The 221,275-nt window shown below is 69.1% G+C and carries 223 protein-coding genes and 1 pseudogene (2 of these 224 cut by a window edge); 99 read left to right on the forward strand and 125 right to left on the reverse strand.

Annotated elements, in window-relative coordinates:
* A protein-coding gene (locus ACGFNP_RS50960) for a BTAD domain-containing putative transcriptional regulator (RefSeq protein ID WP_393330658.1) crosses the window boundary here: on the forward strand, window positions 1-70 show its 3' end. It extends 803 nt beyond the left edge of the window; the window shows 70 of its 873 coding nt (coding positions 804-873); the start codon falls outside the window, past its left edge; it ends in the stop codon at window positions 68-70.
* A 23-nt stretch (window positions 71-93) separates the two neighbouring features.
* On the opposite strand, the gene ACGFNP_RS50965 is transcribed toward ACGFNP_RS50960, so the two are convergent.
* The gene (locus ACGFNP_RS50965; RefSeq protein WP_393330661.1) at window positions 94-1,143 is read right to left on the reverse strand and encodes a GlxA family transcriptional regulator; all 1,050 of its coding nucleotides are present in this window, start codon (window positions 1,141-1,143) and stop codon (window positions 94-96) included.
* A 71-nt stretch (window positions 1,144-1,214) separates the two neighbouring features.
* Between ACGFNP_RS50965 and ACGFNP_RS50970 the strand changes: the two genes are divergently transcribed.
* Genes ACGFNP_RS50970 through ACGFNP_RS50980 form a run of 3 tightly spaced genes read left to right on the forward strand, consistent with a single transcriptional unit; the run spans window position 1,215 to window position 2,628 of the window.
* Window positions 1,215-1,529, forward strand: coding sequence for a cupin domain-containing protein (locus ACGFNP_RS50970; protein WP_393330664.1), 315 nt, complete (start codon window positions 1,215-1,217; stop codon window positions 1,527-1,529).
* Between the two features lie 16 nt (window positions 1,530-1,545).
* A complete protein-coding gene (locus ACGFNP_RS50975) occupies window positions 1,546-1,989 on the forward strand; it encodes a protein-tyrosine phosphatase family protein (protein WP_393330667.1) in 444 nt (147 codons plus the stop codon).
* Between the two features lie 48 nt (window positions 1,990-2,037).
* A complete protein-coding gene (locus tag ACGFNP_RS50980) occupies window positions 2,038-2,628 on the forward strand; it encodes a TetR/AcrR family transcriptional regulator (RefSeq protein ID WP_393330670.1) in 591 nt (196 codons plus the stop codon).
* Window positions 2,629-2,637: 9 nt separating this feature from the next.
* Here the strand turns inward: ACGFNP_RS50980 and ACGFNP_RS50985 are convergent, their stop codons facing one another.
* From ACGFNP_RS50985 to ACGFNP_RS50995, 3 genes are all read right to left on the reverse strand, one after another.
* Window positions 2,638-3,237, reverse strand: coding sequence for a DUF305 domain-containing protein (locus ACGFNP_RS50985; protein ID WP_358319980.1), 600 nt, complete (start codon window positions 3,235-3,237; stop codon window positions 2,638-2,640).
* Window positions 3,238-3,351: 114 nt separating this feature from the next.
* The gene (locus ACGFNP_RS50990; RefSeq protein ID WP_358319979.1) at window positions 3,352-4,515 is read right to left on the reverse strand and encodes a histidinol-phosphate transaminase; all 1,164 of its coding nucleotides are present in this window, start codon (window positions 4,513-4,515) and stop codon (window positions 3,352-3,354) included.
* Between the two features lie 115 nt (window positions 4,516-4,630).
* Window positions 4,631-6,004: an FG-GAP-like repeat-containing protein gene (locus ACGFNP_RS50995; protein WP_393330673.1), complete on the reverse strand. Its 1,374-nt coding sequence runs from the start codon at window positions 6,002-6,004 to the stop codon at window positions 4,631-4,633.
* A 109-nt stretch (window positions 6,005-6,113) separates the two neighbouring features.
* On the opposite strand from ACGFNP_RS50995, the gene ACGFNP_RS51000 reads away from it, so the two are divergent.
* The 10 genes from ACGFNP_RS51000 (at window position 6,114) to ACGFNP_RS51045 (ending at window position 16,479) form a co-directional block, all read left to right on the forward strand.
* Entirely contained in the window at window positions 6,114-6,881 is a 768-nt protein-coding gene (locus ACGFNP_RS51000) for a GntR family transcriptional regulator (RefSeq protein WP_358319973.1), read from the forward strand.
* Between the two features lie 75 nt (window positions 6,882-6,956).
* On the forward strand, window positions 6,957-8,243 hold the full coding sequence (locus tag ACGFNP_RS51005) for an extracellular solute-binding protein (RefSeq protein ID WP_358319970.1): 1,287 nt from the start codon (window positions 6,957-6,959) through the stop codon (window positions 8,241-8,243).
* A 2-nt stretch (window positions 8,244-8,245) separates the two neighbouring features.
* Complete coding sequence (locus ACGFNP_RS51010; RefSeq protein ID WP_358319968.1) at window positions 8,246-9,157, forward strand: sugar ABC transporter permease; 912 nt, start codon at window positions 8,246-8,248, stop codon at window positions 9,155-9,157.
* A complete protein-coding gene (locus ACGFNP_RS51015; protein ID WP_358319965.1) occupies window positions 9,154-9,954 on the forward strand; it encodes a carbohydrate ABC transporter permease in 801 nt (266 codons plus the stop codon). The genes ACGFNP_RS51010 and ACGFNP_RS51015 overlap by 4 nt, the downstream gene beginning before the upstream one ends.
* Complete coding sequence (locus ACGFNP_RS51020; protein WP_393330679.1) at window positions 9,951-12,023, forward strand: GH36-type glycosyl hydrolase domain-containing protein; 2,073 nt, start codon at window positions 9,951-9,953, stop codon at window positions 12,021-12,023. The genes ACGFNP_RS51015 and ACGFNP_RS51020 overlap by 4 nt, the downstream gene beginning before the upstream one ends.
* Window positions 12,020-12,874, forward strand: coding sequence for an ROK family protein (locus ACGFNP_RS51025; RefSeq protein WP_393330682.1), 855 nt, complete (start codon window positions 12,020-12,022; stop codon window positions 12,872-12,874). The genes ACGFNP_RS51020 and ACGFNP_RS51025 overlap by 4 nt, the downstream gene beginning before the upstream one ends.
* Window positions 12,871-13,635 carry an SIS domain-containing protein gene (locus ACGFNP_RS51030; protein WP_358319959.1) on the forward strand — a complete coding sequence of 255 codons (765 nt, stop codon included), beginning with the start codon at window positions 12,871-12,873 and terminating at the stop codon, window positions 13,633-13,635. The genes ACGFNP_RS51025 and ACGFNP_RS51030 overlap by 4 nt, the downstream gene beginning before the upstream one ends.
* Window positions 13,632-14,324 carry an SDR family oxidoreductase gene (locus ACGFNP_RS51035; protein ID WP_358319956.1) on the forward strand — a complete coding sequence of 231 codons (693 nt, stop codon included), beginning with the start codon at window positions 13,632-13,634 and terminating at the stop codon, window positions 14,322-14,324. The genes ACGFNP_RS51030 and ACGFNP_RS51035 overlap by 4 nt, the downstream gene beginning before the upstream one ends.
* Entirely contained in the window at window positions 14,321-15,538 is a 1,218-nt protein-coding gene (locus tag ACGFNP_RS51040) for an FAD-dependent oxidoreductase (protein WP_358319954.1), read from the forward strand. The genes ACGFNP_RS51035 and ACGFNP_RS51040 overlap by 4 nt, the downstream gene beginning before the upstream one ends.
* Complete coding sequence (locus ACGFNP_RS51045) at window positions 15,535-16,479, forward strand: phosphotriesterase (protein ID WP_393330685.1); 945 nt, start codon at window positions 15,535-15,537, stop codon at window positions 16,477-16,479. Before ACGFNP_RS51040 ends, ACGFNP_RS51045 begins: the two co-directional genes overlap by 4 nt.
* Here the strand turns inward: ACGFNP_RS51045 and ACGFNP_RS51050 are convergent.
* Window positions 16,476-17,303 (reverse strand): alpha/beta hydrolase, encoded by an 828-nt coding sequence (locus ACGFNP_RS51050; RefSeq protein WP_358319948.1) that lies wholly within the window; start codon window positions 17,301-17,303, stop codon window positions 16,476-16,478. The two genes, ACGFNP_RS51045 and ACGFNP_RS51050, sit on opposite strands and share 4 nt — an antisense overlap.
* Window positions 17,304-17,379: 76 nt before the next feature.
* Between ACGFNP_RS51050 and ACGFNP_RS51055 the strand changes: the two genes are divergently transcribed.
* Window positions 17,380-18,678, forward strand: coding sequence for a M28 family peptidase (locus ACGFNP_RS51055; RefSeq protein WP_393330688.1), 1,299 nt, complete (start codon window positions 17,380-17,382; stop codon window positions 18,676-18,678).
* Here ACGFNP_RS51055 and ACGFNP_RS51060 read toward each other — a convergent pair.
* Together ACGFNP_RS51060 and rph are read right to left on the reverse strand one after the other, a co-directional pair.
* Window positions 18,666-19,295 (reverse strand): helix-turn-helix domain-containing protein, encoded by a 630-nt coding sequence (locus ACGFNP_RS51060; RefSeq protein ID WP_358319943.1) that lies wholly within the window; start codon window positions 19,293-19,295, stop codon window positions 18,666-18,668. The genes ACGFNP_RS51055 and ACGFNP_RS51060 overlap by 13 nt on opposite strands.
* 101 nt (window positions 19,296-19,396) lie before the next feature.
* On the reverse strand, window positions 19,397-22,024 hold the full coding sequence (gene rph / locus ACGFNP_RS51065) for a rifamycin-inactivating phosphotransferase (RefSeq protein ID WP_393330693.1): 2,628 nt from the start codon (window positions 22,022-22,024) through the stop codon (window positions 19,397-19,399).
* Between the two features lie 157 nt (window positions 22,025-22,181).
* Here rph and ACGFNP_RS51070 point away from each other — a divergent pair, with 157 nt between their 5' ends.
* The 6 genes from ACGFNP_RS51070 (at window position 22,182) to ACGFNP_RS51095 (ending at window position 26,934) form a co-directional block, all read left to right on the forward strand.
* The gene (locus tag ACGFNP_RS51070) at window positions 22,182-22,415 is read left to right on the forward strand and encodes a hypothetical protein (RefSeq protein WP_393330696.1); all 234 of its coding nucleotides are present in this window, start codon (window positions 22,182-22,184) and stop codon (window positions 22,413-22,415) included.
* Window positions 22,412-23,005: a TetR/AcrR family transcriptional regulator gene (locus ACGFNP_RS51075; RefSeq protein WP_358319933.1), complete on the forward strand. Its 594-nt coding sequence runs from the start codon at window positions 22,412-22,414 to the stop codon at window positions 23,003-23,005. Before ACGFNP_RS51070 ends, ACGFNP_RS51075 begins: the two co-directional genes overlap by 4 nt.
* Before the next feature lie 422 nt (window positions 23,006-23,427).
* The gene (locus ACGFNP_RS51080; protein ID WP_393330699.1) at window positions 23,428-23,784 is read left to right on the forward strand and encodes a hypothetical protein; all 357 of its coding nucleotides are present in this window, start codon (window positions 23,428-23,430) and stop codon (window positions 23,782-23,784) included.
* Between the two features lie 1,200 nt (window positions 23,785-24,984).
* Entirely contained in the window at window positions 24,985-25,191 is a 207-nt protein-coding gene (locus ACGFNP_RS51085) for a hypothetical protein (protein ID WP_393330702.1), read from the forward strand.
* A 49-nt stretch (window positions 25,192-25,240) separates the two neighbouring features.
* Window positions 25,241-25,738 (forward strand): sigma-70 family RNA polymerase sigma factor, encoded by a 498-nt coding sequence (locus ACGFNP_RS51090; protein ID WP_393330705.1) that lies wholly within the window; start codon window positions 25,241-25,243, stop codon window positions 25,736-25,738.
* Window positions 25,738-26,934 carry a hypothetical protein gene (locus ACGFNP_RS51095; RefSeq protein ID WP_393330708.1) on the forward strand — a complete coding sequence of 399 codons (1,197 nt, stop codon included), beginning with the start codon at window positions 25,738-25,740 and terminating at the stop codon, window positions 26,932-26,934. The genes ACGFNP_RS51090 and ACGFNP_RS51095 overlap by 1 nt, the downstream gene beginning before the upstream one ends.
* On the opposite strand, the gene ACGFNP_RS51100 is transcribed toward ACGFNP_RS51095, so the two are convergent.
* Window positions 26,909-27,139, reverse strand: coding sequence for a hypothetical protein (locus tag ACGFNP_RS51100; RefSeq protein WP_393330711.1), 231 nt, complete (start codon window positions 27,137-27,139; stop codon window positions 26,909-26,911). The genes ACGFNP_RS51095 and ACGFNP_RS51100 overlap by 26 nt on opposite strands.
* Before the next feature lie 428 nt (window positions 27,140-27,567).
* On the opposite strand from ACGFNP_RS51100, the gene ACGFNP_RS51105 reads away from it, so the two are divergent.
* Window positions 27,568-27,849: a winged helix-turn-helix domain-containing protein gene (locus ACGFNP_RS51105; protein ID WP_358319911.1), complete on the forward strand. Its 282-nt coding sequence runs from the start codon at window positions 27,568-27,570 to the stop codon at window positions 27,847-27,849.
* 229 nt (window positions 27,850-28,078) lie between these two features.
* The gene (locus ACGFNP_RS51110; RefSeq protein WP_393330713.1) at window positions 28,079-28,402 is read left to right on the forward strand and encodes a hypothetical protein; all 324 of its coding nucleotides are present in this window, start codon (window positions 28,079-28,081) and stop codon (window positions 28,400-28,402) included.
* Here ACGFNP_RS51110 and ACGFNP_RS51115 read toward each other — a convergent pair.
* The 3 genes from ACGFNP_RS51115 to ACGFNP_RS51125 all read right to left on the reverse strand — a co-directional run bounded on the left by ACGFNP_RS51115 (window position 28,395) and on the right by ACGFNP_RS51125 (window position 29,784).
* Window positions 28,395-28,658, reverse strand: coding sequence for a hypothetical protein (locus ACGFNP_RS51115; RefSeq protein ID WP_393330716.1), 264 nt, complete (start codon window positions 28,656-28,658; stop codon window positions 28,395-28,397). The two genes, ACGFNP_RS51110 and ACGFNP_RS51115, sit on opposite strands and share 8 nt — an antisense overlap.
* A complete protein-coding gene (locus tag ACGFNP_RS51120; RefSeq protein WP_393330719.1) occupies window positions 28,655-28,855 on the reverse strand; it encodes a hypothetical protein in 201 nt (66 codons plus the stop codon). The genes ACGFNP_RS51115 and ACGFNP_RS51120 overlap by 4 nt, the downstream gene beginning before the upstream one ends.
* Window positions 28,856-29,178: 323 nt before the next feature.
* The gene (locus tag ACGFNP_RS51125; RefSeq protein ID WP_393330721.1) at window positions 29,179-29,784 is read right to left on the reverse strand and encodes a hypothetical protein; all 606 of its coding nucleotides are present in this window, start codon (window positions 29,782-29,784) and stop codon (window positions 29,179-29,181) included.
* 173 nt (window positions 29,785-29,957) lie between these two features.
* Here ACGFNP_RS51125 and ACGFNP_RS51130 point away from each other — a divergent pair.
* Both ACGFNP_RS51130 and ACGFNP_RS51135 read left to right on the forward strand, forming a co-directional pair.
* Window positions 29,958-31,185, forward strand: a pseudogene (locus ACGFNP_RS51130) (IS701 family transposase).
* Window positions 31,186-31,249: 64 nt separating this feature from the next.
* Window positions 31,250-31,387, forward strand: a complete 138-nt coding sequence (locus ACGFNP_RS51135) for a hypothetical protein (protein ID WP_393330724.1) — start codon at window positions 31,250-31,252, stop codon at window positions 31,385-31,387.
* A gap of 688 nt (window positions 31,388-32,075) precedes the next feature.
* Here ACGFNP_RS51135 and ACGFNP_RS51140 read toward each other — a convergent pair.
* From ACGFNP_RS51140 to ACGFNP_RS51195, 12 genes are all read right to left on the reverse strand, one after another.
* The gene (locus ACGFNP_RS51140; RefSeq protein ID WP_393330727.1) at window positions 32,076-32,510 is read right to left on the reverse strand and encodes a hypothetical protein; all 435 of its coding nucleotides are present in this window, start codon (window positions 32,508-32,510) and stop codon (window positions 32,076-32,078) included.
* A 64-nt stretch (window positions 32,511-32,574) separates the two neighbouring features.
* On the reverse strand, window positions 32,575-33,825 hold the full coding sequence (locus tag ACGFNP_RS51145) for a methylaspartate mutase (RefSeq protein ID WP_393330729.1): 1,251 nt from the start codon (window positions 33,823-33,825) through the stop codon (window positions 32,575-32,577).
* A gap of 2 nt (window positions 33,826-33,827) precedes the next feature.
* Complete coding sequence (locus tag ACGFNP_RS51150) at window positions 33,828-34,310, reverse strand: cobalamin-dependent protein (RefSeq protein WP_358319902.1); 483 nt, start codon at window positions 34,308-34,310, stop codon at window positions 33,828-33,830.
* 130 nt (window positions 34,311-34,440) lie between these two features.
* Window positions 34,441-34,623, reverse strand: coding sequence for a peptide ligase PGM1-related protein (locus ACGFNP_RS51155; protein ID WP_358319900.1), 183 nt, complete (start codon window positions 34,621-34,623; stop codon window positions 34,441-34,443).
* A 232-nt stretch (window positions 34,624-34,855) separates the two neighbouring features.
* Window positions 34,856-35,791 (reverse strand): hypothetical protein, encoded by a 936-nt coding sequence (locus ACGFNP_RS51160; RefSeq protein ID WP_358319898.1) that lies wholly within the window; start codon window positions 35,789-35,791, stop codon window positions 34,856-34,858.
* Between the two features lie 115 nt (window positions 35,792-35,906).
* A complete protein-coding gene (locus ACGFNP_RS51165) occupies window positions 35,907-37,100 on the reverse strand; it encodes an acetyl-CoA carboxylase biotin carboxylase subunit family protein (RefSeq protein ID WP_393330733.1) in 1,194 nt (397 codons plus the stop codon).
* Entirely contained in the window at window positions 37,097-38,380 is a 1,284-nt protein-coding gene (locus ACGFNP_RS51170; RefSeq protein ID WP_358319892.1) for a condensation domain-containing protein, read from the reverse strand. Before ACGFNP_RS51170 ends, ACGFNP_RS51165 begins: the two co-directional genes overlap by 4 nt.
* Entirely contained in the window at window positions 38,377-40,089 is a 1,713-nt protein-coding gene (locus ACGFNP_RS51175; protein ID WP_393330737.1) for an AMP-binding protein, read from the reverse strand. Before ACGFNP_RS51175 ends, ACGFNP_RS51170 begins: the two co-directional genes overlap by 4 nt.
* A gap of 65 nt (window positions 40,090-40,154) precedes the next feature.
* Complete coding sequence (locus ACGFNP_RS51180; RefSeq protein WP_393330739.1) at window positions 40,155-40,976, reverse strand: ABC transporter permease; 822 nt, start codon at window positions 40,974-40,976, stop codon at window positions 40,155-40,157.
* On the reverse strand, window positions 40,963-41,721 hold the full coding sequence (locus tag ACGFNP_RS51185) for an ABC transporter permease (RefSeq protein WP_358319883.1): 759 nt from the start codon (window positions 41,719-41,721) through the stop codon (window positions 40,963-40,965). The genes ACGFNP_RS51180 and ACGFNP_RS51185 overlap by 14 nt, the downstream gene beginning before the upstream one ends.
* Window positions 41,718-42,743 (reverse strand): ABC transporter ATP-binding protein, encoded by a 1,026-nt coding sequence (locus ACGFNP_RS51190; RefSeq protein ID WP_393330742.1) that lies wholly within the window; start codon window positions 42,741-42,743, stop codon window positions 41,718-41,720. The genes ACGFNP_RS51185 and ACGFNP_RS51190 overlap by 4 nt, the downstream gene beginning before the upstream one ends.
* A gap of 8 nt (window positions 42,744-42,751) precedes the next feature.
* Complete coding sequence (locus tag ACGFNP_RS51195) at window positions 42,752-43,861, reverse strand: GNAT family N-acetyltransferase (RefSeq protein ID WP_358319877.1); 1,110 nt, start codon at window positions 43,859-43,861, stop codon at window positions 42,752-42,754.
* Window positions 43,862-44,367: 506 nt separating this feature from the next.
* Between ACGFNP_RS51195 and ACGFNP_RS51200 the strand changes: the two genes are divergently transcribed.
* The gene (locus ACGFNP_RS51200) at window positions 44,368-46,788 is read left to right on the forward strand and encodes an L-tyrosine/L-tryptophan isonitrile synthase family protein (protein WP_393330745.1); all 2,421 of its coding nucleotides are present in this window, start codon (window positions 44,368-44,370) and stop codon (window positions 46,786-46,788) included.
* A gap of 402 nt (window positions 46,789-47,190) precedes the next feature.
* Here the strand turns inward: ACGFNP_RS51200 and ACGFNP_RS51205 are convergent, their stop codons facing one another.
* From ACGFNP_RS51205 to ACGFNP_RS51235, 7 genes are all read right to left on the reverse strand, one after another.
* Window positions 47,191-47,706 carry a hypothetical protein gene (locus ACGFNP_RS51205; RefSeq protein ID WP_393330748.1) on the reverse strand — a complete coding sequence of 172 codons (516 nt, stop codon included), beginning with the start codon at window positions 47,704-47,706 and terminating at the stop codon, window positions 47,191-47,193.
* Window positions 47,707-47,814: 108 nt separating this feature from the next.
* On the reverse strand, window positions 47,815-48,345 hold the full coding sequence (locus tag ACGFNP_RS51210; protein ID WP_393330750.1) for a hypothetical protein: 531 nt from the start codon (window positions 48,343-48,345) through the stop codon (window positions 47,815-47,817).
* 443 nt (window positions 48,346-48,788) lie between these two features.
* The gene (locus ACGFNP_RS51215; RefSeq protein ID WP_393330753.1) at window positions 48,789-49,949 is read right to left on the reverse strand and encodes a CU044_5270 family protein; all 1,161 of its coding nucleotides are present in this window, start codon (window positions 49,947-49,949) and stop codon (window positions 48,789-48,791) included.
* A complete protein-coding gene (locus ACGFNP_RS51220) occupies window positions 49,946-50,488 on the reverse strand; it encodes an RNA polymerase sigma factor (protein WP_393330755.1) in 543 nt (180 codons plus the stop codon). Before ACGFNP_RS51220 ends, ACGFNP_RS51215 begins: the two co-directional genes overlap by 4 nt.
* Before the next feature lie 216 nt (window positions 50,489-50,704).
* Window positions 50,705-51,385, reverse strand: coding sequence for a DUF2993 domain-containing protein (locus ACGFNP_RS51225; RefSeq protein ID WP_393330757.1), 681 nt, complete (start codon window positions 51,383-51,385; stop codon window positions 50,705-50,707).
* Window positions 51,386-51,503: 118 nt separating this feature from the next.
* Complete coding sequence (locus ACGFNP_RS51230; protein WP_393330760.1) at window positions 51,504-52,367, reverse strand: hypothetical protein; 864 nt, start codon at window positions 52,365-52,367, stop codon at window positions 51,504-51,506.
* Window positions 52,364-52,705, reverse strand: a complete 342-nt coding sequence (locus tag ACGFNP_RS51235; protein WP_393330763.1) for a PadR family transcriptional regulator — start codon at window positions 52,703-52,705, stop codon at window positions 52,364-52,366. Before ACGFNP_RS51235 ends, ACGFNP_RS51230 begins: the two co-directional genes overlap by 4 nt.
* A gap of 105 nt (window positions 52,706-52,810) precedes the next feature.
* Between ACGFNP_RS51235 and ACGFNP_RS51240 the strand changes: the two genes are divergently transcribed.
* Together ACGFNP_RS51240 and ACGFNP_RS51245 are read left to right on the forward strand one after the other, a co-directional pair.
* Window positions 52,811-53,380: a PadR family transcriptional regulator gene (locus ACGFNP_RS51240; RefSeq protein WP_393330766.1), complete on the forward strand. Its 570-nt coding sequence runs from the start codon at window positions 52,811-52,813 to the stop codon at window positions 53,378-53,380.
* 8 nt (window positions 53,381-53,388) lie between these two features.
* Window positions 53,389-54,711 (forward strand): FAD-dependent oxidoreductase, encoded by a 1,323-nt coding sequence (locus ACGFNP_RS51245; RefSeq protein WP_393330769.1) that lies wholly within the window; start codon window positions 53,389-53,391, stop codon window positions 54,709-54,711.
* An 85-nt stretch (window positions 54,712-54,796) separates the two neighbouring features.
* Here the strand turns inward: ACGFNP_RS51245 and ACGFNP_RS51250 are convergent, their stop codons facing one another.
* The 3 genes from ACGFNP_RS51250 to ACGFNP_RS51260 all read right to left on the reverse strand — a co-directional run bounded on the left by ACGFNP_RS51250 (window position 54,797) and on the right by ACGFNP_RS51260 (window position 57,099).
* Entirely contained in the window at window positions 54,797-55,459 is a 663-nt protein-coding gene (locus tag ACGFNP_RS51250; RefSeq protein WP_393330772.1) for a DUF1345 domain-containing protein, read from the reverse strand.
* A 246-nt stretch (window positions 55,460-55,705) separates the two neighbouring features.
* Window positions 55,706-56,551, reverse strand: a complete 846-nt coding sequence (locus ACGFNP_RS51255) for a hypothetical protein (RefSeq protein ID WP_358319844.1) — start codon at window positions 56,549-56,551, stop codon at window positions 55,706-55,708.
* Complete coding sequence (locus ACGFNP_RS51260; protein ID WP_358319841.1) at window positions 56,548-57,099, reverse strand: sigma-70 family RNA polymerase sigma factor; 552 nt, start codon at window positions 57,097-57,099, stop codon at window positions 56,548-56,550. Before ACGFNP_RS51260 ends, ACGFNP_RS51255 begins: the two co-directional genes overlap by 4 nt.
* Window positions 57,100-57,260: 161 nt before the next feature.
* On the opposite strand from ACGFNP_RS51260, the gene ACGFNP_RS51265 reads away from it, so the two are divergent.
* Window positions 57,261-57,692 carry a VOC family protein gene (locus tag ACGFNP_RS51265; protein ID WP_393330776.1) on the forward strand — a complete coding sequence of 144 codons (432 nt, stop codon included), beginning with the start codon at window positions 57,261-57,263 and terminating at the stop codon, window positions 57,690-57,692.
* A 57-nt stretch (window positions 57,693-57,749) separates the two neighbouring features.
* On the opposite strand, the gene ACGFNP_RS51270 is transcribed toward ACGFNP_RS51265, so the two are convergent.
* Window positions 57,750-58,283: a dihydrofolate reductase family protein gene (locus tag ACGFNP_RS51270; protein ID WP_358319835.1), complete on the reverse strand. Its 534-nt coding sequence runs from the start codon at window positions 58,281-58,283 to the stop codon at window positions 57,750-57,752.
* A 98-nt stretch (window positions 58,284-58,381) separates the two neighbouring features.
* On the opposite strand from ACGFNP_RS51270, the gene ACGFNP_RS51275 reads away from it, so the two are divergent.
* Complete coding sequence (locus ACGFNP_RS51275) at window positions 58,382-59,350, forward strand: winged helix-turn-helix domain-containing protein (RefSeq protein ID WP_393330779.1); 969 nt, start codon at window positions 58,382-58,384, stop codon at window positions 59,348-59,350.
* A 56-nt stretch (window positions 59,351-59,406) separates the two neighbouring features.
* Entirely contained in the window at window positions 59,407-60,588 is a 1,182-nt protein-coding gene (locus ACGFNP_RS51280) for an MFS transporter (protein WP_393330782.1), read from the forward strand.
* A gap of 10 nt (window positions 60,589-60,598) precedes the next feature.
* Here the strand turns inward: ACGFNP_RS51280 and ACGFNP_RS51285 are convergent, their stop codons facing one another.
* Entirely contained in the window at window positions 60,599-60,952 is a 354-nt protein-coding gene (locus ACGFNP_RS51285) for a hypothetical protein (protein WP_393330785.1), read from the reverse strand.
* A gap of 304 nt (window positions 60,953-61,256) precedes the next feature.
* Here ACGFNP_RS51285 and ACGFNP_RS51290 point away from each other — a divergent pair, with 304 nt between their 5' ends.
* On the forward strand, window positions 61,257-62,135 hold the full coding sequence (locus tag ACGFNP_RS51290; RefSeq protein ID WP_393330788.1) for a glycosyltransferase family 2 protein: 879 nt from the start codon (window positions 61,257-61,259) through the stop codon (window positions 62,133-62,135).
* A 31-nt stretch (window positions 62,136-62,166) separates the two neighbouring features.
* On the opposite strand, the gene ACGFNP_RS51295 is transcribed toward ACGFNP_RS51290, so the two are convergent.
* Window positions 62,167-62,592, reverse strand: coding sequence for a MarR family winged helix-turn-helix transcriptional regulator (locus tag ACGFNP_RS51295; RefSeq protein ID WP_358319821.1), 426 nt, complete (start codon window positions 62,590-62,592; stop codon window positions 62,167-62,169).
* Window positions 62,593-62,674: 82 nt separating this feature from the next.
* On the opposite strand from ACGFNP_RS51295, the gene ACGFNP_RS51300 reads away from it, so the two are divergent.
* On the forward strand, window positions 62,675-63,490 hold the full coding sequence (locus tag ACGFNP_RS51300) for an SDR family NAD(P)-dependent oxidoreductase (protein WP_393330792.1): 816 nt from the start codon (window positions 62,675-62,677) through the stop codon (window positions 63,488-63,490).
* Here ACGFNP_RS51300 and ACGFNP_RS51305 read toward each other — a convergent pair.
* From ACGFNP_RS51305 to ACGFNP_RS51320, 4 genes are all read right to left on the reverse strand, one after another.
* Window positions 63,487-64,383, reverse strand: a complete 897-nt coding sequence (locus ACGFNP_RS51305) for an alpha/beta fold hydrolase (protein ID WP_358319815.1) — start codon at window positions 64,381-64,383, stop codon at window positions 63,487-63,489. The genes ACGFNP_RS51300 and ACGFNP_RS51305 overlap by 4 nt on opposite strands.
* Window positions 64,384-64,432: 49 nt before the next feature.
* Window positions 64,433-67,279 carry a BTAD domain-containing putative transcriptional regulator gene (locus tag ACGFNP_RS51310; protein ID WP_393330795.1) on the reverse strand — a complete coding sequence of 949 codons (2,847 nt, stop codon included), beginning with the start codon at window positions 67,277-67,279 and terminating at the stop codon, window positions 64,433-64,435.
* 18 nt (window positions 67,280-67,297) lie between these two features.
* The gene (locus ACGFNP_RS51315; RefSeq protein ID WP_393330798.1) at window positions 67,298-68,413 is read right to left on the reverse strand and encodes a serine hydrolase domain-containing protein; all 1,116 of its coding nucleotides are present in this window, start codon (window positions 68,411-68,413) and stop codon (window positions 67,298-67,300) included.
* 133 nt (window positions 68,414-68,546) lie between these two features.
* A complete protein-coding gene (locus ACGFNP_RS51320) occupies window positions 68,547-69,503 on the reverse strand; it encodes a hypothetical protein (RefSeq protein WP_393330801.1) in 957 nt (318 codons plus the stop codon).
* A gap of 168 nt (window positions 69,504-69,671) precedes the next feature.
* On the opposite strand from ACGFNP_RS51320, the gene ACGFNP_RS51325 reads away from it, so the two are divergent.
* The 4 genes from ACGFNP_RS51325 (at window position 69,672) to ACGFNP_RS51340 (ending at window position 73,255) form a co-directional block, all read left to right on the forward strand.
* Entirely contained in the window at window positions 69,672-70,454 is a 783-nt protein-coding gene (locus ACGFNP_RS51325) for a DeoR/GlpR family DNA-binding transcription regulator (RefSeq protein ID WP_393330804.1), read from the forward strand.
* Window positions 70,455-70,745: 291 nt separating this feature from the next.
* Window positions 70,746-71,369, forward strand: coding sequence for a TetR/AcrR family transcriptional regulator (locus tag ACGFNP_RS51330; RefSeq protein ID WP_358319799.1), 624 nt, complete (start codon window positions 70,746-70,748; stop codon window positions 71,367-71,369).
* Between the two features lie 216 nt (window positions 71,370-71,585).
* Window positions 71,586-72,656, forward strand: coding sequence for a serine hydrolase domain-containing protein (locus tag ACGFNP_RS51335; protein WP_358319796.1), 1,071 nt, complete (start codon window positions 71,586-71,588; stop codon window positions 72,654-72,656).
* Between the two features lie 209 nt (window positions 72,657-72,865).
* Window positions 72,866-73,255 carry a hypothetical protein gene (locus ACGFNP_RS51340; protein WP_393330808.1) on the forward strand — a complete coding sequence of 130 codons (390 nt, stop codon included), beginning with the start codon at window positions 72,866-72,868 and terminating at the stop codon, window positions 73,253-73,255.
* Between the two features lie 81 nt (window positions 73,256-73,336).
* Here ACGFNP_RS51340 and ACGFNP_RS51345 read toward each other — a convergent pair whose 3' ends face one another.
* The 3 genes from ACGFNP_RS51345 to ACGFNP_RS51355 are packed head-to-tail and all read right to left on the reverse strand — an operon-like array spanning window position 73,337 to window position 75,589.
* The gene (locus ACGFNP_RS51345) at window positions 73,337-74,005 is read right to left on the reverse strand and encodes a helix-turn-helix domain-containing protein (RefSeq protein ID WP_358319790.1); all 669 of its coding nucleotides are present in this window, start codon (window positions 74,003-74,005) and stop codon (window positions 73,337-73,339) included.
* Window positions 73,983-74,303 (reverse strand): hypothetical protein, encoded by a 321-nt coding sequence (locus tag ACGFNP_RS51350; RefSeq protein WP_393330811.1) that lies wholly within the window; start codon window positions 74,301-74,303, stop codon window positions 73,983-73,985. The genes ACGFNP_RS51345 and ACGFNP_RS51350 overlap by 23 nt, the downstream gene beginning before the upstream one ends.
* A gap of 29 nt (window positions 74,304-74,332) precedes the next feature.
* Window positions 74,333-75,589: a cytochrome P450 gene (locus ACGFNP_RS51355; RefSeq protein ID WP_393330814.1), complete on the reverse strand. Its 1,257-nt coding sequence runs from the start codon at window positions 75,587-75,589 to the stop codon at window positions 74,333-74,335.
* A gap of 281 nt (window positions 75,590-75,870) precedes the next feature.
* Here ACGFNP_RS51355 and ACGFNP_RS51360 point away from each other — a divergent pair, with 281 nt between their 5' ends.
* Both ACGFNP_RS51360 and ACGFNP_RS51365 read left to right on the forward strand, forming a co-directional pair.
* Window positions 75,871-76,167, forward strand: coding sequence for a hypothetical protein (locus tag ACGFNP_RS51360; RefSeq protein ID WP_393330817.1), 297 nt, complete (start codon window positions 75,871-75,873; stop codon window positions 76,165-76,167).
* 2 nt (window positions 76,168-76,169) lie between these two features.
* Entirely contained in the window at window positions 76,170-76,643 is a 474-nt protein-coding gene (locus ACGFNP_RS51365) for a transcriptional regulator (RefSeq protein WP_393330819.1), read from the forward strand.
* Between the two features lie 102 nt (window positions 76,644-76,745).
* Here the strand turns inward: ACGFNP_RS51365 and ACGFNP_RS51370 are convergent, their stop codons facing one another.
* Entirely contained in the window at window positions 76,746-78,077 is a 1,332-nt protein-coding gene (locus ACGFNP_RS51370; RefSeq protein ID WP_393330822.1) for a hypothetical protein, read from the reverse strand.
* 141 nt (window positions 78,078-78,218) lie between these two features.
* Here ACGFNP_RS51370 and ACGFNP_RS51375 point away from each other — a divergent pair, with 141 nt between their 5' ends.
* Window positions 78,219-79,100, forward strand: a complete 882-nt coding sequence (locus ACGFNP_RS51375) for an AraC family transcriptional regulator (protein ID WP_358319777.1) — start codon at window positions 78,219-78,221, stop codon at window positions 79,098-79,100.
* Between the two features lie 178 nt (window positions 79,101-79,278).
* On the opposite strand, the gene ACGFNP_RS51380 is transcribed toward ACGFNP_RS51375, so the two are convergent.
* Both ACGFNP_RS51380 and ACGFNP_RS51385 read right to left on the reverse strand, forming a co-directional pair.
* Window positions 79,279-82,872 (reverse strand): glycosyl hydrolase, encoded by a 3,594-nt coding sequence (locus ACGFNP_RS51380; RefSeq protein ID WP_393330825.1) that lies wholly within the window; start codon window positions 82,870-82,872, stop codon window positions 79,279-79,281.
* On the reverse strand, window positions 82,869-83,684 hold the full coding sequence (locus tag ACGFNP_RS51385) for a DeoR/GlpR family DNA-binding transcription regulator (RefSeq protein WP_393330828.1): 816 nt from the start codon (window positions 83,682-83,684) through the stop codon (window positions 82,869-82,871). The genes ACGFNP_RS51380 and ACGFNP_RS51385 overlap by 4 nt, the downstream gene beginning before the upstream one ends.
* A 327-nt stretch (window positions 83,685-84,011) precedes the next feature.
* On the opposite strand from ACGFNP_RS51385, the gene ACGFNP_RS51390 reads away from it, so the two are divergent.
* Window positions 84,012-85,922 carry an amino acid transporter gene (locus ACGFNP_RS51390; protein ID WP_393330830.1) on the forward strand — a complete coding sequence of 637 codons (1,911 nt, stop codon included), beginning with the start codon at window positions 84,012-84,014 and terminating at the stop codon, window positions 85,920-85,922.
* A gap of 25 nt (window positions 85,923-85,947) precedes the next feature.
* Here ACGFNP_RS51390 and ACGFNP_RS51395 read toward each other — a convergent pair whose 3' ends face one another.
* Together ACGFNP_RS51395 and ACGFNP_RS51400 are read right to left on the reverse strand one after the other, a co-directional pair.
* Complete coding sequence (locus ACGFNP_RS51395) at window positions 85,948-87,507, reverse strand: ATP-binding protein (RefSeq protein ID WP_393330833.1); 1,560 nt, start codon at window positions 87,505-87,507, stop codon at window positions 85,948-85,950.
* Complete coding sequence (locus ACGFNP_RS51400; RefSeq protein ID WP_393330836.1) at window positions 87,504-88,178, reverse strand: response regulator transcription factor; 675 nt, start codon at window positions 88,176-88,178, stop codon at window positions 87,504-87,506. The genes ACGFNP_RS51395 and ACGFNP_RS51400 overlap by 4 nt, the downstream gene beginning before the upstream one ends.
* A 127-nt stretch (window positions 88,179-88,305) precedes the next feature.
* Between ACGFNP_RS51400 and ACGFNP_RS51405 the strand changes: the two genes are divergently transcribed.
* On the forward strand, window positions 88,306-90,339 hold the full coding sequence (locus tag ACGFNP_RS51405; RefSeq protein WP_393330839.1) for an MMPL family transporter: 2,034 nt from the start codon (window positions 88,306-88,308) through the stop codon (window positions 90,337-90,339).
* Here the strand turns inward: ACGFNP_RS51405 and ACGFNP_RS51410 are convergent.
* Complete coding sequence (locus ACGFNP_RS51410) at window positions 90,320-90,913, reverse strand: TetR/AcrR family transcriptional regulator (RefSeq protein ID WP_358319757.1); 594 nt, start codon at window positions 90,911-90,913, stop codon at window positions 90,320-90,322. The two genes, ACGFNP_RS51405 and ACGFNP_RS51410, sit on opposite strands and share 20 nt — an antisense overlap.
* 120 nt (window positions 90,914-91,033) lie before the next feature.
* On the opposite strand from ACGFNP_RS51410, the gene ACGFNP_RS51415 reads away from it, so the two are divergent.
* Both ACGFNP_RS51415 and ACGFNP_RS51420 read left to right on the forward strand, forming a co-directional pair.
* Window positions 91,034-91,753 carry an SDR family NAD(P)-dependent oxidoreductase gene (locus tag ACGFNP_RS51415; protein ID WP_393330842.1) on the forward strand — a complete coding sequence of 240 codons (720 nt, stop codon included), beginning with the start codon at window positions 91,034-91,036 and terminating at the stop codon, window positions 91,751-91,753.
* Window positions 91,754-91,891: 138 nt separating this feature from the next.
* On the forward strand, window positions 91,892-93,706 hold the full coding sequence (locus tag ACGFNP_RS51420; protein ID WP_393330845.1) for a protein kinase: 1,815 nt from the start codon (window positions 91,892-91,894) through the stop codon (window positions 93,704-93,706).
* Here ACGFNP_RS51420 and ACGFNP_RS51425 read toward each other — a convergent pair.
* Window positions 93,687-94,955, reverse strand: coding sequence for an MFS transporter (locus ACGFNP_RS51425; protein WP_393330848.1), 1,269 nt, complete (start codon window positions 94,953-94,955; stop codon window positions 93,687-93,689). The genes ACGFNP_RS51420 and ACGFNP_RS51425 overlap by 20 nt on opposite strands.
* Window positions 94,956-95,118: 163 nt before the next feature.
* Entirely contained in the window at window positions 95,119-95,694 is a 576-nt protein-coding gene (locus ACGFNP_RS51430) for a dihydrofolate reductase family protein (protein WP_393330851.1), read from the reverse strand.
* A 219-nt stretch (window positions 95,695-95,913) separates the two neighbouring features.
* Between ACGFNP_RS51430 and ACGFNP_RS51435 the strand changes: the two genes are divergently transcribed.
* Together ACGFNP_RS51435 and ACGFNP_RS51440 are read left to right on the forward strand one after the other, a co-directional pair.
* On the forward strand, window positions 95,914-97,113 hold the full coding sequence (locus ACGFNP_RS51435) for a sensor histidine kinase (RefSeq protein WP_393330854.1): 1,200 nt from the start codon (window positions 95,914-95,916) through the stop codon (window positions 97,111-97,113).
* A 94-nt stretch (window positions 97,114-97,207) separates the two neighbouring features.
* Window positions 97,208-98,464: a C39 family peptidase gene (locus ACGFNP_RS51440; protein ID WP_393330857.1), complete on the forward strand. Its 1,257-nt coding sequence runs from the start codon at window positions 97,208-97,210 to the stop codon at window positions 98,462-98,464.
* Between the two features lie 21 nt (window positions 98,465-98,485).
* Here the strand turns inward: ACGFNP_RS51440 and ACGFNP_RS51445 are convergent, their stop codons facing one another.
* Entirely contained in the window at window positions 98,486-99,496 is a 1,011-nt protein-coding gene (locus tag ACGFNP_RS51445) for an NAD(P)H-dependent flavin oxidoreductase (RefSeq protein ID WP_393330860.1), read from the reverse strand.
* 140 nt (window positions 99,497-99,636) lie between these two features.
* Between ACGFNP_RS51445 and ACGFNP_RS51450 the strand changes: the two genes are divergently transcribed.
* On the forward strand, window positions 99,637-101,403 hold the full coding sequence (locus tag ACGFNP_RS51450; RefSeq protein WP_358319734.1) for a carbohydrate-binding protein: 1,767 nt from the start codon (window positions 99,637-99,639) through the stop codon (window positions 101,401-101,403).
* A gap of 124 nt (window positions 101,404-101,527) precedes the next feature.
* Here ACGFNP_RS51450 and ACGFNP_RS51455 read toward each other — a convergent pair whose 3' ends face one another.
* From ACGFNP_RS51455 to ACGFNP_RS51480, 6 genes are all read right to left on the reverse strand, one after another.
* Window positions 101,528-102,334 carry a lytic polysaccharide monooxygenase gene (locus ACGFNP_RS51455; RefSeq protein ID WP_393331181.1) on the reverse strand — a complete coding sequence of 269 codons (807 nt, stop codon included), beginning with the start codon at window positions 102,332-102,334 and terminating at the stop codon, window positions 101,528-101,530.
* Between the two features lie 72 nt (window positions 102,335-102,406).
* Window positions 102,407-102,793, reverse strand: coding sequence for a hypothetical protein (locus ACGFNP_RS51460; protein WP_358319731.1), 387 nt, complete (start codon window positions 102,791-102,793; stop codon window positions 102,407-102,409).
* Window positions 102,790-103,407 (reverse strand): hypothetical protein, encoded by a 618-nt coding sequence (locus ACGFNP_RS51465; RefSeq protein WP_393330864.1) that lies wholly within the window; start codon window positions 103,405-103,407, stop codon window positions 102,790-102,792. The genes ACGFNP_RS51460 and ACGFNP_RS51465 overlap by 4 nt, the downstream gene beginning before the upstream one ends.
* Window positions 103,404-105,851, reverse strand: coding sequence for a hypothetical protein (locus ACGFNP_RS51470; protein WP_393330866.1), 2,448 nt, complete (start codon window positions 105,849-105,851; stop codon window positions 103,404-103,406). Before ACGFNP_RS51470 ends, ACGFNP_RS51465 begins: the two co-directional genes overlap by 4 nt.
* A 3-nt stretch (window positions 105,852-105,854) precedes the next feature.
* Window positions 105,855-106,157, reverse strand: a complete 303-nt coding sequence (locus ACGFNP_RS51475; RefSeq protein WP_358319723.1) for a hypothetical protein — start codon at window positions 106,155-106,157, stop codon at window positions 105,855-105,857.
* Window positions 106,154-106,552 (reverse strand): YbaB/EbfC family nucleoid-associated protein, encoded by a 399-nt coding sequence (locus tag ACGFNP_RS51480; RefSeq protein ID WP_393330869.1) that lies wholly within the window; start codon window positions 106,550-106,552, stop codon window positions 106,154-106,156. The genes ACGFNP_RS51475 and ACGFNP_RS51480 overlap by 4 nt, the downstream gene beginning before the upstream one ends.
* Window positions 106,553-106,621: 69 nt before the next feature.
* Here ACGFNP_RS51480 and ACGFNP_RS51485 point away from each other — a divergent pair, with 69 nt between their 5' ends.
* The 3 genes from ACGFNP_RS51485 to ACGFNP_RS51495 all read left to right on the forward strand — a co-directional run bounded on the left by ACGFNP_RS51485 (window position 106,622) and on the right by ACGFNP_RS51495 (window position 110,130).
* Window positions 106,622-108,544: a beta-galactosidase gene (locus ACGFNP_RS51485; RefSeq protein WP_393330872.1), complete on the forward strand. Its 1,923-nt coding sequence runs from the start codon at window positions 106,622-106,624 to the stop codon at window positions 108,542-108,544.
* Between the two features lie 121 nt (window positions 108,545-108,665).
* A complete protein-coding gene (locus ACGFNP_RS51490) occupies window positions 108,666-109,331 on the forward strand; it encodes a M15 family metallopeptidase (protein ID WP_358319714.1) in 666 nt (221 codons plus the stop codon).
* A gap of 130 nt (window positions 109,332-109,461) precedes the next feature.
* Window positions 109,462-110,130, forward strand: coding sequence for an alpha/beta fold hydrolase (locus ACGFNP_RS51495; protein WP_393330876.1), 669 nt, complete (start codon window positions 109,462-109,464; stop codon window positions 110,128-110,130).
* Here the strand turns inward: ACGFNP_RS51495 and ACGFNP_RS51500 are convergent.
* Complete coding sequence (locus ACGFNP_RS51500; RefSeq protein ID WP_393330879.1) at window positions 110,127-111,293, reverse strand: AI-2E family transporter; 1,167 nt, start codon at window positions 111,291-111,293, stop codon at window positions 110,127-110,129. The two genes, ACGFNP_RS51495 and ACGFNP_RS51500, sit on opposite strands and share 4 nt — an antisense overlap.
* Window positions 111,294-111,460: 167 nt before the next feature.
* On the opposite strand from ACGFNP_RS51500, the gene ACGFNP_RS51505 reads away from it, so the two are divergent.
* The 5 genes from ACGFNP_RS51505 (at window position 111,461) to ACGFNP_RS51525 (ending at window position 114,443) form a co-directional block, all read left to right on the forward strand.
* Window positions 111,461-112,327, forward strand: a complete 867-nt coding sequence (locus tag ACGFNP_RS51505; RefSeq protein ID WP_393330882.1) for a YihY/virulence factor BrkB family protein — start codon at window positions 111,461-111,463, stop codon at window positions 112,325-112,327.
* 68 nt (window positions 112,328-112,395) lie between these two features.
* Window positions 112,396-112,593 (forward strand): hypothetical protein, encoded by a 198-nt coding sequence (locus ACGFNP_RS51510; protein WP_358319703.1) that lies wholly within the window; start codon window positions 112,396-112,398, stop codon window positions 112,591-112,593.
* Window positions 112,594-112,679: 86 nt separating this feature from the next.
* Window positions 112,680-113,630: a LysR family transcriptional regulator gene (locus ACGFNP_RS51515; RefSeq protein ID WP_393330886.1), complete on the forward strand. Its 951-nt coding sequence runs from the start codon at window positions 112,680-112,682 to the stop codon at window positions 113,628-113,630.
* Between the two features lie 197 nt (window positions 113,631-113,827).
* Window positions 113,828-114,112 (forward strand): GlsB/YeaQ/YmgE family stress response membrane protein, encoded by a 285-nt coding sequence (locus ACGFNP_RS51520; protein WP_358319697.1) that lies wholly within the window; start codon window positions 113,828-113,830, stop codon window positions 114,110-114,112.
* Window positions 114,113-114,167: 55 nt separating this feature from the next.
* A complete protein-coding gene (locus ACGFNP_RS51525) occupies window positions 114,168-114,443 on the forward strand; it encodes a hypothetical protein (RefSeq protein ID WP_393330888.1) in 276 nt (91 codons plus the stop codon).
* Between the two features lie 123 nt (window positions 114,444-114,566).
* Here ACGFNP_RS51525 and ACGFNP_RS51530 read toward each other — a convergent pair whose 3' ends face one another.
* From ACGFNP_RS51530 to ACGFNP_RS51545, 4 genes are all read right to left on the reverse strand, one after another.
* A complete protein-coding gene (locus tag ACGFNP_RS51530) occupies window positions 114,567-114,992 on the reverse strand; it encodes an STAS domain-containing protein (protein ID WP_393330891.1) in 426 nt (141 codons plus the stop codon).
* A 64-nt stretch (window positions 114,993-115,056) separates the two neighbouring features.
* The gene (locus tag ACGFNP_RS51535) at window positions 115,057-116,361 is read right to left on the reverse strand and encodes a protein kinase (RefSeq protein WP_358319690.1); all 1,305 of its coding nucleotides are present in this window, start codon (window positions 116,359-116,361) and stop codon (window positions 115,057-115,059) included.
* Between the two features lie 192 nt (window positions 116,362-116,553).
* Window positions 116,554-117,213: a response regulator transcription factor gene (locus tag ACGFNP_RS51540; RefSeq protein ID WP_358319687.1), complete on the reverse strand. Its 660-nt coding sequence runs from the start codon at window positions 117,211-117,213 to the stop codon at window positions 116,554-116,556.
* A complete protein-coding gene (locus ACGFNP_RS51545; protein WP_358319684.1) occupies window positions 117,201-118,478 on the reverse strand; it encodes a sensor domain-containing protein in 1,278 nt (425 codons plus the stop codon). The genes ACGFNP_RS51540 and ACGFNP_RS51545 overlap by 13 nt, the downstream gene beginning before the upstream one ends.
* Before the next feature lie 155 nt (window positions 118,479-118,633).
* Between ACGFNP_RS51545 and ACGFNP_RS51550 the strand changes: the two genes are divergently transcribed.
* Window positions 118,634-118,834, forward strand: coding sequence for a hypothetical protein (locus ACGFNP_RS51550; RefSeq protein WP_358319681.1), 201 nt, complete (start codon window positions 118,634-118,636; stop codon window positions 118,832-118,834).
* Window positions 118,835-118,885: 51 nt separating this feature from the next.
* Here ACGFNP_RS51550 and ACGFNP_RS51555 read toward each other — a convergent pair whose 3' ends face one another.
* Window positions 118,886-120,823, reverse strand: coding sequence for an ArnT family glycosyltransferase (locus ACGFNP_RS51555; RefSeq protein ID WP_393330896.1), 1,938 nt, complete (start codon window positions 120,821-120,823; stop codon window positions 118,886-118,888).
* 69 nt (window positions 120,824-120,892) lie between these two features.
* Complete coding sequence (locus tag ACGFNP_RS51560) at window positions 120,893-121,921, reverse strand: sigma-70 family RNA polymerase sigma factor (protein WP_393330899.1); 1,029 nt, start codon at window positions 121,919-121,921, stop codon at window positions 120,893-120,895.
* A 55-nt stretch (window positions 121,922-121,976) separates the two neighbouring features.
* Here ACGFNP_RS51560 and ACGFNP_RS51565 point away from each other — a divergent pair, with 55 nt between their 5' ends.
* On the forward strand, window positions 121,977-122,792 hold the full coding sequence (locus ACGFNP_RS51565) for an alpha/beta fold hydrolase (RefSeq protein WP_393330902.1): 816 nt from the start codon (window positions 121,977-121,979) through the stop codon (window positions 122,790-122,792).
* A gap of 36 nt (window positions 122,793-122,828) precedes the next feature.
* The gene (locus tag ACGFNP_RS51570; RefSeq protein ID WP_358319669.1) at window positions 122,829-123,107 is read left to right on the forward strand and encodes a DUF1905 domain-containing protein; all 279 of its coding nucleotides are present in this window, start codon (window positions 122,829-122,831) and stop codon (window positions 123,105-123,107) included.
* Between the two features lie 43 nt (window positions 123,108-123,150).
* On the opposite strand, the gene ACGFNP_RS51575 is transcribed toward ACGFNP_RS51570, so the two are convergent.
* The 4 genes from ACGFNP_RS51575 to ACGFNP_RS51590 form a co-directional block, all read right to left on the reverse strand.
* Entirely contained in the window at window positions 123,151-123,771 is a 621-nt protein-coding gene (locus ACGFNP_RS51575) for a YoaK family protein (protein WP_393330905.1), read from the reverse strand.
* Between the two features lie 56 nt (window positions 123,772-123,827).
* Window positions 123,828-125,339 carry an RICIN domain-containing protein gene (locus ACGFNP_RS51580; protein ID WP_393330908.1) on the reverse strand — a complete coding sequence of 504 codons (1,512 nt, stop codon included), beginning with the start codon at window positions 125,337-125,339 and terminating at the stop codon, window positions 123,828-123,830.
* Window positions 125,340-125,401: 62 nt separating this feature from the next.
* Window positions 125,402-125,866, reverse strand: a complete 465-nt coding sequence (locus tag ACGFNP_RS51585) for a hypothetical protein (RefSeq protein ID WP_393330911.1) — start codon at window positions 125,864-125,866, stop codon at window positions 125,402-125,404.
* Window positions 125,863-126,243, reverse strand: coding sequence for a hypothetical protein (locus tag ACGFNP_RS51590; RefSeq protein WP_393330914.1), 381 nt, complete (start codon window positions 126,241-126,243; stop codon window positions 125,863-125,865). The genes ACGFNP_RS51585 and ACGFNP_RS51590 overlap by 4 nt, the downstream gene beginning before the upstream one ends.
* 226 nt (window positions 126,244-126,469) lie before the next feature.
* Between ACGFNP_RS51590 and ACGFNP_RS51595 the strand changes: the two genes are divergently transcribed.
* Together ACGFNP_RS51595 and ACGFNP_RS51600 are read left to right on the forward strand one after the other, a co-directional pair.
* Window positions 126,470-128,584, forward strand: a complete 2,115-nt coding sequence (locus tag ACGFNP_RS51595) for a PQQ-dependent sugar dehydrogenase (protein ID WP_393330916.1) — start codon at window positions 126,470-126,472, stop codon at window positions 128,582-128,584.
* Window positions 128,585-128,593: 9 nt separating this feature from the next.
* On the forward strand, window positions 128,594-129,490 hold the full coding sequence (locus ACGFNP_RS51600; protein WP_393330919.1) for a sugar phosphate isomerase/epimerase family protein: 897 nt from the start codon (window positions 128,594-128,596) through the stop codon (window positions 129,488-129,490).
* A 49-nt stretch (window positions 129,491-129,539) separates the two neighbouring features.
* Here ACGFNP_RS51600 and ACGFNP_RS51605 read toward each other — a convergent pair whose 3' ends face one another.
* Entirely contained in the window at window positions 129,540-130,334 is a 795-nt protein-coding gene (locus tag ACGFNP_RS51605) for a maleylpyruvate isomerase N-terminal domain-containing protein (RefSeq protein WP_393330921.1), read from the reverse strand.
* Between the two features lie 88 nt (window positions 130,335-130,422).
* A complete protein-coding gene (locus ACGFNP_RS51610; protein ID WP_358319647.1) occupies window positions 130,423-130,989 on the reverse strand; it encodes a carboxymuconolactone decarboxylase family protein in 567 nt (188 codons plus the stop codon).
* 92 nt (window positions 130,990-131,081) lie between these two features.
* Between ACGFNP_RS51610 and ACGFNP_RS51615 the strand changes: the two genes are divergently transcribed.
* Window positions 131,082-131,387, forward strand: a complete 306-nt coding sequence (locus ACGFNP_RS51615; RefSeq protein WP_393330924.1) for a hypothetical protein — start codon at window positions 131,082-131,084, stop codon at window positions 131,385-131,387.
* Between the two features lie 4 nt (window positions 131,388-131,391).
* Here ACGFNP_RS51615 and ACGFNP_RS51620 read toward each other — a convergent pair whose 3' ends face one another.
* On the reverse strand, window positions 131,392-131,991 hold the full coding sequence (locus tag ACGFNP_RS51620) for a hypothetical protein (protein ID WP_358319642.1): 600 nt from the start codon (window positions 131,989-131,991) through the stop codon (window positions 131,392-131,394).
* A complete protein-coding gene (locus ACGFNP_RS51625) occupies window positions 131,988-132,953 on the reverse strand; it encodes a PASTA domain-containing protein (protein WP_358319640.1) in 966 nt (321 codons plus the stop codon). Before ACGFNP_RS51625 ends, ACGFNP_RS51620 begins: the two co-directional genes overlap by 4 nt.
* Window positions 132,954-132,957: 4 nt before the next feature.
* Between ACGFNP_RS51625 and ACGFNP_RS51630 the strand changes: the two genes are divergently transcribed.
* Complete coding sequence (locus ACGFNP_RS51630; protein WP_393330929.1) at window positions 132,958-133,203, forward strand: hypothetical protein; 246 nt, start codon at window positions 132,958-132,960, stop codon at window positions 133,201-133,203.
* A 129-nt stretch (window positions 133,204-133,332) separates the two neighbouring features.
* Here ACGFNP_RS51630 and ACGFNP_RS51635 read toward each other — a convergent pair whose 3' ends face one another.
* Window positions 133,333-133,731 (reverse strand): hypothetical protein, encoded by a 399-nt coding sequence (locus tag ACGFNP_RS51635; protein WP_358319635.1) that lies wholly within the window; start codon window positions 133,729-133,731, stop codon window positions 133,333-133,335.
* Window positions 133,728-134,306 carry a chloramphenicol phosphotransferase CPT family protein gene (locus tag ACGFNP_RS51640; RefSeq protein ID WP_393330933.1) on the reverse strand — a complete coding sequence of 193 codons (579 nt, stop codon included), beginning with the start codon at window positions 134,304-134,306 and terminating at the stop codon, window positions 133,728-133,730. The genes ACGFNP_RS51635 and ACGFNP_RS51640 overlap by 4 nt, the downstream gene beginning before the upstream one ends.
* A 71-nt stretch (window positions 134,307-134,377) precedes the next feature.
* On the opposite strand from ACGFNP_RS51640, the gene ACGFNP_RS51645 reads away from it, so the two are divergent.
* Window positions 134,378-134,986 (forward strand): flavin reductase family protein, encoded by a 609-nt coding sequence (locus ACGFNP_RS51645; RefSeq protein WP_393330935.1) that lies wholly within the window; start codon window positions 134,378-134,380, stop codon window positions 134,984-134,986.
* Window positions 134,987-134,990: 4 nt separating this feature from the next.
* Here ACGFNP_RS51645 and ACGFNP_RS51650 read toward each other — a convergent pair whose 3' ends face one another.
* Window positions 134,991-136,406: a non-reducing end alpha-L-arabinofuranosidase family hydrolase gene (locus tag ACGFNP_RS51650; protein ID WP_393330938.1), complete on the reverse strand. Its 1,416-nt coding sequence runs from the start codon at window positions 136,404-136,406 to the stop codon at window positions 134,991-134,993.
* A 201-nt stretch (window positions 136,407-136,607) separates the two neighbouring features.
* Between ACGFNP_RS51650 and ACGFNP_RS51655 the strand changes: the two genes are divergently transcribed.
* Window positions 136,608-137,552, forward strand: coding sequence for an acyltransferase domain-containing protein (locus tag ACGFNP_RS51655; RefSeq protein ID WP_393330941.1), 945 nt, complete (start codon window positions 136,608-136,610; stop codon window positions 137,550-137,552).
* 22 nt (window positions 137,553-137,574) lie between these two features.
* Here the strand turns inward: ACGFNP_RS51655 and ACGFNP_RS51660 are convergent, their stop codons facing one another.
* The 3 genes from ACGFNP_RS51660 to ACGFNP_RS51670 all read right to left on the reverse strand — a co-directional run bounded on the left by ACGFNP_RS51660 (window position 137,575) and on the right by ACGFNP_RS51670 (window position 140,172).
* Window positions 137,575-138,099 carry a hypothetical protein gene (locus ACGFNP_RS51660; protein ID WP_358319620.1) on the reverse strand — a complete coding sequence of 175 codons (525 nt, stop codon included), beginning with the start codon at window positions 138,097-138,099 and terminating at the stop codon, window positions 137,575-137,577.
* A 94-nt stretch (window positions 138,100-138,193) separates the two neighbouring features.
* Complete coding sequence (locus ACGFNP_RS51665) at window positions 138,194-138,919, reverse strand: helix-turn-helix transcriptional regulator (RefSeq protein WP_358319618.1); 726 nt, start codon at window positions 138,917-138,919, stop codon at window positions 138,194-138,196.
* 95 nt (window positions 138,920-139,014) lie between these two features.
* Window positions 139,015-140,172, reverse strand: coding sequence for a serine hydrolase domain-containing protein (locus tag ACGFNP_RS51670; RefSeq protein ID WP_393330945.1), 1,158 nt, complete (start codon window positions 140,170-140,172; stop codon window positions 139,015-139,017).
* 147 nt (window positions 140,173-140,319) lie between these two features.
* Here ACGFNP_RS51670 and ACGFNP_RS51675 point away from each other — a divergent pair, with 147 nt between their 5' ends.
* The gene (locus ACGFNP_RS51675) at window positions 140,320-140,757 is read left to right on the forward strand and encodes a MarR family winged helix-turn-helix transcriptional regulator (protein ID WP_358319613.1); all 438 of its coding nucleotides are present in this window, start codon (window positions 140,320-140,322) and stop codon (window positions 140,755-140,757) included.
* A 117-nt stretch (window positions 140,758-140,874) separates the two neighbouring features.
* Window positions 140,875-141,348 carry a hypothetical protein gene (locus ACGFNP_RS51680; RefSeq protein WP_358319610.1) on the forward strand — a complete coding sequence of 158 codons (474 nt, stop codon included), beginning with the start codon at window positions 140,875-140,877 and terminating at the stop codon, window positions 141,346-141,348.
* Between the two features lie 239 nt (window positions 141,349-141,587).
* Here the strand turns inward: ACGFNP_RS51680 and ACGFNP_RS51685 are convergent, their stop codons facing one another.
* The 7 genes from ACGFNP_RS51685 to ACGFNP_RS51715 all read right to left on the reverse strand — a co-directional run bounded on the left by ACGFNP_RS51685 (window position 141,588) and on the right by ACGFNP_RS51715 (window position 149,930).
* Window positions 141,588-143,708, reverse strand: a complete 2,121-nt coding sequence (locus tag ACGFNP_RS51685) for a carbon starvation CstA family protein (protein WP_393330950.1) — start codon at window positions 143,706-143,708, stop codon at window positions 141,588-141,590.
* Window positions 143,705-144,037, reverse strand: coding sequence for a hypothetical protein (locus tag ACGFNP_RS51690; protein WP_358319604.1), 333 nt, complete (start codon window positions 144,035-144,037; stop codon window positions 143,705-143,707). The genes ACGFNP_RS51685 and ACGFNP_RS51690 overlap by 4 nt, the downstream gene beginning before the upstream one ends.
* A gap of 191 nt (window positions 144,038-144,228) precedes the next feature.
* Window positions 144,229-145,140, reverse strand: a complete 912-nt coding sequence (locus ACGFNP_RS51695) for a LysR family transcriptional regulator (RefSeq protein ID WP_393330954.1) — start codon at window positions 145,138-145,140, stop codon at window positions 144,229-144,231.
* A 30-nt stretch (window positions 145,141-145,170) separates the two neighbouring features.
* Window positions 145,171-145,554, reverse strand: a complete 384-nt coding sequence (locus ACGFNP_RS51700; protein WP_393330957.1) for a Zn-ribbon domain-containing OB-fold protein — start codon at window positions 145,552-145,554, stop codon at window positions 145,171-145,173.
* Between the two features lie 10 nt (window positions 145,555-145,564).
* Entirely contained in the window at window positions 145,565-146,725 is a 1,161-nt protein-coding gene (locus tag ACGFNP_RS51705; RefSeq protein ID WP_393330960.1) for a thiolase family protein, read from the reverse strand.
* Window positions 146,722-147,510: a crotonase/enoyl-CoA hydratase family protein gene (locus ACGFNP_RS51710; protein ID WP_393330962.1), complete on the reverse strand. Its 789-nt coding sequence runs from the start codon at window positions 147,508-147,510 to the stop codon at window positions 146,722-146,724. The genes ACGFNP_RS51705 and ACGFNP_RS51710 overlap by 4 nt, the downstream gene beginning before the upstream one ends.
* A gap of 2 nt (window positions 147,511-147,512) precedes the next feature.
* Window positions 147,513-149,930, reverse strand: a complete 2,418-nt coding sequence (locus ACGFNP_RS51715) for a CaiB/BaiF CoA transferase family protein (protein ID WP_393330965.1) — start codon at window positions 149,928-149,930, stop codon at window positions 147,513-147,515.
* 295 nt (window positions 149,931-150,225) lie between these two features.
* Here ACGFNP_RS51715 and ACGFNP_RS51720 point away from each other — a divergent pair, with 295 nt between their 5' ends.
* Window positions 150,226-151,143, forward strand: a complete 918-nt coding sequence (locus ACGFNP_RS51720; protein ID WP_358319587.1) for a LysR family transcriptional regulator — start codon at window positions 150,226-150,228, stop codon at window positions 151,141-151,143.
* A 198-nt stretch (window positions 151,144-151,341) separates the two neighbouring features.
* Entirely contained in the window at window positions 151,342-152,724 is a 1,383-nt protein-coding gene (locus tag ACGFNP_RS51725) for an MFS transporter (RefSeq protein ID WP_393330969.1), read from the forward strand.
* Window positions 152,725-152,742: 18 nt separating this feature from the next.
* On the opposite strand, the gene ACGFNP_RS51730 is transcribed toward ACGFNP_RS51725, so the two are convergent.
* The 4 genes from ACGFNP_RS51730 to ACGFNP_RS51745 form a co-directional block, all read right to left on the reverse strand.
* On the reverse strand, window positions 152,743-153,762 hold the full coding sequence (locus ACGFNP_RS51730) for a hypothetical protein (protein ID WP_393330972.1): 1,020 nt from the start codon (window positions 153,760-153,762) through the stop codon (window positions 152,743-152,745).
* A gap of 172 nt (window positions 153,763-153,934) precedes the next feature.
* A complete protein-coding gene (locus ACGFNP_RS51735) occupies window positions 153,935-154,150 on the reverse strand; it encodes a three-helix bundle dimerization domain-containing protein (protein WP_393330975.1) in 216 nt (71 codons plus the stop codon).
* Between the two features lie 243 nt (window positions 154,151-154,393).
* On the reverse strand, window positions 154,394-155,098 hold the full coding sequence (locus tag ACGFNP_RS51740) for an alpha/beta hydrolase family protein (protein ID WP_358319581.1): 705 nt from the start codon (window positions 155,096-155,098) through the stop codon (window positions 154,394-154,396).
* Window positions 155,099-155,323: 225 nt separating this feature from the next.
* A complete protein-coding gene (locus ACGFNP_RS51745; protein ID WP_393330978.1) occupies window positions 155,324-155,992 on the reverse strand; it encodes a class I SAM-dependent methyltransferase in 669 nt (222 codons plus the stop codon).
* Window positions 155,993-156,053: 61 nt separating this feature from the next.
* On the opposite strand from ACGFNP_RS51745, the gene ACGFNP_RS51750 reads away from it, so the two are divergent.
* Window positions 156,054-156,692, forward strand: a complete 639-nt coding sequence (locus ACGFNP_RS51750) for a TetR/AcrR family transcriptional regulator (protein WP_393330981.1) — start codon at window positions 156,054-156,056, stop codon at window positions 156,690-156,692.
* 490 nt (window positions 156,693-157,182) lie between these two features.
* On the opposite strand, the gene ACGFNP_RS51755 is transcribed toward ACGFNP_RS51750, so the two are convergent.
* Complete coding sequence (locus tag ACGFNP_RS51755) at window positions 157,183-157,695, reverse strand: ATP-binding protein (protein ID WP_393330984.1); 513 nt, start codon at window positions 157,693-157,695, stop codon at window positions 157,183-157,185.
* A gap of 167 nt (window positions 157,696-157,862) precedes the next feature.
* Between ACGFNP_RS51755 and ACGFNP_RS51760 the strand changes: the two genes are divergently transcribed.
* Both ACGFNP_RS51760 and ACGFNP_RS51765 read left to right on the forward strand, forming a co-directional pair.
* A complete protein-coding gene (locus tag ACGFNP_RS51760; protein WP_393330987.1) occupies window positions 157,863-158,702 on the forward strand; it encodes a helix-turn-helix transcriptional regulator in 840 nt (279 codons plus the stop codon).
* The gene (locus tag ACGFNP_RS51765; protein WP_358319570.1) at window positions 158,699-158,902 is read left to right on the forward strand and encodes a DUF397 domain-containing protein; all 204 of its coding nucleotides are present in this window, start codon (window positions 158,699-158,701) and stop codon (window positions 158,900-158,902) included. The genes ACGFNP_RS51760 and ACGFNP_RS51765 overlap by 4 nt, the downstream gene beginning before the upstream one ends.
* A gap of 64 nt (window positions 158,903-158,966) precedes the next feature.
* Here ACGFNP_RS51765 and ACGFNP_RS51770 read toward each other — a convergent pair whose 3' ends face one another.
* From ACGFNP_RS51770 to ACGFNP_RS51780, 3 genes are read right to left on the reverse strand one after another with little or no spacing between them, the layout of a single operon-like run.
* Complete coding sequence (locus tag ACGFNP_RS51770) at window positions 158,967-160,340, reverse strand: extracellular solute-binding protein (RefSeq protein WP_358319567.1); 1,374 nt, start codon at window positions 160,338-160,340, stop codon at window positions 158,967-158,969.
* A 32-nt stretch (window positions 160,341-160,372) separates the two neighbouring features.
* Window positions 160,373-161,266 carry a carbohydrate ABC transporter permease gene (locus tag ACGFNP_RS51775; protein ID WP_358319564.1) on the reverse strand — a complete coding sequence of 298 codons (894 nt, stop codon included), beginning with the start codon at window positions 161,264-161,266 and terminating at the stop codon, window positions 160,373-160,375.
* Complete coding sequence (locus tag ACGFNP_RS51780; RefSeq protein ID WP_358319561.1) at window positions 161,263-162,174, reverse strand: sugar ABC transporter permease; 912 nt, start codon at window positions 162,172-162,174, stop codon at window positions 161,263-161,265. Before ACGFNP_RS51780 ends, ACGFNP_RS51775 begins: the two co-directional genes overlap by 4 nt.
* A gap of 394 nt (window positions 162,175-162,568) precedes the next feature.
* On the opposite strand from ACGFNP_RS51780, the gene ACGFNP_RS51785 reads away from it, so the two are divergent.
* Together ACGFNP_RS51785 and ACGFNP_RS51790 are read left to right on the forward strand one after the other, a co-directional pair.
* The gene (locus ACGFNP_RS51785) at window positions 162,569-163,558 is read left to right on the forward strand and encodes a LacI family DNA-binding transcriptional regulator (protein ID WP_358319558.1); all 990 of its coding nucleotides are present in this window, start codon (window positions 162,569-162,571) and stop codon (window positions 163,556-163,558) included.
* Window positions 163,559-163,603: 45 nt separating this feature from the next.
* Window positions 163,604-165,691, forward strand: a complete 2,088-nt coding sequence (locus tag ACGFNP_RS51790; RefSeq protein ID WP_393330994.1) for a beta-galactosidase — start codon at window positions 163,604-163,606, stop codon at window positions 165,689-165,691.
* Window positions 165,692-165,704: 13 nt separating this feature from the next.
* On the opposite strand, the gene ACGFNP_RS51795 is transcribed toward ACGFNP_RS51790, so the two are convergent.
* A complete protein-coding gene (locus ACGFNP_RS51795) occupies window positions 165,705-169,196 on the reverse strand; it encodes a hypothetical protein (protein ID WP_393330997.1) in 3,492 nt (1,163 codons plus the stop codon).
* A 104-nt stretch (window positions 169,197-169,300) separates the two neighbouring features.
* On the opposite strand from ACGFNP_RS51795, the gene ACGFNP_RS51800 reads away from it, so the two are divergent.
* Entirely contained in the window at window positions 169,301-170,281 is a 981-nt protein-coding gene (locus tag ACGFNP_RS51800) for a S66 peptidase family protein (protein ID WP_393331184.1), read from the forward strand.
* 177 nt (window positions 170,282-170,458) lie between these two features.
* Here ACGFNP_RS51800 and ACGFNP_RS51805 read toward each other — a convergent pair whose 3' ends face one another.
* The 6 genes from ACGFNP_RS51805 to ACGFNP_RS51830 form a co-directional block, all read right to left on the reverse strand.
* Window positions 170,459-171,382, reverse strand: coding sequence for an alpha/beta hydrolase (locus ACGFNP_RS51805; protein ID WP_358319551.1), 924 nt, complete (start codon window positions 171,380-171,382; stop codon window positions 170,459-170,461).
* A 525-nt stretch (window positions 171,383-171,907) separates the two neighbouring features.
* Entirely contained in the window at window positions 171,908-175,804 is a 3,897-nt protein-coding gene (locus ACGFNP_RS51810; protein ID WP_393331000.1) for a type I polyketide synthase, read from the reverse strand.
* A complete protein-coding gene (locus ACGFNP_RS51815; protein WP_358319545.1) occupies window positions 175,804-176,862 on the reverse strand; it encodes a ketoacyl-ACP synthase III family protein in 1,059 nt (352 codons plus the stop codon). The genes ACGFNP_RS51810 and ACGFNP_RS51815 overlap by 1 nt, the downstream gene beginning before the upstream one ends.
* Before the next feature lie 38 nt (window positions 176,863-176,900).
* Complete coding sequence (locus ACGFNP_RS51820) at window positions 176,901-177,950, reverse strand: ketoacyl-ACP synthase III family protein (RefSeq protein WP_393331003.1); 1,050 nt, start codon at window positions 177,948-177,950, stop codon at window positions 176,901-176,903.
* A 60-nt stretch (window positions 177,951-178,010) separates the two neighbouring features.
* Window positions 178,011-178,880, reverse strand: a complete 870-nt coding sequence (locus tag ACGFNP_RS51825; protein WP_358319539.1) for a phytanoyl-CoA dioxygenase family protein — start codon at window positions 178,878-178,880, stop codon at window positions 178,011-178,013.
* The gene (locus ACGFNP_RS51830) at window positions 178,877-180,424 is read right to left on the reverse strand and encodes an FAD-dependent monooxygenase (RefSeq protein ID WP_393331007.1); all 1,548 of its coding nucleotides are present in this window, start codon (window positions 180,422-180,424) and stop codon (window positions 178,877-178,879) included. Before ACGFNP_RS51830 ends, ACGFNP_RS51825 begins: the two co-directional genes overlap by 4 nt.
* Window positions 180,425-180,684: 260 nt before the next feature.
* On the opposite strand from ACGFNP_RS51830, the gene ACGFNP_RS51835 reads away from it, so the two are divergent.
* Both ACGFNP_RS51835 and ACGFNP_RS51840 read left to right on the forward strand, forming a co-directional pair.
* Window positions 180,685-181,893: a cytochrome P450 gene (locus tag ACGFNP_RS51835; RefSeq protein WP_393331010.1), complete on the forward strand. Its 1,209-nt coding sequence runs from the start codon at window positions 180,685-180,687 to the stop codon at window positions 181,891-181,893.
* A 9-nt stretch (window positions 181,894-181,902) separates the two neighbouring features.
* Window positions 181,903-182,856, forward strand: a complete 954-nt coding sequence (locus ACGFNP_RS51840) for an aldo/keto reductase (protein ID WP_358319524.1) — start codon at window positions 181,903-181,905, stop codon at window positions 182,854-182,856.
* Window positions 182,857-182,883: 27 nt separating this feature from the next.
* Here ACGFNP_RS51840 and ACGFNP_RS51845 read toward each other — a convergent pair whose 3' ends face one another.
* From ACGFNP_RS51845 to ACGFNP_RS51855, 3 genes are all read right to left on the reverse strand, one after another.
* Window positions 182,884-183,564, reverse strand: a complete 681-nt coding sequence (locus tag ACGFNP_RS51845; protein WP_393331013.1) for a response regulator — start codon at window positions 183,562-183,564, stop codon at window positions 182,884-182,886.
* Window positions 183,561-184,796 carry a sensor histidine kinase gene (locus ACGFNP_RS51850; RefSeq protein ID WP_393331016.1) on the reverse strand — a complete coding sequence of 412 codons (1,236 nt, stop codon included), beginning with the start codon at window positions 184,794-184,796 and terminating at the stop codon, window positions 183,561-183,563. Before ACGFNP_RS51850 ends, ACGFNP_RS51845 begins: the two co-directional genes overlap by 4 nt.
* 111 nt (window positions 184,797-184,907) lie before the next feature.
* Window positions 184,908-186,095, reverse strand: coding sequence for a hypothetical protein (locus tag ACGFNP_RS51855; protein ID WP_393331019.1), 1,188 nt, complete (start codon window positions 186,093-186,095; stop codon window positions 184,908-184,910).
* Between the two features lie 15 nt (window positions 186,096-186,110).
* Between ACGFNP_RS51855 and ACGFNP_RS51860 the strand changes: the two genes are divergently transcribed.
* Window positions 186,111-186,347 (forward strand): sensor histidine kinase, encoded by a 237-nt coding sequence (locus ACGFNP_RS51860; protein ID WP_358319512.1) that lies wholly within the window; start codon window positions 186,111-186,113, stop codon window positions 186,345-186,347.
* A gap of 7 nt (window positions 186,348-186,354) precedes the next feature.
* On the opposite strand, the gene ACGFNP_RS51865 is transcribed toward ACGFNP_RS51860, so the two are convergent.
* Window positions 186,355-187,179 carry an MBL fold metallo-hydrolase gene (locus ACGFNP_RS51865; RefSeq protein ID WP_393331023.1) on the reverse strand — a complete coding sequence of 275 codons (825 nt, stop codon included), beginning with the start codon at window positions 187,177-187,179 and terminating at the stop codon, window positions 186,355-186,357.
* 100 nt (window positions 187,180-187,279) lie between these two features.
* Here ACGFNP_RS51865 and ACGFNP_RS51870 point away from each other — a divergent pair, with 100 nt between their 5' ends.
* Complete coding sequence (locus tag ACGFNP_RS51870) at window positions 187,280-187,618, forward strand: helix-turn-helix domain-containing protein (protein ID WP_358319506.1); 339 nt, start codon at window positions 187,280-187,282, stop codon at window positions 187,616-187,618.
* Between the two features lie 13 nt (window positions 187,619-187,631).
* On the opposite strand, the gene ACGFNP_RS51875 is transcribed toward ACGFNP_RS51870, so the two are convergent.
* Window positions 187,632-188,477 carry an acyl-CoA thioester hydrolase/BAAT C-terminal domain-containing protein gene (locus ACGFNP_RS51875; RefSeq protein WP_393331026.1) on the reverse strand — a complete coding sequence of 282 codons (846 nt, stop codon included), beginning with the start codon at window positions 188,475-188,477 and terminating at the stop codon, window positions 187,632-187,634.
* A gap of 91 nt (window positions 188,478-188,568) precedes the next feature.
* Between ACGFNP_RS51875 and ACGFNP_RS51880 the strand changes: the two genes are divergently transcribed.
* Together ACGFNP_RS51880 and ACGFNP_RS51885 are read left to right on the forward strand one after the other, a co-directional pair.
* Window positions 188,569-189,513: a class 1 isoprenoid biosynthesis enzyme gene (locus ACGFNP_RS51880; RefSeq protein WP_393331029.1), complete on the forward strand. Its 945-nt coding sequence runs from the start codon at window positions 188,569-188,571 to the stop codon at window positions 189,511-189,513.
* Window positions 189,514-191,469, forward strand: coding sequence for an NACHT domain-containing protein (locus tag ACGFNP_RS51885; RefSeq protein ID WP_393331031.1), 1,956 nt, complete (start codon window positions 189,514-189,516; stop codon window positions 191,467-191,469).
* Here the strand turns inward: ACGFNP_RS51885 and ACGFNP_RS51890 are convergent.
* Window positions 191,381-192,061, reverse strand: a complete 681-nt coding sequence (locus ACGFNP_RS51890) for a hypothetical protein (RefSeq protein ID WP_393331034.1) — start codon at window positions 192,059-192,061, stop codon at window positions 191,381-191,383. The two genes, ACGFNP_RS51885 and ACGFNP_RS51890, sit on opposite strands and share 89 nt — an antisense overlap.
* 662 nt (window positions 192,062-192,723) lie before the next feature.
* On the opposite strand from ACGFNP_RS51890, the gene ACGFNP_RS51895 reads away from it, so the two are divergent.
* The gene (locus ACGFNP_RS51895) at window positions 192,724-193,428 is read left to right on the forward strand and encodes an NBR1-Ig-like domain-containing protein (RefSeq protein WP_393331037.1); all 705 of its coding nucleotides are present in this window, start codon (window positions 192,724-192,726) and stop codon (window positions 193,426-193,428) included.
* 44 nt (window positions 193,429-193,472) lie between these two features.
* Here ACGFNP_RS51895 and ACGFNP_RS51900 read toward each other — a convergent pair whose 3' ends face one another.
* From ACGFNP_RS51900 to ACGFNP_RS51920, 5 genes are all read right to left on the reverse strand, one after another.
* Window positions 193,473-194,414, reverse strand: a complete 942-nt coding sequence (locus ACGFNP_RS51900; RefSeq protein WP_358319488.1) for a SpoIID/LytB domain-containing protein — start codon at window positions 194,412-194,414, stop codon at window positions 193,473-193,475.
* 33 nt (window positions 194,415-194,447) lie between these two features.
* Window positions 194,448-195,341: a peptidase inhibitor family I36 protein gene (locus ACGFNP_RS51905; RefSeq protein WP_358319485.1), complete on the reverse strand. Its 894-nt coding sequence runs from the start codon at window positions 195,339-195,341 to the stop codon at window positions 194,448-194,450.
* Between the two features lie 65 nt (window positions 195,342-195,406).
* Window positions 195,407-196,252 (reverse strand): peptidoglycan-binding protein, encoded by an 846-nt coding sequence (locus tag ACGFNP_RS51910; protein WP_393331041.1) that lies wholly within the window; start codon window positions 196,250-196,252, stop codon window positions 195,407-195,409.
* 247 nt (window positions 196,253-196,499) lie between these two features.
* Window positions 196,500-197,144 carry a response regulator transcription factor gene (locus ACGFNP_RS51915; protein ID WP_358319481.1) on the reverse strand — a complete coding sequence of 215 codons (645 nt, stop codon included), beginning with the start codon at window positions 197,142-197,144 and terminating at the stop codon, window positions 196,500-196,502.
* Window positions 197,141-198,268 carry a sensor histidine kinase gene (locus tag ACGFNP_RS51920; RefSeq protein WP_358319479.1) on the reverse strand — a complete coding sequence of 376 codons (1,128 nt, stop codon included), beginning with the start codon at window positions 198,266-198,268 and terminating at the stop codon, window positions 197,141-197,143. The genes ACGFNP_RS51915 and ACGFNP_RS51920 overlap by 4 nt, the downstream gene beginning before the upstream one ends.
* 112 nt (window positions 198,269-198,380) lie before the next feature.
* Between ACGFNP_RS51920 and lgt the strand changes: the two genes are divergently transcribed.
* The 4 genes from lgt (at window position 198,381) to ACGFNP_RS51940 (ending at window position 201,969) form a co-directional block, all read left to right on the forward strand.
* On the forward strand, window positions 198,381-199,181 hold the full coding sequence (gene lgt, locus ACGFNP_RS51925) for a prolipoprotein diacylglyceryl transferase (RefSeq protein ID WP_393331043.1): 801 nt from the start codon (window positions 198,381-198,383) through the stop codon (window positions 199,179-199,181).
* Between the two features lie 160 nt (window positions 199,182-199,341).
* Entirely contained in the window at window positions 199,342-200,385 is a 1,044-nt protein-coding gene (locus ACGFNP_RS51930; RefSeq protein ID WP_393331046.1) for a hypothetical protein, read from the forward strand.
* 56 nt (window positions 200,386-200,441) lie between these two features.
* Window positions 200,442-201,002: a dihydrofolate reductase family protein gene (locus tag ACGFNP_RS51935; RefSeq protein ID WP_393331049.1), complete on the forward strand. Its 561-nt coding sequence runs from the start codon at window positions 200,442-200,444 to the stop codon at window positions 201,000-201,002.
* 277 nt (window positions 201,003-201,279) lie between these two features.
* Window positions 201,280-201,969 (forward strand): hypothetical protein, encoded by a 690-nt coding sequence (locus ACGFNP_RS51940; protein WP_393331052.1) that lies wholly within the window; start codon window positions 201,280-201,282, stop codon window positions 201,967-201,969.
* A gap of 676 nt (window positions 201,970-202,645) precedes the next feature.
* On the opposite strand, the gene ACGFNP_RS51945 is transcribed toward ACGFNP_RS51940, so the two are convergent.
* Window positions 202,646-202,846, reverse strand: a complete 201-nt coding sequence (locus tag ACGFNP_RS51945; RefSeq protein WP_358138084.1) for a hypothetical protein — start codon at window positions 202,844-202,846, stop codon at window positions 202,646-202,648.
* Between the two features lie 626 nt (window positions 202,847-203,472).
* Between ACGFNP_RS51945 and ACGFNP_RS51950 the strand changes: the two genes are divergently transcribed.
* A complete protein-coding gene (locus ACGFNP_RS51950; RefSeq protein ID WP_358319467.1) occupies window positions 203,473-203,673 on the forward strand; it encodes a GlsB/YeaQ/YmgE family stress response membrane protein in 201 nt (66 codons plus the stop codon).
* Between the two features lie 241 nt (window positions 203,674-203,914).
* Here the strand turns inward: ACGFNP_RS51950 and ACGFNP_RS51955 are convergent, their stop codons facing one another.
* Entirely contained in the window at window positions 203,915-204,148 is a 234-nt protein-coding gene (locus tag ACGFNP_RS51955; protein WP_358319464.1) for a hypothetical protein, read from the reverse strand.
* 86 nt (window positions 204,149-204,234) lie between these two features.
* Between ACGFNP_RS51955 and ACGFNP_RS51960 the strand changes: the two genes are divergently transcribed.
* The 8 genes from ACGFNP_RS51960 (at window position 204,235) to ACGFNP_RS51995 (ending at window position 210,453) form a co-directional block, all read left to right on the forward strand.
* Window positions 204,235-204,540: a circadian clock KaiB family protein gene (locus tag ACGFNP_RS51960; RefSeq protein ID WP_357653770.1), complete on the forward strand. Its 306-nt coding sequence runs from the start codon at window positions 204,235-204,237 to the stop codon at window positions 204,538-204,540.
* Window positions 204,537-206,066 (forward strand): circadian clock protein KaiC, encoded by a 1,530-nt coding sequence (gene kaiC / locus ACGFNP_RS51965; protein WP_393331058.1) that lies wholly within the window; start codon window positions 204,537-204,539, stop codon window positions 206,064-206,066. The genes ACGFNP_RS51960 and kaiC overlap by 4 nt, the downstream gene beginning before the upstream one ends.
* Window positions 206,066-207,121 (forward strand): ATP-binding protein, encoded by a 1,056-nt coding sequence (locus ACGFNP_RS51970; RefSeq protein ID WP_393331061.1) that lies wholly within the window; start codon window positions 206,066-206,068, stop codon window positions 207,119-207,121. The genes kaiC and ACGFNP_RS51970 overlap by 1 nt, the downstream gene beginning before the upstream one ends.
* An 826-nt stretch (window positions 207,122-207,947) precedes the next feature.
* Window positions 207,948-208,526 carry a hypothetical protein gene (locus ACGFNP_RS51975; protein WP_393331064.1) on the forward strand — a complete coding sequence of 193 codons (579 nt, stop codon included), beginning with the start codon at window positions 207,948-207,950 and terminating at the stop codon, window positions 208,524-208,526.
* A gap of 102 nt (window positions 208,527-208,628) precedes the next feature.
* Window positions 208,629-208,994: a hypothetical protein gene (locus ACGFNP_RS51980; protein ID WP_393331067.1), complete on the forward strand. Its 366-nt coding sequence runs from the start codon at window positions 208,629-208,631 to the stop codon at window positions 208,992-208,994.
* Window positions 208,995-209,126: 132 nt separating this feature from the next.
* A complete protein-coding gene (locus ACGFNP_RS51985; protein WP_393331187.1) occupies window positions 209,127-209,399 on the forward strand; it encodes a substrate-binding domain-containing protein in 273 nt (90 codons plus the stop codon).
* A 50-nt stretch (window positions 209,400-209,449) separates the two neighbouring features.
* Entirely contained in the window at window positions 209,450-209,947 is a 498-nt protein-coding gene (locus ACGFNP_RS51990; protein WP_393331070.1) for a hypothetical protein, read from the forward strand.
* Entirely contained in the window at window positions 209,944-210,453 is a 510-nt protein-coding gene (locus tag ACGFNP_RS51995; protein WP_393331073.1) for a DinB family protein, read from the forward strand. Before ACGFNP_RS51990 ends, ACGFNP_RS51995 begins: the two co-directional genes overlap by 4 nt.
* A 31-nt stretch (window positions 210,454-210,484) precedes the next feature.
* Here ACGFNP_RS51995 and ACGFNP_RS52000 read toward each other — a convergent pair whose 3' ends face one another.
* The 6 genes from ACGFNP_RS52000 to ACGFNP_RS52025 all read right to left on the reverse strand — a co-directional run bounded on the left by ACGFNP_RS52000 (window position 210,485) and on the right by ACGFNP_RS52025 (window position 215,900).
* The gene (locus ACGFNP_RS52000; RefSeq protein WP_393331190.1) at window positions 210,485-211,606 is read right to left on the reverse strand and encodes an IS630 family transposase; all 1,122 of its coding nucleotides are present in this window, start codon (window positions 211,604-211,606) and stop codon (window positions 210,485-210,487) included.
* Between the two features lie 189 nt (window positions 211,607-211,795).
* A complete protein-coding gene (locus ACGFNP_RS52005; RefSeq protein WP_393331076.1) occupies window positions 211,796-212,674 on the reverse strand; it encodes a metal ABC transporter permease in 879 nt (292 codons plus the stop codon).
* Window positions 212,671-213,513, reverse strand: coding sequence for a metal ABC transporter ATP-binding protein (locus ACGFNP_RS52010; protein WP_393331079.1), 843 nt, complete (start codon window positions 213,511-213,513; stop codon window positions 212,671-212,673). The genes ACGFNP_RS52005 and ACGFNP_RS52010 overlap by 4 nt, the downstream gene beginning before the upstream one ends.
* Window positions 213,510-214,307: a metal ABC transporter solute-binding protein, Zn/Mn family gene (locus tag ACGFNP_RS52015; RefSeq protein ID WP_393331082.1), complete on the reverse strand. Its 798-nt coding sequence runs from the start codon at window positions 214,305-214,307 to the stop codon at window positions 213,510-213,512. Before ACGFNP_RS52015 ends, ACGFNP_RS52010 begins: the two co-directional genes overlap by 4 nt.
* 226 nt (window positions 214,308-214,533) lie before the next feature.
* Entirely contained in the window at window positions 214,534-214,761 is a 228-nt protein-coding gene (rpsR, locus tag ACGFNP_RS52020; protein ID WP_364552150.1) for a 30S ribosomal protein S18, read from the reverse strand.
* A complete protein-coding gene (locus ACGFNP_RS52025; protein ID WP_393331085.1) occupies window positions 214,758-215,900 on the reverse strand; it encodes a CobW family GTP-binding protein in 1,143 nt (380 codons plus the stop codon). The genes rpsR and ACGFNP_RS52025 overlap by 4 nt, the downstream gene beginning before the upstream one ends.
* Before the next feature lie 73 nt (window positions 215,901-215,973).
* Here ACGFNP_RS52025 and rpmG point away from each other — a divergent pair, with 73 nt between their 5' ends.
* From rpmG to rpmF, 5 genes are read left to right on the forward strand one after another with little or no spacing between them, the layout of a single operon-like run.
* Window positions 215,974-216,138, forward strand: a complete 165-nt coding sequence (gene rpmG / locus ACGFNP_RS52030; RefSeq protein ID WP_349452821.1) for a 50S ribosomal protein L33 — start codon at window positions 215,974-215,976, stop codon at window positions 216,136-216,138.
* Entirely contained in the window at window positions 216,135-216,380 is a 246-nt protein-coding gene (locus ACGFNP_RS52035) for a type B 50S ribosomal protein L31 (protein ID WP_393331088.1), read from the forward strand. Before rpmG ends, ACGFNP_RS52035 begins: the two co-directional genes overlap by 4 nt.
* Window positions 216,380-216,616, forward strand: a complete 237-nt coding sequence (gene rpmB / locus ACGFNP_RS52040; protein WP_393331090.1) for a 50S ribosomal protein L28 — start codon at window positions 216,380-216,382, stop codon at window positions 216,614-216,616. Before ACGFNP_RS52035 ends, rpmB begins: the two co-directional genes overlap by 1 nt.
* Entirely contained in the window at window positions 216,616-216,915 is a 300-nt protein-coding gene (gene rpsN, locus ACGFNP_RS52045; RefSeq protein WP_393331093.1) for a 30S ribosomal protein S14, read from the forward strand. Before rpmB ends, rpsN begins: the two co-directional genes overlap by 1 nt.
* 2 nt (window positions 216,916-216,917) lie before the next feature.
* A complete protein-coding gene (gene rpmF / locus ACGFNP_RS52050; protein ID WP_393331096.1) occupies window positions 216,918-217,085 on the forward strand; it encodes a 50S ribosomal protein L32 in 168 nt (55 codons plus the stop codon).
* A gap of 43 nt (window positions 217,086-217,128) precedes the next feature.
* On the opposite strand, the gene ACGFNP_RS52055 is transcribed toward rpmF, so the two are convergent.
* From ACGFNP_RS52055 to ACGFNP_RS52075, 5 genes are all read right to left on the reverse strand, one after another.
* Window positions 217,129-217,557, reverse strand: coding sequence for a Fur family transcriptional regulator (locus tag ACGFNP_RS52055; RefSeq protein WP_393331099.1), 429 nt, complete (start codon window positions 217,555-217,557; stop codon window positions 217,129-217,131).
* A gap of 91 nt (window positions 217,558-217,648) precedes the next feature.
* On the reverse strand, window positions 217,649-218,434 hold the full coding sequence (locus tag ACGFNP_RS52060) for an ABC transporter permease (protein WP_393331102.1): 786 nt from the start codon (window positions 218,432-218,434) through the stop codon (window positions 217,649-217,651).
* Entirely contained in the window at window positions 218,431-219,360 is a 930-nt protein-coding gene (locus ACGFNP_RS52065) for an ABC transporter permease (protein ID WP_393331105.1), read from the reverse strand. Before ACGFNP_RS52065 ends, ACGFNP_RS52060 begins: the two co-directional genes overlap by 4 nt.
* On the reverse strand, window positions 219,357-220,904 hold the full coding sequence (locus ACGFNP_RS52070) for an ABC transporter substrate-binding protein (RefSeq protein ID WP_393331108.1): 1,548 nt from the start codon (window positions 220,902-220,904) through the stop codon (window positions 219,357-219,359). Before ACGFNP_RS52070 ends, ACGFNP_RS52065 begins: the two co-directional genes overlap by 4 nt.
* 77 nt (window positions 220,905-220,981) lie before the next feature.
* Window positions 220,982-221,275 carry the 3' portion of an SCO5389 family protein gene (locus ACGFNP_RS52075; RefSeq protein ID WP_393331111.1) on the reverse strand. 93 nt of this gene lie beyond the right edge of the window, so only the last 294 of its 387 coding nucleotides appear in the window; its start codon lies beyond the right edge, outside the window; it ends in the stop codon at window positions 220,982-220,984.

The following is a 221,275-nucleotide window of genomic DNA, read 5'->3' on the forward strand; positions in this document are numbered from 1 at the left end:
GCGCTGCGGGGGGAGGCAGATCCGCCGACGTCCCCGTGGACACGGCCGGGGCCATCCGCACCCTTCCTGACGCGAACCAGCCCCAGCGGAGGCTCAGTCGGACGGCTGAAGTTCCTCGCGTGTCTGGCCGGATTGCGGAGCGGCCCGGGGCTCGGTTCCGGCGCGCAGGTCGAAGGCGGTCCGGGGCTCTGTCCGGGTGCGCAGGTGGAAGGCGCGCCGGTAGGCGGCGGGGGTGGTGCGCAGGACGTCGTGGAAGCGGCGGCGGAGGTTGGTGGCCGAGGAGAGGCCCACCCGGGCGGCGATCGCGTCCACGGACAGGTCCGTCTCCTCCAGCAGCGCTCGCGCCCCGGCGATCCGCTGCGCGAGCACCCACTGACCGGGACTGGTGCCGAGCTGGGCGGCGAACATCCGGGCCAGCGTCCGGGCCGACACCCCGGCGCGGGCCGCCAGGTCGTCGACGGTCAGCGGTTCGCCGAGCCGCTCCGCGGCCCAGGCCAGCAAGGGGGCGAGCGAGTCGGGCACCCGGGCCCGCGATGGCGCGATGGCGTACTGGAGCTGCCCGCCCTCCCGGTGCGGCGGCATGACCATGTGGCGGGCCACCTTCGCGGCGTACGCGGCCCCGTGGTCGGCCCGGACGAGATGCAGGCACAGGTCGATCCCCGCGCTGGTGCCGGCGCTGGTGGCCACGTCGCCGTGGTCCACGTACAGCACGTCGGAATCGACGGTGACGGCGGGGAAGCGTTCGGCGAGCTCGGCTGCCAGCCGCCAGTGGGTGGTGGCCCGCCGTCCGTCGAGCAGCCCGGCCTGCGCCAGGACGAACGCGCCCGAGCAGATGGCGGCGATCCGCGCGCCACGCGTGTACGCCCGGCGGAGCGCGGACAGCACGGCGGCCGGGGCCGTGCGGGTCTGCCAGCCCGGGATGACGACCGTGTCGGCGTGCTCCAGCGCGGTCAGACCCTCGGTGACCGTGATCGAGTAACCGGCCAGAGTGGGCACCGGTCCCGGAGTCTCGGCGCAGACGCGGAAGTCGTAGTGGCGAGCGAGGCCCGGCCGTACGGTGGCGAACACCTCGGCGGCGCAGCTCAGCTCGAACGTCGCCAGCGGCGGGCTGGCCAGCGCGACGACCCGATGCTCTGACGACATGGCAGAAAAGTACTCTATGACGTCTTTTCTGGCACTGGGTGGGCGCCGGTCGGGCTCGCCAGGATGGCGGCATGGAACCAGAAGCGCAGGCAGTGCACATCGATGACGTCGTACCGGTGGAAGTGGCGCCCGGCATCGTCAGGAGGCGCCTCACCGCGACCGAGGGGGCTCGGGGCTGGCTAATCGACTTCGCCCCCGGCACGCAGTGGCCCGATGTCGACGTACACGAGGGGGAGGAGCGTTACTACGTGCTCAGCGGTGAGGTGATCGAGGGCGAGACGCGGTACGGAGCGGGGACCTACGTGGTGTTCGCCGCGGGCAGCCGGCACCAGCCGCGGACCGAGACGGGAGCGAGCATGCTGGGCATCAACCTCCTGACCAACTGAGCGCCAGAATGGGGACATGACCGACTCACAGTTGACGGGTGCGATCTCTCTCCCCGACGGGACCTGGGTCCGCGGCCGTGGCCTGCTGAACGAGCCTCCTACGGGGCCCGCTCCCGACTACGGCCTGTATCTGGGCTCGTCGGGGCTGCGCAGGAAGGGTGGGGCCGGGCTGTCCTGGCCGCACGACTGGATCGACTGGCCGGACTTCCTCCTGCCCCGCGATCGTGACGACGCCGTCCGGCGGATCCGCGCGCTGTACGAGCAGGCCCGCGCCGGTGAGCGGGTCGAGGTGGCCTGCGGCCATGGGGTCGGCCGCACCGGCACCGTCCTCGCCTGCCTGGCCGTGCTCTCCGGGCTGTCCCCGGCCGAGGCGATCACCTGGGTGCGGCAGAACCACCATCGGCGGTCGGTCGAGACCCCGTGGCAACGCGGCTGGGTCGCCCGCTTTCCGGTGGGCTGAACCCCACGGAGTGATGGCTTTGCCCGTCCCGTCGGTAGGCTGGACGGCATGGTGAAGAGCGTGGCCCGGGAGCCCGTTCCAGCACGTCGTGCCGACGCCGAGCGCAACATCGCGGCGATCCTCGAAGCGGGCATGCGGCTGCTCGGCGCCGACCCGGCCGCCAGCGTCGCCGACGTCGCCAAGGCCGCGGGGGTGGGCAGGGTGACGCTCTACGGTCACTTCCCGTCTCGGGAGGCCCTGGTCGACGCCGTGCTCGATCACGCGATCGGCATCGCCGACCTGGCGCTGGGAGGCGTCGACATCGACGGGCCGCCGGCGCCCGAGGCCGTGGCGGCGCTGCTGCGATCTTCCTGGGAGGTGCTCGACCGGCATCGGCGGCTGTTCCTGGCCGCCGACCGGGTGCTGCCCATGGAGCGGATCCGCGAGCACCACGACATTCCGCTGCGGCGGATCGAGCGCCTGATCGCCCGGGGGCGGGACGACGGCGACTTCCGTACCGACCTGCCGTTGTCGTGGCTGGTGACCACGTTCTTCGGCGTGCTGCACAGCGCCGCCCAGGAGGTGGAGTCCGGCCGGCTGGAGCAGGCGGACGTCGAGCGGGTGCTCGTCACCACCATGCTCTCGCTGCTGTGCCCCTGAGGCCTTGGATCAGAGCCGCTGGCCGATCTCTTGGAGCAGCGCGACCTCGCCCCGCTGGTGGATCACCATGTGCGCGGCCATCTTCTTGACCTCGGGGTCGGCCCCATCGGTCTGCTCGGTGCGGGCCATCTCGACCGCGCCGTTGTGATGCGCGATCATCCCCTCGACGAACAGCTTGTCGAACTTCTGGCCCTTGGCCGACTCAAGCTGCTTCATCACCTTCTCCGACAAGAGGCCCGGCATCTCATGCATCATGTGGCCGGACATCTCGGGCTTGCCCCATTTGGTCAGCCAGCCCTTCATGGTGCCGATCTCCCGCTCCTGGTCGGTCTTGATCTTCGCCGCGAGCTCCTTGATCTGGACGTCGCTCACCCGGGACGCCGCCAGGCCGGCCATCTCCACCGCCTGCTCGTGGTGCGGGATCATCATCTGCGTGAACATCACGTCGGCGTCGTTGGCCGACGGTGCCCTGGCCGCCGTCGCGGCGACGGGCTCGGCGCCCGACATGCCCTCGTGGCCGGTCATGCCGGTGCTCCCGCACGCGGTGAGCAGGGCGAACGCGCCCGTGGCGGCGGCGTACACGCGCATTCTGACCCGCAACGCGGTCACTCCCAACTAATAGGTTGGCTCAGCCCCCGCCTCTGCCTCTGTGGTGCCGCGCCCGGGTGGACGAGCGCGGCACCACAGAGGCAGAGGCGGGGCGGGGGTAGGTGCCGAGCCGGATCAGGCCGACAACGGGTTCACCGCTCGATGGTGCAGGCCGGTGACGGGGATCTCGTGCAGGCTGCCGGAGTACAGGTACTGGGTCATGCCGACCAGTAATCGCCGTACGTCCTCCTGGGGGCGGACCACCAGCCGGAGGAACTGGCTCGTCGTGCCCAGCTTGTTGCCGCACTCGCGTACGTACACGCCGTGCTCGGAGAGCAGGTGGTCGCGCAGCGGCACCCCGTCGTGCCCGGGTGGCAGCTTCACCAGCAGGAAGTTGCCCTGTGAAGGCAGGACGGAAAGCTCTGGCATCGCGCTGAGCTGGTGGTACATCGCCCTTCTGTCCTGGGTGAGCAGCCTGAGGCTCTCCTGGTACTGGGGCATGCACTGCTTCATCATGAACACCACCACCTCGGCGAACGAGTTGAGGTTCCACTTGGGCAGCGCGTCGCGTACCTTCCCGACCAGCGCCGGGTTGGCGACCATGTAGCCGAACCGGATGCCGTGCAGCCCGAAGTTCTTGCCGAGGCTGCGCAGCACGATCACGTTGGGCCGGACCGCGGCCTCAGCGGCCACGCCCGGGTACGGCTCGGCGTCCACGAAGTCGCCGAACGACTCGTCGACGATCACCAGGTCCAGGTCGATGAGCTGGTCGAGCAGCCACAGGACCTCGTGTTTGGGCAGGTAGCCCCCGTCGGGGTTGTTGGGGTTGCAGATCACCGCCACCCGGGAGCCGCGCATGCGGATGAAGCGGACGTAGTCATTGACGTCGAGGGCGAAGTTGCGGCTCTCCATCAGCGGGTACATGTCGACCCGCTTCCCGGTCTCCATCGGCTGGTCGGTCCAGCGGCCGAAGGTGGGGATCGGCACCGCCAGGCTCTCCTTCACCAGCAGGTGGTCGATCCAGGTGATCAGCTCGGTGGACCCGTTGCCCATGGCGACCGTCTGGGGATGAAGCCCCAGCGTGGAGCAGAGCTCCGCGGTGATCGTGCCCGCGTCGCTCGGATAGAACTTAAGGATCGTCTCCAGGTTCCTCCCGAGATGCTCGAATATTTCCGGGGTCGGGAAGTATGGGTTACACGGGATGCAGAAGTCCACCGGGGCACGCTGTCCCGATGATCCGCGCAGCAGTGAGAAGTACGAAGGGCTGTGCGCCTGCGCTCGCAAAAGGCTGAGCTCCACGACACCTCCTGGGGCACGTGTCCGGACGTGAGTAGGTACGCGTGGCTTTGGGAGTCGGTTCAGCCGATAACGACCTTTCGGCCCGCGCACTCGCCGGACGATCCCGCCCACAGCCCTACTTGGCGGACCACATTCCCAGGTGGGAACCCGTGTCGGACGCCTGGAGAGCGGCCGGGTCGAACGAGCGGGCGCCCTCGGTGGTCAGACCGCCGGTGGAGCCGGGCAGCACCCAGGCCGCGCCGGTGCCGGTGGCCGTGCCGCTCTCTCCGGGGGCGCCGACGCCAAGGTCGGCCTTGCCGTCGCCGTTGAAGTCGCGCAGGCTGACGGAGGCGCCGAACCTGTCCCCGTTCTCGGCGGTCCCGGGCACGCCCGGACTGGCCTGCGTGAACAGCCGCGCACCGGCCGGGCCGTCCCTGCCGCCGCGGAACAGCAGCACGGCGCCGCCACCGGCTTTGCCCGGCAGCCCGGCGGCGAGGTCGGCGTACCCGTCGCCGTCCACGTCCCCGGCGGCCAGATCGAAGCCGAACTGGTCGCCGCGCACCCCCGTCCCCGGCACGCCGGGGCTGTCCTGGGTGAGAGTACGGCTGCGACGGCCGGGGCCGTCCGCCGAGCCGTACAGGACCTTGATGGTGCCCTTGTCGCTCTTGAGCGTGTCGACGGAGCCGCCGGGGGCGAGGCGCATCACCAGGTCGCCGTAGTGATCGCCGTCGATGTCGCCCACCGTGGCGGTGGTGGCGGCGTCCAGTCGCACCGGCCGTCCGGCGAGGCCCTGCGGGCCGCCCTTCCAGAACAGGGACGGCTCGGCCCGCTCCTCCCAGGCGTGCGTGGTAACCAGGTCGTCCTTGCCGTCGCCGGTCAGGTCGCCCGCGACCAGCCTGGTCGGCTTCTCGTAGGACCCGCCCAGGGTGACCTTGCGGGCGGGGCGGCCGTCACGCTGGAACGGGCCGTGAAAGACGTTCACCGTCCCTCTCTCGCCGGTGGCGACCAGGTCGTCACTGCCGTCGCCGTCGAAGTCCCCGGCGGCCAGCTCCTGGCCCTCGGCCCGGTCGACCAGGTCCGGCGAGACCCCGGCGCGCGGCGGGTCGATCAGCGGCGTGCCCAGCGCCAGCCCGTCCTTGCCGCCCCACAGCAGGGTGACGAACCGCCGGTCCAGATCGAACGGGTTGTACGAGCCGACGGCCAGATCGGTGTAGCCGTCGGCGTTGAAGTCGCCGGCGGCCGTGCGGGCCCCGAACGCGTCCGCGGCCACGGGGTCGTTCGGCACGTTGGAGCTGTCGAGGTGGAGGATCCGGCGCCGGGCGGGATCGACACCAGTGGCCGCCCCATACAGGATGGCGATATATCCGGCTTTAAGGGTGTGGCCGACCGTGCCCGAGGGGGCCGAGATCGCGTAGTCCTCGTAGCCGTCACCGTTGAAGTCGACGATGCTGCCCCCGTGAGGGGTCAGCACGAGGGACGCGCAGATCACCGCACTTGCGACAGCCCACACAGATCCTCCACCTGGCCCTCGATCTCAGCACGATACACAACGAGTGGTTGACACCATCCCGGTCGAGCAGAAAAGATACGGTCGTCCGTACAACTTGGGACGTGAGCGTATGACCGACTGGGAACGCCGGCTGGGTCTCGACCCGTCAGCCGCTGTGCCGCTCTACTACCAGCTCCGCGAGCGCCTGCGGGCGGTCATCCGCGACTGCGAGCCCGACACGCTGATCCCCGCCGAGAAGGACCTCATGGTCTACGCGGGCGTGAGCCGGGCGACGGCCCGCCGGGCGATCGGCGACCTGGTGCAGGAGGGCCTGCTGGTGGCCAGGCAGGGCAGCGGCACCTACACCGCCCCGCTGGCCGTGGCCCCCGAGCTGGGGGCGCGCCCGGCCGGCTTCACCGAGACGATGGCGCGGCTCGGCCGCAAGCCGACGACGCGGGTGCTCAAGGCCCATCTGCAGCCGGCCGGCGCCGACGTCGCCGTGGCGCTCGGCCTGCGCGAGGAGCAGCAGGTCGTCTTCGTCGAGCGGCTGCGGCTGATCGAGGGCGCGCCCTGCATGCTGGAGAGCGCCCACCTGCCCGCCGAGCTGGTGCCCGGCATCCTCGACGAGGACCTGACCGGCTCGCTGTACGACCTGCTGCGCATGAAGTACGGACTGACCCCCGCGAGCGGCAGGGAGACCATCGGGGCGGTCAACGCCGACTACCGGCTCGCCGAGCTGCTGCACGTCCCCATCGCCGCCGCCCTGCTGGCGACCGCCCGCAACACCTGCACCGAGAGCGGCGTCGCACTCGAATACACCATCCGCCACGCGCGCGGCGACTTCGCCGTGTTCTCCGTGGAGCTCAACGACGCCAAGAACGCCCTGATGGGCCAGTAACCCCCCTCCCACCACCCCCCAACACCTCGCCACCTCGCGGTCCGGTGGCGGAGCCCTGCCTTCCGGAGGTTGAGCATGACCATGTTGACCCGGCGCAACCTGCTCAGAACCGCCGCGCTGGCCACGGCGTCCGGCGTGCTCGCCGCCTGCGGCTCGGACCCGGTGGCCACCGTGCCGGCCGACGGGGTGCCGCGAGGGAAGATCTCCGTCTGGCTGCACCAGACCAAGTCGTACGACGCGGTCTTCACCCCGCTGTTACGCAGCTACATGCAGGAGTTCGGCGGCGTCGACATCACCCCGCTCTACGTGCCCTCGGACAAGCTCGACGCCAAGCTGCTGACCGCCTTCGCCGGCGACGTGCCACCCGACCTGTTCAAGATCGGCGGCTGGACCATCCCCGGCCACGCGCGCAAAGGCCGGCTCGCCCCGATCATCCCCAAGGCCATGGGGGTGGCCGATGAGAAGGCGCTGATCCAGGACTACGACCCGCACGCGATCGGCTCGCTGTCGTACGAGGGCAAGGTCTACGGCGTCCCCATCGACTACACGATCTGCTACCTCTACTACCGCCGGGACAGGTTCATTGAAGCCGGGCTGGATCCGGACAAGCCGCCCACGACCTGGGAAGAGGTCGCCGAGTACAGCAAGAAGCTGACCTCGGCCGACGGCAAGAAGGTGGGCCTGCAGTGGATCCTGGGCAATCCGCAGTGGACGCTGATGCAGCTGCTCGCCCTGGTCAAGGGGAAGGGCGGCGGGATACTCAGCGCCGACGCGAGCAAGGCGACGCTGGCCACTGACGCGGGTGTCGAGGCGCTGCGTTACTACGGGAGCCTGGGCAACGCGAAGCTGTCGAACCCGCTGTCCGGCTTCGGGCTGTTCGCCACCGGGGAGGCGGCCATGCTGGTCTCCGGGCTGTTCGCGATGGACCTGTTCCCCACGCTGAGCCCCAAGCTGACCTTCGGCAAGGTCTTCGACATCGCCCCGATGCCGCGCTGGGACGCCGGCCAACCCGTCGCGCCCGCCTACACCTGGGGCTGGGCGGTGGCCAAGCAGTCGAAGCTGCCGTACACCGCCTGGCACTTCGTCGACTACCTCCAGCGCGAGGACGTCGCGGCCAAGCAGCTCAAGGACGCCAGCCTGCTCACGCCGGTCAAGGGCTGGGAGAAGCTGACGGGAGCCGACCAGAAGGCGCTGGACATCATGGCGGCCGCCGCCCCGCACGCCGACTTCGGCCCGCAGACGCCGGTGTGGAACGAGATGGCCAAGTCGCTGACCGACGCCGCCGACGCGGTCGCCTTCGGCAAGAAGACCCCCGAGCAGGCGGCCGCGGACTTCGACCAGGCGATGCGGATCACGCTGTGACGGTGTCCTTACGGCTGGTGCCGCCCATCGCCCAGGTCTCGGGCAAGGGCCAGCGGTGGGCGGAGGCCCGTACCGGCGGCCTGCTGGCCCTGCCCGCGGCGGTCTACTTCACGGTCTTCTGGCTCGTGCCGTTCGTCGTGGCCGTGTATCTCAGCTTCACCAGCTACGACCTGGCCGGGACGCCCGAATGGACCGGCCTGGACAACTACCGCAGGATGCTCGGCGACCCCGGCTTCTGGAACTCGGCCCGCGTCACCGCCGCCTACACGATCGGATCGGTGGTCCCGTCGATCGTGCTCGGCCTGGCGATAGCGGTGCCGCTGAGCAAGCCGGGCAGGTACAACGCCTTCCTCCGCGGCCTGGTCATGATCCCGGCGGCGATGCCGCTGGTGGCCACCTCGATGGTGTGGTCGGTGATCTTCGCCGAGAAGGGCCTGGCGAACGCGCTGATCGGGCTGTTCGGGGCGGCGCCGAAGCCGTGGCTGACCGACGAGGGGCTCGCGCTCTGGGCCCTGGTGATCATGACGACCTGGAAGCACCTCGGGCTGTTCGTGATCATCCTGACCGCGGGGCTGCAAGGGTTGCCGCTGAGTGTGTTCGAGGCGGCCGCGCTCGACGGCGCCGGTCCGGTGCGGATCTTCTACCGCATCACGCTTCCGTTGCTGCGCCGCACGCTGCTGTTCGTGCTGGTCATCGCGGTGGTCGGGGCGATGCAGTCGTTCGTGCCCGCCTTCCTGCTGACCAAGGGCGGACCGGCCGGAGCCACCGAGGTGCTGCCGCTCTACCTGTGGGCGACCGGCTTCGGGTTCGAGCGCATGGGCTACGCCTCGGCGATCGCGATGGTGCTGCTGGTGGCCATGCTTCTGCTCTCGCTGGTGCAGTTCAGGGTGCTCAGGGGAGGCGAGGAAGGGTGAAGGTGGTCCGCGGCACGCTGCTGACGCTGGTCGTCGCCGTCCTGCTGCTGCCGGTGTACGCGATGTTCGCGGTCTCGTCCGCGTCGGACGTGACCGATCTGGGCGGGTTCGGCTTCGACGCCTCCCAGCTGGGCGCGCATGTCTCGCAGCTGTTCAACCAGGGTGACTTCCCCGTCTATCTGGGCAACAGCCTGATCCTCTCGCTCGGCATCGGCGTCCTCGAAGTGATCTTCTCCTCGGCCGCCGGGTACGCGCTCGCGCAGCTCCGATTCCCGGGCAGCCGGGTGCTGTTCGCGCTCATCGTGGGGACGCTCTCGCTGTCGCCGATCGTGGTGCTCGTGCCGATGTACCTCATCGTCAAGGAGCTGGGCTGGATCAACTCCTATCAGGGCATGATCGTGCCGTTCATGATGAGCGCTTTCGGGGTGTTCCTGGTCCGTCAGTTCGCCCTGGCGATACCGCGTGAGCTGCTGCTGTCGGCGCGGGTGGACGGTGCGAGCGAATTGCGGATCTTCGTCCGCATCGGGGCGCCGCTGTTGCGGCCCGCGCTGCTCACGCTCTTCCTGCTGCAGTTCCTCGCGCAGTGGGACAACCTGCTGTGGCCGCTCATCGTGGCCAACGATCCCGGCCTCTGGCCGCTGCCCGTGGGGCTTTCCCAGCTCCAGACGGAGTACGACTTCAGCATCGGACTGGTCAGCACCGCGGCCCTGATCACAGCGGTGCCGCCGCTGGTGCTGATGTTCCTGCTGCAGCGCTACTACGTGGCCGGGCTGACCCTGGGAGGGGTACGGAAATGAGCGCGTTCGGGGAATGGACCACGGCGTACGGGCTGCCTGCCTTCGCGTACACGATGGACCAGGAGCGCGACCCACGCGCCGAATGGGATCCGGTCCTGGATCCGCTCACCCGCCGGCATTTCCTCCATGTCGGGAACCGGCGTATCACGCTGGTCACGGACAACTACGGGCTCAGCGACCTCTTCGACGAGCACACCGGGCTGCTGTGGCTGACCCGGGGCACGGGCGTCACCCGCGCCGGAACCCTTTCCACCGATATTTCGGGATCGGAGAGGATTTTCGGGCCGACGTTCGCGATCGTCCGGGTCGCCGATGACCGGGTGACGCTGGAGCGTACGGTGCTGTGCCCTGAGGGCGAGTGGCCGTGGGTGCTGATCCGGCTGCGCGTACGCAACCTGCTCGACGAGCCGGTACGACTGGAGCTGACCGAGGAGTGGACGCCCGGAGCCGCCCGGGTCGAGCTCATCACCGGCGCGAAGCCGGCCGACGATCCCGGGCTGGAGCTCGAACTCATCGGCGGGGCCAGGACCGGGGCCGGCCGCCTGACCATACCCCTCGATCTGGCGGCGGGCGAAGAGCGGCTGCTGGGTCTGAGGTACGGCCTGCTGGACGGCGGGACCGCAGCCCCGTCGTCCAGCGGCGGGACACACGGCGGAGCCTCGGCGTCCGGCGGCTGGACGGACGGTAAGGCGAACGGCCGGGCGGACACGGCGGCGGAGGCGTTCGACGGCAGCCTCGCCGCGCTGCGTGACCGGTTGCCCAAGGCGGTCGCGGCGCGGGCGCCGGAGGCCGAGCGGGAGGTCCCGTGGCACGCGGCGCTGCTGACCGGCGCGGCCTGCGCCGACGGCGTGCTCGGCGGGCACACCCTCGACCAGGGCTCGTGCTACTCCTTCCGGCACGGCTTCAACGGCGCCGCCCGCGACCCGCTCCAGCACGCGCTCCCGCTGGTGTACATCGAGCCGGACCTGGCCCTGTCCGTGCTGCGCAACACCTGCGCCTGGGGCGGCCCCGACGGCGACCTGCCTTATGCGCTCGGACCGGACAAGCGGCCATGGACCGACCTGTTCCGCCCCTCGGACCAGAACCTGTGGGCCCTGTGGCTGGCGGCCGAATACCTGAGCGCGACGGGCGACCTGGCGGCCTTCGCCGACGCCGTGCCGTACCACCCGGTCCACGGGGCCGCGCCGGTGCCGCTCGGCGAGCACCTGCGCCGGCAGTTCAGGTTCCTCACCGACGTGGTGGGCCGGGGAGAGCACGGCCACCTGCGGATCCTGAACGCCGACTGGAACGACATGGCCATCACCGAGAGCGGAGTGGACCGCGAGGTGATGATCTCGCACGGCGAATCGGTCCTGAACTCGGCCATGGCCGCCTGGGTCCTGCCGCGTTACGCGATCCTGGCCGAGCGGCTCGGCGACGACGCGACCGCGGCCGAGGCCCGCAAGCTCGGCGAGGAGCTGCGCGACCTGGTGGCGGGCGAGTGGAACGGGCGGTGGTACCGCCGCGCGTACGGCCCCGGAGCGGTCGTCGGAGAGTCTGACATGTGGCTGGAAGTGCAGCCTTGGGCCATTCTGAGCGGTGCCGCGCCGCCCGAGCGGGCTGTGGAGCTGTTGCGCACGATTGAGCGGACCGCCGCCGCCGATTCGCCGCTGGGCGCCCGGCTGCGCTGGCCCGATCGGGGCGCCTACGGTCCCGGCGGGGTCGGCACGATCTGGTACGCGATCAACATGACGCTGATCTGGGCCGCCGCCGAGCACGTTCCCGAGCTGGGCTGGCAGTGGTGGCGCCAGATGTCCCTGGCCGCCCATACGGCTGCCTACCCGGACGTATGGGAGGGCACGCTGTCCGGCCCCGACGCCTACCTGGCGCCCGAGACCGAGCGGCCGGGCCGCACGTGGGACCTGGCCGAGGTCGGCGTCGCCATGCAGGCGTACCCCGTCGCCAACCTGCACAGCCACTCCCAGCCGTTGCTGGCCTACCTGCGGCTGCTCGGCGTCGAGCCGTTCCGCCCGGCCAAGGCGCCCGATGACGCCGGGTTCGAGTCGCGAGTCCTGCGGATCGGGCCGTGACACGGCTCGGGGTCGACGTCGGCGGAACGTACATCAAATGGGTGCTGCTCGACGGGGACGACGTGGTCAGCATGGGCACCGTCCCCACGCCGCCGAACCCCGACGAGACGATGGCGTTCGTGGCCTCGCTGGCCGCCCGGCGCGTGGAGAGCATCGGGATCGGGCTGCCCGGCCACGTGGACCGGGAGACCGGGACCGCGCTGTTCGTGCCGAACCCGCCCGGAGACTGGGACGGCTATCCGGTCGGCTCGCGGCTGGGCGCCCTGACCGGGACCCCGGTGACCGTGGTCAACGACGCCCGCGCGTTCGGGCTCGCGGAGCTGCTCCTCGGGGCGGCTCGCGGGCTGCCCGACGTGCTGTTCGCGGTCCTCGGGACCGGGGTGGGCGGAGCGGTGGCGCTGCGCGGCGGGATTCTCGTCGGCCCTCGCGACAATCTCGGCGAGATCGGGCATGTCACGGTCGCCCCGTGGGGACCGGCGTGCTGCTGCGGCAACCGGGGCTGCGTGGAGACGTTCGCCGGCGCGTCCGGCATCGTGCGGGCCTTCGGCTCCGGTCCGCCCGAGGCCGTCGCCGAGGCCGCCAGGGCGGGTGACGGGCGGGCGCAGGGCGTGCTCTCCAGAGCCGGCTGGGCGCTCGGCATCGCGCTGGGCGACGCGGCGGCGTTCTTCGGCGTCAGCACGGTGGTCGTGGGTGGTGGGGTCGCCGGCGCGCTCGATCTGATGCGGTCCGCCCTGAACACGGAACTTGAGCGGCGACGTCCGCTCATCGGGGACATCGCGGTGCTACCTGCCGTACTCGGCCCGATGGCAGGGGCGATCGGCGCCGCGCTCTATGGGAGGAGATCTGGATGAAATGGATACGGCGCGCGATGGAGTTGCTCGGCGAGATCGAGCGGACACAGGAGGAGACCCTTACCGCGGCGGCGCACGTCGCGGCCTCAGCCATCGGCGGCGGGGGTGTGGTGCACACGTTCGGCACCGGACATTCGCGGATGGGTGTGGAGGAGATGTTCCCCCGCTACGGCTCCTATCCCGGCTTCCACCCGATCGTGGACCTGTCGACCACCTTCTACACCCAGGTGGCCGGGTCGAACGGGATGCGGCAGGCGATGTTCATCGAGCGGGTCGAAGGACTCGCCGACGCCATCCTGGCCAACTTCGAGCTGCGGCCGACCGACGCGGCCATCGTGTTCAGCGTCAGCGGGCTGAACGCCGTGCCGATCGAGATGGCGATGGGACTGCGCAAGGCGGGGCTGCCCGTGGTGGCCGTGACGTCGATGCGGGAGACCACGGCCGTCGAGCCCGGTCATCCCAGCGGGACCCGGCTCGCCGACCACGCCGACGTGGTGATCGACCTGTGCACCCCGGTCGGTGACGCGCTGTGCTCCGTCGACGGGCTGGCCGAGCCGGTCGGTCCGGGCAGCACGCTGGCCGCCGTCTCCGTGGTCAACGAGATCAAGGTCCGTACGGCCGAGCTGCTCGTCGCGGGCGGCTGGATCCCGCCGGTCATCTCCAGCGCCAAGCTCGTCGGCGGCCCGCGCTCCGAGGAGCTGTTCGAGGCCGCCTACCTTGAGCACGCCCGCCGCGCCGCCGACGTGCTCAGGAAACCATGAGCGCCGTACTGGTGGCCGGTTCGGACGGCGGCATCGGCCGCGCCTGCGTGGCGGCGGTCGAGGCCACCGGCGGGGCCGCCTTCGGCGTGGACCTGGCCGGTGGGATCGACATCACCGCGCCGGGGCACGCGGAGAAGGCCCTGGCCCAGGCGACGGCCGTACACGGGCAGATCTCCGGCGTCGTGCACGCGGTCGGCATGTCCGGCCGGTCGCTCGGCGACGGCGGCGTGGTCGAGTGCACCGACACGGCCTGGCACGAGGTGCACCGGGTCAACCACGAGTCGGTGTTCCGGCTGCTGCGCGCGGCGATCCCGGCGATGCGGAAGGGCGGCTCGATCGTGGTGATCGGCTCGGCGCTGGGCTCGTCGCTCGACGACGACTTCCGCACCGTGGCCTACGCCTCGGCCAAGGGCGCGCTGATCCCGCTGATCAGGACCGCGGCCCGCGAGGCGGCGCCGCACGGCGTACGGGTCAACCTGATCTCGGCCGGACTGGTGGCCACGCCGATGAGCCGCCGCGCCCGGACCTCCGAGACCGTCAAGGCCAAGCTGCCCTCGCTGATGCCGCTCGGCGCCGGACCGTGCGAGCCGGAGGAGGTCGCGCAGGCCGTGCTCTGGTTGCTGTCGCCGTCGTCCGGGCGGACCACGGGAGCGGTCATTCCCGTCGACGGAGGGTGGCACCTGCGATGAACGTGCTGTGGGAAGGCGACGTGGTGGTCGCGGGCGGGGGCAGCGCCGGGTGCGCGGCCGCCGTCGCCGCGGTGCGTTCCGGGGCGTCGTGCCTGCTGGTGGAGTCGGCGGGCTTCCTCGGCGGTACAGGCGCCGCGGTGCTCGACACCTTCTATGGCTTCTACGCCCCCGGCCCCGTCTCGCGGCGGGTCGTCGGCGGCGTCGGCTGGGAGGTGTGCGAGCGGCTCTTCGAGGCCGGAGCCGCCTTCGAGCGGCCCAACACCTATGGCGCGGGCACCGGGGTGACCTACGAACCCGAGGAGCTCAAGCTGGTCTGGGACGCGCTCGTCCCGGACGCGCTTTTGCACGCCAGGGTCTGCGACTTCGTGCCCGGCACCGGCGTCGTCGTGGAGACCGTGGCGGGCCGGTTCCTGGTCAAGGCCCGGGTGGTGATCGACGCCACCGGGGACGCCGAGGTGGCCTGGCGGGCCGGCGCCACCCTCGAACGCCCGGGGATGCGGCTCCAGCCGATGACGGCCACGTTCCGGCTCGGCGGGGTCGATCTGTCCGCCACCAGCACGGCGGAGCTGCACGCGCTGATGGCCGACGCCGATCTGCCGCGACGCGAGGGGTCCGTGCACAGGACCGTGCATGACGGGATCGTGCACACCAACCTCACGCGGGTGACCGGCCTCGATCCGACCGATCCGGTCCAGCTCGCGGAGGCCGAGCGGGTGGGGCGGCGGCAGGTCCGCGACTACGTCGGCTTCCTGCGGGCGAAGGTGCCGGGGTACGGCTCGGCCGTGCTGCTGAGCACGTCCGTACGTATCGGCGTACGGGAGTCACGACGCCTGGTCGGACGATATGTCCTGACTTCTGATGATGTGTTGGCCGGGAGGGATTTTCCCGACACGATCGCGCGGTGCGGCGCGCCCATCGAGGACCACGCCTCGGGGGACGCCACCCGCTGGGAGTACGTCCACGATTTCGGCACCTACGGGATCCCGTACCGGTGCCTGCTCCCGGTCGAGGTCGGCGGGCTGATCGTGGCCGGGCGCTCTTTGTCGGCCACGCACGACGCCCACGCCTCCGCCCGGTCCATGGGGCAGTGCATGGCGATGGGGCAGGCGGCGGGGACGGCGGCGGCGCTGGCCGTACAGGCGGGGGTGGAGCCCGCGGCGGTGGACGTGGAGCTGCTGCGTAAGCGGCTGCGAGAAGGAGGAGCGCTGCTGTGACGGTCCGGACCGTGCTGGGGGACGTCGAGGAGCTCGGCATCACCTACGCGCACGAGCACCTGTTCATGACCGGTGACTGGCCGGTGCGCAACGAGCCGGACTACCGGCTCGACTCCCTGGACGCCGCCGTCGTGGAGGTGACGGAGGCGCAGCGGCTCGGCCTGTCCGCGGTGGTCGAGATGACGCCGCTCGGCTTCGGCCGCAGCCCGTCGCTGATGAAGGAGCTGGCGGAGCGGACCGGGCTGCACGTGATCGCGGTGACCGGGTTCCACAAGAGCGGTTACTACAGCGACGCCCACTGGCTGCACCACTACTCGGTCGACGAGATCACCGAGCTGCTCGTGACGGAGATCGAGCTGGGCATGGACGAGTACGGGCTGGTGGGGCCGCTGGTGCGGCGGTCGTCGGCCCGCGCGGGGGCCATCAAGATCGCCACCGGGTACCACGCGTTCGGGCGCGGGGTGGCGCGGCTGATCAGCGCGGTGGCCGTTGCCGCGCGGCGGAGCGGGGTGCCGGTCGTCACCCATTGCGACAAGGGCACGATGGGGCACGAGCTGCTCGACGCGCTGGCCGCCGAAGGGGTGGCGGCCGATCGGGTCGTGCTCGGGCACATCGACCACAATCCCGATGCCGGATATCTCGTCTCATTGGCGGAAAGAGGGGCTTATCTGGCCTTTGATCGGCCCGGACGTATCAAGTACGGCCCGGACAGTGACATCGTCGCGCTCGTCGCCGAGCTCGCCGGGCACGGGCTGGGGGATCGGGTGCTGTTCGGGATGGACCTGGCGCGCAGATCGTACTGGCCGAGTCTGGGTGGCGGGCCCGGCCTGCCGTACCTTCTGGAGCAGTTCGTGCCGCGGCTGGAGGCCGCGGGGCTGGGTGAGGTGGCCAAGGCGGCGCTGACCGGCAACCCGCGCGCCGCCTTCGCACTGCGCCGCTAGGGCAGGTTCTTCTCGACCTGGTTCTGCCAGTTCGTGTTGGTGTTGAGTTCCGGGGTGGTGCCGGCGAAGGCGCCCCTGGCGTAGGTGTCGCCCTGGAGCTGGTACATCAGCCAGGCCGTCACGTAACCGAGGAAGCCGCCGCCCGTGCCCTGGATCGTGTTGTGGTCGGCGCCCTTGAGCTGCGCCTTCGCCGCCGCGCCAGGGACCTGGCCGTAGTACGTCTGGAGGGCCGAGTTGGGGGAGATGAGGGTGTCGTTGGCGCCACTGACGAACAGCACCGGGCAGGTGAGCTGGTCGACGTAGAACTTGTCTCCCGAACTCACCCAGATCGGCGCGGGCAGCGCGATGGGGATGACGGTGTCGATCAGGCCGCCGGACTTGGTGGCGGTGTTCACCGCGCCGCCGGCGCCCTGGGAGTGGCCGACCGCGCCGACCTTCGTCACGTCGAGCTTGCCGTAGAAGACGCTGGAGCTGTCGGTGTTCCTGGCGATCAGGTACTGGGCGGCGGCGATCATCTCGGATCCGGTGCCGGTCGTGGTGTCGGTCGAGGCGACCACGGCGAAGCCCCAGGAGGCGAGCTGGTTGAGCAGCCCGGGATACTGCGTGGGCACGGCGCCCGTGCCGTTGCCCCAGGTGATGATCGGATGCTTGACACCCCCGGCGCCTAAATCGGCCGGGTAGTAGAGCTTGTAGCCCGGCGCGTCGGCGGTCGCGACCGCCCAAGGACCGGCGACCTTGTAATGCGCCTCGATGGTGTCCGCGGCCTGGGCCGGTCTGGCCACGACCCCCAGCATGAGCACCACGACGGCCACGAGAAGCTTCATACAGCCTCCACAAGTTGTACGGATGACCGAAACTGTCGCTTCACAAAGGACCGCTGTCAATGGTTGGATCAGGCTCATGGAGCACGTGCCTTCCGCCGCCGAGATGCTCGGCTGGATCGAGACCGTCGTGTCGCGGGGCATCCGCCGGCCGGGCTATCCGGCCGACGGGTGGACCGAACGGTGGCTGGCCGAGCGGCTGACCGAATTCGGGCTGGAGGTCGCGCTGGAGCCGGTGGAGGTGCCCCGCTGGCAGCCCGGCACCGGGGTGCTGCGGCTCGACGACGGCACGGAGCTGGCCGGGTTCCCGCTCCCGCACACCGCGCCGACCGACGGCCTGCGCGCCAGGGTCGTGCCGCTCGCCGACGCGCGGCCCGGCGACATCGCGGTGGACGAGCTGGCCTTCACCGAGCTGCCGCAGTCGTACGTCAGCACGCTGGCGACCTCGGCCTACGACCCGGAGGGCGTCTTCGAGACGCTCGTCCAGACCATCCCGTTCGGACCCCGGATGATGGACGTTGTCGAGCCCGCGCTCGAAGCAGGCGCGGCCGGCTTCATTGGCGCGCTGACCGGGCTGCCATGGGAGACACGCGACTACTACGTGCCCTATGACGCGGTCGAGCGGCCGATTCCCGGTCTGTGGCTGTCGGGGAGCGATGGCCGGCGGCTCCTGGACCGGCTGCCCTGCATGGGCGAGCTGGTCGCCCAGTCGGTCACCGACACCGTGACCACGTACAACGTGGTCGCCACGCTGCCCGCCGACTCGCCGCACACGGTCATCGTCGCCTCCCACCACGACGGGCCGTGGGCGTCGGCCGTCGAGGACGCCTCCGGCATCGCGCTGGTCCTGGCCGCCGCGCGCCACTGGTCTCAGGTGCCCGCCTCGGCCCGGCCGCACAACCTGATGTTCCTGTTCACCTCCGGGCACATGGCGCACGCGGCGGGCACGAGGGCGTTCATCGAACGCCACCGCCCGCTGCTGGCCGACGTGGTGCTCCAAATGCATCTCGAACACGCCGCGCTGCGCTGCGAAGGCGTGGACGGTGCGCTCGTCCCCACCGCGGATCCCGAGGTCAGGTGGTGGTTCACCAGCCAGCTGCCGCGGCTGGAGAAGCTGGTCGCCGAGACGCTGGAGACGGAGGGACTGCGCCGGTCCTTCGTGCTGCCGCCCGACGCGTTCTCGCCCATGCCGCCCACCGACGGGGCGTTCTTCCATCCTGAGGGCGTGCCGCTCGTGCACTTCCTGTCGGCGCCGATGTACCTGTTCGACTCGGCGGACACCCTCGACAAGGTCGATGTGGCGGGGCTGGAGCCGCTGGCCCGCGCTGCCGTACGCATCGTGGCCGGGACCGCCGGGTGGTCGCCTCAGCGCTGGTGATCGAGGGCTTCCTGGTACTTCGCGGCGTCCTCCAGGCTGAGCATGGGGTGCGAGTAGATGTCGATCAGGGTCTGGGCGAGCAGGCGGTCGCCCTCCGGGCTGTACACCTCGACGCCCATGGCCCGCGAGATGTGCTGGTGGAGGACGGATACCGACAGCGCCATGGCGGTGACCACCGCCGCCCGGGCCTTGCGGGGCACCTGAGGGGGATCGGGCCGGCTCCTGTCGTACTCCACGATCCACTCCTCGCTCAGCCGCACGAGCTCGTCGAAGACGGTCGCGGCCCGACCCTCGGACAGGGCCCGCGCCACATACTGTTGGTACGGCCCGAAGGTGGCCCTGGCGACGGCCACATAGTTGACGTCACTCGGTAGGGTGTCGGCCCGGACCTGGTCGTTGAGCCGGCGGACCAGCTTGGCGAGGTAGTCGTCGCAGGCATCGCGCAGCGCCTCTTTGGAGCCGAAATGGTGGCGGACCAGCCCGGATGACACTCCGGCGGTCTCGGCGATGCCCCGGATCGTGGCCCGCTCGAACCCGTGCTCACCGAAGTGCCGCAGGGCCGCGTCTCTGATCCGGGCACGGGCGGTGAGGTCTTCGGGGTCGGGTCCGATCGTCACGCTGTCACCGCCGAATTGTGTAGCCCACTACTTGATCAGGAAGTCTACTATACGTAGGTATAGTCTTCGGCAGTCTCGCTCGCATGGGGACGGAGGGCGCGTCACGACAGCACCTCCACATAGCCCTCGCTGCCGTTCACCCGGATGAGCTGGCCGTCGTGGATGCGCTCGGTGGCGCCCCGCACGCCGACGACCGCCGGCAGCCCGTACTCCCGGGCGATCACCGCGCCGTGCGTCATCACGCCGCCGACCTCCATGACCACCCCCTTCACCGAGACGAACAGCGCCGACCAGCTCGGGTCGGTGAACACCGTGACCAGGATGTCGCCCTCTTCCACTTCGGCGTCCTCCATGCTCAGGACGACCCGCGCACGCCCCTCCACGACGCCCGACGACACCGGGATGCCCGCCAGCGCCCCCTCCGGCCGGTTGCCCGCGTCGTACTCGCCGTTGATCACCTCACCCTCCGAGGTGAGCACCCGCGGCGGGGTCAGCTTCTGGTACGACTCGTGCGCCTCCCGCCGCTCGGTGATCACGGTGTAGTCCAGTCGCCCGGTGTTGACCACCTCTCTGAACTCCTCCAGGGACAGGAAGTACACGTCCTCCGGGTCCTTGATCACTCCCTGGGCCACCAGCTTCCTGGCCTCGCCCATGAGCGCCTGCTTGTACAGGCCGTACCGCTGCAGGCACGCGTGCTTGGAGTACTCCCGGTAGCCGATGAAGTGGCGCACCAGGCTCATCTGCCGCGCCGCCTTCTTCGCCTTCCGCTTGCTCGGCAGCTTGGCCAGAAGGTCGGCCATCGTACGCTCGGCCTCCGCGCGCCCCTGCTCGATCCTGCGCTCGCGCTCGCCGGGCGCGAAGTTCTTGATGTTGCCGAGGATGAGCGGGACGAGCAGCGTCGGATCCTCGCTCCATCGTGTCCTGGTGAGGTCGATGTCCCCCTGGCAGTGCATGCCGTACTTGAGCAGGTACTCCTCGATGACGGGGCGTACGACGTCGCCGCCGTCCCGTTCGGAGAGCCCGCTGAAGAACGTGTCGCGCTCGGCTTCACCTTCGCCGAGATAGTCGATGACGTCCGGGTACTGCCGCACCACGTCGGACACGTACAGCAGGTCGAGTCCCATCGCCGCCACGACGTTGTGGTCAGCCGATTGACCGACGGCGTCGGCGGCGTTCTTGACGCCCAGCCAGGCGTTCATGTGCTTGTTGACCCAGTTCACCGACTGGATGCCGAGGAACGCCGCGGCCACGCTCCGCGGCTCGAACATGATGTCGGTCAGCTCGCGATGATCCTCGATGATGAACGCGAACACCTCGTCACCGGACTTGCCGGCGATCGCCTCCCGGAGCCGCGCCACCGACGCCTCGTTCTGCGCGATGAGCTCCGGGACGACGCGGGGATCGTCCTCGCGGGAGAGCTTGAGGTACTGGCGGGCCATCGGCAGCGGGCCGCCCTTGCCGAAGTTCATCACCGACGTCTTGCCGTGAGCCAGGGACTGGACGAAGTCCTTCCTGCTCAGCACGGTCCGCAGGGCGTTGGCCATCAGCACGTCGACCTGGCCGAGGCTCTTGAGCGTGACCGGCCTTGCCCACGTCGACGAGAGCTCGTTGGACATGTCCTTGTAGAACCGGTTCCCGGCCACGTCCATCTTCGGCCGGCCGAGCCACTCGTCCAGCAGGAGGAAGAACGACAGGCCGAGCGGGGTGAACGCGTCGGTCATCATCTGCCGGTGCCCGTACGAGATGTAGACGTGGTTCTTGCCGTCGTGCGAGACGGGAACGGGGTACAGCGTGGTGATGGGACGGCTCTGCAGCACGTGGAACACGCCGTCGGACAGCCCCCACTCGATGTCTTGCGGCCGGCCGAAGTGGGCCTCGATCCGCCGCCCGAGGGTCTCCAGCTGGAGAATCTGCTCGTCGGCCAGGGTCTGCGCGTTCTGCCGCGCGGCCTCCACCGGCCGCTCCTCCGTGCCGCCGCCCGCCGAGGCACGCAGCTCCATCGTCTGCGTGGAGACCACCTTGTCGATGATCCGTCCCGCCTTGACCCGGTAGGTGTCGGCGTTGACCAGACCGGACACCAGTGCCTCACCCAGGCCGTAGCCCGCGTCGATCGAGACCACCCGGCGGTTGGACGTGACGGGGTCGGCGGTGAACATGATGCCCGCCGCTTCGGGGAAGACCATCCGCTGCACGACCACCGACACCTGGACCGCGCGGTGGTCGAAGCCGCTCCTGATGCGGTACGCCACCGCGCGGTCGGTGAACAGCGAAGCCCAGCACCGCCTGACGTTGTGGACGACCGACCCGGGCCCCCGGACGTTCAGGTAGGTGTCCTGCTGGCCGGCGAAGGAGCTCGACGGCAGGTCCTCGGCGGTGGCGCTCGACCGTACGGCGCAGGGGACGTCGCCGAGCTCAGCCAGGTGGGTGACGATGTCGCGTTCGATCTCCGCCGGCACGGCCAGGGCCTCGATCGCGGCGCGAAGGCGGGTGCAGGCGGCGGCGATGGCCGGACGGTCGTCGGCCCGCAGGCCGGCCAGCCCGTCGATGAGCGCGCTGACCGTGGGGTCCTGCTCCACGACTGCCCGATACGCCGCAGTGGTCACGCAGAACCCGTCAGGCACGCGAACACCGTCGATGCCGGACAGTTCGCCGAGGTTGGCGCCCTTCCCGCCGACCTGGGGGAGCTGGGTTTTGTCGATCTCGTGGAAGCCGAGTACGTAGGCGCTCATCGCTGAATCCCATCTGCCCTCTCGTACGGAGGGCTACGAGCTACTAGCAATACAGTACAGTACTGTATTGAAATCAAACCGCAGGAGGCCCCATGCCCTTCGATCACCCCGGCTCGCCGCTCGGGCCGGTCCGGCGCCGCGCGGCTAGAATGCGGTCGTGTCGCGCCCCTTCGCCGGCGCCTTCGTCCGCACCTTCGCCGGTACGTTCGCTGGCGCCTCACCCGGCCCGTACGCCGGGCCCTTCGCCGGCCGCTGGCCCGGCATCTTCGCTCGCCGCTTGCCCGGCCCCTTCGCCGGCCGCTTGCCCCGCGTCTTCGCGAGCATTTTCGCCGGCGCGTTCATCGGCGCTGACGGGATGAGCGTGGTGACTCTCCCCGAGTGGTCGACATGACCGGCACCGCAGCCTCGCAGCGGCCGGCCGGTCGGCCGCGCAGCCAGGAGGTGGACGCGGCCATCCTCGCCGCCGCGCTGGACCTGCTGATCGAACGAGGCGCCGTGCTCACCAGCATCGAGCAGGTCGCCCAGCGGGCCGGCGTGACCCGGGCCACCGTCTACCGGAGATTTCCCGACAAGACCTCACTGCTGATCCAGGCCATCGAGTCGGTCCACCAGGCGCCCGAGTCGGAGATCCTCGACTGGCCGGACATCGACCGGATGCTGACCGACTGGGCTACCTATCTGAGCATGCCCCGCAACCGCTGCATGCTCCGCCGGCTTTATGGCGCGGTGGACGACTATCCCGAGCTGCTCCAGACGTACCGCAACTCCCGCAGCGGCCCCCGCGCCTCGGCCGAACTCGCGACACTGAGCCGGGCCCGCGACAACGGCCAACTACCGCCTGACAGGGACCTGAACATCATCCAGCAGGTGCTGACCGGCGCGATACTGCACCATCTCGGCGCCTACCCGGACTCGACGAGCGCGGACGACGTCAAGGCGTACCTCACGGCCGTACTCCAGCAGGTCGGCTACCACCCCTGACAGGCAAGGGCCTCCCTCTTTGGGCGCTTCGCGCTACGGAAGGTCGGGCTGTGTTCAATGGGGGGCTGCGCCCCCCATGCCCCCACAAAAGCATGGTCCTCGCTCCGCTCGGGCGCTCTTATTGGGGGGCTTCGCCCCGGGCGAGGGGCTTGCCAGCCCCTCGCGCTCCCCAGCGGTCAGCCGATTCGGCTTCGTCCACTATCTGTCCAGCATCTCGGCGGTAGAAAACGAGCCGCGCAAGTTGCTGCCATAAACGCAAGGCATTAAGATCATCGGCAGATTATTTTCGCCGAGCAAAGCTTCGGTGTGACCGCTCCCGCGCCCATGCGCGTTCGAGGGCCGGTCGAGCATTGCCATATGTTCGGAGCGTCGGGCACGCAAAGTGGTTAATCGATGTTCTCCCTCTGATCCGAAGGTTTCTCATGGATATTTCGAGAGTCGCCCGTTCCGCCGTGATGGTCTTAACGACCGTTGCCCTGGTCTCGACAGCTTCTGCCTGCGGAGGCAGTGCCGACACCGCAAGCAGTGCCGACACCGCAGGTAGTGCCGACGCCAAGCCCGTCGACAAGGCAGCCCTGATCGACGCCATGACGAAGAAGGCGCCGGAGACCAAGGATCTCCCGGCTTCGACCCTCGACTGCATGGTCGGCGCGATGATGAAGTATGGCGACCAGGCCACGCTGCAGGGCATCGTCGACGGCAAACTGGACGTCAGCAACGACTTCAAGGCCTTCGGCGCAAAGGAGAAGCAGGTGCAAAGAGAAGTGAGCGATTGCTAGCGCTGCCCCCACCCCGATGGTCAACCGACCTTAAGTTCAGCTGGTAAATACCCCCACAAGCAAGGACCTCCCTTTGGGCGCTTCGCGCTACGGAGGTCAGGCTGTGTTTTATGGGGGGCTCAGCGCCCCCCATGCCCCCACAAAAGCATGGTCCTCGCTCCGCTCGGGCGCTCTTATTGGGGGGCTTCGCCCCGGGCGAGGGGCTTGCCAGCCCCTCGCGCTCCCCGACGATTGGCCAATTCGGCTTCGTCCAGTACATCTCCGGTAGAAAACGAGCAGCGTCTTGCAAGGAGGCGCCGGAGTTGGTCGGCAGCGAAACTGAGGTGTTCGGCGCTCTTGAGTGGCTCCGGAAGATCGATTGAGCGGAGCCTCCGCCGGAGGCTTGGTCGAGCATCACGTCACTGGCCGTCCCCTCCCGGTGAGGAGCGCCCTGCCGGGAGGTGCTTCCAGTTTTAGACGGTCACGTCGAACTCGCCGTCTTTGACTCCCGAGACGAAGGCGTCCCACTCGCTTGGCTTGGGTGAAGATCGACGCAGGGCCGTTCGGGGCCTTGGAGTCTCGGACCGCAACAAGCCGGCCCTTTGTCCGTCGAGACGACGGCCATTTTCACGGCAATGTGCTGGCTGAAACCCCGATAGGTGCGAGGCGGTGACGGGAAGATCAGCCGCAATGAGGCCCAGCTCGATGCGCCGGGTGAAGTTCAAAGATGATCGCTTGTAGGTCGCCCCACGGCGCGCCGCGATGAGGCCCAGCTCAATGTGGCCCCTGAGAGCCGCTCCAGGAAGAGAGAGCCCTCGCCGATGGCAGTGTGACCGCGAGCACCGTGCCGCCTGATACGACGGCAAAGCCCGTATGCTCCCGAGTTGTGCTGCACATTCAGGCCGCCGAGGACCTGCTGGCCACCGCCAGTTTGGAGGTTGGCCGAGAGCAAGCGCCAGCGGCCGCGAGACAGGATCGGATCGGGATTGAACTCCCCACGGCAGTGGCCGAGTGGTTCGCTGGGCTGGATCGCCCGACGAGCAGTATCAAACCGACTGAACTTGGTCTGGCGCTCGGGTTGTGAAGCGGATCGGTGACTGCACGGAGGCTGATCGCGCTCGGCGGGTTGCAGTTCATTCGCCGGACAGCTCTCCGGCCGGGAAGACCGTCATTCATGAGAGCGATCGCTGGTGGCCCGGTGAATAGTTCTCGTCCGCCCTGATGACGACCGGCCATGAGCGGTCAGCCCCAAAGCCGGATCGTCCGCCAAACCTCTTGAACGTCGCGCGGCCGTCCTCGGCTCGACTCCGTGACGACAGTCCGGCTGTTCGTCCGGTCGGTATCGCGCTCGACATCGTCCTGGAGGTGAAAGACGACGGCAGCCCGCTGCTGACCCCTATCAGCGCAATCATCGTGACGGTGAAATAGATTCGGCCCAGCCGTCAACCTGGCGGGCCACCGGAGGCATCCACCAGGCGTGAACACCGACGAGGAGTACACCGCGTACGTCAGCGGACGCCTGCTCTGGTTACGCCGGATCGCGTACGCCCTGTGCCGGGACTGGCATCGGGCCGACGACCTGGTGCAGACGGCGATCACGCGGCTGTACGTCAAGTGGCGCCACGCCCGCGAGGCCGCCGACCTGGACGCGTACGTACGGGTGATCCTGGTCCGGGTCTTCCTGAAGGAACAGCGTGCCGGCTGGTTCTCCCGTACCAGGCTGAGCGCGGCCCCGCCCGAGGCGGCGGCCCGCGCGGGGGACACGGACCTCGCCATGGATCTGCACCGCGCGCTGGACCTGGTGTCACCGCGGCAGCGGGCCACCTTGGTGCTGCGCTTCCACTGCGACCTGAGCGTGGAGCAGACCGCCGCGGTGCTCGGCTGTTCCACCGGAACCGTCAAGACCCAGACCGCCCGCGGACTGGCGGCCCTGCGTGTGCTGCTGGACATGGCGGCGACCAAGGAGGATCGCTGATGGACCTCAAGCCAATATTCGACACGCTGGTGCCGGAAGAGCAGCCACCCTCGCGGGTGGACGTGAAGGGCGCCATCCAGGCGGGACGCAGGCTCCGCCACCGCCGCCGGGCGCTGGCGGTCCTGGTGCCCGTCGCCGCCGCAGCCGCCACCGCGCTGGTGCTGGTGACCGGGTCGCTGACCGCGCCCGGCCGACGGGACGTGGCCACCAGCCCTTCACCCACGCGCACCGGTGAGCTCCGGCCCGCCGCCGAGGTCTGGCCGTCCGCGGTCACCAGCATCCCCGCCAAGGCAGCGGACGGCTGGACGTACCGGCCCGTCACCGCGATGAGCGCCACCGAGCTGTTGCTGCGGGCGGACAAGTCACCCCAAGAGGGGCGCAGGCTGGAGGTGTACGATACGGCGCGGCGAAAGGCCACGGTCCTGGGCGAGATTCCTAACGTGCGGGACTACTCCTTCCCCCAGGGCGTCGAGCTTGGTCCCACGTACATCCTCTGGTGGGCCACGGTTCTGAACGCGCGCGACGCCGTCGATCTGTGGGTGCTGCCCCGCTCGGGCGGAACGGCGGCCAGAGTGGCCCGGATCAGCGGGCCACCGAGGTCGATCGACCGCATCGGGGTCCTGCGTGACCGCGTCGTCTGGTCGGTCAAGGAGGGCGGGCTGTACTCGGTCCCGATCACCGGAGGCACGGCGCGGGCCATGCCCGGCACCGATGGCCTGCACCTGGTGTCCTGGCCCTGGGCGGCCGACGCAGGGCAGGTCATCGACCACCAGGTGAACCAGCGCGTGCTGGTCAACCTGGAGACCGGCAAGCGCACTCCTCTGCGCGCGCCGAAGGGAGTCAAGCAAATGCGCTGCGCCCCGACCTGGTGCGCGGCCATGCAGGGCGAGCAGGCGGTGGCGTGGCGCCGCGACGGCGGTCGCCCGCAGCCCTTGCACGGCACCTTCGACGCGATGTTCTCGCAGATCCGAGGGGATCGGTTCGTGAACACCGGCCCGCAGGTGTACGACCTCGCGACCGGGCAGGGCGCCGAGATCGGCTGGAAGACCGCGAAAGGTTCGATAGCCATGAGTTTGGGCCTTTCATCCTCACCCAGCCTGGTGATCAGTTGGGACGCGCCGCCCTGCGCGAACCCCTGCCGCCAGGGGAAGGCCCCCGAACTGACGGTGCTCAACCTGGCAGCTGTGCCTGGCTGATCAGGCGCCCCGGGATCCGGCGGGTGAGCAGCACTCCCCAGCTCAGCACGATGAACACGTGGACCTGCGTCTGCGTGACATCGGGCAGCTCACCCAGCCGCAGGGCCATCGCGTCGTCTTCGCCAATCCCGACGGACAGCGACCGGGACAATTCACCCAAACCCGGTCGAGGCCCGGATCCGGCGGCCTGCGCGTGCGTGTCCACGACTGAGGCGCCCTCGCTATGACCTAGCGGACGGCTCCATCCAGCAGGTCGGCCCAGAGGGACCACGCGTCGTTGATCGACATCGGCTGTGTCTCATGCACTTGATGTCCGCCATCGAGTTGGACAGTTCGGCGGAGGAGCCCGCGGCTGCCGCTGGAGCAGAGCTCGTAAACCGTGGCTCGGCAGGCGCATGTCCAGGCGAGAGGGCGAAGGCGCTCAAGGGTGCCGCAAGATGGCTCCCATTCCAAGCGCACGTGATCTTTCCGTGGTGTCGATACGTGTCGGCTCACGCACTGACCGAGCGCGATTGCAGCCAGCTCCGATGGCGTCATGGCCGCATCATAAGCCAATAAAGCTATAGCGCGCCATAGCGTACCTAGCGCGCTGTCCATCGCCATGGCGCGGCATGTCTCCCTAACGTTGCTGCAATGGTGGAGTTGAAGGCGAATCAGCCCAGGTGGCGGCAGGTGCACGCGATCATCACCGAGCGCATCCGCACGGGCGAGTACAAGACGGGAGAGCGCATCCCGTCCTTGATCGACCTCATCGAGGAGTTCGGGATCGCCAACGCCACCGGCCAAAAGGTCATGCGAGCTCTCCGCGCTGACGGACTGATTCGCACGGAACCTGGCATGGGCAGTTTCGTGACCACCCCTGAAGAGCGCCAGGAGATCAAGGTGGAGCGGGCGATGCGCTCGCAATCTGAGTGACCAACTGGGTGGCAACGGCCACGGACGGGCTTGGATCCCTGCGTCTGTCTACGCGTGAAAGATCAGGTGAGTGGGAGTATTGCTCGTCCTCCCGCGCCGCACCCTGGCGATCGACTTCGAAGGGCTGCGGCCGAGGGACTGGCGATTCGCGAGGATGGACAGCGCCTGACATGCCGTCCGCTGTTCGACAGATACTGCATGCCGCCAGTTCTCGTGCGACCCTAGGTGCATGTTCGGTCACAAACGCCAGGGCTTCTACTTCCGGCCGAGCCGACGGCGCTGGTTCTGGCACCGGCCCGTCCATGCGTTCGCAGATGACCCGCCAGCGGAAGGTGACGAGCAGGTGTGGCGGGTCGCCTGGTGGCACGGCGGCTGGGGCATATGGTCGGCCGACGCTGATCCGATGGCAGCCGAGCCCATTTACACGACAGGGAACATCCCGCAGGCCGATTCGGACGCGGCCTGCTGCTGGGCGGCAGGCGTGGTGCCCGCGCACCCGCGCCTGCACATCTCGTGCTCGCACCGGGGCGACCCAGCAGCGCCCTTCATGTGAGCGGCTCGGAGTTGTCGCAGTCCACGCTGGTACTGCTGCTCTCGTCGGTGACCTTGTAGGGGCTGCCGTCGGTAAACGTGCCGGAGATCGACGCTCGGGCGCGGTACCAGCCATCCCGACACGGCCGCGACAGCAACGGGTAGGAGCGAGCGAGTCCAGGCAGTTCGTGGTAATGGTCGTAGTTGACCTCGTACCAGTCGGCGAAACGACCGTCCTTGTGGTCGATGGCGATCCTGGCCATGAACGTGGTGATCACCTCCTGGTCGCACCTGACGCGAAGGCTCGCTCGACGCGGGGTTCGGCGGTGCCGAGCTGGACGACGGTGAGCGGTCCCCACGAGTTGACGCAGCCGTGGCGGCCTGCGGGGTGGGTGGTGCTGCCTTTGCCGCAGTCAGCTGGTGTGGTGGCCAGGGTCAGGGCGGTGGCGATGGCGGCGGCGTGTTTGATCCACACGGCGGGGGCTCCATAAGTGGCGGGTGATCCGGCGTCTGGAACGGTAGCCGCGCTAGATACGCTGTGTATTGAAAAATTCACTCTCCGCATGTTCATTCGCGTTCGGATGCGGGCGTCGCGGCGGCCCGCCTGGCATTACCACCAAGGGCGACGGCTAGTACTCCAGTGACACTTTGCGATCATGGTTCGGATCTGCGCTAGTAGTGGTGGCGGCGCCAGTGTGACCAGCGCAGAACGTCCGCGGTGGAGCGGTTCTGGGCCAGTACGAGTGCGGCGAGCAGCCGGCGATCTCGGGCAGCATCGGCGGGATACGGTCCTGGCCGCTAGTGGTCTGTCTCATCGTGGAGTCGCTTGATCTCCCACATGAAGTCGTCCTCGAAGGACTCGTCATCGACGAAGCGCCCGACCCAGTTCGCGAACCGTGCGGCGAACTGCTTCTCCGCCGCCGTCACCAGGGCGTTGGGGTTTTCCGCAGGCACGAGGCCGAAATGCTGCTCCAGCCACGTGACGTACTCCGCATGGTGGTCGTACTCCTGGTCCTTCTCCTCTGGGTCGTCCTCGTCATCGAACCCGGCGTCAAAGTCGCCCACGTACAACGCCTTGTCACATGCGAGCTGTCGGAACAGCTCCCGCAGATTTCGCGCGACGAGACCGATTCCGCCTTCGTCCCCGAACACCACGACCGGCAGGTTTGCCAGATCCGTACGGTCGTCAACGCGCCAGATCGCGTAGATGGACCCGCTGGCGTTGGCGTTCGCGAAGGAGTGGAAGCTGTCGAGGAACGCCGGATCCTTGGACCACGTGTCGATCCCAACCGTGCGCCCGAACTCGCCGAGGTGGAAGCCGACCGAGATGTTTCCCCCTCCGATGCGGCCTTCCAACTGCTTGAGCAGGTTCAGTTCAGGCACGGGCGAGTAGGCGTCGCTCATCCGGTCATTATCGCCGAATACCTCAGACAAACTCGCGATTTTGAGGCGTTGGGATCGCATGGCGACGGCCACCGCGTGATCATTCGGAGTTTGTGAAGACAACCAAAGATCATGCGGTGGCTGCGGACCACAGCGTAGACCCTGACGGCTGGATGGTCATCTTCAACGAGCTGATGGCCAGGATCGCCGGCCGGTTCGGCCGCGTCGAGCCACGCCGGGCCGTGACCGCTTATGTGCGCGGGCTGCTGGCCGACATCGACCGCAAGAACTGCTGGAACCTGGCCGAACACACCGCACTGATCGGTCCACAGGGGCTGCAGCGGCTGCTGCGCACCGCCCGCTGGGACGCCGACGCCGTGCCTGATGATGTTCGTGCCTTCGCCGTCGACCGGCTCGGCCCCGACGGGGTGCTGATCGTGGATGAGACCGGGTTCGTCAAAAAGGGCACCCGCTCGGCCGGGGTACAGCGGCAATACAGCGGCACCGCAGGCCGGATCGAGAACTGCCAGATCGGCGTGTTCCTGGCCTACGCCACCCCACGCGGCCGGGCACTGCTGGACCGGCGGCTCTACCTGCCCGAACACACCTGGCTGGCCGACCCCGGCCGCTGCCAGGGGGCCGGGGTCCCGGACGAGACCGGCTTTGCCACCAAGCCCGCCCTGGCCACGGCGATGCTCCTGGCGGCCCTGGAGGCCGGCGTGCGCGGCCTGGGCGACCGGCGATGAGGTCTACGGCCAGGACCCGCACCTGCGCACCGCTCTGGAAGCACGCCGGATGGGCTACGTGCTGGCCATCGCTGGCAACCGGCGCGTCGAACTGGAGGGCATCGTGCTGAGCGCAGCCGAGGTCGCCGCAAAGGTGACCGACCGGCACTGGCACCGCTACCGCGCTGGTCAGGGGGCCAAGGGACCACGCTGGTATGCCTGGGCCTGGGCCCGCATCGACGAAGGCCAGGCCGACGGGTTTCGGTGGCTGCTGATCCGGCGCAACCTGAGTACCGGCGAGCTGGCCTTCTACCGCTGCTACGCCCCCGACCGTCAGCCACTGATGGCCCTGGTCAAGATCGCCGGTATCCGGTGGGCGGTGGAGGAGTCCTTCCAAGCCGCCAAGGGACAGGTCGGCCTGGACCACTACCAGGTGCGCGGCTGGACGCCCTGGCACCGACACATCACCCTGGCCATGCTCGCCCTGGCCCTGCTGGCAGCCATCGCCGCCGCCCAGCCACCCAGCACTGACGACGACCGCATCCCACTGACCCTGCCCGAGACCCGCCGGCTCCTGGCCGCACTCATCCTGACCCGACACCACTCCACCACGAACGTTCTGCGCTGGTCAGACTGGCGCCGCCGCCACCAAGCAACAGCCCGCCGCTGCCACTACCAGCGCAGATCCGAACCATGATCGCAAAGTGTCACTGGAGTACTAGCGGCGCCGTGGGGCTGCCCGTCGTGAGGCGCTGGCGGCCGTGGTCATTTCCGCTGAGGCCGCGGTGCTGCTGGAGTCGCTGGCGACGCGGCAGGCCAGAATCGCGGCGTGGACGCGCTGCTCGCAGTGCGGTGCGCTGGTGTGGGCGGGGGTGAGGCGCCGCGCGGACGCGGTGTAATTGCTCGGCGCGATGCCGGACGAGGGCTTGGAGGTCGCGGCGGGACGGGTAGGACTCGCCAGCAAGAATCGCGCCACACGGCCCAAACGAGCTATCCCGGAGGCGTAATCGAACAGCCGATAACGGCTAGGAACATTCCATTCCGCAATGATCAGGCGTCGCGCCGGTCGATCGTGTACCGCACCTCGAATCTGCAAGACCTGCGCTGGCACCGGCCAGAAGACCGGTGCTTACGTAGAGTAAACACTCTCGGCGCGCAAAGGTCCCCGTCAGTCAGCCTGACGGGGACCTTCTCCGTTCCTGGAACTCGGGGGGAGTGTTCGCTCCAACCACGCTAGACGAAACCCCTACGCCTTACGCAGTGTCACGGGGCGCCAATTGGGAGATGCGCTGAGGCGACAAGCTCAAGGCCCCCCCGCATCCCGCACCGTCCACCCCTTGCCAGTAAGCAGACGGGCCGCATGGGTGGCCGCGTCCCGCTCCGCCTGCTCGGCGTCCGCGCGGGCAGTGCGGGCGGCTGTGACGGCCTTGAGGGCGGCGACGGCCTCAGGATCGTCTGGGCTCAGGCGGATGCCGACGGTATGCGGCTCGACTCCGAGCAGCGAAACGATGGCGGCGTGCGTGTTCCGGTGAGCTTCGGTCCAGTACGCGCCCTGGGCCAGGACGCTTCACACTCCGCGCGCCGCGATCAAGGGCGCCGGCTGAGGACCTCGGGTACCCGGCTGTGGTGCCGCACCATGGTCGCCAATCCCGCGTCGACGTAGCCGAGACACCGCAGGATCGCCTCGTGGTCGGCGACGAGGTGACGATGGTGGATCGGTTCGTGATGAGCGATCTTGTTACGGAAGATCCTGAGGTGATCGACCTGCTGGTGCAGGAGCCGGCGGCCGCCGCTGTAGCCGGGGAAGGCCCGGTACAGGGCGGTGCGCCATAGCCGCTGGTCGTAGCCGTTGCCAGGACCCAGCAATGAGACGTAGAAGCCGAACGGCAGCTCTTCGCTGATCATGTGTGGCGTGGGGGTCAGGCCGATGCGCCGCAACTGCTGCTCGGCTTCGCTGATGCGCTGGCGGCCGCCGTAGGTGAGCTGAGGGCGCGGATCGTTCCACCAGTCCTCACGCCCCAAGTAGCCGGTGAACTGGCGCGTCAGGCATTACCTGCTCACACGAGTTCATTGGTATGGTCCCGGCTCAGCTCGCGATCGGGACCTCGTCGTACCGGCGACGTATGAAGCCGAGCATGTCCTGCAATTCCGCGGCGCCGATCCGCCGTCCGTGGGCATGTGTCGACGTCACCGCCATCCGGCCGGCATAGGCCCACTTGAGAAGACCATCATGGGATATTTCCGTACGAGCGTGATTGGCATTGTCGGGATGGAGACAGAAAGGGATGTCGAGGATCCCCGACTTGAAGGCTCTCAAGATGGCCGAGGGGACGGTGGGAGCTAGCCCCAGGACTGCTCCCAGCATCGCCTCAGCTTCGCTGAAAATCTCCTTCTCCAGCACCTCGGAAAGTCCGTCTTCCAGCGTCGGGTATGACCCCGGCGGCTGTTCGCCGGCAAGTTTGAGCGCGGCTATGTTGTCACTGACGAGAGGTATTCTGAAAGCTTCAGAAATGGTCTTCACAACGAGCCGATCGGCTCCTGCTTCGCGCGCCAGGCGGGCGCTGTCGAGAATCAGCCGACGAGCTCCATCGGCGCTTTGCGGAAAAACGCCCATGTAGGTGTAGATCACGAAGTGGATATCCGTCTCGGGCAGGAATGCCGTCGTGAGCCGGCGAAGCGCGCGGATGGCCGCGATGTCCTGCCAGGGATTGATCTGCTGTGCGTAGCTCAAAGAAAGGCTGCGGATCCCATAAGAGGTTGCGAACAGCCCTTCGAGAATGCTCAGAGCCACCAGCAGCGACGGTGGGCACAACTGGCCGAGCATGCAGCCGGCAAATGATTCGAGGTGCACCTCCGCCGGCCACGAGGCGAGCAGTTCACTCGCTCGCGCCCATTCCGCGATCGCCGTGTTCAGCGGAGTCCGGCCATAAGGGAAGCAGTAGGAGATGGGGCCGCCCTCCGTCGCGTGGATGCCAGCCTCGAGCATCGACGCGAAGATGTCGACAGGCGTTGGGGAGCCATGCCGCAATTGCACGGGGAAATCCGGACGCAACGATGCCAGCAGGCCGGAGGTCCGGACAGGGCCATGTGCAAGAAGCGGATACCCGTTGAGCGACCAGCCGTTGCGCACCGCATCGTGCGCCGCCTCGTACTGCCTGGTCCGCGTATAGCTGTCGAGCGTGATCGTCCCGACCGTGTACGGCAGCGCCGCGACGGCCTGCAGCCCCGCCCGCATCTTGTCGACATCGGAAAAGCCCATACGCGGCTGCACGACGAGGTGACCGGACCCGCTGGCATCGCGAACCGCTCGCGAGAAGAGATTGCGGACGTCGGCCATGGTCACTCTCGCGTGGTGAGGGCGTGGTGGTGAGCGTTCTCGAAGCGGCGGAGGAACTCGTCTAACCGGTTGATGGAGTCCGGGGTGTCGAAAACCGCGTCGTAACCCAGACGCAGCAGCTCCTGTGTCTGGTCGGCGGGGAGAGGACCGGCCACGCCCAACTTTCCGCCTACGACCACCTGGAGGCCGGCAAGTCCAGGGGCCCGGCGAATGGCGCGAATGTAGGAGGGTGCCTCAATGACACCGTGACCGTTGACGGTGCTTAGGACGAGCAAGCTCGCATGCTCGGCCGAGCAGCCTTCGATGATCTCCTCCACAGGGGTGCAGGGTCCCAAGTTCGTCACCTGGTGACCGTGTTCCTCGAGCAAGAGTTGGAGATACATCAAGTTCCAGGTGTGCGCGTCGGACGAAATCGTCGCAACGACGGTGCTCAGAGCGCGACTGACCACGGCGTCCGGCAGTGACCTCGCCGTTTCTGTTTCCACGTTTGTTACTCCTTCAAGACCACGGCGACACGGCACGCTCGAATTACCGCAGGGGAACGAATGGCCCGCCATCGTCCGGGGTTCAGGCCTCATAAGGCGATGGGCGCCCGGCGCGATGACGCAAGGTGCCTCAGAACACCGCGGAGTCCATCGTCGCGAACAGTTTCTCGGCCTGTTCGGGGAACTGGGTCCCTTCGGGCAGGTCGCTCGCCGCCACGCAGTACGCGATGTCTCCCACGTATGGCTCGAAGGGGGTCGTGAGGATGACCCACTTCTGCTCCTCCTGGTCGTAGGCCAGGCCGGCGTCCCGCACTGCCGAAAGGGTCTCCGCGAACGAGGGAACCTTCCAGGTCGTCCTCTCCAGGATGATCCGATCGTGCTCGTACCGACTGTCAATGGTCTTCTTGCCGATGATCTCGTATATATGTCGAGCCGCTGGTGCGTTCGTTGCACTCGGTGAAGAGGACTTGTCCTTCGGGAGTCACGATCGCGCCGGAGCTGAAATAGCCTCATGGTTGATGCCGTCCCCTCGCGGAAGGCATCGATCAGATAGCGCACCAGGAATAGTAGGGGGAGGGAGTCGGCGGCCAGACGCATTCCTCGGTAGTGAATCCCCGTTTGAAGTAGAGACTAGGTGTCGACTGGTAGGACTTGGGAGCGCCGAAGGCGACGAGGGCCGCTGTCTGTCGTACGTCCGCTTCGTAGTACGACTTGCCCACCCAGGTTGCCCGCCAGTCAGGAATCCCCGGGCTTGAGGTTTCCGACGGGACGATCTTGTCGCAGCTGTTGATGTTCCAGGTCGTCGAGAACGGGCCTACAGAGAGGCCGATGGGAATAGATCCACAGGGATTGAATTCCAGGGTCGCCTTGGGATCCCAGTCATTCCACACAATGTTCGGGTCGTTCCCCCAGGGCTCTGCAGCCACGTAACACGAGTTGACCTGATCGAAGGCGTGACCTGCCACCGCATGACATGACGCGTACATGCGGAAGCCGTAGTTCTTGTGCGTTGCCGCCGCGTAGTCCATGCGGGCCCACTGACCGCAAGCTCTCATCCAGCCAATATGCTCCGCGTCCTCCCATTCATAGCAACTGGGTTCTTGCCAAACCACCTCCTGCTGGATCGTCGCGTCTCCGTCCGTGGGCAATGCCGAAGCCGGCATTGTCTCGACCGTGGTCATGCTCGACGTCGTCGAACCATCGGATCGCGCCTCGGCCCCACTGGTGACGGGGCGAGCCCCCTTGGGCTGGATGACACATTCGCTGCCCTGCGCCTGAACCTCGTAGTTGCGGGCCTTGACGTCGAGGTTCCAGTCCTTCTTGATGCCTTCCACGAAGTCGCGGATGGCGGCGTCCTTGTCACCGATGTGATCGCACACGGACGGCGACGTGCGCGAGGCCGTCGCGGACCCGGCAGGCGCCAGCGCGGTGACCAGCGTGACTGCGGCGGCTAACGCCACGGTGGAGAGTAACTTTCCCATGGAAACCCCTTTCTAATGTCTTCATGCTCTTCTCAGGTTCCTGTCTTCGGGTGAACGTGAACAGGACACAAGGAGGGCATGTGCAGGACAAATGCGCCATCAGCGTGCTGATGGGTCAGGTCAGCTCAGGGGTGCCCATCAGCTTGCCGAGATCGCTGACCGCTGCCCGGAGTTGCCCGGTCAGCGACTCGCCGTCGTCCGCGGACCAGCCGATGGCGTATCCGGCCCGGGCCCAGTTCGCGGTCAGCGGCGGAATGCGGGAGCCGGCCGGGACGAGCTGCCGTACGATCTTGACATTCGTCAGCCCGTCGAGCACCTCGACCGGGGCGACGTTCCGACGGACGGTCCCGGAGGCCAGCAGAAACCGCACCTCCGCCCGCCGGGCGCGGGCTGGGCCGTCCGGCGCGAGCGGTTGGCCCAGCGCCAGGTGCGCCTGGTCGAGGTAGAGGTCGCGGCCGTGCACCACGGACACCAGTTCGGTGATGTAGTCGCCGGCCGGTCGTACTGTTGCCTCCAGCAGGACGGGGCGATCGTCGTCGAGCTTCGCCTCGACGTGCAAGATGGCCGACTCGACCCGCCAGGCGGCGATCAGGTCGCGGACGAGCGCGTTGACGGCGGTGTCAGGACGATCGGCACGGTCGGTGGTGTGGGCGACCTCGAGGAAGCCGGTGGGGCCGCCGGTCTGCTTGCGGGTCAGTGAGGAGAAGACCGTCTCGCCATCCCGCACCACGGCCTCGACGCTCGCCTCCGCCCCTGGCAGATACTCCTCCACGATGCCGGTACGACTCGGCGAGATCGCTCGTACTTGCGGCCACCGGTCCAGGGCCTCCTCGACACCCTGGACGGCGAACACGGAGGCGCTCGCGGAGGCGTCCGCCGGCTTCAGCACCGCGGCCTGGACACCGGCGGCGAAGAACCGTACGAGATCGTCGGGGCCGGTGACGGCCGCGTGCCGGGGGCCGGTCAGGCCGTGTCTCTCCCCGGTCTCACGCTGGCGGATCTTGCTGCGGGCGATGCGCGCCGCGCCGACGCCGGGGCCCGGCAGTCCCAGCTCCCGCGCTACCGTCGCGGCGGTGACCAGCGATCCCTCGGCCAGCGCGATCACCCCGTCGTGGCCGGCCGCCATCCGGACGAGCGACTCCACGTCGGCCCGCTCGTCGCGCACCTCGACCGGATGGAAACGATCGACCGCGTGCTCGAAGCAGCCGGCGGTAACCCCGTCCGCGAGGGTGACCGACAGGCCGGCGCGCAGCCACGTGGAAAAGGCCCTCTCACGGCGCGGGTCCGCGCCGATGACGAACAATCTCACCGCTCCGCACTCCCAACCGTCCGGGCCGCGTCTTCGGCGAACCGGTCAAGGTTTGCGATGGTTCTCTCCCAGAGCGCGAGGACGTCTGCCTCGCTGTAGCGTTCTGGCTGGTACCGCAGAGCCACCCGTAGGCCGCCGTCGTCGTCCTCCGTCCAGTACGTCAAGAGCGCCCCGTCCGGCCGGCTGAGGTGGACCGGAAACTCCTCGATCTCGGTGTTGGCGAAGGGAACCAGTGGCACGGCCGCGCGCATTCCCAGCGACTGGGCGTTGAACGACAGGTACGGCAGCGACGTCGGGCGGCTGAACCGTTCCGGCACGCTGTCCGCGACGACCAGGGGCCAGGGAACGCGCGCCGAGTTCAGCGCCGCGACGAGCGCCTCGCGGAACGACCGCAAATGCTCGCCTGGATCGGCGCTCCGGCCCTGGTGGGGGATGGCGACGTGATCGGCGAGCCAGCCCACTGCCCCGCGCAGGTCAGGCCGTGGACGTCCGGTGACCATCATGAGTGTCGCGGTGGGGAAGTGTTCCGCCAGCTCGGCCGACGCCGCGTCCAGGGCGGCCAGGACGAGCTGGAGCCGGGTCAGCCGGTGTTGCCTCGCGGCCGGCAGCAGGCGCTCGTACCAATCCGCGTCGAGTTGCCGCGGGATCCGTGGGATCTCCGCCCGGCCGGTGGGCCCCTCCTGGGGGAGGATGACGTGCCGCGCGAGCTTCCGGCGCAGGTTGAGGCCGGCCGTGGACTCCAGGTAATTGTTCTGGCGTTCGAGCCAGCCGAGGTACGCGTTCGGCGCCGGGGGCAAGGTCTCGGTCGACGCGCCGATCTCCAGGTTGTAGAGGCGGTACAGGTCGGCCACGAGGATCCGTCGCGACCACTGGTCGGAAACCAGGTGGTCGATCACCAGCCCGAGCATCATCTCAGCGGCGTCCGGAAGCGGGATGACGATCAGCCGGGCCAGCGGACCCCGCTCCACGTCGAACGGCCGCTCGGCCTCCCGTGTCAGCGCCTGCTGGGCGTCGGCGGGGGGCTGCAGCCGTATCAGGTCGACCGGGTCGGCCGGGTCCAGCCGCCACAGCGGCTTCCTTGGGTCGAAGGACGTGAGCAGGGTCGGTTGCCGTCGTTGCAACCGGATCCAGGCCCGGTTCAGCGCGGAGAGGTTCAGCTCACCGCGTACGCGCAACGCGGAGATCGTGTGCTGCGGCCGGTAGCGTCCGGCCTCGGCGTCCTCGACCAGCCGGAGCAGGCGGCTGCGCTGGGTCCACGATGGTGTGATCGGGCCGTTCATCCCAGGCTCCGGTCGGCGAGGTAGCGGGAGATCTCTTCGACGGTGGGATGGTCGAAGACCAGACCGTACGGGATCTCGGCTTCCAGCGCGTCCTCCAGTCGTGCGGCGATCTCCATCGCGGACATCGAATCGACGCCGAGCTCGAAGAGATCCGCGGTGAGCGGGACGGACTCGACACGCAGGACCCGCCGGCAGGTTTCTACGACCAGCGCGTTCCCCTCGCCTTCGGATCCGGTCGAAGCTTCGGGGCCGGTCGCGGCTTCGACCGGTTTGGCGGAGGCCTGGTCGCGTAGGTCCGCACGGTCGATCTTGCCGCCCGGCAGCAGCGGCAGATCCGTACGCGTGACGAACTCCTGCGGGACCGCCGCGGCCGGCAGCTCCCGCAGGATCGCCTCCCGCAGCACACGAACCGGAGGCGGAGCCGGATCTCCCACGAGATAGGCGACCAGCCGTACGTCCCCCGCGTCGACGACGTCGATGACGGCGACCTCACGGACGCCGGCCACACCGCGCAGCACCCGTTCGACCTCCGGCAATCGCAGCCGGACCCCGCGCACCTTGACCTGCTGGTCCAGCCGGCCGAGCAGGTGCAGCAGTCCTCGCTCGTCCCATCGCCCCATGTCGCCGGTGCGGTAGACCTGCTCACCCGTGGGAGCCGTCTCGAACGTATTGTCCGTGCCGAGGTATCCCAGCGAGCGATACGGCGTCGTCAGCACCACCTCGCCGACATCAGCGGGCTGCCAGGACCCCGGGCGCAGCACGCTGACCGAGCACTGGGGCAACGGCCGGCCGACCGGCAACGGGCCCGCGCCCGGCTCGTCGGGAACCTCGAAAGAGCACTGGGCCAGGGTGGTCTCGGTCGGCCCGTACAGGTTGACCACCCGGCAGCTGGGCGCCACCCGGCCGCGCCAGTCGTTCACCAGCTCCGCGTGCAGTGGCTCGCCGGCGAAGAAGGCGGCCCGCAGGCTCGGCACCGCGGTGTCCACGGCGGCGGTCGCCAGCCATCGCCTGACCAGCGACGGAACCGTGTGGACCAGCGTGATCCCGTACGCCCGCGCGAACGAGAAGACCCGCCTGGCGTCCCGCGACCGCGACCCAGGCAGGCAGAGCGTGGCGCCGCTGATCAGCGGGGTGAAGATGTCGCGCAGCACCACTTCGAAGGACCAGTTCGACAGTTGCGCCACTCGGTCGCCGGGCCCGACCTCGAAGGTGTCCCGCTGCCAGCGGAGGAAATGGGCGAGCGAGTCGTGCGCGCCCAGCACGGCCTTCGGACGCCCGGTGCTGCCAGAGGTGAAGGAGACGTAGGCGGCCGAGCGGGCGTCGAGCCTGGCGGGCTCGGCCAACGGCTCCACCTGGTCCGGGACGGCCCTCGGCCGGGTCTGCCCGTGCTCGAAGATCTGCCGGTCGTCACCGTCGGCACGTACCAGAAAGCGTGCCACGTCGGTCATGGTGTCGCGGAGCTCCGGCAACAGCGTCGGATCGATCGGGAGGATCACGCAACCGGCGTAGAGCGTGCCCAGAAGGGCGGTCACCGACGTCGGCGTTCCGTCGTCCTCGACGGCCACCACGTCACCCGGCGCGGCGCCCAGCTCGCGCAGCAGTCCGGCGAAACCGCGTGCCTGCCCGAGGAGTTCCTCGTACGAGAGAGTGCCTGTCGGACCGACGATGGCCAGCGCGTCGGGATGCGCGGCTGCCGCCGTTTCGATCAATTGAGGGATAAGCAGTTGCGGGATAAGCGTTTGCGGGATAAGCGTTTGCGGGATAAATGTCATCGTCAAATCCGTCCGTCGGTGTCATGTGTACGGGCCCGCCGCGCCTGCAGCGTCAACACGGCCGTGGCCACTGCCAGCCAGCCCAGGCCGACGGCCGCCTCAGCGGCGGTGTGGCCCAGCCATGGTCCGCCCGAGAGCGCACCGCGTATGGCGAGCAGCCCGTTGGTCATCGGCAGTCCGTGTGCCAGTGCCTCCAGCGCGTCCGGCAGCCGTTCGAGCGGCGCGACCGCGCCGGTCAATGCCAGTAGCAGGTAGCTCACGAGGTTGGTGATGAACGAGTCGACGCGCTGTGTCATCGCGACCGCCGCGACGGCCATCCCGAGCGCGCTGGTGGACAGCGCCACCAGCAGCACCAGCCCGGTGGCCGCCCAGATGCCCGCCATCAGCGCGGGCAGGTCGAAGAGCAGGCATGCCGCCGTCGCCGCCACCAGCCCGCCCAGCACTCCCTCCGCGGTGAAGACCCACCATCGGGTAGCCGCCACCACCGGCAACGGGATCCACGCCAGCCGCGTTCGGTAGAGGGTGCCGAAGAGCCGATCTTCGACCAGGATGTCGGCGGCCTTGATCACCGTCGCGATGGTGACCACCTGCATGGCCCCGCCGACCAGTGCGAAGTCCCGCCCGGCCGGACCGGCCGCGATGAGGCCGAGGTACGCGACGAACAGCGTCTGCAGGATCGCCCGCGGCAGCGAGCTCGCCAGCACCACCCGCAGTGGGTAGACCGCCCGGTATTCGCGCCACGAAAGGGTCGCGATCGTACGCAGCGTGGTGGCAGTATGCCGTGCGCTGGCAGTGCGCCGGGCGGTGGGATCAGACCAGCTCAAGGGTGCCCTCCGCGTGGATCCGCCGCAGTACGACCCGCAGGCTGACGACGGCGGCCACCGCGTAACAGGCGGAGGTCGCGGCCAGCAGCAGCCAGTCGCCAGGCTGCTGTCCCCGTCCTGCGGCGGCGTCGAGCAGCAGCTCACTCGCCCACCGCAGGCTGATCAGCGTGGAGAGCTGTTGTGCCCAGCCCGGTAGCAGGGCGGTCGGCACGAGCAGCCCGCCCAGGATGAACACGGGATAGATGAGCGTCTCGGCGATCCGCACCGCCGAGCGGGCCAGCAGAAACACCGAGCACAGCAACAGCCCGAGCGTGGTCGCGGACACCAGAGCGGCCAGCGCGGTGAGCGTGAAGACGACCGGTGCGGCGATGTGGACCGGATGCCCGGCCAGTGCCGCCACCACCCCGACGGTCAGCACCGTCAGGGCCGCCGACCGTAGCACCGCGCCGAGGCTCTTGCCGATCAGCACCACGACCAGCCCGGTCGGCCTGCTCACGATGCCCGGAAGGATGCCGCGCTGCCGCTCCTGTCGCAGTACCAGCCCGAATCTCCACACGATCGCGCCCCACAGCCCGAGCAGTCCGCAGCCGATCGCGGTACGGGCGCCGGCCGCGGCCTGTCCGGCGGCCAGCAGGGTGACCGCCATGAACACCGCCGGCTGCACAACTCCGGCCATCACGCCGGCCAGCCGGGTCTCGCTCTTGAGCTGGACCCGGGCGCTGGCCAGCAGAGCACGCGCGATCATCGACCGCCGCCCTGGCCGAGGTCGCCGCCCGCGCTGAGCCCGGCGCCCCTGCTGAGCTCGGCGTCTTGGCTGAGGTCTCGGAACACTTGTTCCAGACCCACTGGCTCGACGCGGACGTCGGCGATCTCGCCGCGCGGCCACCGCCGGGCAAGTTCGGTGAGCGTCGCCGGCTCCCAGCGGGCCACCTCGTAGCGGGCCGTCCACCTGCCGACTCCGGCCGGTTGGGAGTCCACCAGCCGTACACCGGACTGTCCGGCGCCGTCGTCCGGCCACGTCGGTTCGTCCCCCCGCACGATCACCGTCACCGCGGCGGCCGCACCCGCCTGGCGCAGCAGCTCCTTCAGGGGCAGGTCATGGGTGAGCCGGCCGTCCTGCAGGATCGCCACCCGGTCCGCCAAATCCTCGATGTCGCGCAGGTAATGGCTGGTCAGCAGGATGCACGGCCGATAGCCCGCGGCCCCGGCGGCCAGCTCGCCGATCACCCGGCGCAGCCGGTCCGCCTCGATGGGGTCGAGCCCGACGGTGGGTTCGTCCAGCATCAGCAGCTTCGGGGCGGCCATCAGCCCGATGGCCAGGTGCAGGCGTTGCTTCATGCCCCGCGAATACGTCTCCACCGGCCGGTCCGCCACCTTGTCCAGGGCGACCATGGCGATCGCCTCGGCGGCCCGCCGCTCCAGGCGCCGGTGGTCCAGGCCGGACAGGGTGCCGAAGAAACGGGCGTTGTCGCGGCCCGACAGCCGGCCGTAGAGACCCTGCTCCCCGCCGAACACCACGGACAGCAGGTGCCGTACATGCCGGGTCCGGGTGACCACGTCGGCCCCGCCCACCCGGACGCTGCCGGAGCTCGGCAACAGCAGGGTGCTGATCACCTTGATCAGGGTCGTCTTCCCCGCACCGTTGAGCCCCAGCAGGCCGACCACCTCGCCCGCCTCAGCCGTGAAGGAGACCTCATGCAGCGCCTCGACGGTCCCCGACCCGGTCTTGAAGGTGCGGCTGACCGCGTTCACCTCCAGCGCACTCATCGTGGGGTTCACCAGGGCACGTCCCAGTCCTCTGAAGGCAGCACCCGCTCGTCGTAACGCTCTGGCCACGCGCGCCGCCCGGCGGCGCAACGCTCCGCTGGGACGAGGGCCGATCCGTCACACGGCACCGCCACCGTCCACAGCGGGTGGAGTCGCGCGCCCCGCTCGGCCTTCACCTCCGCCGACTCGATGCCCAGATGCAGGTGGTGCAGTCCGGCCCGTTCCATGTACTGAACAGGCAGGTAGTAGGACAGGTTGAAGTATTCGTACGCGTTCAGCAGCCGGGCGTAGTCGAAGCCGATCATCCGGGCATAGAGCGTGTCGCCGAACCGGTACTGCAACCCGCCGGCCACCGGCTGCCCCTCCCGGCGCACGGTGAACGCCACGCTGTCGTCATCGAGGAACTCGGCCTGCGGGATCAGCACCTGCCGCATCGACTCCGGACTGGTGCGATGCCCGTACTTCTGTTGCAGGTTGGCGACCAGCGTGGCCAGCACCGGCAGGCACTCGCTCAACGGCTGCTCCGCCAGCTCGTAGCCGGCCTGCTCGAAGCGACGCCGCTCCCGCATCGTGCTCTTGCGCCGCCGGCCGCCGAGGCCGGCCAGGTAGCCGTCCCACCCGTCGGCGGTCAGACACCCCTCGACCGTGTCGAACGCCACCGACCCGCCCTCGGCGTGGAGCCACCTGGTGACGCGGGTCGGCGCGAACATCCACACCAGGCCACGGGCGTCCCGCTCAGCGGCCAGCCGGAGCCCGGCCTCCAGCAGCGCCCGCAGCGCCGACCGGCGCTCCCGCTCGTCGCCGGACAGCAGGATCCCGCTGTGGTGGCCGCGGCGGCCACCCGCCAGCAGCCAGTGGCCACCCCTCGTCAGGGCCTGACGGTGCCGTCTCGGTGCGTAGAAGCTGCTGCCCTCCACCCGGATGTCATAGACCGGCAGCGCGCCGACCAGGGAGCCCTCATCGCGGGCGAGCACGTACCGGACGCTCGCGAACGGATCGCCCTCCAGCGTCCGCAACCACCTGTACGACAGGTAGAAGTCGTCGCGGGCCACCAGCCGATCCCAGTCTGGCTGCCCGACCTCGTCCAGTCCCTCCATCACCGAGATGTCCAAGCCCACCAAGCCGCTCCAGGTCTCGTCATTCCGAGCGCATTCCGCGGAACAATCTTCATGAAGTCGAGTTTGGCCGCCCGGTCTGCGCAGAACCAGGGCAGGGACCGGACATCGATCGGACATTTCCGTAGGCGCCCGCCCGCCCGTATGGATTCTCCGCCTCGACGTCTCATGTCCGGCGAATGACCGCCTGCTGCCCTGGCCCGGCGCCCGATGATTTGGAAACCTGGCTTTCCAGGAGCCCACGTGAGAGTGGCATCTCGGGGGACAACACAGAGTTCGCGCGTCAACGCACGCGCGGAAAGTGAGGTGAAAAGAATGGGTAGCCCCGCCGCGCAAGTCGCCCATTTCGCGGGAGCTGTGCCACCGGAGTCATATTCGTCGGCGAATCGGCAGCATGGCGCATGAATAATGCCTCAGGACAGGAGAAGCCTACGTCCGGCACCCTGCTTTCCCAACTTATCGAGACCGACCCGATTCTGCGACTGCATTGCGCCGTGGAGCGTGACGGCGTGCCATATCCCGACCACCCCGTCCATGAGAAGGCCACCCGCGTCGTGGACGCGGACGGTGTCCAGGCGGGCGCCGACGGGTTGCCCACCTCGCTGGCCCGGGTGTTCAGGATCGGCCTCGACAGGTACGGAATCGGCATGGACAGGCCCCGCTTCGAAGTGGCGCCCGGGGGGCGGGCGACGGGCCGGATAGTGATGTCGGACGTGACCATGGAAGGGTCGGACGAGGCAGCGGCCCGGCGAGGTATGGCGGAGCTGGCCGATATGGCCGTGCTCTTGGGGCGGACCGCCGGCATACCGGCACATGCCGTACAACGCATCCTCGCGACCGAGTTGCGCTTCCTGTCCCCTCGCGCCGCGTCGCTGCTCGACGCCTCAGGGGAGGGCCCGGTTCATACGGTGGACGGCCGCCAGCACACCGTGCTGGTGGAGGTGCTGCGCCGGGTTGCCGAGCGTGCTCGCCTGCGGCGGGATGATCCCACGATCAAACCGCCGGCCGTGATGCTCGACATCGACATGTGTGCGCTTGATCCCCGCGCCCGGGTCGTCCACGCCCTCAGAGCCGTAGGCGTCGATCCGGACGGGCTCGGGGCTCTGCCCTCGTATCATCGGCCGGCCTGGGATCTGTGGATTCAGGAGGCCGACGCGGAGGTCGACCACAAGGCCTTCTGCCGCGCTCTCTTCCGGCCGTGGGAGAACCTGCGCTGGGACACGCCGGTGCCCGGACTGGCCCGCTTCGTGTGGGACGTGTACGACGTCGGCGGCCGCGTGGTCTTCAACACGGGACGGCGTGAGCGGGTCCGCGGGCACACCGAGCACGCGCTGGCCTACGCGGGCATCACAGGGCCACGCATCGCCTTCCTGCGGGACGACCGCTCGCGGCCCGTTCACGAGTTGAAGGCCGAGAGTCTGCGGGCCTTCGCCGACCTGGACATCGTCGCCGTATTCGACGACATCTGCGAGAACCGGCAGGCGATGGCCAAGAAACTCACGGACGCTCTCTTCGTCGCGGTGGCCCTGCCCGGCTACGCCCACGAGCGACCCTATGACGGTGCCGAGGTCGTCCAGTCCTTCGAGACCATTCCACGCTGCGCCCGCACGGCGCGGGCCACGAGACTTCCGGCGCTGTCACATGCAAACTCGCTCGCCGAACTGCCGCTGGCCGAGATGTCGGAAGGAGAACTCTCCTTGGAGCACGCCGTACGGCTCAGCGAGCGCGACTCCCTGGAAATGGTCGGCACGCTGCTCCAGGGCGCCGAACGCGCCGCGATCCATACGGCCGAGCGTGCCCCTCGGACAGACGATCTCGCGGCCGATATTTATCACCTGCTCACCCGGCCGCAGTTCCGCAAGGGAGCACGGGCGACCTATCCCTTGGCCACGGCGAGGCGTGAGATCCGGTCCCATCTGGCCGACGGCGCCCCCATTCCCATCATCACCAGGGGATTCCCGCTCAAATTCCACTACAACAAGCTCAAGACGATGGGAAGCCTGCCCGACCTGTCAGAGCTCGCCGCCATGATCCGGCTCCGCGAGCTGCAACGTACGGTGCAGCAGGTGTATCCGCCGGGACTGGCGATCACCGTGCTCGGCGACGGCAACCATTTCCGGCCGCACCCTCGAAGTCTGCTGCGCGCTTACCGGGAGAAACTGCTCTCCTATCACGCTCTCGTCGGCGGGACGGAGATTCTCACGATCGCGGATCTGAACGAGGTCGCCGAACAACGCATGGGACCCCTCGCCATGCGGCAGCATGCCCTCCTCGTCCCGCGACGAGTGGCGGAAATCTGTGACGCCCTCGTCGGATTGGATATCGTCTCCACCCCCGTGCGCGCACTCGAGCAGGCCACACTCCGCACAGCCGGAGTGATCGGCGACAACCGCAGTGGTGGAACGGCGATGCCGAATTTCGAGAGCCTGTTCCGATCGCTGATGTACACGGTTTCCGCGACACAAGGCCACGCCGCCGCTCTCGCCAGGCACATCTACGCTGATCTGTTTAACGTGACCGACCCGGCGCTTTCCGTGCCGATCGCCGCCGAACGTCGCGCGGTGCTGGTCAAGGCGTGGCATGACACCATCCAGTACATGGCGGTCCTGTGGGTCGATCGTGACCTGGGATTCGACGCGGCGATGTTCTCCAACCAAATCCGGCTGACACCCAACCCGCGCAGCGGCTGTCTCGGCTTCACCTACCTTGGCGGGGCGTCTGTCCTCCCCTGGCATGGCATGGCGGCTCTGGACGCCTTAGGCCGTGTGTCGACCGATTTCGCGGTGTCCCTGCTCGATCAGGGCTTTGTTCCGGCGTACTCGCCTCTCCTCGGCCCGGCCCAGCCATGGATGATGGTCCCGGTCACCGCCACCGAAGGCGGCCGCCTCGACCAAGGCTTCCGCGCCGCAGTGCGGCTCAGACGCCGCTGAGCGCCCACCCTTGACCGTGGAAGGCGGCTTTTGACCGTTCTCGTTCAGCGCGGCACGCGTTCGTACAGGGACAGCTGTCTGGTGCGGAACGACCAGTAGCCGATCCGCCGGAATCGTGGATCGTCGCGAACCACGCTGGTACTGCTGCTCTCGTCAGTGACCTTGGAGGGGCCAGGACGCGCTTCGAGGGCTGATCAGCCGACGACCACGTCCAGGAAGATCGGCTCGTCCCCCTGCGCGCCTGATGGCCCCGGTAATTCCGGCATCTCCACCTGACCTGTCCGGCACCGTCATCCGGCCGTGCCGACGAGTCCGGCATGACCTGTGCCACCTAAGAGCAAATGAGATTACCTGGATTGTCCGAATACGTCCTGAAATCTGAGGTTTACTTGGGTGCCTTGGTCATTCACCCGCGCAGGCCCGGAAGCCGTACTCCGCCGCGAAGGATCGCAGCGCCTTCTCGTTCTCGTCCGGTGCCAAGGACTGTTCCACCGCCTTCTTCGCCTCGGCCTCCCTGTCCGCGCGCATGGCCGCCTCCGCGCTTCCGCTGAGTTCGCGCAGGGTCGCGGTCAGTGCCCTGGCGGGCACGAAGAACTTCTCCCGCACCCGCGCGACGTCACCGCCGGGCGGCGCGATCGCTTCTATCGCGGCGATGGTGCCGGCCATCGACTCCGACGCGCGGCGCAGTTCGTCCACCTCCTCGCGCAGGTTCGCGGGTGGCTCCTCGCGGAGATCCGACTGCCGGGACGCTTCCTCACACACCGCGTCCACGGCGGCGATGTACTGCTTCTTTACGTCCTCGTACGGTTGCTCCTCCGCCACCGAGACCGTCGCCCACAGCGCCAGAGCCAGAGCCGGCACGACCCCGGCGACGATCACGCGCCACGCCGGGACGTGCCTTCTCTCACGCGATCCCATCCGCCGCTCACTCCTTCGGAAGAAAACTTCGGAAGAAACGCCCTTGGCGCTCTCGCGAGCGCCAAGGGCTGAAGTCCGGCCGAGCTACGTCCCCGTCCCAGCCCGGGATCAACACTTGATCCGGCGCTCCTGCGTCCGCTTGTACAGGGTGGCCACTTCGCTGCCGCGCAGGAGGGAGTAGAGATGCACCTTCGTCTGGTTGCGGTAGAGCTGACTACCGCCGGAGCACTTCCACGAAGGGGTCGTCGTCACGGTGAACGCCGCCCTTCCCTTCTTCACCTCCGAGGTGGCCTTCGTCCGCCAGAAGCCGAGGCCGCGATACTGCTGGAGAGTCGTCTTGACCACGGCCCGGCGGCCCCACTCGCCCTTCTCGCAGTGGACCTGCCTGCTGGTGGTGATGCGGTCGCCGCTCCTGTACGGGGTGATTATCCGCTGCCAGCCTTTGCAGCGGTCGTGGTACCCGACTCCCAGGTAGGCCTTCGCCGACCAGCCCGGCGCCAGGACGGCCGAGCCGTCCGAGACGGCGGTGACGCCCAGCCCTGCTTGCGCCGACGCCGACGCGGACGACCCTCCCATAAGGGCGGTCGCCGTCAGACCAACGACGAGAGCCGCGCCTGTAATCCCTTTTCGTCCGACCATCGGATCTCCTTTCAAAGAAATCCTCTGCACTATCCGACTCGGGAGTCCCCGATCGACCGCGCACAGCCATTCAGAGGAATATCCGTATGCCTGCCGATGGCGCCGATGTCGAACACCGGTGCTTGGGAACGGCGCTACTCTGACCGTCAATGCCCGGCAATGGCAAGCGATCTGCCCCGTCCGATCATCCAGACGTTGTCCAGAGATATTAGGACAATCAAATTAGCAGGTCAGGAATCTGCGACAGGGGTTCAACGCACCAGCGGAATCTTTCCTGGACCCGCCCGACGAGCCCCCTCTTGGGCGTCGCAGCAATTGTGCCATTCCCATGATTAAGAATCGGGTTGATATGGCCATGGCCTGGTGTTTCGCTAATTGGTCGAGCCGCCGCCGGCCCCCGCAAGCGACGGCGGCGGGTGATCACAAATGAATTGGTGAGCGACTCAGCCCCGGTGCGCGGGCAGTTGTGGGCGTTCGTCGGTCCAGCCGATCGCCTGGTACGAGGTGGAGACACGGAGCTCCGCCTGTCGCCCGTTCGCGAGCTTGGTGGTGTTCGTCCTCACCTGGGCAAGAAGCAGCCCGGTGCTGGGCTCGACCACGATCCGAACCTGGGTGAACAGACCCGGCTCTATTTCCTCCTGATAGCTGAGCGCCTGCCCGCGTCGGCCCAGCGGGTCCGTCATCTCCCCCTCAGCCTGAATGCCGGGCAGAGACGCGAGGATCCGGTACGCGGATGCCCGAACCTCGGGCGAGGCGGGCAGGCGACTGATGATGTCCTCACAGGCCTGCACAAGGAGGTACCACGTCGCCTCCGCCACGTCGTACCCGGCGTCCGCCGTCAGGCGCCGGGTGATGTGCTCTTCCAGGTAGCTCCTGAGCTTGTCGGGCTCGCTCGGGATCGCGCGCACCTCCTCCCAGGTCATCGATTCCCCCGCCAGGTCACCGGCCGTGCCCTTCCACTTGCCGTAAAGCCGTTCGGCGGTTCGCTCACCCGCCGCCGCCTCCAGCGGCCCGAACGGGACGGCGAACAGGTTCTCCGTCTTCATGTTCTTGGGGTATCGCCAGCTGGTGGGCGCCCCCGCAGCCCGCCATGCCGCCTCGTCCTGCGGGGTCGCGGGCTTGACACCGAGATCCTGCCGGATGCGCCAGCTCCGCAGATCCGTCCGCTTCGCCAGCCACAGCTCTCCAGACCGCCCCTCCTCGAGCACATAGCTGCGCGTGGGATCGGTCAGCATCCACCGGGTGACGCCCGCGGTGTGCCAGTAGTCGCCGCTCGCAGGAGCCTTCTCCATGGCGACGGCAGCGGCGAGCAGGATCTGCCGGGCGGTCGGTTCGGCCGTCGCGGACACCGACGGTGTGACGGAGATCGTGCTGCCGGACCGCATCGCGGGGACGATGACCGCGACCGCGGCGGCTGTGGCAAGGCTCAGTCCGGCGGCGAAGCTCACCACGAGCCGCCGTCGTGCCTTCGGGCGTGGCCGCGCCGTGGCCACCGGTTCCCGTTCCTCGGACATGATCGCGTGCATGAGCGTCCGCGCCTCCGGTGCGGACGCCTCTCCGGCGAGGTCCTTGTCGCGCACGCGGGCGAGATCGGTGAGGTTCACAGTGAGCTCCCTTCCAGAGCGACGGCACGAGGGTGGTCGATCCCGGCTTTCGCCAGCTCCCGGGCGAAACGCTTGCGGGCGCGATACAGCCTGATCCGCACCGCGTTGCGGGAGACGCCGAGCATGCGGGCGATCTGCCCGTGGTCGAGCCGCTCCCAGGCGACCAGGGAGAGTAACTCCCTGTCGTCGTCGGTCAGGTCGCGGAAGACCCGTCCCATCTGCGAGATCTCCTCCTCCGGCGGGCGGGCCAGCGCGGGGAATGCGGCGAGTCGATCACGCAGGGCCGCCGTACGCTGCTCGTGGCGCCGCTCGCCGCGCTGGTGGTTGGCGAGCACCCGGCGCGCCACGCCGTACAGCCACAACCTTGCCTCGTCGCCCTCGGGCAACTCCTCGATGCGACGCCACGCCGTGGTGAACGTCTCGGCCACCACGTCGGCGGCGTCCTCCGGGTGCGGGCAGCGGCGCAGGACGTAGCCGAGTATGGGTGCGTAGGCGGATTCGTAGATCTCCACGAACCGGCTGTCGGGATCGACTCCCATCCGGTCTCCTTAACTGGATCATCGGTCATCTACGTCCATGTCCGGAATCCTGGAGGCATTTCTGGAAGGTCTCGCGGCTACTGGAGACGCGCGAGATGATGATCAAAGCCGGTTCACCACCACATGGCAACGACGTCGGCTTCGAGCCGGCCGGGAGCGTCGCCTTGCACGCCGGGCCGGGATGAGATCGAGGAACTGCCAAGGAAAGTCGACGCCCTACATCGGGTGAAGCGGGCCAATCGGCACGTCAAACGCTTCGGCGGAGAGCTCCAGCCCTTCCGGCACGCTTCTGACCCTGGTCAGCTTCACATCGAACGGCAGTTCCCCCTTGAACGGGATCGGGTAGGAGATCAGCTGTGCGACCTGGTCCGGTATGGGCACGCCCTGGATCTTGTCGGCCTGGATCTTGATCTTCCCGTCAGCGACCTCGACCCGCACTTCGGCGTTGAACTTCACCTTGTTCGCCCCGATCGTCACCTCTCCCGAGGCAGTGAGCTGCCCCCCGTTGCCGCCGATCTTCACGCCACTCGGGGCGTATTTGTCGATCGTCGCTTTGGTGAGGGTGCCGCTGATGCTCACGCGACCGGCCCGGATATGGGCTTGGTTCTGCAGGACGTCGGCCAGGGGTGCCCTCACGTCGTACGCGGCGCCCCGCAAGTTCGTGACCGGCACGCCGCCATAGCTGAAGGTGCCGAGATCGAACCGCACTTCTGGATAGCGCCCCGACACGGCCTGGGTGAGAAACGGGATGCCCTCGATTGACACAGCCGGCGTGCCGGAGAAGTTGGGGACGGCGGCGATTCTGTTCGCCAGGTCGCGCTCGACGCTTGCCACGGCGACTCGGTCGATGATGAGGAGGACGACGAGCGCGATCAGGAAAACGATCACCTTGCGCATGGGGCACTCCGCATGCGTTGGCGGCCGTGTGTTGGCCGGCGAAGTAAGCAGCGGTCAGGGATCGCCCGCGTCGGTGGTTCAGGAGGGCGGGCGGTCTTGGCCGCCATACCAGCGTCACTCACCGGTCGATCTTGGCCCTCTGCGTGAACGACCTGGAGCGGAAGGCGGCGACCAGGAACCCGGCCGACCCCAGCCCCAACAGCCCGATCCCCCACAGCCCAATAGTCATGAACTGCGAAAACATCGCCAGCATGAACGGTGAGAGCACCATTACGCTCCTACGTCCCACCGGAGACCGTGCGGCTACTCCGCAGACCACCGCACTCAACCCGAGCGTGAGCAAATCAGGCGGCACTGCGGTCTCCCACGGGATCACCCACGGCTGCCGGGCCACGACGGCCACCGTCAGAGCCGCCCCGGACCAGGCCAGTATCCGTCCGCGCCCGACCAGCGACAGCCCTCGCCGCGGCTGTGCCACCCCGGTCAGCACCGCCGCCACCAGCACAAAGGAACCAACGATGCCTCCGAGTGCCACGCCCGTGTCCAAGGAGACGCCCCTGGCCGACAACATCCACGCGCCGACCATGCCCACGCTGGACAGGATCGCCCAGATCCACGCGACCGCCGCAGCAGGCCGGCGGCGATTGGTCCAGGCCAAAAAGACGATCAGGATGCCAAACAGAAGCGTCGGACCGCTGAATCCCAACTGAATCTGGTAGGCAAGCAGCACTATGGGGCCGACCACCGCGACGACGCGCATCGCATCCCGCCACCGCGCCGCAGACTCCGGCCCGAACGCCCAGCGCGCGTGGATCGCGGCGGCCCCCTTGACGAGGTCGAGGACGTCACGCGGCTCCGGACGACTCTGCCCCGGCCGCGCCGCCGCCATCAGCACACTGAGCATCTCCTCCTCGTGCCGCTCTCGGTGCTCGCGCGGATACCAGCGGAGAAGGCGGCGGTAACGCTGTTCGAGGTCGCTCACGCGACACCTCCGGCGGGGCGCGTGCGCAGCCGGGCGGCGGCGGTCCGGGTGTTGCGCCGCAGTCGTTCGACCTCGGCGGCCAGACGGGCGCTGCCCTCGTCGGTGAGCCGGTAGTAGCGCCGCAACCGCCCGCCGACGATCTCCTCCCGGTCCTCCCCGATCAGTCCCTCGGATTGGAGCCGGTCCAGGGCGGCGTACAGGGTCCCGGCCCGCAACCGGACCTCGCCCTCGGAGATGCGTTCAACGTCGGTGATGACGCCGTAACCGTGCTGAGGCTCGGCGGCCAGCGCGGTCAGGATGAGGAACGAAGGCTCCTGCAAGGACCGTAACTTAGACACAGGATCTTTATATACCGATCGTCGGCATATTTGAAGATCTAGAAGTTGACTCCGAGGTAAGTGATCATACTTGTCCATTGCGACTACTCATGTTTTAGTACTCATATGCGAGCAACACGCCTGTTCATTCTCGGCGCCCTGGCCGACGGCGGCCCCATGCACGGGCACAAGATCCGCGCCGCCGCGCAACTCGACCGGGTCGAGCTATGGGCGGACATCAAGCCCGGATCGCTGTACGGCGCGCTGCGCCGGATGGCGGACGAGGGCGTCGTCGAAGTGGTCCGCACCGAGCAGGAAGGCAACCTCCCCGCCCGCACGGTGTACGGGATCACCGACAAAGGTCGGACCGAGCTGGTCTCGGTGATCAGGTCCGTCCTGGCCGACACCGCGCTCCGGCCGGATCCGATCCAACTGGTGCTCCTGCACGTCGGCGAGATCGGCCTCGACGAGTTGCGTACCGCTGCCCAGCAGCGGCGCGACTCGTACGCCGGCCAACTCGACTTCTGGCGCAATCTGCGCGGCGAGGCCGAGCCCTACCTCGCCAGGCTGGAAGCCATCGCCTTCGACCAAACCCTGATGCGGCTCGCGACGGAGGTCACCTGGCACGACCGCCTGCTGGCGGAGCTCGCGGACATGGCCGGCGAACCTGACAGCGCATCCCCTACCGGAAAGTAGGAAACTCCATGTCACCTCGACGCTTGGACGTCGCCGTGATCGGCGGCGGGATCGGCGGGCTCTGCCTGGCGCAGGGCCTGAAGCGAGCCGGCGTGCGCGTCACCGTCTACGAACGGGACCGCACGCCCGACTCGCGACTCCAGGGCTTCCGGCTGAACATCGAGCCGACCGGGAGCGTAGCCCTGCACGCCTGCCTGCCACCCGCCTTATGGGAGCTGCTGGTGGCCACCGCGGGCGATCCGGGACCCGGGATCGGCTTCCTCGACGAGCGGATGCGACCGCTCATCCTCATCGGGCAGAACGGCCCGGATCGTGACCCCCTCGACCCCACGGTGAGCGAGCACGCGGTCAGCCGCGTCACCCTGCGCAAACTGCTGCTGGCCGGCCTGGACGACGTCGTCCGCTTCGGCAAGGAGTTCACCGGCTTCGCTCGGGCGGACGACGGGACGGTCACGGCGAAGTTCGCCGACGGCACCACCGCGACCGCGGACGTGCTCATCGCGGCCGACGGCGCCAACTCCCGGGTGTGGGCCGAGCTCCACCCGGCGGCGGGCCGCACCGCACTGCCGGCGATGGCGGTCGCCGGCAAGGTGTTCCTCACCGCGGAGAACCGCCGATGGCTGCCGGAGCGGCTGCTAGCCGGCAGGAACGTCTTCTGGCCACGCCGGGACTTCCTGTTCACCGCGATCTTCCGCAGACGCGAGGACCCTGCGGCGATCATCGCCAGACTCGGCGACCGGATACGCGCGCTCGGGCTCGACCCGGAGCACCTGCTGGCGGACTCGCGTGACGACGACTATGTCCTGTGGGCGTTCATCACGCACCGCGACTCCCTCCCGGCGAGTTTCACGTCGAAGGCTCAGGACGATCCGGCCGTGGTACGGGAGTTGCTGGCCGAACGGACGGCCGGCTGGCATCCTGACCTGCGCCGCCTCGTCACCGCCTCGACCCCGGACACCCTGTACCAGAGCGGGTTCAGTGCCGCCGAACCGCTCGATCAGTGGGAGACCGGCAACGTCACCGGGCTCGGAGACGCGGTCCACCACATGCCCCCGGTCGGCGGGCTCGGTGGGAACACGGCGCTGCGCGACGCGCACCGGCTCTGCGCCGCGCTCACCGCTGCCGACCGCGGCGAGGAGCCATTGCCGCAGGCGTTGCGCGCGTACGAGGCGGACATGCTGCGCTACGGGTTCGAGACGGTCCGTGAGGTCGTACGCAACACCGAAGGCGCGATCACCACAAGCACGCTGAAGCGATCAGCGGCTCGATGGTTCTTCCGCACCTGCGGAGCCGTCCCGCCCCTCGGCCGCGCGGTGTTCGGGGAGCGCTGAGTCCGCCGCGGTCCTTGGCCTCAGGTTCGGTGGGCTTGTCGAGCGGGAGCGCGGCTCGGCTGAGCGCGTGCGCTTCATCGGGGAGCTATCGGCTCAGGCCGGCGACAAGGTTGATGGCGAGCGCGACGATGACCGTGCCGAACAGGTACGACAGCAGGGCTTGGCGGAGCGCGGTCGCTCGGAACGTGGCGCTGCGCAAGTCGGTGTCGGAGACCTGGAACGTCATGCCGATGGTGAAAGCCAGGTAGGCGAAGTCGGAGAACTGCGGCTGGGCATCGGGTTCGCTGTAGTGGAAGTCCACGCCGCCGCCAGCCGAGTAGTACAACCGGGCGTATCGCAAGGTATAGACGGTGTGCACCACCGCCCACGAGGTGATCACGCTGGCGACACCGAGCGCCGCGTGCAGCACGACCACGGACGGCTCGGTGGTGTCACCCTGGACGATCATGTAGCCGACGGCCATCAGGCTGGCCACCGCAGCGGTGAGTAGCAGCAGATCCGCACCCGCGCGAGTCGAGTCTTCCCGTAGCGCGTCGGCAGCGGTCGCGGCACCGTCGAGCCGGGCGATCCGCCACCAGGTCACGAGCAGGAACACCAACGCCGCCATGTCCCAGCCGATCAACGGCACAAATGGCAGCGGTACTACCACCGCGGCCACAGCCAAGGCCAGCAACCCGCTGGCGGCCGCGATCAGCGCAGTCCGGCGCGGTGAGATTCCGGCCGGCCCTGACGCCACCTTCGGCCACATCACGGGTCACCCCCTCTCCGACCCACTCTTCTCAGAGTAGGGTCTTCAGGCAATCCGGCCTGTGACGGGGTCGCCCTGGCCGCCTCATCGCCGAACGGCGCCGGGAAGGTGGTCTGGAGAGGTTCGGCTTCTGTCCACCTCGCCGCTCGCCTCCCGGAGGATCGTGCTGCGTCATGGCCGTTGCCTTCAGGGCGTGCTTCGCCCCCGCGGGAGCACACCCTGAAGCTCGTGTTCCGTTCGCTGGTGTCAGCCGGTCGCGCAGCCCGACTTCTTGTTCAGCGACGCCACCATCTCGGAGGACATCGGTGCGTCGCCGACGGTGAGAGAGACCATGCCGTATTGGCTCAGATGGCCGCCGGTCACGTACATGGAGTCGGGCACCGACGTCCTGACCTGTGGTTCCTTGCCTGGCTTGGCTTGGTCGGAGATCACGTACTGGTCGACGGCCAGCCCGCGCCCCTTCAACAGCGCCCGTACCTCGCTCACGGGCCTGTTGTAGAAGGGCACGCAGTGCAGGGGCTCACCAGGCGAGTCAAGGCCCGCGACGATCTGGTATTCCTCGCCGGGACGGGCTTCGCGGCCGAGCGTGATCATCGTTGAGCCGGCGAAGTCCTTGGCGATGGTGATACCGATCGGGCAACTGCGGTGCAGGTTGCACTGTTCAGGCCGGTCGATGGTCTTGATCTTGTCCTGAGGCTCGTGCGCGCCCGGGTTGATCTCGCCGACGAAGCTCGGCGTGGCGGGTACGACATTCAGCGAGATGTCGAGACCGGCCCCCCGCAGCTGGCTCTCGTAGACCTCCGGGTTGGCGTTCAGGTCCTTGACCTCGATGACGTAGTGGTCGCCCTCCTCTTTGATGTCGAGCGCGGAGGCGGGTGCGGGGGTCAGGACCGAAGGGATCACCCAGGCTGCCGAGATGACCGCCGCGGTGATCGGGAGCGCGAGGAGTGGGCGCCATCTCGTACGGATGACAGGTGCGGGCGCGGGCTCCGCGTCCATGATCGCGTTCATCATCTCCCGCGCGACCGGGGTCAGGCCGGGGCCGCGGCCGGGGGCGAGGTTCCTGATGGCTTCGTCGACGTTGGTGTTCACGCGCTCTCCTCCGCGAGCTTCACGGCTCGCGAGCCGTACCTGTTGAGATCGACATCGATGGCGGCCAGTTCGGCCGCGAAACGCTTGCGGGCGCGGTGCAGGCGCTGCCGTACGGCCATGCGCGTGCAGCCCAGAACCTTGGCGATCTCGGCGTTGCCGAGCCCCTCCCATCCGACAAGAGACAGCAACTCCCTGTCGTCCTCGGACAGGCGCATGAAGGCCTCGCGCGTCGCCCCGGGGGCCTGGCTCACCTCCGGGTCGAGCCAGGCGGCGAGCTCTTCGCTCAGGCGCGACGTCAAGGCCGTCCTGCGCGACTCGCCGCGGCGGTGGTTGGCCAGGGTGCGCCTGGCCACGCCGTACAGCCAGAGTCTGGCCCGGTCATCGGGCGGCACGTGGTCGAGCCGCCGCCACGCTGTTGTGAACGTCTCGGCGATCACGTCGGCGGTGTCGTCGGGGTGGTCGGTACGTCGCCGGACGTAGGCGGAGACGGCCGCGTAGTGCTCCGTATAGAGCGCCTCGAAACGCCGCCGAGGCTCCACTGCTCCCACGTCGTCGTCCTTCCGATAAGGCAATGTCACATGAGAGTAGGTGTCCGGATATTTCCGCCTGTGACACGACACTTCGTGGTCGCCGTGACTCCCGGTCTCCCCACTGGGGCGTTTGGCCGGGTGAACCCCCGATGGGAAAGATGGCATAAGGGCGTGTCACGATGGCCGCCTGCCGTGATCACCGAGTGACGATGGGACCCCTGATGCGTATCGACCGCCTCGATCACCTGGTGCTGACCGTCGCCGATCTAGAGGCGACGGTCGACTTCTACAGCCGCGTTCTCGGCATGGAGCCGATCACCTTCGGCGAGGGGCGCAAGGCGCTCGTGTTCGGCCATTCAAAGATCAATCTGCACGAGGCGGGCCACGAGTTCGAGCCGAAGGCCGCCCACGCGGTGCCCGGCAGCGCTGATCTCTGCCTGATCAGCGCTGTCCCGCTGGAGCAGGTCATGGCCGAGTTGGCGCGGCACAATGTGGAGATCGAGGAGGGGCCTGTCCACCGTACCGGCGCCCTGGGGTCGATCGAAAGCGTCTACGTGCGCGACCCCGACCGCAACCTCATCGAAATCAGCGTTTACGTCGAGACGGTGTGATTTGCTGTTGGGGGCGGTGCGACGGAGGCCTCTGTGTGACCTAGCGGACGGCTCCATTCAGCAGCGGCCGTAGGTCAGGAACAGCGTGCCGTTCTTGCCCCGCTCGAGATCGAGCAGCTTCCACGACTGGACGTCGTCGCCCTCGAACACCCGCCTGCCGTGCCCGACCACCGCCGGTGCCACGACCAGCCGCAGCTCGTCGACGAGCCCGGCCTGCAGCAGGGAACGCGCGAGTTCGATACTGCCGTGGATGCCGATGTCACCGCCGGATCCCTGCTTCAGGGCGGTCACGTAGTCGCGCACCGGGGTGGTGACCGGGGTGGAGTTCGCCCATTCCTGGGTGGGCGCGCTGGAGGTGACGATGTGCTTGCGGGTGCCGTTGATGAAGTCGGCGAAGGGCTGGAAGTCCGACGTGGGCCAGTGGCCGGCCCAGTAGTCGTACGTCCCGCGCCCCAGCAGGACGTCGTCCTGGGTGGCGATGACCCGGCCGAGGTAGGCGACCAGTTGAGGGCCGTCGTCGGCCAGCCAGTCGCCGTCCTCGTAGGCGATCCCGTCCAGCGACATCAGGTGATAGAGCACGACGTTGCGCATGCGGTTCTCCTAGGTTGCGTTGTAGGAGTCATGGTGTGGCCTGGTCGTGGGCCTCTGCGATACATTCGGCCACAGCCGAATCCAAGGAGCCCCCGGGCATGCTCACGCTGGCGTTCTCCGCCTATGACCTGTCCTTTCTCAGGTTCGCCTTCTCCCCGCTGCGGGAGGTCGCCGCCAGCATTCACGCGCTCCGCACACCCGCCCCGCGCGCCCTGCATCTGCCCTGGTTCAAGCAGGTACGCCCGCAGCTCGGCAGTGAGCTCGGGCCGCTGCTCGACCTCATCACCGGCGGTGGCTACATCCCCGATTTCCTCTGTCCCGTCCCCACTGGTCCGGCTCCGGAACTGGCGGGGGAGCTGGCGGTGTTGCGCGCCACCCCCCACGAAGTCATCCGCGCCGACCTCGACCGCATGGCGAGCGAGCTCGGCCCGCTGACCGGCTGCGCCGCGGAGCTCCACCAGGATCCGGCCGCGGGCCTCGAACGGCTGGTGCTCGCCATCGAGACCTACTGGCAGCTCGCCTTCGCCCCGCACTGGCCACGCATGCGCAACCTCCTCGAAGGCGACCTGCTCTATCGCACCAGGCAGTACGCCGAACACGGCCCCGCCGGGGTGTTCGCGGACATGCACTCGGCCATCCGCTGGGAAGGCCGCAACCTGCACCTGGAACAGCGTCCCGAGGAGATGTCCCGGGTGCTGGCCGGCGAGGGGCTGCTGCTGGCCGCGTCCATCTTCGTCTGGCCCGGCCTGTTCTACCGCACCGACTCACCCGGCCAGCCGATCATCACCTATCCGGTACGCGCCATCGCCACTCTGTGGGAGCGCGGCACCGCGCCCGCGCCCGACGCGCTGGCCGCCGTCATCGGCCGCTCCCGAGCCCTGCTGCTCACCGAACTGGACGCACCGGCCTCCACCACCGACCTGTCACGTCGTACCGGCCTGTCGCCCGCGAACGTCTCCGAGCAGCTCGCGCTCCTGCTGTCGGCCGGCCTGGTCACCAAGCACCGCGTCGGCCGGGCCGTGCTCTACGTGCGCACCCCTCGCGCCCACGCCCTGATGGACGGTTGATTCGGCGGGGGCCGAATGTGTCGCTTCACCCCGCAGGCCGCCCGCACCATGCTGGCATGACGATCACGGCTCCCGCCCGCCCCACCGTGTTCCAGGGGCTGCCCAAGGTGTTCTGGTTGCTGTTCTCCGGCCAACTGGTCAACCGGTTCGGCGGGGTCGTGCTGCCGTTCCTGGTGTTCTACCTGACCGGCCGGGGGTACGCGGCCGCGCAGATCGCCGCCGTCATCTCGGCGTACGGGCTGGGTGGCCTGGGCGGGCAGCCCCTGGGCGGGTACCTGGCCGATCGGTTCGGCCGCCGTCTCACCCTGATCGGCGGCCTGCTGGCCACCGCGACCTGCCTGATCCTCATCGGTGTCGCCGGCAGCCTGGCCTGGCTCATGGCATCGGCCGTGGCCATGGGACTGGCCGGCGACGTCTACCGGCCCGCCGCCTCGGCGCTGGTCGCCGAGACCACCCCGCCGCACCTGCGGCCCAAGGCGTTCGGGCTCATGCACTGGGCGGTCAACGTCGGCACCGCCGCCGCCGGCGCCATCGCCGGCCTGCTGCTCGCCCACGGGTTCTGGCTCCTGGTGATCCTGGACGTCACCACGAGCGTCGCGTTCGCCGTGATCGTGTACGTCGGCATTCCCCGCGGCCACGACAAGGCCGCGCCCAGGCCCGCGCGCAACGGGTACGCGATCGCGGCCCGCGACCGGGTGCTGATGGCCGCGCTGGTCTTCCTGCTGATCGGCCTGATCCTGTACGCGCAGGCCTCGTACGCGCTGCCCCTGGCCCTGGCCGCCGACGGGCTCCCGGCCTCCTTCTACGGGCTGCTCATCACCGTCAACGGCGCCATCGTGGTGATCTTCCAGCCGCTGTTCATCACGTGGCTGTCCCGCCTGCCCCGCCTGCCGGTCCTCGGCGTCTCCATGACCGTGGTGGGCGTCGGCCTCGCGCTGACCGGCGTGGCCAGCCAGCCTTGGCACTACGTGGCCACGGTGGTGCTGTGGTCGATCGGCGAGATCGGCATGGCGGGCTTCGAGGCGGCACTGATCGCCGACCTCACCCCCGACGGAGCACACGGCACCTACCAGGCGCTGTACGGCTGGACCACCGCCATCGCCCGCTTCGCCGGGCCCGCCGTCGGCGCCATTCTGTTCCAAGCCCACGCGCTGTGGTGGGCCTGCGCCGCGACGGGCATCCTGTGCGCCGTGTTCGCCTTCACCCTGATGCCGGCCGTCGCCCGCCGGTCCAACTGACCTCCGCCGGTCAGCGCAGCCACCGTAGAGCCGCGTCGGCGCAGTCCTCGGGGCTGCTGTTGAAGGCGATGGCCGCGTCGGGCGCGTGCTGCCGGACCAGGTTGACCACCTTCTCGAAGAATTCGAGTAACGGCTCGTGCTTGCGGATGCCGCCCCCGATCACCACGCAGGCGTAGTCTCCGCGGGTCAGCGCCTCTACGAGCGCTCCTTCGGGGTTCTTGTCGAGTGCCAGCAGGCACCAGTCGGCCTCGATGCCATGATCGTCGAAACGGACCTGACCGCGTGCTATCGCCGCCTGGACCGGCTCCGGGTCCCAGCCCTGGATCTCGGCGGGATCGAGGCCGACCACAAGTACTCGTGCCACTGCCACGCATCCTCCCTCTCGCAGAACGTCTCCACGCTGGCGCGATGGTCGAAGGTGGTGCCTGAGACCTCCGAAGGCGCCACGTTATCCCGATCTTGCCACTCGCGCGCTCTCGTCAGAGTCACAGGACATCGCGCGCTGCGACGCGCTGCCCGATCGGTCCCCGCCGACCATCTCCGACTAATAGGGTGAGGCGTCCGTGGTGTGACGACGGTATGGCGACACGGTGAGCGGTAGCCGAACGAATCACCTGTGACCATGACGTCGTCGGTACCAGCGCGCCTGAGGCAGCAAAGGAAGACCGGTGAACACTGGCACCCCGCGCCCCACAGTCGGCGCCGTGGTCCTGACCATGAACGACCGGCCAGCAGAGTTCTCCGTCGCCATGAGCTCCCTGCTGTCCCAGCAAGGCGTCGACCTGGACATGGTGGTGGTCGGCAACGGCTGCACGCCGGACCAGGTGCCGGACGGCGTGCGGACCGTCGAGCTGCCGACGAACGTGGGCATTCCCGAGGGGCGCAACGTGGGCGCCGCCAACGTGAAGGGCGACCTGATCTTCTTCTTCGACAACGACGCCGTACTCCCCACCCCCGACGCGCTGCTCCGCCTCGCAGTGGAGTTCACCCGCGACCCACGCCGCGCCTACGTCCAGCCGCGCATCGCCGACCCGGTCACCGGTCGCACCCTGCGGCGCTGGGTGCCCCGCCTGCGCGTCTCCCGCCCCGACCGGAGTGGCACCGTGACCGTCATGGCCGAAGGCGTCGTCATGGTCCGCCGCGACGTGTTCGAGGCCGTCGGCGGATGGCCCGGCCACTTCTTCCTCTTCCATGAGGGAGTCGACCTGGCCTGGCGGCTGTGGGACCGCGGTTGTATCGGCCACTACGCGCCCGACGTCATCGTTCATCACCCCGCCACCGACCCGGCCCGCCATGCGGCCTTCTACCGGCTCAACGCCCGCAACCGGGTCTGGCTGGCACTCCGCAACCTGCCCGCCCCGCTGATCCCCCTCAACCTCGCCACCTGGGCCCTGACGACCTTGTGGCGCTTCCGAGACCCTGCGGCGTTACGCGCTTCGCTTGCCGGACTCGCGGAGGGGCTGCGCGGAGGGTACGGCGCCCGCACACCGATGCGCTGGTCCACGGTGGCACGGCTGGCCCGGGCGGGACGGCCCCCTGTCTGCTGACGATCACTCGACGTCCGGGTAGCTCCCGGCCTTACTGGCCGGTGCGGCTCAGAACCCGCTGGAAGATTTCGGCGAGTCGGTTCAGGTCGTCCGGCTCGCAGCCGGCGAACGGGGTTTGGGCGAGCGTCACGTCGATGACTCGCTCGCGTACCCGCCGACCCTCCTCGGTCAGCACGACAACCCGCGAACGCCGGTCGCCGGGGTCGACGGCACGCTCGACGTACCCGCGATCGGTCAGCTGGTTGACGACGAAACTGAGGTTGGGCGCGTTGCAGAACAGCCGGCCCGCCAGCATCCTCATCGACGGCGCGGGCTCTCCGGGATCGATCGCCCACAGGGCCTGCGCCGTCGCGTGCGTGAGCCGGAGCTCCTCTAGTGCCTTGGCGATGCGGTCGCCGGTCAGCATGAAGACCTCATGACTGGCCCGCACTACCTGCTCCAGCGCCTGGTTCGTCATGCCTTGAGGGTAGCAGTTTGTTTCGAGGCTCGAAGCTGTTAGCCTGCTTTTGTTTTGAGGCTCGAAGTAAATGAGGTTGGGGATGGTCATGTACAGGTACCGCGGTGTCACCGCGCTCGTCACTGGCGCATCCAAGGGACTCGGCGCGGCCTACGCGCGCGAACTCGCGCGGCGAGGCGCTCATCTCGTGCTCGTGGCCCGCTCCGGCGACGCGCTGCGCCGGGTCGCCGACGAGATCCGCGAGGCGCACCAGGTCGACGTGCACCCCGTGACGGCCGATCTCACCGCTCCCGACGGGGTGACGGGCCTGATCGCGGAGCTGGACCGGCAGGGCTCTACCGTCGATCTGCTGGTCAACAACGCGGGAGCGGGCGCCGTCGGCCCGTTCCTGAGCACTCCGCTCCAGAGGAACGTCAGCTCCGTCGAGTTGAACGTCACCGCCCTGATGAGCCTGACCCACGTGTTCGGCGGCCGCATGGCCGAGAGAGGCCACGGTGGGATCATCAACGTGGGCTCCACGGCCGCCTTCCAGCCGATGCCGTACCAGGCCGGCTACGCGGCGACGAAGGCGTTCGTGCTGTCGTTCACCGAGTCGCTCGCCGAGGAACTCCGCGGCACTGGCGTACGCGTCATGGGAGCCCACCCCGGAGCCACCGACACGGGGTTCTTCGACGGCACCTCCGTCACCATGAATCCGGCGTTCACCGACGCGCCGGAAGGCGTCGCGGTCAAGACCCTCGACGCCTTCGCCAGGGGCGCGGTCAACTCCTATCCGGGGCGGGCGATCAACAGGGTTGCGTCGTGGGCTCCTCGGGTGCTGCCCCGCATCACGGTCACCCGGCTGACCGGGCACCTGAACCGGAGGCTGGGCCTGCACCGTGCCCACGACATCGGCTAGAGGGTGGCGTGCAGGTGGCGGGCGACGTTGTCCACGGATTCGGTGACCGTGGGCTCGGTGTCGTAGAAGTCGAACTGGCCGCGGCCCTCCAGCCAGACCAGCTCCCTGGCCCCGGTCAGCCGGTCGGCGAACCGGCGCGCGCCCACCGGGATCCCGGCGCTCTCGCTGTGCACGATGAGCACGGGCGCGGTGATGCGGTCCGCGGACGGTTGCGGCTCGAAGGTCAGCCATTCGGCCCAGGCCATGGTCGCCCACCTGTTCCCCCACTCGGGGATGGCGCCTCGGGCGGGGTCCAGATAGTAGGCGTACGGGCCGAACATCGCAGCCGTGGAGTCGGTCTCGCTGACTCCGAGCACGTACTCGACCTCGCCGGTCGCCTCGAAGTGCGCGCGGGCCCGCTGCCCTGCCGCCAACCGCGCCGTGAAGGCCTCCTCGCCGCCCAGGGCGAGCCGCATCAACTCGCCGTCCTGCAGACCGGGCGCGACCAGCGCCAGTGAGGCGATGCGGGGATCGTCCGCGGCCGCCACCGCGGCGAACGCGCCACCGGCGCAGATACCCAGCGCGCCGATCCGGGCGGGCGCCACCCGGTCCAGGGAGGAGAGGAAGCTCACGGCGTGGCTCAGGTCCCTGAGCTTCAGCGAAGGCGACTCCACGTCACGCGGCTCACCGCCCGACTCGCCGAACCCGGTGAAGTCGAAGGCCAGCGCGGCGAAACCGCGCTCGGCCAGTCTCCGCGCGTACAGCCCGGCCATCTGCTCCTTCACCGAGGTCCACGCACCTGCCACCACGACCGCGGGCAGTCCGCGGTCGGCCGTGGCGGGCAGGTGCAGGTGCCCGGCGAGGGTGACGCCGTCGGCGTCGAAGGTCACTTTTTCCACAGTGGTCTCTGTCATGTGGACAACGGTGCTGGATCTCGACTGCCAACCGACTGCCACGCGACCGTCAGAGCAACGCGCGTACGTCCGCCGCTTCGGGGACGTCGAGGCGCTCGAAGATCTCCAACGCCTCCCGCAGCCGGGCTCGGCCGCTCTCCTCCTGGCCCAGTTGCGACAGCGCCTTGCCGAGTGTGGTCAGCGCCCGAGCCTGTTCCCAGACGGCGTCGATCTCGACGTTCACCGCCACGGCCTCTTCCGCTCGTGCCCTGGCCTCGTCGAACAGGCCCGCCGCCAGATGGCATTCGGCCAGCCGGAACAGGGCGCCGCCCTCCATCAGGCGATCACCGGCGGCCCGGTGCCGCGTCAGCGATTCCGCCCAGGCCTCGGCCGCCTCGTCGCACCGGCCGACCCCGTGCAGCACGATGCCGAGGTCGTACAGCCGGGTGCCGAGATCCCGCGAGCGGCCCGTCTCCCGTACCAGTTCCACGCCCTGCCTGGCCAGGTCGACGGCCTCGTCCTGCCTGTCCAGCGCCAGGCAGGCCCGGGACAGGATCCCCAGCGCCGCCCCTACTCCCGCCACATCGCCCAGTTCGCGATGGAGGGGGAGCGCCTCGGTGAGATGACCGATGGCGCTCTCGTAGTCACGCCGGATCATCGCGGCGGCGCCGAGTACCTGCAGGTTCTCCACCACGATCACCGGGTCGCCTATCGCCCGGCCCAGCGCGAGGGCCGCCGTCCCCTCCTCGACCCCCTCCTTGAGCGACCGCTGGTAGATGAGCATCGCCGCGACAGCCGTACGGGCCAGCCCGTGGCTGCGCCGGTCGCCTCGCTCGGCCGCGGCCCGGGCGATCGCCTGGGCGATCTGCCGGATCTGCTCCCATCGCAGGTGCACCCGCGCCACGTACAGCAGCACGTACAGCAGATCCGCCACGGCCGGATCGGAGGCGGCCTGCAGGGTCGTGTGGAACAGGTTGGCCACCTCGGCGTCCAGCCACCCCGCCACCGCCGGATGGCCGGCGAAGGCCAGGCCGGGCGAGGCGGTGGGCGACTGCCGGGCGGTCGAGAGCGCGTCCGGCTCCAGCACTGACTGCGCGCTTCTGGCGGTGGCCAGGTAGAAGTCGACGAGCCGGTGCAACGCCGCGTCCCGGTCCTGCTCGGGAAGGCCGCGAGCGTACAGTTTGAGCAGGTCGTGGTAGCGGTATCGGCCCGGACTCGGCGCCTCCAGCAGCCCGGCGTCCGCCAGCGACTCGCACAGGTCTTCCGCCGCCCACTCTTCCAGATCCAGCACGGCCGCCGCCGCGGCCACCGAGAAGTCATCGCCATCCGGTACGGCCAGCAGCCGGAACGCCCTGGCCTGGCCGACGTCCAGCTGGCCGTACCCCAGGGAGAAGGTGGCCTCCATCGCCAGGTCGCCAGTGCGCAGCTCGGCTAATCGGCGGCGCTGGTCGGCGAGCCGGGCGACCAGCGAGGCGATGGTCCACCCCGGCCGGGCTGCCAGCCTGGAGGCGGCGATGCGGACCGCGAGCGGCAGGCAGGCGCAGGCGGCGACCACCTGCTCGGCGGCCTGGCGTTCGGCGGCGACGCGGGCGGTCCCGACGATGCGGGTGAACAACTCCAGCGCCTCGCCGGTCGTGAGCGCCGCCAGATCGATCATCCGGTCGGCGTTGAGGCCGATCAGCCTGGCCCGGCTGGTGATGACGACCCCGCTGGCGGTCGCACCCGGCAGCAGCGGGCGGACCTGGTCGGCGTCGGCCGCGTTGTCCAGGACGACCAACATCCGCAGGTTCGCCAGCGTGGTGCGGTACAGCGCGGCCCGCTCGTCCAGGTCCTCGGGGATGGTGTCACCGGAGACGCCCAGCGCGCGGAGGAACGCCGCGAGCACGGCCGCCGGCGCCAGCGGGGCCGCCTCGACGCCGCGCAGGTCCACGTACAGCTGCCCGTCGGGATAGCGGTCGCGGACCAGATGGGCCACGTGGACGGCCAGCGCGGTCTTGCCGACGCCGCCGATCCCCGACACCGAGGAGATGACCAGGCTCGCGCCCTCGTGAAGCAGGCCGGTCAGCTCCCCGACCAGCGCCTGCCGTCCGGTGAAATCGACGACGTCGGCGGGAAGCTGGGCGGGAGCCGTACGGGCAGGCGCCTGAACAGGAGCGGCCAGTGCCGGGTCGGCGCGCAGTATCGCCTGGTGGAGGGTGGTGAGTTCGGGACCGGGGTCGACGCCGAGCTCGTCGGCGAGCAACCCGCGCGTGGCGGCGTGGACCGCCAGCGCCTCGGCCTGGCGTCCGGACCGGTACAGCGCGAGCATCAACAGCACCCGCAGGCGCTCCCGCAACGGGAACTCCTCGGACAGCGATGTCAGCTCCGCGACCAGCCGCTGGTGACGACCCAACTCCAGGTCCAGCTCCAGCCGCTGTTCCAGGGCCAGCAGCCGTCGTTCGGTCAGCCGGGCTCGATGTGCCTCGGCCTGCGGTCCAGGCAGCCCCAGCAACGGGACGCCGGACCACAGCGCGAGCGCCTCGGAGAGCAGGTCCCTGGATCGGCTCAGCTCTCCGGCGGCCCGGGCCTTGTCGGCCGCCTCCATCCGTTCCTCGAACACCGCGGCGTCCAACGCGCCCGGCGGAAGCCGCAGCGCGTAGCCGCCGGAGACCGTGGTCAGCACCTTCCAGGGTGACCCGTCCGGCTCCAGAACCGGCCGCAACCGCGAGACCAGAATCCGCATCGCGTGCGTCGGGCGCGCGGGCGGCGCCTGACCCCACAGCCCGTCCACGATCGCCTCATCGGACAGTGCCCGGCCCTGGCGCAGCAGCAACAGCGCCAGCAACGCCTGCTGCTGTGGGCGACCGAGATCCAGCGGTTTCTCGCCTCGCCAGCCCCGCAACGGGCCCAACACGGCGAACCGCAGATCCATGGTCATCAGCTCTCCTCCGAAGGGCTATTTTCCAGGGCAGATCACCGCTTTGGCCGCCTGGTCGATGGCGTCTGGGGAGTATTCCATGTTGCTGACGTTCAACGTGGCGGACACGGCGAACTGCAGGCGGCCGTCGAGCGAGGTGAAGGTCACGGCCATGAAGCCGGGCCCGCTGCCCGCGATCGCCTGCACCAGGGGCTCGCCGCCGCACAGGCGGCTGCCGGGAGCAGGCTGGGGCGGTGCGTCCTCCGGCGGGTCGGTGATCACCTTCTGCAGCTCCGCCGGCAGCAGGTTGCCTTGGACGAACGCGCGCCGGAAGGTGCTGGCGTCACGGGCGGTAGAGATCACCCCTCCGGCCGCGTACCCGAAACTCGCGTTCTGCCGGTCCACGTCGCGCGGCTTGCCTTGGGAGTCGGGGAAGTAGCCATGCCCGTGCGGGCCCTTGATGCCCGCAGGTGGCTTGGTGGGCAGATAGGTGTGGCTCATCCCGAGGGGGGCGAAGATGCGCCGGGTGAATTCGGCGGGCAGGGGATGGGCGCTCACCTTCTCGATGATCATGCCGAGGAGCATGTAGTTGGTGTTGGAGTAGGTGAACTTCTCTCCCGGCTCCCCTGTCCGGGGCAGACCGCGTGCGGCCTTCACCAGCTCGATCGGAGGGTGGTAGGTCGTGAAGTCGAAGTCGTCGAAGCGGCCGGAGGCGAAGAGGTCGGGGATGCCGGAGGTGTGCCGGATCAGCTGCCGTACGGTGATCTCGTCGGCCCGCTCCACCACGTCCTGCTGAGCCACTTCCGGCAGGACATCGCTGAGCTTGTCGTCCAGGCCGAGCTTGCCTTCCTTGACCAGTTGCAGCAGGACCGTGGCGGTCATCTGCTTGGTCTGGGATCCGATGCGGTAGCGGGCGTCGGCGGGGATCTTTCCGCCCTTGCCGTTGAGAAGGCGGGAGCCGGCCGAACCCTGGCCGACGCGCTTGCCGTCGACGTACAGCTCGCCGATGGCGCCGACCACTCCAGTGGTCTTCGCCAGGGCGTTCAGCGCCTCCTGCACGTTCCCGGTCTGCTGCCGATCGGCAGCGGTGGCGGGCGCGGCGATGCTCAGAGTCAGCATCGCGCAGGCCAGACCGGCGAGACGAGCACGATTCACAACCATGGTCCTTTCCTCGTGGGAACGCGCTGGGAGCGTCTGCTAGGGCACAGACGCTCCCAGTGCGCCGACGTTCAAGGACTTTGTAGGCCTGCAGGTGTTTCCTCGCCGTTTCTGCGGGCCGTGGGTGGAATCAGTGCGTCAGTTCCGCGATCAACTTGCTGTAGGTGGAGAAGGCCGGCTTGGGCGTGTAGTCGTCGCGCAGCAGACCGAACCGGTCGTACAGTCCCTCGCCCGCGCTGTTGGCGTCGCGCAGGCCGAACAGGGAGTAGCCGGTGATGTTGAGGTCGCCGCGGAGCTTGTCCAGGGTCCGGATCACTTCCTCGATGACCTCGGCCTGGCGCTCCTCGCCGCGTTCCGGGCCGGTGGGCCAGCCGTGCTCGCAGACGCGGATCGGCACGCCGCCGCCGATGCCGGCCTTGGGCAGGTCGGCGGTCCGCAGCCCCGTGAGCACCGCTTCGACCGCCGCCGCCAGCTGCTCGGCGGGGATGGGCCGGAAGACGTCGGGGAAGAAGTCCAGGCCGACGTAGTCCAGTGCCTGGTGGAAGCGGTCGTCGGCGACCGCGCCGAGGTCGTTCCAGAAGGTGTCGGCGGGGTTGAAGGTCGGCACCACGTTGAAGCCGACGGCGAGGTCATGTCCGCGGGCGCGCGCCTCCTCCTTGGCCGCGATCACGCCCTGCACGAGCGCCTGGTGGACGTTGGGCATGCTGCCGTCCAGGACCGGCAGGTTCGCGTTGGGTTCCTCGCAGATCTGCAGGCTCGCCAGCCGTGCCCCCTCGTCCCGCACGGTGGCCCGGATGAAGTCCAGCCAGCCCTCCAGGGCGCCCGTCGGCTCTCGGAAGGTGACGACCAGGTCGAGTGCGCGGCCGTTGGCGAGGTAGCGCTCCGGGTCGGCGGGGGTGGGCGGCGCGTCGGGTGCGACGGTGGCCGCGTATGGGCGGTAGGCGCGTACGAGCAGGGTCGGCGCGTCAGCCTGCAACTGCCGCAGCGCTTCCTCGATCCGCTCCGGATGATCGGGGTGGGCGAGGTGTACGGCGCCGGTGGCGGTGCCCAGCAGGGCGCCGGGATAGATGCCGAAGGTGAACGTCATGAGGCGTCACCCTAGCCATAAATTTGGTGTCGCTACAACTTTGATGTCGCTTAAAAATTGACCGCCGGTTTGGGGTCAGGGCATGCCAGGTCGCTCCTCATGGTGCCGGCGGTGTGAGAGATTATAAGGATTCGTGAAGGTCTCACCGATGCATGGGGAGTGCCGTAGGTGAAGTCACGCGCGGCCGGTGGGGCCACCAGGCGCCAGGCCATGGCGGAGCATGTCCTGCGGCAGGGCTCGGCCTCGATGACGGAGCTCGCCGAGGCGTTCGGCGTGAGCGTGATGACCGTCCATCGTGACCTGGATCTGCTGGAGAGCCAGGGCATGGTGCGGAAGTATCGCGGTGGCGCGAGTGCCCAGGCGTCCAGCATCTTCGAGAGCAACATCGCCTACCGCAAGACCGCCCAGACGGCGGAGAAGGAGGCGATCGCCCGGCATGTGGTGGGGCTGATCGAGCCGGGCAGTTCGGTCATGATCGACGACTCCACGACCGCGCTGGCCGTAGCCCGCCATCTCGACGAGGCGGCGCCGCTGACCGTGGTGACGAACTTCCTGGAGGCGATCAAGCTGCTCGCCCCCATGCCGGGCATCCGGCTCATGGCGCTCGGCGGCGAGTACTACCCGACGCACGACTCCTTCCTGGGCGTGGCCTGTGTCGACGCGGTCGAGGCGATGAACACCGACACGGTCGTCGTCTCCACCTCGGCGATCTCCGATCGGCACGCCTTCCATCAGGAGCAGGAGATCGTGCTGGTCAAGCGGGCCATGGTGGCCGCGGGCACGCGCTGCATCCTGGCGGTCGACCACACGAAGCTCGACCGGGTGGCCTTGCACAGGGTCGCTCCTCTCGAGGCCTTCGACGTCATCGTGGTCGATTCGGACGCGCCTCCCGAGGCCGTACAACGGCTCCGGGATCGGCATCACCGGGTCGACATCGCCCAGGTCGGCTAGTGCGCTGTCCACGAACGTGCACCGGCTGCCAGGTGACAGGGAGCCGGTGCACGCCGTAGATGGTCATGTCCGTACGGCATGGGCACCTCCTCCGGCGGCACCGCCAGTCGCAGGGTGGGGAAGCGCTCGAACAGCATGGTCTGTTCCACCGGGAGGCGGGACAGACGCCGGTTGTACTGCCGCCGGAAGCCGTGTCCCCCGTCCCTACCTGTCGATGTGCCTGTTCTGGTGCGGATGCGATGTTGGATCTGTCGCATTACGGTTCCGGCAGTTCCGTATAAGCTCCGTCGCATGAGCCAACCAGTGGGTCGTCCCAGGGACGGCCGGGTGGACGGGGCCATTGCCGCGGCGGCCAGGGAACTGCTGGCCGAGCAGGGGTACGCGCGACTCACTGTGGACGCCGTGGCGGCCAGGGCTGGAGTCGGCAAGGCCGCGATCTACCGCCGCCATGCCACGAAAGAACAGATGATCTTCGCGGCGGTCATGCACGACCTGGACCTCGCGACTCCACTCGACGCGGGTTCGCTGGCCGCCGACCTGGCCGCGGTCGCCCGAGACATTGTCACCAGCCTGGCCACGCCGTCGCCGGGAGTGGTGCCGGGTTTGCTGGCCGACGTACATGCGGATAGTGCCATGACCGCCACGTTCGTGGGAACGTTCGTCAAAGCCGAGCGCGACTGTGTCATGGAGGTGCTGGAACGGGCGGTGGATCGTGGCGAGTTGTCACGGCTCCCCGATCCGGCAGTGGTGCACGCGCTCCTGCTCGGCCCGATCTTCGCCTGGCTGTTCCTTCTCCTCGAAGAACGCGAGCGGCTGCCGGCATTCGCCGACACGCTGGCCCATGGGGTGGCTTACGTGCTGCAAGGCGGTGGCAGCCGCGAATGCGGCTCCGGCGACGGCTTGCCGATTGGCTAGGCAGCACCTGCGCCCGAAGCCTAAAATTGTCCGCGGCCGCCGGGAGAGTAGCGAAGCCCTGGCCATGAGCGGACGCTGCCGCTGGTGCCGCGTCCTCCGTTCCGGGATCCCTGGTAGTGCTGGCCTCACCACGGATAAGCGGGACGGCATGACTGATCTCGGAGTCCAGAAATCCAAGGATTGGGACATCACCTCAGGTACAAGGAGATGTCCCAAATGCGTAAGTCCCTTGCCGCCGCCGCAGCAGCAGCCGTCCTGCTGGGCGCCGCCTCGCCCGCCATGGCCACCGCCGTCCCGGCCTCAGACAAGACCGTGCAGCGGCAGGTGGACCGGCTGACCAGGCAGGACGGCCTGGCCGGTGCGGTGCTTTCGGTGCGTGACAGTAACGGTCGCACGACGACATGGACCTCCGGTACTGCGCAGCGCGGCACCGGCAAGCCGATGGTCGGTGGCGACGGCCGGTTCCGCGCGGCCAGCATCACCAAGCCGGTCATCGCGGCGACGGTGATGCGCTTGGTCGCCGATGGCAAGGTGAACCTGGACGAGCAGGTCGAGCACTACCTGCCGAGCTCGCTGCACGGCGCGCGGGTCACCGTCCGCCAGTTGCTTCAGCACACCAGCGGCCTGCCCGAGTACTTCGACCTGGTCGACTGGACCAAGCCCGCCATCCCCGCCGACCACCTCGCGCTCGCCATGACCCGCCCGTTCGTCGGCAAACCGGGCGAGCGGTGGTCCTATTCCAACACCAACTACCTGGTGGCGGGCCTGCTCATCGAGAAGGTGACCGGCAAGGATTTCCGTGAGGTGAGCGAGGACGGCGTGCTGAAGGGCCTGCCTGGCACCTACTGGCCGAAGAACGGCGAACTCGGCATCCGGGGCCGGCACGCTCACACGTACGGCGTCAGCCCCGTGTCCCCAAAGTCCGGGGAGACGGACACGACCCAGATGCCCGGCTATGCCTTCGGTGCCGGCGGCGGCCTCATCTCCACGCCGGATGACCTCAACCGCTTCTGGCAGGCCATCCCCGAGCCGACGTTGCGCACTATGCTCGCCGGCCCGGTCCCCGCATCCGACCCCAAGGGCAGCCGCTACGGCCTCGGCCTGTACACGTACCCGCTGAGCTGCGGCCCTGCCTGGATGCACGACGGCGGCCTGCCGGGGGTCCGCGTGCTCAGCGGACGCAACCGCACGGGCAGGGCCGCCACCGTCTACGTCACCGGCACCCCAAAGGACGACAAGCACCTCTTCGCTACCCTCGACGCCGCTCTCTGCCTCCCCTCACGCTGATCCGCCGCCATCGGCTCCTGTCACACGCGCCGCCGACACCAGCCCTGGCCGCTGCAGCAATGGCCCCGTCAACCCGGCTGTCCCTGATGCGATGGAGCTAATACGGAACTGTCGGCTCCGTAATGTGACAGATCCAACATTGCATCCGAACTAGAACAGGCCCATGATTCGAAACCATGAGTTCCGATACTTTCATTACCGTAAAAGGCGTGGTGTGGGCCGGTCGGATCCTGGTGTTCCTGGCCTGTCTGCATCTGCTGGCCATGTCGCTGCTGAGCGCGGACCACATCCCGGGCTGGCTCGGGGGAGAGCTGTGGTTCTTCCCGCCGAATCTGGACGATCTGGCTCGGCCGACTCCGAGCATGGGCGCATTCTGGCTGGCCTGGGGTAGCTTCGCTGTGCCCCTAGGGCTGATCGGGGCACTGGTCGTCGGGTTCGGGCGGCGCGGGCAGGTGCCGCCGCCCTACCTCGGGATCGGCGTGGCCCTGTGGGCGCTGGTCAGTGCCGCCGTATTCGAGCCTTCGCCGTTCGTCCTCGGCGTCGTGCCCGCCGCGCTACTACTGGGCGCCGCGCGCAGGCGCCGGGCGGTGGCCGCGTGAGGAGCCCCACGGTCATCCACATCGTGCGGATCTTCGACCCGACCGGCACCAGGCCCAACGCCTGGACGGCGGGCGTGGTGGTCAATCCTCTTCGGAAGGCTTGGGCCGCCTGTTCCGCGGGGGAGGCGGTGGGAGGGTGAGGGCGCCACGGACCGCGGCTTCCAGGCGTTCTCGGCTGTCGGATCCGATCACGGGCCGGCCGTCCGCGGATGGCTCGGTCAGCGCGCGGCGGAACACGGCCGTCGGCAGGTCGACCACGCACAGTGTGATCACCTCGACGCTCGCTCCGTCGGCTCGGCCCCACAGCCCCCGTGCCAGCCGGACAAGCAGCGCCACCAGCCGCTGGTCCAAGGCGAACATCTCCTCGGCCAGCTCATCGGGCACCTGAGGGCCGAGCAACTGGTCGCGGCGCACCGCCATGAGCATCCGCACCGCGGCGGGGCGGCGGTCGGCGAACACCGCGGGCGCGCCCGCCGCCGCCACCACCGCCGCGATCGCCGTCTCGCGGTCGCCCCCTTGCACCGCGTCGACGAGCTCGACCTGCAGATCCAGAAATTCTCCCGCCGCCCTCATCCACAACCGTCCGAGCAGCACTGGCAGCGACCCGAACGCGTGGTAGATCGCCCCGTTCGACACCCCGGAGGCCTCCGCCAGCGCTCGCACCGTGAACCGCTCCGGACCGCCGTCGGCCACCAACCGCTCGGCGACATCCAACAGCTGGTCGAGATCATGAGTGCGAGGACGAGCCATGCCCGCCACAATAGCGGAGCGCCCGCTCTGAAATGGTCCACGGCAGCGCTGTCCCCGGCGCGGGCACGTAGCCGTAGTCGAGGATGCGGACGCCGACCCAGTCCTCGCTCCAGAGCGTCTGGGTGATGAACGCCTCCTCGAACGCCGGCATCGTCGGCCAGCCGCGCTCGGTCCGCCGGACCACCTCGCGGATGAACAAGGCGCCGGCTCCGTACAGGGGAAGTACGGCGAGGAGCCCCACGACAGCGATCGGACTGGCGATAGGAACCAGCCGCCCTGCGATGAGCGCGGTGACCATGCCCAAGATTCGCCGCCTGTCGGCCGCGCTCATCCTCGCCAGGCACGTGCAATGTCACTGGAGACGTAGTCGGACAGCCGGACGGGGAGCTTGGCGAGGCGCCAGGCCCACGGCACGTACTGCCGCTCCGGTTCACCGGCCAGGGCAAGGCCGGGGAACCGGCGGAACAGCGCGTTGAACGCGATCTCCACCTCGTTGCGCGCCAGTGCCGCGCCCAGGCAGTAGTGCGGCCCGTGGCCGAAGCCCACGTGCACCTCGCGCCGGGAGTCCTGCTCACGGGTCACGTCGAGCCGTTCGGGGTCGTCGAAGCGGCGCGGGTCGTGGTTGGCGCTCACCAGGACCGGGATGACGCCCTCGCCCTTCTTGATCGTCTGCCCGTCGATCTCGACGTCCTCTGCCGCGTACCGCATCTGGGCGCCGTGTACCGGCCCGCACCAGCGCATCAGCTCGGGTATGGCACGCGACCACAGCCCCGGGTCCTTCTTCACCAGGTCAAGCTGGTCGGGGTGGGTGAGCAGGGCCAGGGTGCCATTGCCGATCAGGTGCGTGGTCGTCTCGTGCCCGGCCAAGATGAGGGTGATGATCATGGTGATCAGCTCGCGGTCGCTCAGCCGGTCGCCGTCCTCGTCGTGGGTGCGGATCAACGCCGACAGCAGGTCGTTCCCCGGGTTCGCGCGTCGCCGTTCGATCAGGTCCCGGGACAGTTCGATCATGCCCCGCCACGGTGCGTTCACCGCGCCGGGCGTGTGGGTCATGAGGGCCTCGCCCTGCTCGCGCCAGGCAGGACGGTCCTGCTCCGGTACGCCCACCAGCTCGCAGATGACCGTGATCGGCAGCGGGTAGGCGAAGTTCTCGATCAGGTCGGTCTCGTTGTCCAGCAGGTCGAGCAGCGATTCGGTGATCTCGGCCATGCGGGGGCGCAGGTCGATGACCCGCCGGGCGGTGAACTCGCGGGAGATCAGGCGGCGCAGCCGGAGGTGGTCGGCGTTGTCCACGTCGAGGATGGAGTCAAGGAGGTACGGGACCACGTCCTGGTCGATACCCCTGGCCGCCATGAGCTGCTCGCGGATGTTGTCCACCTCCATCCCGGGTACGCTCGCCGGATTGTTGACGAACCGGGTGTCGCTGAGCACGCTCCGCACGTCCTCGTAGCGGGTGACCAGCCACATCGGAGGGCCACCTCCCGGATAGGAGCCCCTGACCATCGGCCCCTCCTCCCGGATCCGAGCGAAGCCGCCGAAAGGGTCCTGCATGAGCGCCGGGTCTGTCAGGTTGACGACGTTCACGATTCCTCCACTCGGGTGAGGTTCAGGTGATGTTCTGCTGGTTCGTCTCCTTGGCCAGCAGTTCGCGCATGTTCCGATAGAGCTCGAGCACCCGCGTCGTCGCAGAGTGACGTCCTCAAGGATACATAATTCTGGAGCATCTGCTCTGTTATTGTGCCGGACATGCCTGGTCCTCGGATGCAGGGTCTCGATCGACGCCTGGCATTCCTTCCCTCAGGGGACCGTCACCCCGCAGGTGGCGCGGGGTCAGGCCCGCGACGCCCACTTGTCAAGGAAGGTCCATGAACACCCACGACGCCCAGTCCTCGCTCGACGGCATTCGCCGCCTCCAGGACAGGACTCACAACGAACTCGTACGCCAATACTTCGTGCTCCCCCAGGTCGCCACCTCGCTGTTGGTGGTCTTTCTCGTGTTTGCGTCGTTCGATTTCCCGGAGCCATGGGCCACCGCTGCCCGTGTGCTCGGATGCGCGGTGGCTGGGGGAGCGCTGATCGTTCAGCACCGGAGGTCTTCCGTCCGCAGGACGCCCACCGACCGTGAACTCGTGCTCTACGCGGGATGGGGGGCAGTTACATAGTGGTGTTCGTAGCCTTCCGGATCACCACCTGGGCACTCGATCTGCCCGCCCCCGCCACCATCGCCGCTGCGGCGACGGTCGTCACCGCCATCCCGGCCAACCCCCTGATCCGCCGCATCTACAGGGGGGTCATTCAGCAGGACCGCAGGCACGGGCTGATGGACCCCTTCTTCAACGGGTTCCTGCACGTCCCGGCCCGGCTGTCGATCGTGGCGCTGCTGGCCCCGGCCAGCGGGGTGGAATTCGGCTTCCTGAGGGACACGATCAAGACCGGCGACTCGGCACTGTCCGAGCAGATCTCGGCCTTGGCCGAGGCCGGCTATGTCTGGGTACGCACGAGCCAGGAGACGGGGACCCGACGCACGTACGTACAGCTGACGCCGGAAGGACGGCGAGCCTTCGAGCGACACGCGGCGGCCTTGGAGCGAATTGTCGCGGTCGCTCAAGCACAACCGCAGCCTCACGCCGGACGCTAGAGGGCCCAAGACCACAGGTGTGGGCCGGGAGGAGAGCACGGGGGCTCACCCTCCTCCCGGCGACGGGCGACGGGCGACGGGCGACGGGCGACGGGCGACGGGCTAGGGGAGTGCGGTGCGGGGGAAGGCGAAGATGGTCCGGCCGCAGTTCAGCGGGGTGGCGGTTTCGGTGGCGCACTGGTTCTTGGTCCACTCGGTGAGCGACCAGACCAGGCCCGTGGCGTAGTCGTAGGTGAGCGACTCGGGGTGGAATCCCCAGCACTCATACTGCGAGCTGTAGGGGTTGGTGCAGGTGTGGGATCTGCCGGTGGAGGTGTTCAGGGCCCACAGCTCGCCTCGTTCGTCGGCCCAGCTGTGCGAGACGTACCAGGTGCCGTTCCACGACAGCACTCCCTGCATGTTGCCGACCCGGGTGCGGTACGCCTGGGCCGCCGGGGTGTAGCCGCTGGCGTTGGCGCTCAGCAGGAAGTTCGCGCCGCCGAGGTTGTAGCGGTAGACCCTGCCGTGCAGGGCGGGGTCGCTGAAGTACTCCACGGCGGTCAGGGAGTCGGGGCTGGTGCTGCGGTCCAGGGAGATGGAGGCGAAGCACGGCACGCCCGTGTCGGTGCTCATGGTGCAGGTGCCGCTGGCGTAGCTGTAGAAGCCGACCTCCGGCATCACGTACTGGTAGCCGTAGGCGGCGTACCCGCTGCTCGTCTTGCCGATGGCCGAACTCGGATCGTTCACCCGCAGGATCTCCGACATGCTGAAGACCCTGATGCCGGTGGAGTTGGCTCCGGTCGCGCTGACGTACAGCTTGTCGCCGTACCAGGCCATGCCGCCCATGTGCGCTTTCGCTGGGCCGAAGGTGTTGTTGGAGTAGCTGGTGACGTTCGGGTTGGTGGTGCCGTCCGTCGGCGCGACCAGGTAGACCCAGCGGTATTTCGGCGCCGCGGGGTTGGTGTAGTCGATGAAGGCGACCCTGGCGTCGTTGTTGCGGAGGTTCGCACCGCACTCGCCGGCGTTGCAGTAGTTCCAGCCGCTGATGATGGCCTTGTACGCGCCCCAGGTGCCGTCGTCGTCGGCGTCCCCGGAGGTGGTGAGGCTCTGCGGGATCCAGGTCGTGGTGCTCGCGTCACCGCTGTCCCAGCACCAGCTGACCGTGGCGGCGGGCTTGATCGGCAGCCCGGCGGCCTCGGTGCTGTCGCAGGTGCGCATGGGGTGGTTGGCGCTCGTCATGACGTCGGCGAAGTCGACCTGTGTGAGGCCCGACTGTGTCTTGAGCGTGCTCAGCCCGGTCGTCGGATGCCAGTTGACACCGGCTCCGGAGACGGCGACGAGCGGGGTTCCGTAGGCGGAGTCGTCGACGGGGTCGGCCTGCGCCGCCGTGGCGGCGGCGAGCGGGGCGGTGGCTAGCAGGAGGATGGCGGCGATTCTGGCCACGGCTCTGGACAAGGGGCGTCCTCTCCATCCGGCTCATGTGTTGAGAGGCGGACAGCAGAAAGCATGAGAGCCGGAACGCTCCGGAGATAGCACTAAACACGTCTGAGTCGGACGAAATTGATGCCAATTCACGTGGCTAAGGTGGCTGCTGTGATGGCTACTCCCCTGAAGTTGTCGCGTGGCCTGCTCTTCATCTCCGACGGCTCTCCCGCCTACGCGCGGCGATACACGCACCAGGGCGAGGAGCCCGTGCACACGCACAGCTTCGTGGAGATCGCCGTCGTGGTCGCCGGGACGGCCGTCCACCTTTCCTCGTCGGGACGGCAGGAACTGCAGGTCGGGGACGTGGTCCTGCTGCGTCCGGGCGTCTGGCACGGGTACGAGGACTGCGCGCGGCTCGCCCTGTACAACTGCTGCATCGGCACCGACCTCCTCCGCAACGAGCTGTCGTGGACACGTGAGGATCCCCGGCTGGGTTACCTGCTCTGGACCGGGCCGCACTCGTTGCAGCGTCGCGGCCTGCTGACCACTCACCTGGACGAAGTTGATCTCCGTACGTGCGTCGGCTACCTGGAGGCGCTCGACCGGCTGCGCGATCGCAGCATCCAGAAGCACCGGGCCGACGTCATCGGCTGGCTCTCGCTCTTCCTCGGGCACCTGTCCCGCACGGTCGACACCGGGCAGGACGAGGCCGTTGCCGACTGCTCGGTGACCCATCCGACGGTCATGCGCGTCGTGGGCATGGTGGAGGGAGACCTCGCCCATGACTGGACGCTGGCCGAGCTGGCCGGGGCCGTCGCGCTCAGCCCCGCCTACCTGGTGCGGCTCTTCAAGTCGGCCACCGGGCTGCCGCCGATGGCCTACCTGGGCCGGCTGCGGGTCGAGACCGCGGCCGACCTGCTGCTGCGTACCGACGAGCCGGTGACGTCAATCGCCCGGGCGGTGGGCTGGCCGGACCAGAGCCACTTCGCGCGCCGTTTCAAGGCGTACTTCGGGCTTAGCGCGACCACTTACCGGAACCGGTTTCGCACCTAGACGGCTGGCCTACGTTCCCGCACTCCCCGCCGTACTTCGGCTGGGGTCCTTCGGGGAGTGGGGAGGGCGATCGTTGGGGTCCTTCTGAGGAGGAGGCGATGATCGTTGGGGTCCTTCCGGGGAGCGAAGGGCGATTGGTTGTGGTGTCGGTGGCGGAGCGGTAGTTGTGGAGGCGCGTCTAGCCGAGTAGCAGGCGGGCTGGACCGTACAGGCCGCTCGCTCGCTGGCCCGGGAAGACGAAGTGGGTGGGGCTGACCGCGTCGAGGTGCGGCGCGAGTGTGCCGTACACCTCGACCTCGACCGTGTTCTCGCCGGCCCGCAGTGCCGCGCCGACGTCGAACCGGTACGGCGAGCAGACCCTGATCCCGCACGAGTGGCCGTTGACCCGCACCTCCGCGGTGCCGCGCACCCGGCCCAGGTCCATGAGGCCGGTGTCCGGGCGCTCGTCGAGATGTACGGTGCGGCGGTAGCGGACGCCGCCGCTGTACTCCGGCAGGCCGGCCCGCTCCCAGTCGCCCAGCTCGATCGGGCCGGGGCCGGTCTCGATCTCGATCGGGCCGGTGAGGATGGCGCCGCCGGTGTACCCGGCCTCGGTCACCACTCTCAGCAGTGCCTCGCGCGGCCCGGTCCGCCCGTCGAGGGACGCCTCCAGACAGCCGGAACCCTCCGCCACCGTCTCTCCATCTACCAGTAGCTCGGCCGCGCCGCGCAACGGCACCCGGAGGGCGGTCGCGCCCGGCGGGACCTCGAAGCGCAGCCACTCGACGCGCCCCGCCGTCCCCTCCTCCGCCATCACGACCGGAAGCACGACCGGCGAAGAGACCGGTTCGTCCCCTGACAGCCAGGCGGTGCCGGGGAGCGGGTGCGGGCGGCGTGGCAGGTGCAGGGCGGCGGGATCGTGGTACTGCGTCCTGCGGGTCTCGGCCGGGGCGCGTTCGCCGTCGTGCGCCGCCCACCAGCCGGGCCCGGAGGTGACGCAGCCGTCGACCAGGACCGGCTCGGCACCGTCCCCCACGCGGACGGTCACCTCGTTCGCGCCGGGCCGGAGCACTCCGGCCAGGTTGTAGCGGCGGACCCGGGGCTTGCGCTCGTCGGCGTACGGGTCGAACCCGCCCTGCCGGCCCATCTCCACCCCGTTGACCAGCACCTGGCAGGCCGTCATCGCGGCCACCTGGAGCACCGTGCCCTTCGGCGTGAACGCGGCGGTCAGCTCGACCGGCCCTGCCGGACCGGTGATCCACTCCGGGCGCAGGTAGTGCTCAGGGCTGGTCACGACGGCGACGTGCGCGCGCAGCCACCCGTCGTCCTCGGGCACCAACCGGACCTCCAGCAGGTGGTTGCCGGGCGAGAGCGGCCGGCGAGCGAGCGCCAGGTAGCCCCTGTCGTCCAGCTCGACGTCATGGCCGTCAACCCGCACCGCCTTGGCGGCCGCGGCGCCGATCGCGAGGAACCCGTGCTCCGGCACGGTCAGCTCGGTCCTGAACCAGGCGCTCTTCCCCATGGCCACCTCGCCGAAGTCCAGGAACTCCTCCGGCACGTGACCCTTGGGCCCGAGGGTGCGGCGGTGGACGGGGTCCTTCCTGATGCCGCGCGAGGTCGAGAACACCGCGGGCCGCCACTCGCCGCCGTCGATCCGCGAGCTGCCGTGCGACCCGTACGTCGCGTACGCGGGCCGCCACTTCAGCCCGTCCACGCGGTGCTCGACCTCCCAGCGGTGCAGGACCGGCCCGGAATGGCCGAGGTCGCCCCAGGTGTCGTCCAGCGTGGGTACGAGCTCCATCTCCCAGCCGGCGCCGAGATCGAGCTCCCGCGTGGGGGGCGCGGCCGGTTCGGGCGTCGCCACCTGCTCGCCGGTGAAGACGAGCAGCGCGGCGGGACCGGCGTCGAACGGCACGACGACCTCGGTGTGCTCGCCCTCCACCGTGTACGGCAACGCGCGCACCCCACCCCCGAACGGGTCCACCAGCAGCGGCGTCCCCGAGACGCCGCGCACGCGCACCGGCATCTCGGCGGCGTACCGGCCGGGGTCGAAGTCGATGGTGGCCGAGTCCCAGCCCTGGTCGGTGCCGCGGTCGTCCGGTCGTTCGACCGCCACTCGGCTCGCCATGGGGAAGGTGGCCTGGAGGTAGACGATGGTGGTGCCGTCGAACTCCCGTACCAGCGGGGGGACCGGCGCCTCGACCCGGCGCAGCGGCGACAGCAGCGGGCCCAGGTCGGCCGTCGTCGCGGCGAAGCGGACACGCGAGCGCAGCGGGCCCTCGGGGCGCGCGCCGACGGCGACGACCAGCCCGCCCTCGTCGAGGAACGCCACGAGCGCCGCTTCCGTGGCCGGATCGAGCGTGACGCACGCGGGCAGCACGATCGCGGCATAGGACTCGTCGGCGACCTCCAACCGAGTCCGGGTCGTGCCGGGCCGGACGGTGGCCCGCTGGAGCGAGTCGTCGTCGATCACGTCGGCGTCCAGGCCGAGCCGGTCCAGGGCGCCGGGCAGCATCCTGAACCACGCCATCTCGCCCACGATCTCGCGGTAGACCTCCTGCGCCCGCGCGGCCTCCGCCGCCACCCCGTCGAGCCTCGTGCTCGCCTGTACGGTCGCGGTGGGCATGAGGACCGCCAGGTCGCAGGCGTGCCGGCCCAGCGAGAGGATCGCGCACAGCCGGGTGACGGCGTCGGCGAAGACGCGGTGGTGCCGCCAGTACGGCTGGCGCCAGTCCGTGGACGGCGGCGCCCACTCCCACCATCCGGCCTTGGTCGTGTAGTAGACGGCGTGCGGGTTGTAGAGCGTGGCTCCGGCCCGCAGCCAGGGGAGCAGCCAGTCGAAGGTCTCCTCCAGCGTGCCGCCCCAGCCGCTGGAGTGGAACGCCTCGATCCAGGTGCGCGGCCGGTCGTACAGGTGGGCCAGCGAGGAGTGCACCCGCGCGTCACCGTGGTGGTCGGAGCCCGGCGCACTGAACCAGCGATGGGTGCGCGCGTAGTCGGCGTACAGCTGGACGCCCTCCACCGGATATCCGGCGCGGGCGGGATCCTGCTGGTCGCAGCCGCTCAGCAGGCCGTGGCGGTCGTGCCAGGCGGCGAGCGGGCGGAAGAACGCCTCCTCCGCCAGCTCGGCCCGGGTCCGCTGGTAGTCGCGGCGTACCTCACCCGCGCCTTCCTCGTCCGCCCACAGCAGCGGCAGGTGAGGGGTGAGGTCGTAGCCTCGGCGCTTCTCGAACTCCACGGCGAAGGTGTCGGACCAGGTGGGGAGCGAGGGCAGCTCGTCCTGGAAGGAACCGGCGATGACCCCGCCCAGCCGGTGCCCCAACCGGCGTTCGAACTCGCCGTGCACCCGGTCGATCAGCGCCGCGCACGCCTCGGCGGACAGGTAGTCGAAGCCGCGGGTGGTCACCGAGCCGTCCGGGGACAGCCACCGGCCGGCGAAGCGGGGCTCCTCGCTGACCAGCCGGGCCTGGAGGTCGGCGCCCGAGAAGCCGAGCTGGTCGTAGAACCACAGGGAGATCCCCAGCTCCTCGGCGTCGGCGCACACCTGCTCCAGCAGGGTCCACCAGTCCTCGGAGAAGAACGGCGGGTCGTCGGCGTCGGAGCCGAACATCGGTCCCGACGGTGCCAGGTTGAGTATCACGAGGTTCCACACACCGCCCTCGGCGAACCGCTCCAGTTGCCAGCGCAGCCGGTCGTGTCTCAACCGCTCGCCGCTCCACCACCAGATGGCCGCGGGGGAGTACGCCCGGGGCGGGTGGCGCAGGATGTCGGCGAGCTCGGCCGGCAGGGTCATGGCAGCTCCAAAGGGGAGGTGGGCACAGCCACCACGTCGTAGGACAGGTTCAACTCGTCGAGGCCGGACAGCGCCTCCGGCCGGGCCCCGTCGTCCACGATGACATGGTCGAACGTCTGGAGGCTCGTGACCCGGTACAGCGCGGTCCTGGCCAGTTTGGTGTGGTCGATCAGCAGCACGCTGCGGGTCGCGGAGGCGAGCATCGCCCGTTTCACCGGCACGATGTGCTGCTCCTGGTGGTAGGCGTACTCGCCGGTCACCGCAGAGGTGGAGACGAAGCACAGGTCGGCCTGCAAGGCCGCGACCGCGTCGGTGCAGGAGACGCCGAGGAAGGAGTTGTGCAGCATGTCGTAGTCGCCGCCCAGCGCGATCAGCCGGATGCCGGGCATGCCCGCGACCAGCTCGATCGTCGTCAGGAAGTTGGTGACGACGGTCAGCGGCGCCAGCGGCTCCAGCTTCATGGCCAGTGCCAGGCTGGTGGTGGAGTCGTCGAGTATGACGGCCATGCCGGGCTCGATCAGCTCCACCGCCCTGGCGGCGATCGCGTCCTTCTCCCTGCGCATCGACTTCTCGCGGAAGGCGACGTTGCTCTCGAAGACGCTGGACGGCTGCGCGGTGACGCCGCCGCGCAGCTTGCGTACGATCCCCTGGCGTTCCAGCTCGTTGAGATCGCGGTGGATCGTCATCACGCTGACGTGGAACAGCTCGGCCAGCTCGGCGGCCGCGAGCTCGCCCTTGGCGTGGATCCGCTCCGCGATGGCCTCCTGCCGCCGCGCGGGTCCCCGCCGGGCTTCCCTGTCGTCGGTCATCATGGCTGTCTCCGGAGGGGGTTTCCGCGAAGCGGAGGGAGCATAACGCGGCTTAACATTGACATGTGATTCTCACGCTGTCCAGCGTTACAACGCACGCCATCTCGTAACACCCTGCTGGAGTTGAAGAGCGGTCCAGGAGGTGAAGCCCCAGCTCAGCCCGGATTGGGATGCTCGGCAGGGGGAGTGCGCGGCGGCTGTTATTTTCACATCTTGCTTGATAGGTTGCCCGCCGCGATATATACGTTTTCTTGACGCCCTCACCAGGCAAAACACCCATCTCTCCTCACTAGTGTGCCTAGTGCGCGATGTTGATGGAGGGTGACCGGGATGGTGCTGGCGAAACGGCCGGTCGCTACGGAGGGGACGCTGCGGTCGTGGCTGCTGGAAGGGCTGCAGACCGACCGCAAGCAGATCGAGCACGGCCCGCACGTGAAGCACTCGTGGTGGCGGGTGATGTGCCTGACCGGTGTCGACTACTTCTCCACGCTCGGCTACCAGCCGGGCATCGCCGCGCTGGCGGCCGGGCTGCTGTCGCCGCTGGCCACGCTGTTCCTGGTGGCCCTGACGTTGTTCGGCGTGCTGCCGGTCTACCGGCGGGTGGCCGAAGAGAGCCCGTACGGGCAGGGCTCGATCGCGATGCTGGAGAAGCTGGCGCCGCAGTGGTGGGGCAAGATCTTCGTGCTGGCCCTGCTCGGGTTCGCGGCCACCGACTTCGTGATCACGATGACGCTGTCGGCGGCCGACGCCACCGCGCACCTGCTGGAGAACCCGTTCGTGCCCGACTTCCTGGCCGGACAGCGGGTGATCGTCACGCTGGTGCTGCTGGCGCTGCTCGGCGGGGTGTTCCTGATGGGGTTCAGCGAGGCGATCGGCATCGCCGTCCTGCTCGTCTTCGTCTATCTCGGCCTGAACGCGGTGGTGGTGGCCACCGCGATCGCGCACGTGCTGGAGGCGCCAGGGGCGGTCGTGGACTGGAAGCAGGCGCTCAGCACGAGTTACCGCAGTCCGCTGGCGATGATCGGGCTGTCGCTGCTGGTGATGCCCAAGCTCGCGCTGGGCATGTCCGGGTTCGAGACCGGTGTGGCGGTGATGCCGGTGGTCAAGGGGGACATCCCGCAGCGGATCGCGGGGACCAGGCGGTTGCTGACGGTCGCGGCGCTGATCATGAGCGTGTTCCTGATCTTCTCCAGCTTCGTGACCACCGTGCTCATCCCGCACCAGGAGTTCGAGGAGGGCGGCAAGGCCAACGGGCGCGCGCTGGCCTACCTGGCCCACCAGTACCTGGGCAACTGGTTCGGCACCGCCTACGACGTCAGCACGATCGCGATCCTCTGGTTCGCCGGGGCCTCGGCGATGGCCGGCCTGATCAACCTGGTGCCGCGATACCTGCCCCGGTACGGCATGGCGCCGGAGTGGACCGGGGCCGTGCGGCCGCTCGTGCTGGTCTTCTCGGCCATCGGGTTCGCCATCACGATCATCTTCCAGGCCGACGTCGACGCCCAGGGCGGCGCGTACGCCACCGGTGTGCTGGTGCTCATGCTGTCGGCGGCGGTCGCGGTGACGCTGTCGGCACGGACCAAGAGGCAGCACTGGGCGACCGCGGGGTTCGGCGTCATCGCGGCCGTGCTGGCGTACACGCTGGTCGACAACGTCTTCGAGCGGCCGGACGGCGTGAAGATCGCCTCGTTCTTCATCGCCGCCATCGTCGTCACGTCGCTGATCTCGCGGGCCACGCGCTCCACGGAGCTGCGGGTCACCGAGGTGCGCCTGGACCCGCTGGCGGAGGAGTTCGTCAATGAGGCGTGCGGCGAGATCCATGTGCTCGCCAACGAGCCGCACCAGCGCGACCAGAACGAGTACAACGACAAGCTGCGCGAGACGTGGATCAACCACCGGCTGCGCAGCTCCGAGCCGTGCCTGTTCGTCGAGGTGTCGGTGCCGGACGCGTCGGAGTTCGAGACCGAGCTGCACGTCAAGGGTGAGGAGCGGTACGGCCACAAGATCCTCACCATCGAGAGCTCGGCCGTGGCCAACGCGCTGGCCGCGCTCCTGATCTACCTGCGTGACCGTACCGGAGGCGCGCCGCACATCTACTTCCACTGGACCGAGGGCAACCCGATCGTGGCGATGCTGCGTTACCTGGTCTTCGGCGGCGGCGACGTACCGGCGCTGACTCGTGAGGTCCTCCGCAAGGCCGAGCCGGACCTCGAACGCCGACCGCACGTCCACGTCGGCTGAAGCACCGGGCTTCCGGGGCCGGCGGCTACTTGCCGGGGAGTCCGGGCCTCGGCCGGTCGCGCTCGACGGCGAAGGAGACCGAGGCAGGGCCCGCCGCGAGGGGGAGCCGGATCTCGAAGACGGCCCCCGGGTTCGCGGGTCGTGCGCGCGCGCTGCCACCGTGGGCCTCGGCCACGGCGGCCACGATGGCCAGGCCGAGACCGGCGCCGCCACGGGTCCGCGCGGGGGCGGCCCGGTAGAAGCGCTCGAAGACGTGCGCCGCCTGTTCGGCGGTAAGGCCGGGCCCTTCGTCGCGCACCTCGACGACCACCTCTCTGATATCCGCGCCGCCGTCTGTCCGTACGGTGATCGTCGCCGGAGTGCCCGCCGGAGTGTGCGTACGGACATTGGCCAGCAGGTTGTCCAGCAGCTGCCGCAACCGCGTGCGGTCACCACGGACGAGCAGCTCCCCGTGGCCGGTCATCAGGCGCAATGGCCGGGTGGGCTCCACCGCCCGGGCCGCTTCGAGCGCCTCCGCGGCCAGGCCGGTCAGGTCCACCGGCCCGCTCTCCAGCAGGCGCCCCTCGTCGAGGTCGGCGAGCAGCAGGAGTTCGTCCACGAGGACGCCCATGTGGGAGGCCGTCGACTCGATCCGCGTCATGATCTTGGCCAGGTCCTCGGCGCTGTCCGAGCCACCACGGCGGAACAGCTCCGCGTACCCGCGTACGGTCGCGACCGGGGTACGCAGCTCGTGCGAGGCGTCGGCGACGAACCGGCGCAGCCGCTCCTCCGACGCGGCGCGCTCACGGAAGGCGACCTCGATCTGGCCGAGCATCGCGTTCAGCGCCAGCCCGAGCCGGCCTGCCTCGCTCCGCGGTTCGGCGGGTTCCACGCGCCGGGTGAGATCGCCGTTTCCGATGGCCTTGGCGGTCTCGGCGATCTCGTTCAGCGGACGTAACGCACGGCGGATCGCGCGGAAGGCGATGACGGCCAGCACGATGAGCGCGAGCAGCGTGATGGCGCCGAGAACGCCGGCCAGCCGCCCGATGAGCGCGTCGTACTCGGTCGCGCGGACTCCGGTGGTCAGGATCCGCCCGTCGGGTAGCCACGAGACGCGCAGCCACCAGTCACTCGCGCGACCGAACGGGCCGTCCCTGACGGACCCGTCATCGCCGGCGTCGGGAACCTCGTCGGGCGCGTCGTCGTCGCGGAAGAACACCGCCCCGTCCGGGACGTCCGTCGTACGCGCCTGAGGCCACCTCGCCCGGGCCGCGCCGGCCGGTGCGCCGGTGGGGGCGACGGTCTGGATCAACTGACCGTCCGCGCTCCGGAGCTGGAGGAAGGACGGCGATTCGCCGGTCCGCAGGGCGATGGAGAGCAGCCTCGCCGCGTCCCCTTCCGGCAGCGCGAGCGTGCGCCCGCCCGGCAGCAGCCCGGTCACGTCACGCGCGAAGCGGTCGAGCTGGGCGTGGGCCCGTCCCGAGCCGGTGTCCCGGATGACGCCCCAGGCCGCCATGGGCACCCCCACCAGCCCCGCCGCCAGCAGGGCCAGCACGGTGAGCCCAAGCCGTACCCGCAACGATCTCGGCGCCCGCAGCCGAATCATGGGCGCATCAGCCGTAACGCGTATCCGACCCGGGGCACGGTGTGGATCAGCGGTTCGCCGGCGTCGTCGACCTTCCGGCGCAGGTAGCTGATGTATGTGTGCACGACCCCTTCACTCCCGCCGGAGTCGTACTCCCAGACGTGGTCGAGGATCTGCCGCTTGGTCAGCACCCGTCCCGCGTTGGTCACCAGATAGCGCAGCAGCTTGAACTCGGTCGGGGTGAGCTCGATCAACCGGCCGCCGCGCCGCACCTCATAGGCGTCCTCGTCGATCTCGAGGTCGGCGTATGAGAGGCGGGCCGCTTGCCGGGTACGGCCGAGCACGGCCCGCGCCCGCGCGATCAGTTCCTCCAGGCTGAACGGCTTGGTCACGTAGTCGTCCCCGCCAGAGGTAAGACCGGCGATCTTGTCCTCGGTACGGCCCTTGGCGGTCAGGAAGATGACCGGCACCTGGTGCCCCAGTCGTCGCAGCCGTCGGCACGTCTCCAGCCCGGAGATGTCGGGCAGCATGATGTCCAGCACGACCAGGTCGGGCGCGAAATCGGCGACGCGGGCGACCGCCTCGGCTCCGGAACCCGCGGCGACGGCTTCGAAGCCCTCGTACCGCATGGCCATCACCACCAGATCGGACAGGTTGGGATCGTCGTCCACGACGAGGATGCGGGCGCTCACTCCTTCAGTGTCGTGCCGCGGTCTTAGAAATCTCTGTGGACTCCAAGAGCGGTCACAGAGCCCCTGAAGATCAGGCGGTTGGACTGGCCGTATGGATCGATTCGGCTTTTTTATCCTTCAGCACAAGGTGCTCGTCGTCCTCGCATGGCTGGCGCTGGCGGTCATGGGCGGGTTCGCGACGATCGGTGTCGGTGATCGTCTGACGGAGGATCTCGCCCAGCCGGGCCGGCCGGGATACGAGGCGAACCAGGCCATCCACCGGCTCTACGGCACGGGCGGGGACGATCCGCCGCTGGTCGCTGTCATCACCCTGCCCGCCGGCCGGACGGTGGACGACTCGGGGACGCGGGCGCTCATCGCCCGGCCGTTCGCGGTGGCGGCCGCGGCGATGCGGGTCCGCGTCGTGTCGTACGCCGACACCGGGGACCGGCGCTTCGTCGGCGCGGACGGGCGGACGACGTTCGGGCTGGTGTTCACCGAGCCGACCCGGGGCATGAACGCCGACCTGAGCGGACCCCTCCTGCGGGTCATGCGACCGGCCATGACGGGCGGCGCGACACTCCGCGTGACCGGCCTCGAAGCACTGGCCGCCGTCGAGGCGCGGGGCGTCAGCGTGCTCGTCGAGACGCTGATCGGCGGGGTGGGCGCGCTCGTGGTGCTCGCCTTCGTCTTCGGCTCGGTGCTGGCCCTGGTCCCCGTCCTGGTCGCCGCCGTGTCGATCCCGGTGACCTTCCTGGCGGTGTACGGCCTGGCCGGAATGACGGACGTGCACATGATCGTGCAGTTCATCGTCGCCCTCATCGGACTGGGGGTGGCGATCGACTATTCGCTCCTGCTCATCACCCGCTGGCGGGAGGAGCGGGCGCTGGGGTACGAGGGGGACGACGCCGTCATGCGCGCGCTGGCCACGGCCGGGCGCTCCGTGGTGATCAGCGGGGCCACTGTGGGCATCGGCCTGATCGCCATGGTGGTCATCCCGGTGCCGTTCCTGCGCAGCATCGGGTACGGCGGGATCCTGGTCCCGCTGGTGAGCGTGGCGGTCGTCCTGACCCTGCTGCCCGTGTTGCTGGCGAAGGGCGGAGCCCGGCTCGACCGGCCGCGCCGGCGCCCGCGCGCCGAGGCGTGGCGCTGGGCGGCCTGGGCGCGCGGCGTGATCCGGTTCCGATGGCCGGCGCTGATCGCGTCCACCGGCCTGCTCGCGGCCCTCGGCTGCGCGGCCTTCGGGCTCCAGCTCGGCCAGCCGACGAGTCCCTCGCTGGCCGGATCGGGACCGGCGTACGAAGGGCTGACCGAGCTGCGGCGCGCGGGGATCCCGAGCGGGGTGCTCACGCCGCTCGACGTGATCCTCCCCGCGGGCGCCGATCCGGCCGCCGAAGCCGCCCGGCTGGCGTCGCTGCCGGGAGTCGCCACGGTGGTCGCTCCTCCGGCCTGGCGCGGCGGCGGAACGTCCCTGATCACCGTGATCCCCGCCGACGAGACCGGGACCGCGGCCGGGAAGGACACGATCACCCGGATCCGCGGGGCGGTGCCTCCCGGGGCCCAGGTCGCCGGTGAGGCCGCCCAGAGCATGGACTTCGTGGCCGCGGTCTACGGTGCCTTCCCGGTGATGCTCGCGCTGATCGCGATCATGACATTTCTCCTGCTCGCCCGGACGTTCCGGTCACCGGTCCTGGCGATCAAGGCGGTGGTGCTCAACCTGCTCTCACTGGCCGCGACCCTGGGCGCGGTGGTCCTGGTCTGGCAGTACGGCTACGGCTCGGCGCCGATCTGGGGCCTGCCCGGCATGGGCGCCATCCCGGAGTTCATCCCCGCCATGATCTTCGCGTTCCTGTACGGCCTGTCCATGGACTACGAGGTGTTCATCCTGGCCCGGATGCGCGAGGCGTACGACAGGACGGCCGACACGGAGGAGGCGATCGTGGTGGGCATCGGCCGGACGGGTCGCCTGGTCACCAGTGCTGCCCTGATCCTCTTCCTGGCGTTCGCGTCTCTGGCCGCCGCTCCGCAACCGGAGATCAAGATCTTCGCGACCGGGCTCGGCATCGGCGTGCTGCTGGACGCGACCGTGGTCCGGGCACTGCTCGTGCCCGCGCTCGTCGCGGTGATGGGCCGGTGGAACTGGGTCACCGGTCGCCGAGGGCTCAGGGGCGGAACGCCCTGAGTGTGAGCTCCACCAGGGCGTCGGCGTACTCGGGCGTGAGCGGCCCGGAGCGGTGCAGCCAGCGCTGGTAGAGGGGGGCGTACAGCAGCTCAAGTGCCAGGTCGAGATCGGCGTCCGCGGCGAACTGGCCCGCCCGCTGCGCGCTGCGCAGTCGCGCCTTCTTGGCCTCGTCCACGGGTCCGGCCAGTTTCTCGCGGTATTGGGCGGCGAGCTCCGGATCGTTGATGATCTCCATGTTGAGCGCCCGGATCGGCGCCTCGAAGCCGGGGTCGGCGAACTCGGCGACGGTGGCGCGCATGACGGTCTTGAGGTCGGCTTCGATGTCGCCCGTGTCGGGTAGCGCGAGCCCTTCGGCCCCCTCGCTGAGCGCCAGGAACGAGTCGAAGATCACGGCTCCTCGGTTGCGCCACCAGCGGTAGATCGTCTGCTTGCCCACCCCTGCCCGTGCGGCGATGGCTTCGATCGTGACCTTCGCGTACCCCACCTCGGTGACCAGTTCGCGGGCCGCGTCGAGGATCGCCTGGCGCGATCGCTCGTTGCGGCGGGTGGGGTCCGGCTGTTTCGCGGTGGACATGCCGGTGAGGATAGCAGCCCTTGGAGACGAGACGTTCCGTCTTGACGAATGGGGAAGGCTGATGCAAGCTGTGTCTTGCGAGACGAACCGTCTCGTCTCAATTATGAGGAGGTGGGGTCTGTGACGAGTACCCGAGTGTGGTTCATCACCGGAGCGTCCCGGGGGTTGGGCCGGGCGTTCGCGGAGGCGGCGCTGGCCGCGGGAGGCCGGGTCGTGGCCGCGGCCCGCGATGTCGATCCGCTCGCTGAACTGGCGGAAGAGCATCCGGGCCGTCTTGTACGCCTGTCCATGGACGTCTCCGATCGCGCGGCGGTCCGGGAAGGCGTGGACCGGGCGGCGGCGGCCTTCGGGCGGCTCGACGTCGTGGTCAACAACGCCGGAGGGCTGCTGTTCGGCATGGTGGAAGAGGCCACCGAGGAGCAGATCCGGGCCCATCTCGACGTCAACCTCTTCGGCGCGATCTGGGTCGCCCAAGCCGTCGTCCCGTACCTGCGGGCGCAGGGTTCCGGGCGCATCCTCCAGGTCACCTCGATGGGCTCCGGCGGGGGATTCGCCTCGGTCGGCCTGTACGCGGCGGGCAAGTCGGCGCTCGACTCAGTCAGCCAGGCGCTGGCGATGGAGGTCGAGCCCTTCGGCATCAAGGTCACCATTGTGCAGATGGGCGGCTACAACACCGGGCTGTTCACGACGGGCACCACGACGACCGAGCCCTTCCAGAGTATGAGCCCCTGCGCAAGAAGCTGGCCGAGATATGGGGCGACGACGCGGGACCTGACCCGAGTACGGCCGCACCCGTCATCATGGACTTGGTCGACCTGCCGAATCCGCCGCTGCGGCTGATCGTCGGCAGTAACTCCTACGACCTTGTCCAGCAGATGGACCAGGCCCGAACGGAGGAGTACCGCGCCTGGGAGCACCTCAGCCGCAAGGCGCAAGGTTGAGCGCCCCATACGCCCGGTTGTCAGGAAAAATACGTGTATGAGACAGCCCGTCCTGGGCGAGGCCCCTGGCAGTACGCTGCTCTGCATGCGCAGACGGGTGATCGACGACCGGTTCGAGCTGGTGGAACGGCTCGGCGGCGGCGGCATGGGCCTCGTCTGGCGGGCCTGGGACGTGGCCCTGCACCGGGAGGTCGCGCTCAAGGAGGTACGGCCGCCCGACCCCGACATGGACGAGCGCGACCCTGAGGCCGCCCGCGAGCTGCGGGCCAGAGTGCTCCGCGAGGCCCGCGCCCTGGCCCGGCTGAACCACCCGCACGTCGTGACCATCCACCACATCGTGGACAACGGCGACAGCGGCTACCCGTGGCTCGTCATGGAGCTGGTCTCCGGCGGCTCGCTTCAGGAACGCCTCGAACACGGCCCGATGACGCCGCAGGAGACCGCGCGTCTCGGCCGCGAGATCCTGTCCGCGCTGCGGGCCGCGCACGCCGTCGGCATCCAGCACCGCGACGTCAAACCCGCCAACGTCCTGCTGCGGCCGGACGGCCGGTCGGTGCTCACCGACTTCGGCATCGCCGCGGTACGCGAGTCCACCAGCCTGACGGCGACCGGCTCGTTCATTGGCTCGCCCGAGTACATCGCGCCGGAACGCATCAACGGCCACGAGGGCGACCCGGCCTCGGACCTGTGGTCGCTGGGGATGCTGCTGTACGTCGCGGTCGAAGGCCGCCATCCGCTCCGCCGGGCCACCACGCTGGCGACGCTGGCCGCGGTGCTCAACCAGGACGTGCCGCCGCCGCAGCGGGCCGGAGCGCTCGGTCCCGTGCTCGGCCACGTGCTCACGCGCGACCTGGCCGCCCGGCCGGACGGCGAGACGCTGGACCGCATGCTCGCCTCGGTGACCGACACCCCCGCGTCGATGCCCGCGCCTCCTGGCTGGGCCCCAGGTCCGCCACTCGCACAGCCGCCGAACAGCGGCCCTCCGTTCCAGCAGTCGCCCACCGGCCCGGGGTTCCCGCAGCCGCACATGGGCCCGCCTATGGGCTCGCAGCCCGGCATGGGCCCGCAGCCGAACATGGGGCAGCAGCCGAACATGGGCCCGTACTCGGCCATGGGGCCGCAGGTGGGCACCGGTCCGCAGTACCCCCCGCTGAACACCAGCCCGCCGCTCCCGCGCTCGGTCACCGGAGCCACGCGTCGCCGCACGCGGCGCAGCGCGGCCCCGGCCATGGTCGCGGTGTCCGCCGCCGTGGTCGTGGTGGTCGGCGTGCTGGTGTGGACGTTCTTGCCCGCGCTGAACGGCGACGCCGACGACGACCCGCAGGCACTGAATTTCGCAACACCGACCAGCTCCGCCACCAAGTCCACGAAGAAGAGCACCAGCAAGCCCACCGAGGCCGCCGCCGACCCGGGCAACCTGCTGACCCCGGCGGGCATGCGGACCATGATCTCCAAGTTGAAGCCGGTGATGGGCGGCACCAAGGTCTTCCGGATGACGGTGTACCCGGAGTACGCGAGCATTGAGGGGCTGGTCAAGGGCGAGAAGGACATCTACGACCGCTTCACCTACCGTGACGGCGTAGCCGAGCGCCAGGGCCCTGGCGGCACCGCGAACGACGCCGCGGTGGACCTGGCCAAGTTCAACTGGGACGCCCTCCCTGCCCTGTTCCGCAAGGCGGACAAGGATCTGCGCATCCGCAAGCCCACCACCCACTACATGATCGTGGATCCCGCCTTCGCCTACGTGGGCGGCGTCCGCGAGTCGATGATGATCTATGTGGGCGACGAATACCGAACGGCCTACCTGGTAGCCGACGTCAACGGCAAGGTGATCAAGACCAATCCGGCGTGACCGGCATCTCCCGCTGCCGCCGCAGCGGTGAGAACACCAGCCAGAGCACCGCCAGCCAGGAACAGCTCACCGCGACGGCCAGGGTCGCGCGGGCGCCGAGCCAGGCGCCGAGGATCCCCGCCAGCAGACCGCCGATCGGCATCGCGCCGCGGATCATCCACCGGATGCTCGCGTTCATCCGGCCGAGCAGCTCGGGCGGGCAGATCGACTGCCGGAAGGCGATCTGCAGCACGTTGTACGCGACGGTGGACAGCCGCGAGGCGAACAACCCCGCCGCGACGGCCAGCACTCCCCAGCCGGGCCCGCCCATCGGGACCAAGAGCGCGAACCCCCCGAGGTACAGCTTCCCCGCCCATAACGCCCGGGCCCCGCCCACCCATCGCGCGAACGACGTGGCGAGCACGCCGCCCACGATCCCGCCGGCACTGCCCAGCCCCAGCACCAGCCCGAGCGTGGCGGGGTCGGTGCCGAGGTCGCCGAGCAGGAAGACGACGACGAGCGTGGTGACCATGGCGTCGCAGAGGTTCGAGATCGCGCTGCACGCCACGACGCGCCGCAGCACCGGGTGCCGCAGGACGAAGGTGATCCCCTCGGCCGCCTCCCGACGCATGCTCCGGTCCCCGCGGTCGGCGGGCCGCGGTTCGGGACTGCGGATCAGCAGCAGGGTCACGATGCCGATCACGTACGAGAGGCAGTCCACGACCATCACCCGTGCCGCGCTGTGCAACAGCGTCATCAGGCCGCCCGCCAGGGAGGGACCGCCGGCGACGGCCACCGCGTTGGTCGTGGCGATCTTGCCGTTGCCCTCGACGAGCCGCTGCCGCGACATCAGGACCGGCAGGTAGCTCTGGCAGGCGATCTCGAAGACGACATTGATCGAACCCACGAGGAAGGCCACCGCGTACAGGTGAATGATCGTCAGCCCGCCCAGCGCCGCCGCGACAGGGACCGAGGCCACCACCACGCCCCGCGCCGCTCCGCAGCCGATCATCAGCGGGCGCTTGACGACGCGGTCGACGATCATCCCGGCGGGCAGCGTCATGACCAGCCAGGCGGCCGTGCTGCAGGCGGTCAGCAGCCCCACCTCGAAGGTCGAGGCACGCAGCATGGTGATGGCGGTGAGCGGCACCGCCAGCGTCGTGACGGCGGCGCCCAGATCGCTGATGCTCTGCCCGGTCCAGAAGAGCATGAAGTCGCGATTTTTCAGGAGTGTGCCATCTTGTTCGGGCGCCTGCCGGTTGAGGGTCACGCCATTGACCGTACGGAAAGCGGTCTCCGCGATACGGCCATATGTCCGGATTCGACGGGCGGACTCGTGGTTTCGCTGGTGGTCAACGTGTCGACGTCAGGAGCACAGCGCCATACACCACGTACGCGGCGAGGATGACGATCCCGGCCCGCCCCGTCGGCGATCAACTGTGTCGGGTCGGCCGATAGGTCAGCACCTGCGTGTGGCCGTCGAAGGTCCGGGCCTCGAGCAGTTCGAGGTCGAAGTCGTCCGCGCCGTCGAAGATCCGGTCCACGCCGGTCGTCCCGGAGATCACGGGGAAGACCGTCACCTCGATGGTGTCGATCAGGCCGGCGTTCAGCAGCGCCCGGTTGAGCGTCAGGCTGCCGTGGGAGCGCAGCGGCACATCGGATTCGGTCTTGAGGCGCGTGACCACCTCGACAGGATCGCCGGACTCGATGGTCGTGTCCGCCCATGCGAGCGGCTCGGTCAGCCGGCTGGAGAGCACCGTGACCGGGGAGTCGAACATGCGCGTGATCCACCCGTCGAACAGGCTGCGGTCGAAGCCCGCGTCAAGGAACGGCGCGTTCGAGGAGTAGGTCTTGGCCCCGAGCACCATGCGCAGCGGGTCGCGGTAGGCAGCCGCGCGGTAGGCGAGGAATTCGGGGCCCTGCTTGCCCCAGTAGCCGCCCCAGTCGCCGTTGTGGTTGGCGAAGCCGTCGAGCGTGGAGAAGATGTCGAAGGTGTACGTGGCAGTCATGGTGTCTCCTTGCGGGACGTTGGTCGCGCGCGCCTTGTGGCGGCCTCACTCCCGCTACGAACACCACCGCCCCGATCCGACACGCCTCCCGGATTTCTTGCACAACTTTCCGAGCTGACCCACCGCCTCCAGACCAAGCTCGTCGAGATCCGGAAGAGCGCCTTACCCGCATCTAACACCTGATCCGCCATGCTCGACGGGACCGGAAGGGGTCTTGTCGTGAAACAGCGGGCCTGGGGCCGGGTACTCCCGTGGAACCGGCTGGGGCTCCGGATGCGGCTCACGCTCCTGTACGGCTGCTCGTTCTTCGTGGCCGGCTCGCTGCTGCTCTGGTCGACGTACCTGATCACCGGGCAGGCGTTGGACCAGCAGTTCTCCCCGGGGCCCAGGGTGGTCAGCGGCGAGCGGGCCGAGGGTGTGCCGGGGGACGCGGTCAAAGGCGAGGTGTTCTTCCAGCGGGTCAACGTCAAGCAGCGGGCGGACGGCGTGCTCGACGAGATGCTGCGCTCCTCGCTCATCATCATGGTCCTGATCGGGGTCATCGCGTTCGTGCTCGGCTATTTGATGGCTGATCGGGCGTTGCGGCCGTTGGATCGGGTGACGGAGACGGCGCGGCGGTTGTCGGAGAGTACGTTGCATGAGCGGATCGGGTTGCGGGGTCCGCATGATGAGGTGAAGCGGCTGGCCGATACGTTCGATGCGATGTTGGATCGGTTGCATCGGGTGTTCGAGGCGCAGCGCAGGTTCATCGGTAATGCCTCGCATGAGTTGCGGACGCCGTTGGCGATCAATCGGACGATTCTGGAGGTGTCGCTGGAGGAGCCGGCGGCTTCTCCGGATCTCAAGGCGCTGGCTCGGGCGTTGCTGGGCACCAACGCCCGTTACGAGCGGCTGATCGAGGGCCTGCTGCTGCTCGCGCAGTCGGAGCAGGAGCTCGCCGTCCGCAAGAGCATCGACCTGCGCCAGGTGATCCGGGCCGTGGAGGAGCAGCTCGACCTGCAACCTCGCAAGCGGCCGGTCACCCTCCACCAGGACCTGCGCGCCGCCCTCGCGACGGGCGACCCGCTCCTGCTGGAGCGGTGCGTGTACAACCTGCTGGAGAACGCGATCAAGTACAACGTCCGCGACGGTGACGTGTGGCTGCGCCTGCGTGAGGAGGGCGAGGAGGCGGTCGTCGTGGTGGAGAACACCGGGACGCCCGTCCCGCCGTACGACGTGGACGACCTGTTCGAGCCGTTCCGCCGGCTGCAGGGCGACCGGATACGGTCGGCTCGCGGCGCGGGGCTGGGACTGTCGATCGTCCGGGCCATCGTCGACGCGCACGGCGGCACGGTCACCGCCGAGGCGCGGCCGGAGGGCGGTCTGACCGTCACCATGCGGCTGCCCCGGCTGGAACGCCAGGCTGCCCTGCGCGCCTGAGCTGAACCGGCGCGTACGTAGATTTTCCGATGTGCGGAATGCGCCCTATGTCTACTGTCTGCCGCATCGAGCGCCGTCCAAGCAAGGTAGGTTCATGCGCGCGCTGACCGTCTTACTCTCCACTGTCCTGGTTTCCGCGACCCTGGCCGCTCCCGCGCCTGGCCTCGCCGCCACGCGACCCGAGGCGGCCACGGTGAACGTCGTCTATCAACGAGCCGACTTCGCCTCCGGTACGCCCGAGGGAACGGTTTCCGGCGACGGCCTGTCGTTCGCCTCCGCGGCCGGTACCACCACCTATACGGACGCGCTCGGCACCAAGAGCTGGGAGTACGCCCGCTGGACCGGGCCGGAGCGGACGATCGACTTCGCCGCCACCCAGCTGATCGCCTCGTGGACCGCCGACGTCCCGGCGGGTAGCTGGCTGCAGGTCGAGGCCCGTGGTCGTCATGCGGCCGGGCTGACCAAGTGGTACGTGCTCGGTCGCTGGGCGTACGGTGAGGGTGACATCCGCCGCACCTCGGTGGCCGGCCAGGCCGACGCCGACGGCACCGTCTCCGTCGACACGTTCGTCGCGGCGACGGGCAAGCAGATCAACGCCTACCAGCTACGCCTCACCCTCTACCGGACGCCGGGCTCCGCCGTGACGCCGACCGTACGGACGCTGGGGGCGATGGCCTCGAACGTGCCCGAGCGCAAGACCGTGCCGGTCAGCCCGGGCGGCGGCGCTTGGGGCACCGAGCTGACCGTGCCGCGCCGCTCCCAGAACGTGCACGAAGGCCACTACCCGGAATGGGACGGCGGCGGTCAGGCCTGGTGCAGCCCGACCTCGACCACGATGGTCCTCGGCTACTGGGGCAAGTGGCCCAGCGCGCAGGACACCTCCTGGGTCGATCCGGCCGACCCGAACCCGGAGGTCGACTACGCCGCCCGCTACTCCTACGACCACGCCTACCAGGGCGCGGGCAACTGGCCGTTCAACACCGCCTACGCCGGACGCTACGGCCTGGACGGCTTCATCACCCGCCTGCGGTCGCTGACCGAGCTGGAGCGGCTGATCAGCGCCGGCATCCCGGTGATCACCTCGCAGTCCTTCAAGAAGGGCGAGCTGCCGGGCGCCGGATACGGCACGAACGGGCACATCATGGTGGTCGTCGGCTTCACCGCCACCGGTGACGTGATCGCCAACGACCCGGCCTCCGCCAGTAACGACGCCGTGCGGCGCGTCTATCCGCGGGCCGACTTCGAGAACGTCTGGCTCCGCAGCTCCAGCAGCGGCGGCATCGCGTACGTCATCCACCCGCCCGGCCACGCCCTGCCCGCGACCACGCCGGGACTGCCCGCCAACTGGTGACCCTCGTTGCGAAGAGCCCGGCTATTCGCGGTAGCGGGCGAGCGCGGCGTGGGCCTGCGCGGTGATCGACTCGATCACCGTGGCCGCCGGTTCGATCGAGTCGACCAGGCCCACGCCCTGCCCCGCGAGCAGCGCCATCTCTTCCAGGTCGCCGGTGGTCAGACCGCGCATCGGGACCAGGAAGGAGAACTTGCGCATGTCCACCCGATCCCCGTTGAGCGTCGTGTGCCCGATGACCTCCAGGCCCGAGGTGTCGCGCGGCACCTCGTCCGCCCGGTCGTGCCACTCGCGGACCACCCGGTTACGCAGCACCCGCGTCGGGTTGAACTGCGGGGTCTCCGGGCCGAACACCCGGGTACGCGCGGTGTCGGTGCCCCGCGCCGCCACCAGCCGGCTCTTGTAGCCTTCGTGCGCCGCCGACTCGGCCGTGGCCGCCAGCCGCGTGCCGATCCAGGCGCCGTCGGCCCCGAGCATGAGCGCGGCGGCCAGCCCCCGGCCGTCCGCGATCCCCCCGGAGGCCAGGACCAGCGCCGGGGCGACCGCGTCGACCACCAGCGGGACCAGCGCGAACGTCGGCAGCGTCGCGTAATTGTGCCCGCCCGCCTCCAGCCCCTGCGCCACCACCACGTCCACGCCGTCGTCCACCGCCCGCTTGGCGTCGTCCACCGACCCGACCTGCTCGAAGACCCGCACGCCCGCGCCGTGCAACTGGCGGATGAAGCTCGTCGGCGGATGCCCCCAGTGGAACGACGTCACCGAGACACCGGCCGAGCAGATCGCGTCGATCTGCTCGGGCTTGGCGAAGGGGGTGATGAGGTTGACGTTGAGCGGCCCGGTGGTGCCGGCCCGTACCGCGCCGATGGTCTCGACCATGGCGGCGGTCGGCATCAGCCCCACTCCGAGCGACCCCAGCGCCCCGGCATTGCTCACCGCGATCGCCAGCTCCGGCAGCGCTCCGACGAACGCCATGCCGGCCTGCGCGATCGGGGTGGTCAGACCGTACGCGTCGGTGAAGCGTGTCCGCAGATTCATGCCTTAGAGGCGTTCCATCCCGTTCCACGACGTTCGCCAAGAGAACACATCCGACCTATTGACTCGCCCGGCTACCGGTGGTCATATCGAGAAATATTAGGAAAGTTTGTTAACGAGCGCACGTCACAGGGAGCTGCGCCATGTCCAGAACGGTGCCTGTCTTAGCCGTACTCGCCTTACTGGCAACGGTATTGATCGGAGGTATAGCGCAGGCAGCGACCACCACCCGCTACGAGGCGGAAGCCGCCACGATCTCCAAGGGCGTCTTCGAGGCCAGCCACACGGGCTTCTCCGGCACCGGCTACGTCAACGGCGACAACGTCTCGGGCAGTTACCTGGAGTTCTCGGTCACCGCACCTTCGGCCGGCCCCGCGACCCTCGCCCTGCGCTACGCGAACGGCACCACTGCCAACCGTCCCGCCACCATCACGGTCAACGGCACGGCCATCGCCACCGGCCAGGCGTTCAACGGCACGGGGAACTGGGACACCTGGGCCACCGCCACACTCACCGCGACGCTGCAGGCGGGCGCCAACCCGGTCAGGATCACCGCGACCACCGCCAACGGCAACCCCAACCTGGACTTCCTCGACGTCACCATGTCCAGCACCCAGGACATCGCCTACCAGGCCGAGACCGCCGTACTCTCCCAGGCGGCGGTGGCGAGCAACCACACCGGCTTCACCGGCACCGGCTTCGTCGACTACGTCAACACGACGGGCGGCTACATCGAGTGGACGGTGAACGTGCCCGAGGCGGCCAGAACGACACTGACCCTGCGCTACGCCAACGGGACGACGGCCAACCGCCCGCTGGACATCTCGGTCAACGGCACCGTGGTCGCCGCAGGCCAGGCGTTCAACCCCACGGCGAACTGGGACACCTGGGCGGACCTCGCCATCACCGCCTCACTCAATGAAGGGACGAACACGGTCAGGGCGACCGCCACAGGCGCCGCCGGCGGCCCCAACCTCGACAAGCTCACCGTCTCCGGGCCCATCGACTCCCACCCGCCCACGGCACCCGGACAGCCGAGCCAGACGGACATCACCTCGGCGAGTGTCACGGTGACCTGGGCCGCCTCGGCCGATGACGTGGGCGTCGCCTTCTACGACCTGTTCGGCGACGGGCGGGCGTGCGGCACCGTCTCAGGACAGACCACCACGGGCACCTGTACGGGCCTGAGCGCCGACGCCGACCACGTCATCCACGTCGTCGCGCGGGACGCGGCCGGCAACGTCTCCCCGCCGAGCCCCGATCTCACCGTGCACACCCCCGTCGCGCAGAACCCGTACGGCGACCCCTACCTGGTCTCCATGTTCGACGGCACCACGCTGGACGGCTGGACCCCGCACGCGGCGGCCGGCTGGACCGTGAAGAGCGGCGCCATCCACGGCACCGGTACGGCAGGCAGAGGCTGGATCTACTACAACAAGCAGCAGACCGGCACCTTCCGCTGGATCTTCAACGTCCGGCAGGTGTCGGGCGACCACGCGCCGACCGTGCTGATCTGGGGCACCACCACGCCGATCAGGGACGCGCTCAGCGCCATCCAGTTCCAGCCGCCCAACGGCGGCCACTGGGACTACCGCCCCGGCCACAACAACGGCGGCGGCAGCCTGTTCACCCAGTTCCCGCATACCAAGTGGGACATCCACAACTGGAGCCAGTGCGAGCTCGTGGCCGACCAGAGCACGGGCCAGGCCAGGATGGCCTGCTGCCCGCTCACCGCGAGCGCGCCCACGTGTACGGCGGTCGAGGTGCTGGCGTTCAAGGACACCACCGCCGGGCAGGTCGGCCCGCTGGCCATCCAGATCCACAACAGCGGCATCCAGGACGAGTACCGCGGCCTCTACCTGGAGTCGCCGGTGGTGGTGAACCCGGGCGGCTTCATCACGACGGGCTAGCGCCCGGACGTCCCCGGCTGCCCGATGATCTCGGGCGGCCGGGGACCCGGGATTCCGAGTGCTGAGACCGGACTTGTATCCCAGAACAACAACGAGCGGCTGGTCGCCTGCCTGATCGGGTCCGCTACCGGAAGCGGCGGCTCTTCGACCGGGCCAGCAGGGTGAGCACCCCAGCGGCGGCGACGAGTGCCGCACCGCCCACCGCCCACGGCAGGCGGCCGTTCCCGGCGGATGCGGGCCCGGCGGCCGCGGCCTCGGACAACGCGGCGGGTTCGGGTTTGGAGCGCGCGGCGGCGGTCTTGGCGCCCCGGAAGACCACGTCGGAGCAGGAGTAATAGGTGTCCGGCGTGTCGGAGTTCTGCCAGATCGTGTAGATCAAGTGGCGGCCGGTCTTACCGGCGGGCAGGCGGCCCTTCATGACGTACGAGCCGTCCGCCATCGCCGGGTCGGTGACCTTGAGGAAGGGCTTCTTCTCCAGGTCGGACCACTTGAGCGGACGGGACGGGTTGTAGCCGTCCGTGGTGACGTACAGCCGGAAGATCCCCTTGTGCGGGATGGTGCCGCGGTATTTGAAGGTGAAGCCCGCTCCGGCCGTCAGCTTGGTGGCGGGCCAGTCCTTGCGGGCGAGGTCGAGGCCGCTGTACCCCTTGATGCCGCCACTGCACAGCTTCCCGTCGGGGATCACCTGGCGGTCCCGGCCGGCGACGTCGGCCACTCTGAGGTTGTCCCACCCGCGGGGCAGCGCCGTACCGCTCACCGCCAGGGCGGCTTTGCAGGCGGGCGACTTGGCCGTCCGTGGGCTGTCGGCGCCGCAGGCCGCCGCCCGGCTGAGGGGGTTCTCCAGTGCCCCGTGGGCACCGGCCGGCCCGGCGGGCAGCAGCAGGCCCACGCCGAGCACGGCGACCGCCACGCTCGCGATCCGGCGACGCATGACCACGTGGCAGTCCTCCTCGGCTCGCGAACTCCGTCCTGCGTACAGGTACGGACGCCCGGCCGTGCGGGTTCACCCGGGCTCGGCGGAGAACCGGTAGAACTCCTGGAGCACCCGCGCGGCCTGGTCCGCGCCTACCACGGGGCAGACGTACCCACCGGCCGCGATGTGCGCGCACAGCTCCGGGTCCGGCCGCAGATGGTGGGTGCGCAGGTAGTAGGTGACCGTGTCGGTCCAGACGTAGGTCCCGTCGGTGCGGAAGCTCAGCGGCACCACGTCGCCACGCTCCGGTTCGACCCGGTCCACGTCCAGCCCGGTGGTGCCCAGGATCGGCATGCCCGCCTCCAGGTAGGCGGCGAGCCGTTCGCGTTCTCGCGGGCTCTCCACCAGGGGATGGCCGGGCTCGAAGTACGGCACGCCGTTCCTGACGCCGTCGAAGACCCGGGCGACCGCGATCACGGCCTCGCCCCTTCCTGGCTGTACCGTGCGAGAACGGACGGCTGCCAGCCGGTGATCGCGTAGAGGCTGATGAGCTGCTCCTTGTCGAGGTGGTCGTCGGCTCGCCCCCGCACACTGGCCATGCTGACCGCGTTGGTGGGCCCGTTCGCGTCGATCAGGGCCTGGAAGTGGTACGGCCTGAGCCCTGGTCGCGCCACGTTGGGCATGCAGTACTCGTAGCCCCGGTGCGGGCCGCCCTCGGCGGCCGGGTTCTGCGCCAGCCTGTACAGGATGTCCTGGTGTCCGCGGAAGGCGTCGAGGAGTTTGAGGTAGTTGATCACCTCGCGGTAGTCGGGCGTGCCGACGTGGATGTGCCCGCCCACCCCCGGCCCCGGCTCGCCGCCGTGCGCCCGGATGATCTCGACGACCTGGTCGACCCGGCTCCAGGTCTCGGGCGTGTCGCGCAGGATCGGTGAGACGACCTCGCCGGCCACGGCGGTCGTACGTTCCCGCTCCACCCACCAGCCGTCGGCGGCTTCGCCGTAGCCCCGCTCGTGGCCTGTGTGGCGGGCGAGGACTCCGGACTCGGCGGCGAGGCCCGCCTTGTGCAGGGCGCGGGCTGTCTGCTCGTTCACCTTGGCCTGGGATGGTCGCTGTAGGAGCCGCCGAAGTGGTGGACGGGCTCATGACTCAACGGCACGTCACCGGTCGCGTGCTCGCCGATCTGGTACAGGTTGTCGAGCAGTTGGTCGTGCCACGCCTCGCGGCCCAGCTTCGCGAACTCCGGCCGCAGCGCCTCGATCCGCTCGGTGAACAGCTCGATGTCCTGACGGGTGAGCTCGTTGTCGATCCACTCGCCCTCCACGTCCATGTAGTGATCGGCGAAGTCGTTCAACATGTACTCGTCCTTCGCCAGCCCGAAGCTGAAGGATCTGCTGAGGTCGATCCCGTGGACGCCGTCCTTGCCGTGGGCGAGCCAGTTGCCGCCCCTGCGGTCGGTGTTGGCGACCAGCGCGTCGAGCAGGCCGAGCAACCTCCCCGACGTGCTGGAGATGAAGGGGTGAACGCTGCCCTTGAGCTGGGACGGGTCGACACCGTCCATGAACTGCATGTAGACGGCGTCCGGGTTGGTGGGATCTCTGATGATGTGGGGCACGGGAGCACCGATCGCTCGCCCGACGAGCGAGGCGAGCAGGTCCTTTTTCACCGTGACATGCCCGAAGTTATGCACTTTCCTGATGAGGAAGGTGCCGTCACGGAATCGGATTTTTTGCACGATTCCATGCTGGCCATCGCCTATGACCTCGATCCTTGGTTGCTCCCGCTCCAGTTTCGCCTTCAGCGTCTCCTCGTTGAGCGGCCCCGGCGGGAGCTCGTGGCTCGGCCGGGCCACGTCCACCGGGGCGGTCGGCTGCCGGTGCGGCTGCTCCGGCTGGGTGTGGTGCCACTGGCCGTCCTCGCGGAAGATCGGCCGGCCGTCCTGGCGGTACTGGGGGATGCTCCCCGTGTGCGCCAGCCGGTCGGCGCCGATGTAGACGAACTTGTCGGCCGTGATGATCTCCCGGCCGACGATGTCGGCGACCTGCTTCACCGCGACGGGGTTCTGATAGAGGTCGCAGCCCAGGATGCGCAGTTTGGCGTTGGGATCGGCCATCACGACCGGGTCGTAGGCGAGCATCGTGCCCACGTCGTGGCCCGACAGCCGCTGGTCGCCGAGGTAGAACCCGTTGCGGTCGGCGCTGATGCCCACGTCGATGACTCCCGGTGTCTGCCGCAGCAGCCGCATGTCCGCGCTGGGCATGACCGCCTGGCCCGGATTCCGGTACCAGACGCCCGAGGCCACCTCGTGCCTGCTCTGCCGGATGATCTCCCGATGCCTGGGCGTGAGCTCCGGCACGGCCCGGCCATCGCTCCCGCGCGCCCCACCGGGCTCGCCCCCTCCGCTCCGCTCGTGCGGCGCCCCGCCCGCACCCTCGCGGGGCGCCCCGCCCGCGCCGTCGTGGGACGGTCCGCCCGCGCCGTCGTGCGGGTCCGGGCCGAAGTGGTACGCGGGCACCCGCTGATCAGCCGGTCGCGGCGCCTCTCCAGGGACCCGCGCGTCCGCCAGCCGGGTGCCGCCCGGCTCTCCCAGTCGTGGCACCTCTCCCAGTCGTGGCACGCGGAGGCCCTCGGCGGCCCGCGGGCCCGCATAGCCCGCCCGGCCGTCGATGCCGCCCACGAAGCCCGCCACCGCGGCCTTGCCCAGCGCCTCGGGAGTGAGCTGGCCGTTCTCCACCAGCATGGGGACCGAGCCGATCACCGACGCGACGCTGCTCTGGGTGGCCACCCCGCCCACGGTCTGGGTCAGGAACGCCGCCACCCGCTCACGTGCCGTCATCTCCTCCTTCAGCACGACGCCACCCAGCATCCGCGGACCGCCCAGCTTGGCGATGAGCCCGCCCAACCCGGCGAACGCCAGCCCGGTCAGCAGCCCGCCCTCCACGGCCGCGGTCGTCTTGTCGCCGTCCCACTCGTCCCGCTTGCCCTCGGCGAACTGCCAGAGCTGGGTGCCGCCGTCCAGGCCGACCATGAACGCGATGCTCATCAGCAGCAGCTTGGCGATCGTCCTGACGTTCAGCCTGGCCATCGAGCAGGCGGGCCCGATCGACAGGAACGAGGCGCCGCCCGACGCGGGCCCGAACGCGTAGGACCGCAGCAGCAGGAAGGCCAGCAGGATCAGGCAGAGCGCGATGTACTTCTGCGTGTAGTCGGTGTCCAGGCCGTACGCCTCAAGCTGTTTCGCCGCGCTCTCGCAGGACTTGGCCAGCTCCTCCACGTACGCGGGGTCATCGGTGGAGAACTTCCCCCAGTAGGCGCTCAGCGCGGAAGCCGCGGGGCCCATGGCGTAGGCGAGCACGTTGCTGAGTGTCTCGTCGCCCTCGCAGGCCGCCGTACGGCACCTCGTGGCCGCGGTACGCAGGTCGGCGGCTCCCGCCAGGCTCTGCTCGCCGTCGCCCTCGGGGTAGTCCAGGCCGACGACCCAGCCGAGTACCGGTTCCACGTACGGGAACGCGGGGCCGAGCAGGGTCTGCAGGTCCACGCCTCAGACCTGCGGGTACAGGTGGTTGGCCCGCTCGTAGTTGCGGGCCGCCAGGTCGACCTGCTCCTCCAGATCGTCGATGCAGTTCGCGCCCTGGCCGCAGCCCTGGAGGAGGTCTTCGAGCGTGCCGACGAAGCCGGCGGCGAACTGCCGGCCGTACTGGTCCTGGCCCCACGGGGCGCTGTCGAGCACGGACCGCACGAGCCCGTGCGCGCCACGCATGGTGTCGGCGGGGGCGCACCAGCCCGTGCCCGCCCGGCGCATGTGGTTCCAGGCGACGTCGAACCCCTGCGCCCACTCGTTCATCGAGCCTCCCGGCGCTTGGCCGGTGTCCGGAAGGGCGTCTCCGGTAGCAGCCCGTCGAGGTCGAACTCGCCGCCGAACAGTTGCTCCGCCGCCATCCCCTCGGGTACGAGCGGCGCCATCAGCACCCGCGACTCCTCGGCGACCTGCGTGTTGGCCTTGGCGACCTGATCGAGAACAGCCTGGGCCAGCTCTGACGGCGAGAGCCTGCGGTAGACGCGGGGGTGGAAGGTGATCTCGTCGATCCTGCCCTGCGGACCCGCCGTCACGGTCACATTGCCGTCAGATACCGTGGCCGTTACTTCCCGGAGCTGGGCGTGTGTCTCCCGGACCTGGCGGACTTGCCTGCCGAACTCCGCCACCAGATCCTCGATGGCTGCCTGCAGGTCATCGTGCATCAACCGCACCCCTTTGCTACCAAGATTCACCATGTTCCCATATGTAACGATGTTTAACAGGAGTGGCACGTGAAGCGAGTGCATTTCGGCGCCGACTACAACCCCGAGCAGTGGTCGCCGGAAGTGTGGCGCGAGGACGTCCGTCTCATGCGCGAGGCGGGGGTCACCATCGTCACGCTCGGCGTCTTCTCCTGGGCCCTCGTCGAGCCCGAGCCGGGGGTCCACGACTTCGCCTGGCTGGACGAGGTCATGGACCTGCTCGGCGACGCGGGCATCGAGGTCAGCCTGGCCACCGGCACCGCGTCACCGCCTGCCTGGCTGTCGCGCCTGCACCCCGAGACGCTGCCGGTCACGCGCGACGGCGTGCGCCTGTCGCCCGGCTCCCGCCAGCACTACTGCCCCAGCTCGCCCGTCTACCGCGCGGCGGCCGCGGACCTGGCCGTACAGCTGGCCAAGAGGTACGGCCGGCACCCCGCGCTGGCCATCTGGCACGTCGGCAACGAGTACGGCTGCCACATCCAGGAGTGCTACTGCGACGTCTCCGCCGAGGAGTTCCGGACCTGGCTGCGCGAGCGCTACGGCGACCTCGACGCGCTCAACGCCGCCTGGTCCACCACGTTCTGGAGCCAGCGGTTCACCGACTGGGCCGACGTGCTGCCGCCCCGCACGACCCCGACGCTGCGTAACCCCGCGCAGGAGCTCGACTTCCGCCGCTTCAGCTCCGACGCGCTGCTGGCCTGCTACCGGGCCGAGCGGGCGGTGCTCCGGGAGCTGACCCCCGACGTGCCGATCACCACGAACATCATGGGCATGTGGGAGCCGGTCGCCGACTACGCCTCCTGGGCGGCCGACTTCGACGTCGTGGCGCTCGACATCTACCCCGAGCCGAAGGACCCCGGCGCGCACATCGACGCGGCCTTCTTCCACGACCAGATGCGCTCGCTGGGCGGCGGCCGGCCGTACCTGATGATGGAGACCGCGACCAGCGCGATCAGCTATCGCCCGCCGAACCGGCCGAAGCGGGACGGACTCAACCGGTTGTGGAGCCACCAGGCGGTCGCGCGCGGCGCCGACGCGGTCATGTACTTCCAGTGGCGGGCCTCGGCGGGCGGCGCGGAGAAGTTCCACTCGGCGATCGTCTCGCACGGCGGCGCGGACAACCGGATCTTCCGTGAGGTGGCCGGGCTGGGCGCCGAGCTGGCGGAGCTGTCCGGCGTCGCGGGCTCGCGGGTGCGGGCCGACGTGGCGATCGTGCACGACTACGCCAACTGGTGGGCGCTGGAGCTGGACGCCAGGCCGGGCGAGCTGAAGATCCCCGAGCGGGTACGCGCCCACTACGCGCCGCTCTGGCGGGAGAACGTCACGGTGGACGTGGTGACCCCCGAGGCGGACCTGTCGTCGTACAAGCTGGTCGTCGTGCCGAACCTCTACCTGTGCACCGACGCGGCGGCGGCCAACCTCCGCGGCTACGTCGAGGGCGGCGGGCACCTGCTGATGTCGTTCTTCAGCGGGATCGTCGACGAGTGCGACCGCGTCCGGCTGGGCGGGTACCCGGGCGCCTTCCGGGAGCTGCTCGGGCTGCGGGTGGCGGAGTTCTGGCCGCTCAGCGAGGGCGAGAGCGTGGGTCTGACCTCGGGCGGGAGCGCCGACCTGTGGGCCGACCACGTCGTGCCGGAGGGCGCCGACATCCTGGCCGCCTACACCGACGGCCCGCTTTCCGGGTCGCCGGCGATCACCAGGAACGCCTTCGGCCTGGGCACCGCCACCTACCTCGGCACGCGCCCCGACGAGCGGACCATGCGCGAGCTCGTCCGCGACACCCTGCGGCTGGCGGCGGTCGCGTCTGTTCTGCCGGGGTTGCCCGACGAGGTGGAGGCCGTACGGCGCGGGAAGCATCTGTTCTTGCTCAACCACGGTGACCGTTCTGTGAGCGCCGCCGGGGTGGAGCTGGCTCCTCATGACGTCGTCGTGGTGGCCGAAACCGGGGCGTGACACGGGTTCCGACGCGCGGAGAGCTGGGACGTTCCCGGGGTTGATGCGTTTTTGGAGTGGATTTGTAGAGCTCTCGACGAACGTTCTCCTTGCCTGCCCGACCAACGCAAGGAGAACAGCCGTGTTGGACATCGTCCTCATGTCCGACCCGCGGGTCAGCGAGATGCCCGTCGAGGATCGAGGAGAGCCGCTGGTCGACCTTCGCACCGTACCCGAGCTGCGGCTGGACGGGCGCATGGCCGATCCGGAGGGCGCGTACGCGCACATCCGCCAGGGTCACGTCGAACGCCTCCTGCACGCCCAGAGCCTGCTCCCCCCGGGGCTGCGCCTGCTCATCGTGGAGGCGTACCGGCCGCCGAAGCTGCAGGAGCGGTACTTCCGGCGGTACGCGGCCACGCTGAGCGAGGCCAACCCGGACTGGCCGCGGGAGCACGTCTACGTGCAGGCCAGCCGCTCCCTGGCCCCGCCGCACATCGGCCCGCACGTCTGCGGCGCGGCGGTGGACCTCACCCTGTGCACCCAGGACGGCACGGAGCTGGACATGGGCACGGAGGTGAACGCCGGCCCGGAGGAGAGCGACGACGCCTGTTACACGGCGGCGACCAACATCTCCCACCAGGCCACCACCAACCGGGACATCCTCGGTGACGCCATGTCCGAGGCCGGTTTCGTGAACTATCCAACGGAGTGGTGGCACTGGTCGTACGGCGACCGCTACTGGGCCCTGGCCACCGGTGCTCCCGCGGCCGTACACGCCCAGCTCACCTGGCCGCTTCCCCGATCTTGACCGGGGGCAGGCCGAGGCCGCCGTCGCTCGCTGCGGGGCGACGGCGGCCTCGGCCTCCATAATCAATCGTGCTGGTAAGCAGACGGATCATCTCTTGGACTTCTGGCTCGTCCTGTCGCAGGGTGGAGACATGACGACCTTCGTGCTTGTTCCCGGCGCCTGCCACGGCGCGTGGTGCTTCGAACCGCTGGCGCGTCGGCTCCGGCAGCACGGCCACGAGGCCTACCCGATCACGCTGACCGGACTGGGGGCCAGGAAGCACCTGCTCAACGCCTCGGTCAACCTCGACACGCATGTCGATGACGTGGTGAATCTCCTGGAGGACGAGCAGATCACCGACGCCGTGCTGGTCGGGCACAGCTATGCCGGAATGGTGATCACCGGCGCGGCCGACCGCGCCCCCGAACGCGTCGAGGGCCTGGTCTACGTCGACGCCTTCGTGCCCCGGGACGGGGACTCCTGCTGGACCCTGGCCCCGGGCGGCACGCGCGAGTGGTATCTCAGCGACGCCGGCACGAACGGCTACACGACGCCACCGCTGCCGTTCTTCGATCCGCGAGCCACGCCGCACCCGCTGGCGTCCCTCCTCCAATCGATCCGCCTGCGTGGCGACCTCGACCGGTTCCGGCGCAAGGAGTACGTGTACGCGACCCTGTCGGAAGGGGAATCGCCGTTCAAGGCCACCTATGAGCAGGTGCTCAACGATCCCTCGTGGCGGGTGCACGCCCTCGCGTCCAAGCACAACGTGATGCGGGACGCGCCCGAGGAACTGCTGAAGATCCTCCTGGCCACGGACTAAGCCGGCCCGGACTTCCTGCTGGTGGGAGCCAAGGGCCCGGCCGCCTGTGTGGGTTTGTCCGGGTGCGCCGGTGGTGCCGCAGCCGGCCCACGGGGGAGCTCGGGTGGAGCGTCCCGGAAGAGCTCGGGCACCGACCGATACAGGATCGCGGCGATCGGCACGGCCACGACCGCGCCCGCGATCCCGGCCAGGATGCCGCCGACGGCGAGCACGATGATGATCGCCAGCGGGTGGAAGTGCAGCGCCCGGCCGACGATCAGCGGCTGGAGCACGTGGTTCTCCAACTGCTGCTCGACGAGCAGGATGCCGAGGAAGATCAGCGCGTAGATCGGGCCCTTCGCACCGAGTGTCACCAGCGTCGCGACGGCTCCGGCGAAGAAGATACCGACGATCGGGATGAAACTGGCCAGGAAGATCAGCACGGCGAGCGCCGCCCACAGCGGGACGCCCATGACCGCCAGCACGATGCCCATGAGCACGCCGTGCACCGCCGCCACGGCCACGGTGCCCTGGACGTAGTGCGAGAGCGTGACCCAGGCGGTCCGCCCGGCTCGATCGACTCGTGGCGCGACCGTGCCGAACGCCTTGAGGAACCAGGCCCAGATCCCTTCGCCATCCTTGAGCAGGAAGAACGTCACGAAGAGCAGCAGGACGATCGAGGCCAGCACTTCGAGCAGCACGACGGTGCCGGCGAGCACCGTCGTGGTGATCTGCCGCTGCTGCGCGGTGACCAGGTTGGCGATGTCATCGACCCATTTGCTGAGCTGGTACGGCTGCAGATGCAGCGGGCCGGTGTAGAGCCAGCCCTCCACCGTCTTGGCGGTCTGCTGGACCTGCTTCACCAGGCCGGGGAACTCCTCGTTGGCGCGTACCCCGATGATCCAGCCGGTCCCGCCCAGTACGGCGAACGCGACCAGCATGGTGACCCACGTGGCGTAGATCGCCCGCAGCCCCGCCGCGCGCAGCCGCCTGGTGAGGGGGAACAGCAGCGCGGTCAGCAGCAGCGCGACCGCGACCGGCAGGGCGACGATGCGCATCGTCGCCACGATGCCGAACACGTAGTTGGCCACGACCCCGATGAAGATCAAGCAGGCGCTCCACGCGGCCATCTTGGCCAGCGTGGGCGGCACCAGCCCCCAGAGGGGCTCTTGATCCGGCTTCACACCTTCAGACTCTCATCTCCGGCCCTGATAGGCACGGCTCACACCTGCCCAGTAAGGTGCGGCCGAGACAATGAGACACGCGTTACCTCGCGTTCGCGGGGGCAGAGTGAAGTTTTCCGGCGGTTCCACCCGCGACCAGCACGAAACGGTACGGTGAACAACCTCAAGTGACACGACAGCGGCTGGCGGCGGCCTGGCAGCGGGCGAGAAGCCGTCATGGCTGGCTGGATCATCTGGTCCGGGCCGTGATCCGCTACGACAAGACGGACGCCGGCCGGTTGTCGGCCGCGCTCACGTACTACTCCTTCTTCGCCACCTTCGCGCTGGCGCTGCTGGGGTTCGCGATTCTCGGTCGTTTCCTGGACTATCCGCCGGTGCTGCTCGCGGTGCAGCACTACCTGAGCGAGAACCTTCCGCGGCTGAACGTCCAGGCGTTGATCGACGCGCGCGGGACGGCCGGGTTGGTGGCGTTCGTCGCGCTGCCGTTGACGGGCTTGTTCTGGATGGACACCTTGCGCTCGGCCAGCAGGGCGATCTGGCGGCTGGAGCAGTATCCGGGACACTTCCTCCTGCGTCAGCTCATCGACCTGGGCGTGGTGGCCGGGCTCGGGCTGCTGCTCCTGCTGTCGGTCGGCGTCGCCTTCGCCGCTGAGTGGCTGCTGAGCTGGCTGGCCGTGCACACCGTGGGCACGGACGCCATCTCGGCCCAGTGGGTGCTGTCCGCGGCCGCGTTCGTCATCGGTCTCGGGGTCAACACCCTGCTGGCCATGGCGTTGCTGACCGCTCCGCCACGGCTGCACCTGCCGCTGCGCAGGGTGATCGGCCCCGCGCTCGTCATCGTGATCGGCCTGGAGGTGCTCAAGACCCTCGGGCAGGTCTACCTCAACCTGACGGCGGCCAACCCCGCCTACCAGGTCGTCACCGGCGCCGTGGGGATGCTGGTGTTTCTCAAGATCCTCAATCAGCTCATCCTGTTCGCCGTCGCTCTGGCGGCCACCAGCACCACAGGACGGGTCAAGGACCTGGCTGCTTAGGACTCCGTTTCCTTGCCCCATTTGAGGGGAGAGGGGAGGCCACAGTCAGGAAGAGGGAAGGAGAACCTATGCGCTTAGGATCGATAGTGGTGATCCTTTGGCTGGTCGTCGGCGCCTTCGCGGCGGCCCAGCGCGACTACTACACAAAACCGATCGATGACTGCAACCAGGTGGCCACGATCGCCGTGACGATTCTGGCGGGTCCCCTCAACTATCTCGGCATGAACCCGAAGATCGCTTGTCAGACCCCCCAGCCCAGCAAGTGACGCCTGCTGACGATTCCCAAGACGTTCTACAGTGGTAGGACGATGGTCGGTATCGGCGCCGCCCGGCTTGGGAAGAGGTGGCGGCCATGGAGCTGCGCCAACTGCGCTATTTCGTGACGCTCGCTGAGGAGCTGCATTTCGGCCGGGCGGCGGCCCGGGAGCACATCGTGCAGTCCGCGCTGAGCCAGCAGGTGCAGCGGCTGGAGCGGGAGTTAGGAGTGCGGCTGCTGGACCGCAGCACCCATCACGTCGACCTGACACCCGCGGGTGTGGCCTTCCTCGTCGAGGCGCGCCAGATCCTCGACCACGTGAGCAGGGCCAAGCAAGCCGCCCGCAACGCTGTGGCGCCATCGCCGACGCTTCGCGTGGGCATCATCGACGCCGCCTACGACTCCATGCCCCAGATCCTGCGCGAGGTCCAGCGCAGCCATCCGGATTTCACGATCCACCAGGTCGAAGCGGGCACCCCTGAGCAGTACCGGCAACTGGCCGACGGGCGCCTGGACATCGGCATCGGTCGTGCCTCCCAGACCCGGCCCGGCGTGGCCGCCGAACTGATCCGGCTCGATCCGCTCGGCGTGCTGGTCGCCGATGACCACCGCTTCGCCGGCCGCGACGCCGTGCCCGTCACCGCCCTCGCCGACGAGCTCCTGCTGCTCGGCGAGGAGAGCCAGACGCCGGAGCTCAACCAGTTCGTCATCGAGCTGTGCCGGTCGGCCGGATTCGCGCCCACGGTCTACGAGGGAACGGTCGAGAGCACCCGCGCCGCCGCCGACCTCGTCCTCCAGCACCGCTGTGTGCACTGCATCCCCTCCTCCTCCCGCACGTCCAACCGGCCGGGCACCACGTGGCGGCCGCTGGCCGAACCCGTCACGCACTACCCCTGGTCACTCTTGTGGCGCGACGCGAACCCCTCCCGCCACCTGGCCGACGTCATCGACAGCGCCAGACGACTCGCCGAGCGGCTCGGCTGGCTGCAACCGATCGCCGGGGCTTCGATAGCTGTCGACCGAGGCGATGACGAGGAGACCGCCTGATCCACGCCACGGTGATCGATTGTGGTGATGGCCTCATCCGAGATCGGCTGTTTCCATTAAGAACGTCTGGGTGTTGGGTCGAAGCGAACAAGTGTGACAGTCGGCGCCAGCAATTCCGCGGCGGCCGGCTTCCTGCTTCGACCGGTCCGGAAGGCCGATCCTCGCAGACCTCGATTCGCTGCAAGAGGAGTTCGGTCATGGGCATCATCGCCTGGATCATCCTCGGACTGGTAGCCGGAATAGTGGCCAGAGCTCTGGTCCCCGGCAAGGATCCGCAGGGTTTGATCATCACCTTCGTACTCGGCGTCGCAGGGGCACTGCTGGGCGGCTTCGTGGCCACACAGGTGTTCCACGTCGCCGGTGTGCAGGGCTTCTTCAACCTGTCCACCTGGGTCTGCGCCATCGTCGGGGCGGCAGTCCTGCTCTTCGCCTACAACGTGCTCACTGGGCAGCGTCCGCACCGTCGGGTCGGCCGCCGATGACCCTGATCGGCTCGCCCACGCACGCACGGTCCTGCCACGGCATGGGCGATGCGTGATGCCCGTCGCCGGTGCCATCGCGGTCATCGTCGTCGGCGCCATCCTCACCTTCGCGCTGACGAACGGCTCGATCGGCGGCCTGGACCTGCGCATCGCGGGCGTCATCCTGATGCTCGGCGGCGCCGTCGGGCTGGTGCTGCCGCTGCTGCTGCGTACGAGATCACGCTGGAGCGAGTCGACCGTCCGCAGCCGACAGGACGTCATCGATGACGGTCCGCCGCCGACCCTGGTGGACCCTCCCGGGTTTATGGCCCCGGACGATCGCCGGCTCTGAGACGGCCGTCGGGCCAGAGTTCAACCCGTTGCCTTCTCCGCGCGAACCGGGGCCGTGCGGAGAAGGCAACGAAAGTTCGAGGAGCCAGAGATGTCCACCATGACCTTGCCCGATTCGCCGCGCTTAGGCGGGCGAGGGTAGCTCCGTGGGGGCGACGCTCTGCCCGGGGCGAGGGAAAAGGACGGCCGCCAGCGGATCCGTCGCGGCCTGCAGGCGAAGACGGGGCGCCTCGCCCCAGCCGGTGAGGTTGAGCAAGCGGCACACCTGCGGCGGCGCGGATCGCAACGTGAGAACGTGTCCGTCGTCCCGCTGAGCGGCGACGTTGACCAAGACCCGCAAGGCGCCGACGTCGATGAACTCCAGGTGCGCCAGATCGACGCAGACTCCGCCACCACCCGTGATCGAGGCCAACGCACCGACGAGGACGTGCAAGGTGACGCAGTCCAGATCGCCCATGACCCGCAGCTCCCGCCGATCGAGATCATGCCTTATGCGCAGGCGACCATTGCTGAACGCGACGAACTCGATGATGGGACTGCAGCCGGCCATGAATTGATCATCCGGTAGTTCCGAGGGGACGGAAATGGCCAATCCCAGATGAACTCATCGTCAATCACGTATGTGCATCCCCGTCAGCGACCGCCGACGCTCTGAGAGTCGCGGGAAGTACCACTGACAGCTCGCACGCTCGCCGGGCTTGTCCAAGGCGACCACAGTGGACCCGCGGGGGGTTGAGGTGTTCCCCGAAGCGTTTGATCGTGCCGCCCTTGCCCGCGGCGTCGCGTCCCTCGAAGAGGCCGTCGCGGCCGGCGGCAGGTGCGAGGGGGCCGACCGGGACGGTCAACGACTGCCGCGCCCCTGATTCATACGCCATTCCGGCGGACCAAGCCGCGCCTGCCGTGAGCAGCGCGAACAGGCCGACCATCAGCGCCCAGCGGGCCTTGCTCCTGCCGAGCTGGGGTTCTCTCATCGACGGCGTGGCGAATCCGGGCACGAACGGCAAGGTCTCTTCCACTCGGGTGCGCACGAGGGGGGTCGCCGTCCGCTCCTCCGGCGGCCATAAATCCGCCACGTGCCGGAGCTGCTCGCGTACGCGGACCGCGTCTGGCCGCATGGTGGGGTTCTTGTGGAGCAGCCCGGCGAGTACGACCGCCAGCGGTCCAGCCCTTTCGAAGGGATCAGGCGGGTCGGCGAGCACCGCGGCGAGAGTGTGAATCGCCGTGTCACGGGAGAAAGGAGGCCGTCCTTCCACCGCCAGGAAAAGGGTGGCGCCCAGTGACCACAGGTCCGACTGCCGGCAGGCATCGCCGGTGACCCGTTCGGGAGCGAGATAGGCCATCGTGCCGGTCAGCATCCCGGCCTGGGTAATGGACGCCTCGCTGTCCATCACGGCGATGCCGAAGTCGGTCAGGACCACACGACCGTCCTGAGCCAGCAGCACGTTGTCCGGCTTGATGTCCCGGTGCAGAATCCCGGCCGCGTGAGCGGCGCACAGACCGTCGAGCACGGCCAGCCCGATCTTCGCCACCGCGCATGAAGACAGCGGGCCGTCCTGGGCGACCACTTGACCAAGGGTTCGAGAGCGCACCAGCTCCAGCACGATCCAGGGCTGTCCGGCCACTTCGATGACGTCGTACACGCCCGCGACATTGGGGTGGCTGATGCGTGCCGTGGCGCGGGCCTCCCGCCGCGTACGCTCGGCCAGGATCGTCCGTTCGGGCCCGGGGGGCAAGGGCACTTCCTTGATCGCGACCTCGCGAGCCAGCAGCTCGTCACGACCATGCCAGACAGTGCCCATGCCGCCTCGCCCGAGCGGTTCGAGCAGCCGGTAGCGGCCGGCGAGAAGAGACGCGTCCAACGACGCGTCGAGCGTCCGATGCCCATCCGCCGCCACCGACATCATGGTCTCGACCGACATAGCCGCCTCCGCCCGGTATCGACGCCGACGTATGCCGCCTCAGGACGGGTAGCCAGATACTGTCAGTCAATGCCGCCGACCGGGATACGGATACATGCGTTCCGAGCAGAGCTCATCGCGATAACTGATCACAGATGAGGAGCCGCTACGACGGTCGTCGCAGCGTATTGACGCGAGACTGCGGTTGGCCGGTCAGACTCGGCGGTTGGCGTCCTCGAGGAAGTGCAGGACGGCGGTGACGCGTCGGTCCGCCCGGTCGGTGGGCGCCAGGTCGAGCTTGGCGAAGATGCTGCGGATGTGCTTGTGTACGGCGCCGTCGGTGACGAAGAGCCGTTCGGCGATGGCCGTGTTGCCCAGACCTTCGGCCATCAGGGCCAGCACGTCACGCTCCCGAGGGCTCAGGCGGTCCAGCCGGGTGTCGGGCCGGGTGCGTACGAGCAGCTGCGCCACGACATCCGGATCGATGGCCGTACCGCCGTCCGCCACCCGGTGCAGCGCGCTCAGGAACTCATCGACCCTCCCGACCCGCTCCTTCAGCAGGTACCCGAGTCGGGAGCTGCCATGGGAGAGCAGTTCGGTGGCGAACGCCTGCTCGACGTAGGCGGACAGCACGAGCACGGCCAGGTCCGGCTGGCGTCGCCTGGCCTCCACGGCGGCGACGATCCCCTCGTCGGTGTGGGTCGGCGGCATCCGTACGTCGACGATCGCGACATCCGGTTCGTGAACGCCGATGGCCTCCAGGAAGCCGGCGGGGTCGCCGGCGGTGGCCACGACGTCGAGCGACTCCGCGCGCAGCAGCAGCGCGAGCCCTTCGCGCAGGAGCGCGTCGTCCTCCGCGATCACGATCCGCATGGCAGGCTCACGGTCACGGTGGTGGGTCCCCCAGGAGGGCTGTTCAGCATGAATGTCCCATCGTGCGCTTCGGTACGGCGGCGGATGCCGACGAACCCTGATCCGTTGCGTTCGTCCGCCCCGCCCTGGCCGTCGTCGGTGATCTGTAGGTCGAGCCGGTCGTCATCGAGGCGGGCCGTGACGGTGGCGTGCCGGGCCTGGCTGTGCTTGGCGATGTTCGTGAGCGTCTCGGCCACCACGAAGTAGGCCGTCGCCTCGACGGAGGAGGCGCACCGGACGGGGAGGTCGGCGTCGATCCGGCAGGGCACCGGGCAGGCCGTGGCCAGGCCGGTGAGGGCGTCGGCGAGGCTGCGGTCGGTCAGTACCGGCGGCAGGATGCTGCGGACGACCCCGCGAAGCTCGGCGAGCGCCTGTTCGGCGGCGTCCTGCGCGCGTTCGAGAATGGCCTCGGCGCTGGCCGGATCGCGGGTCAGCGCCCGGCGCGCCGCGCCGAGCAGGACGTTGACGGCGACGATCCGGTTCTGCGTCCCGTCGTGCAGCGATCGTTCGATGCGCCGCAGCTCGGCGGAGTGCGCGTCGAGCGCGGCGGCGCGGGTCGCGGTGAGCTGCACGACCCGCAGTGCGAGGTCGGTGCCGGAGACCGGTGCCAGGAGCCGCCGGCCGGGCCAGGCCTGCAGCCGCGCCATGCCCGGGAGGACCGCCCCGCAGAGGATGATCCAGCCCAGGCCCAGCAAGGTGACGGCGAAGGCGCCGGACCAGCCCTGCACGGTCCAGATCCCCATGGCCCCCGTGGCCGCCTCTTCCGGTGGCAACAGCCACCAGTACAACGGGAAGAAGGTGTCCCGCACCACGTAGATGGGCAGTGAGATACCCACCCCACCGAGGAGCAGGCCGAAAATGCCATGGGCGGCCATCCAGCCCAGTTCCCTGCGTACGGCCGAGTCGGCGAGGGCGGCGCGCAGCCCGTGCGGCATCGGCGCCGGGCCGACGACCTCCGGACCCCAGCGGGACAGCCGCCCGCGTTCCCGGTCGGCGACGACCCGCACCACGCGCAGCGTCACGGGCGCCAGCAGCAGGCCCACACCGATGAGGCAGGTCAGCGCGGTGGCGATCACCAGCACGAGCGCGACGAACGCCAGGACCGCGGTGCCGAGCCCGCCGACGATATGTTCGAGCGCGTCCAGGACTGCTCGGGCGCGGGCGAACGCGAACGCGTCCCATCCACGGGCCGCCCGCCGGTCGGCCGTGGGGTCGTGGGTGGACATAGCCCAGGACAATAAGGCATCACCCGGGCGGTCGACAGATCGTCGGCCAAGGAGTACAGCCTGCTGTACCACGCCTGTCTCGCTGGTGGGATCGTGGTCGGCGGTGATCGCTCGTAGCTTCGATGTGTGACAGCCCGTCGAGTGAGGAGCACACCATGACCGAGTCATCCCGTTCGGCCCAGACCGCCCAGCGCGGGATGTTGCGTCCCGTGCTGTGGGTCCTGCTCCTGATCAGCGCGGTGCTCAACATCGTGACCTCGAACATCAACATCTTTGTCGGCATCGGATTCGGTCTGGCCACCCTCGCGTGCGCCGCCGGCCTGGTCGTCGACCACTACCGGCACCGGCGCCCATGAGTGTGCGGAACGGCCCGGGCGATCAGCGCCGCCCGGGCCGCTCTCAACTCGTCAGCCGAGTTCGTAGAGAGCCTGACCGCTGCTGTCGGTGCCGCCGTAGGCGGACGCGTCCACCAGGGTGCCGTTGGCCTTGACCCACTCGGTCACCGAAGAGCTTCTGCCGTCGGTGATCAGGATGTACTTGAGCGTGCCGTCGGCGACGTACCCCTTGAGCTTGGCGACGGTCATGGCCGGGTCGCTGCCGGTGAAGCCGCCCATGGCGATGACGGCCTTGCCGCTGGACAGGATGATCGAGGACGCGCTCTGCGCGCTGTCGACGGCCACCAGCCAGGTGGCGTCGCCCTGGTTGGCCTTCAGGTACGCGATGAGCTGAGTGCTCACCTGCCCACCGCCGCCGGGCCGGCCCGTACGTTGGTCGGCCGTACGTTGCTGGGTGCCACCGGGTCCGCCGCCCATTCCGCCCATTCTCCCCATCCCGCCGCTGCCGGCCGGGCCCGCGGTCGGGTTGGTGCCCTGGACGGCCGAGGTCAGCGGGGTCACCGCGTACGCGGCCGGCCCGGCGAGACCGCCGAACAACCCCGCGACCAGCGCCACGGCGGCCAGCCGCTTGGCGCCGAACGCGACCGCCAGGAGCCCGAGCACCGCCACCGCCGTCGCGCCGGCGACCACCCACGGCAGCCACGACACGAAGTCGGTGGTACGGCGGAGCACCACGAAGGACCAGCCACCGGTGACGGCGATGCCGAGCGGCAGCGCCCACCTCCAGGCGGTGGACCGCCGGTAGGCGTGCCACATCAGCACCGCGCCGATTCCGGTGAGAGCGGCGATCGCGGGCGCCATCGCGGTGGCGTAGTAGGGGTGGAAGCCGCCTTCCGAGAAGCTGAACACCACGAAGTGGATCGCCAGCCAGCCACCCCACAGCAGCAGCGCGGCCCGGACCGGATCGGTCCGCGGCCGACGGCCGATCAGGGCGACCCCCACGGCCAGGGCGAGGGCCGCGAACGGGATCAGCCAGGAGATCTGCCCGGCCATCGTGTCGTTGAACAGCCGGGTGGCCCCGGCCTCGCCACCGAAGTTGGCGCCGCCGCCGCTGCTACCGGCGCTCGCACCGAAGATCCGGCCGAGGCCGTTGTAGCCGACGACCAGGTCCCAGACGGTGTTGTCCGCGCTGCCGCCGATGTACGGCCGGCTGCCCGACGGCCACAGATCGACGATCGCCATCCACCAGCCACTGGAGACGACGAGCACCGCGCCGGCCGCGAGCAGCCGCCCGATCCGCCGCAGCGGCCGGCCCGGTGCCGCCATCAGGTAGACGGCCGCGAAGGCGGGCAGCACCAGGTACGCCTGGAGCATCTTGGTGTTGAACGCCAGGCCGACCAGCAGCGCCGTGACCAGCAGCGTACGCGTGCGGCCGGTCCGGATCGCCTCCAGGCAGAACCAGGCCGCCGCGACCAGCAGCAGCACCAGGATGGTGTCGGGGTTGTTGTCCCGGTTGATGGCCACCGTGATCGGCGTGAGCGTCATCACCAGGGCCGCGATCAGCGCCGCGACATGGGCCAGGTGCCCCGTCCCGTCCCCGATCGGCCTGGCGGTGAGCGTACGTCGTACCGCCGAATGGACCAGGCCCACGGCGGCGACGCCCGCGACGGCCTGGGGGAGCAGCATGCTCCACGTTCCGAACCCGAAGAGGCGGGCCGACAGGCCCATCACCCACAGCGCGAGTGGCGGCTTGTCGACGGTGATGTACGAACCGGCGTCGAGGGCTCCGAAGAAGAAGGCCTTCCAGCTCTGGGTGCCGGAGTAGATCGCGGCGGAGTAGTAGTCGTTGGCGTAGCCGTTCTGGCCGAGCGCCCAGGTGTAAAGGACGGCGGCCAGGGCGAGCACGCCCCACATCGCGGGGCGTGCCCACCGCGGGTCGCCCCGGTGGTCGGCCGGGGCGCGACGACCACTGGTCGGGCGCTCCAGCAACTGTGCGGTCATCGTGCTCATGACGCCTACGATCGACGGCGGCCCTTGAACCGCGCTGAGGCGACCATTAAGCCTCAGTGAGAAGAAACGTCAGGGCAGCGAGGGCGGCAGCCCGAAGGGCGTGAAGTGCTCGGGGCCGACGAACGAGGTGATCTCGGCGATGCGCTCGCCACGCAGGGTCAGTACGTTGATCGACCAGGCGACGTGCGCGCCGGCGTCGTCGTTCCGGAGGTAGCAGGCCACGGCCGGCTGGCCGTTCGCGGTGGCCGGCCGGTGCCGCCAGCTTCCGCATGAGGTCAGCGGGACCCGCACGGCGAAGTCGGTGACGGCGTCGAGGCCGTGGTACCAGTGCGGCAGCGGCGGCATCGACCAGGTGACGTCCTCGGTGAGGAGCGCGACCAGGGCGTCGGAGTCGCCGCGCTCCAGCGCGGTGGAGTAGCCGGCGACGATCTCCCGCACCCGGGCGTCGCCGATCTGGCGCAGAGTCTGCTGCTGGCCAAGGGAAGGCACCTTCTCCGCGACGATCTTGCGGGCGCGGGCCAGGGCGGAGTTCACCGACGTGGTCGAGGTGTTCATCGTGGCGGCGATCTCGGCGGCGGAGAACCCGAGGACCTCGAAGAGCAGCAGCGCCGCGCGCTGGTTGCCCGGCAGGTGTTGCAGGGCGGCGACGAAGGCCAGCTCGACGGCCTCGCGCTGCTCGTAGCGCTCGCCCGGGCCGGTGCCGGGATAAGGGCCCAGCCAGGCGACGTCGGTCAGCGGGGCGTCGCCGAGCACGGCGCGGTCGCTGGCCGGGCCGAGGTCCATCGGCAGGGCCCGCCTGCCCCTGGACTCGATGGTGTCCAGGCAGGTGCGCGTGGCCACGGTGTACAACCACGAGCGCAGTGAACTGCGGCCCTCGAAACGCGCGAGCCCCCGCCACGCCCGCAACAGCGCGTCCTGCAGGGCGTCGTCGGCGTCATGGGTGGAGCCGAGCATGCGGTAGCAGTGGGCGTGCAGCTCCCGGCGCAGCGGCCGTACGAGCCGGTTGAACGCGGCGTCGTCCCCCGCGCGTGCCCGGACCAGGTCCTCGGCGCCCTCCGCAGCCGGGTCCGCCGACGTGGCGGAAAAGACTTCGCTCACAAGCGACGATTCTGCCCCATCGCCGGAGTCACCTCTTCGACCGAAGGAGAAAACCATGAACCACATCGTCCGTACCCTTGAGATCCCCGACGCGCGCCTGCACTACGAGGTACGTGGCGAGGGCCCCCTGCTGGTGCTCGTCGGCGCCCCGATGGACGCCAGGTCCTTCGCCGCGGCGGCCGAACTCCTGGCCACCGACCACACCGTGCTCACCACTGACCCGCGCGGCATCAACCGCAGCCCTCTCCACGACCCCGGCCAGGACTCGACCCCGGGGCTACGCGCCGACGACCTGTCCCGGCTCATCACCCACCTGGACGCCGGCCCGGCCGCGGTCTTCGGCTCCAGCGGCGGCGCCGTCACCGCCCTGGCCCTGGCCATCGCCTCCCCCGAGCAGGTCCATACTGTCATCGCCCACGAGCCGCCGTTGGTCGAAACGCTGGCGGACCGCGAGCGACTCCACGCCGGGACCGAAGACCAGATCGCCACCTACCTCGCCGGTGATGTCGTAGGGGCCTGGACGAAGTTCATGGCTCAGGCGAACATCGCCATGCCGCAGGAGGTGATCGAGATGATGTTCGGCGGGGAACGCGATCCGCAGCAGGTCGCGGACGAGCGCCGTTGGTTCGCCCACGAGCTGCGTGGCACCGTCCGCTGGCAGCCCGACCTCGCCGCCCTGCGTTCAGTGCGCACCCGCGTCGTGGTCGGCATCGGCGAGGACTCGACCGGCCAGATCTGCGACCGTACGTCGACCGCGCTCGCCGCGGCACTCGGCATCGAGCCGACGATGTTCCCCGGCGGCCACATCGGCTTCGCCGACGACCCCGACCGGTTCGCTCCCCGGCTGCGTGAGGTCCTGCGCGAGAACTGAGTGCTGACCCCCGGCAGACGACTTCAGGAGACGACGATGCCCGCGCAACCGCTTGACCACACCTTCACCGCACGGATCGAGAAGGACGGAGCCTTCCCTACCTTCGTGACCGTGCCGGGCTCCGCCGAACTCTTCGGGACAAGGCGTCCCGTGAAGGTCGGCGGAACCATCGACGGCCACCCGTTCACCGCCACCCTCATGCCATCGGGCACTGGCCCCCACTGGCTCCCCATCAGGGCGGCACTGTGCGAGCTCATCGGTAAGGACCAAGCGGGCGTCGAGGTGGCGTTCCGCCTGGATCAGCGACTCAGCTGATCGCGCGCGGCCGGGTCGCGGTCCGTGCGTGTCTGGAGACGCGTCAGCGTGTACTGGAGATCAGGGCCATCGCCGCGCCCAGCAGCGCGATCACGGGAGCCGCCGCGGGGAGCAGGTGCAGGGTCACTGCGGCGGCGGCCGCGCCGAGTGACAGGGCGAGGAGTACGGCCACCAGCTCGGGGATATGCGGCGGCCCCGTGCCGGGAGTGAGGTGCCGGGAGATCGAGCTGGTCAGCGCGCCGGTGATGAACGTCGTCGAGCCGATGAAGGAGTGCAGGCGGTCGGTCACCGCGCTCTGGATGCCCATGGCGAGGGCGGCGGTCGCGATCACCGGCAGGCGTGGGCCGGACAGGGCCCAGGCGAGGGCCAGCGCGATCAGCAGGACCAGCTCGGCACCCAGGGCCAGCCTGGTACGGGCGGTCCAGCCGGTGGTCGAGACGGTGAACCGGAAAGTGCCGACCAGGCCGCAGGTGAACGCGGTCAGCGCCACCAGCGAGCCCAGGGCCTCGGAGAAGTGGCCGTGACCGGCTGACACGCCGAGCAGGACCAGGTTGCCGGTCATGTTCGAGGTGAAGACCCGGCCCAGGGCGAGGAAGGTGAAGGCGTCCATGGCGCCCGAGGCCAGCGCCAGGCTCAGGACGGGCAGGCGGTTGCTGGCCAGCATCCTCCCATGGTCGGCCGCACGCGCGGCCCGCTGGGGGAGGCGCGCTGATTCCGCGTTCACTGAGGGTGGGCGGGCGTGTTCGGGGGGTTCAGCCAGTCGGGGGTGCGCCACTGCTGGACGTTCGCGCGTGTGCAGGGGCGTAGTGACACCGACTGCTGGGCAGGCTCCATCTCCAGGCACAGGCCGCTGGCGACGTGCTGGACCTCCCAGTAGTGCCACCGGTTGTACGCCGAGCGGTAGTTGAAGCGCCAGAGCTGGCCGGTGGAGCCGGAGCAGGACTCGCGGGCCGGCCGTCGCTGATCCGGTGGACCGGCGGCGGTCAGGCAGCCGCCCATGCTCGTGATCGCGTACTCGCCCTGGGCATTCCGTTGGTAGCCGAACGCCTGGTTGACGCCGCCGTGGCAGCCCCAGATGATCAGGTCCGCAGTGCCCGTGGCGTCCAGGCACCGGCCGTTCTCCGCGCTGGCCAGTGAGCTGCCGAGGTCCGGCAGACGGGCGGTGACCAGCCAGCGCTGGCCGGGCCGGTCGGCGGCGCAGGGCAGCAGGATCAGCGGGGTGCCCGGCTCCGCGGAGCTCTGGTTGGGCTCGGCGCACAGGTCTCCCTGGGGGGAGGCGATGGCGATCGCGTGGTCGCCGGTGAGCCGCCAGAGCTGGTCGTCGGAGTCGTCGCAGGCCGCCTCGGTCAGGTAGATCCCCTCGATGATGCGCCGGGCCTCCGGGGTCAGGCAGCGCTCGCTCAGACGGTTGCGGATCCGGTAGAGGAAGGCGCCGTCGTGCTTCTCCGGTTCGAGGTCCCACCGCTGGGCTTCGCCGAGGACCGTGTTGATGGCCGAGCCGCCCAGCCTGGCGTGCGGGGGAGCGGTGGTGGAGGTGTTGACGACCAGGGGCTTGCCGGGCGCGTACAGGGAGAGGATCGTCACGTTCGAGCGGTTGAGCGAGTCGGGGACGTGGGTGTCGACGTACACCACGTAGGTCAGGAAGGCCGCGGTCGTGAGCGCGACCGACACCACGATGCCGACGATCAGTCTGGTGCGGCGGGTGGGCCGGGCAGGCTGGGGATTGGCCAGTCTGCGGTAGGACTGGAGCCACTTGTGCGCCGCGGCGTCCGGCACCTCATGCACCAGGAGGAAGGCGCGGATGACCGGCTCGGCGTGCTCGGTGTCGGTCAGCCAGGCGGCGCTCTGCCTGGTGACCTTCTCCAGGTCGGCCCGGTCGAAGGCGAGCCCGCGCCGGGCGGCGCGGGCCTGGAGCTCGGCGAACTTGGGCGTGCTCACCTCCCTGCGCAGGTCCTTGAGCAGCCGCTTGAACGTGGGCAGGTCGTGCGCGGTGAACGGATCGGTCGCCGTCGCCGTACGGTTGGCCCAGCGTGACTGCAGGAAGCCGCCCAGCGGCGGGAGCGCGGCGGCCAGGCAGGCGAACAGGATCGCGGGCACGATGTGCGCCGGGTTGAGTTCGGGTTGGCCGTCGGTGGCGAAGTTGACGTAGATCCCGGCCAGCACGGTGAAGACCGCGCTGAGCACAGCCACCGAGCCGATCACCAGGGCGAGTTCGCGTGGGGGGTTGCGCATCTGCTCCGTCCGGCACTTTGTGTCAGATCATGCTAACGGAGCGTGCGCGTGTCGTGTCCTGGTTACCGGTTCGGCACCGGGGCCGGCGTATCGGCGTTCGTGCGGGTGCGGGTCAGGGTGGCCAGCAAGAGGAGGAGCGCGCTCTGGGCGAGCATGCCGGGCGCCAGGGGTGGCGCGGCGCCGACCGACTTGCTGACGGCGTACCACCATTGGGTCAGCGGGGACAGGGCGTCCCACGTGTCGGCGTAGCGCTGGTCGAGCAGGCCCGCGTCGTAGTTGGCGGACACGTGGGCGTACACGCCGAACGCCGCCACCAGCAGCACGGCCAGCGCGAGCACCCGCACCGTGGTCACCGCTCCCTGAGGCCGGCCGACGGCGAGCATCGCCAGCGCGAGCGTGAGCACGGCCAGCGCTCCCCAAGGGAGTAACTGCTCCAAGGTCTGCCAGTGGCGTTCGGCGGCGAGCTCCGCGGCGGCGCCCATGATGCTGATGAGAACCAGGGCCAGGAGCCCTCTGCGCACCGTCATGGCGTCAGCGCCGAGACGATCTTGTCAACCGTGTCCTGGCCGGGGTTGTACTTGGCCAGGTTCTGCCGCAGCGACGTGAGGTCGTTGTCGTCGGCGGCGTAGGGCCGGTATTCCATGACCTCTCTGGCCCACCGCTCGGGGTTGGTCACTCCGGCGGACCCGAGCGCGGCGGTGATCTGGGCCTCGTCGGCGGTGTTCGCCGAAACCTTCCCCGCCGAAGCTGTCCCCGCCGAAGCCGTCCCCGCCGGGGCGGACGCGCTCGCGCTGGACGTGCTCACGCCGGCGGAGGTGGTCTGGTCCGTCGTCGAGGTGCAGGCGGTCAGGGAGACCGCCGTGGCGATCACCGCCAGGGCGATCCTGATCTTGCTTGGTTTCATGCGGGCCATCCGGTACGAGGGGTTCTCAGTGGCCTCAACGTTGTCCGAGTCGTCTCAGATGGATCTCGATGAATCATGAAGATCAGGTGAGAAACGATGCTTAGTACGAAAAAAGACGAAAGCTGAATGATCGTGCGTGATTAGGTCCTCCTCAATCGGCGTAAGTCGGGTTACATTCACGTTACTTTGCCCTCTCTTGTCCCCCGAGTCGACCGAAGGGAGAGGCATGAGAACGAGAACCGCAATCGCCGCCCTGACCGCTGCGGCGATCCTCATGCCGGCCGCCGTCGCGAACGCCACCGGGAGCGCCGCTGGGAGCGCCGCCGCTGTGGCTCCGCCGCCCGACGACCAGTTCCAGAAGGTGACACTGAACGACAATCCGGGCGAGCCGATGGACTTGGCGGTGTTACCGGATTCGAGGGTCCTGCACACCACCCGGACCGGTGTCGTCTGGTTACATGATCCGAAGACCGGCCTCAACACGCAGGCCGCCCGGCTCGACGTCTACCGGCACGACGAGGAGGGGCTGCAGAGCATCGCCCTCAGCACCGGCTTCGGCAAGGGCTCCAAGGCGGACGACTGGGTCTACCTCTACTACTCCCCGCCGCTCGACACCCCGATCGACGACCCGGCGACGCCGGACGTCAACGAGGGCGACGCCCCGTTCACCGGCACACCGGCGGACTTCGCGCCCTTCAAGGGGCTGATCCGGCTGTCCCGGTTCCGCTTCACCGGCGCCACCATCGATCTCCGCACCGAGCAGCGCGTTCTCGACGTGCCGGTGGATCGCGGCATCTGCTGCCACGTCGGCGGGGACATCGTCTTCGACGCCGCCGGCAACCTCTACCTGTCGACCGGCGACGACACGAACCCGTTCTCCTCCGACGGCTACGCCCCGCTCGATGAGCGCCCCGACCGGAACCCCGCCTTCGACGCCCAACGCAGCGCCGGCAACACCAACGACCTGCGCGGCAAGGTCCTTCGCATCAAGGTGCGCCCGGACGGCTCCTACACGATCCCCCGCGGCAACCTCTTCCCGTCCGGCACAGCGGGCACCCGGCCGGAGATCTACGCGATGGGCCTGCGCAATCCCTTCCGCATCGAGGTCAACCGGTCCACCGGGGACCTCTACGTCGGCGACTACTCGCCCGACGCGCGAGAGGCCGATCCCCTGCGCGGTCCGGCGGGGACCGGCAAATGGGCGCTGATCCGCAAGGCCGGCAACTACGGCTGGCCCTACTGCGCGACGGCGCGACTCCCATACGTGGACTACGACTTCGCGACCGGCGCGTCAGGCGCGAAGTTCGACTGCGCCGCACCCGTCAACGCGTCGCCGCACAACACCGGCCTGCGCAAGCTGCCGCCGGTGGCGCAGCCGGACGTGTGGTACTCCTACGGGCCATCGGCGGAGTTCCCGGCGCTGGGCACCGGCGGCATCGGCCCGATGGCCGGCCCGGCGTACCACTTCGACCCGCGCACCACGCACGGGCGCGCTCCGGTGGCGTGGCCGAAGTACTTCGACGGTGTCCCGCTCTTCTACGAGTGGACCCGTGACTACGTCAAGGCGTTCCACCGTGACGGACGGATCGAGGACGTGCTGCCGTCGTTCGTCTTCGACAACCCGATGGACATGGAGTTCGGTCCGGACGGCGCGCTCTACGTGCTGGAGTACGGCGACGGCTACTTCCAGGAGAACCCGGACGCCCAGCTCGCGCGCTACGACTACATCGGCTACACCGGCAACCACACTCCCATCCCGGCCGCCGCGGCGTCGGTGACCAGCGGCCACGCGCCGCTCACCGTCCGCTTCACCAGCGCCGGTACGACCGACCCCGACGGTGACCGGCTCCGCTACGCCTGGGACTTCAACGCCGACGGCACGGTCGACTCCCGCAGCCCCGAGGGGTCGTACACGTACCAGGCGAACGGCCTCTACAACGCCACGCTCAAGGTCACTGACAACGCCGGCATGTCCGCGGCGACGTCGGTGCGGATCGTGGTCGGCAACGCCGCGCCCGTCGTGGAGCTGATCCGGCCCGCCGAGGGGCAGGCGTTCCACTTCGGCGACGTCGTCGAGTTCGAGGTGCGGATCGCCGACGACCAGCCGGTGGACTGCGCCAACGTGACCGTGGACTACATCCTCGGCCACGACGACCACGGCCATCCGCAGACCACGGCGCGCGGCTGCACGGGCTCCATCCAGACCACCGAGCCGAGCGGGCACGACCCCGAGACCGACCACCTCACCGGCGTCTTCGTCGCCGGCTACACCGACCCCGGCGGTGCTGACCTGCCCCCGCTGACCGGCAGCGACCAGGTCGTACTCCAGCCCACACGTTAGGAGATCCCCATGTGTTACGGGTACGGCCCCAGCAGGCGGTCCTTGCTCGCCGCGGGCCTCGGACTCGGGGCGGGCGCCCTGGCCGCCGCCGCCACGCCCGCCGCCGCGGCGACCCCGCGCGGCAACGGCGGTCACCGCGTCCCTCCCGACCAGATCAGCATCCAGCTCTGGACGGTCCGCGACGACCTCTCCCAGAACTACGACACCACCCTCGCCTACCTGGCCGAGATCGGCTATCCGAAGGTCGAGCTCGCGCTCGGCTACTTCGGCCGTACGGCACAACAGCTCCGTGAGTTCCTCGACGGGATCGGCATCCGGGCCAGCTCCAGCCACGACGGCCTCACCACCGACGCCGCCGGGCTGGACACGAAGATCAGCAACGCGCTGACCCTCGGCCAGTCCTTCATGATCGTGCCCTACCTGAACTCCACCAGCGAGGACGAGTGGAAGGCATGGGCCGAGCGCATGAACGTCGAGGCGGCGGCCGCCCGCTCGGCCGGGCTGCGGTACGGCTACCACAACCACGCCCACGAGTTCACGACCGACCTCGGCGGCGGGCGGACGCCGTGGGACGTGCTCACGTCCGAGCTCGATCCGCGCCTGGTCCATCTGGAGATCGACATCTACTGGGCGGTCACCGGCGGCATCGGGCGCGGCGTCGCCGACCCGGTGCGCTTCACGCTCGACGTCATCCGCAGGGCGCCGCAGCGCGTGCTGCAGTTCCACGTCAAGGACCGGGACCTCAACGGTGACATGGCCGACCTCGGCACCGGGACCATCGACTTCCGGCGGATCTTCGACGCGCACCGGGTGAAGGAGTACATCGTGGAGAACGACACCCCGGACGTGACTCCCCGGCGTACCACGGAGGTCGGCTACCGCTACCTGCGGAGGGTGCGCTTCTAGGGACCACGCCACCGAGCCCGGCGTTTGGGCCGGGCTCGGCGGGCCGGTCTCAGAAGCCGGGGAAGACCCGGCGCAGGTCGTCCAGGGTGAGGGTCTGGCTCGTGAGCGTCACGACGTCCGGCGTGTGCTCGGGGGAGTGACGGCCGGTGGTGAGCCGCAGCCACCACTCGGCCGGCGCGCTGAGAACGGCGTCGGGCTGGGCGGGCTCGTCGATGAGGCTGACCTTGTCAGCCACGTCGAGCCCGAAGGAGCGCTCGGGTGAGGTGGTCCGGATGGCCAGGCTGCCCCGGCGGCCGCCAAGGCCGTCGGCCTTGCCGATGAAGTGGATGAGCAGGCCCACCTGGTCGAGGAGCAGTTCGGTCGCGGCCGGGGCCAGGGCCGCCGCCGGGTCGAAGGCGACCTCGACGTCCCACGAGTGGTGGGCGAACTCGCTGAGCCGCAGGCCCGCCGCGGTCGCGACGTCCACGGGGACGGGCAGGAAGCCGAGCTTGATCCGCAGGTCCTGTCTCGTCTGCGCGTCGAGGCTCTCGTAGCGGCTGACCAGCGCCTCGCTGGCGGCCAGAAAGCCCTCGGCCCGCTGGGCCGGGGACATCGCGTCCCAGCGGGCCCAGACCGTCTTGTTGAAGTCCCCGTCCGGGGCGGCGGTGCCGCTCAGCGAGGCCTCCAGGTTGGCCAGGTTGATCTCCGAGCCGCTGCCCAGGTGGCTGAGTACCTGTGACACGTCCCATTCCGCCGCTCCGGACGGCCGGGTGAGGTCGTCGGGCGCGAGGCCGCGTACGAGAGCGGCCAGGTGATCGTGTCCGCTGCGCAGAGCGTCGATGATCTGGTCGGCGCGATCGGTCATGTTCGGCTCCAAAGGGAGGGTAAGAGGTGCCGTGCCGGAGATGTCGACAAGCTCAGCCGGTCGAGCCCGCCGATAATTCCCGATCGGTTCACGCGGACGCGTCCCGGGGCTGAAGGGAGTCGAACACGGTCATTCCCGAGGCCGGGTCGAGGTCGGTCTCCGTCGCCTCGGTCAGGCGGGCCATGGTCATGTAGAAGCCGATCGCCAGGATCGCCTCGACGATCTGCCGCTCGGAGAAGTGCCCCCGAACCGCCGTGAACACGCTCTCCTCGACCCGGACGGTCTCGATCACCTGCCTGCCGAACGCGAGCAGCGCACGCTCGGCGTCGTCGAAGGCGTCGCTACCGAGATCCAGCCGTTCGATCGCGTCGATCTGCGCCTGCGGCACGCCGACTCCCAGGGCGATCGGCACGTGCTGCCGCCACTCGTAGGCGCCGCCCTCGACCTGGGCCACGAGCAGGATCAGCAGTTCACGAAGCCGGTGCCCGAGGTCGAGGCTGCTGAGGATGGCCTGGCCCAGTCGAACCTGCGGGACCACGCACGACTCCGCGTGCGCCAGCATGCGGAAGATGTTGAGCTTGACCGGCAGGGCCGCGAGCGTCTTGGCCGCGTCGCCGGTCGCGTCGTCAGGGTTGATGAGGCTGAGTCTCGCCATTGGTGCCTCCGGCTGGGTGATTGGTAAGCGTCACGAAATGATCGATGAACCGGGAACAGAAGCCAAGGTCCCGACCCGATGTAACGAAAAAGGTGGATTCGGCGTACGGCGGCTACCAGATGGCGGTACGTGACCGCGTCCTGTCGATGATCTTCACGAAGACCGGTCCCCGCCAGGGCGTCGCCGCCGCCGTCGACGGCCGTCCCGCCGGCGGCAAGGAGCCGATCACGACCGCGCGATACCTGATCGGCTGGCAGGGCCTGGTGCTGGGCCGTGACGCCCTGTCGCCGGTGAGCTGGGACTACCCGCGTGGCTTCCCCTTCACCGGGACGATCGATCGGGTATGCGTCGAGCTGGACGACGACATCCCGGACACCACCCACGAGACCTTCGACTGACCGGTCAGCTCGCCATCCGCGCCTCGGGGAGCAGGGGAAAACCCTCTCCGAGGTCGCGGTTGATCGGCAGTGTGACCAGCTCGAAGTCCTTTCTGGCCACCTCGACGCCGTGGATCTTGCAGGCGATGGCGGCCGTGCAGGCGCCCCCGGTCAGGCGCATCAGCCGACCGGCCCGGACACTCGCGGTCACCATCGTCAGATGCAGGATCAGGTCTATCCCGAACGTCACCCGCCCCACGGGCTGGCCGTTGACCTGCACCTCGACATAGGGCTCGTGGTGCGAGACGATCTCATGCTCGGCCAGCGGCACCATGAGCCCCATGCCCGGGTTGTCCAAGGTCTTGCGGGCCGCGGCGCGCAGACTGCGGTATTTCGCCCAGCCGCCCAGCAGCACCGAGCCCACGTCGATGCCGCCCAGCAGTGTGGCGCCCGCCTCCGCGGCCTTGTGCAGCAGCTCGCCGGGCGGCGCCTGGGCCTGCCGGGTGATCTCGTCGAGTACCCGGTGGGCGTCCACGGCCTGCGACAGCTCCTGGGCCGCTTGTCGCGGATCGGCGTAGAGCAGCAGGTCGGCGGTGCTGGGGTGGGTGGTGAAGGTAACGGTCACCGTACGATCTCCCTGATCTCCTGGCGGCCCTGGTCGTGATGGCAGACGAAGTCGAGGCTGAGCGAGGGGGCCACCAGCTCGCGGAGCTCCAGGTGGGGCGAGAGGTCGGCGTACGGCACGCAGACGACTGAGGGCGCCGGCGGTGTCGCGGACGTTGACGGCATGACGGTGGTCGCGGTCATGTCCGTCATCGCGGATGCTGCGGCCATCGCGGGCGTCCCCCGCCCGCGGCGGGCGCGGCGTAGCGCCCAGACCAGGACGGCCGCCGCCACGAGCACGACCACCAGCAAGCCGGGCAGTGGCGTGCTCGACGAGCCCGTCTTGTCGGTGTCGATGGCGCCTGCCTCCGGCGACTCGTCGGTGTCGGTCGGGGTGACCTCTGGGCTCGCGGGGTCGGTCGGCCCGGTGACCGGTGTCAGGGTGACGGTGACGGAGCTACCCCGTTCGACGCGGCTGCCCGCGGCCGGCTCCTGCTCGCTCACGTTGCCGGAGTCGCCGCTGCCGATGACGAGCGTGAGCCCTCGCTCCTGGACCCGCCGTCTCGCCGCGCTCGCGCTGAGCCCGCTCAGGTCGGGGACCGTGACTTGTTCGGGAGTCGGGGACACCGGCGTGGGGGGACGCAGGCGCAGCGTTACGGTGCTGCCTTTCGGCACCCGCGTCCCGGCGGCGGGATCCTGGGAGTCCACCACGCGCGGTTCGGCGGCCTCTCCCTGGGCCACGGAGGAGACGAGCCCTTGGTCCCGTACCTCCTGTTCCGCTTGATCGAGCGGGTCGCCGACGACGTCCGGGACCTCCACGGTCGGCGCTTCCAGGTCGATGGTCACGGTGGAGCCGCAGTTCGCGAGCTCCTCGCTCGTGGGGGTCTGGTCGGTCACCGTCCAGTCGGCCGCCGCGTCGGAAGGCGTCGCCTCCGTGTCGAAACCGGCCTGCGCCAGGGTGGCTTTCGCGTTCTCCCGCGTCATTCCCATGACGTTCGGCACGGATGCCGCGTGGGTGCCGTCATGCGTCTCGCTGTTCCACTCGTCGAGCGTCGGGCAGGACGATGAGGCCGTCGGCGTCACCGACCCGCCTACCACCGGCTCGCCTGACGGCGCCGCGGCTCCGGCCATCGCCGGGCTCGTCGGCCTGATCAGGCTCGTGGCCGTCGCCGGGCTCACCAGCCCGATCAGGATCGCGGCCATCAGCACCATCACGCTCGCGGCAACCGCGTAGGCCCGCATCGCCACCTCCCTGACATCAGCCTCGACGCTAGGCACGCCGTCCGGCCAGGACATGAGTAGGTCACTACTCAATTCGGAAGAGTGACGATTTCGTTACAGGTGGTGATGGCGGCTCATTGGCTTACGGCAGAACTATAGATAAGCCCATCAGGGTCGCCTGCAGAATAATGATGCCCATGGCAGTGCGGAGCACCGCCAGTTTCCAGTCCAGTGCTTGCATCACCCGCTGCGCAACCAGTCGTTCAGGGTTTTCACGTTCGTCAAGGATCGGACTGAGCAGAGACAGTCGCGCATCCGGCCGCCGCCAGAGTCCCGCGATCAACAGGACCGCAGCGCCTACAGCGCAAGCCTGCGAGATCAGGCCCGTTGCAGTTGACAGGTAGCCGCCTGCTGCCGTGTGGCGGCTGGCCAGAAATAAAACCCCGGTTCCAATGAGCAGGATCGCGGAAACTGAATCCGCCCAGAGAATCCGACGTCGATTACGAGCAGCAGCCGAATTTGACAGGATCGACTCCGTCACACTTGGGACCGTAGCACGCGTTGCGTGCCTCTTGAGTGCCAGGCGGTCACCACGGACCGGGTGAGCGCGGTTGAAATCCCGTCACTGGTATCCACCTCGTAGTCATAGGGGCCGAACGTGTGTATGCCGTCGGTCTCCACGTGCGAGCGGCCCTCGCCGATGCGGCGGTCCCCTCGCTCGCGTTCTCTCCGGTCGATCTCCGCGAGGTCGCAATGCACTCCGACGAGGAATACGTCGAAGTCCGCCAACAGGCGAGAAAGAGATTCACGCCAGGCCCGGAATTCGATGACGTGCTCCACGATCAGGTCGTTGCCCGCGCCGGCCAGGGCGGGCAGGCATTGGTGAAAGCCCTTGAAGAAACGTGGCCGCATCTCGTTCCACCAGGAGAAGGGGCCTTCTTCGTCGCGCCGGTCGGGGAGCATTCCGCTCGCCACGAACTGGTCGGACGAGACGTACAGGAACGGCTCGTCAAGCGCCTGCCGCAGTGCTTTGGCCAGGGTCGATTTCCCGGAGCTCGATGCTCCGTTGAGGATGATGACGCGTCCGGAGCCTCTTGCCGGCGGGATCGGTTCCATGTTCACACGATGACACGGCTGTGCCGCGTGGCGGTCACTACACAGCGTGAGCGGAATGGATACTGAACGGCATGCGCGTTGACTTCGACCCCGAGGCTCTGGGTGGGCCGGGTTTCTACCGGTTCATGACCTCGGTCGTCGTTCCGCGCCCGATCGCGTGGGTCTCCACCGTCACACCCGACGGAGCGGTGGACAATCTCGCTCCGCACTCCTTCTTCAGCATCGCCAGCACCGATCCGCCGATCGTGCAGTTCACCTCGATCGGCCGCAAGGACTCCCTGCGCAATGTCGAGGACACCGGAGAGTTCGTCGTCAACTTCTGCTCCGAACCGAATCTGCACCTGATCCGCGACACCGCCACCGATTTCCCGCGGATCGTCAGCGAATTCGGCACCGCGGGAATCGAACGCGAACCCAGCCGTCACGTGCGCCCGCCCCGGGTGGCCAGCGCTCCCGTTGTCCTGGAGTGCCGTTCGCACACCACTCTGCGCATGGGCAACTCCACCATGGTTTTCGGCAGGATCTTCCTCGCGGCGGTGCACGAGGAGTACCTCGTCAACGGGCGCCCTGACGCCGAACTGCTGCGCCCGTTGACCAAGCTCGGCGGCGACGAGTGGGGGACGCTGGGCCAGATCATGCACCTGAGCCGCATCCCCTACGAGGAGCCGCGGGGCGAATGACGTCTCAGCAGGTCGAGTTGGTCTGGGTGAGCAGGGCCAGTCTCCAGGGCAGCGAGTTGTAGTCGCCGCCGGCGTTCGGGTCCAGGCCCTGGTACAGGTAGCGGAGTTGGCACGGGCTGATGGTCAGGGTCTGGTCGTAGCCGTCGCGGATCATCTCGCCGTGGCTGATGTCCTTGGTCCAGGCGGTGGAGTCGAAGGTGACGTTCGTACTGCGGGCGAACGGGTTGCTCTCGGTCGCGGCGAGTTGGCTCCACGGGCCGGTGATGGCGGTCGAGGTCCAGGAGCGGAAGTAGCGCCGGCCGTCGCTGCCGATGGCCTCCACCAGCAGCAGGTACTGGTTCGTGCCCTTGATCTTGTAGACGTTGGAGGCCTCGAAGAGGTTGTTCCTGTTGCTGTCCTGCATGGCGATGACGGTGTTGGTGAAGCCGTTGGGGAAGTTCGCCACGGTGGTCTGGGAGCGGTAGAGGTGGCCGTTGTCGTCGGAGGAGAACAGGTAGCAGTTGACCGTGTCGCAGATGACCCACATGTCGACCCAGTAGCCGTTGCCGATGTTCTGGCGGATGATGTCCGGCATGCTGGAGTAGAAGTTCTGCGGCGCGCTCCACGACCTCGGGTTGCTGATGTCGGTGGTGGTCGAGTACGAGGCGTTGCCGGTCTGGTAGACCAGATACCACTTGTTCTGCGGCGCGAAGTAGAACACCTGGGGCGCCGCCCGGTAGCCGGTGCCGATCGCGCTCTGGTCGAGATACGTGTGCGTGGCGGCGCCCGCCTGTGCCCAGTCGGTGAAGTTCAGGTAGACCATGTTGTAGCCGCTCGCGTTCGCGGTGCTGGCGAAGACGTGCCAGCGGCCGTTGTAGTAGACGACCGACGGGTCCTTGACGGCGGCGATGTTGTGGCTCGCGTCCGGTTTGGGGGCGATCAGCGCGGGGCCGGAGCGCCAGCGGAAGCTGCTGGGCAGCGTGCCGGTGCCGCCGGTGGGTGTGACCGTCGGGGTGGGCGTCGGGGTCGGCGTGCTGCCGGTGCAGGTGGTGCCGTTGAGCGCGAAGTCGGTCGGCGCCGGGTTGGCGGAGTTGTTCCAGGAGGCGTTGAAGCCGAACGACGTGCTGGCGCCGGTGGCCAGAGAGCCGTTGTAGGCGGCGTTGATGACGGTGACCTGGGCGGCGGACTGGGTGTAGGTGCCGTTCCAGAGCTGGGTGATGGCCTGGCCGGCGGTGAACGACCAGGTCAGATTCCAGCTGGTGAGCGGATCACCCAGGTTGGTAACGCTAACACTGGCGCCATAACCGCTCTGCCATTGGCTGGTCACCGTATAGGTGATGCGGCAGCCCGGGGCGGCCTGGGCGGTGGGGGTGATGAGTGCGGCGGCGATCGCGGCCAAGGCCGCCGCGATGGCCCAGAACCGGGTGCGGTTGAGGTGCACTGCGTCCTCCGTGGGGGCGGGGCCGACGATGGCTGAGCGTCTCAGAAAGATTTCAGACCATCAAGCGAAACTTTCGAGGCGCGGCCATTCCCGCACGGTGGGGCCGTTGTGACGCTGAAACTTTCACCTCTCGGATGAGGCGTTCGCCGGTGTCCCGTCTCACTTCTGCGGGGAATTGCCGGTGATCGTAGGATCGTCCGCGTGGATCTGGACGACACCGCCGCCCGGCTCGGGGTACCCGTTGAGGATGTCGACCGTGTGCACCGGCTCGCCGGCGACCGGCCGTCGGCTCCGCTGCCCGCCAAGGCCGACGCGCCCGCGATCCTCGACCGGCTCGCGGTGCGGCCGGACGACGCCGCCGAGATCATGGCGGGTTGGCCCGACCCCGACTCTCCACTGTGGACTCCGGAGCTGCGCTGGCTGCTCGACCGCTCGATCGCCCTGGTCCGCGCCGATCTCGGGGGCCACGGCTGGCTGTCGCCCGGTCCGGAGCTGCCGCGCGAACGAGGCCCCGCCTGGCGGCATCTCTACGTGTACGCGTACCTGGCCCTGGTCGACGTCGTCACGGGGTACCACCGCGACCACGGCATCGCCGATGCCGTGTCGTGGGCGACCCTCGCGGACCTGGGCCGCAACCTCGCGATCGACCGGCGGATGCACCGCGAGGGCTGGCCGGTCATGCAGAGCTGGCTGACGCTGCACGCGCGCGGCGCCATCTACGAGCTGGGCCGGCTGCAGCACCATCGCGGCGGCACCACCATCGACCTGCACATCCCTGAGTCGGGGCCGATGACCCCGGAGGCGGTCGCGGCGTCGCTCGACGAGGCCCGCGCGTTCTTCCCACGCCATTTCCCCGACGAGCGCTACACGGCGTTCTCCTGCGGCTCGTGGCTGCTCGACCCGCAGCTACTGGAGTACCTGCCAGGGGACTCCAACATCGTCCGGTTCCAGCGGAGGTTCGAGCTGGAGCCCTACGAGGAGCCGGAAGGACAGGACGCCGACGTCGAGGTGCTGCGGTTCGTGTTCCGCACCTTGACCACGCCGCTCGACCGGCTGCCGCGCCGCACCGCGCTCCAGCGCGCGATCGTCGACCACCTGAAGGCCGGCCGCCACTGGCGCATCCGTCGCGGCCGCTTCCCGATCTAGCCGGGCCGAGACATCCAGCGACCTAGGCCGGCCGGGCCACCGCGCGCCAGCCGAAGGTGAGGGCGCCGGTCAGGAGCACCACGCCGGACAGCACACCGCTGATGAGCGGCACCCAGGCTACGGCGGCCGTCGACGCCAGAACGAGCCCGGCGGCGCCGAGCAGGGTGAGCACCACACCGGGTACGGCGATCCCCCAGTCCTTCCAGATCGGCGCCAACGCGATGAAATGGACACCGACCACGAACGCCACCCAGGCCACGTTGGTCTGTTCGGGGCGTTCCCAGGCGGCCAGCACCCGGATCCCGCCGAAGAGCAGAATCACCTCGGCGGCCACGATGATCAGGTAACCGCGGCCGAACATGTTCCGTCGCGGGCCCCCGACGGACCGCTCCTTCCTGGCGGTCATGATCCACATGGCGACAACACTCGCGGCCGCCAGGCAGGCGGCCACCCGCAGGAGGTTCGCGGTCAAGGTGTTCAGCGGGCTCTGCGCGTTGACGACGACGAAGACCGCGCCGAAGACCGCGCCAACCAGCAATCCAGTCATTCGCTGCATGACACCATTGAAGTGCGTACCGGAGTCCGTTCGCATGGGGGCTGGGGCGAGGACAAGGTAGACCTGGCACTACCCACGAGGGGCGCTACTTCGCCGTGCCGCGCAGATACGCCAGCACCGCCAGCACCCGCCGGTTGTCGTCCTCCGACGCGGGTAGCTCGAGCTTGGTGAACACGCTGGCCATGTGCTTGTTGATGGCCGCCTCGGAGACCGACAGGGCGCGGGCGACGGCGCTGTTGGTACGCCCTTCGGCGATCAGGGCGAGCACCTCACGCTCGCGCGGGCTCAGCCGGTGCGCCGGCTCGGTGACCTCCCTGGCCCTGGTCCAGGTCTGCTCGAACAGGTCGATGAGGGTGCTGATCAGACTCTGCTGCCTGATCACCAGGGCACCCGGCGAGTAGGCGACGGGGGTGATGCGGAGGAACGCCACTGTGCGGTCGAAGATGAGCAACTGCTGGATCGGCTCGTCGACGACCCGGTGGAGATCACCGGCGGCGTGCAGCTCCCTGAGCCGGGCCGCCTTGCGCGGGTCGTCCAGCACGCTCGTGTGGATGATCGTACGCATCGTCATGCCGTCCCGCAGGGCGTCGAGCACGTCGCGCCTGCTCTTCTGCTCCGCGCGCCCCTTCTCCGCCGAGCCCACCGGGTGCATGGCGCGCAGTTCGCGGGCTGAGCGCGAGGCATGCCCGATCTGCAGCCGGACGCATTCGCTGTTCTCCAGCCGTTCGACGTCGACGGGGATGCCGCGTAGCTCGCCCACCACCTCTTCCAGCCGATGGGCAAGCTGGATCAACGACTCGCTCTCGTCCACACGTCTCCTTCGCCGCCCTCACGCAACGGCGGGCTCGCATCATCCGCACAATCCGAATGAGCAAACCTTAGCCGCGCGACCTGCAAGCTTGGGGGCTACTTGGCAGCGCAGAGGGCGGTGTCGAGGGCGGCGTTGACCTGCTCGGCGCCGGCCTGCGAGGTGGGAAGGGCGGTGACCGCGACGGTGGCGGCGCGGCCGTCCTCGGTGATGCCGGTACGGGTCTCGTAGCCGTCGATGTCGCCGCCGTGGCCGTAGGCGGGCTCGCCACAGCTCAGCTTGATCTTGACGAGGCCGAGCCCGTACGTCCAGGTGGACGGGAGGCCGGGCGCCTTGATGGTCTGCTTCATCTGCTTGAGCTGGGCCGGCTTGAGCAGTTCGCCGTCCATCAGCGCGGCCAGGAAGCGGTTGACGTCGCTCGGGGTGGCGATGAGCTGCCCGGCGGACCAGCCCCAGGACGGGTCCAGCTCGGTGATGTCCACCATCTTCTTCTTCTCGTCAGGGGTGTAGCCGTGGGGGTGGGCGCCGCGGATGGTCTGCTCGCCGATGCCCGGCCAGTAGGTGTCGCGCAGCCCGACCGGCTTGATGATCCGGTTGGTGATCTCCTCGCTGATCGGCCGGCCGGTGACCTTCTGTACGAGCAGGCCGAGCACCACATAGCCGGTGTTGCTGTACAGCCAGCTCTTGCCGGGCGCGAAGTCCGGCTTGTGCGCCAGCCCGGTGTCGAGGAGTTCGCGAGGCTCGGTGTACTTGTGCCGGGTCTCCAGGATCGGCGGCATGTTCGCGGTGTAGCTGTGCAGGCCGCTGGTGTGCTGGAGCAGCTGCCGGACGGTGATCTTGCGGCCGTCGTTGCCGTTGCCGCGGATCAGCTTGGGCAGGTACTTCTCGATGGGGGCGTCCAGCCCGATCTTGCCCTCGCCGACCAGTTGCAGCACGACCACGGCGGTGAACATCTTGGTGTTGCTGGCGATCCGCACCCGGCCGTCGACCGGCACCTCGTCCCGCGTCTTCAGGTCGCCCACACCGGCGGTGTAGTCGCGGGTACGACCGTCGGCGTCCCGCACGGCGGCCAGCGTGCCGGGGAACCCGCCCTTGCCGACCAGACCGTCCAGGGCCTGCTGCACCGTGTCCGCGGAGTCGGCGGTCGCCGGCGCGGCGTTCAGGCTGAGGCCGCTCAGCGCGGCGATGGCCACCGCCGCCAGGGCCAGCCGGCCGCGACGCTTGGTGGAGGGGGACTTTACGGTGGCGTACGACATCGGGGGCTCCCTGCTCGGTGGCTCGTTTGCGATGTCACCAAGCATGTCGGCGGGACCCCTCCATGATCGATACCGCGCACTGGAGTCCGGAGGTACAGCCAGCGCTACCGAGGTCGTGCCGCCGGATCGGTGGGGGAGACTGGGGAGGTGACCATCGAGAACAGCCCGCCCGCGACCAGCCCCTCCATCGTCCTGCTCACGCTGGCGCGTCGGATCGAGGCCGAGCTCGGGGCCGCTCTCGCGCCGCTCGATCTCACGGTCGGCCGGCTCGGCCTGCTCGGTCACATCGCCGGGGTGCCCGGGGTGTCGTTCAGCGATCTGGCGCGGATGTCGGGGACGACGGTCCAGAGCGTCCACACGGCGGTGAAGGTGCTCGCCGGGGCCGGGCTGGTGCGCGACAACACCGCCCGCGCGGGCTCCGCTTCGACGATCGAGCTCACGCCTGACGGCGCGCGCCTCCTGGAGGCGGCGAAGAAGGTGGTGGCGGAGGTGGACGAGCGGCTGTTCGGCCCGGCCGCGGACCCGATCCAACGGCAGGTCGCCGATGCTGTACGCGCCGCGTTCGACGGCAGCGCCCCGGCTTGACCCGCTGCGTTCGGCGGTGCCGCCACCTCCTGACCCGTCGCGAAAGGCAACCTTCAGGTTGTCTGAAGCTTCCGTGCTAGGCTTCAGGCTGCCTGAAGGTTGCCCTGGGGAGGGTCTGTGGAAAAGTTGCTGCTGTCGTTGCACGTGCTCGCGGGCATCGTGCTCGTGGGCGGCTCGGCCGTCGCGGCGAGCCTGTTTCCCCGGTACGCGCCGCTCGCCATCGGCGTTCCCGCCGGTGGCGCCCCAGGCGACGCGCCGCTTTCCGAAGAACGGAACCGGGCCGTGGCCGTCATGTTGCACCGCATCACCCGGGGCTACAGCGTCTTCGGCCTCGTCGTGCCCGTGGTCGGGATCGCCTTGGCCGTCGTCCAGGGCAGGATGGGGGAGATCTGGATCAACCTCTCCATGATTCTCACCGCCGCCGCGGGCGGCCTGCTGGCCGTGCAGATCTATCCACGCCAGCGCGACGCACTGGCCGAGCCCGGCAACGCCAAAGCGCTGCGCACGCTCTCCATGCTCGCCGGGATCTACAACCTGCTGTGGGCGGCCGTCGTCGTCATGATGATCGTCCGCCCGGGCGCCTACCGGTGAACCTACAGCTCCCAGCTATCAGGCTGGGAGCCATCGAGGTCGGTGAACCCGTACTCGTCCGCGAGCTGAGCGGAGCTGACAGACCGCTGGTTCCACCGCGCCCGGTCAGGGTCCGAGGCCAAGGCAACGACAGCACGGCCGACATATCTGGGTGACTCCGACGACGCGAACCCGTCCGGAGCGCACAACCGGAGTCTGCCCGGAATCCCGGCAATGTCCGCCATTCGGAGAGTGAGCGGCTACCTGCCTTCCGCCGTGGCCATCTGTCGGCGTTCCTCGCGGGTGGCGATGAGCCCAGCCGGCGCGAGGAGCTTGGACTCTTCGAACGGCGTCTCGGTGTTCGGCAGCGGCTCCTTGGCCTTGATCGCCTTCACCCACACCCGTATGGCGTCCACGATCACGATGATGATCAGGATGGCGAACAGCACGGCGAGGATCCCGTCGACGGTGGAATTGACCACGATCTGCCGCATCGCGTCGACGGTCTTGGCCGGAGCCAGCACCTGCCCCTGATCCAGCGCCCCCTGGAAGCGGGTGCGCTGTGCGAAGAAGCCGAGCGTCGGATCGCTGGAGAAGACCTTCTCGTAGCTCGCGGTCAGGGTGACCGCCGTGTCCCAGGCGAGTGGTATCGCGGTCACCCACGCCCATTTGAGCCGCCCGCTCTTGATCAACAGCGTGGTGGCGACGGTCAGTGCCACGGCGGCGAGCAACTGGTTGGCGATGCCGAAGAGCGGGAAGAGCTGGTTGATGCCGCCGAGCGGGTCGTTGACGCCTTGGTAGAGGAAGTATCCCCAGGCGCCCACGACCACCGCGCTGACCGCCGTCAGTCCGGGCCACCAGCTCACTCGGCCGATGGGCTTCCACAGGTTGCCCAGCGTGTCCTGGAGCATGAAGCGGCCCACCCTGGTCCCGGCGTCCACTGTGGTGAGGATGAAGAGCGCCTCGAACATGATCGCGAAGTGGTACCAGAACGCCTTCAACGCGGCTCCTCCGAGGAAGCCCGAGAAGATCTGCGAGATGCCGACGGCCAGAGTGGGCGCGCCCCCGGTCCGCGCGATCAATGTCTGTTCTTGTACGGCTTGCGCCTCCGCCTGCAACTGCTCGGGCGTGATGACGAAGCCCATGTTGCTGACCGCTTGCGAGGCGGACTGGACGGTGGCGCCGACGACCCCCGCCGGGGAGTTCATCGCGAAATACAGCCCGGGGCTCAGCAGAGAGGCCGCGGTGATGGCCATGACGGCGACGAACGACTCCATGAGCATGGCGCCGTAACCGATCATCCGGACCTGGGTCTCCTTCTGGATCATCTTGGGCGTCGTGCCGGAGGCGATCAGCGAGTGGAATCCCGACAAGGCTCCGCAGGCGATGATGATGAACACGAAAGGAAACAGCGACCCCGCGAAAACCGGCCCCTTGCCGTTGAAGGCGAACGCGGTGAACGCGGTGTTCTTCAACGGGGGCAGGGTGATGGCCACGCCGATGGCGAGCAGCACGATGGTGCCGATCTTCATGAACGTGGACAGGTAGTCACGGGGTGCCAGCAGCATCCACACGGGCAGCACCGCGGCGACGAAGCCGTAGGCGATCAGCCACAGCGCCAGCGATGACTGGCTCAGCGTGAACGTGGCCGCCCAACTCGACTCCTGGATCCAGCCGCCGGCCACGATCGCCAGAATCAGCATCCCGACGCCGATCAGGGTGGTCTCCACAACCCGGCCGGGCCGGATCGTGCGCATGTAGAACCCCATGAACAGGGCGATCGGGATGGTCATCGCGAGAGAGAAGACGCCCCAAGGGGATTTGGCCAGGGCGCCCACCACGACCAGCGCCAGCACAGCCAGCAAGATGATCATGATGGCGAAGACGGCGACGAGCGCCGCCGCACCGCCTACCGGGCCGATCTCCTCGCGAGCCATCTGCCCCAGACTCTTGCCGTCACGCCGCATGGAGAAGAACAGGATCACCATGTCCTGCACGGCCCCAGCGAAGATCACGCCGGCGACGATCCAGATGGTGCCTGGCAAGTAGCCCATCTGGGCCGCCAGTACCGGTCCCACCAGTGGCCCGGCTCCGGCGATGGCGGCGAAGTGGTGGCCGAACAGGATCCGTCGGTCCGTGGGGTGGTAGTCGATGGCGTTGTTGAGCCGCTCGGCAGGAGTGGCCCGGCGGCTGTCCGCGCCCAGCACTTTGTGCAGGATGAACCGGGCGTAGAAGCGGTAGGCGATGGCGTAGGAGCCGAGCGCCGCGGCCAACAGCCAAACCGCGTTGACGTTCTCGCCTCGGGACAGGGCGAGCACTCCCCATCCCATAGCGCCGATGGCGGCGACCAACGTCCAGATGATGATGGAACGGGCTTTCACCGGTTGCCTCCCCACACGGGCCGGCCCAGGCAGCATCGCAGTCCCGCGTCCGGTGGCAGATCGGTCGTGAAGTGTCGCCAACGCCACATCGGGCGGCAGTCGACCGTGACCAGCAGGTCGGCGAGATGTACCCAGGCGATGGGATGGGCGTAAACCAGATCCGTCTCCAGCGGCCGCGCCCGCCGGGGCAGACTGGACCGCCGCAGTGGCCGGATCGAGAACTCTCCGGCGCTCGCACAGCACAGGCCGGTGGCATGCCAGTCGAAGAAGACCACTTCATCGGTGCGCAGCGCTTCACGGGCGGCGGTTGTGAGCGTGATCCTGGACATCCGCGGCTCCTGCATCCCAGGTATCCCGGACGCTACCCAGGCACATGTGGCCGAAACGCCGCGTCAATGTGCCAGAGCCAACCAATCAGCAGGTCAGCGTGGTAGGGCGGAGGCAACACGAACCCACGATCCACGGTCCGCCGGTCGTCGTGATGATCGTCCGCCCGGGCGCCTAATGGTGAACGCGGTGATCAGAGGAAGGTGAGCGAGTCGCCGGCGCGTTCGCGCAGGGCGGCGATGACGTTCGCCAGCGGACCGCCGCGAGCCGCCGCGCTCGCGGGCCAGACGATGCCGAGCCGGAAGTGCAGGTCCTGGTCATCCAGCGGCACGAGGACCAGCCCGGTCTCGGCGAGGATGCGGCCCGCGATCGTGCTGGGCGTGGTCAGGGACAGGGCGCGCGAGTGGGTGACGTGCGCGGCGATCTGCACGACGTCGCTGTGCGGCAACTCCCGGATCCGAGAAACCCCGCCCTCGCGCAGGTGATCGCGCAGTCCCTTCATCACCGTCGGGTGCACCTTGAACGAGGTGAGCAGCAACTGCCGGTCGGCCAGGTCACTGAGCGTGAGCCGGGCATAACCGGCGAGCGGGTCGTCGGCACGCATGGCGATGGCGAAGCGGTATTCGGCGAGGGCGAGACTGTCGAGGCCGGGTGCGTCCACAGGCAGGTGGACGACGGCGATGTCCAGCTTGTGCGTCGCCAGCAGGGCGAGCAGCCCCGCCGACGGCTCCAGGCTCACCGGCAGCTCGATCCCGGGGCTCACCTGCTCGAACGTCTCCAGCACCAAATCCAGGACCTGGGTGGGGGCGAGCGGCGTGGCCCCCACGCGCATGACGTCGGCGTCGGCGGCGGGTCCGGCCGCGACGTCCGCCAGCGCGTCGAAGCGGGCCAGCACGTCGCGGGCGGGCTCCAGGAACGCCCGTCCGAAGGCGGTCAGCTCGACCTGGTGGTAGCCACGGTCGAACAGGTCCTTGCCGAGCTCCTTCTCCAACTCCCGGATGCGGCGGCTGAGCGGGGAGGACGTCACGTGCAGCCGTTCGGCGGCGTGGCCGAAGTGGAGTTCCTCGGCCACGGCCACGAAGTAGCGGAGCTGCTGGATGTCCATCCAGCTCAGGGTAGCGGCGGCCCCCGGCGATCAGTTCGCGGGCCGGAACACGGGGATTGCCTCACCCCCCTCGGGCCGTTCGAAGGCGACGCGCACCCGCATACCGCCGTGCACCTCCTCGGGCGCGACGCCGTTGATCTGGACCTGGATCCACGGCTCCTCGTCCAGCTCGACGATCGCGACCACGGTGGGCGGGGCTCCCTTGGCATGCACCACGGACCAGCTCACGACCTGGCCGGTCCCGGCGGCGGGAGCCCAGGACAGGGCGGGCGAGCCGCAGTGCGGGCAGGTGCGGGCCTGCGGCGCGGCGGGGCCGCGGCACTCCTCGCAGCGCCTGATCAGCAGTTCGCCGCGCGCGGTGCCGTCGAAGAACTCGGCGGTGGCGGCGTCGCGGTGGACGGTTCCCACGGGCATCGGCGTGCTCCTATCGCGCGTGCGGGCTGAGGATGAGGGTGGAGTGATGGTCGAGGACGCCGCCGTTGCCGCTGACCAGCACCATGTCGTTGCGCGGGGCCTGCCGGTCGCCGCCCTGGCCGCGGGCCTGAATGACGGCCTCCGACAGCGGGGTCATCCCCCACATGTAGTACGAGGACAGCTGCCCGCCACCGGTGTTGACCGCGAGGCTGCCCTCCGGCCCGAGCACCCCACTGGCGACGAAGGGGCCGCCTTCGCCCTTGGCGCAGAAGCCGTAGTCCTCCAGGGAGATGAGCGCGGTGTAGGTGTAGCAGTCGTACAGCTCGGCGACGTCGATGTCGGCGATCGTGATCCCGGCCATCTTCAGCGCCGTGGGACCCGACAGGGCGGCACCGCTGACCAGCCCGAACTCGCTGTCCTTGCCCATGACGTACCCGGGGTGCGCCTGTCCCCAGCCACGGATGTGCACGGCGGGCTGGGCGAGGTCGGTGGCCCGGTCGGCGGAGGTGACGATCACCGCGACGCCGCCGTTGCTGACCAGGCAGCAGTCGAGGAGGTGGAAGGGCTCGGCGATCCACCGGGAGCTCTGATGGTCCTCAAGGGTGATCGGGGTGCGCAGCTGTGCCAGCAGGTTCCGGCCCGCCCAGGCACGTTGCGCGACGGCGATGTGTCCGAGTTGTTCGCTGGTGGTGCCGTACGTCGCCATGTGCCGGCGGGCGGCCAGCGCGTACATGCTGTTGGCGCTGTAGATGCCGGAGGCCGCGGCCATGCCCTGCCAGCCGGTCAGGGTCCGCGCGCCGGCGTAGGCGGCGCCGCCGCCCATCGACCTGTCCTTCAGCGGAGCGTCGGCGAACACGCAGGCCACGACGTCGGCCATGCCGGAGGAGACGGCCATGGCGGCGTACTGCACCATGGCCCCGGCCGACGAGCCGTACCCCTGCACCTCCGACAACAGGCGCAGGTGGCGCAGCCCGAGGTCGCGCTGGAGGGACAGGCCGACGTCGCCGGTGATGCCGGTGTTGGTCAGCAAGCCGTCCACCTGGTGCAGGTCCAGCCCGGCGTCGGCGGCGGCGCGGCGTACGGCGTCGGCGGCGAACTCGGGCGCGCTGCGGCCGTAGACCTTGCCCATCTCGGTGATGCCGAGACCGGCGATGACAGGTGCGCGGTTCATCGTCCCTCCCAAACCGGGGCGCGCTTCTCGGCGAAGGCGCGCGGCCCCTCCTTCGCGTCCGCCGACCGCATGATCGCGGCGGTCTCGGCGGCGGTCCGCTCCCAGGCGGCCTGCTCCGACGGGACCGTGCCGTCGGAGATGCCCCGCGCGATCCGCTTGCTGGCCTGAACGGACAGCGGCGCGTTCGCGCTGATCGTCTCGGCCAGGGCCAGCGCGGCCGGTACGACTTGGTCCGGCGGTACCACCCGGTTGATCAGGCCGAGCCGCAGGGCGTCGGCGGCGCTCACGGGCTCACCGGTCAGCAGGATCTCCATGGCGGCCTTGGCGGGCAACTGCGCGGCCAGCCGGAACGCGCCGCCCGCGCCCGCGATGATGCCGCGCTTGACCTCGGGCAGCCCGAACGCGGCCGTCTCGGCGGCCACCACCAGATCGGCCCACAGGGCGATCTCGGTGCCGCCACCCAGCGCGAACCCGTTGACGGCGGCGATGACCGGCTTGGCGATGGGGTGCGTGACGCATCCGGCGAAGCCCCAGTGCGGCTTGAACCCCTGGGTGGAGAACTCGCCGCGGGCCACCGCCTTCAGGTCGGCGCCGGCGCAGAACGCCTTGTCCCCGGCTCCGGTCAGCACCACGGCACGTACCGAGGAGTCGGCGTCGGCCTCGTCCAGAGCCTCGCCGACGGCGCGGGTCAGGTCGGCGTTGACGGCGTTGCGCACCTCGGGACGGTTCAAGGTGATCAACATGATGTGGTCGCGGCGCTCGACGAGCGCGGCGGGCTCACCCACGGTCAGTTCCTCTCGTTCTGCATGGTTGGTTCCTCCAGCACGCCCGCTTCGATGAGCGCCTGGATCTCGGACTCGGCCAGGCCGAGCAGCTTGGCGGCCAGCATCCGGGTGTGCTCCCCGGCCAGCGGCGCCGGCCGTAGCTCGGGGTCGGCGACCCCCCGGAACGTGGCCGGGGCGTTCTCCGTGCGCAACGCGTGGCCGATGGTCGGGTGATGCGTCTCGCGCAGGAATCCACGGGCCGTGAGCTGGGGATCGTCGAGGTACTCGGTGACGCGCCGCATCATCCCGGCGGGCACTCCGGCCGCCTGCAGCCGTTCCATGGCCTCGCGCGGCGGGGTGCCGGTCGTCCACGCGGTCACGGCCGCGTCCACGAGGTCGCGGTGCGCGCGCCGGCCGGCCGCGTCGCCCAGCCGGGCGTCGGCGCGCAGGTCGGCGCGGCCGATGACGGCGCACAGGCCGCGCCACTGCTCGTCGTCCTCGACGCTCACCACGCACCACTCGTCGTCGCCCGCGCACGGGTAGACGCCCTGGGGCGCGTCCCACTCGCCCCTGTTGCCGTGGGCGGTGAACGAGCCGGGCTCCAGCGACTCGCGCAGGAAGCCGGTGGACAACTGGGTGAGGATGGTCTCGGCCTGGGAGACGCTGATCGTGCCGCCCTTCCCGGTACGCCGGCGTTCGATCAGCGCGGCGGCCACGGCGACCGCGCCGACGCGGGCGGCGATGTGGTCGGGGAAGATCGTGATGGCGTCGCAGAACCCGGCCTCGACGTCGGTGTCGCGCCAGAGCCCGGTGACCCCGGTGCCGGCGCGGACGAGCGGGCCGTAGCCCATCCGCCTGCTCCACGGCCCGGTTGAGCCCAGGGCGCTGCTGTCGGCCATGATGATGCGCGGGTTCAGCTCGCTGATGACGTCGTAGCCCAGGCCCAGGGACTCCAGCGTGCCGGGCTTGAAGTTGGACAGGATGACGTCCGACTCCTTGGCGAACCGCTTGAAGAGCTCCAGGCCCTCCGGGGAGCGGAGGTTGATGCCGGCGCTGAGCTTGTTGCGGTGACCCCAGGCGAAGCCGACGCTCATGGCCTCGCCGGTCAGCGACTGGCGGCTGCCGTCCGGGTACGCCCGGCTCTCGACCTTGATGACCTCGGCGCCCTGGTCGGCGAGCAGCCGCCCCAGCTCGGCCCCGACCACGATGACACCGAGGTCGAGCACGCGGATCCCGTCAAGCGGCCGCCGCGGGCCCGCGGGCTCGGTGGGCTTGGTGATCCTCGCGCGGGGTGGCTCGGCGGACACCTCGTCGTCGTGCTCGCCCACCTCGGGAGCCCGGTGCCGGAATCCCGCGCGTACACCGTTCACCTCGACGTACCCGGACGGCACCCGCCCGGTGAGCCCGGGCGCGACCTCCGCGTCGAGCAGCCCGCCGCGGGCCAGGAAGTGCGGGCCGGCCAGCACCTCGCCCGGATCGAGCAGCGCCGCGATCGGCACGCCCAGCTCCTGGCCGCGCGCCACCAGCTCGTCCTTGGTCTGGTCCCTGAACAGCGCGCCGATCAGGGCGTGCAGCCGCTCGGTGGCCCCGAACCGGGCGGCGATCGAGTCGTACTTGGGGTCGGCGAACTCCTCGGGCTGGCCGAGCCAGCCGAACATCCCGCGCCACTGCCGCCTGGCCAGCACGCAGATCCGCACATACCCATCCGCGCAGGGGAAGATCGGGTACAGGTTGCCCGCGTCCGGGCGGCCGCGGGGCAGCTTGGTGGCCGGGACGCCGCCGGTGGCCGAGCCGCCGATGCCGAAGCCGGGGTCCAGCGCCTGGGCGGTCATCTCGTACACCGAGCAGTCGACGTGATCGCCGCGCCCGGTCTCCAACCGGTTCAGGTACGCCAGCAGGGCCGCCCACGCGGCCTGGATCGCCGCCGACTCGTAGGCCAGCGGCCCCGGCGGCATGACCGGCCGCCGGCCAGGGATGCCCGAACGCGACAGCACCCCGCCGAGCGCCAGGTGCGTCCAGTCGGTGCCGGTCCAGTCCCGGTACGGTCCCGTCTGCCCGAAGTCGGTGATCGAGACGACGACCAGCGCCGGATTACGGGCGAGCAGCGTGTCCACGCCCAGGCCGAGCCGGTCGAGGGTGCCGGGCCGTTCGGTCTCGATGAGGAAGTCCGCGCCCGCCGCCAGGTCGAGCAGCCCGAAACGGCCTGCGGGGTCGCTCAGGTCCAGGGTGATGCCGCGCTTGTTGGCGTTGTGCGTGGCGAAGTAGAGGCTCACGCCGTCGTGGAGCGGTTCCCGCCGGCGGGTGGGCGCGCCCCCGGGTGGCTCGACGCGGATGACGTCGGCTCCGAGGTCGGCGAGGTACCGGCCGCACATCTCGGCCTTGCCGTCCGCCAGGTCGATGACCCGGAGGCCGGCGAGGGGAAGGCCCCTGATCGCGGGCATGGTGAATCACCCCAGTGTGTGAAGAGTGTGCGTAAATGACGCCAGACGTGGCCTGTCACGGACCTCGGAGGCGATCCGGACCGGCGGCTCAGGCCAGCGCGCCGGATTTGTTACCGACAGGTGTCTTATGACGGAGAATGCCACGACGATTCCTGTCTGAAAACGTCCGAAACGGCAACGTGGCACGCGTCCCGATCGGCAACGTGTGAACGGCGCTCGTTTCGGCCGGATTACCGGGCCCCCACCGTGATGCGCGGGTTGACGTGCGATGACGGTCCGTCACAGACTCCCGCTCATGGACGTACAGCAGCTGCGGTGCTTCCTCGCCGTCGCCGAGGAACTGCATTTCGGTCGTGCCGCGGAGCGGCTGCACCTGACGCCGTCGCCGGTCAGCCGCGCCGTGAAGGACCTGGAGCGAGAGCTGGGAGCCGAGCTGTTCGTCCGCCGCTACCACCAGGTCGAGCTGACCTCCGGCGGCACGGCCCTGGTCGAGCGGGTACGCGGCATCCTGGAGCAGGTGGACGGCCTGAAGGAGGCCATTCACCAGGCGTCGGCCGCAGAGAGCCGGGTGATTCGCGTGGGCGGCACGCATCTGTGCCCGCCCGCGGTGATGGACCGGTTCGTGGCGGTGGCCGAGCAGCGGTTCCCCGCGCACACCGTGGACGTGACGATGGCGCCGTCCGCCGAGCTGCTGCCCGCCCTGGAGCGGGGTGAGCTGGAGGCGGTCCTGGTGCACCTGCCGCTGGACCGGCTTGAGCTGGACAGTTTGGTGGTCGCCCGGTACATGTTCTCGGTGGTGATCCGGGCCGATGACCCGCTGGCCGGTGCTCCGGAGCTGACGTTGAAGGACTTCGCGGATCGGACGTTGACCGTCGGACCGCCCACGCCTCAGCCGGTGGCGATGAACCGGCTGCACCAGCGGCTGAAGGACGCCGGCATCACCTCGTTCCACCAGATGCCGGACAACGACTCGGTCATGCTGGCCAGCCACGTCCGTCGCAGCCACGGCCTCACCCTGACGATCGATCCGCGCAACGGCGGCAGCGCCAGCGTCTTCGACGACCCGGCCTTCGCGGTGATCCCGCTCCGCGAGGACATGGAGTTCCTGCTCGGAGTGGCTTGGCGGCGCTCCCGGGTGGAGCGGGAACCCTTGGTGAGCGACCTCGTCGCGGCCATGCGCGAAGAGTGGGCCGCACAGGCCCTGACCCTGTAGCTCTCCCCGCTCGGCGCGTCGCGATTCCGCGCACGTTGCGGTTTGGCGCATGTGCACGTGCGCCAAACCGCGATGGTCACCGCCGCCGTGACCTGCCTACCGTTCGTCGCACCGCCTCTATGTGAGCCCCGCCACAAGCCCCGCCGCTAGAGAGCGCCTCCAGCCCACGCTCCATTCGTCCCATTCCAGGAGGCCGCGATGTCTCAAATGCCCCTCGATCCGCCCGCGCCGGTGTCGGCCCGCGGCGTGGACGCCCGCATCGACGCGATGCCCAAGGTCGGGCTCAACCGGGCGGCCTGGCTCGCCCTCATGCTCTGCTTCTTCTTCGCCAACTACGACATCTCCGTCCTCGCTATCACCCTGCCGGCCATGCGCGACGAGTTCGGGCTGGCCGGGGCCGCGCTGGGGTACCCGGTCACCTGGAATCTCGTCGGCTACTGCATCGGCGCCTACCTGTTCGGGCGCGTCGCCGACCGGTACGGCCGGCAGAAGGGCCTGACGCTGACCATCGCCGCGCTCGGCGTCGGCGGGTTCCTGACGGCGTTCTCGTGGGACGTGTGGTCGCTGACGTTCTTCCGGTTCCTGACCGGCTGCGGGATGGGCGCCGTGCTCGCGCTGTGCTCGGCCTACATCGGGGAGCTCGCCCCGAAGAACCAGCGCGGCGGCTACCTGTCGCGCCTGTACATGGTCGGCACCGTGCTGCTCCTGGTCATCGGGTTCGCCTCGCTGCCGGTGCTGGCGGCCTCCGCCACCGGCTGGCGCTTCCTGCTGGGCTTCGGCGGCCTGGTGCTGCTGGTGCTGCCACTGGTCAACAAGAACGCCCTGGTGGAGTCGCCACGCTGGCTGGTCGCGATGGGCCGGGCGGAGGAGGCCGACCACATCGTCCGTCAGATGGAGTCCCGCGTGGGCCTGCCGCCTGGCGGCACTCTCCTCACCGACGACCTCCTCGATGAGGAGAGTGCCCCCGCCGAGGGGGAGGTGTCCGCCCGTGCCCTGTTCAAGGCCCCGTACCTGGCCCGCATGCTCATCGTGCTGGGCTTCTGGTTCATCTTCTACGTGGCCATGTACGGCTACGCCAGCTACCTGCCGCTCATCCTCGAAGGCATCGGCATCTCGACCTCCAAGGCGATCCTGGTCACCGTGCTGGGCCGGGTCATGCCGCTGATCTCCGTCCTCGCGGCCGTACTGCTGGTGGAGCGGATGGAACGCCGCACCATGATCGTCATCGGCACCCTGGTGTTCGCCGCGTCCCTGCTGCTCATCACCCTGGACCTAGGCGAGGCGGTCGCCACCGCCGGGGCCCTGTTCAGCTCGTTCGGCATCGCCTTCATGGCCACCCCGGCCTACACCTACACCGCCGAGGTCTTCCCCACCCGCGCCCGCGGCACCGCCTCGGCCATCGCCGACGGTGTCGGCCACCTGGGCGGCGCCGTCACGCCCTTCGTGGTGCTCCCCATCCTCACGAGCTTCGGCGCGCGACCGGCGTCCTTCGTGATGGTCGGCCTGCTCGTCATCGCCGCCGCCATCATCCGCCTCGGCGTCCGAACCCGCGACCGCTCCCTGACCGACATCGCCGCCTGACTCCCATCAGGCGGTTCGCTAACCGTACGCTTTGCCGACACCCTTGAGCAGGTGCTCAAGGGTGTCATAGGACGGGATGTCGACCACGTCGATGAGGTCTTTCGCGACGGGCACGTGGTGGTCCGCGGCGACCTTGGCGAACTGGGTGGCGTCGCCCGAGCGGAACCCGTGTTCGGCGGCGAGCCGCTGCAGCTCCGGGTCGGTGCTCAGCAGGCGTCCGACGCGGTCACCGGCCGTGGTGAGCGGCACCAGGGTGTGCTTGGACAGCACGGTCGGTGACGGGTAAATCAGCACCATCCCCGGCTTGATCCGCCCGCGCGCGGCGGCGTCCACGAACTGCGCCTCGTAGATCCAGACCATCGGTGTCGGGCCCATGCCCACCGTGAGGTATTCGTCGAACGGGCCCTCAGAGGTGTTGTCGGTGTAGCCCTGGCTGGTGAAAAGTTGCGTCATCAGGGGCAGCACGCTCTTCTCGGCGGCGGCGCCGTGCACGATCGCGCCGCCGTTCGCGACATAGCTGGCGATCGCCAGGTACATGGCCGCGGAATTCGAGGTGCGCGGGTCCGTCGTGGAGACCAGGATGTTCTTGTCGACGGGATAGACGGTGTTGCCCGTGAGCTGGCTCCACTTGACGTCTGTGGTGAGCAGCTCGAGGTAGCGGTCGACGTTGAAGGTCAGGACGGCACCCTGTTTCACGACGCCCGCCTTGGTCAGCAGGGCCGCGATCGGCTTGAACGTCGCGATCACCATCGGGGAGGAGAACGGCGTGTATTTCGCGCTGACATGACGCTTGCGCTGGATCAACTCGCCCGCCGGCGCGCTTGACGGAAAGGCGAAGTCATAGCGTCCGAGGTCGATCGAGGTGGCGATCTGGCGGGAGCCGGCCGGTTCGACTTCGACCTTCACTCCCTTGGCGGCGAAGGCCTTCAGCACCTGTGGATCCTCGAAGAACGCCTTCTTCTCGGAGCCGATCACGCCGCGTACGGTCGTGAGTGGAGGCGGCGGCGTCTCTTTCTGGCTGATGTTCACGACCACCACGGCGGCCACCACGGCGACCGCGACACCCAGGATCAGCGAGAGAAATCCCTTGCTGCGGATTCGCGATAAACGATTGCTTTCTGGAGAATGACGTCTTGGTGAATCAGGAGTGTCCGGCGCCGGGTTCGCTGAGGCCTCCGGCTGAACGTCTGCGGAGGCCTCTGATACCGCTTCAGCGGTCGCCGCCTCTGCTGCCAATTCCCCCGCGGACGATGCGTTCGACCAGAACGGGGACGAAATCCCTGACGGGATAGCCGTCGAAGCGGCGATGGACCGCTGCCATCACGTCCTTGACGTGTTCGGCGGAGTGGGTGCCGGCGAAGACCTGGACCAGGCGATCGGTCGCCCGGCGTATCGCCTGGTCTTCGCGGTGGGTATCGCCACTCACCAGTGTCTCCTCGACCTACGATTGGTCAGATATCGCGGCAAAGCTGCCGTGCCTGACCGCGCGCCACGCACAACCTTATAGGGGTTTCGGCCGCGTAGTTAACCGAGCCAGCCGCTTATTAAAAGCCGCAGACATTGGCGACACAGTACCGCCAAGCGCTCCGGAATCGCATGTTCACAGTTCAATCACCTTCCATTTAGCAGAAGAAGCGTGGGCGTCAGAGTTTGTTCATAAAGTCGATGATCACAGTGACGTACTTGTCGCCCTAACTGGTGTTACGCATTCGCCGAGCAGTAGCGCAGCGACCGCCTCCGGGGCCTCATGCATGGCGTCATGGCCGGTTGGGAGGTCGTGGACCTGCCACTCCGGATCGGCTTGGAGCCGGGTGCGGAGTTCGGCGAACGGCGTCCGGTCCTCCCATCCCGAGCAGTAGATGAACTCCCGACGGGGGACCTGGGCGAGCGTGCCTGTGAGCCGGATCGTCTGCAGGAACGAGGCGAGGGGATGGGGACGGCGGCGGGGATCGCCGCCGTCCGGCGGTCGGACGGCGTAGCCGGTGGTCGCAGCGCCGGCCGCGAACGCTTTCCGGTAGCGCTCGGTCGTTGACGACCAGCACGACTCGCCATCGCGCGGTACGTAGGCGTCGAGATGCACCAGTCGTGAGATCCGGCCGTCAGCACGATCGGCGGCTGCGGCGATCACCATCCCGCCGTAGCTGTGGCCGACCAGCGTCGCGCTGGTGATGTGGGCGCGATCGAGGAGCCGCAACACGTCGTCGGCGTGCGTGTCGAGGTTGGCGGTCGCGACGGTCGCGTTGTCGTCGTCTGGCCGCAGACCGGTCAGGGTCAGGGCGTGAACAGCATGACCGGCACGCTCCAGCAGCGGAACCACCGCCTCAAACGACCAGGAGCCGTGCCAACCACCGGGCACGAGGACGAACGTCGCCATGCGTTTCTCCTTCTCTCCCAAGCCGCGGCATCGAGGCACGCTGCCTCGATGCCGCGGCGTTCGGCCGGGCGCCCTGCGCGACTGAGGACCACTCCGCATGGAGGCAATGTCACCAGGTCATGGTGTGGCTTGCTACCGACAGGATGCCAACTGATGCCCGTTCGCCGCCAACCTTGCCGGATCGCCGGTGTGACGTCACATATAGGCCGCGCGACCCGGAGATTGCTAGGCGTCGCGGCGCAGCATGAACCAGAAGGTCGGCACCGAGTTGGTGCCCGGTGTGACGTCGAGTAGTTCCCAGCCGGGGAACCTGGCGCGGAGCTCGTCGGCTGTGACGCCCGCCGCCCACGACGTGACCTCGGGGATCGGATTGCCGAGCGGCTCGGGGCCGTACCCGAACATCAGTAACCGTGCTCCGGGAGCGGCGCGGTGGGTGAGCCCGGCGGCGTAGGCGTCGCGGCGGTGCAGCGGGACCCCGCAGTAGCAGCTCAGGTCGAAGAACAGGTCGAAGGAGCCCGGTACGTCCAGCTCGTCGAGGCGGGTGGCGTCTCCGTGCAGCAGCCGTACCGGCACTCCCGCCGCCGCAGCCTTCTCCCTGGCCTGGTCGACAGCGCGGTCGATCAGGTCGACGGCCGCCACCTCCCAGCCGTGCCGTGCGAGGTAGATGGCGTTGGTCCCCGTGCCGCAGCCGAGTTCGAGGGCGCGGCCGGGCGGCAACGCGCCGTGCCCCTCTACCAGGGCGACCAGCTCGGGCGGCGTCACGCCGGTGTCCCACGGTGGCTTGCCGGTGCGGTAGTAGCCCTCCAGTGCGCGGTGGACGGACTCCTCCTCCGGGTCTCGCTGAGTTGAGGCCAGGTCCGGTTCCGGCTTCTGGGTGGCGCTGGGCTGGTCCATCGTCTCCTCCAAGAATCTAGAGTTGAACTCTAGTGACATACTCTAGAGATATACTCGCAATATGGACAACGTCAAGCGGCCGGACAAGCGAGCCGAGCGCTCACGCCGCACCCGTGAAAAGGTCGTCGAGGCGGCTCGCGAGCTGTTCGTCGCGCAGGGTTACGGGGCGACGAGCCTGCAGGAGGTCGCGGACCGGGCGGGCGTGGCCGTCCAGACGGTCTACTTCGTCTTCCGCAACAAGCGCACGCTGTTCAAGGACGTCGTCGACACGTCCATCGCCGGGGACACCGAGCCGGTCGCCACCATGGATCGTGAGTGGTTTCGCACCGCGTGCGCCGAGTCCACCGCAGCCGGGCAATTGCGCGCGCACGTCCACGGCACCCGCGAGATCCTGGGCCGGGTCGCCCCGATCATGCCGCTGATCGCGACTGCCGCGGCCACCGACCCTGAGATCGCCGCGCAATGGCCGGACGGCCCCGACCCGCGTTACACCGTGCAGTACGCAGCGGCCGAAGCCCTGGCCGGCAAGCCTGACACCCGTCCCGGCCTCTCCATCGAGATGGCGGCGGACCTGATGTTCGGCCTGCTCAGCCCAGAGCTCTACCTGATCTTCGTCCGCGACCGCGGCTGGTCACCGGACGCATGGGAAGAGTGGGCCCGCACCACCTTGACCTCCCAACTCTGCGCCGACCCCGGCTAAGCGGACGGACGCCACGATCGTCCTCCAGCCCGCAATGCGGGTGGCCAACCACCTGGCCGGCCCTTCTGCACCGGCCGGAGCCATCCCAGCAGCCCCCACCCCAACCAGAGCGCTAGCTAGATCACCCGGCGTCTGCCGGTGGATGGCGTGACTTACCCGGCGGTATTTGGCGTCTGGTTGGTATGGCCGCACAGTGGAGGCGGCGGCGCGAACGCCACCACGGCACGCCACGCCCTACATGGGTGTCTGGTGGAGGAGGACAACGCGCCAGCCCTCAGAGGTCCGGCGGTAGACCGTCGACGCATGCCATGAGGACGTCTCATCGCCGATAGTGCTTCTCAGTTTGTAGCTGTACCCGACGTCCTCTGGCAGGTACAGCTGGAGATCCTGCACTCTCTGACGGGAGAACTGACGGTGTGGCGACGACCCGTCGAATGCGGCAACGAGGAGGCAGCCTGTGTCCGGGCTGGGGGCCTTTCCTCTCCAGGGCCTACGGGGAGGCTTGCACCCCACGGCAGGCAGAGGCACCGTCGTACCAGCCGTGGGGAGGTCTAGCGATGGGGACCAGAGCCCAGACGACCCGCTCGTTTTGGATGTTGTAGTAGTGGCCCCAACAGCCGTTGGTGATGTTCTGTACGACGTGCAGCCCACGGCCGCCCTCGATCGCCGCATCCTCATCGTCGGGGCGGGGATCGTTCACGGGCTCGCGCAGGTGGGGAAAGGTGTTCGCGTGTCCAGGATCGATCACGGCCAGGCGGAGGAAGCTTGCCTCACGCTCCAGCCTCATGCGCACCCAACGCGCCGCGGGCATGGTCCCGAGACCGTACCGGATGGCGTTGGTAACCAACTCCGTCGCGAGTGTTTGCAGGTCGAACGCCTGGGGGTGGTCGGTTCCAACCCATGACGTGATGGTGGCCCTTGCTCTCGCGGGGATCACGCGGGGATCGAGGTCTTTCATCGTGAAGGTGTGGAAATGGGCTGGAGATTGGAGCGCCGCTGGCATGACTTTTCACCAACTTTGTCTGTGTCACCGCAAAGAAAGGCTGTGGTGATTCACTAGCCAGAATGGCAGCGGGCCGGTAATTTTCTGAGAGACCGGCCAAGTCTGTAGTGACACAGTTTCTGGTCCACAGAGTTTCACTGCAGTGGCAAGAAAGGAGAGGGCGGGACATGGGAATTGAGGTGAAGCTAGATCCAGAAACGAGCCCTGAGGCCCGATTTGGCTATGAATTGCGTGAAAGGCGCAAAGCGGCTGGATTGACGCTAGCCCAGCTAGGGGCGAGGATCGCTGTCACGGGTCAGCAGATCGGTAACATTGAGCGAGCCGAACGGAGCATGGGCGAAGACAGGGCGCGCCTTTGCGAGGAAGTCCTGGGGCTCTCGTCGGGTGATCTTGTGCAGCATCTACCCCGAAGGTCTCGCAACAACCTGACGTTTCGGAACTTCCTGCCGTGGCTGGACAGGGAGAAGCGCGCCACAGAACTGTGCGCCTATGAAGGGCTGATCGTCCCTGGCCTGCTTCAAACGCGGGAGTACGCGGAAGCAGTCTGCCGAGGTGTTCCCGGGGTGACTCCTGAGCAGGCGGAGGAAACCGTAGAGGCACGGATGCAACGACAAGTCGTCATGCACCGCGACAACCCTCCGTACCTGTATGCCATCCTCGATCAGTGCGCATTGCTCCGCCCGGTAGGGAGTGAAGAAATCACCCGGAGCCAGCTTCAACACCTCCTTAAAATGGGTAGAAGTCGGAATATAGTGATTCAGATCGTCCCCCTACGCGCTATGTCAACGAGTGGCCTGGTGGCGGGGTTCGTGATCGCTCGGACGGCTGGAGACGGCGACGAAGCCGCCTACATCGATTCCCCAGACGGGGGCCGCATGGTGGATTCGATTGAGCCTGTGGAGAGGCTGAAGTTCTGGTTTCAGACGATCAGGGCAGATGCGCTGTCCCGGGCAGACTCGATGGCGCTGATCGAAGAGAGGCTGGACCAAGAGTGGATCTGGACTTGAGCGAGGAACTCAAGGACGCGGTGTGGCGGAAGAGTCCTCTGTCGGACGGCCAAGGGAACTGTGTGCAGGTAGCTCCCCTGTCTGCCGGACGCATCGCGGTGAGAGACAGCAAAGACCCTGAGGGGCCGGCCCTGGTGTTCACCAATTCGGAATGGAAGGCGTTCACCGGTGGCGTGAAAGACGGAGCGTTCGACCTGTAGGCGCACGCATGAAGACGGCCCGGCGGGAGAGTGTCTCCCGCCGGGCCGTCGGTCGTCGTGAAAATCAGCCGCCGCTCAGGGTGAATCCCTGCTCGGTGCCGAAGGCCGTGATCCGGTCCTGCCAGGTCTTGAGAGCCGCGGCCAGGTCGCCGCCGCCGTCGACGGCCTGGCCCACGGTGTCCTTGAAGATGCTGTTGGCGTACACCTGGAAGGGGAGGTACTGCCAGTCGGGGCGGACGGCGGCCGAGGCGTCGCCCAGGACCTGGTTGATCTTCTGTCCGCCGAAGAACTCCTGCGGTGCGTCACGGAAGGCCGGGTCGTCGAGCAGCGCCTTCGTGGCGGGGAACAGTCCGGCCTCGGTGTTCAGCGACTTGACGGCCTCCGGGTCGGAGTTGAGCCACTCCGCGAAGGCGACGGCGGCCGGGATGTTCTTGCTCTGCGGGATGACCGCCACCGAGGAGCCGCCGTTCTCGGCGTTCATCGGCTTGGCCGCGTCGTACTGGGGCATCGGGGCGACCGCCCACTTGCCCTTCGTCTTGGGAATGGAGTTGATGATGCCGTTCGGGGCCCAGGCGCCGGTCAGCCAGGCCGCGTACTTGCCGGAGCCCATGCCCTTCCACCACTCGTCCGTCCAGCCGGGCTGCGGGTCCACCAGCTTCTCGCTGAGCAGGGTGCTCCAGGTGCCGACCCACTGCTTGACGCCTGGGTCGGAGGCGAGCGTGACGCTGACCGAGCTCTCGCCCGAGGTCTTGAACGGCGCGCCACCCGCCTGCCAGATCAGGCTGTCCACACCGCCGGCGTCGCCGGGGTCGATGGAGGTGAGGAAGTTGTCCGGGTTGTCGGCCTTGATCTTCTTGGCTGCCTCGGTGAACTCCGCCCACGTCGTCGGCGGCTTGATCTTCAGCTTGTCGAAGATGTCCTTCCGGTAGAACATCGCCATGGGGCCGGTGTCCTGCGGGATGCCATAAACACCGCCGTTGATCGCCACCTGGCCCCATGCCGCGGGGGCGAACTTGTCCTTGAGCGCGGCGGCGCCATGGTCGGCGAGGTTGACAACCTGCTTGGCGAGCGCGAACTGGGGCAGCGCGAAGTATTCGATCTGTGCCACGTCGGGCGCGCCGGAGCCGGCCTTGATCGCGGTCTGCAGCTTGGTGTACTGGTCCGCGGACTGACCCGCGTTCACCACGTTGACCTTGATGTTCGGATATTTCGCCTGGAAGCGGGCGACGGTCTTCTCGATCCCCGTGACCCACGTCCAGAACGTCAGCTCGGCCGGCTTGCTCAGCGCGTCCTGGACGGCCGCCGACGCGCTCGGGGCGGCGGACGGGGCGGCTGTGGCGCCTCCACCGGTGCCGCCGCCGCACGCGGCCAGGGCCAAGGACAGGGCCGCGGCGACCCCGGTGGCTACGACACCGCGCCGCGATGGACGTGTTCTCATGACATTTCCTCATTCACAGGGAGATTGGAGAGTTACTGCTTGACGCTTCCGGTGGCGAGGCCCGACTGCCAGAACCGCTGGAGCGCCAGGAAGGCGATGATCAACGGCACGATCGACAGCAGACTGCCGGTCAGGATGAAGGAATAGGTGGCGTCACCGGCGCCGGAGGTGCCGCTGTTGGCCTGGGCGTTCCACTGGTTGAGTCCGACGGTGAGCGGGAACCAGTCCGGCGTGTTCAGCACGATCAGCGGCAGGAAGTAGTTGTTCCACGTCGCGACCAGCGCGAAGAGCAGGACCGTGACGAATCCCGGGGCGAGCAGCCGCAGGGCGATGGTACGGAAGATCTTGAACTCGCTCGCTCCGTCGATGCGGGCCGACTCCAGGATCGAGTCGGGCACCGCGTCGGCCGCGTAGACCCGCATCAGATAGAGCCCGAACGGGCTGCACAGCGATGGGATGAGCACCGCCCAGGGGGTGTCGACGATCCCGATCTGGCTGAACAGCAGGTACGTCGGCACCGCGAGGGCCGTCCCCGGGATGGAGATCCCGCCGAGCACCACCGCGAACAGCAGCTTGCGGCCCGGGAAGTCGTACTTCGCCAGGGCGTACCCGCCGATGGTGGCCAGCAGGGCGGCCCCGCCCGCGCCCACCACGGAGTAGAGCACGGTGTTGCCGAACCAGCGCACGAAGATGCCGTTGTTGTAGCTCAGGGTCTCGCCGATGTTGGCGAACAGGTGGAAGTCCCCGCCGAACCAGAGTCCGAAGGTCGAGAACAGGTCCCCGCCGCTCTTGCTGGCATTGGCCAGCAGCCAGAACAGCGGCAACACCGCGTACCCGAACATCACCAGCATGATCACGGTGAGGGTGGGGCTCTTCCTCCGGCGCTTCGCCTTGGAGGATCGGTGCGCGGCGGCTACGGCCGTCACAGGGTGTTCTCCCTTCTCGCCGTGAGGATCTGCACCGCGTACGCCACGACGACGGTGACCAGGCCGAGCACCACGGCGACGGTCGCCGAGTAGTTGATCTGCTGTCCGTTGAACGCGAGGCTGTAGGCGTACATGTTGGGCGTGTAGCTCGTCGTGACCACCGCGGGTGCGAGCTTCTGGAGGATGTTCGGCTCGTTGAAGAGCTGGAAGCTGCCGATGATCGAGAAGATCGTCGCCACGAGCAGCGCGGGGCGCAGCGCGGGCAACTTGACGCTCCAGGCGATGCGGATGGCTCCCGCTCCGTCCATCTCGGCGGCCTCGTAGAGCTCTTCCGGTATGGCGCGCAGCGCGGCGTACAGGATGATCATGTTGTAGCCGACGAACTCCCAGGTCACCATGTTGCCGATGGAGCCGAGCATCCAGGAGCGCGACATCAGGTTGGGTACGGCGACACCGAGGGCGTCGCCGATCTGCCCCACCAGGCCGAACTGGTCGCCGTAGATGTAACCCCACATGAGGGCCGACACCACGGCCGGCACCGCGTACGGCATGAAGATCGTGATGCGGAACAGCGACGGCCAGCGCAGCCTGCCGCTGTCGATCGCCAGCGCGCAGCCCAGGGCGATGAGCAGCATGATGGGCACCTGCACCACCAGGAAGAGCGCGACGCGCAGCAGGCCGGCGCCGAACAGCGCGTCGCCGATGGCGCGGGTGTAGTTGGCCAGGCCGGAGAAGACCGTGCCACCGATCATGCGGTCCTGGAAGAAGCTGAGGTAGATCGCGTACGCCAGCGGCGCGACCACCGTGACCAGGAAGACCACGAAGAACGGCAGGAAGAAGGCGTAGCCGGCGACACGCAGGCGCAGGAAGGGCCGGGGGAGACCCGCGCGTACGGCGGGCGCGGTCATCTCCTGCTCCTGCCGCGCGATGTTCGCGCTGCCACGAAGACTGGCACTGAACCCTCCTTGGAGCCGCACTCCGTCCTGCGCTGCCGTGTTCCGCTCGGGGCCGGGAGATGCGGGGGATTGCGTGTTTACGTAAACATGATGGGGACGTTCCGTAGTCTGGAACGGGCCGCGAGACGTGTCAATAGGTAACCCAAAGTTAACAACGCTGCCTGATTTATCCATGTTTAGGCGCTGTGGTCGCCAAGGGCGGGTGCCATTGACGGATGGGTCGTGTTCACGTAAACATCATGCGAGAGTTTGCACGGGCAGCGGGCCGATCGGACGACCAGAGGTGACAGTGGACGGGGCGACCCAGGAATCGGCGTCAGGGCGGCGCCCGCGCAGGCGGCCGTCCATGGCGGATGTCGCCGCGATGGCCGGGGTCTCCAGTCAGACGGTCTCCCGGGTGGCCAACAACCGCAGCAACGTCGAGGAAGAGACCCGTCAGCGGGTCCTGTCGGCCATGCGGGTCCTCGGATACCGGCCCAACACGGCCGCGCGCGCCCTGGTCACCGGGCAGTTCCGCACCTTGGGCCTGATCAGCTTCGGGCTCGGCAACTTCGGCAACGCCCGCACCGTCGACGCCATCACGAGGGTGGCGCAGCGGGCCGGTTACACCGTGAACATGGTCGCCATCGAGTCGCAGACCGAGCAGGCCGTGCACGAGGCGTTCGACCAGCTCACGCTGCAGGCGGTCGACGGCATCGTGCTCATCGAGGCGCAGATCCTCGACACGCCGGCGCTCCGGCTGCCGCCGGGCGTGCCGGTCGTGATGGCCGACGGCGACGCCAGCCACCGCCATGCCATGGTCGACACCGACCAGGCCCTCGGCGCCAGGCTCGTCACCCGGCACCTGCTCGACCTCGGCCACGAAACGGTCTGGCACGTCGCCGGGCCCGAGGACTCCTATGCCGCGCGGCGCCGGGCCGAGGCCTGGCACGCCACGCTCAAGGAGGCGAAAGCCGCGGTTCCCCAGGTCCTGTTCGGTGACTGGAGCGCGGCCAGCGGGTACGCGGCGGGCCGTGTCCTGGCCGAGCGGCCCGGCGTGACGGCCGTCTTCGCCGCCAACGACCAGATGGCACTCGGGGTGATGCGCGCGATGATCAAGACGGGACGGCGCATCCCCGAGGACATCAGCATCGCCGGCTTCGACGACATCGACGAGTCGGCGTACCTCTCCCCGCCGCTCACCACCGTCCGCCAGGACTTCGACGTGGTGGCGGAGCGGATCGTCTCGCTCATGATCGGCCAGATCGAGACCGGGGCGGCCCCTTCCGCCACCGCGTTCATCACCCCTGAGCTGATCGTCAGGGAGAGCACCGGAGCCCCCGCACTACACCCATAGAAGGGAGGAGCGGCGCCCTCGCCAGCCGAGGCCGCCGCGCCGACAATGAACGCCGTACCTCGCGATGTCATGCCGGTCTCCGGGACCGCCGGCGCCCCGTCACCGGGCGACCGGTTCTGGCGCCGGCTCGGCGGCGTGGCGTTCGGCGGTGACTACAACCCGGAGCAGTGGCCGGCCGAGACCAGGGCTGAAGACCTGCGGCTCATGGCCGAAGCCCGGGTGAACCTGATGACCGTCGGGGTGTTCGCCTGGGCGCGTGTGGAGCCCGCGCGCGGAGCGTACGACTTCTCGTTCTTCGACCAGGTTCTTGATGACCTGCACGCGCACGGCATCACCGCCGACCTCGCCACCATGACGGCGTCACCGCCGCCGTGGCTGGTCCACGAGCACCCGGAGATCCTGCCGGTCACCGCGGACGGGACCGTACTGGGTCCCGGCGGGCGGCAGCACTTCTGCCCGTCCAGCCCGGTCTACCGGGAACGGGCCGCGCTGCTGGTGGAGCGGCTGGCCACGCACTACCGCGACCATCCGGCCCTCGGGCTGTGGCACGTCGGCAACGAGTACGGCTGCCACATCGGGGCCTGCTACTGCGAGGTGTCGGCGGACGATTTCCGCCGCTGGCTGCGGGAGCGGTACGCCGACGACGTCGAGGCGCTGAACGACGCCTGGTCGACGGACTTCTGGTCGCAGCGCTACGCCTCCTTCGACCACATCCGGCCGCCCCGCACGGCTCCGACGTACCCCAACCCGGCCCAGCAGCTCGACTACCTGCGCTTCAGCAACGAGGCGCTGCGCGACTGCTTCGACCTGGAGGCCGGCATTCTGCGGCGGGTCACCCCCGAGGTGCCCGTCACCACGAACTTCCTGGGCGGCCTGAAGGCCGTGGACGTCTTCGACTGGGCGCCGAGGCTGGACATCGCCGCGGTCGACTCCTACCCCGACCCCCAGGACGAGCAGCCGTATCTCGCCCCCGGCCTGGTGTACGACACGATGCGCGGCGCCAAGGGCGGCGATCCCTGGATCCTGATGGAACAGGCGCCGAGCGCGGTGAACTGGCGATCCAGGAACCCGATCAAGCAGCCCGGCCAGATGCGGCTGTGGAGCTGGCAGGCGGTCGCGCACGGCGCCGACGCGATCCTGTACTTCCAGTGGCGGCAGTCACGAGGCGGCGCCGAGAAGTTCCACTCGGGCATGGTGCCGCACGCGGGGGCCGACAGCCGGGTCTTCCGCGAGATCGTGGCGCTCGGCAGGGAACTCGCCTCGGTGCCCGACCTGGCCGGCACCCGGGTCCATAACCAGGTGGCGATCCTGCTCGACTGGAACAGTTGGTGGGCGCTCGAACTCGACTCCCACCCCTCGGACGGGGTGCGCCAGCAGGACCGCCTGCTGGACCACTACGGTCCCCTGTTCGACCTGGGCGTCGGCGTGGACGTGGTGCCGCCCTCAGCCGAACTGACCGGCTACGCCCTCGTGGTCGTACCGAACCTGTACCTTCTGTCGAGCGAGGACGCGCGGCGCGTCTCGGCGTACGTCTCCGGCGGCGGCGCGCTCGTCGTCTCCTTCTTCAGCGGGATCGTGGACGAGCACGACCGAGTCCACCTGGGCGGCTATCCCGCGCCGCTCCGCGAGGTGCTCGGGGTGCGGGTGGAGGAGTTCTGCCCGGCGTCGGAGCACGAGAGCTTCCCGGTCCGTGGCCGCGGGGCGCTTTCGCACCTCGAAGGGGTCGCCGACCTGTGGCGAGAGGACCTGCGACTCGTCGGCGCCGAGGCCGAGGTCACCTTCGACGCCCACGACTGGGCCGGACGCCCGGCCGTGACCAGGCACGAGTTCGGCGAGGGGACGGCCCGCTACCTCTCGACCCGCCTCGACCCGCCCAGCATGCGGGCGATCCTCGGCCTCGCGCTCGCCGAGGCGGGAGTGACCCCCGTCGTCGAGAGCCTGCCTTCCGGGACCCAGGCGAGCGTCCGCACCGGAGACGGCCGCCGCTTCTTGATCCTGCTGAACCACACCGGCGACAAACACGACATCACCCTCACGGGCGAGTGGGCCGACGCCCTCGACCCGACGGACGAGACCGTCGGAACCGTCATCCTGCCCCCCTTCGGCGTCGCGGTGCTCCGCGCCGCCGGCTAGAACAGTCCCACGATCAGTCGATGACGGAGGTGTCCCAGGCTTGCTGGCGCACCTCCAGGTGCGGCGAGTCGCGTAGGTCACGGAGGATTTCCCGCCACGGGGGCGCCCAGTCGGTGCGTCTCCCGCCGGCCTGGGTGAGAGAGAGGGCGAACAAGGCCCCGGCCAGGTCACCCCGGTCCGCCAACCGCCGAGCCGAGGGCAGCGCGGCCGAGATCGGCATCGCCTGCCGTCTGCGGTAGTCGCTGAACAGCTCCGAGATCTCCCCGTAGGCCGTCCGGGCCGCGAGAACCGGCCGGTCCCGGAGCAGATCGGCCAGCGCGCACAAGGCGTCGCCGAACCCCGCAGGCTCGCCATCTCCGTCCGTGTCCGTCGGGAGCAGGGCCACGGCGAGCCGGACCACATGAGGCAGCAGGAGCGGTTGAACGGCGAGCACGCCCATCGCGTCACGGGCGAGCCGCCGCTGCCATGGCTCCGCCTCGTCCTGCATCACGGCCAGGCTCGCGGTGATGGCCGCCACCCGCCCCCGCGCCGGCGTCCGAAAGTCCTCGCCGGGTACGGCGGCAGCCAGCCGGGCGAGGACGTCGAGCGTCTGGAACCGGATCGCCCCGGTCCGCAGCAGCGCCAGGAACACCTCCATGACCTGTTCGTTCGTCCCTGGGTCAGCCGCGGCCTCGATGATCTCTTCGAAGCCGCCGCGGTACCAGGGCGCCCACAAGCCGAACGCCTTCGACCCTCGGAAGCGCACCCCGGGCAGGTCGGCGGCCATGAGCAGCCGCCGTACCAGGTCCGCGTACCGAGGACGGACGCCGGGGGCGTACTCCGTCGGGTGGGCCTGAAACAGCGTGCGCAGCATCAGCTCGTCGGTGTGCCGGCCGACGGCCTCCCCGAGCGCGTCCAGGGTCCGCGGGTCCTCGGGCATTCCGCGCAGCACCGAGGCCACGGCCACCCGTACGTCCTGGTGCAGCCCGGGGTCCGCCCACGCCCGCAGCAGCACGTCCACCGCGCCCGGCGGGCGGTTGTGGCCCAACTGGCGAGCGGCCAGCTTACGCAGGGTCACCTTGCTGCCGGGAGCGGTCAGCGCTTGCTCCAGGAGCGGGCCGAGCTGGGACGGGGAGACCGCCCGGCAGCGTCGGGCCAGCGCCGCCACCGCGACACGAGAGGCCTGGCCGCCGGCCTGGTCCAGGAGCACGGCCACCGCCTGGCCAGGCATACCGGCCTTCGCCATGGCGGCGATGGCGGCTTCGGCCAGCACCGTCTCCTCCCGGTTCGCCCAGGCGGTCAGGAGGTCCAGCCCGTCGCTGATTCGTCCGGTCGCCTGGATGGCGGCTACTCGGGTGGCGATGGCCAGCTGCTCGTCCTGGACGGTGGCGGCGAGCCTGGCGTGTATCCGGTCGCGCTGGTCGGGGGTCCATCGGCCGGCGTCGCCGCCGCCGATCGGCGGCACCCAGGCGAGGTCGGCGAACCGGCCGCCGTGGTTGCCGTCCAGCAGCGGCAGGAGGAGGTCGGTGCGGTGGCGGGCCACCGTACGCCAGACGGCGGGCAGCGTGACGGCGGACGGATCCTCGCGCACGAGCTCGACGACCCGCTCCGTCCGCTCAACCTGCTCCGCCCGCTCGGCTGCCGCATTCGCCGGGCGGCGGTTGTGCGGGCGGGTCAGCCAGAGGTCGGCGGCCTCGCGGGCGAGTGGCTCGGGCGCCGTGCGGATGGCGGCGCGCAGGTCGTCCTGGAGCTCGGCCAACGCCCACGAGCGGCGGCCGAGCGCGTGCGCGAGGGCCACGGCCAGGGTGAAATCCGCCCGCTCACGCGCGGCGCGAAGGTGCGGGCGCAGCACCGCGAGCAGGTCGTGCTCCTGACCGGCGCGCAGCACCCGGTCCAGACGGTGCGGCTCAACGGGCGCGTCGGGGGCGTAACGACGGTGGTAGGCGGGAGAGGACTGCAACGTCCGCGAGGGCAGCCCATCCGCGCCATGCCGGGCCACCAGCTTTCCGTACGCGCCCAGCGCCCACGCGGTCAGCGCGGGTGCGATGGCCGGGTCATGGTGCCGCAGGATCCGTCCGGCCAGGTTCCGGAGCGCTTCCTGCGTGGCGGGAGAGGAATCCGGGGCATCGACCGCATCCGTGGCGATGCGGTCCAGCGTCTCGGCGCAGGAGTCGTCGAACAGCACCGGCGAGATGTCCCCCAGAGCGGTCAGCAGGTCCCGGCGGAGCGGGTCCTGTTCGTTGACGGTGCGCAGGGCCAGGTCGGCCAGCAGCCCATGGAGCGCCGCCCGGTCCCGGGTGCGGGCCGTGCACCGCACCAGCAGCGTCCTGGCCAGCCCGCGCCGCCGCGGGTCCCCACCTACGGCGGCCTCGCGTAGCGGGCCGACGGCCTCCTCGTACGGCAGGTAGGAGGTGAGCTTCAACGGGATGTCCGGATCATCCAGGCGGGAGCGGGCCGAATGCCACACCGAGTCGTGCCAGGCGAGCATGCGCCTGGCCTCGGCCCCTGCCGACTCGGCAGGCAGCCATCTGAGCAGCCGCATCGCCCACAACCCGGTGGAACCGCCTCTCTGCTCGGCGGCGGCCTCGAAGATCGCGGCCCGGCGGGCAGGCGGCAGCCACCGCAGCACCAGCCCGAGCCCGAGCCCGTCATCGGCCGAGGCGAGGCGCAGGATCTCCGCGTCCGAGCCTGACCGCAGGTGGCGAAGCAGCGCTTTCGGCGGGCCTGCCCAGCTGGTCGTCGAGGCGTCGACGAGCAACCTCCTGGTACGTGCGGAGTCAGCCCTGAACAGCGCGTTCAGGACCGTACCGGGAAACCTGAGGAGGTTGTGGCGCAGGTCGTGCCGTTCCAGCAGGGCCAGCAGACGTGCCGGCGCGGCGAGCGAGGCGAGTTCCACGCCCCCGCCGCGGCGGCGCCACCAAGTCCACGCGGGAACGCCCGTGGACAGCTCCTCCTCGGCCACCGACATGATCGCCCCCGCGTGCCGTTTGGCCAATGCCGTCCAGGACGTCACCGCGTGGGCGAGCTCGGGCAGCCATCGCGCGACGATCCTGACGCCGCAGGCCGGCAGCAGCGCGGCGGCCTCCCGGTCCCCCCACCGGGCATGGACGTCCGGCAGCAGGGACTCGGCCAGCACCTGCCGGCGGCTCTGCGCCAGCGTTCGGTACAGCGCGAGCCGCAGCTCGGTGGGCGCGTCCTGAAGCGCGGCGGCCACCGTCGGATCCGGCACGGGAAGGGTACGCACCGCGCGCAGGGCCGCGCGTCGCAGCCCCATGTCGGGTCCGGCGAGAACCTCCTGGATGAAATCGAGATCACGGGCCGCCATGGCCACGTGCAGTGCCGTGCGCCGGGCGTACTGGTCCTGCGCGGACAGCTCGTCCAGGAGAATGCGCAGTTGAGAGGTGCCGGCCAGGCGGCGGGCGTGGAGTGCCAGCGCCCGCATGCGCCGTGGGTACGGCAGAGGTTCGAGACGCGCCAGCAAAGCGGCGGCGGAGATGTCGGAGACCGGCTCCTCGGCCGGCTCCATGGGCCTCAACGGCCTGGGCGGAGGACGCCCTTTCCACTAGTCATGCCGACGATGGTGACCGATCATCCCCTTGCCGCGCAAGTCGCGGTTAGGCTTCGGCGGTGATGTTTCCTCCGAAGCTGAACGCGGGCGACGTCGTACGAGTGGTGGCGCCGTCCAGGTCCCGCGCGATGGTGATGGAGCACGACCACACCGACATCATCAGGTCTCGGTTCGCCGAGCTGGGCCTGACGCTCTCGTACGGCAGCCATGTCGATGAGCGAGACGCGTTCGACTCCTCCAGCATCGCCTCCCGGGTCACCGATCTGCACGAGGCCTTCGCGGACCCGTCGGTGGCCGCGATCCTGACGGTCATCGGCGGCTACAACTGCAACGAGCTCCTGCCGTTCCTGGACTGGGAGCTGATCCGGGCCAATCCGAAGATCTTGTGCGGATACTCCGACATCACCGCCCTGCAGAACGCCATCCTCGCCCGGACCGGGCTGGTCACCTACTCCGGTCCCCACTGGTCGACGTTCGGGATGCGCGACCATTTCGAGCAGACCCTGTGCTGGTTCACCTCGGTGATGTTCGATACCGCTCCGATCAGCCTGGCCCCGGCGGCGCACTGGAGCGACGATCTCTGGTTCCTCGACCAGGACGAACGCGACCTGACCCCCAACGACGGATGGTGGCCGATCCGGCCCGGCACCGCTGAGGGACGCATCGTCGGCGGCAACCTCTGCACGCTGAACCTGCTGCAGGGCACCGCCTCGATGCCATCCCTCGATGGGGCGCTCCTGATCCTGGAGGACGACCTCGAGTCGCACCCGGCGACCTTCGCCCGCGACCTGACCTCACTGCTGCAGCTGCCAGACGCTCCGGGAGTCCGCGGGCTGGCGATCGGCCGGTTCCAGCAGGCCAGTCGCATGACCCGTCCACTGCTTGAACAGATCATCGACGCCCAACCGGCATTGACCGGCGTCCCAGTCCTGGCCAACGTCGACGTCGGCCACACCTACCCGTTGGCCACCTTCCCGATCGGCGGCCAAGGCCGGCTCACCATCACCGACACTGAGACAAGCCTGACGCTGCTCCACCACTGACCCATCGCACTCCCGCCGGCGAGGCGTTCCGCGATCGCCCGCAGGACACCGTCACGAGAGTGCGGGATGCCGCACAGGCTGTCAGGGCCGCCGCAGCCGGGCGCGATGACGCCCACCACGAGCGGACCCGGCACGAAGCGGCGCGGTACGCGCGTGAACACGGCCGGCTGTAAGCAGTCATCCACCGTTCGCTTGGCGTGCGACCTGCGAGGTGACGCGCTCGATCGCCTGGACGGCGACGTCGGGCTGGTCGACGTAGATGTAGTGCCCGCTGTTCGCGGCGGTGCTCAGCTTGCCGCTGCTGGAAAGCGCGAGCCACTCGCGCTGGCCCGCGGACCACGCCTGCTCCAGGCGCGGCCCGTACGTGGGGAGGGCCGCGAGGTACTGCTTGCCGTGCTTGATCACCTCCACCGGGGTGTTTCCGGCTGAACTGACTTTCCCGTCGGTGATGGCGAGCTGCTCCGGGTTCTTTCCGTGGAATATCGCGAGGTTCTGGGCGCGCACCGCGGCCGCCGGGCCTTTGGCGGACGCGGGGATCGCCTTGCTGATGTCGGCGACCATGGTCGGTGGGGTGGCGTCCATCAGGACCAGCCCCTTGACCCTGTCCTGGTGGTCGGGGGCGTACCTGGCGGCGATCAGGCCGCCCAGCGAGTGCCCAGCCAGGACTACCGGGCTGTCGCCGGCGATCTGGCCGAGCACTCCGGTCAGGATCTTGCCGGTACTGGCGAAGTCCTGCGGGCCGTCCGGCTGGTCACTCTTGCCCGCGCCGAGCCGGTCGTAGGAACAGACCCGGTTCTTCGTGCTCAGCGTCTTCTGGAGGGCGGCCATCTTGTCCAGCCCGTCACCGCCGCCGTGCATCAGGACGATGACCGGCTTGCCCTTCGCCGGGTCGCCCGAACAGGACACGTTCACCGACCTGCCCGCGACATTGATCTTCTTGGTTCCGGTGATCAGGCCGGCATCGGCTTTGCGCGTTGTGGGGGCGAACGGGTCCCAGTTCTCTACCGAGTCGCTGTCGCAGCCGGCGAGCCCCGCACCGACCACGGTGCAGCACAGCGCGGCCAGAGCGGATGCCTTGATTTTGCGGAGCAAGATGTCCATGTAGTAACGCTATGGAATCGACTGGTTAGGAATCGTCACCGCACGGTGGACATTCGCCTGTAGCTCGCACGGGGGACAAGTACGCCGCGACCGGGCTGGCACGATCAAGGACGGGAGCGCTAACGCCAGTTGTGTGGTGCGCGTTTGAGGGTATAGGCCGCCTCCGGTAGGTCGTCCCGGACGCGGATCATCCAGCGGGCGAGATCGGTGGCACATAGCTCACCGACGTCTTCCAGGAACAGAACGGCATCTATCGCTTCGACCGTACGAGCAAGCTGGACGTCTCGCGGATCCGCGAGGCCCAGTCGCGTCCGGCCGCCATCGAGCGGGCCCGGCCCGGATCGGCGGCCGAGTGAAGCGGCGAAGGTCCGCCCGTCTCGAAGGCCGCAGCGACTCCGGCTGAGAGGGGCAAGGCGGACGGGGCCGCGGCGATGGTGATCGCCCCGGCCTCATCCGTCGACATCATTGCCGGTGGTGTTCGCCTCCTACGCACTCACCGCGCGAGCGGGTGAGGCAGCCATTTCCTCACCTCGCGTCACCGTTCCCGTTACCGTTACCGTTACCGTTACCGTTCGAGGCGGACACCAGACCGGCGATGAAGTCGGAGACCGCGGCGACGGTCGGTTGCCGCCACAGCAGGGTCGTCGGCAGCGAGCAGCGGAACCGTTTCTCCAGCCGCCGCCGGACGACCACCGTCAGCACCGAGTCCAGCCCCTGCTCGACCAGCGGCCGGTGCGGCGACAGGTCGGCGGGGGCCAGCCGCATCTCCTGGGCGATCTGCGCGCTGACCTCCTCGAGCAGGAACGCCCGCAGTTCCTCGGGCCCCAGGGCAGCGATCGATTCGGCGGGCCGTACGCCCTCGGCGCCGTTCTCCGCGGGGGCCGGCACGTCGATCACCGGGTACCGCAGTCCCGACAGCCAGCCGACCACGGCGCCGGCGTCGTCGGTCACCCGAACCTGCACCGTGTCGGCGTGTTCGGGGTCGAGCCACACCTCGATGTCCACCGTGTCCGGTGGCTCTCCGATCGTGACCAGCCGGTCGACGTGCGTCACCATGCGGAGCAGCGGGTCACCGGGGAACGCGCTCGGCGCCACCGACATCGCCGCGTCCAGCACGGGTGCCCAGGTGACAGCCGGCCCGCACCGTACCCGGGCGCGCAGTGCGCCGTGGCCGAGCAGCAGTTCCTTGACCGTCCAGTCGAACCCGGTTTCGGGTACACCGACGGCGGCGAGCCGCTGCATGACCAGGTCCGGCTCCGCCGACGTGAGCGGCAGCGCCGGGGAAGACGGCGCCTCGCCCGGTTCGGCGAGCGCCGTGGCGGTGGCGATCATTTGCCAGGCGGCGTCCGCCTCGCCCGCGGGACGGGCGGCCAGCCGCAGCCCGGTTCCCTGCCGTACGACCTGGACCTCGCGGCGGTCGGCGGTCAGCAGCGGCGCCGACATCGTCACCTCGCCGAGCACCTGACCTCCGGCGGCGGCGAAGAAGGTCGCCGCGAGCACCGCGGCCGGTACGATCTCCACGCCCTCGATGGCATGGCTGCCGGGATAAGGCCGGGTCTGGTCGTCCACGCCGGTCCGCCAGAGCCGTACGTCGGTGCCCGCCAGATCGAGACCGTCGCCGAGCAGCGTGTGCGTGTCGGGATCGTGGCCGCGACCGGCGGTGTCCGGGGCGGACGGCGTACGCCAGTGCCTGCGGTGCTGCCAGGGGTATGAGGGGAGCACGACCGGGCCGCCGGTCGGCTGCAGCCGATGCCAGTCCACCTCGACGCCGGCGCAGTGCGCGGCGGCCACACTGGTCAGCAGGGCGGCCCTCGTGGGACGGTTCCGCCGCAACGACGCGCCGACGAAGATCTCCTCGTGCCCGCCCATGCTCAGCGTCTCCAGCACCGAGTGGGTGACCACCGGGTGCGGGGAGAGCTCGACGAACGCTCGGTATCCGTCGGCCGCGGCCGCCGCGATCGCGTCGGCCAGGCGTACCGGCCGGCGCAGGTTGATCGCCCAGTACGCGCCGTCGAAGCCGGGGCTCGCCCGTGGGTCGTCCAGCGCCGTCGAGTAGACGCGGACGTCGGGGACACCGACCTTGAGGTCGGCCGTGGCGGCGGTCAGGTCAGCCAGGAGCGGATCCATCTGCGGCCCGTGGAACGCCACGTCCGAGGCGACCCGGCGGGCCGGGATGCCCTCCTCGATCCAGCCGGTCAGTACGTCGGCCACGGCGTCCGGATGGCCGGAGACGACCGTCGAGCCGGGTGACGACGCGATCGCGGCGACCACGTCGGTACGGTCCCCCAGCAGCCGCGCCGCCTCGGCGAACGGCAGCTGCACCATGGCCATCGCACCGTGGCCGGCGACCCGCCGCAGCAGCCGGGACCTGCGGCAGATCAACCGGGCGCCGTCCAGACGGCTCAACGCCCCGGCCGTCACGGCGGCGGCGATCTCGCCGACCGAATGGCCGATGACCGCGTGCGGACGGACCCCGTACGCACGCCACAGCTCGACGAGACCGAGCTGCATCGCGAAGATCATGGTCTGGATCCGGTCCACCTCGGTCAGCTCATCCTCGCTGAGCACCTCCCGGGGCGAGAAGCCGATCTCGGCGGCGAACACCGGCTCCAGCTCGTCGATCACCGCGGCGAACGCCGGCTCCGTCGCCAGCAGCTCCCGGCCCATGCCGGCCCACTGCGAGCCATGTCCGGAGAACACGAACACCGGGCCGGGACCGGGATCGACGAGCACCCGCCCGGTGGTCACCGCGTCGTGCGGGGCGCCGGTCGACAGGGCGCGCAACCGGTCGGCCAGCGCGGCCGGGTTCTCCGCCGCGACCACCGCCCGGTGCGGCAGGTGGGCTCGGCGCAGCGCGAGCGTGTGCCCGGCATCGGCCGCGGACAGACCGCCGACGACGCCGGCGAGGTTCCCGGCGGCCTGCCGCAACGCCGCCCGCGACGCGGCGGACACCGGATACAGCCGACGCGCGGTCCCCTCGACGGACGCCGGATGCGGCTGGCCCGCGGTTCCCTCGCCGGACACCGGATACAACCGGCCCGCCGTTTCCTCGGTGGACGCCGGATGCGGCTGGCCCGCGGTCCCCTCGCCGGACACCGGATACAGCCGGTCCGCGCTCCTGTCGGCCAGTGGCGCCTGTTCGAGGACGACGTGGGCGACGGTGCCGCCGTAGCCGAAGGCGGAGACCGCGGCCCGGCGCGGATGCGTGGAGGCCGGCCACGGCGTCGGCGCGTCGACCACCCGCAGCCCGGCGCCCTTCCAGTCGATGGCCGGAGTGGGCGTGTCGAGCCGGCTCGGCGGGAGCTCACCGCGTTCGAGCGCCAGCACGGCCTTGACCAGCCCGGCGATGCCGGCGGCACCTTCGAGGTGACCGATGTTGGACTTGGCCGACCCGATCAGGCACGGCTCCTCCGCCGGCCGATCCGCGCCGTACACGGCGCCCAGCGCGCCGGCTTCGAGGGGGTCGCCGACCGCGGTGCCGGTGCCGTGCGCCTCGACGTAACCGACCGTGCCCGGCTCGACGCCCGCCTGCCGCAGCGCGCGCCGCATGACGTGCTCCTGCGCCTGTCCGCACGGCGCCATGATGCCCGCGGTGCGGCCGTCCTGGTTGACCGCGCTGCCGCGGATGGTGGCGAGGATCCGGTCCCCATCCCGTACGGCGTCGGCGAGCCGCTTGAGCACCACGACCGCCGCGCCCTCGCCCCGCCCGTACCCGTCGGCGGCGGCGTCGAACGACTTGCTCCGCCCGTCCGGTGCCAGCGTGCCCGCGGCGTCCAGGGTCAGCGTCTCGCCGGGAGACAGGATGAGGTTGACCCCACCGGCCAGCGCCACGTCGGTCTCGCCGGTGCGCAGGGCCTGCACGGCCAGGTGGACGGCGACCAGCGACGCCGAGCACGCCGTGTCCACCGCCAGGCTCGGGCCGCGCAGGTCGAGCGCGTACGACACCCGGTTGGCGACCGCGCAGGCGGCGGCGCCGATCCCGGTCCACGCCTCGATGTCAGGCAGGTCTTCCAGCAGGCGATGCCCGTAGTCGCCGGTGCAGACGCCCACGTACACGCCCGCGTCCGTGCCGGCCAGCGCGTCCGGCGACACCCCGGCGTGCTCCAGCGCCTCCCACGCGGTCTCCATCACGAGGCGCTGCTGCGGGTCCATCAGCTCCGCCTCGCGCGGCGAGAGCCCGAAGAACTCCGCGTCGAAGTCGGCCGCCCCGTCCAGGAAGCTCCCGTACGAGAGGGTGCGGCGTAGCGCCGCCGCGTACGACGGGCCGCGATCGGCGTAGTCGCTCCAGCGGTCGGCGGGTGCCGGTCCGCTGGCGTCGCGGCCCTCGCATAACAGGTTCCAGTACTCGTCCGCCGAGCCGACGCCGCCAGGCAGACGGCAGCCGATCCCGATCAGCGCGATCATCTCGACCGGTCGATCCATCACAAATCTCCTCCCCGCATCCGCGCCCACATGGGCGACTCGAGAATCTCCACCACGGCGGCCGAGATGGTCACGCCGGGTCCGAAGCCGAACATCAGCAGGTGGTCGCCGGGTCCCAGAGCATCGCCGCGAATCAGGTGCTCCAGCGCGAGGATCTGGTCACTGGCCCCGCAATGGCCGATCGTCCGGCCGAAATCCCAGACCGACCGGGACGCCGGAATGCCCAGCCGGTGCTCGCAGATCTGGTCGGCGATCTCCTGGGAGGTGTTCATGCACGCCACCCGGGTCACGTCATCGGCCTTGATCCCGGCCTCCGACAGGGCTTGGTCGATCACGTCGACCATCCGCTCGTCCAGCGTCACCAGCACCTTGGTCCCGTCGCCTTCGACCACCGCGCGCCGCCGGAACACGTCGTTGTGCGCCGCGAAGTCCACCGTGCGACCCTCGGTGACGCCGGGCGGGAACAACGGCTCGGCGCAGCGGTGCATCTCCTCGGCCTGCGACACCGACATCGTGCACACCGACGCCAGCCGGGCGAACCCCGGTTCGGTGTCGAGCACGAGGGCGCTGCCCGCGTCACCGGCGACGGCCCCGGGCAGCATCCGCCACCGGTCGACGAGCGGGGTGCCGTAGTTGTCGGCGGCGACCAGCAGCGCCGCCTGGCGGCCGGGCGCGCGCAGGTAGCTCGCGGCCAGCTCCAGCGCGGTGAACATGCCGTTGCAGCCCTGCTTGAGCTGAGTCGACAGGACACCGTCGCCGACCAGATGGCGTTGCACGTACGCCTGCGGTGGCCAGCCCTCCGGACCCTGATGCCAGGTCGAGACGTACAGCAGCAGGTCCAGATCGGTGGGGGAGCGCCCGCTGCGGGCCACGGCGCTCCGCGCCGCGCGCAACGCCATCTCCGGCGGCGGGATGTCACCGGCCACCGCGACCGCGGCGAGCCGGTGCAGCTCGACCTCCTCGGCGGTGTACCAGCCCGCCGCCACGGCATGCTCCACGCTCACCGTGGCGGGCAGGTACGACCCGACTCCGCTGATGTACATGTCCGCCGTCTCCATGCCGCCTCCACAGTCGATCGTCGATGCGCAACGCGCGCTCAGCCGGGCCCGTCGGAGGCGTACTCCTGGGGGAGGTCGAGGATCCGCAGCACGGCGCAGGCCATGGTGGTGCCGGCGCCCAGCCCGATGAGCAGCACGTAGTCCCCGCGGGCGAGCGCCCCGTCGGCCAGCAGGTGGTCGAGGGCGACGAACTGGTCGCTGACCCCGAGGTGGCCGATGCCGGCGCCGTACTCCCAGGTGGTGTCGGCCAACGTCAGCCCGAACCAGTTCACCCCCCGGTGCTCCAGGTCGTCCCAGCGCCCGTGGGGGAAGGCGACGCGGGCCACCTCGTCGAGGGTGATCCCCGCCTCTTTGAGCGTGCGGTCGACCAGCTCCATCAGCGTCGTCTGGATCGCCAGCATGATCTCGGATCCGTCGCGGTCGAAGAGCCGCTTGCGGAACTCACGGTTGCGGGCGGCGAAGTCGAGCGGCCGGCCCACGGTGGCGTCCGGCGGGAACATCGGCACGCCGCCGTCGTTGACCGACTCGGCCTCCGGCAGCACGACCACGTTGACCGACAGCACCTGCGCGAAGCCCGTGTCCGTGGTGAGCAGCAGCGCGCACCCGGCGTCGCCCATGACGTTGCCCTCGATCATGCGCCACCGGTCGACCAGCGGAGTGCCGTGGTTGTCGGCGCCGACCAGCAGCGCGGTGCCGCCCGGCCGCAGATAGCCGGCGGCGAGCTGCAGCGCGCTGAACAGCCCGCAGCACCCGTGCCGCACCTCGATCCCCAGGACGTCGCCGCCGACCAGGTGCTGCTGCAGGTAATACTGCGGCTGCCAGCCCTCCGGCCCCTGATGCCAGACGTCGGCGTACAGCATGAGATCCAGCTCGCGCGGCGACATCCCGCCCGAGCGCTCGAACGCGTGCCGGGCCGCACGGAGCGCGAGCTCCGGAGCCGGTACGTCGCCCGCTATCGCCGCACCGCCGAGGCGAAAATACTCCATCTCGTCGGCCGGATAGCGGCCTTCGGCGACGGCCGTCTCGATGCTGACCACCGGCGGCAGATGGACGCCGATACTGCGCAGGTATATGTCAGATGTGCGCATCCGTCCTCCTTGCTGAAGCAGCGCGGCGCGGGGCGTGGGGGAACGAGAGGTCGTCGGATCTCACTGGCTGTCAGCCATCGTGGGGTTCTCCGCCCCGTCGCGGAGCAGCAGCATCGGATCGCTCAGCTCGTACAGGCCGCACATGGGCGGGCAGGCTTCGTAGCCGAGCAGCCGCTGGATGTCCTCGGGGTAGCCGCGGACCGTGTCCAGTGGCAGGGACAGGTAATGGTTCTCCTCCTGGCGGAGGTTGCCGAGGTCGTAGGCGTACGACAGGCCGGTGCGCGGCGCGTCGGAGGCATTGACACCGGCGCCGTGGTACGTGCTGCCGAGCCACAGCAGCGCGGAACCGGCCCGCATCTCAGCGGGGATCGCCTCGTCATCGCGGGGCGCCCGCTCGTCGTCCCACAGGTGGCTGCCCGGGATCAGGCGGGTGGCGCCGTTGCGCGCGGTGAACTCGCTCGCGGCGATCATGATCTGCACCCGGCTCTCCGGACCCGGGTGGCTACGGAGGTGGGCCGTGTCGTCCCGGTGCAGTCCCTGGATCGGCACGCCGGGCCGGATCTGGATCGCCCGCGAGATGCCGAGCTGGATCGTCGGGACCAGCTCCACCCGCTGCTCGCCGAGCCAGGCCCGCACCGGGCGCTGCAGGAAGTGCCGCGCACTGCCCAGGAAGTGCGGCTGCCGCATGATCGTGATCGAGTGCTCGCTCCGGCGTATCAGCCCGGGCAGGATCCGGGTCTTCACCCCGACCAGCCGCCCGTCGCCGTCCTCCTGGCGTTCCAGGTCCGGGCCCAGGTCGTCCCACAGGCCGCGGAGCGTACCGGCGTCGATGAAGTCCTCGATGATCACTGTGCCGTCACGCTCGACCACCTCGATCGCCTCGTCGACCGGGGCCGACGCGGGCAGGGTGGTCAGCTTGCGATCACTCATTCCGGCCTCCGAAGGCGGTCAGGCGGTCCGGGCGGGCCGAACCATCGGGTGAGGGCGGCCCGCAGCGACGCCGGGTCGGCGGGCGTGCTCCAGGCGACGAAGCCGTCCGGCCGGATCAGCAGGGCGTCCGCCGGGGCCTCGGCGCATTCGGCCGTGACCACGTCGACCCGGTCGGCCCAGGGTTCGGCGAGCGCGCGCAGCTCGGGATCGGCGGCCAGGTCGAGCAGCAGCGGCCGCCCGGTGCGTTGCAGCTCCGCGACCCGTACGGTGCCGCCGGCGCACCGTAGCCGCAGGTCCGGGCTGTAGCGCCCGACCAGCGGACCGGTCAGCGACGGGTCGCCCATGTCGTAGCTGATGTGCAGGTCGTCGATCAGGGCGGTGAGCTGCCGGTTCGCCTCGTCGCGAAGCAGCAGCTCCGTGAGCAGCCGGCGCAACGCGTCGACGTGCTGTCCGGGCCGCATCAGCGCGATCGAGGCCCGCTGGACCTCCAGCGTCTGCTCGCCGATCGGGTGCCGCTCGGAGGTGTAGGTGTCGAGCAGTTCTTCGCCGCACCAACCGCGCGCGACCGCGGCGAGCTTCCAGCCGACGTTGAGGGCGTCTCCCATGCCGAGCCGCAGCCCCGGGCCGCTCCAATGCGAGTGGACGTGCGCCGCGTCGCCGACGAGCAGCACCCGTCCGCTGCGGTACGTCTCGGCCTGCCGCGCGTTGTCGGTGAACCGGGTGATCTTCTTGACCTCGGTGACCGTCACCTTGGTGCCGCTGAGCCGGCGCAGTGCCTCCTGGAACTCCTCCAGCGTGATGGCCGCGTCCCGGTTCGCCGGTGCGCCGTCGAACTCCAACGTGATGAACCGGGCCGGCCCCTCCTCGTACACGAGGAGCCCGCCGTCCTTGCGGAACCAGCCGGGGAGATGGAATTCGGGGTCGTCGATCTCGGCGAAGGCACGGTATCCGGTCGTGATGCCGTCCGTTCCGGGAAAGCCGATGCCGGACAGCTTCCGGATCAGGCTCCGGCCGCCGTCGCAGCCGGCCAGCCATTCCGCCTCCATTTCGTACGGCCCGTCCGGACCGTCGACCTCGAGACGCACGCGGTCGTCGTCCTGGCTGAAACCGATTACGGTATGGCCGCGCCGAACCTCGATGCCGAGCTCCGCCGCGCGCCGCGCCAGGTCCTCCTCCAGCAGTTGCTGGGGCACCAGCAGGTCGGGAGACTCCGGCCGGAGCAGGAACATGCTGGCGAAGTGCCGCGCGCCGGGGAACGCCTTGGGGAGCAGGCTGTCCGGCCGTTGCTCACCCGCGGCGATGCGTGCCTGCTGCTCGGCCGTCGGTGGCGTGGCAGGGGCCTCGGTGACGCCGAGCATGAGACCGCGACGGTCCATGATGTCGATCGCCCGTCCGGTGATGCCTTCCGCCTTCGGGCGCCACTCGATCGCGGGTAATCGTTCGAGCACCACCACCGGGACACCGTGGAGAGCCAACTCGCACGCGAGTATGAGCCCCACGGGACCCCCACCGACAACCGCGACCTGTGCCTCCGGGTACGCCATTAACACCTCTGCTGGGGAGAGAAATGCCTGCTGGAAAAGCTGTCGGGTTGCTGATCACAGACCGGCGATGTGTACGGCGGTCTCGCAACCTGAGTGTTGACAGATGTGTCCGGGGCGGTCAGCGCCGATGCTAATCGGATGATCCATATATGACTAGTGGTGTCATTTTTCGGACCAACCATGCATAATCTTCAACGCTGATGATCAACGGCGTGCCGGGTCGGGCTTCCTGCCCCGGATGCCCATGCGGGAGGCTGCGGATGAGCGCTGGCGCCCAGCCATTGGAGACCGACCGGCCCACCCCCTTCGACCCACCGATCGACCTGCGGAATCGACCACTGCTCAGTCGGCTCGCCTATCCCGACGGGCACCTCGGCTGGGTGGCGACCGGCTACACCGTCACCCGCGCCATCCTGGCGGATCCACGCTTCAGCACCCGGCGTGAGCTGCTGCACCAGCCGGTCGGCGGCGAGCGCGCGCACCAGCGGCCGACACCCGCGGAGCCGGGCATCTTCCCGCACATGGACCCGCCCGACCACACTCGGTACCGCCGCTTGCTGAGTCGTCACTTCGGTCCACGTCGAGTCACCGAGCTGACGCCCGCGATCCGGCGGTACACCGCGCAGGTGCTCGACGCGATGGCGGACGGTGGATCGCCCGCCGACCTCGTGACGTCGTTCGCCATGCCCGTTCCGGCGCTGGTCATCTGCGAGTTGCTCGGTGTCCCCGCACAGGACCGGCACGTGATCCAGGCGGCGACCGCGGTGATGAACAACCTGGACTCCACACCGGAACAGACCGCCGGTGCCGTGCTGTCGATCATCGAGACGGTACGCGGCCTCCTCGCGCGCCTGCGCGCCGAATCCGGTCCATCGGACGAGGGGCTGCTGGCGCACGCCATGGCGACCGGTGACCTGACCGACGACGAACTCACCAACCTCGGGATGGTGCTGCTGGCCACCGGCCATCTGCCCACGTCGAGCATGCTCGCGCTCGGGACGTTCGCGCTGCTGACCGACCCGGCCCAGCGGGCCCGTCTGACCGCGGACCCGGAACTCGCCGGACCGGCGGTCGAGGAGTTGCTGCGGTACCTGTCGATCCTCCAGTTCGACGTACGGCGCACCGCGCTGGCCGATGTCGAGATCGGTGGCCAGGTCATCGCGGCCGGCGAGACCGTGGTGCTGGCCCTGCCGGTCGCGAACCGGGACCTGGAACACTTCCCCGACCCGGACCGGCTGGACCTGGACCGGTCCGCGACCGGGCACCTGGCGTTCGGGCACGGCATCCACCAGTGTCTCGGGCAGCATCTCGCGCGGGCCGAGCTCCGTATCGCGCTGACCGCGCTCTTCGAGCGCTTCCCCGACCTGCGGCTGGCCGTTCCGGCGGCCGAGGTGCCGACCCGTGACCGCATGGCGGTGTACGGAGTGGACCGGCTGCCGGTCGCCTGGGGCCGTTCTAGCGGAAGGTAGCTTTGGATCATGCGTTACAGGACCTTGGGCGACTCGGGCCTCCGGGTGTCAGTGATCGGGCTGGGCTGCAACAACATCGGTTCGCGTATCGACGCGGCCCGCACCAGGGAGGTGGTGGACGCGGCGATCGAGGAGGGCGTGACGCTCTTCGACACCGCAGAGTCGTACGGCGCGGTGCCGGGCGCCTCCGAGGAGATACTCGGCGAGGTGCTGGCCGGCCGGCGGGACCAGGTGGTGCTGGCCACCAAGTTCGGCAGCCAGGGCAACCGCCCCGACTACGGGCAGGGCCAGGCACGCGGAACGCTGGGCGGCCGGTCGTACATCCGGCGCGCGGTGGAGGGGTCGCTGCGCCGCCTGCGTACCGACTACATCGACCTCTACCAGTACCACTTCCCCGACGGCGTCACCCCGATCGAGGAGACACTGGACGCGCTGACCGAGCTGGTGCGTGAGGGCAAGGTCCGATACATCGGCAGCTCCAACTTCGCCGGCTGGCAGATCGCCGAGGCCGCGCACGTGTCCCGCGAGCGAGGATGCGCGTCGTTCGTGTCGGCGCAGAACCACTGGTCGTTGCTGGAGCGCGGCGCGGAGCGCGAGGTGGTGCCGGCGGCCTCGCACTACAAGGTCGGCGTACTGCCGTACTTCCCGCTGGCCCACGGGCTGCTGACCGGGAAGGTACGACGCGGGCAGGAGCCGCCGGCCGGGACCCGGCTCGCGGCGCGTCCCCACCTGGTCACACCGGACAGGCTGGACCGGGTGGAGGTGCTGCGGACCTGGGCCGACAAGCACGACCGCTCCCTCCTGGACGTGGCCATCGGCGCGCTGGCCGCACTGCCCGGCTGCGGTTCGGTGATCGCCGGCGCGACCGGCCCGGAGCAGATCCGGGCCAACGCGGCGGCCGGCGACTGGGAACCGACCGCCGCCGAACTGGCCGAGATCACTGAGCTGATGCCGCTCTCCTGAACGGTGAGACCGCGCGGCGTCAGTGGATCACGCTGAGGGGATGCCCTGGCCGGGGGTGACGAGGCCGGACTCGTACGCCAGCGACACCGCCTGGGCACGGCTGCTGACGCCGAGTTTCGCCATGGCGCGGTTGAGGTGGGTTTTGACGGTGGCCTCGCTGACGCACAGGCGAGCGGCGATCTCGGCATTGGACAGGGCGTGCCCGACCAGTTTGAGCACCTCGCTCTCGCGGGCGGTGAGAGAGGCCAGCGCGGGGGAGGGCGAGGCGGCGGGCTGGTCGCTCTGGCGGGTGTAGGCCTCGATCAGGCGCCGGGTGACGCTGGGCGCGAAGAGCATGTCGCCGGAGGCGATGGTCTGGATGGCGGCGATGAGCCGTTCGGGCGGGGTGTCCTTGAGCAGGAAGCCCGACGCCCCGACGCGTAAGGCGTTGTAGACGTACTTGTCGAGGTCGAAGGTGGTCAGGATGAGCACCCTGGGCCGATGGTCGCTGTCCGCGGACAGGATGCGCTCGGTCGCCGTGACGCCGTTCATGCCCGGCATCCTGATGTCCATGAGGATCACGTCGGGACGGACGGCCGCTGCCAGGGCGATGGCCTCCTCACCACCGGCCGCCTCGCCGACGACGTCGAGATCGGGTACGGCACGAAGCAGCGCCGTCAGCCCGGCACGGACGAGAATCTGGTCGTCGACGACGATTACCTTGATCATGCGTTCGGTTCACCGTGTTGCAGAGGAGCGTCCGGTTTGATGGGCGACAGCGGCAGAGTGACCACGACCTCGAATCCGCCTGAAGACTTCGCTTGGGCTGTGACCGTTCCCTTGTAGAGCTTGACGCGTTCGCGCATGCCGATCAAGCCGTGACCGTCCTCCTTGGGGGCCGCCGCCACCCCGCGCCCGTCGTCGGTGACGCGCAGCTCCAGCGTGGTGCCGTGGTACGCGACCGTGACCCACGCCGTGGCCGGACCGGCGTGTTTGAGGACGTTGGTGAGGCACTCCTGGATGACCCGGTAGGTGCACAGGTCGATTCCGGGTGGCAGCGGGCGCGCCGGGCCGTTGATCTTCACGTGCACCGGCACGCCCGCCGAGCGCACCCGTTCCACCAGTGGTTCGAGCCGCTGCAGGCCGGGCGCCGGATCGTAGCCGTCGCTCTCGTCGTCGACGTCGATGCGCAGGACGGACAGCAGCCGTCTCATCTCGCCCATGGCCTCGCTGCCGGTGTCGGCGATGGTGGTCAGCGCGCCGCGCGCGGTCCCGGGGTCGGAATCGAAGACGTAGCGGGCGAGCCCCGCTTGGATGATGATGACCGACATGTGGTGGGCGACCACGTCGTGCAGTTCGCGGGCGATGCGCACCCGTTCCTCGGTGACGGCGCGGCGCGCGTTGTCGTCCTGCTCACGATGCAGTCGTTCGGTGAGATGGGCGAGCCGCCTGTTGCGCTCGACCAGCAGCCGGGTGCCGTTGCCGAACGTCCAGGCCACGGCCATCATGATGCTGCCCTGAAGGATGTTGAGACCGGTGAATTCGTGCGGGGCCAGGAATGCCGACTGCCACCAGGAGACGGCGACGGGCAGCACGCACGGGACGGACACGGCCGGCGGCAGCCGGCTGGCCACGGTGTAGAGCGACAGAAGGGTCGCCGCCAGGTTGATCCTGGTGTCGTAGCCGGCCGCGTGCAGGATGATCGCGGTGGCACAGCAGATCCCCAGCACGGTGAGCGGCGCACGCCGCCGCCAGGCCAGCGCGAGGTTGGCCGCCAGCGTCAGCCCGACGCCGCAGACGTCCAGGGGGCGCTGCGCGTAACCCTGATCGGCCGAGCTGCCGCCCATGGCGAATCCGAACGCCAGCGTGATGCCGGCGATGACGAGGCCGAACACCAGGTCGGTGAGGAAAGGGTTCGCCACGGCGAGCCGTCTGAGGGACGACAGCACCTTTGCCCGCATCAGCGCATGCTAACCGCGGCCATCAAGGATCCTCATCATCCGCAGGGTGCAGCTCCCCTCCGCCATCGGCGGTATACACGCGGGCGGCCATACCGCAGCCGGTTGACCGGGTCAGGGGAGAGGGCCGAGGCTGAGATGCTGGCCGTCGAGCTCGGATTCGATGGTGCCGGCTATGGCATTGGGCTGGATCAGCACGTTGTTCGCCGTGAGATGTCCGCTGTGCCGTCCGGATACCGCGAGGTCGGCGCTGTAGCGGGAGGGTGCCCCGTAGAGGCCCGGCTTTCCGTGGTGGCTCCGCTCGACGCCATTGAGCACGAATCCCGGCTCGTCGGAGTAGTTCGTGTAGGTCACCTCCAGCAGGGACTCGAACGGCGGCAGCGGCGAGGACCGGCGCGTGATGTCGATGCTCCCGGAGATCTTCCCGGCGTGGTGTGCCACGGGCCGGGGATCGGGCGGGACGTGGCCGGCCACCGGTGGCGCCCAGGACGGGGTGGGTGCCGGGCGGGCCGGTCCGCGCTGGGCGGGCGTGCGTTCCGGAAGGTGGGCGACGACGACCCTGGTCCGCGTGCCGCGCACCTGCTGCTGCCAGAACAGCACGGCCGCGCCGTCGGGCTTCCACCTGAAGTTGGGTTTGGCGTCCCAGCCTGCGGCGATTGCGCCGGGGGCGAGCGGCTGTCCGGTGTACGAGCCGCGGGTGTCATGCTCGTCGACGAGCCACGGTTCGGCGATCTCCGGGTTGCGGGCGGTGAACGCCGCGAACGGCAGCGCGGGGACGCCCTCTTCGATGAACGGCGGCCGGCGAATCTGCGAGAAGGTTTCGAGCAGCGCGGTTGTACGGGCGCTGCCGACGACCATCCATCGCCGTCCCTTGTGGGGGGTGGGTGAGAAGTCGACATCCTCATCCCAGTCCAACGCCGAGGTCAACCGGCTCTCGCGCCCTGAGCGCAGGTCGACCTCCACGACGTCTGGATTGCCCGCCTCGAACGCGTTGAGGAATCGCGCGAACGTCACGGCCTGCCCGTCGGGGGTGAAGCCCTTGAGTTCGCCGTCCGTCGCGACCACTCGGGCGTCCTCCACGTGGTAGGCGTCGCCGTGGCGAGCCAGCCTGCCGACGATGCCCACTCCGGTGGGCCGTCCCGACGCCGTGCGGCGGACCTGGCTGAGCGCCACATGCCGGCCGTCCGGCGCCAGCCGGAACTCCCGCTGATCCTGTTCGACGTTCGGATCCCCGGCGGCCGGGGGCACGATGGGCACGACGGTCGCCCGGCGGCAGTCGATCACCGATGGGGCGCATTCCACGACGCCGTCCCCCGCATGCGACTCGTGGTGACCGACGAGGGCCCCGGAATCGCCCCCAGCCTGCGCCCGCACCTCTTCGAGCGGTTCTCTCAGGGCGATCCGGTACGTCGTCAGGGCAGCGGGCTCGGCCTCTCCATCGCACGCGCGATCGCCGAGGCACACCAGGGAACCATCGAACTATCCCCTGGCACTGGCAGCGAGTTCGTCGTCACCCTCCCCGCCCGCCTTTCGCCGAATGCCGACTCAGCCTGAGCGGCTTTCATGGGGCGGCCATTTCCGCGGCGACCGGGTCGGCGCCGAGGCTCAGCAGCCAGTCCAGCGGCGCGTCCGGGGCGTAGCGCACCATGAGGCCGGTCAGCTCCCGCTTCCGTTCCTCGTCGAGGGAGGCTCCTCCGGCGGCCAGGCGAGCCACGGCCTCCCGGTACATCAGCAGGTACTTGCGCTGGTCGTCGAACAGACCGACCCCGCCCGCGGGCCCGTGCCCCGGATACAGCCGTGTCCCCGCCAGTTCGCCGGCGAGCCGGTCCAGCGCGGTCAGCCACGTCCCGGTGTGACCGTCGGACAGGTAGGAATGCGTCCCGGCGAAGGCCAGGTCGCCGATGAACGCGACGCGCTGCCCGCCGGCCTCGGCGACGATGTAGGAGTCGGCGTGGCTCTCGGCGGGGCCGGCGTCGGTCACCGTCAGCCGCACCCCGCCGATCTCCACCTTGCCACCGCTCTCCAGCAGTTCCTCGGGGACGCGGAACCGGTCCGGCCATTCCTCGCCGTACATCGGCTGCCACTGTTCCCGCTTCGCGACGGCGCTGTCCTGGATCACCTTCGCGACCGAGGCGGTGGCGTAGACGGGCACCTCATCGGGGACCACGTACGGCAGCCCGTTGAAATGGTCGGGATGGGGATGCGTCACGAACGCCGCCAGCAGGGGCTTGCGTAACGCGGCCAGCCGGGCGGCCAGTGCCCTGGCGTCCGACACCAGCAGGCTCGCATCCACCAGCACGACTCCTTCGGCCGTCTCGACCAGGTAGCTGTTGACGAAGATGCCCGTCTCGGCCGCGCTGTAGGTGTGCACACGAAAGTCGGTCATGGAGGTCCCTTCCGGTTACTGTTGATCCCGAACGTAGGCCGCGAGGCCACCGGCGGGACAGAAGGCACTTTCAGGTGCCCTTCTCGGTTGGGAGACGTGGATGGCGTTGATGATCCCTGACGTGTTCGAGGAATCGTGCGCCACCCGCCAGGCTCTGGAACGGCTCGCGGCGAAGTGGCGGATCCTGCTGATCTACGCCCTCCTCGACGGCCCCCAGCGCCACGCCCGGCTCCGCCACCGCCTGCCCGGCATCACGCAGAAGGTGCTGACCGAGACGTTGCGCGGGATGGAGGCCGACGGCCTGGTGAGCCGCCAGATCGTCAAGCAGAGCGCTCCCCAGCACGTGGAGTACGCACTGACCGAGCTGGGCGCCTCCCTGAAGGAGCCCTTGGCCGCCATCTGCGCCTGGGCACAGGAGCAGACCCAGGTCCGCGCCTGAGCGGTCGATCGTGTCAGCCGCGGAGCAGATCGAGGATGTGCGGCCAGGCGGCAGCTCCGAGCTCGGCGTCGGCGACAGCGTCACCGCCGTAAAGGAAGTGCGGCGATGCCGAAGCGGGCCCTTCCCCCGGAAGCCGCGGCCGATGGCCGGCTTCGGCCCTGCTGATCAGCCGAGCTGTACGACCGGCGCTACGGCGACGGCCGACAAGCCGCTCAGCGAACGGGAGGGACGGCCACATCGCATCGTCCCCGCCCGCCACCAGCAACACGTCGGCACGGGTCTCCTCGATGGGGATCTCGGCGGCGAGCAGCAGGTCGGCGAATGTCTGTTCACTCTTCTCGTACCAGCCGCGGACAGCGACCGGACCGTCCGCCGGTTCAGCGGCCGTCCAGTCATCGTCGTAGGGCACGAAGGGCAGCGGCTGCCCCTTCCAGGTCCAGGACGACCGGTAAGGGCGCTGCTTCCCGTCTCGCCCTGGGCCGACATTGCCCCACACCACCGAGGTGGGCGACATCGCCACGACGCCGTCGACACGCGGGTCATGAACGGAGGTGAGCAGGACGGCCTCCGCGCCCTTGGACGACCCCATCAGGCAAATGCGCCGTACTCCGGTGGATTCGAGCAGATCGACGGCGGACACGAACGTCTCCAGCGGAATCTCGCAGATGCCCGGTGACTGGCCAGGACCGCCGAACCAGCGAATCGACATCGCGGTCATCCCCTCCTGAGCGAGGATGCGGGCCCTGTCCCGTTCGATACGACCGCTCGACCCCGCCAGAACGAGAACGCCTGTGTGACCGATGGGTTCCGGACTGATCAAGACGCCTTCCCACGGCTCGGTCAGTTCCCGCTCATCCATGTTCACCCTCACCTGTCAGCACAGAAAGCCCGTATTTACCGTAGCTCGGCGCCATGTCATCATGCGCTCAGCGTCTGCCGATGGGAGCGTAGTGATTCGCGACCTATTGACCGTTCTGCGCTGTGCCCGGCTGGCGATCGCCCTTCCCGTCGCGCTCAAAGACGCCGTCGCCCGCGCACCCGGCGCCGTGCGTGACTTCGAGCGGGCCGTGGAACCGATCGTCCGCGACCTCCTCTCCGAGCCTGAGCGCGAGGCGATGATCGCCTCGCTGCGCGGCACCGCACTGTCCTTCAACGTCGGTATCCATGCCTACGCCAGGATGGCGGGGCAGCCTTGTGACGGCGAGCTGGTCATGCTCGCCGGATCGGTCGCCCGGCTCTACGACGACCTGATCGACAACGGCGGCGACCCGGAGATCGACTCCTGGGTGTCGTCCCTGTTCAAGGTCGGCGGGCATGCCGTACCACGTGATCATCACCGACGCCTGCTGGCCGCGCTCTACGCGGAGATCCACCGCCGTGCTCCCGGCGAACTCTGGCACACCGCCCTGCTCGAACTGCACGACTACCAGGTGCTCTCCCGTACGCAGCGCGATCCCGGCACCCCGCCGGCGCAGCTCGGCAAGATCACTCGGGGGAAGGGCGGGCTGGCGGGCGTCGTGCTGTTCGGCCTGGTGCATCCGGACATGAGCGTGGTGCAACGCGAGGCGGTGATGGAGGCGGGGGAGGCACTGCAGCTCCTGGACGACTACCTCGACCAGGACGCCGACCTGCGCGACGGCATCGGCACCCCGCTCAACCGGGGTGAGGTGAGCCTGGCCGAGGTGGGGGCCCGGCTGCGGGCGCTGCGGCCCCGCCTGGCCGCCTGCTACGGGGCAGCCGCCGCCCGGCCCTTCACCGCGACGCTCCTTCTGGTCCTGGTGGCTGACGTGCTCAAACACCACCAGAACAGACGGGCCACGAGAAAGCGAAACACCCCGCTCGGGCTGCTGCTCGCCGGCGGCACCCACGCCATCCCCCCGAAGAGAGCCTCATAGATGCGCAGGCTGCAGACGGCGCTGCTCGTCATCCTCCCGCTGGCGTTCGTCATCCTGGCAGTCGTACGGCTGGCAGTGGGCGGCTGGTCCAACGTCGAGGCGGTCATCGCCGCGGCCGCCCTCGTCGTGGCCTACATCGGCACCCTGCGCGGCACGCGGCCCTCGGACGACACCTCCGACCTGGCCGACCGGCTGGCCGACGAGGTCATGCAGGCGGCCAGGCGGGAGGCGGGCAACCGAGACGTCCCGCACAGCCGCGGCATCCCGATCCGCTGTCAGTCCGGTCACCCGCTCCCCGCAACGATCGAGGAGCTGGCCGACCACCTGCTCACCACGAAAGGGCGCGTGGTGGTGACAGGAGAGCGGGGCTCCGGCAAGACCACGCTCGGCCTGCTTCTCGCGTTGCGGCTGTCCTCGGTGCGGCATCGGCCGATCCCGGTCACGCTGCCGCTGTCGTCGTGGGAGCCGCAGCTGGCCCTGCGTGAGTGGGTGGCGCTGCGGCTGGCCGCCGAGTACCCGTTCCTGCGGGCCGCGCCTCTCGCGTTGGAACGGCTGATCAGGGGCGGCAGTTTGCTGGCGGTGTTCGACGGCTTCGACGAGGTGCCGCCGGCGCGCCGTGCCGAGGTGGTCAGGGCCATCGACGAGGACTGGTCCGGCTCGCCGTACGTGCTGACCAGCCGCGTCGAGGCGTTCACCGGCCCCGTGACCCGCAGGCTCGCCGGGACGCCGGTCGTGCGGCTGCTGCCGGTGGACGCCGCTGGGATCGCCGGATACCTGGAGTCGCGCTGGGGTGACGTACCCGAGGCCGCCACGCTGGTCGCCCGGCTGCGCGCGGAGCCGGACGGCCCGCTGGCCGAGGCGCTCGACACACCGTTGATGATCTTCCTGGCGGCGCGCATCTGCGAGAGCGGCCACCCCCCACGCATCGACGGCACCGCCACGCGGATCAGGCAGAGCCTGGTCGCCGGGTTCGTGCCGGCCGTCTACCGGCCGGAACCGGAGGCCGATCAGCGGTGGACCCCCGACGAGGCGGCCCGCTACCTCCGGTTCCTGGCAGATTTCCTGCGCCGCCGGGGGACCGGCGACCTGGCCTGGTGGGAACTCCACCATGCGGTGCCCCGCGCGGTGCTCCCCGCCTTCCAGACCGTGCTCGGGATGGCCATCTTCGGACCGCTCTGCGCCGCGGAGTTCGCGTTGTTCGGGTTGGGCCAGGTCGGCTGGTGGTTCGGCCTGGCGGTCGGGCTGGCCGGTGGTTTCGCGGTGTCGCTGGCCAGGCAGCACTACCCGCGTGAGGCGCGGCCGAAGCTGCGCAAGACGCTGACCCGGCGCTACCTGCTGCGCCGCCTCGGCCAGGGCCTGGTGTGCGTGGTGCCCGGCATGGTGATCGTCCTGGTGCTGTACGACGGGGTGACCTTCGCACTGACCGAGGGTGCGGTGTTCCTGCTCGGCTTCCTGGCCGCCTCCCTCGCCCTGGCCCCCGCCAACGCCGACAAGGCGGGCACGCCTGACGGCTTCCTGCGTAACGACCGGGCGGCCGTGCTGCTGGCCTTCACCGCGGGCGGCTTGGTCGGGCTCGCCGTCGGCGCCTACCTCGGCTGGTGGATGGAGAGCGGACTGCGGGTCAGGGACCACGTGCTGCTGCTCACTCTCGACCGGTGGCAACAGACGCTCATCGGCGCCGCCGGTGGCGTGGTGCTCGGGGCGGCCGGGTTCGGCGTCACGATGATGGCGCCGAGCGCGTGGGGGCGGTTCATCAATGTCCGGATATGGTACGCCTCGCGGCGGGCGCTGCCGCTGCGGCTGATGGCCTTCCTGCACGACGCCTACGAGCGCGGGGTGCTCCGCCGTACCGGACCCTACTACCAGTTCAGGCACGAACTCCTGCAGGATCAGGCCGCAGCCGAGCCGGCACCGCCGGAGTCAGCAGCACCCGCCCCACCAGCGACCAAGCTGTGACCCGGCCGCTCGCGCCGATGACGTAGCTCGCCTCGGGGAAGCGCACCCGGCCGCTGTCCGGCGCGAAGTGCGCGTACTGTATCTCCAGCTCCGCCCGCCCGCGACGAATCCGTTCGACCGCGACGCGCCCACTCGCCGCGGGCCGGTAGCCGAACTCCAGCACCACCTCCGCGTCAGGCGCGGCCCACGTCAGCGCCGCCATGTCACCCGGCCTGGTCAGGTCGCAGACCCGCCCGGCGACCGTACAGCGCAGGACGTCGAAGCCGTGCCCGCGCAGCACCCGCGTCTGCGCGGCCAGCCAGTCAGGCTCGAATCGCCGCTGGGCCCGCGCCAGCAGCCGTAGCGTCACGACCCGCGCCGCCACGTACGCCGCGGTCAGCCAGGTGGCGGCGGAGAAGGCCGGATGCGGCACGAAGATCGCCGCCAGCGCGAGCGCGGCGGTGACCAGCGCCCAGCCGAACGTCGCCGTGGCGGCGCGCTCCGGCGACGTCCCGCCCAGAACACGGCGGATCGTCACGGGCACCCCGGGCAGCGGCACAGGCGGGACCGGCAGGTCGGGGCGGGAGTATTCGGGCCCGTAGGTGACCGGCATCCTGCCAGTATCACCCGAGACGCCGCCTGGTGTTACTGACCTGCCGGTCCATCCTCCGATATGGACCCACGATCATCGGAGACCGCAGAGCGGAGTGGTAGGGCGCCCGGGAACCTGCGGATTGAAAGTCGCAGTGCTAAATGCCGCCCACTATTGAATCGTGTCTCACCGTACTTGAAATGTCCAAGAATGCCGCCCGGCATTATGCCGTATCAGGTGCCGATGCGCATCCAAACAGCAACTATGGGGCTTGGCCGTTCGTACCTCGCCTGGCTTCGCGCCGATACCGGTTTGAGTTGAGTGAAGACCGTGAGTGCTGTTACCTTCACACGGTGGACGACAGGCGTGCACGTGCGGAGACGATCGAAGGCTTTGCGGCGACTCTGCGGGAATTGCGTAACGTAGTCGGTAACCCACCTTTCCGTGAGATGTCCGGCCGTTCAGGGGCGATTTCTCACACAACGTTGCACGAAGCCACAAAGGGTAACCGGCTCCCGAGTTGGGAGACCACCGTCGAGTTCGTTAAGGCGTGTAACGCGGACCCGGCCGCCTACCGCGAACTCTGGGAGAGAGCGAACCTGACGGTCAGATCGGCGAGCGTCGGGGACACTTCGGCGGACCGTCTGTCCGGTGGGCTCGCGGCCTCCGCCACAGGCGGCGCCGTGGAACTTCGTACCGTGCACCTCGCCGTCGGGTCGCAAGCGCCCCGGTCGGCCGGCGAGATCTCGGCATCCGTGCCTACGTCGTCGCCCGACGAGATCGCGGGCGACATTCAGCATCTGCTCCCTGCGCGAGGGAGCAAAGGGAGATCACGGCCGACCCGCCCGGCCGTGTTCGCGGCAGCGGCCGTCACCGTGGGGGCCGTGGTCCTCATCGTGGCCGCCGTCAATCGCGACTCCACGCCCGACGGACACACCCTGAACCCGACCGGCAGCCCATCGATTGCCGCGGTGGCCCCAGTCGGTTGCCCGGTGCGTTCGACCAACCCGCCTTGGGCGCAGCCGTTGCACGAGGGCGATGCGGCCGTGTTCATCGCGGACCTCACGCTCCCCGACTGCACGCGCGTCGGCGCCGGCAAGACCATGACCAAGGTATGGCGGCTGAAGAACACCGGAACCGTGCCGTGGAAGGGATATTCGCTGCGGCGTCTAGACGTCACGCAGCGTGCCGATCAATGCCAGACCATTACCGACGTGCCGATCAAGGACACGCAACCCGGCGAGATGGTCGACATTCGGACGGACATCACCACGCCGAGGAAGCCGGGCCTGTGCTACGTGCGATTCAAGATGGTGGACGCTTCGGGAACGGTCGTGTTCCCCGGAAGCCGGCCGATCAACTTCCAGATCATCGTCGAGGAACTCTAATTCCCCGCCGCGCATGACACGGCGGGGAACCAGAGTTAGGGGGTTCAGGAGCCGATAACGATCCCCGTGTAGTAGTTCTTGAGGATCCTGGAGTAACTCCAGCCCGCATTGGCCTTGTCGCGAGAGCCGTACTGCGACATCCAGTCCCCGTCGACCCAATTGCCGCACGCCGTCGTCGTGGAGCAGTATTGGGCCCGGAAGATCTTCCCATTGCGAGTCAGCCGGGTGCCCCATGTCGCGTCCACCGCGGCGCTCGTCACCGCCTTCGCGGAGCCGGGCTTGTACACCTGGCTCGAGGTGTGGTCATAGACGTCGAAGCACTGGCCGCTCGGCGTCTTGCTGGCGGAGTGCAGCGCCCAGTACCAGCCGAAGTTCTTCACGGCCATCGCCCCGGCCTTGAGGGACTCGCTCGGCCAGGTCGTCACCCACTCGTTGGGCAGGACGTTCTTGACGTAGGTCTTGAAGTCCACCCGCTCCACGCGATTGAGAGACTCGCGGTACACGAGGATCGTCGTGGGCAGCTTGCTGTCCGTGCCGTCGGTCTTGCATTGGGTCGGCGGCAAGGAACTACCCAGGAACTCGTGCGAGGCGTTCTGGTTCTTGAGGGTGGGGTTCAGGTTGGCTTTGGCACCTGGAGCGAAGTCCTGGTACGTGCCGGTGAGGCCGGTGTTGAAGTAGACGCGGACCTTCTTGCTGCTGCGGTTCCAGGCGGAGGCGGCGGCGTTCTTGAGGCACTTGCCCTTGCCCTCGCCGGGGCCCTTGAAGTCGTAGCAGCTGGGCTGCGTAGTGGAGTAGTCGGGGATTGATCCGGTGAAGTCGGAGACCGACCCTTTGTTGTTGCTGTTGAAGTAGTAGCAGAACTCGCCGGTGTCGCAGACGCCGTCGCGGCTGGCCGCCGAGGCGGGCGTCGCTGTGGCCAGCATGGTTCCGCCGAGCGCCATCGTCGCGGTGAACCCCGAGATCAGCCGTACAGTTCGTGAAGGCACAGGTGTCTTCCTTTTGTCAGCGGTCAGGGTTCGTTATCGGACGTTGTAGCCCTGGGAGTTCCAGAACGAGGTCGGGTTCGGGTTCTGCAGGTTCGGGTCGCCGACGCTCTTGGCCGCGAGCGTGACCCGTCCGGGGCGCATCTCGACGTGGGTGTGCGCGGATGCCTTGGTCGACACCCCATGCCACGACTCGGTGGCGATGACCTGGCCGCGGGTGACCTGCTGGCCCACGCGCAAGGAGGACAGCGGAGCGGAGTGCAGGTAGATCACCGTCTTGTTCACCGAGGAGATGTAGATGGCGATCGTGGAAAGTCCCGCCCTGCCGGTGGCGCCACGTGCGACGTTGATGATCTGGCCCGTCACCAGGGAGCGAACATTCGAGCCCACGGCGCGGGCGATGTCGATGCCTTCGTGCCGGCCGGAGGTGGAGGTGTAACCGTCGAAGCCGCAGGAGATGCCGCCGCCGCTGGTCCCGTACAGCGAGAACGACATGTTGGTGCGCGTCGATGATGACGGGCTGAACTGATGCGAGGCGTTCTGGTTCTTGAGGCTGGCGTTCAGGTTGCCTTTGGCGCCTGCGGCGAAGTCCTGGTAGGTGCCGGCGTAGCCGGTGTTGAAGTAGACGCGGACGGGCTTGCTACTGCGGTTCCAGACGGAGGCGGCGGCGTTCTTGATGCATTTGCCCTTGCCCTCGCCGGCTCCCTTGAAGTCGTAGCAGGTGGGCTGCGTGGTGTCGTAGTCGTCGATCGATCCGGTGAAGTCGGAGACCGATCCCTGGTTGTCGCTGTTGAAGTAGTAGCAGAACTCGCCTGTATCGCAGACGCCGTCGCGGCTTGCCGCCGAGGCGGGCGCCGAGGTGGCGAGTACGGTCCCGCCGAGCGCCATCGCGGCGGTCGTCGCGGCGAGGATCCTGGTGAGCGTGGTCATGTTGTTCTCCTTCTGTCTGCGGAATGTCTGCGAGCCTGTGTTTCGGATGGTCAACGGGGGTGGAGTCAGCGGCGCTGGTACTCCTCCCAGGTGCGGATGGTCACCTTCGGGCCGTCGTCGGGGCCACGGCCGGCGAGCCCGTTCAGACCGAGGTAGTAGTCACCGATCTGGTGCTGGGCCTGGCCGGAGAGGGCGGTGTCGCTGATGGCGGTGGCGTGGATGTGCCACGGCCAGTCGTCCTGCTGGGGGTTACGCACCCAGGCCGCGAAGCCGACAAGGCGCAACGCGCGGACGACCGAGGTCCGGGTGGCGGAACTCATCCCCTCGACCGAGATGTCGACGACGCCGCCGCCGTCGTGGGTGCCGGCGGACGTGGGGTCGCCGCCGGGGTTGTACGACCCCTGATCCAGCTTGAGGTTGCGGCCGAGCAGCCGCTTCGCCTCGGCCAGCATGCTTCGCGTACGGGTGTTGATGGTGAACCCGCCGGTGGACACCCGGGCGCCCGAGTCGATGGCGTTGGTGACCTTGAAGCGGCCGGTTCCGAGCTTGGCGAGCGACGTCTTGCCCGGCAGGCCGTTGGCGTCGAGACCGGTGAGGCCGAGAGACTTCTGATACTTGGCGAAGGCGGTGACCGTCGTGGAACCGAAGTAGCCGTCAACCCACTTCGCGTCGAGGAGCTGCCGGTCACGCAGCGCCTGCTCAACGAGGAGCACGCTGGCCTTGGCACCCGGGGTCAGCGTGCTGTCGGGCCGTCGCGGGTCGATCTGCGCCGCCTTGACGGTGGCTTCCATGTTCACGCTCGGAAGCGCCCCAGCGTCGGCCGCTTGTGCCGCCGACGCCCCGTACGCTCCAATGAGCGAAGCGAACAGGACGGCCGGCACGAGGGCAGCGGCGTATGACGGCAACTTCATAGTTACTCCTGGTGCGGGGGCTGGGGCGATTCCGGTGCGGCGGAAGCCAACTTTTCGGATTGCTCACATGTCCGCAAGAAGATCGGTGTTGTCAGCCTGTCCGACAGGCGCCCTCGTACAGGCGTACGCGCATGTCACAGGTGATCCGATGGCGGGTGAGCTGCGACCCCACGACCAACACGGAGGTCGCGTTCAGCTGATACCTGTGGGGCGTGGCCGGTTGTCCAAGGACGCCGAAAGACCTGCCCTAGCCGCCGAGCCGGATGATCCCCCGCGTGGCCGCCACGGTCACGGCGGCGGTGCGGTCGTCGACGTCGAGCTTGGCGAAGATGTGCAGCAGGTGGGTCTTGACCGTGGCCTCGCTGATGCACAGGTGGGCGGCGATGGCCTTGTTGCTCATCCCCTGGGCGACCGCGCCCAGGACCTCGATCTCCCGGCCGCTGAGCGCGCCGGGCGCGTCGGTGCGCGCCCATGACAACACCCGGGTCGCGATCGCCGGCGACAGGGCGCTCTCCCCTCGGGCCGCCGCCCTGATGGCGTCGAACAGCTGCTCACGGCGGGTGTCCTTGAGCAGGTAGCCGATCGCTCCGGCATCGATGGCACGGGAGATGTCGCTGTCGGTGTCATAGGTGGTCAGGACGATCACCCTGGCGCCGGGGTCGTGCTCGCGGATCCGGCTGATCGCCGCCGCGCCGTCGAGCTCGGGCATCTGCAGGTCCATCAGCGTGACATCCGGCCGCAGATCACGCGCCAGCCGTACCGCGTCCGAGCCTGAGACCGCCTCGCCGACCACCTCCAGATCGTCCTGGGTGCCGAGCATCGCCCGGATGCCGTCACGGACCACCGGGTGGTCGTCGGCGATCAGGACCCGGATCGCCGCCCGCGCGGTCATCGCGCCACCGCCGGGAGGCTGGCCACGACCGTGGTGCCCTCCCCAGAGGTGCTTTCCACGAGGAGCGTCCCGCCGAGTTGCTCCATCCGCTCAAGCATGATCAGCAGTCCGTGGCCGGCGGCGGCCCGCTCGGGATCGAAGCCGTCGCCGTCGTCGTGGACGTCCAGCACGACCAGGTCCTCCATGTACGACAGGGTAAGGGTGACATGTTCGGCATGGGCGTGGCGGCGGGCGTTGGCGAGCGCCTCCTGCGCCACCCGCAGCAGTTCCACCTGGAGGTGCGTGTCCAGGGGCCGCAGCGCCCCGGTGATCACGGTGTGCGCGTCGATGCCGGTCTCGTCGGACAGCCGGCCCGACAGCCGCCGCAGCGCCTCCGGCAGGCCGCCGTCGTCGAGCTCGCCGGGCCGCAGCGCCCGCACCACGCGGCGGCTTTCCGCGAGGTTCTCCCTGGCCGCCCGTAACGCCTGGGTCAGGTGCCGGTCGTCCGGCAACCGCTCCTGCGCCGCCTCCAGCAGCATCACCACGCTGGCGAACCCCTGGGTCAGGCTGTCGTGGATGTCGCGAGCCAGCCGCTGCCGCTCGGCGGACACGCCCGCCTGCCGTTCGGCCGCCGCCCGCGCCTCCTGGGCGGCCTGCAACTGGTCGATCAGCTCCTTGCGCTCGGCGCTCTGCCGGGCCACCGAATAGAAGTACCCGACCGCGGCGGTCGCGCTGATCGCGATCAGCCCGGTGATGGCGATCTCGGTCCAGGTGATCGACCCGCCTTCGTGGTAGCTGTGCCACAACCACCCTCCGGCGCACGACAGCACCGCGACCAGCCCGACGCGCAGGGCGTCCATGCAGTACGGCACGAGCACGCTGAAGCAGACCACCAGGAAGGACGAGTCGATCGCGAACAGCCCCAGCCAGAGCAACCCGCCGCCGACCACATAGGGCAGGGGCACCTCACCCGCGGGAGGCGTACGCAGCACGAACCACACCGCGTACCAGGCGGCCAACCCGGCCACGAGCGCCACCGGCAGGACCTGACGCACCTCCATCAGCGGCCCGGCCGAGGTCAGCACCAGCCACGAGGCGAAGAAGGCGTGCTGCCACCGACGCCGGGACCGCTCCCAGGACTCCACAGCACCGACGATAATCAGCCACCCGTCTGTCCGGCATCAACCAGTCGACTGACCCGGCGATCGGTGTCCCGTTCGATGTGCGCGCAGCCACACCGGAGCCAGACTCGACGGCGTGACAGCCATCCCCAGCCCGTCCCAAGCCGTCTGGTACCTCGGCCCGCTGCCCATCCGCGCCTACTCCCTGCTCATGGTGCTCGCCGTCGCCGTCGGCATCTGGGTCACCCAGCGCCGCTGGACCGCCCGCGGCGGCGAACGTGGCACGATCGGGGACATCGCCGCCTGGGCCGTGCCGTTCGGCATGATCGGTGCGCGGATCTACCACGTGGCCACCGACTGGCAGCAGTACTTCGGCCCCGGCAAGAACCCCCTGCGCGCCTTCGCGATCTGGGAGGGCGGGATCAGCATCTGGGGCGCCGTGGCCGGCGGCGCGCTGGGCGCGTGGCTGGCCTGCCGCCGGCGCGGCATTCCGCTGCGCGACTTCGCCGACGCCGTCGCGCCCGGGATCGCCCTCGGGCAGGCGATCGCCCGCTGGGGCAACTGGTTCAACCAGGAGTTGTACGGCGGGCCGACCACCCTGCCCTGGGCGCTGGAGATCGACCCCGCCCACCGACCGCCGGGCCTGGAATCCACGGCCACCTACCACCCGGCCTTCCTTTACGAGTCGCTGTGGGACCTGGGTGTGGCCGGCCTCGTCCTCTGGGCCGAGCGGCGCTTCCGGCTGGACCGTGGCCGAACATTCGCCCTGTACGCCGCGGCCTACACCACCGGCCGCGCCTGGATCGAATGGCTGCGCATAGACCCCGCCCCGCACATCCTCGGGCTGCGCTTCAACGTCTGGACCGCGCTGCTGGCCTTCGGGGCGGCGATCACCTACCTGACCGCCACCCGCCAGAAGCAGCCCACTGGCCCCTGACCACCCCCACCAGCCCAGCCGATCCGCACTTCATCCGAGTGGATCACCACCAAAGTCACCAAGACCGGCATCCAAAGTGTCTGGCGGAAGTAACCGGGGTTGCCACGTTCCGGCCGTTCGCCAGCAGAAACGGGCTCCCGCCACCCGGCACGCTGGCCCTATGAACGCACCCGACAGGCCAAAGGGCGGCCGCCGCGCCGCGCTGACGCTGGCGGTGATCACGCCGGTCATCGCCGAGCTCTTGCTGGGCAACCCGCCGCTCAGCAAGATCTGGCTGATGCTCCTCTGGATCCCGATCTACGGCGCGGGCACCGTGCTGATCCGTGAGCTGGTACGGCGGCGCGGCGGGGGCTGGCCGCCGATCCTGCTGCTCGGGCTGGCGTACGGCATCGTCGAGGAGGGACTGGTGCTGCAGGCGCTCAGCAGCCCCACCATGTACGGGGTGGCCGGATGGGCGCCCAGATTCCTCGGGCTGAACAGCGCCTACACCGAGCTCAACCTGCCCTACCACGCCGTGTTCAGCGTGGCGCTGCCGATCCTGCTGGCCGACCTGATCTTCCCCAGCCTGCGCGACCGGCCGTACCTGAAGCGGACCGGACTCGTGGTGGCCGGGGTGGTGTTCGTGCTGGGCGGACTCCTGCTGCGGGTAACCGTGGCAACCTCCATCGACCCCGGCTACCAGGCACCGGTCGCGGTCCTGGCGGGGTGTGTGGTCGCCGTGGCGCTGCTCGCGTTCGTGGCCCTGCGCGTACTCCACAAGGCGTCCGCCGCCTCCCCCTCGACGGTGCGAGGTGCGCGGGTCGGGGCTTGGGTGGCGGGGGGCTTCGGGGTGTTGGCGGGATTCGGGTATCTGGCGCTGCTGTACCCGTTCGGCGGGGCCAGTCAGCCCGCCTTCACCCACGGCGCCTGGGTGGCCGTGCCGATGCTGGGCGCGGCGGCCCTCGCCGTGCTGACCGGTTGGCTGGTACGCCGGTGGACGGCGAGCGGCGAGTGGACGGACCGGCACAGCCTCTGCCTGGCCGGCGGGGCGCTGGTGGGACACACCGCGTTCGGGGTGGTGTCCAACGCCGTCACCCTTGCCGACAAGCTGGAACTGTCCGCCCTGGGGCTGCTCACAGTGGTCCTGCTGGCGCTGCTGGGCCGCCGTTTGAAGCCCACCGGCCGTCGTAAAGGACCGAGAACATTTCGCGCCGGAATGATGTAGAGAACGTCGCCCCGGTTCCGACCCACCTTCGCGAGCAAAGAGAGCGGGAGCGAAACATGCGTAAGATCATCTACTGGGTGCACACCTCGATCGACGGCCACATCGACGGCCCGAACGGCGAGTTCGACTGGCCCCTGATGGGCGAGGAACTGTCGTCGTACTCCGAGACGCTGAGCGACCGTTGTGACACCTTCCTGTACGGGCGCGGCGTCTGGGAGGGCATGGCGGCCTTCTGGCCGAACGCCGAGTCGATGTCGGACCACCCACACGTCCTGAAGTTCGCACCTCTCTGGCGCGACACACCCAAGATCGTCTTCTCCAGGACGCTGAAGGAGACCGACTGGGCCACCCGGGTCATCGGCGACGACCTCGCCGAGCGGGTTACCGAGCTCAAGCGGCAGGACGGCAAGGACCTGCTGCTCACCGGCGGCTCCAGCCTGGCCGCCGCGCTCACCGACCACGGCCTGATCGACGAGTACCACATCGCGGTCCACCCGGTCGTGCTGAGCGGCGGCCGCGCACTGTTCGTCCCGCGCGACGAGCGCCTGGGCCTGAGGCTGGCCGAATCGCGTACCTACGATTCGCAAGTGGTCGTGATGCGGTACGACCGCGTCTAGCGGGAGCGTGGCAGGGCTGCTGGTAGGTGATGGACCAGCGGCGTAACCGGGCCCGATATGCCCCGGCCTTCGCCGCCGCGATGACCGCAGCGGCGGTTTGTTCGACGGAAGAGGCCGCGAAGGACCTCTACCGCGCGGGTTGTGTACCCCTGCGGCGAGCAGGCCCGCCGGGTCGCGCCGGCGCCGATCTCGCCACGAGCGCGAGCGGCGACGGGCGTGGATCGCCGACCGACGCCCCATCCCGAATATCCACAAAGGAAACGATCAAAGGAACATCGTGACCGAACCCACGATCCGCAGGTACACCGGCCTGTTCGGCATCATCGCCAGCCTCTTCATCGTCGTGCAGGTGCCGCTGTACTTCATCTACGAGACCCCACCGGACTGGGACATCCTGACCCGCAGTCTCATCGGCATCACCGGCTGCACCTTCTACATTGTCTACTTCATCGGACTTCGTCAGCTCATCCGCCACGTCAACCCGGCCTACGACTGGATCGCCGGCATCGTCCAGACGGCGGGTGTGCTCTGGGTGGCCATGGTGTTCGTCCCTCAGTCCATGGAGGTGGGCGCGGCGATCTCGGTGGACCACGACCTTGACACGACAGCGCAGGGGCCTTTCGCCGCGGCGCAGTACCTCATGCAGGGCGCCGTCTCCCGACTCCTCATGGGCCTGTTCCTGATCGCCCTGGGAATCGCCGTGTCGAGGCTCGGCCTGCTCCCGCGCTGGGTGGGCCGCTCCGCGTACGTCCTCGCCGCGATCAACCTCGCCTTCCTGCCGACCCTGTACTTCGGCGACAACCCCGCCGACTTCTACAGCGCACAGGGCTGGGGGACCACCGCCAGCATGGGCGCCCTCTGGAGTCTGTGGACCCTCGCGGTCAGCATCAGCACATTGCGCAGCGCCCGCCACACCGCGGCCACGAGCGTCGTGACTCCGGCCGCCGCCGCGGCCACGACACGGTAGTCGGAGGACATCACAAGGCCGAGGACGGCAGGAACACAACAGCCTGCCCTTCTCAACCGGACGCCGGTCAAGGAGAGCATGTGGTCATCGGCGACGCCGATGACCTTGCGGTTCCCCGGTGAGGAACTCCAGGCCGATGACCGCCGCCTCGACGGGGCGACACCGCGGAGGCGTGTCGCACCGTGGCTCACGATCAGATGACCGTGACTACAGAATGCCGCTCTCTGTTATGTCGTATCGCATGCCGATGCGCACCTGCCGAGCATTCACCCCTGGTGTCAACGAGTACTACGCACCACCGATAGCCGCATAGAGTCACACCGCAAGGTCCGCTGTCCGGAACGATCTTGGCCCCTCAGTCGCCTTGGCGGCTCCCCGCCCGTACATGTCCGCGCTGCTGCGCATCACGGGCCTGGACCGCAGCCTGCCGATGGTGGCCTGAGCGGATGTTGCCGTGCCGACCGGCGTCACGGTGAACATGGGCTCGCTGGACGCGAAAACGACCCCGGCGTGTTCGCGCCGGGGCCGTCCCTTCCAGGCCGTTGCACATGAGAGTGCACGCCCTGCATACAACACTACAGCCGACCGAGCCCGATTCCTCGTCAATCGAGTTGCCGATTCCAGGACGGCCGCAAAGGTGCCGGGAGTGGTGTCAATCGCGGGGCCGGCTTTCCCGCTACAGGTACTGTCCCGCCTCGGCGCTGTCTGTCTTCGACACCCGCACCAACACCACGTTGGCCAGGTTGATGACCACGCCGTTCGTCTCGGTCTCCCGGTCGTACCTAGCGCGGGTCAAAACCAGGCTGCGCTGCTCGTCAAGAGCGCGAGCGATCACCTCGAGCGCTCCCTGCTCTCCATCGAAATCCTTACTGATCATGGAGATATCTTCACCGCTTAGTGAGTGAAATCGAATGATCAGTACGCAGTTGTCAGGCACTGTTGCCCCCTTTCATCAGAACCGGATTCAGGCAGCGGCTCAAGCCTGGGCTCTGTGCGGTCCTGCGGGCGATCTCCCCAGAGGGACAATGCCCGTACACGGGGCCCTCCTGGCCGAGCGCGCAGGTCCGAGGCTCAGCCGTAGGGCGGATGCTCCGGCCGGAGGTCTGAATGGAACGCGGGCGGCAGGTGAGGTGACTTGCCTTGTCGTCATGATCGACCGGCCGTCTCGGCCGGCTGGGGCCGCAGTGGTGAAACGCCCCGGACGGCGCCGACGTGATTGCCGGCGCGCTAAATATCTTTAGCGACTCCATTGTACTCGCTTCGGTGGAATTCAGTTCGATTGGCGCTTTCCGGGGATAATTTTGGGCGTATATTGAAGATGTCGCTTTCGTCCTACGTAGCCGATGCAAGGCGCGGGACGAGTCGGAAAGGCTTGGGGCGTCTTTCATGTACGGCCGGCACGGGCAGTGAAAGGCGAACTGAAGGCGGTGAAATGCGGCGACTCTCCTGTCATGATCCGACACGAAACCGACCAGCATATTCATCGTCACTCAGGAGTCGGTCATGGGCATCGTCGCCTGGATCATTCTCGGCTTCATCGTAGGATGCGTCGTCAAGCTCGTCATGGGTGGAAAGGACGTACAAGGCATCGTCGTCACATGCCTGCTCGGCATCGCGGGTGCGCTGTTCGACGGCGCCCTCACCGCTCTGTTCTTCGACCTCGGCGGTACCGGCGAATTCTTCGGCGAGGGCTTCCCGTCTTGACAGGGGAAACGGCGGCGACCTTTCTGAGGGGGGAATCGCCAGGGCGCTCCGATCGGAGAGACGTGATCGTCAGCGTGTCACGCTGACCAGCGGAACTGGATCACGCGAAGGTCAACTCATACGCCACTTCGCTGGACGTGACTCAGAGCATCGGAGCTACGTCAGGTTCGCTGGGACGGGACATCAACGGCGGCCAGAGCGGGCTTGGGCGGTTGAGACCGTGGCGGAAGGTAGTCGTGGGTCAGCGGTGGCCGGTACGGCTGGTCCCGGTGTGGGCGGCGATGGCCGGCAGCTTCACCGGTTGCTCCCGCAGGGCTTCGGACAGCCGTCGGTCGACATCGACGGGCAGATAGCGGGCGGTCAGCGGGGGTATACCGGGGTTGGTGGGGGCCGACTGGCGCCGGTGGGGGGCGACCGGCCGCAATAGGCACCAGGCGCAAGCGGCCAGGGCCGTGATGAGCGTGTCGGCCGCCACGGGTCGGTGCGGCGAGGGGGCGTCATGATAGGGATTCCGGCCGAGTCGGAACACGAGTTCCTGACGGCACTGCGGTATTGACGCCGATGGCGACCTACTCGTTCAGGTTGTACGTGGTAGGGCAGACACCGCGGTCGCTGGCCGCGGTGGCGAATCTGCGGGCCCTGTGTGACACCTATCTTCCCGGCTGCCATGAGATCGAGGTCATCGATGCCGCCGAACAACCGGACCTCGCGGAGGAGGAGCGGATTCTGGCCATCCCAATCGTGATCAGGACCAAGCCGCTCCCACGTTTCCGGGTTATCGGAGATCTGTCCGATCAGGCTCGGGCTGCAGCTTTGCTCGGCCTTCCTGAGGTGGGCAGATCGTCCCCAGAAGGGCAGGCGCAATGACGGGCAGTGCCACGGTCGGGCGGACACCGACCGGTATCAATGGCTTCGACGACATCGCCATCGGGGGGCTTCCTGCCGGTCGGTCCACGCTCGTGGCCGGCACGACCGGCACCGGGAAGACGCTGTTCTGCCTGGAGTTCCTCGCCCGGGGCATCGCCGGTTTCGGTGACCCCGGCGTGTTCGTCGCCTTCGACGAGACACCCGAGAATCTTCGCCGCAACGTCGGCCCCCTGGGCTTCGACATCGCACGCTGGGAGGCCGAGGGAAAGTGGACGTTCGTCGACGCCTCGCCGGAGGCCGGTGAGCAGACGCCCACTGTGGGGACGTACGACCTGGGCGCGCTGATGGCCCGCGTCGATCGCGCCGTGCGTCAGATCGGCGCCAAACGGGTCTCCTTGGATTCGCTCGGCGCGGTCTTCATGCGTTTCGACGATCGGGAACTCATTCGCCGTGAGTTGTATCGGCTCGCCCGGGTCTTGGAGTCGCTCGAGGTCACATCGGTCCTGACCGCCGAACGCGACGCAGAATACAACCACATTACCCGGCAAGGCATAGAGGAGTTCGTATTCGATAACGTCATGATCATGCGGAACGTCATGCGGGACGAAAGACGACACCGGACGATCGAGATTGTCAAGTTCCGCGGCACCACTCACCGCACCGGGGAGTGGTTGTTCACCATCGACCCGAAAGACGGGCTGGTCATCATCCCGGTCGCGTTCCTCGTGCCACGTGACCGGGCATCGCAGGAGCGGGTCTCCACCGGGAACATCGAGCTGGACGCCATGGTGGGCGGTGGTGTCTTCCGGGACGCGGTCGTCCTGCTCATCGGGTCGTACGGCGGCGGAAAGACCCTGGCGGCTCTGCAGTTCGCCGATGCCGCGTTCCAGGCGGGCGAACGCTGTCTTTTCCATGCCTTCGACGAGACTCGCGGGCAACTCGGCCGCAACGCCGCTGGCTGGGGTCTGGACTTGGACGTCATGGAGGCGTCGGGACTGCTCCGAGTAACTGCCACGTACCCGGAAGTGGCCTCAGTGGAGGATCATTTCCTGCGTATCAGGAGAGACACCGAGGACTTTGCCCCCGCTCGGCTCATCATCGACGGTCTCTCCGCCCTTGAGCGGAGAGCGACGCCGCGGACACTGCTGGATTTCGTCATCGCACTGGGCGGGGTCGTGCGGCAGCACGAGATCACGACCCTGTTCACCTCCGCACCGACCGGCGGGGGAACATCGATGTTCACAGCGCCGATCATGGAGGTCGCCAGCATCGCCGACGTGACGATCCTGCTGCCCTACATCGAAGGGGCGGGTGTGGTCCGGCGTGCCATCGCCGTCCTGCAGACGCGCGGCTCGGCACATGACCACACCATCCGCCAGATCGCCATCGACGGTGCCGGTATGCACATCGGTGACCCCTATACCGAAGCCTTCCACATGCTCTCCGACGCCTGCGTACTGCCACGCCACCCGGAGTGGCCGATCGACCCAGACCGCGCAACGGCCGGGGACCAGGATGAGAGCTGATGGGTGAGCCCCGCGACAGCGCGGAGAGGCCGAACACCGAACCGATGCGGCTCTCCGATCCCGGACGCGACGCCGGACATATGGTCATGGCGGCGCTGGCGGACGGGATCGTCGCGGTCGACGAGGACGGTGTGATCCGGATCTGCAACCCCGCCGCCGAGGAACTGCTCGGCCGGCCGTCGGACGAACTCATCGGCACCCCGTTCGGTTACCCGGTCGTCAACGGCGAATCGACCGAGATCGACCTGATGCTGCCCGGCGGCCAGACGCGAGTGGTCGAGATGCGCGCCACCACCGCGACGGTGGCAGGAGAACACCTGTACGTCGCCGCGCTGCGCGACTTCACTCTCCGGCGCGAGGCCGAACAGCAGCTCGAAGCAGAACTCGAACGCCACAGCAGGGTGATCGCCGTGGTCGCCCATGAAGTCCGCAACCCGCTGGCGGGGATCGGCCTGCTGGTGGACATGCTGCGTGAGCCCGAGGAGAGCTTTTCCGACGAGGAGCGTGTCGACGTCCTCGACCGCATCGCGGTTCGTACGGCGAATCTCCAGGCACTGGTCAAGAAGCTGCTCACCGTGGCGAAGATCGATGCGAACGCCGTGCGGGTCTCTGTGGAGCCGGTGCCGGTGCTGGAGGTGATCCTCGAACGGCTGGCCGAGTTCGCCGATCGGCCCAAGGACGTGTACGTGTCGTGCGATCCCCAAGTCCGGGCTCTGGTGGATCGTAGCGAGTTGTCAGAGATGTTGATCAACTATCTGGAGAACGCCTTCCGATACGGAGCCCCGCCGTTCGAGGTACGGGTAGCCGAGCAGCCCGACGGCGTGGAGATCCGGGTGTGCGACAACGGGCCCGGCGTGTCCGAAGAGTTCCGGCCGAGCCTGTTCGAGCGGTTCAGCCGTGAATCGCGCACCCAGCGGGAGACCGAGGGCTCGGGGCTGGGTCTGTGGATCGTCCAAAGCCTGGCCCAGGCCAACGGTGGCGACACCTACTTCGAACCAGGCGAACAAGGAGGCGCTTGCTTTTGCCTGCGTCTACCCCCGGCACCGCCGTTCTGAGCGTTCGCCTGTGGGTGCCAAGAACTCGGCCACCCTATGCAACCTGCGCGTATTCGTGGATCAGCCCGCCAAGGCGGACACGTCGGATGACCTTGATATCGTCCTCGTTCCCGGCCCTCATGGAGCAGATCCTCACCGACGCCCGATATCCAGATGGTGCTCACCGGCGTTCGCATGTCTCGCATGAACTCGGTCATGGAGCGGTGGGTGCAGTCTGCCTGCTCTGGAATGAACGCCACTTACGGCATGCTCAGCTGCAGGGATGGCGTTTTCGGCAGGCGCACAGCTCCCGGGCGCGAGGAGTTCGATACGTCGGCCGCCCGGGTAATGCTGGTATCTGCGGGGAAAGCGGCTTGATCAAGTCTTGATGTGATAGCAGGCGAAACCCGGATCGGGCTGCCCGGCAGGGCTTCCGAATTGGTGTTCTCTTGGCCTTCCTGTAGGTCTGGCCTGAAAAACGGCCCCATCCAGGGGCCGGGATGCCCGGTGATGTGCCGGAACCGTGCCGAAGATCAACCAGCGAGCAACCGACGGAGTATCTCGGCCTCCCCGCGAAGCCCCGAGAATCGAGAAATCGCAGGTCGGATGGGGTGTGGAGTAGCAGGGCGCCCAGGGCTCGAACCCGGAACCTACGGATTAAAAGATCCAGTTCGAGTCGTTCCAGATCGTTCAATGCAGGTCAGAGGGCATGCGCGGTCCCTCCTGAACGGCTCTGAACGCTCCCGCATTGCAACCCGAACTGCAACCTCGACGCCCTTGGCAGCTCAGCCGGGACGCCACGGCTATTGTGACGAACGGACGAGAAGCCAGACCGAGGAGTGAACCAGTGAGCGGGAAGCTGGCGACCGATCCGACGGCTCTCCGAAGCGCCGTGAATGATCAACTGACAAGCGCGGCGGGAGCATGGGCTGACGGGGCTACCGCTGTTGACGGGTTCCTTCGGCGGGTCGTCGCTGATCTCGATCGAATGCCAACGTTGAGCGTTCATCATGCTGAGTTCCGGCATTACGGCTCTGGATATGCATCCTTCGTCGATGTCTTCATCACCAAGCGCGACGGATCGATGCGCCGCTCCGAGAACGGCTGGACAAGAGTTGAGGGGTTGCCCCTTGCACTGTGCCGGCTCGCTCCACTGGCAGCACTCTTCAAGCCCGACGTCCAATCTTCTGGGCCAGGTGGTGCCAGTAGTAGCGGCTTGCCAGCGCTGTCGCTGGTCGCGAATACCGCTCTTCCGGGGTGGGCGGAGGAGTATCGGCAGATTCGCCAGGTGCTCGACCGACACGATATCGCCCTGCTCGATTCTCAGGTCCTCAGCTTGCCGTTAGAGGCCGAGCTTCGGGTGGAAACAAATCTCGGCAGTCCGCCGTACAGCGTGTTCGATGCCTGGTTCCACTGGATGGATTGATACATCGAGTCCGGTCAGCCGTCCAACACGTGACCTGTGTAGATAGGGCAAGTTGACGCATTCCCGTTGCGGTGTCCCGTGATGCTCGACAGGGTGGGGCTCGTGATCGAGATCGACGGCGCTTTCTACCGCATCAGCGAACCCGACTTCGAGATGCTGCTCACTCGCTGGGAAGGGTACGTCCCTGAAACTGCTGATGAAGCAGACGCGACCATCACTCTGTCCGACGGCACTCGCCGGTCCGCTACGTTCATGACGCTCGGCGTCGTCAGCAAGATCATGGATCGTTGGCGGGACACAGGCGAGTGCCTCAGAGGCCAGTACTTCTGGTGTTCCGATCTGATCGTCATCCGTGAACCCGGCTTCGACTCAATGATCGCCGCAGTGCAGGACATGATCGCAACTGGAGAAATCGACGACGCATGTGGCGTCCTTCCGCTTCTCGATGAGGAGGACGTGGATCAGTAGGTGAGTGGCTAACCAGGGGATCCGGGCCGTGCCGCCGTGGCGCAGGTCGTGGTGGATCGCGACCGCTCCCGGGTGACGGCGCAGCAACCGATCGACCGTGGCGGCCCGGGCGCCGGGACGCAGGCCCGATTGGTGGGTCAGTCCTTCTCGGAGGCAACTGCGAGATGGCGGCGGCCGCGGTCGGCGAGTGTGGCTTTTCGGGCTTGTCCGGGGGATATCACGTCCGGGGCGCTTCAGGCGCTGTGGGAGGCGGGTCGGCGGGTGCTGGACGACGTGGCGCTGGTCGGCTTCGAGGACCTGCCGATCGCGCGGCATACCAATCCGCCACTGACCAGCCTGCGGCAGCCGACGGAGGAGATGGGGGTAGTACATGCTCGGCCAGGAGTTGTCTTACCCCCGGTGTAGCGTCCAGGCCGGAGTCAGGTTCATGCTTTGCGGTTGACGGAGGCGCAGGGATGACGAGTACGACAAGCGAGCCCATGCTGCTGGTGTCCCGGCGCATCGGCGCCCCGGCGGGGGACATCTTCCGGATCCTGGCCGACCCCGGTCGGCACCCGGACCTCGACGGCTCGGGGATGCTGCGCGGTGGCGTCTCCGACGCCGTGGTCTCGGGCGTCGGGGACGTCTTCGTGATGCGGATGCACTACGAGCGCTACGGCGACTACGAGATGAACAACCACATCGTCGAGTACGAGCCGGACCGCCGCATCGGCTGGGAGCCGATGCCCGGTCGCGGGCACCCGGACGCCACTGCGCCCGGGGGCGCGTGGGGCCATCGGTGGATCTTCGACCTGGTCCCGGACGGGGCCGGGGCGACGATCGTGACCGAGATCTTCGGCGGTTCGCGCATGCCGGAGGACAAACGCGCGGAAGTGGGCAGTGGGCGCGCCTGGTGGCAGACGCAAATGGCGAGCACCCTGGAACGCCTCGCCGAACTGTGCGCCGCCCGGTGAACGCCGAACTCGACGCTCTCAAGGGCGCCCTGGACCACCAGCGCGAGCACGTCGTCGGGATCCTCGAAGGGCTCTCGGAGGAGGATCTGCGGCGGCCCGTGCTGCCCAGCGGCTGGAGCTGCCTGGCATTGCTGCGTCATCTCACCCTGGATGTCGAACGCTTCTGGTTCCCCGGCGTGATCGCGGGCGAGCCGGATGTGGCCGGACAGCTCACGGCGGGCGTGGAGGCGCACTGGTATGTACCCGAGGGGATGAGCGCCGAGGAGGTCTTCGCCGACTACCGGGCGGCCATCGCGCGCGCGAACGCCGTGCTCGCCGCCGCGGCACCCGAACAGAAGCCCGCCGCTTGGCCCGTGGAGATCTGGCCGACCTGGCGACTGCCTGACGTGCGGCATATCCTGATCCACGTGCTCACCGAAGTCGCCTGCCACGGCGGTCACTTGGACGCGGTGCGCGAACTGATCGACGGCGCCACCTGGCTCGGCGGCAGCCCCTACGCCAGCTAGTTCTGTGACCGGATTAGGTTCGCCGGGTTCTTCAGGCCGCAGTGGCGAGGGGGCGTCCGCCCCAGCGGATACCCTTCTCGCTGCGGATGCGAGCGCGCTCGCGGCGCTGGGCGGCGAGGACGTCGGGATGGCGGGCGTTGGCGTTGCGCCAACCCAGGTAGGCGTGCAGGGCGCGGGTCTGCGCGGTGTGGTTGCGGTGGTTGGAGTTGGCGACGGTGAACTGCCGCAACGGCCCGAAGTGCGCCTCGATCGGGTTAGCCCAGGACGCGTAGGTCGGGGTGAAGCACAGCTCGACCCGGTTCTTCTTCGCCCAGCGCCTGACGGTGTCGCCCTTGTGGGCGGACAGGTTGTCCAGGATCACGTAGATCGGGGCGCCCTCCGGGCGAGCCGCGCGGATCGACCTCAGAGCGGCCAGGGTATTCGCGGCGCCCTCCTTCCTGCGGTTGACGCCCCACAGGGTGTCGTCGCCGACCGAGTAGCAGCCGTGGAAGTAGCGCACTCCGTGGGTGCGGTGGTAGGTCGCGGGATGCCGCTCGGGCCGGCCCTGCTCGGCCCAGCACGATCCGGCGGTGGGCCGGATCCCGAGCGGCCCGAACTCGTCGAACGCGAACACCCGGTCCGGGAAGCGCTCCAGCACCTCCTCGATCCGGTCCAGCTTGGCGTCGCGCTCCGGGTCGGGCGACTCCTTCCACGTCTTGGTCCGCTGGAAGGTGACCCCGCGCCGGGCGAGCAGGCACCGTAACGCCTCGCGTCCGATCCTGATCACGCGGCCGAGCACCTTCCGCAGGTAGGCGGCGAGTTTGCGGATGGACCGGCGGGTGAAGGGCTGACCGAGCTTGGTCGGGCGGGTGGTGGCCGTCGCCACGACGAAGTCCTCGTCGTCAGGGCTGAGCAGGCGGGCACGGCCTCCCGCCCACCGAGGGTCCAGGCAGGCCAGATCGATCTCGTTGAACCGATGGATCACGTCGTGGGCGGTGTCCTCGTCGGCCTGCACCAGCTTTGCGATCACAGGCACCCGGTTGCCGCCGGCCGAAGTGAGCAGCATCATCGCGCGCCGGTACCGCACCGAGCTGGTGCTGCCCCGGCGCACGATCTGCTGCAGCTTCTGCCCTTCCTGGTCGGTCAACCTGCGCACACGGACAGGCTCAGCCAGCAAACCTCCAGCAGTCGGATCAGACGACACGCCATATCCAACCGCTCCGACCACCAAGCCGGTGAACCTTCCTGGTCACAGCACTAAGCGATGGACGACGGGGTTGGCGTGGAGCCCTTCGTTGCGGCGATGAAAGTCGTTCCGACGCGGTTCCATAACAACGGTGAGCCCTCGGCGTACTCGAAGACGTCAGGCGTGCGCCTGTGCTGTTGGCCTGCTCCCCCAGCCGGCGCGCATGCGCAAGGCACCCAGGGCGCGGCAGATTAGGTAGAGGGCGAAGGAGATGGTCGTGACATAGGGGCTGATCGGGATGCTGCTGCCCAGGGCGAGCAGGATGCCGCCGACCATGGAGGTGACGGCGAAGGCGACGCTGAGCAGCGGTACCAGACGGGGTGAGGCGGTGACTCGCATGGCCGCGGCGGCCGGGGTGACGAGCAGTGCCAGAACCAGCAGCGCGCCCACGACCTGGATGGAGACGGAGACGGCCAGGCCCAGGATGAGCGTGAAAACGGGCGACAGCGCGCGTACCGGCACGCCGCGGGCGGCGGCCACCTCGGGATCGACGCTGGCGAACACCATAGGACGCCAGACGACGGCGAGCGCGATCAGCGCGACGGCGCTGGTGCCGATCAGCCAGGCCATCTGTGGCGTGTCCACGGCGACGATCTGCCCGGTGAGCAGCCCGAACTTGTTGGCCGCCCGCCCTTTGTACAGCGCCAGGAACAGCACGCCCAGCCCCAGGCCGAAGGGCATCAGGACGCCGATGATCGAGTTGCGGTCGCGGGCGCGGATGCCGAGGGCGCCGATCATGAGGGCGGCGAGGATCGATCCGGCCAGTGACCCGGCGGCGACGCTGACCCCGGCGAGCAGTGCGGCGGAGGCGCCGGCGAACGACAGCTCGGCGATGCCGTGCACGGCGAACGCCAGGTCTCGCATCATCACCACGACGCTGATGAGACCGCCCACCACGCCTAACACGGCACCGGCGATGAGCGAGTTGGTGACCAGCGCGAGCAGTTCGCCGTAGTTGTCGTAGTTGAAGATCTGGCCCCAAATGTCGGTGGTCATGGGGCTTCACCGCCGTGGTCATAGGAGCCGGGCGCGCCGACCACCACGAATTGGTCCCGGGCCCGGATCACTTCGACTGGGCTGCCGTACAGCTCGGACAGCACGGCCGAGGTCATGACCTGTTCGGGCGGTCCGATCCGGAAGCGTCCCTCGGCCAGGTAGAGCACCCGGTCGACGTAGCGCAGGATGGGGTTGATCTCGTGGGTGACGAACAGCACCGCGGTATCGTGCTCGCGCCGCCGCTGGTCCACCAGGGCGGCCACCGCCTGCTGGTGGTGGAGGTCCAGCGACAGCAGCGGCTCGTCGCACAGCAACAGGATCGGGTCGGTGGCCAGGGCCTGGGCGACGCGTACGCGTTGCTGTTCGCCGCCCGACAGCAGGCCCAGGGGCAGGTCGGCGTACGGCGCGGCGCCCACCGCGGTCAGCAGTTCGTCCACGCGTCGCCGGACGCGGCCGCCGCCGAGCGGCAGGCCCCAGCGGTGCCCGTCGATGCCCAGGCGTACCAGGTCACGCGCCCGCAATGGGGTGTGCGTGGCCGCTGACCGGTGCTGGGGGATGTACCCGATCAGATCGCTTCCCCTGCTGGGCGCCCGGCCGTCGACCAGTAACCTGCCCGCCGACAGCGGCTGCTGACCGAGCAGGACGCGCAGCAGGCTGGTTTTGCCCGACCCGTTCGGGCCGAGCACCGCGACGAACTCGCCGCTTCGCACCTCCAGGTCGAGGTCTCGCCACAGGACGCGCTGGCCGTACGCGAGCATCGCGTCCTGGAGGTCGAGAACCGTTCTGCCGGAGGACTCGCCTCCCGGTTCGGTGCGTGACACGGCGGTTTGCTCGGTCATCGGCCCAGGGCCTTGCCAAGGGCATCGAGGTTGCCGGTCATCCAACCGGTGTAGTCCTTGCCGGCGGGCAGGGTCTCGGTGACCGGTACGACGGGAATGCCGTTGTCGGTGGCGGCCTGCTGGACCTTCTCGGTCTGCGGTCCCGCCGTCTGCTCGTTGTAGACCAGCGCCTGCACCTTCTTGCCGCTGAACAGGGCGAGCGTCTCGGCCAGGACCTTGGGTGAGACGTCGTCGCCCTCCTCGATCGCCTCGGCGAACTCCTCTGGGGTGGCGTTGACCAGGCCGCAGGCCTCCAGCAGGTAGCCCGGCACCGGCTCGGTGATCGCCACTGCGGTGCCCTTGGCGGTCTTGGCGATGTCCGCTTCGCGCTGCTGGAGGTTAGCGAGTTTCTGCTTGAAGGTCTCGGCGTTGGTGGTGAAGGTGGTGGCGTTCGCGGTGTCGGCCTTGCCCAGTGCGGCGGAGATCTGGTCGGCCAGTTTGGTCATCGCGGGGAAGTCGTACCACACGTGTTCGTTGAGCTCGCCGCCTGCCGGGGCGGTCCTGCCGGAGATGGTGACGGCGTTGAGGAGCTGGGCCGAGGGGTTGTTCGCGGTCTTGAGCATGGTGTCGACGAAGTCGTCGTAGCCGCCGCCGTTCTCGATGACCACTTTGGCCTTGGACAGGGCGAGCTGGTTCTGCGTGTTGGCCTCGTAGGAGTGCGGGTCCTGCTCGGGGTCGGTGATGATCGAGGTCACCTGGACCTTGTCTCCGCCGATCTGCTTGGCGATGTCGCCGTACACGTTGGTGGAGGCCACCACCGTGACCGGTGCGGACGTCGGCGCCGAGGCGGCGGCACTGGGGGTTGAGGGAGAAGATCCGCAGGCTGTCAGGACCAGAGAAGCCAGACCAGCCAGTACGAACAGGGACGGGCGGCGTAGAGGAGGGTTCATATCCGACCACCAATGAAATGATAACGATTTTCAAGTTAATGTAGCACTGTTTCCGGATGCGATACCGGAAGGGGAGGTCTCGCTGCTTTCGTCAGGCCACGGGCCGGGAGGCGTAGGGGAGCAGGGCCATCTCGCGGGCGTTCTTGATGGCCTTGGCGATCAGGCGCTGCTGCTGCACGGTGACGCCGGTGACGCGGCGGCTGCGGATCTTGCCCCGGTCGGAGACGAACTTGCGCAGCAGGTTGACGTCCTTGTAGTCGATGCGGTCGACGTGCAGGAGCGGGTTGGGCTTCTTGCGCGGCGCGCGGCGGTTCTTCATGCGCTCTCCCTGATGGCGAGGATGGGGGCGAACGGGTCGTCGTAGCGGGCCCAGGCGTCCGGGCCGGCTTGCTCTTCCTCCTCTGTGAGCAGGCAGGAGTCGAGCAGCGTACGGAAGTGGGCGGGGTCGAGGTCGGGGCCGGTGAAGACGAGGTGCTGGACGCGGTCGCCGCGCTCGGGGAGCCAGTCCAGGGTGGCGGCCAGGCGGCGGGCCGGGGGGACCAGCTCCCAGGCGGCTTCGGGCAGCGCGGCCAGCCAGGGGCCCGCGTCCTCGACCGAGACGATGCCGGCCACGGCGTCCCAGGCCAGCAGCTGGTCGGGCCGGGTGGCCAGCCAGAAGCGGCCGCGTGAGCGGACCGACTCGGTGACCAGCTCATCGACGGCCTCGAACAGGCGGCCCGGGTGCAGTGGGCGGCGGCTGCGCCAGACGGCGGTGACGATCTCGTCGGTCTGCGCGTCGCAGGGCAGCTGGGCAGTGGCCGGATCCACGCGTTCGGCCAGTTCACCCGTGCACACCGAGGCTCCGGTGACGGAGGGCAGGGACGAGATGGTGTGGATCGCGGTGAAAGGGGCGAGGTGGGTGAGGACCGCGCGGGACAGGTGCCGATCGTCCTCGTCGCCGCCGTGCAGGACCAGGCCGGTGGGGTATTCGAGCTGGCGGGCCAGGACCTCGGCGAGGTAGCGCTGGTCGCCGGCGGCCGCGGGTCTGCCGACCTGGCTGAGGCGTTCGCCGCGGGTGATGTCGTCGGGCATGGCCTCGGCGTCCAGCGCGGTGAGTACGGCGGTGAGCCGCAGAACCTCCTGAGCTTCCGCGCAGTCGACGGCCTCGGCCACCGATCGCGGCTCCACCGAGTCCCACAGGTCCACGACCAGCAATGCCGCGGTTGGAGCCAGCAGGACGAGCTGAGGTAGCAGATCCTCGCGAACGGTGCAGGTGACGCAGCCGTGTGCGAGCCGCACATCGGCCCTGTCCAGCACGCGTGTCGCGTCCCGGACGCTGCGCCGGACATGTCCCCGGGCGACCTCGCTCAGGTCGTGGTGGATGGCGAGCGATCCCGGGTGCTCGGCGAGCAGTCGCTCGACGGTGGCGGCGCGGGCCGTGCCATGCAGGCCCGCTACGAGGACGGCAGGGGTGGGCACTGAGTCTCCCAGTGTTGAGATGATAACCGTTTTCGTTATCATGGCACAGCTCAGCGAGTAGAAAGGAACCGCTTTGGCCAGAAATGAGGTGCGTCCCGTGATCAAGCTGCGATCCACGGCCGGTACCGGATACACCTACGTGACCAGGAAGAACCGCCGCAACACCCCCGACCGGCTCACCCTGCGCAAGTACGACCCCACCATCCGCCAGCACGTGCTGTTCCGGGAGGAACGATGAAGAAGGGCACCCACCCCGACTATCGTCCAGTCGTCTTCCGCGATCCTGGCGCGGACTTCGCCTTCCTCACCCGGTCCACGATCGCGAGTGACAAGACGATCGAGTGGACCGACGGCAACGCCTACCCGGTCGTCGATGTCGACGTGTCCTCGTCGAGCCACCCGTTCTACACCGGCCGCAGCCGCGTCCTGGACACCGCGGGCCGCGTCGAGCGGTTCAACCAGCGCTACGGAAGGACCTGATGTCCGCGCACTGCCAGCTCACCGGCGTCAAACCGGTCTTCGGCAACAACGTCTCCCACTCCCACCGGCGCACCCGCCGACGGTGGAACCCCAACATTCAGCGGCGCCGATATTGGCTGCCCGGCGAGGGCCGCTACGTCCGGCTCACCCTTAGCGCCCAGGCGATCAAGACCATCGACAAGATCGGCATCGACAAGGCGATCGCGCGGATCCGGGCCCGAGGGGAGAAGATCTGATGGCCAAGAAGAGCAAGATCGCCGCCAATGAGCGGCGCAAGGCCGTGGTGCTGCGCTACGCGGAACGGCGCGCCGAGCTGAAGGAACTCATCCGCACCGGTACGCCGCAGGAACGAGCGGATGCCGTAAGAGAGCTGGCTCGCCAGCCGCGCGACGCCAGCGCCACTCGGGTCCGCAACCGCGACTCCGTCGACGGTCGTCCCCGCGGGCACCTCACCAGATTCGGCCTCTCGCGCGTGCGCTTCCGCGAGATGGCCCACCGCGGCGAGTTGCCCGGCGTCACGAAGGCGAGCTGGTAGCCGTGGCCGTACCCAAGCGCAAGACCTCGCGCAGCAATACCCGCCACCGCCGCAGCCAGTGGAAGGCCACTGTCCCTGACCTTGTTCCGATTACCATGAACGGGCGGGAACTGCGCGTTCCCCGCCCGCTCGTTCGCGCCTACCAGCGCGGACTGATCGCGATCGACTGACGCCATCCGACCGTCGGGCCGTACGAACCCGGCGGTCGATAGGCTATTCGGCCAGACGGCAGGCGCCGCACGTGCCGTAGACCTCCAGGTGGTGACGTTCGGCCCGGAAGTCGTGCTCGGTCTCCAGGCGCCGTAGCCACAGACTGAATTCAGGTGCCGGAGGTCCGTCGATCACCGTTCCGCAGGCTTGGCAGATCAGATGATGGTGATGGTTCGGGCCGCACAAGCGGTACGTCGACTCTCCTTGATCTTCGAAGACGTGCGCGAGGCCGCTTTCCACCAGAGAGCTGAGTGTCCGGTAGACCGTCGTCAAACCAAGCTGCGCACCGTTTGCCTGCAGTTCCTCGTACAGCGCCTGCGCGCTCACGGGTCGTTCCAGCTCGAAGAGCCGCTCTACGACGATGCGCCGCTGGCGTGTGGGACTCAGGCCGACGTTCTTGAGCAGCGCACCCGCCGCGGATGAAGGGCTCATCGCCTCAAAGTACGACAAGAACGGCGAACTTGACAATCATTTTCATTACCGGTGACCGCGTAATGTGGCGCGCCCGGGTCGGCCGATGGAGTTAGGCGCTGGACGGTTCGCGGCGCGTGTCCACCATGAGGGCGACTGCCAGGCCGGTCACGGCGAGGGCGAGTGCGGGCACGACCGCGAGACGAGGGGCGGCGACCAGCAGTGGCGTGGCCTCGCTCACCATGCCGCCCCAGTCGGTGTCGGGCGGGGGCAACCCGATGCCGAGGAAGCTCAGTGACGTGACCGCGATCAGCGTTCTGGCGAAGTCCGCGGTGGCGACCGTCAGGACGGGGCCGGCGATATGCGGGGCGATGGTGCGCCGCAGCAGGTAGAGCGGGGACGCGCCGATGGCCCGCACGGCCAGCACGTAGTCGGCGGAGGCCACGCGCCGGGTGGCCGTGCGGGCGACGAGGCTGCAGTTCACCCAGCCGAGCGGCACGAGGGCGACCAGGACGGTGACGTACCCGGGTCGCAGCACGCCCGCCAGCGTGAGCGCCAGCGTGAGCCCCGGCAGAGCGAGCGCCATCGTGGCGGCGAAGCGCAGCAGCCGGTCGATCAGCCCACCAGCCAGTCCCGCCGCCGCGCCGAACGTGGCGCCGAGTGCCGTGGTGACCGCTGTGACGGCCAGCGCGAACAGCAGGGACGAACGCCCGGCCGAGGCCGTCCTGGTGAGGAGGTCACGGCCGAGTTGGTCGGTGCCGAGCCAGTGATCCGCCCCAGGCGGCAGCAGGACGCGCTCCAGGTCGGGAACACGCGGATCGTACCCCGACACCATCGGCGTGAGCAGGCAGAACAGCACGATCAGCGTGAACAGCACGATGCCGGCGCGGCCCCTCATCGGCGGCGCACCCGCGGATCGGTGACCGCCAGGCAGAGCTCGATCAGGGCCAGGAGTAACACGGTCGTGACCGCGATGACCAGCACGTACGCCTGCACGATGGGCAGGTCGCGTTGCCTGATCGCCGACATCGCGAGCTGCCCCATGCCTGGCCAGGCGAACAGCGTCTCCACCACCACCGCACCGGCCAGCAACTCCGCGAGCACCATGCCCGTTGCCGTGATGGCGTTCGGCGCGGCCGCGCGCAGCGCGTGCACCGTGATCACGCGCCATGGCCGCAGCCCCTTGGCGGTGGCGAGCTTGATGAAGGGCAGCCGTAAGGCTTTGGCGAGGTCGGCCCGCAGCAGTCGCAGCAACGTCGCGGCTCCCGCCAAACCGAGGGTGAGGGCGGGCAGCACCACAGCGTCGGGGCCGCCGTCCCCGCCCGTGGGCAGCGCGCGCAAGCCGACAGCCACCACGCTGATCAGCAGGATCCCCACGATGTAGGGCGGGACGCCGGTGATCGCCACCGTCACGAGCGCGATGGCGCGGCTGTCAAGCGCGCGCGGCCTGAACGCTGCCCTGATCGAGACGAGCGCGGCGAGCACGACAGCAACCAGCGCCGCCGCTCCCGCCAGCCGCAGTGTCGCCGGAACTCGGGAGAGGATCTCCGTGATCACCGGAGACCGATCCGTGTAGGAGCGGCCGAAGTCGCCACGGAGCACCCCGAGCAGCCATTGCAGATACTGGGTGAACATCGGCTGGTCGAGACCGAGTTCGGCACGCAGCGCCGTGACACTGCGCGCCGTCGGCTGGATGCCGCCGCGGCGCAGGATCTCCTCTGCCGGGTCACCCGGCGCCAGCGAGGTCAGCAGGAAGACCAGCACCGACAAGGTCAGCAGCGTGAACAGGAGCTCCGCGATGCGCCGCAGGATGGTGGCCGTCACTTCAGGGGAGCCAGCTTACCCAGGTCCACCACGTAGGCCACGCTCTGCGTTACTCCGCTGACCTTGCTGCCGGTCACGATGGGATTGTCCTGGTAGGCCAGCGGGATCATCGGGCGGTCGGTGGCGAGCAGTCGCTGAATCCGGTGGTACAGGTCGCGACGAGCAGCCGGGTGCGTCTGCGTCGCGGCCTGGTCGATGAGCTCGTCGAATTCGGCGTTGCGGTAGCCGAGCCTGCGCTCGACGTTCCAGGACGCGTCGGAGCGCAGGAACCGGCGGAACAGGTAGTCGGCGTCGCCGTTGGGCACGCTGTACGCGCTGAGGAAGATGTCGTAGTCCCCTGCCTCCATCACGGACTTAGTGGCCTCTGCCACGGTCACCTTCACGGGCAGGCCCGCCTTCTCCAAGGTCGCGCGCAGCACCTCGGCGATGTCGGTGTACGGGAACTGGCCGGTCTCAGCGGAGGAGATCAGGATGTTGACCGGCTCGGCAGGCGCCCCCGCGGTGGCGACCAGCTCGCGGGCCTTGCCGGGATCGTACCCTGTGGTGATGTCGGGGTCGGCGAGGTCGCCGAAGACCGGCGACAGGAACCCCGCACCCGCCCTGGCCGTGCCCGCGAGCAGCGTGCCGGCGACGGCCTGCCGGTCGATCGCCAGATCGGCCGCCTCACGCAGGCGGGCATCGGAGAACGGCTTACGCGTGGCGTTGAATGTGAGGTAGTGCGTCAGCACCGACGGGCTGCGTAGGACCCGGAAGCCGCTGTCGCCGCTCACCGCGGCGACCTGTCCCGGCAGCAGCGCGCCCTTGTCGATCAACCCGTCGACCTCGCCGGCGCGCAACGCCGCGGCCCGGGCGTTGGCGTCCGGGATCACCTTGATCACGATCTTCTTGTAGGCGGGGGCTGTGCCGTGGTAGTGCGGGTTCGCGGCGAGCACCGCTTCCTGTCCCTTGGTCCAGTCCACCAGCGTGTACGGCCCCGTACCCACCGGCTTGCCGGCGAAGTCGCCCGAGGAGGTGAACGCCTTCGGCGACTGGACCATGCTGTAGAAGCCCGCCAGCCTGCTCGGCAGGTCCGCGACGGGCTCTTTCAGGATGAACGCCACCTTGCCGTTCTCGGCGCGGACGTCGCCGAGCTTGCCGTACGCCACCTCCATGCCGGCATCGAGGCTGAAGAACGCCGACTGGCGGGGCGCGATCCGCAGGAACCGCTTGATGTTGGCGACCACCGATTCGGCGGTCAGCGGTGTCCCGTCGCTGAACTTGACGCCGTCGCGCAGCGTGAACGTCCAGCGCCGTCCTCGGTCCGCGCCGGCCCAGGAGGCGGCCAGTGCCGGGACGGGCCGCAGCTTGTCGTCCACGCTCACCAGGGGTTCCCACACCCCTAACGTCTGGTGTGTGAAGTACGGATCCTGGGGACCGGCGACCAGGTCCCGTGGGGCCGCCAGGGTGAGCTGCTCCCCGCCCGGCCCTGCGGGCTCTTGGCCACCACACCCCGAGAGGGCCACCCCCAAGAGCACCATCAGCATGATCGCGGCTCGTCTTCGCACCCTGATCTCCCATCAAGTTCTGAACAGGATGCAAACGATAACCATAATCACATTTGACTGGAAGGTGGGGCCCTCTATCAGCAGTCGACGAGTTCCGGTTTCTGGTTGAGGATCTGTGCTCTTGGCGTGATGAAGTCGCGCAGGGCCTCGGTGGCGGTCGGGTCGAACACGGCGACGCGGTGGCAGTTCTGGAACGCGAGCCGCACCCCGAAGTGCCGTTCGAGTGCGCCGCGCATGGCGTCGCTTGCGAGGCAGCGCAGGAGCTGGCCGCGAGCGGCCTCGTCGGGTGGAGGCGTCTGGTTGTCCGCGAATACGACGCCCGTCTTGTCGCGCTGCTCGACCAGCTCGCTGATCACCGACCAGGCGTAGGG

This window comes from Nonomuraea sp. NPDC049269 (assembly GCF_043197155.1).
GTDB lineage: Bacteria > Actinomycetota > Actinomycetes > Streptosporangiales > Streptosporangiaceae > Nonomuraea.

What these genes read in the sequence shown, in the direction of transcription:
- ACGFNP_RS51330 (WP_358319799.1), top strand. Translation starts at nt 70,746, where the DNA reads ATGAGCCAACCAGTGGGTCGTCCCAGGGACGGCCGGGTGGACGGGGCC.
- ACGFNP_RS51320 (WP_393330801.1), bottom strand. Translation starts at nt 69,503, where the DNA reads ATGACGTTCACCTTCGGCATCTATCCCGGCGCCCTGCTGGGCACCGCC.
- ACGFNP_RS51930 (WP_393331046.1), top strand. Translation starts at nt 199,342, where the DNA reads ATGAACGCACCCGACAGGCCAAAGGGCGGCCGCCGCGCCGCGCTGACG.
- ACGFNP_RS51865 (WP_393331023.1), bottom strand. Translation starts at nt 187,179, where the DNA reads ATGACCGACTTTCGTGTGCACACCTACAGCGCGGCCGAGACGGGCATC.
- ACGFNP_RS51040 (WP_358319954.1), top strand. Translation starts at nt 14,321, where the DNA reads ATGAACGTGCTGTGGGAAGGCGACGTGGTGGTCGCGGGCGGGGGCAGC.
- ACGFNP_RS51875 (WP_393331026.1), bottom strand. Translation starts at nt 188,477, where the DNA reads ATGGATGAGCGGGAACTGACCGAGCCGTGGGAAGGCGTCTTGATCAGT.
- ACGFNP_RS51845 (WP_393331013.1), bottom strand. Translation starts at nt 183,564, where the DNA reads ATGATCAAGGTAATCGTCGTCGACGACCAGATTCTCGTCCGTGCCGGG.
- ACGFNP_RS51600 (WP_393330919.1), top strand. Translation starts at nt 128,594, where the DNA reads ATGTGTTACGGGTACGGCCCCAGCAGGCGGTCCTTGCTCGCCGCGGGC.
- ACGFNP_RS51250 (WP_393330772.1), bottom strand. Translation starts at nt 55,459, where the DNA reads ATGTGGCCGAAGGTGGCGTCAGGGCCGGCCGGAATCTCACCGCGCCGG.
- ACGFNP_RS51860 (WP_358319512.1), top strand. Translation starts at nt 186,111, where the DNA reads ATGCGACTCGTGGTGACCGACGAGGGCCCCGGAATCGCCCCCAGCCTG.
- ACGFNP_RS52005 (WP_393331076.1), bottom strand. Translation starts at nt 212,674, where the DNA reads ATGACCACCGACATTTGGGGCCAGATCTTCAACTACGACAACTACGGC.
- ACGFNP_RS51530 (WP_393330891.1), bottom strand. Translation starts at nt 114,992, where the DNA reads ATGGCCGGCTGCAGTCCCATCATCGAGTTCGTCGCGTTCAGCAATGGT.
- ACGFNP_RS51790 (WP_393330994.1), top strand. Translation starts at nt 163,604, where the DNA reads ATGAACGCCGTACCTCGCGATGTCATGCCGGTCTCCGGGACCGCCGGC.
- ACGFNP_RS51050 (WP_358319948.1), bottom strand. Translation starts at nt 17,303, where the DNA reads ATGAAGCTTCTCGTGGCCGTCGTGGTGCTCATGCTGGGGGTCGTGGCC.
- ACGFNP_RS50975 (WP_393330667.1), top strand. Translation starts at nt 1,546, where the DNA reads ATGACCGACTCACAGTTGACGGGTGCGATCTCTCTCCCCGACGGGACC.
- ACGFNP_RS51935 (WP_393331049.1), top strand. Translation starts at nt 200,442, where the DNA reads ATGCGTAAGATCATCTACTGGGTGCACACCTCGATCGACGGCCACATC.
- ACGFNP_RS51795 (WP_393330997.1), bottom strand. Translation starts at nt 169,196, where the DNA reads ATGGAGCCGGCCGAGGAGCCGGTCTCCGACATCTCCGCCGCCGCTTTG.
- ACGFNP_RS51510 (WP_358319703.1), top strand. Translation starts at nt 112,396, where the DNA reads ATGCGCTTAGGATCGATAGTGGTGATCCTTTGGCTGGTCGTCGGCGCC.
- ACGFNP_RS51915 (WP_358319481.1), bottom strand. Translation starts at nt 197,144, where the DNA reads ATGACCGCGCGGGCGGCGATCCGGGTCCTGATCGCCGACGACCACCCG.
- ACGFNP_RS51540 (WP_358319687.1), bottom strand. Translation starts at nt 117,213, where the DNA reads ATGCGGATCGTGATCGCGGAGGACGACGCGCTCCTGCGCGAAGGGCTC.
- ACGFNP_RS51445 (WP_393330860.1), bottom strand. Translation starts at nt 99,496, where the DNA reads ATGAATCTGCGGACACGCTTCACCGACGCGTACGGTCTGACCACCCCG.
- ACGFNP_RS51960 (WP_357653770.1), top strand. Translation starts at nt 204,235, where the DNA reads ATGGCGACCTACTCGTTCAGGTTGTACGTGGTAGGGCAGACACCGCGG.
- ACGFNP_RS51420 (WP_393330845.1), top strand. Translation starts at nt 91,892, where the DNA reads ATGAGACAGCCCGTCCTGGGCGAGGCCCCTGGCAGTACGCTGCTCTGC.
- ACGFNP_RS51185 (WP_358319883.1), bottom strand. Translation starts at nt 41,721, where the DNA reads ATGATCGCGCGTGCTCTGCTGGCCAGCGCCCGGGTCCAGCTCAAGAGC.
- ACGFNP_RS51630 (WP_393330929.1), top strand. Translation starts at nt 132,958, where the DNA reads ATGACGTTCGGCACGGATGCCGCGTGGGTGCCGTCATGCGTCTCGCTG.
- ACGFNP_RS51945 (WP_358138084.1), bottom strand. Translation starts at nt 202,846, where the DNA reads ATGATCAGTAAGGATTTCGATGGAGAGCAGGGAGCGCTCGAGGTGATC.
- ACGFNP_RS51610 (WP_358319647.1), bottom strand. Translation starts at nt 130,989, where the DNA reads ATGGCGAGACTCAGCCTCATCAACCCTGACGACGCGACCGGCGACGCG.
- ACGFNP_RS51305 (WP_358319815.1), bottom strand. Translation starts at nt 64,383, where the DNA reads ATGACAGAGACCACTGTGGAAAAAGTGACCTTCGACGCCGACGGCGTC.
- ACGFNP_RS51535 (WP_358319690.1), bottom strand. Translation starts at nt 116,361, where the DNA reads ATGTCGGTCGAGACCATGATGTCGGTGGCGGCGGATGGGCATCGGACG.
- ACGFNP_RS52055 (WP_393331099.1), bottom strand. Translation starts at nt 217,557, where the DNA reads ATGAGCCCTTCATCCGCGGCGGGTGCGCTGCTCAAGAACGTCGGCCTG.
- ACGFNP_RS51780 (WP_358319561.1), bottom strand. Translation starts at nt 162,174, where the DNA reads ATGACCGCGCCCGCCGTACGCGCGGGTCTCCCCCGGCCCTTCCTGCGC.
- ACGFNP_RS51205 (WP_393330748.1), bottom strand. Translation starts at nt 47,706, where the DNA reads ATGGGATCGCGTGAGAGAAGGCACGTCCCGGCGTGGCGCGTGATCGTC.
- ACGFNP_RS51300 (WP_393330792.1), top strand. Translation starts at nt 62,675, where the DNA reads ATGGTCATGTACAGGTACCGCGGTGTCACCGCGCTCGTCACTGGCGCA.
- ACGFNP_RS51590 (WP_393330914.1), bottom strand. Translation starts at nt 126,243, where the DNA reads ATGAAACCAAGCAAGATCAGGATCGCCCTGGCGGTGATCGCCACGGCG.
- ACGFNP_RS51190 (WP_393330742.1), bottom strand. Translation starts at nt 42,743, where the DNA reads ATGAGTGCGCTGGAGGTGAACGCGGTCAGCCGCACCTTCAAGACCGGG.
- ACGFNP_RS51800 (WP_393331184.1), top strand. Translation starts at nt 169,301, where the DNA reads ATGTTTCCTCCGAAGCTGAACGCGGGCGACGTCGTACGAGTGGTGGCG.
- ACGFNP_RS51245 (WP_393330769.1), top strand. Translation starts at nt 53,389, where the DNA reads ATGTCACCTCGACGCTTGGACGTCGCCGTGATCGGCGGCGGGATCGGC.
- ACGFNP_RS51670 (WP_393330945.1), bottom strand. Translation starts at nt 140,172, where the DNA reads ATGTCGTACGCCACCGTAAAGTCCCCCTCCACCAAGCGTCGCGGCCGG.
- ACGFNP_RS51785 (WP_358319558.1), top strand. Translation starts at nt 162,569, where the DNA reads ATGGCGGATGTCGCCGCGATGGCCGGGGTCTCCAGTCAGACGGTCTCC.
- ACGFNP_RS51275 (WP_393330779.1), top strand. Translation starts at nt 58,382, where the DNA reads ATGCTCACGCTGGCGTTCTCCGCCTATGACCTGTCCTTTCTCAGGTTC.
- ACGFNP_RS51220 (WP_393330755.1), bottom strand. Translation starts at nt 50,488, where the DNA reads ATGGGAGTCGATCCCGACAGCCGGTTCGTGGAGATCTACGAATCCGCC.
- ACGFNP_RS51565 (WP_393330902.1), top strand. Translation starts at nt 121,977, where the DNA reads ATGAACCACATCGTCCGTACCCTTGAGATCCCCGACGCGCGCCTGCAC.
- ACGFNP_RS51815 (WP_358319545.1), bottom strand. Translation starts at nt 176,862, where the DNA reads ATGGAGACGGCGGACATGTACATCAGCGGAGTCGGGTCGTACCTGCCC.
- ACGFNP_RS52010 (WP_393331079.1), bottom strand. Translation starts at nt 213,513, where the DNA reads ATGACCGAGCAAACCGCCGTGTCACGCACCGAACCGGGAGGCGAGTCC.
- ACGFNP_RS51870 (WP_358319506.1), top strand. Translation starts at nt 187,280, where the DNA reads ATGGCGTTGATGATCCCTGACGTGTTCGAGGAATCGTGCGCCACCCGC.
- ACGFNP_RS51910 (WP_393331041.1), bottom strand. Translation starts at nt 196,252, where the DNA reads ATGAAGTTGCCGTCATACGCCGCTGCCCTCGTGCCGGCCGTCCTGTTC.
- ACGFNP_RS51825 (WP_358319539.1), bottom strand. Translation starts at nt 178,880, where the DNA reads ATGAGTGATCGCAAGCTGACCACCCTGCCCGCGTCGGCCCCGGTCGAC.
- ACGFNP_RS51480 (WP_393330869.1), bottom strand. Translation starts at nt 106,552, where the DNA reads ATGCACGATGACCTGCAGGCAGCCATCGAGGATCTGGTGGCGGAGTTC.
- ACGFNP_RS51890 (WP_393331034.1), bottom strand. Translation starts at nt 192,061, where the DNA reads ATGCCGGTCACCTACGGGCCCGAATACTCCCGCCCCGACCTGCCGGTC.
- ACGFNP_RS51625 (WP_358319640.1), bottom strand. Translation starts at nt 132,953, where the DNA reads ATGACGCGGGAGAACGCGAAAGCCACCCTGGCGCAGGCCGGTTTCGAC.
- ACGFNP_RS51750 (WP_393330981.1), top strand. Translation starts at nt 156,054, where the DNA reads ATGGACAACGTCAAGCGGCCGGACAAGCGAGCCGAGCGCTCACGCCGC.
- ACGFNP_RS51840 (WP_358319524.1), top strand. Translation starts at nt 181,903, where the DNA reads ATGCGTTACAGGACCTTGGGCGACTCGGGCCTCCGGGTGTCAGTGATC.
- ACGFNP_RS51335 (WP_358319796.1), top strand. Translation starts at nt 71,586, where the DNA reads ATGCGTAAGTCCCTTGCCGCCGCCGCAGCAGCAGCCGTCCTGCTGGGC.
- ACGFNP_RS51085 (WP_393330702.1), top strand. Translation starts at nt 24,985, where the DNA reads ATGACGACCGGCCATGAGCGGTCAGCCCCAAAGCCGGATCGTCCGCCA.
- ACGFNP_RS51360 (WP_393330817.1), top strand. Translation starts at nt 75,871, where the DNA reads ATGAACACCCACGACGCCCAGTCCTCGCTCGACGGCATTCGCCGCCTC.
- ACGFNP_RS51820 (WP_393331003.1), bottom strand. Translation starts at nt 177,950, where the DNA reads ATGCGCACATCTGACATATACCTGCGCAGTATCGGCGTCCATCTGCCG.
- ACGFNP_RS51280 (WP_393330782.1), top strand. Translation starts at nt 59,407, where the DNA reads ATGACGATCACGGCTCCCGCCCGCCCCACCGTGTTCCAGGGGCTGCCC.
- ACGFNP_RS51385 (WP_393330828.1), bottom strand. Translation starts at nt 83,684, where the DNA reads ATGATGACCGACGACAGGGAAGCCCGGCGGGGACCCGCGCGGCGGCAG.
- ACGFNP_RS51000 (WP_358319973.1), top strand. Translation starts at nt 6,114, where the DNA reads ATGACCGACTGGGAACGCCGGCTGGGTCTCGACCCGTCAGCCGCTGTG.
- ACGFNP_RS51475 (WP_358319723.1), bottom strand. Translation starts at nt 106,157, where the DNA reads ATGAACGAGTGGGCGCAGGGGTTCGACGTCGCCTGGAACCACATGCGC.
- ACGFNP_RS51455 (WP_393331181.1), bottom strand. Translation starts at nt 102,334, where the DNA reads ATGCGTCGCCGGATCGCGAGCGTGGCGGTCGCCGTGCTCGGCGTGGGC.
- ACGFNP_RS51905 (WP_358319485.1), bottom strand. Translation starts at nt 195,341, where the DNA reads ATGACCACGCTCACCAGGATCCTCGCCGCGACGACCGCCGCGATGGCG.
- ACGFNP_RS51830 (WP_393331007.1), bottom strand. Translation starts at nt 180,424, where the DNA reads ATGGCGTACCCGGAGGCACAGGTCGCGGTTGTCGGTGGGGGTCCCGTG.
- ACGFNP_RS51105 (WP_358319911.1), top strand. Translation starts at nt 27,568, where the DNA reads ATGGTGGAGTTGAAGGCGAATCAGCCCAGGTGGCGGCAGGTGCACGCG.
- ACGFNP_RS51450 (WP_358319734.1), top strand. Translation starts at nt 99,637, where the DNA reads ATGTCCAGAACGGTGCCTGTCTTAGCCGTACTCGCCTTACTGGCAACG.
- ACGFNP_RS51515 (WP_393330886.1), top strand. Translation starts at nt 112,680, where the DNA reads ATGGAGCTGCGCCAACTGCGCTATTTCGTGACGCTCGCTGAGGAGCTG.
- ACGFNP_RS51520 (WP_358319697.1), top strand. Translation starts at nt 113,828, where the DNA reads ATGGGCATCATCGCCTGGATCATCCTCGGACTGGTAGCCGGAATAGTG.
- ACGFNP_RS51715 (WP_393330965.1), bottom strand. Translation starts at nt 149,930, where the DNA reads ATGCCCGCGATCAGGGGCCTTCCCCTCGCCGGCCTCCGGGTCATCGAC.
- ACGFNP_RS51095 (WP_393330708.1), top strand. Translation starts at nt 25,738, where the DNA reads ATGGACCTCAAGCCAATATTCGACACGCTGGTGCCGGAAGAGCAGCCA.
- ACGFNP_RS51035 (WP_358319956.1), top strand. Translation starts at nt 13,632, where the DNA reads ATGAGCGCCGTACTGGTGGCCGGTTCGGACGGCGGCATCGGCCGCGCC.
- ACGFNP_RS51745 (WP_393330978.1), bottom strand. Translation starts at nt 155,992, where the DNA reads ATGGACCAGCCCAGCGCCACCCAGAAGCCGGAACCGGACCTGGCCTCA.
- ACGFNP_RS51580 (WP_393330908.1), bottom strand. Translation starts at nt 125,339, where the DNA reads ATGCGCAACCCCCCACGCGAACTCGCCCTGGTGATCGGCTCGGTGGCT.
- ACGFNP_RS51005 (WP_358319970.1), top strand. Translation starts at nt 6,957, where the DNA reads ATGACCATGTTGACCCGGCGCAACCTGCTCAGAACCGCCGCGCTGGCC.
- ACGFNP_RS51350 (WP_393330811.1), bottom strand. Translation starts at nt 74,303, where the DNA reads ATGGTCACCGCGCTCATCGCAGGGCGGCTGGTTCCTATCGCCAGTCCG.
- ACGFNP_RS51645 (WP_393330935.1), top strand. Translation starts at nt 134,378, where the DNA reads ATGCGCGTTGACTTCGACCCCGAGGCTCTGGGTGGGCCGGGTTTCTAC.
- ACGFNP_RS51395 (WP_393330833.1), bottom strand. Translation starts at nt 87,507, where the DNA reads ATGATTCGGCTGCGGGCGCCGAGATCGTTGCGGGTACGGCTTGGGCTC.
- ACGFNP_RS50970 (WP_393330664.1), top strand. Translation starts at nt 1,215, where the DNA reads ATGGAACCAGAAGCGCAGGCAGTGCACATCGATGACGTCGTACCGGTG.
- ACGFNP_RS51210 (WP_393330750.1), bottom strand. Translation starts at nt 48,345, where the DNA reads ATGGTCGGACGAAAAGGGATTACAGGCGCGGCTCTCGTCGTTGGTCTG.
- ACGFNP_RS51805 (WP_358319551.1), bottom strand. Translation starts at nt 171,382, where the DNA reads ATGGACATCTTGCTCCGCAAAATCAAGGCATCCGCTCTGGCCGCGCTG.
- ACGFNP_RS51075 (WP_358319933.1), top strand. Translation starts at nt 22,412, where the DNA reads ATGACCGGCACCGCAGCCTCGCAGCGGCCGGCCGGTCGGCCGCGCAGC.
- ACGFNP_RS52035 (WP_393331088.1), top strand. Translation starts at nt 216,135, where the DNA reads ATGAAGAAGGGCACCCACCCCGACTATCGTCCAGTCGTCTTCCGCGAT.
- ACGFNP_RS51595 (WP_393330916.1), top strand. Translation starts at nt 126,470, where the DNA reads ATGAGAACGAGAACCGCAATCGCCGCCCTGACCGCTGCGGCGATCCTC.
- ACGFNP_RS51030 (WP_358319959.1), top strand. Translation starts at nt 12,871, where the DNA reads ATGAAATGGATACGGCGCGCGATGGAGTTGCTCGGCGAGATCGAGCGG.
- ACGFNP_RS51380 (WP_393330825.1), bottom strand. Translation starts at nt 82,872, where the DNA reads ATGACCCTGCCGGCCGAGCTCGCCGACATCCTGCGCCACCCGCCCCGG.
- ACGFNP_RS51110 (WP_393330713.1), top strand. Translation starts at nt 28,079, where the DNA reads ATGTTCGGTCACAAACGCCAGGGCTTCTACTTCCGGCCGAGCCGACGG.
- ACGFNP_RS51440 (WP_393330857.1), top strand. Translation starts at nt 97,208, where the DNA reads ATGCGCGCGCTGACCGTCTTACTCTCCACTGTCCTGGTTTCCGCGACC.
- ACGFNP_RS51720 (WP_358319587.1), top strand. Translation starts at nt 150,226, where the DNA reads ATGGACGTACAGCAGCTGCGGTGCTTCCTCGCCGTCGCCGAGGAACTG.
- ACGFNP_RS51690 (WP_358319604.1), bottom strand. Translation starts at nt 144,037, where the DNA reads ATGTCCAGGATCACGCTCACAACCGCCGCCCGTGAAGCGCTGCGCACC.
- ACGFNP_RS51055 (WP_393330688.1), top strand. Translation starts at nt 17,380, where the DNA reads ATGGAGCACGTGCCTTCCGCCGCCGAGATGCTCGGCTGGATCGAGACC.
- kaiC (WP_393331058.1), top strand. Translation starts at nt 204,537, where the DNA reads ATGACGGGCAGTGCCACGGTCGGGCGGACACCGACCGGTATCAATGGC.
- ACGFNP_RS52060 (WP_393331102.1), bottom strand. Translation starts at nt 218,434, where the DNA reads ATGAGGGGCCGCGCCGGCATCGTGCTGTTCACGCTGATCGTGCTGTTC.
- ACGFNP_RS51225 (WP_393330757.1), bottom strand. Translation starts at nt 51,385, where the DNA reads ATGCGCAAGGTGATCGTTTTCCTGATCGCGCTCGTCGTCCTCCTCATC.
- ACGFNP_RS51375 (WP_358319777.1), top strand. Translation starts at nt 78,219, where the DNA reads ATGGCTACTCCCCTGAAGTTGTCGCGTGGCCTGCTCTTCATCTCCGAC.
- rpsR (WP_364552150.1), bottom strand. Translation starts at nt 214,761, where the DNA reads ATGAAGAACCGCCGCGCGCCGCGCAAGAAGCCCAACCCGCTCCTGCAC.
- ACGFNP_RS51310 (WP_393330795.1), bottom strand. Translation starts at nt 67,279, where the DNA reads ATGACCATGGATCTGCGGTTCGCCGTGTTGGGCCCGTTGCGGGGCTGG.
- ACGFNP_RS51755 (WP_393330984.1), bottom strand. Translation starts at nt 157,695, where the DNA reads ATGCCAGCGGCGCTCCAATCTCCAGCCCATTTCCACACCTTCACGATG.
- ACGFNP_RS51170 (WP_358319892.1), bottom strand. Translation starts at nt 38,380, where the DNA reads ATGAACGGCCCGATCACACCATCGTGGACCCAGCGCAGCCGCCTGCTC.
- ACGFNP_RS51345 (WP_358319790.1), bottom strand. Translation starts at nt 74,005, where the DNA reads ATGGCTCGTCCTCGCACTCATGATCTCGACCAGCTGTTGGATGTCGCC.
- rph (WP_393330693.1), bottom strand. Translation starts at nt 22,024, where the DNA reads ATGAGCGCCTACGTACTCGGCTTCCACGAGATCGACAAAACCCAGCTC.
- ACGFNP_RS51760 (WP_393330987.1), top strand. Translation starts at nt 157,863, where the DNA reads ATGGGAATTGAGGTGAAGCTAGATCCAGAAACGAGCCCTGAGGCCCGA.
- ACGFNP_RS50965 (WP_393330661.1), bottom strand. Translation starts at nt 1,143, where the DNA reads ATGTCGTCAGAGCATCGGGTCGTCGCGCTGGCCAGCCCGCCGCTGGCG.
- ACGFNP_RS51705 (WP_393330960.1), bottom strand. Translation starts at nt 146,725, where the DNA reads ATGAACCGCGCACCTGTCATCGCCGGTCTCGGCATCACCGAGATGGGC.
- ACGFNP_RS51390 (WP_393330830.1), top strand. Translation starts at nt 84,012, where the DNA reads ATGGTGCTGGCGAAACGGCCGGTCGCTACGGAGGGGACGCTGCGGTCG.
- ACGFNP_RS51080 (WP_393330699.1), top strand. Translation starts at nt 23,428, where the DNA reads ATGGATATTTCGAGAGTCGCCCGTTCCGCCGTGATGGTCTTAACGACC.
- ACGFNP_RS51020 (WP_393330679.1), top strand. Translation starts at nt 9,951, where the DNA reads ATGAGCGCGTTCGGGGAATGGACCACGGCGTACGGGCTGCCTGCCTTC.
- ACGFNP_RS51585 (WP_393330911.1), bottom strand. Translation starts at nt 125,866, where the DNA reads ATGACGGTGCGCAGAGGGCTCCTGGCCCTGGTTCTCATCAGCATCATG.
- ACGFNP_RS51495 (WP_393330876.1), top strand. Translation starts at nt 109,462, where the DNA reads ATGACGACCTTCGTGCTTGTTCCCGGCGCCTGCCACGGCGCGTGGTGC.
- ACGFNP_RS51950 (WP_358319467.1), top strand. Translation starts at nt 203,473, where the DNA reads ATGGGCATCGTCGCCTGGATCATTCTCGGCTTCATCGTAGGATGCGTC.
- ACGFNP_RS51545 (WP_358319684.1), bottom strand. Translation starts at nt 118,478, where the DNA reads ATGTCCACCCACGACCCCACGGCCGACCGGCGGGCGGCCCGTGGATGG.
- ACGFNP_RS51555 (WP_393330896.1), bottom strand. Translation starts at nt 120,823, where the DNA reads ATGAGCACGATGACCGCACAGTTGCTGGAGCGCCCGACCAGTGGTCGT.
- ACGFNP_RS51640 (WP_393330933.1), bottom strand. Translation starts at nt 134,306, where the DNA reads ATGGAACCGATCCCGCCGGCAAGAGGCTCCGGACGCGTCATCATCCTC.
- ACGFNP_RS51605 (WP_393330921.1), bottom strand. Translation starts at nt 130,334, where the DNA reads ATGACCGATCGCGCCGACCAGATCATCGACGCTCTGCGCAGCGGACAC.
- ACGFNP_RS51410 (WP_358319757.1), bottom strand. Translation starts at nt 90,913, where the DNA reads ATGTCCACCGCGAAACAGCCGGACCCCACCCGCCGCAACGAGCGATCG.
- ACGFNP_RS51160 (WP_358319898.1), bottom strand. Translation starts at nt 35,791, where the DNA reads ATGGGAAAGTTACTCTCCACCGTGGCGTTAGCCGCCGCAGTCACGCTG.
- ACGFNP_RS51770 (WP_358319567.1), bottom strand. Translation starts at nt 160,340, where the DNA reads ATGAGAACACGTCCATCGCGGCGCGGTGTCGTAGCCACCGGGGTCGCC.
- ACGFNP_RS51695 (WP_393330954.1), bottom strand. Translation starts at nt 145,140, where the DNA reads ATGGACATCCAGCAGCTCCGCTACTTCGTGGCCGTGGCCGAGGAACTC.
- ACGFNP_RS51660 (WP_358319620.1), bottom strand. Translation starts at nt 138,099, where the DNA reads ATGACTGGATTGCTGGTTGGCGCGGTCTTCGGCGCGGTCTTCGTCGTC.
- ACGFNP_RS51295 (WP_358319821.1), bottom strand. Translation starts at nt 62,592, where the DNA reads ATGACGAACCAGGCGCTGGAGCAGGTAGTGCGGGCCAGTCATGAGGTC.
- ACGFNP_RS51525 (WP_393330888.1), top strand. Translation starts at nt 114,168, where the DNA reads ATGCCCGTCGCCGGTGCCATCGCGGTCATCGTCGTCGGCGCCATCCTC.
- ACGFNP_RS51550 (WP_358319681.1), top strand. Translation starts at nt 118,634, where the DNA reads ATGACCGAGTCATCCCGTTCGGCCCAGACCGCCCAGCGCGGGATGTTG.
- ACGFNP_RS51570 (WP_358319669.1), top strand. Translation starts at nt 122,829, where the DNA reads ATGCCCGCGCAACCGCTTGACCACACCTTCACCGCACGGATCGAGAAG.
- ACGFNP_RS50980 (WP_393330670.1), top strand. Translation starts at nt 2,038, where the DNA reads ATGGTGAAGAGCGTGGCCCGGGAGCCCGTTCCAGCACGTCGTGCCGAC.
- ACGFNP_RS51265 (WP_393330776.1), top strand. Translation starts at nt 57,261, where the DNA reads ATGGCCGCCTGCCGTGATCACCGAGTGACGATGGGACCCCTGATGCGT.
- ACGFNP_RS51810 (WP_393331000.1), bottom strand. Translation starts at nt 175,804, where the DNA reads ATGGATCGACCGGTCGAGATGATCGCGCTGATCGGGATCGGCTGCCGT.
- ACGFNP_RS51145 (WP_393330729.1), bottom strand. Translation starts at nt 33,825, where the DNA reads ATGGCCGACGTCCGCAATCTCTTCTCGCGAGCGGTTCGCGATGCCAGC.
- ACGFNP_RS51270 (WP_358319835.1), bottom strand. Translation starts at nt 58,283, where the DNA reads ATGCGCAACGTCGTGCTCTATCACCTGATGTCGCTGGACGGGATCGCC.
- ACGFNP_RS51740 (WP_358319581.1), bottom strand. Translation starts at nt 155,098, where the DNA reads ATGGCGACGTTCGTCCTCGTGCCCGGTGGTTGGCACGGCTCCTGGTCG.
- ACGFNP_RS51700 (WP_393330957.1), bottom strand. Translation starts at nt 145,554, where the DNA reads ATGCCCGTGGGAACCGTCCACCGCGACGCCGCCACCGCCGAGTTCTTC.
- ACGFNP_RS51990 (WP_393331070.1), top strand. Translation starts at nt 209,450, where the DNA reads ATGACGAGTACGACAAGCGAGCCCATGCTGCTGGTGTCCCGGCGCATC.
- ACGFNP_RS51850 (WP_393331016.1), bottom strand. Translation starts at nt 184,796, where the DNA reads ATGCGGGCAAAGGTGCTGTCGTCCCTCAGACGGCTCGCCGTGGCGAAC.
- rpmB (WP_393331090.1), top strand. Translation starts at nt 216,380, where the DNA reads ATGTCCGCGCACTGCCAGCTCACCGGCGTCAAACCGGTCTTCGGCAAC.
- ACGFNP_RS51125 (WP_393330721.1), bottom strand. Translation starts at nt 29,784, where the DNA reads ATGAGCGACGCCTACTCGCCCGTGCCTGAACTGAACCTGCTCAAGCAG.
- ACGFNP_RS51970 (WP_393331061.1), top strand. Translation starts at nt 206,066, where the DNA reads ATGGGTGAGCCCCGCGACAGCGCGGAGAGGCCGAACACCGAACCGATG.
- ACGFNP_RS51575 (WP_393330905.1), bottom strand. Translation starts at nt 123,771, where the DNA reads ATGCTGGCCAGCAACCGCCTGCCCGTCCTGAGCCTGGCGCTGGCCTCG.
- ACGFNP_RS51725 (WP_393330969.1), top strand. Translation starts at nt 151,342, where the DNA reads ATGTCTCAAATGCCCCTCGATCCGCCCGCGCCGGTGTCGGCCCGCGGC.
- ACGFNP_RS51885 (WP_393331031.1), top strand. Translation starts at nt 189,514, where the DNA reads ATGCGCAGGCTGCAGACGGCGCTGCTCGTCATCCTCCCGCTGGCGTTC.
- ACGFNP_RS51430 (WP_393330851.1), bottom strand. Translation starts at nt 95,694, where the DNA reads ATGACTGCCACGTACACCTTCGACATCTTCTCCACGCTCGACGGCTTC.
- rpsN (WP_393331093.1), top strand. Translation starts at nt 216,616, where the DNA reads ATGGCCAAGAAGAGCAAGATCGCCGCCAATGAGCGGCGCAAGGCCGTG.
- ACGFNP_RS51240 (WP_393330766.1), top strand. Translation starts at nt 52,811, where the DNA reads ATGCGAGCAACACGCCTGTTCATTCTCGGCGCCCTGGCCGACGGCGGC.
- ACGFNP_RS51835 (WP_393331010.1), top strand. Translation starts at nt 180,685, where the DNA reads ATGAGCGCTGGCGCCCAGCCATTGGAGACCGACCGGCCCACCCCCTTC.